This is a genomic window from Pirellulales bacterium (genome assembly GCA_036499395.1).
In the GTDB taxonomy this organism is placed as follows: Bacteria; Planctomycetota; Planctomycetia; order Pirellulales; family JACPPG01; genus JACPPG01.
Window position 1 is genome coordinate 1 of record DASYDW010000123.1, and the last position, 229,714, is coordinate 229,714.

The following is a 229,714-nucleotide window of genomic DNA, read 5'->3' on the forward strand; positions in this document are numbered from 1 at the left end:
CAGTTGCTGCTCGAGGTGGGCAATCGTGATCTCGGCGCCGGCCGGGATCGCCCGCACGTCGATCACGACGCCGGGCGCGAAGCACCAATCGAGCGGTACCTGGTCGATGGTCCGCGCCGGTTTGCCTTCGCTCGTCGCGCCGTAATGGTAGGGCGCATCGACGTGCGTGCCGGTGTGCGTGATGGCGGTGATCTCTTCGATCGCCCACCCCTGGCCGTGCGAGTAAACCAGATCCTCGGGCTTGACGCCGAAGAACTGCCGCATCTGCGCGAGCCCCTCACCGGCGTGATCGATATATCGAATCGCAGCCGGCAGCGGTTCACTGGCTGCTTGATGCGCTAGGGGCACGCTGAGATCGATGATGCGTGTGCGGTCGAACATGAGAGCAGTCTACGCGAATCAGAAAGGCGAGTCAGCAGCGGGAGTTATTCTGCAGAGACATTCGAGTCATCCGGAGAATCGGCGAACAACGTCCAAGTCTTCGCGTTGCCGCCTACGTCCGCGAGGCCAATCAAAACGAGGCGCAGGCCGTCGCCAGAAAACTTCGCACAATAAAGGTCTTCGTCGGCGATGAAAGTAAAGACTTCTTTTCCGGTTTCAATGTCTAAGATGCGGACTGTTCGGTTAGCTACGAACACAATCCGTTGGCCATCGGGCGATAAATCGGGAAAGCTTCCCAGTACGCCGAGATCGCTAATGGCCGTGCCGGTGACGCCATCGCGCACGACAACGCGCCGATTAGCGTCCGAATCGACCAGCCATGTTCCGCTCTCCGCGATATCGGCGCGGACTTGCAGCGGGCCGAGCTTGGCCCACTCGCCGGTGCTGAGGTCGCACCTCATGGCGTTCGGAACCAGTGGCACGAGCATTTCATTCCCGCCGTCGAACCATCGCAGCCGCCCACGATACTCTTGCGGTGGCGAGGTCGTCTTGTCGAGGAGCGAGTAAGTGCGAAGCTCGCTGCCGTCCGTTGCGTCGCGCATGGAAAGCTTTCCCGTCACGTACGCCGCGATGCACGACGAACGGGCGTTAAAGCGAGGCGTTAACTGGCTGTCGAACTCGGCGACGATCCGTTCCTGCTCGCTGTCTGGCTCGCGGCGGAGTAAGAAGTAATGATTCTGCGCCGTGCCTTCAATCGTGACAACGGCCGAAAGCTCGTCGGGTGAGATTTCCCAGTCTTGGATTTTGCCTGGCACGCAATTCTCGAACATCTTCAGAACGAGGCCCGTTGCGGGCTCGTCCGCGACAAGCCCTTGAGGGCCCTTGTGCCAGAGACGCGTGCCGGCGGCATTCAGTCGGGCGTCGCCTCGGAAATCTTTCGTCTGCCAACCAATGGCATTTCGCACGGGAAATTTGCGCCCTGACCGGGCAGGATGGTCGAGTGTATTAACAAGTACCCTGCCCTGTTGCGTCGCGGCAACCAATCGCTTGCAATCTGGCGAAAAACATAATGCATGAGTATTGCCGACGTTTCGCAGCGTCTCGATAAGCGAGCCGTCTTCCATTTGTCGAATCCATGCATTTGCCCCCCTATCACCCACTGCCACATAGCGACCGTCTGGAGACACATTAAGGCAGTGCGCGATGACATTCACGCCCGGCCAGTGCCTGGTCTTATGCGTTATAAGGTCGGCGATTTCGACTCGGTTTGGCACCGAACTATAAATGATCGTTCTTTGATCCGGCGCCATCGCCAAAGCAGCGAACCCGCCGTGGTCAGGATCCGGCAGCAGATTGTGCTGCACTTCCGTAAGAGTGCTTCCCTCGAGGCTCCATTCCTGGATATGGCTATTAATGTTCATCGTTACGATTCGCTGCCCTTCCAGGCCGAGTTCCATATCGATGATATGGCCTGGCAATGCGGTACGGCTGGTTACGGGGGAACGGGTGCTGACGTCCCAGACTGTGATTTCGGGCACAGTCCCGCGCGGCGACTTCCGAATATCTGTGGTCGTGATCAAGCGATTGCCGTCGGGCGTAAATGCGCAGCGGAATATCGGCTGTTCGCGCCGCATCGGCTCGCCGGCCGGCTGCCAATCCGAGGCATGCCAAAACCGCGCGGTCTTGTCGCAACTCGTCGTGACAATCAATTGACCGTCGGGAGAAAAGCAAATCATATTTACGCAGCTGTCATGAGCTTTCCAGCAATGGACCTGGACTAACGTCACCGCATCCCAGATCGTGACAAAGCCCTGCTCTGTTCCTGCCAGAATCAAGCGACCGTCAGGTGAATAGCAAACATAGAAACAAGGTCCACCTGGCGGATTTAATTCCGTCTCGCCCGGCCGACTCAATTCGTGCTTCAAGAAATACCACTCGAAGCCACGAACGTCATCTTCGTTTTCCGGTGGAAATTCGCGAACGATCGACCTCGCGGCGTTCCAGTCGCTGAGGCTGTTTAATTCGAAAGCGCGCTGGATATTGGCGGTGTAGACCTCGCGTCGCAACCTGCGGTCGCGCACCTCTAGGTCGCGTACGTGCTGCTCAGCCTGCAACCGTAGTTCGTTCGCCTCGGCGCGGGCTTCACTCTCGCGCTGGGCGATATTCTCGGCCTCGCGCCGGGCGCGGTTAATCCATATCGCGGAAACCGTCGAGATCGCAGTCACAGCCAATAACAGTAAGAGAATGCCGGCAATCAGGCCCGCGGCCAGCGGCTGGCGCTGTGCCAATCGCACTAGCTTTTGCGGGCTCGACATGAGGCGCGCGATGGTCGGCCTGCCCGCTGTGAAGCGATCTAGATCATCCGCCAGTTCATGTGCCGAGGCGTAACGCCGTGCGGGATCCTTCTCCAAGCATTTTAAACAAATCGCTTCCAGGTCCGGCGACAGCCTGCTGCGAATCAAGCGTGGCGCGATCGGCTCGTTGGTTTGTACTTGCACGAGCGTTTCGGCCGCGGTTTCGCCCGAGAACGGAGGGCGGCCCGTGAGTAACTCGTAAAGGATCGCTCCTAGAGAATAAACGTCCGTGCGTTCTGAATACTTTCCGCGCGTTTGCTCCGGGGCCATATAGCCGGGTGTCCCCAGCGCCTCGCCCGACGCGGTCAGGTTCGAGTCGACATCCTGCATCTTGGCCAGGCCGAAGTCGGCGATCTTTAGCGAGCCGTCCGTGGCTTGTAGAATGTTCGAGGGCTTCAAGTCGCGATGAATGATCCCGCGGCTGTGCGCATATTCCACCGTGCGCGCGATCGTGTACACGATTTCCGCGCTGAAGCGCTCCGGCTGAGGGCGACCATCCAGCCGGTCGGCGAGGTTGCCGGCGCTCAGGTATTCGAGCACCAGGAAGTGGGCCGTCGGCGTTTCGCCTGTTTCGTAGATTTGCACGATGTGCGGATGTTCGAGCCGGGCGACCATCTCGGCTTCTGCGCGCACGCGCTTGTCGTACAGATGCGAACGCAGGCCATGCTTCCAGATGACCTTGACGGCCACCGTCCGCTTCAGGCTCTCTTGTTGCGCTTTGTAGACCGTGCCCATCCCGCCGAAGCCGAGCTCCGACTCGATCGTATAGCCGGGTATCGTGGGCAAGGCTTGCTTGTCTGCGGCGGCATGCCGCCCGAGATAGCTGTCCAGATCCCGTAGCGCGGCCAAGGCGCGACGCACTTCGCTGGCGAGTTCTGGGTCGCGTGCCAATTGCGCTTGCAATTCGCTGTCACTGGCCAAGAGCTCGTCGATCGACGATTGCGTGTCGAGCGCGCTCCGCTGCTCCAAGTCCGACAGAATATCAATCAACAAATCGGCGTTGGCCATCGACGGTTGTTTCCTGGCTTTGTGCGGCGATTAGTCGCCGACGATCTCTCGTTTCAAAGCGGCATGAAGTTTTAAGCGTGCTTGCACCCAGCGGCGCTGCACCGTGCGCTCCGAGACCCCCGCGATCTCGGCGGCCTCGACTTGCGTCAGATCATGGAACCAGAGGAGCTCGATCACTTCGCGCTCGTCGTCCGCCAGACGTTCGATTTCTGCGTGCAGGCGATTCCAACGTTCGGCCTGCTCCAAGCGTTCTGCGGGCGTTCCCTCGGCCGAAGGCGTGTCGAACGCCTGTCCATGTTCGGTGTCGCCGGGGCCGTTGCTGGCGTGATTCGCTCCTTGGCCGTTGGGACGGAAGTAATGCCGCGCCAATTGCGCCAGTGTGCGACGAATGTGTAACGCCGCCAAACCAAGAAAGTCGCGCACCGTGGCGGGCTGAATGTTGGCCAGCGTGCGATGTAATGTCACGAGCGATTGCTGTAACACGTCGTCGGTCTGTTCCCAGCGACGCACCCGATCACCACGCAGCATGTGATGCGCCAGAATTCGCAAACGACCGCAGGCCCCCACGATCAGCTCCTCGCGGGCTTTAGTGTCGCCGGCGCGCAAGCGATCGATACAGCGCTGAAGTTGAGTCGTGCGGTCAGTACGCATAGAAGTGAAAGTCCACGGCGATCGCGCGACGGGGGCCTGTCCAAGATGCAAGCGAAACATTCTGGGCGGGGAGCGCGATCCCCAATCATATCTGGCGGTATGCGGGCCCCGAAACAGGTTAGTGCGAAATTTTGCATTTTTGCGAATCGTGTGTCGTCTTCGCGCTGTTTCGCGCACTTACACAAATGACGGCCCCTGTTTCACTCTGCTCGCTGGGGGCCATCGGCTGGCTTGCGTATGGCCCCTTGCCAGACTCGCAGCCCGCAGCGATCGCGGTGCGCGCCCTCAATCGTCGCAACCAGCATCGCGGCAACTTTTTCCTAGAGCGAACTCTGTAGCTGGGGACTGCGACCCCGTAGCGACGCTGTGAAACCCCGGCCTCACAGAGGCCAGCTACAGAAGATGAGGCACAGATCCTCTCACCTGGCAGTGCATCTACGGCATGTCGCCGGAAAGTTGGCACCGGCCTACTTCGTGGCTTAGATTGTTCTTTCGATCTGCCCAGGTTCGATTGACAATCTTGCTCTGCGGAGTGCCAGCCCGTTGATTCCCACGCTCTTCTCGGTCAGTTACGCCGGCTATTGGGGGCAGCACAAGCTGGATGTCATTTCTTTTTTGCGCAAGGCGGCGGCGCTGGGCTATCAGGCCGTCGAGTTGGGCGGCAAACGCCCGCATCTTTCGCCGCTCGACTATCGAGATCGCGTGCAGCTCGATGCGATTCGCGCGGAAGCGGACCGCTTGAACCTCGAAATTGCCACGATCGCCGGCTATACCGACTTCACGGCCGGCCGTTCGACCCCTGACATCCCCCACGTGGAAATGCAGGTCGCGTATGTCGGCGAACTTGCCCGCGTGGCTGCGGCGCTGGGGGCGAAGATCGTGCGCGTCTTCAGTGGTTACTCGCCCAACGCGGAATCGTTCCAAGCTGATTGGCGCAAGTGCATCGAGGGGCTGCGCGAAGCGGCCGACCGCGCGGCCGAGGAAGGGGTAACGCTCGGACTGCAAAACCATCACGATGTCGGCATCACGGTTGAAGCCTACGAAGAACTGCTCGATGAAGTCGATCATCCGCATCTGAAGGCGATGTTCGATCCGTGGTCGGTGGCGCTGACCGACGGTGACCTGCGTCAGTCGGCTGAGCGACTTGCCCCGCGGATGGTGCAAACTACACTGGCCGATTACGTGCGCGTCGAACGATTCGCCTACGACCCAGCGATCATTAATTACCGGCGTCTCGAACCGCCGGCGCTGCGCGCCGTGCCGCTGGGCGAGGGTTTTTTGGATCTGCCGGTCTTCTTCGCCGGGCTGCGCGCGGGAGGATTTCAGGGCTACGTGGCCTATGAAATGTGCTCGCCCCTGCGCGGTGGCGGCAGCGAAGCAAATCTCGACGCGGCGGCACAGAAGAGCCTGGCGCATATTCGCCGCCTGATCGATGGCAGCGACGGAAACAACGCCCGCTAGATCATCTAGCGAACTGTGCAGCCGGGACGGCGCTCCGCAACGCGTTTCGGGCTCTTGCAGCCGGGACGGCTGCACCACAACTGGTGCCCGTCACCCCACGCGCAGCCGCTCTTCGACCTTCCGCACCGCTTCGGCCAGCGTCAGTGTGTGATCGGCCAGCATGCATGACTGCGGATCGTTCATCCACTCGCCGACTTTTTTGTTTGCCGATAACACGGTGCTGTGGCTGCGATTGCCGAAGAACTCGCCGATCTCGGCCAGGGCCGCGCGGGTGTGCTTCCGCGCCAGCCACATGGCCAGCATCCGCGGATGGGCGATGGCGCTCGTGCGGCGGGCCGAGCAAAGCTTCTCGGGTTCGATCCCGAATACTTCGCACACCGCCTGCTGTACATCCGTAAGCTTTAGCGGCTGCCGCGCACGGACGACCGAATCCGCGAGCGCCGTTACGACCAATGCCAACGTGATCGGCCGGTCGAGTGCCCGACTGGTGGCGTGCAGCTTTAGCAGCGCACCCTGTAGCTCGCGAGCATGATTGCGGAAATTGTCGGCCAGGAATGTGAACACTTTTTCCGGCAGCTCCATCCCCAGCCGCGTGGCCTGCTGCCTAACGATGCCCAAGCGGGTCTCGTAATCGGGCGTGTCGATGCGACACACCAGACCGGCCGAAAGTCGCGCTGTCAGCTCCGGCCCCAAACCCGCGAGTGCCGATGGCGAGCGATCGGCGGTAAAGACCAACTGCCGCCCCTCGCGCGTCAGGGCGTCGATCGTGTGCAGCAACTCGCCCAGCGTGGCTCGCTTGCCGGCGAAGAATTGCAAATCATCGATCAGCAGCAGATCGACGCCACGATATTTACTGCGAAAGTTCGGCACGCCGCTCGTGTGCAGCGCCTCGAGAAAGTAGCTCGTGAACTGCTCGGCCGAAAGATAAACGGCGTGCAGCCGCGGATAACGGCGCTTGGCCGCGGTCCAGATCCCTTCCAGCAAATGCGTCTTACCCACGCCCGTCGGACCGTGAATCACCAGCGGCGACACGCTGCCCAACGACGCAGCCACTTCCGCGGCGCTGGTGGCGGCCAGCCGGTTGCCTGTGCCGCTGACGAAAGATGCCAGGTCGGCAAATTTTCGTCGGCCTGGGACCGGTGTTGAGTTCGTCTCGACCGGCGCACGATTGCTTACCGCCGGCAAGGTGATCGTCGCGACTTGCGAAGCCACGGCGAGTTGCGCCGTGCAGGCCGTTTGGGCGCTTGGCCCAGCCGCTCCGTACGCCTCAGTCACCACGCCTGACTCGGTCGTGGTGCCCGGCGGCGCCGGGGGAGCGCTCAGGGATGCAACGCGTGGTCGATTCAGATCGCGGTCAACGTGAAACGTAACCGGCAGATCGCGGCCCAACACTTGCTGACAGGAGTCCTCAATGTGTCGACGAAAGTTCGTCCGCAGCCAGTCCTGGTAGAACTGGTTGGGCACGGCCACCCGGAGGGTGTCCGCCACGAGCGCAATCCGGGCGTTAGCTCCGAACCACATCTCGAATCGATCTTTGCCGACCTTATCCGCCAATGCCAATAGCACGGCGGATACGATCTCCGTATCGTCCTTGGTCACTTCCTGCATTCCCCGTGCGCGCGGCCTCGCCCTACACAAATCGCGCCGTCATGACGTCGATTTGCTCCCGGCCTCGACCGGGACACGGTAGTTTGAGAGTCATCCCCCAGCGCCGACGGAAAAAAGCCTAGCGAGAAGACCTAGGGGTCGTCTCGCCACCCATTACTTATTCCGTCAGGATCAGAACAACGGCCAGCGCTAAAGACTCGAACTTGTCACCCGAGAGAGCGCGATTGTACGAACGCTGGTACTGCTGTCAAAGAGTTTTTGCCGAGCCTCGGTCGTGGTCTTTCGAGGCACGCGCGAAGTGCGGGAAAAACGCTAACCTGGCGCTCATTATCGCGCGGAAAAAAATCTCGACGCGCGCCACGGCGCCGTGGAAAAATTGTCGAATTGCGATCGCATGTCGCGCGCCCAAATATTTTCGCGAACGCAAGTCACGGTCACGACAGCAGAAGCGCTTGCGCGTCGTTTCGCGCGAAAAAACCTCATTGACATCTGGTGGCGAAGTTGTCCCAATCGCCGCACCATCATGGCGCGCTCAACTTGCAAGAGACGCTGCCCCCCCGCGCGGAAAAATGCGTATCAATGCGCGCCGTCGATCCCACACCACAAAACCTGCGCGCTCGTACATCTTGACAGCCGGAACATTCGCCGCGTCCACGGCCAACACCAATCGCGCCCGGCCTGCGCAGCGCGCCAGCCACTGCGCGTGACGCGCCATCGAAAGGCCGTAACCGTGGCCGCGCGCAGCGGGCACCAGGCCGGCATAAACGATTTCCCACTGATCGTCGGCCGGTTCATCCGTCAGCAACAGACAGCCCACGTCTTGTTCACCGTGGCGCGCGATAAACCAGCGGCACGGGTCATACGTGCCGCACGCGCGATAGCCGGCCAGCACGTCGCGCACATCACGAACGCCATTGAGCTGCGGGCAATCGAGCGTTCGTTCGTAGGTCCGCTCGACAACGCCAGCCAGGCGCGCGTCGGCAGCGGCTGATGCCGCTTCGAAAGCCAAGGGCGATTCTGGCTCGCTGTGCGGGAAATACGTTGCCAGGCAAACCATATAAAGAAGGTCCGCCATGTGCGTGAAGCCCTGTCGAACCATTTGCGCCGTTTGGCGAGCGCCATCGACGGGCAGGAGCGATTGGGCAATCTCAGTCCCCCCATTTGCCAACCACGTCGCCAGATGGCTCAGCAGCGCGTCCGAGGCCGTGTCCCCGTCTGAGTCCATCACAACCGGCGGCCACAAGCTGGCCACGCGCCCCGGCTGCAAATACCCCCAAATCGCGCCGACCAGCGCTTCCCCCTGCCGGGCGACCAACAAACCATCAAGGTCGAGTTCCCGGGCCTGGGCCGAAGCCAGCAGCCGGTCGATATATTCCGAACGCCGACCGTCCGGCACATCCTGCAGCACCATTTCCAAGGCTTCGCGGCGCAGCGCCGGCGGCGCCCGGAGAACGTCGAAGTCCGGCTGAGTTTTCGTGGTCATGATGCTTCGCGCCGCAGGTCGAAGTTGCCCGTGAATTATACGCCGCCTTGTTAGGACAGACCTGGGCTGGATCAATCGGTGTTCTCAGCCGAGCCGGTCAGTGCTCACCAAAACATCCAATTTCGTCAGCTTCACACGACGCCCGGCCGAAGTCCTATAATGCAAAGCGCAGGGGGCTGCCGTGCGGTCCAGTCGACTTCAACGCGCTCCAACGAATTGCGCGACGTGCGGAGGAACTTGCCATGCGGCTATCGATGTTTGTGCTGGCCACTTCGCTCTTGCAAGCCTGCGCCGGATTCGCAACCGCGCAGGGAGCGCTCGACGAAGCCGAGTCGCAACTTCGTGGATCACCATCCGGCGGACCAGAGTTGTTGGCAGTCCCTCCGCCATCCGTCTCGCCGCAGCAATCGGGTTACCTGGGCATCAAGGCCGATGAAGGCCCTTCCGGCGACGGGATCCGCATCGTCGAGGTCGTTCCCGGTGGTCCGGCCGATGTCGGAGGATTAAGGCCCGGCGATCTGATCAGCGCGGTCCAGGGGGGCCCTGTTCGGTCGGTTGATGATTTCGCCAAGCGGTTTGCCAGCATGTCGGCGGGAACGCACGTCACGTTCGATCTGCTGCGGGATAACGAACCCCGATCGATCGAAGTCGTGCTGGGCCGACGGCAAGCGGACACGGCGACTGTTCCGCAAATGCGGCTGGGCCCGGCCGAGACCGTTCCTTCGGCAACCATCCCTTCGGTAACAGGCCGGCCGGCTCCGTTGGGAATTCGCGTCGAGATGCTCAGTGAGCCGTCGCGACGCGCTTTGAATGTGCCTCCCCAACGCGGCGTGCGGGTTACGCGGGTCACGAGAAACTCAGCGGCCGAAAAGTCTGGCATTCCGGTCGACGCCGTCATTCTTTCTATCAATGGCCAGCCGACCGATTCGCCGGACGAAGCGGCCCACGCTCTCAGCCGTGCCCAGGTCGGCAGGCCGCTTTCGTTCTCGCTCAATGAAGCGGGACAGGAAGTCGAGCGCCAAATTCTGCCCGAGGCCGCTACGTCAGCAACCGTAACATCGTCGCCCGCAACCTTGCCTGCCTCGACTGCACCGGTGCCGCGCGTTTCGAAGGTTTCACAGCCGCAGCCGCCGCGCCCCGCCGAGTTGGATTCGGAACCAGCCGAACGTCGCGGTGGCACGCGTCCCTTGGCTTCGTTGAACAGCACGATCGACGAAGCGCGCGCCAATATCCGCCGGCTCGAACAGCGCGTCGCCGAGTTGGAAAAGCAATTGCAACTACTGCAGCGCGCGACGGCAATCGAACGTGATGACGCCCAGGGACTGGAAGACGCCCTGGAGAAAGACCGCGAGAAGATCAAACCGCGCGTCGTACCGATCGAACCGTAGACAACATAACGCGATCAGGGCCGCGCGATCGAAGTGCCGCGAATGCGGCCGGCGCTTACCGTCCGAATGGTTTGCTGCGCAGCCAGAGTTCGACGAGCTCGCTTGCGTCATGGCGATAGACGCTTGCGAGCGACTGATCGAAATCCTGCCCTTGACCGAGCGCACCGACGAGCGATTGAAACTGCGGCAGCTTCTTCGTCAAGCTGCGGACAAACAAGTAGCTTCGAGCGGCCGTGTCGGTATCGATCATGGTGGCGGACGTGAGCGCCTCGGCGTTTGCCGGCGCCGACAGCTTCTGGATTTCCGCTTCCCATTTTTTGAGCATCGCGTTTTTTGGCTCGACGCGCGCGGCAATGGTGCGCCCCGCGCCGGTCGCAAACCAGGGAGGCACGTCGCCGAGCGCGCATAGAAAGCCTGCCGCAACTTGCTCGGCCACGAGCGCCGGTAGTTCATCCCCGGCGGACGAAACGACCAGGCAGGAATATAAATCTGCCTCTTTAGCGAGCGCGTGGCCGAGGGTATCGGCAGGCGCCTCGCGCGATTCAACCACGCGTACGAACTCGCCATAGTCGGCCGATTGCTTGAACACAAACACCGGCAAAGACCCCTTCACTAACGGTGCGTCGTCGGCCAGCTTCAGCAGTTTGACGATCTTCGTACGCTCGGCTTCGGCCAGCTTCGCCACGGTTTCGAGCCGGCTTGCCGAAACGTTCCCTCGCAAGATGAAGTTGGCCGTCTGCAGTTGCGCGGCGCTGGTGTTGGGAAATGCCTGCGACCAGATCGCGTCAGCCCGCGCGGTGCGCTTCGTGGTCAGTTCCGCGTGAGACATCTGCGCGAGTTCCGACTTCTCGACGGCCTTCTTCAGCGACATTGTCTCGTCCGGCCCGTCGAATTTCGCACCGCTGGCGATCCACGACTCGAAGCGTTCGATCGTCTCGGACGGAAGCGCCGGCTTGTCCTTGGGCATGCGGTCGCCGTTGAGGCCGCGCAGTCGTTTGACAAGCAGGCTGTCGCGCGCGTTGCCCGGCTGGATCGCCCTGCCCGATGCACCGCCGCTGGCCAGTGCGGCAAATGTGTCCAGCCGTAGTTCGCCGGCCGCCTTTTCGCCGGTATGGCAATCCAGGCAGTTCGTCACAAGCGCTGGGGCAAGATCGCGAAGAAACTGCACGCTCAGTGGCCTGTTGCCCGCCGCCGGCCCCTCGCGCCCCTTCATGGGCGCCGGCGTACCCAAGGGAGCAGTAGGGTCACCGCCATCGAATCGCGCGCCGGCATCGATCCACAGCGAAATCACGGCCAGTTCGTCAGCACTGATCTGACCTCCGCCCGGAGGCATGCGTCCCGAGAACACGACCTCGACGAGCGGACTTGCCTGGCTGGCCCCGGCCGTGATGACCGGACCGTTGTGATTTCCCTTAGCGAGATTCGCAAACGTGGCCATGCTCAGGTTGCCCCGGACGTTGCGAATGTGGCAGTTGCCGCAATGCGCGATCAGGATCGGCGCCACGTCGGCGGTGAAACCGAGTGCCGGAGGCGCGGCGACGCTCGTCGGTTTCGCTTTCGCCGATTTCTTGGCCTTGGCCGCCGAGCGCGACGTCGAGGCGGCTGATACTTTTTTCTTCGTCGCAGCGGCGGCCTTGCCGGACGATGGCTTTAGCTTCGCGACCAGCCGCTCGGCCGACACCAGGCGCTTTTCGAGCTTTTCCACCTGCGGGCGGAGGGCGTCGGGCACGTTCCCGGCCTGAAGCGTTTCGAGCATTGATTTCGCCTCGGCGAGTGCCGCGGCTGCGTCTTCGTAATTTTTTTCCCGGTAAAACTTGCCCGCCGAGCCCAGCGACTGTTCGATCGACGGGATTAAATCTCCCGGATCATCGGCGGCGCGGGTCGTCCCCGGCCGCAGCAACCAACCCGCCATGACAAGGGCCAGGATCGCGAATGCGGTGCGCATAAATGGTTGGCCCGAGAACGTCTGCCGTCTTTGTTTCGCCCGCGGCGGCCCCCTGGCAGTACGCACACGGCGGATATTCGGATTTAGTGGCGGCTGCCCGGCGCTCAGAGTCCGCCAGACCATTGCCGGGAGCACAACGGGACATGAGCTGCAAATCGTTAGCGCACAATCCAAAAAGAGGAAGAAGACCGTCCCCGGTTTCCGGACACAGGTCGGCGGTTTCGCATTTTTTGACACCCGCCGCGCGGCTGCTTACACTCGAAGGAAGGTCTGTGGTAGCTGCAAGTTATCGCCGGCCTGGCCTTTCCCAACGGTGGCATCCGTTCGTCCGTTTAACCTGTCCGAGTGATCGCGGCGGTGCTGCGCCCTGCTTGGTCTGCGCTCGGGCCGACTGCGGATCCATCACGGAATCGTCAGCAATAAAGTCGCCTCACGCGAATGAAGATCGTCATAGCCAACTGAGTCACTGTAGCCGGCGGCGCTTGTTGAATCGCGCCGCGGAGGATCGTGTATGGCACGTGCGGAAAACCAGGGACTGCAGATCGCCCTGATCGTGTTCGTGATGCTCACCATCATTCTAGCGGTGGTCACGTTCATGTACGTGCGCAGCTTTCAGGAGGCTCGCGCTGAAGCCACGAAGCTGAAGGACACGGCCCGCGATGACACGGCCCGCGCGCAAGATATGCAGAAAGAGATCACGCTGCTGAAGGAGATGCTGGGGGTTGATCCGAAGACGATCGTCGGCGCGACCGAGGCTGACGAGAAGGCGGCGCTAACGGTGAAGAAGACGTTCGAGGCCGACATGGCGCAGTTCGCCGCGACGCTGCCGCCGGAAAAACAGCATTACCGCGACGCGCTCGAATCGATCTGGCAGACTAACCAGGAACTGTTCGCCTCGAGCACGGAATCGCAGAACAACTTCAAGCAATTGCAAGATCAGCTCACGCGCCGCGAGGAAGAACGCGACTTGCAGATCAAGAAGCACCAGGATCGCGCCGACGAGCAAGCGAATCTGACCGTCAAACAGCGGGGAGAGTTCGAAGAGGATCGCCACAAGATCAATGCCACTAGCGAGGACTTGAACACCCAACTAGCGAAGAAGGATGCCGAAAAGAATCAGGCGATTGACTCGGCCACCCGGCAAGAGCAAACCTTCAAAGGCGAAATCAAGACCCTGGCCACGCAGAACGAACTAAAGAACGAAAAAATCAAGATCATGCAGAAGTCCCAGTTCGAAGTGGCCCAGGGCGAAGTCGTGATGGTCAACCCGCATAAGAAAGGGACCGTCTACCTGAATATCGGCGCCGCGGATCATTTGATCCCGCTTGTGACTTTCAGCGTGCATGACGCGGAAGCGAACACTGCCCAAGGAGACGGACTGAAGGCGAGCATCGAGGTGACGCAAATCCTGGGCGACCACATGTCGATGTGCCGGGTGCTAAACGAGGACCTGTCGAACCCGATCGCCAACGGCGACAAGGTTTACACTCCGCTGTGGCATCCAGGTCAGCGGACGCGCTTTGCCATCCTCGGAAACATCGATCTGGATGGCGACGGCGAGGACGATCGCGACGTGGTCCGCGACTTGATCACCTCGGTCGGCGGCATCATCGACGCCGAGATGGATTCCCAAGGAAAAATCACTGGCAACGTCGACCTGAACACCCGCTACTTGCTCGAAGGCAAGATTCCCAAGGATCGTGCGGCGGTCGATGGCGCTGCCCTGCTGATCAGCAAGGCGGAGTTGGCCGGCACGGAACGCATGCCGATTACGAAGTTCATGGAACAATCGGGCTGGAAGGATCCGCGCCAGGTCGTGAAGTTCGGTCGCAACGGCACGCGTGAGCGCATCCCCGCCGAACCGAAAGACGCCGCGAAGCGCACCGCCACGTCGAAGGAGGCGGCCAACTTCTCTAAGCGCAAGCCGTGGCGTCCGCCGCAACCCGCGGCCAGCGACGACAAGTAAACCCGGCCGTTCATCAATGCCCTGCGCCGGCGAGGATGCGTAGCGCCGGCTAGAATGTTTCGCGTCACTCGCCGCGAATGCCGCGCGATCTTTCCGACAACGCCTGCGTCGCAGGTAGCAACGATCCGCTTGCCGTCACGACGGGCTTAGTGCCCTTCGCCCGATTCGACGACTGCCACGGGCGCATGACTCGCTCCGCCCGGTGCGGGGGCGTGCCCCTTGGGTGCAAAGGTTAGCACCATGACGGCGCCGAGTGCCACGATCACGAGTCCGGCAAGAAAGAGCGGATTCACGTCTTTCCACGTGCCCGCCATGTAGATCGTCAGGAAGGCGTTGATGACCGGCGCACATCCAAAGACGAGCGGCATCACATAGGTGGGCTTACCGCCGAAGTTGAAGGCCAGAATGATGCCGAGCGCCCCGATCGCGCCGGCCACGCCGCCGCCGGCACTCCATACAGCGCCTGAAAAGGTCCAGTCCCCTTTTTCGCCTTTTGTGTACAGCCAGATCACCGGCACCACGACGGCAATCACGAAGTAGGCCATGCCGACGCATAGCAGCGGGCGCAACCGGCTTCCCTCCATCGCCGTTTGACCACGATGCAATACTGGGCCGTACGCCCCCCAACAAATGGCTGTCAGGGCGATCGCCGCCAACACCAGGATAAAATCGAATTTCATCGACAAAGACTCCGCGCGAAGGAGGGAAGGCAGTCCGGCCGCAAGCGCCGGGTCGCGCTAAGTCTAGCAGATACACTGCCTGAATGCAGGAGACGACGGTCCCGTCCGACAGGGTGGTACAGTCCGTCCGGCCGCGGAAAGGAATCGCCGCGCCTTCTACGTCTCGCGGCTGTTTCGCCCGACTAACAGCGGCCGGCAATCGCGCCGGTCCTTAAGAATATCTCAGCTCTCACGCAGCGAAAGCGGTTCGGCACCTGCCTCTTCCAGCACCCGTGCCGCCTGGGCCAATCGCGCCGCACCAGCCGGATTGCGATCCTCGGCAGCGACCAGGATCTTTCCTCGCACCACGGCCTGATCGTAGTAGTCGGCCAACTCCCGCTCGACGCCACGGGTCGTCATCGCGCCGATCAACCCACCGACGATTCCTCCGGCCCAGGCCGAAACACCGCCGGCCGCCAAAAGTCCGATGCCCCCCGTGGCCACGGTGCCGATAACGGCTGTCATTCCACCGAGCACCGCGCCGATCGCCCCACCTACGGCAGCCGCCGCGGGCGTGTGGGCGCCGGAGGGATCTTCATGGTGATAATCGCGGAAGTGCGCAGCCTTCCACTCTTCCGAACAGACGACCGTTATCTGTTCCTTGGTGTAACCCAAGTTCAACAGACCGTGTACGGCCTGATCGGCATCGCGAATTGAGGAATAGACGCCCACGCGAATGGGCTTTTCGAGCTGCGCTTGCGTATTCATGGTTCACTTTCTTTTTTGACTGCCCGAACGTGCATGAGGGCGAGCCTCTACCTCGATTTTACGACGCTCACGGGATTAAGACACAAGTTTGCAATCCGTATGCCGAAGCAGCTCCCTGGCGTCGATTTATGCCGATTGGCATAGGGGAGTACGGGGGTCCCCTCCCCGTTATGCTTAGTAAGCTCCGACGTGGGCGTAAAAGGCTTGCATCGTCAGGCGTCAATCCGGCGGTTGGAGATACAGTCGATCCCTCGTGATGCTTCGACGCGTGTCATAGGGCAGTTGACTACGTCGGCCCGCGGTCGTTCATTTTGAAACAGGTTCGCCAGGAAAATATCGCGATGCACGATGTTCTGTGGAGTGGTGTGATCGCCATCGCCGTCATGTTCGCGATCTTTCTCGCGATCGGCGCCTGGGCGGGGCGCAAAATTCATCACTCTCCGGGTGAATTGCTTTTGGCCGGCCGTGGCATGCCGTTCTGGATCGGGGTGTTGACGACGACGGCCACGTGGGTCGATGGCGGCTATTTGCTGGGCACCGTCGAGAAGACCCAGTTCGGACTCGCGGCCGGCATCCAAGGGGGCCTGTGCTTCGGGCTGAGTCTGATCCTGGGAGGAATTATCTTCGCCGGGCCCATGCGCCGGTTCGAGTTCACGACACTGATCGATCCGTTCGAGTCCCGCTTTGGGCGCGGCTGGGCGGCGGTACTTTTCCTGCCCGCCATGCTGGGCGAAGTTTTCTGGAGCGCCGAGCTTTTGGTTGCAATCGGCGCCACGTGCGGTGTCGTGCTGAATATCGATCTGACAACCGCCATTGTCGCCTCGGCCGCGGTCGTCACCTGTTACACCGTGATCGGCGGTATGTGGAGCGTCGCTTATACGGATGTCTTTCAGATTGCGCTGGTGCCGATCGGGATGTTGGTCGCCTTGCCGTTCGCGCTGTCGCAGGTCGGTGGATTGTCCGTGGCTTGGGATCACTACGAGCAATTGATGGGGCCGCGCGCTGCGGCGCTCGTGCCGCTGAGCGGTGGTGATCCGGCCTGGCCATTGGCCGATCGGGTTACATGGTGGGAAGTGACCGTGATGCTGGTCCTCGGCGGGATTCCCTGGAATTGTTATTTTCAACGCGTTCTTTCCTGTCAGACCGTGGCCAAGGCGCGATGGCATTCGGTGATCGCGGGCCTGCTGACGATCGCGCTGACGGTGCCGCCGGTGATGCTGGGCGTGGCGGCCTTCACCTACAGCGGCTGGGATGCAGCGCAGCAAACTGCGCTGCGCGACAATCCGACGATGGCGCTGCCGATGCTATTGCGCGACACGGCGCCGCCGATGGTGGCGGTGCTCGGTCTGGGGGCCATCGTGGGCGCGGTCACGTCGAGCTTCAGCGCATCGATCCTGTCGGCCGGATCGATGTTCAGTTGGAACGTTTTCTATCGCTTGTTCGCCCCGCAAGCATCGACGACCCAGTTGCGCCGCATGATCCGCACGTCGATCGTCGTGCTGGGCATCGCGGCCACGGTGATGGCGCTCGGCGTGCGCAGTGTCGCCGAATTGTGGTTCTTTACGGCGGACCTGGTATTCGTGCTGCTTTTCCCGCAATTGCTGTACGCGCTGTTCGACCCGCGCGCCAACCGTACGGGTTCGATCGCGGCTTTTATCGTTTCGCTTGTGCTACGCTTAGGAGACGGAATTGCCCTACTGGGCCTGCCAGCGTTCATTCCCTATGCCGAAATCTGGTCGCGCGCCAGCGGCCAGGATCCGAGCGCCTGGTACGATTCGGCAACCGGCCTGTCGGTGTTTCCGGCCCGCTTGCTCGCCGCCGCGGCCGGATTGGTGATTCTGCCGGTCGTTAGCCGCCTGACTTCCGGCTGGGACCCACCGAGGGTTCTTGGTAAAGTCGAAAACTGAAGCGAGCCAGGCGATAATCAAAGCAGACAGTAACCGTAATTCGTTCTGCAAACATCATTTCCCTTCCTTGTCCAGCACGACCCGCGAGCGCCTAACATGTTGACCAATGCCGAGCGGCCACGGATCACGATTTCGCACATCTACGCCTGGGGTGTTCACCTCTACACGGCCATGGGACTGGTCGTGGCCGGCGCGATCGCGTACGTGCTGGTGAGCGACGATCCGCTGCGCTTCCGCGATGCCTTCCTGTTGATGGCCGTGGGTCTGATCATCGACGGCACCGACGGCTGGTTCGCGCGGCGCGTGCGTGTGAAAGAAGTGCTGCCCGGCTTCGATGGCCGTCGCCTGGACGACCTGGTCGACTTTCTGAATTACACCTGCTTGCCGCTATTGCTGATCTATCAGGCCGATCTGCTTCCCGAGCGGCAGAGCGGTTGGCTCTTGGTCCCGCTGCTAGCGAGCGCCTATGGCTTTTGCCAGGTTTCAGCGAAGACCGACGACGGATTCTTCCTCGGCTTTCCGTCGTACTGGAACCTGGTGGCGTTTTATCTTTTCGCCATGCAACCGCCGGTGTGGGCCACGGTGACGATCTTGCTGTCACTCGCGGCGCTGACCTTTGTGCCGGCCCGCTATCTCTATCCGACGCAGCCCGGCGCGCTGAACCGCATTTCGATCATTCTGGGCGGCATCTGGGGCGCGTTCATGGTCGCCATCCTGTGGCGTTGGCAGGACGCACCGCACGGCGGACCGAGCGCACAACAATTGACGCTGCTGTCGCTTTTCTACCCCGCCTATTACATGATCGTGTCCTGGGCGCTGTCGGTGCGCTATTGGATGACACGGCGATAAGCCAAAACGTGCGGATAGCGCGAATAGTGGCGGTTTCCCACGCCTTAGGTCCAAAGCCCGACTTCAATCTTCGCCGAGACAGGAAACTTTTCCGTCGTTTGTGCGGACGAAGTGAACGATTGTTGATCCGCCACAGGGCGAAACGAAAACGTCGTACTGGTAGGTCACGACGACGTCGAATTGTTCTCCAGCCCCGACCATCTGTGACATTATGTTGTCGCCCGGACGTCGTTTGGGCAACAATAACGTGTGCTGTGCGGCCAACTGGGTTTGCGCGTCGAAGTCGTGCTTCCAAATGCACGACTTTCCTGAGTCGACTCGCAGCTCGACCGAAGTAATGGCGTTGACTCTGAAATTCTTGCGCAAAATCAGCTGGTAGTCGTTGTCGCCGTTGTCGAAACGTCACAACCACTCGTGGTGGAACGAGGACCGGCACCGCGACGGCCACGAGCAGATAGCCGATGACCGCGAAAGCAGCAATTCCCAATGCCCACGCAGCGAGGCGCCAGGCCGATGACGATTGACTGCCCATGATGGGTCTGGAAACATTGCTTTCCAAATCGGCGCATCACGCGAACTGCGTGATGCCTGGCATGGCCACTAGTGGGACGTCGAGATGGCCCCATTGGTATTCGTTGGGGCCTAGTTTTTCCTGTGATTCGAGCGCCTTGTCCCAGGTGATCGTCTGCCCGGTATAGGTACACATGCGCCCCAGGATGGCCATCATCGTGCTGCGGCTCATGTATTCGCCATTGTTGATCGGGTTGCCCGACCGGATGGCCGCAAACAACTCGTTATGTTCCTGCTGGTACATATTGGGGGCTTCGCCGCGATATCGCCAATTCTCCGAGCCGCTCTTGATCGTATGCTTCATCAGGTCGGCGGTACCCTTGGTCCCCATCACGTAATCCGACACGTCGACGCTGCAGCCCGCCTGCTGCCGGCAGAACGAGAACAGCTTTACGCCGTTGGCATATTCATACACTACGGCGTGATGGTCGAAGATATTGCCGTACTCAGGCTGCACGCGAACTTGCCGCCCGCCGAGGCCCCAGGCTTTCACCGGCGGTTCGTCGCGCATCACCCAGGCGGCCTTGTCCAGGCTGTGTACGTGCTGCTCGGTATTGTGATCACCCGAGAGCCAGGTGAAGTACAGCCAGTTGCGCAACTGCCATTCCATGTCGGTCCAGCTTTCCTTGCGCGGATGCATCCACAAGGTGCCGGTGTTGTAATTCACGTTCAGTGCCACGAGGTCGCCGACGGCGCCGTCGTGAATGCGCTGAATCGTTTCGCGCTTGGCCAAGTCATACCGATAGCAAAGACCGGAAACGACCGAGAGCCCCTTGGACTTGGCCTCGGCACAGGTGGCCAACACGCTGCGCACGCCGGCGGCGTCGACCGCGACGGGCTTCTCGGCGAACACGTGCTTGCCCGCCGCCACCGCGGCCTGCAAATGGGCCGGGCGAAAGTGCGGCGGCGTGGCCAGGATCACAACGTCGACGCCGCTGTCGATGACATTCTTGTAGGCATCGAAGCCGACAAAGCAGTGATCGTCCGTGACGGCCACTTTGTCCGAGAACATCTTCCGCAAGTTTTCCAAGCTCGACTGCACGCGATCGGCAAAGGCGTCCCCGACGGCCGTCAATTGGACATTAGGATCGGCGGTCAAGGCTTGCGCCGCCGCCCCGGTGCCGCGCCCGCCGCAACCGATCAAGCCCACTTTCAACACGTCGCTGCCGGCGGCATGCGCGCCGCGCGCGATCGACAGATTGGCGGCCAAAGCGCCCCCCAAGACCGCCGTGGTCTGCAAGAACGAACGACGCGTGGAAGGATTGCTATTGTGATCCGTGCCGTGTGGGGCCATCGACAGGTTCCTCGGTTTTCGGGTGGGCTAGGCTGCAGGGGAATGCGCAGGCCAAGATGCCGTTTTCAGGCACGCCTCGGGCGGGGGTGCCAGGCTAGTCCGGGCCTGATGCGATTATCACCAACCGCGACCGGACAAGCAACGCCTGCGTCCACGCGCAGCGGGACAAATAGGACGGCGCTACGGACTTCGAGGGACTGAACTTAAGCGCGGCTCTTTGTGCGCTTGGCAATTTCGTCTCGCAACTGAGCGGCCCGCTCGAATTCCTCGGCGGCCACGGCTTCGGCCAACTGTTCGGCCAGCGTCCGGCCCAGATCGTAATGCTCGCGGACAGAATCGCCGAGTTCGTTTAGCCGCTCGGTCAATTCATCTTCCTCGATCTGTTCGTCGTCGATGCCGTTGTCCAGGTAGCACTGCTTCAACCGCTCGAGGCCCGTATTGATCGCCTCGACAGCCGCCTCGGGGCCTGAATCCTCAAGCTCGGCCAAGGCCTGAGCCTGGGCGCGATGGAACAGAATGAAGGGGCGATATTGCTCGTGCGACTGGGTCCATTCCTCGTTGGGCGAGCAGGACTGTACAAAGTCCATGAACGCCAGGCTGTGATCCGCGTCACGCACGGCCCGGCGGAACTCGCGCAACGCCAGCCAGCACATGCGGCGGTGATAGAACTGGACGAACTCTCGGTCCGCCTCGGCGCACTGCTCTTCATCGAGGACGAAGCCGTCCCCCTCGTGCAGGGCCAGACCGAGCAGGTAGTCGAAATACGTCTCGGACCCACCCGGGCGGGTACCGTCCGGACGGTTCTCGACCTCGAGCTGCAACACCCCCAGATCGATGCGCATTTGCAGCACTTGGCGACCGTCCGTCGCCCGGGCGAGGCGCGCTACGACTTCGCCTGGCTCGTACTTCCAGCCCTTCAGCACATGGTCGATATCTTGGCGCTTGCTCATCAGTGCGTGCCGACGGTTCCGGCCAATCGGCCCCTCCCCAGTTTGTCCGCTGGATTATACCACCGGGCCGGGGTCGGCGGCCACCTGGCAATAGGGCCGGAAATGTCTGGAAACGAATCGAGAGCGATTTTTTCCCTGTTGCGATTGACGCGGATACCGCAGCCGGGCGCTATCGGACAGCTTGGCGGTAAAACCCTCGGCCAGCAGTCAGGCACCTATCGTGACACTCGCGATTAGTGGAGCTTATGCACCTGCGACGGTTTCGTCCGGCGCGGCGTGATCATCAAGAACGAGGCCGTCCCAGCGACTCCAACGACTAAGCTCGGCGACACCAGCCGCGGCGGCGACCGCGTTAATCAAAGCCCATCCCGCAGCAATGCCATAAAACCACGGCGTGCTCGTGAAAGGAAAAACGCCGATGTGCCTGAGCAACAAAAGACAGGGAACTGCCCACGTTAGCCGAATCACCACGATGGCCACAAACTTCGCAATGATGCGTCGTCGCACGCGGGAATTCATATTCTCCGTCATCTGCCAATGGCGAGACACTGCATCGCTCAGCAATGTCGGGAGGATGTAAAAAAACGGATAGAGCACGACGTTGGCGGCGCAAAACACGAAGAACAATGTCGCACTGGCTTCGGGAGCGCGGTGTGGGCGGCTGCGGCTCACGGCAAAAATGAATAGCGCGAACAGGATCCACGCGACGGCGTTAATGCCGGCGCCCCATGGTCCCAGGCGATGGAGGAAAGACGGCACCGTCTCACCAGGCCGTCTGGCAAGACGGTGATTGCTTGGGTGGAGTGGTGTACATAACACACGCTCGACGTGTGGTACCGTCGCCTGTAATTCGGCGTGAAGCGCATTGGACTCTCCAAAACGTTCGGCCGCCGCGGTGAGTGCCAGGGCCTGGTCGCCCTTGTGAGTGGCCAGCTCGTCTTCGTAGATGCTCGTCAGGTGCGTTAGCAGCTCTTCGCGCATGCGGACTTTGCGCCAGGAACTCGCGCGAACCGGCCGGACAATGCGCTCGACGTGACGCCGTAGCTCGATCATGTCGTCCCTCCTAACAGTCCTCCCAAGACCGTCACGAACTGCCGCCATTCCTCGCGCGCCGCGGTGAGCCGCTTGCGCCCCTTGCCGGTCAAACGGTAGATCCGGCGGCGCGGACCGCGCCGGGCACTCTCGGCCGCTTCCCAACGCGCGGCGATCAATCCCTCCTGCTCCAAGCGATAGAGGGCCGGATAGAGCGAGCCCTCTTTGAGCCGTAGCGCGCCGTCACCGGCCGACTCGAGCCGCGTCCAGATTTCCCAACCGTGCGCCGCGCCAGACTCGAGCGAGGCCAGGATCAAACCTGCCAGGTGACCGCGAAGCTTGTCCCCTTCGATAGGTGCCATGTCTATCTATATAGACAAACTAAGTAAGTGATTCAACAGGTCGCACAAGTTTTGGCCGAGGTCCGCCGGCCACCGGGCCGAGAAATGCCCTCGCCCTCGCCCGCCGGCCCCCGCTGGCATCGGGAAATGCCGCATGTTATCGTCGGGCAATATTGTCGCCGGTCGCAAAACGTGCGCCCGCCCTCCCCGCCTCGATCGCCCCCACCTTGCGGAATCTTGCCCCATGACGCTGTTGAGATTGCTGCTGGTCGCGTTGTTTCCTGTTGTGGCACTGGCCCCCGTTGTGACGCTGGCCGCCGAGGACGCCAAGAAAGAGGCCGCCGACAAGATCGCCGAAAAACAAATCGCCGACCCGGCCGCGCGGATCAAGGCCCCCAAGGGCTTTCAGGTCGACCTGCTCTACACGGTGCCGCAAGACCAGCAAGGTTCGTGGGTCAACATGACCGTCGACCCCAAAGGTCGGCTGATCGTTTCGGATCAGTACGGCAGTCTGTACCGCGTTACGCTGCCGGCCGCGGGCGAAAAGGATGGCAAGCTCGACATCGAGATGATCGACGTGCCGCTGGGCGAAGCGCACGGCCTGCTGTGGGCCTTCGACAGCCTGTACGTGATGGTCAATCATGGCAAGGTCTTCGAGAGTGGCCTGTATCGCGTCACCGATACGAACAACGACGACAAGCTCGATAAGGTCGAGCCGCTGCTGTCGATCAAAGGGGGCGGCGAACACGGTCCGCATGCTGTGGTCCTCTCGCCTGATGGAAAGTCGTTGTACGTCGTGGCAGGCAATGCCACGCGCCTGCCCGAGTTGACCGGCTCGCAAGTGCCGCGTCTGTGGGGCGAGGACAACCTGCTGCCGCGCATGGTCGATGGCTCGGGCTTTATGACTGACGAAAAAGCGCCCGGCGGATTCATCTGCCGCGTCAGCCCCGACGGCAAGCAGTGCGACCTGGTGTCGATGGGCTATCGCAACCCGTTCGACATCGCCTTCAACCGCGACGGCGAGCTGTTCACCTATGACTCGGACATGGAATGGGACGTCAACCTGCCGTGGTATCGTCCTACGCGTGTGTTGCATGCCACGAGCGGCAGCGATTTTGGCTATCGCAACGGCGCCGGCAAATGGCCGCCGTATTACATCGACAGCTTGCCTCCGGTGGCTAACGTCGGCCCCGGTTCGCCGACCGGCGTGACCTTTGGTTACGGCGCCAAGTTTCCGGCCAAATATCAAGAAGCGCTGTACCTGTGCGATTGGAGCTACGGCAAGCTGTACGCCCTGCACCTGAAACCGCAGGGTGCGAGTTACACCGGTGAACTGGAAGAATTCGTCGCCGGCACACCGCTGGCGCTGACCGACGTCGTCGTGAATCCCAAAGACGGCGCGATGTACTTCCTGGTTGGCGGGCGGCGCACGCAATCGGGTTTGTACCGTGTGACGTACTCGGGCGAAGACGTCGCGCTCTGGCATCCGATTGCCGCCGAGCCTGAGGAACGCAAGGCTCGCGAACTGCGCCACAAGCTCGAAGTGTTCCACGGCCATGCCGATCCGAAGGCTGTCGACACCGCCTGGCCGTACCTGGGCAACTCAGACCGTTTTATTCGTTGGGCAGCGCGCGTCGCGATCGAGTTCCAGAATCCGGCGACGTGGAGCGAACGGGCGCTGGCCGAATCGTCGAGCCCGGTCGCGTCGCTCGAGGCGCTGTTGGCCCTGACGCAGGCTTCGGCCAAGGATCCCGCGCATCGCGGCGACAGCGATCCGAAGCCCGACCCGAAGGTGCGCGATCAGATCCTGGCCGCGCTCGACCGGCTCGATTGGGAGAAGCTCGATTACGCACAGCAGCTCGACCTGGTGCGCGTGTACCAGGTGGTATTGAATCGTTTCCCGCGCCCGGACGATGCCGCGATCGCGAAGCTGGCCGCTAAGTTCGACAAGCGTTATCCGGCCAAGGGTCGTGAACTGAATATCGAGCTGGCCCAGTTGGTCTGTTTCTTCCAAACGCCGGATGCCGCGACGAAAACCGTGGCACTGCTCGACAAAGCCCTGACGCAAGAAGACCAGATTCAATACGCCAGCGACCTGCGCGTGCTGACCACCGGTTGGACTCCGGAACTGCGCAAGGCCTACTTCTCGTGGTTTCCCAAGGCCGCCGGTTACAAGGGGGGCAATAGCTTCCGCGGCTTCATGAACAACATCAAGAAGGATGCGATCGCGCATCTCAGCGATGACGAGAAGAAAGAGTACGAATCGCTTTACGACGCGAAGCCGGCCGAACCGACGGAGCCGGTGGTGGTCGCCAATCGTCCGTTCGTGAAGACCTGGACGCTCGACGAGCTCACGTCACTCGTCACGCCCACAGCGCTCAAGGGGCGAGACTATGACCGCGGGCGCAATTTGTTCGCCGCCACGCGTTGCTTCGCCTGTCATCGGTTTGCGGACGAAGGGGGCGGGCTCGGTCCGGACCTGTCGAGCGTGGCCGGGCGGTTCAGCGCCCGCGATCTGTTGGAATCGGTCGTGGTGCCGAGCAAGGTGATCAGTGACCAGTACGAGGCTGTTACGATACAAACCTCGGATGGTCGGGTGATCACGGGCCGCATCGTCAATCTGAATGGCGACAGCCTGTCGATCAACCCCGACATGTTCGACCCTAATCGGATGATCAGCGTTAAACGCCGCGACATCGACGAGATTACGAAATCCCCCGTGTCGATGATGCCTGAGGGGTTGTTGAACACGCTCAAGGACGACGAAGTCCTGGACCTGATGGCCTACCTGCTGTCGCGCGGCGATCGCACGAACGCCATGTTTACGGCCAAGTGACCAGGCTAAGAACCTCGCCATAGTGTGCATGTTCCGCGACGGAACGCCGGGTTTTCGGTAGAATCAGCCGGACCGGCGCACGAGCGCCGGGAGTTTGCCACGACCAAGGATGTATCGCAAACCGGATGAATGCCGTCGGCCTCAATAACGCTTTTGAACTACCGAGCGACGAAGAACTGTTCGCCCGCTACCGCGACCGGCGCGATCTGGCCGCGATCGAAGAGCTGGTACACCGCTACGAGCGCGAGTTGTACAGCTACCTGGCGCGCTATCTGCGCGATCCCGAGCTGGCGAAGGAAGTCTTTCAAACGGCTTTCCTGCATGTCGTGCAGAAAAGCAAATCGTTCGAAGATACGAAGCGCTTCCGCCCCTGGCTGTACAGCATTGCCACGCACGCCGCGATCGACATGCTGCGGCATCGCGGTCGCCGGCAAGCGGCCAGTCTCGACGCGCAGCACGATGCCGGCGAAGGGGAAACCGCCACGCTGGCCGGCCTGGTTCCTTCGGCCACGCCGGGCCCCGTGGACGAGGCTCTGCTCGACGAACGCCGGCGGCAGGTGCGCACAGCCGTCGACGCGCTGCCCGAAGATCTGCGCAGCGTGCTGCTGCTGACCTACTTTCAAAGCTTGACCTATAACGAGGCGGCCGAGGCCCTGGGCATTCCTCTGGGCACGGTCAAGTCGCGCATGCATGCGGCCCTGAAGCGACTGGGACTCGCTCTTCAAGATGACGAGTTACCCCTGGGGAAATAACATGTCGCCCGAAGATCTCATTGGCCATCTGCTGAACCTGCTATCACAAGACGAGCATCGCGCGATCGCGCACGAGATCTCGATCGACCAGGTGACATGTGTCGTGGTCGACAAGCTACGTCAGCGGCTCACCGTGCTCGAGATCGATCACATTCATTTCGAGGCGCCAGCGGAATTGGCCCGCTGCACTTGCGAGACGCTGCGCCGCTTCTGCCAGGACAACCCGGTCGCTTGAGCCATCCCGTTGAGCGCTAACTCTGCCTCGGTCGGGCAGACCGCCAGTAGCTAGTACTACCGCCATTTTTTCGTCAGGCGTGGCCAACGAATCGCCGCGCCACCGGTTTTCGGCCCGGCCGTGCGACGCGTAGCCAGCGATTCGCGTTCTAATTCGGGCAATTCTTGGCAGATATCGAACTGGCCTGACGGCGGCACGTTTGTTGCCATTTGCGGCCTCGCGAAGCTGGCAGATATCGCCCCAGGCACCTGTCCGCCCGGCAAAAGCCGTTATCGCTGCCCGCAGTTATCTGGCAGATGCTGCACCTATAATTGAATTGTCGGGGACGCATCTTCAATGGACTATCACCCCGTTTCCGCAATCGCTCGCCTGGAGACTGCCATGACGCCGGCCGCTTGTACCCTTCAAAAGACGATTCTCACCTCGATATTGGGCGTCGCACTATTAAGCGCTCCCCGTTACGCGTTCAGCTTTGACGACGCAACGTCGGGCGCGCGAGCCAAATCCTACGAGCAGGCCGTGCAAAAAGGAATTGACTATCTGCGCACCAAGGGGCAAGCCGAGGACGGGTCGTTCAGTGCCGCCGCGGGTCCGGGGCTCACGGCCATCGTCGCCACATCCGTCATGGCCAACGGACGCACGGTTGACGATCCGCTGGTCGCCAAGAGCTTGAAATACCTGGAAGGTTCCGTACAGCCGGACGGTGGGATCTATGCCCCGAAGTCGCGGCTGCGCAACTACGAGACTTGCCTGGGCGTGATGTGCTTCGCGGCCGCCAACCGCGATGGCCGATACGACAAGATACTGAAGAATGCCGACGCCTTCCTCAAGGGATTGCAATTCGGCGAAAACGACAATCGCCCCGCGTCTGATATTTCCTATGGCGGCGTCGGTTATGGCGGCGCCGAGCGACCGGACCTGTCGAACACGCATTTTCTGATGGAAGCCCTGGAAGCGGCCGGCGTCGGCGCGAACGACGAAGCGGTGCAGCGGGCTTTGGTTTTCGTTTCGCGCTGCCAGAATCTCGAATCGGCTGCCAACACAACGCAATTCGCCGCCAAGGTCCAGGACGGCGGTTTCTATTACACGCCGGCCGGATCGGGTAGCAGCCCCGCCGGAAAGACCGCCAACGGCGGACTGCGCAGCTATGGATCGATGAGCTACGCCGGGCTGAAAAGTATGATCTTTGCCGGATTGAAAGCCGACGATCCGCGCGTGAAGGCGGCCGTCAAATGGGCTCAAGATCATTACTCGGTCACCGAGAATCCGGGGCTCGGTGATGAAGGGCTTTATTACTACTACCATCTCTTCGGCAAGGCGCTCGCCGCGCTCGGCCAGGAAAAACTGGTCGACGCCGAGGGGCGCGCCCATGACTGGCGCGATGATCTGGTGACAGAGCTCGCCCGCCGCCAGCAGCCTGACGGATCGTGGACCAACACGAACACGCGCTGGCTCGAAGGGGACCCGAACCTGGTCACGGGCTACGCACTACTAACCCTGTCGTATTGCAAGCCGTAAGAACCCCGCACGCGGCTATACCGTTGCATCTCTTGTCTCGAATGCGACGTCACGGACGACAGTTTCTACACGAGCTGGCCCTGGGGGCGAGCGCCGGGCTCGCGCTGATAGCGATCGGAGCGCTCTTGCTCCCTGGACGCAGCACGGGAACGCCGGACAACTCGCCCATCGTGGCACCAGCGAGCGCGGATCCGTCGACGTCCGAGTATCTGATCCGCGCTTTGACCTCCGATCGGCAGGACCTCGACGAAGAGGCGGTCCGCACGGCCGTGGACTTCGTCGCCCGCTGTAACGGCAATTAGCAAGAATCTCGCCCTAGGAGAACGGCTGTGCCCAGTGTCCAGGCCCCTCCTGCCCAAAGCCTTTACGAGGCGAGAAACTCATTGTGCCCGTCCTTGAATCGTCGCAGAATAAAGCGATCGCCTTTGCGGTGGAGACGTTTTCGGACAGCGCACGGGGGTGGGGCAGATGTCAATTCGACGCACGCTTATCGTCGCGACATTGACCGTCGCGATCTTTTGCGAGGCTTGTGCCTTTGCAACATTCGCCCAGATGGCGGGTCGAGCCAACCGGAACGTCGCCGAACCGAAAACGGCCGACATCGTTAAGCGGCTCAAAAGCGGCAATGTCTCGGTGCGCAGGCGTGGGGCCGAAGACCTGATGGTAATCGGCGCGAAGGCCCAGGAGGTTCTGCCGTCGGTCCATACCGCCCTGACCGATCCGGATGTCGAAGTACGCGTTGCCGCGGCCTTGTGCTTGGAGCAGATCGATCCGACGAATCCCGGCATCGTGCCGGCGCTCGCCGGCGCGATCGATCAGGGCTGCATCGCAAACTTGAGTCCCGCTGTGCAAGTGCTCGTCAAACGCGAACCCGATCGTTCGGATGCACTTGTCCGGCAGCTCATAAAGCTGGTCGATAGCAACGATCGAGGCATGCGCTCAGCCGCGATGAAAAGTCTTGGGGAGCTCGGCCCGAAGGCTCAGGCTGCCGTGCCCGCACTTATTAAACAACTGCAATCCAATGAGCACCCCTACAAGTTAAACGCGAGCCAGGCACTCATTGGCATCGGCAGTAGGGACGCGGTGCCGGCGTTGCTCGCGGCGCTACAGTCCCAGGACCCGTTTGTGCGCGGCAACGCAGGCATTGGGCTATTGGAAATCGTTCCGGTTTCGCGTGAGGTGGGACAGGCCGTCCTCGAAATGATGAAATCCACCGCGCTCGAGTCTTCCGGCCAGTCCACCGAGTCCATGATCCTCAAAGTCCATGCCGCGGTTCCCACCACGGTCGATCAACTCGCTGCCCTGCTCTCGGACGCCAACGTACTCGTTCGCTTCCGCGCGGTGAACATGCTTTCGCATTTGAAACTCGAGGCGAAATCTGCCGTGCCGGCGCTAATGCCTTTGATGAAGGATCCGAACGCGTACATACGCGGTGCCACCGCCCGAGCAATAGCTGTCACGGGACAGCCCTACTCGCAGGAGTTCGTCGACTCGTTGTTAGCCAATCTTAAAGACAAAGATAATAGCTCGAAGCTCCTGGCGATCGAATACCTGGCAGCGGTCCGAGAGCGGCCCGAGGTGCAGTCCGCACTGATCGCGGCGCTGTTGGCCGAGCATGATGCGGACGCAACCGCGGCACTGCTGGATGCCTTGGACGCCGAGCGGCTTTACCAGTGGCTTCAGGGCCATGACCTAGCGCTGCGCAAAAAAGCGGTCGATATTTGCGTGAACCCATTCCTGAAGGTCGAGCCCGCCGAAAGAGTCTGCCTGGCCTTGCTGCCGCTGCTGGCCGATGATGACGCGACTGTCCGTCAATTGGTGATTCAGGCCCTGGGGCACACGGCCCATGCCCCCGTTCCGGACACCGATCCGGATTCTCCTTTTTTCGAACCTAAGAAGCCGGCTGACGCCGTCGAGGAAGATCGCGGCTGGGTCACGTCGCGGCTTGTTCCTCCGCTGATCCAATTCCTGACGGATGCCGACGCCGCGACCCGCGGACAAGCTGCGCGATCGCTCGGCCTGCTGGGCGCGGCCGCGAAAAGCGCGACGCCGCAGATCATCAAGCTTCTGGCGGACGAATCTCCCGACGTCCGTAGGCGCGCCGTCGTGGCGCTGGGTGATTTCGGGCCCGGGGCGAAGGCGGCCGCCAGGGCGATCGCGCACTTGATCGAACAAAGCCACGACAGCGACCTACGTGCCGATGCCGCCGACGCGCTTGACAAGATCAACGCCCCTGGACCGGAGGTCGTCCGTGCGTTGCTCGTTGCGCTCGCGGATAACGCTCCCGCCACGCGCCGCGCGGCAGCCGAAGCACTGGCCATGGCCGGTCCCGCGAAGGATGTTGCCGGCCCGCTCATCAAGGCTTTGGAAGATACCGACGATCGGGTGCAGGAAAGCGCTGCCGAAGCGCTCGGCAAGCTCGACATTCACGATGTGTCGGAGGTAATCCTGCCACTGGTCGAGGCTCTGCCTGGGCAAGCGAACGATAAGGCAGCGATCGCCTTGGTTCGAATCGGCAAGAATAATCCGATTGTGGAAAAGTACTTGATCGATGCGCTGGAAACCAACGACCGAGATACCGTCCAATCGGCACTCGGCGTTCTCGAAGAGATTGGCACCAAGAATGCCACGGCCGGTCTGCTGCGCCTGCTTGGCAACTACGAGGATCACGGCTTCGATGACTCGATAGCTTCCGGGGTGCAAAGCGTGCTGGACAGCATCGGCCCCGAAGCTGCCGAGGTGGTATCCGCGTTTTTGGATCTGAATCTGGATCAGTCCGAATGGAATTCGCGCAGCGAACTGTGGGGAGAATTGCTGCGCGAGATAGGGCCTGATGCCGTCGACCAGTTGGCCTTGGCCCTGCGCGATGCAAACTCGCGTCGGCGGCTGATGGCCGCCTGGGCGCTGGGTGTTTGTGGTCCGTATACCACGCGGGCGGTGTCGGCCCTTGTGCCGGTAACGCACGACACGGATCGCAAATGTCGGTTGGCGTCGATCGCGGCGCTGGGCGTGGCGGGGCACGATTCGGACGAAGCGATAACAGCTCTGGTCGATCTACTGGCGAGGGCCAAAGGAAAGTACGAAGGCGAACTTGCTGATGCCGAGGATGATTACACGGCAACCGTGTTCGCGCTGCGCGACATCGGCCCGAGGACCGTCCCAGCGCTAGTGACCGCCCTGCGCTCGAAGAACGGTCGCATCGCATCGGGCGCCGCTCACGCGCTTGGGGAAATGTCCGGCGATGCGTTCGACGCACTTCCGGAAGTGGAAAGGATGCTGCACGATCCCGACGAAGGTGTCCGCGCGTCGGCCAGGCAAGTCTTACAGCACCTGGCAGAGAGATCCAGGCACAACGATCCCGTCTTTGGCGAAGAAGAATCCGGTCGCCGGGTACGTGAAGTCCGCGAAGGCGCCAGACGCCTGCTCAATGAGGTCGACACGAACCAAAAGCCTCAGCGTAAGGGTCGCTAAGTGCGTCACGCCCGTGCCACGCGATTGCCGCGCAGTCGGCGCACCAGGCGGCGCATTTCCAGGCCGCTCAGCGTGGCCAGCACCTGCGGTGTGGGGAGCGCGCTTGCGGCGACCACCTGGCCGACGGTCGTCGGCTCGGCGCTGACAGCGTCCAACACTTGGGTACTGGTCATCTAGTAGTGGGACGAAAAAAAGTTTCGCTACTCAGTGGGCATTTTGCCAGCAGCCGCGATCAGGAGGCCGACCACGAATACTATGAAACCCGCGCCCTGGACCGTGAACGGACTTGGCAGGCGCCTCCGAAGCGGCCAGTAACCCATTGCCATTATGCCAATGGTTTCGAGAAGCAAACCGACCACGGCAATAACAATTCCAGCGGCTGTAAGTAAGGTCATGTTGCCGCTCGCTCGATCAGTCCTTGACCGTCCAGACCTTATCCGCCAGCCCGCTTGCCATCGCTGGCGAATTGCCCTTCAAGGCTTCGTGCTTCCTGGCGAAATTATACCAAGCTACGAAGATCGCCTGCATGCCCGTGTGATGCGTTAAACTCGTCCCGTCACGCCCGCGCCACTCGATTGCCCCCCAGTCGGCGCACCAGGCGGCGCATTTCCAGGACGCTCAGCGTGGCCAGCACCTGGGGGGTAGGGAGCGCGCTGGTGGCGACCACCAGGTCGATGGTCGTCGCTTCGGCGCTGACGGCATCCAGTACTTGGGTACTGGTTACCTAAGTAGTGGGACGAAAAAAATCTCTGCGGCCGCTAGCTTGGTTGATCTTCGCGAGGCGGCTCATTCGGTTCGCGGTCATTTTTCTTTTGGTAGAACCATATCAACCAAGCGGCGCATGCGGCCAGCATGGCTTCAATAACGATTCCCCAGAACAGCTGCCAACCCCGTCCGACTTTAATAAAAAAGAACACGACTACGAATAGCATTGCGAAGCAAAAAGCCAGACCGAGTCCGTTTAAAAACCGCTTCAGCATGGCCTGCATCCCGCGTGCTTTATTAGTTCCTTGATCGTCCAACGTACTTAGGCCCGCGACACTCGATTGCCCCCCCCAGCCGACGCACCAGACGGCGCATCTCTAGCACGCTCAGCGTGGCCAGCACCTGCGGCGTGGGGAGCGTACTGGTGGCGACTACCCGGTCGATCGTCGTCGGCTCGGCGGTTACCGCGTCCAACACTTGGGTATTGGTCACCTAGTAGGTCGAAATTATTTTTTGAGCGGCGGGTGGTCATGTTTGGGATTTCGACCGAAGATCAAATAAATGATCGCACCAATGAAGTTGAAGAAGATGATGACGAGTACCCAAGTAAGCCTTTCGATATCCCGTAGCCTTTTATTTGTCAGGCAATGGACGAGAGCCGCAATCCAACAGACCGCGAGTGGAATGCCCGCCACCATGAACCAGTCGACATCAACGATAATTCTTGAAGGTTCGATTGTCGTTTCTCCCATTTAAGCGTAACTGTCTATGCTGCCGTCGGCAAAGTGATCTACTCACGCCCGCGACACACGATTGCCGCCCAGTCGGCGCACCAGGCGGCGCATTTCCAGGACGCTCAGCGTGGCCAGTACTTGCGGTGTGGGGAGCGCGCTGGTGGCGACGACCTGGTCGATCGTCGTCGGTTCGGCGGTCACGGCGTCCAGCACTTGGGTACTGGTCACCTAAGTAGTGGGACGAATTATTTTAGTTCTGTTAGCCGTGGCTCACGAAGATGACAATCAGGGTTAGGACGACACCCAGCAGAAGCACGCCCCCATACAAGACCATCTTCATCCCCTTAAGGAACACCAAATGGCGCTTTTCCGCCAATTGGTGTTGTTGTTGAACGTAAGCGAACTGTTCCTTCTGCTGGGCAAGTATTTGTCGAAGCAGTTCCGCATGTTCGTCGGTCATCTGGCGCTTTTCCTGCTTCTTGGTACTGATGAGTTAAGTGGTGGGGCGAAAAAATCTGGTAGTGGGTCAGTCTAATCCCGAGGGCGGCGCGACAACCATCTCCACCATCCCAGCACGAAAATCGATAGGCCAAAAAGAATGACGAAGTACCCCTTGAAATAGAGGTATCGGTCGCCTGCCATCAAGATGCCGATAAACGTGATCATCACGCCCAGGGTGCGCATCCCCCCATGATACCCGGCGAGACGGGCGAGCCACTACGCTGCCGCCCGCTCAATCAATTCCTTAATCGTCCAAGCCTTATCGGCCAAGCCGCTCGCCATCGCCGGGGTCGCGCCTTTCAGCGTCTCGTGCTTCCGAGCGAAATTGTACCACGCGACGAAGATGGCTTGCATGGCCGTATGGTGCGTCAGGCTCTTGCTGTGAGCGTTCGTCAAGCGGGTGAACCTTCTGAGCGACATGCGGACAGTTAGGTTTAGCCGCTTGATGTGCGAAGTAACTATCCGGGTTGCCCATGATCGGTAGCCGTTCGGTGCTCACTGTATTAGTGAGCGGATAGCGGGTTTGCAAAAATCATTGTGGTGGCCAGACGATGCCTCAACGGGCCAGCGTGGAACTTCGAGCCGAGGCGAAGTAACGTCGCTAGACCCGCGACACGCGATTGCCGCCCAGCCGGCGCACGAGGCGGCGCATTTCCAGGACGCTCAGCGTCGCCAGCACTTGTGGCGTAGGGAGCGCGCTGGTGGCGACCACCTGGTCGATCGTCGTCGGTTCGGCCGTAACGGCGTCCAGCACTTGGCGCTCCAGGTCGTTGAGCAAAAGCTCCGCCGGATGATGCACGCTTTTTCCGGCGGCATCCGATGTGGCTTCGACCAGCGGACCGAGTTCTTCCAGCACGTCGTCGGCCGTTTCGACAAGCTTCGCACCGTCGCGAATCAGCCGATGGCAACCGTGCGATACGCGGCTGTCGACGCGCCCCGGCACGGCGAAAATGTCGCGCCCCTGTTCCGTGGCATGCCGGGCCGTGATCAGGGCGCCGGACTGAATCGACGCCTCGACGACGATGACGCCCAGCGACATGCCGCTGATCAGTCGATTGCGTTGCGGGAACGCGCCGCTCGTGGGCTGAGTTCGCGGAGGAGCTTCGCTCAGCAAACATCCGGCGGCGGCGACTTCGTCCGCTAGCGACACATGCTCGGGCGGATAGATGTTCGAAAGCCCGCTGCCGAGCACGGCAATCGTTCGTCCTCCGGCGGCCAGCGCGCCGCGATGCGCCGCGGCATCGACGCCGCGTGCCAGCCCGCTGACGATCGTCAGTCCCGCGCGCGCCAGGCTGCCGGCCAGCCGCTCGGCCTGCGCGATGCCGTATTGCGTAGCATGCCGAGAACCGACGATGGCAATCGCCAACGAATCGCGCGCCTCGATCATGCCACGCCCAAAAATGATCGGAGGGGGATCGTGAATCTCGCGCAGCAGGCGTGGGTAGCCGGCCGATTGCGGCGTCAGCACCGAAATACCCGCCTGCCGGCATTGTTCGATTTCACGTTCGACGGCGTCACGCGCCGGAGCCCGTGCGATCGCCTGGCTGACTTTCGTGCCCACGCCTGGCACCTCGCGCAGGTCACTCGGCGCTGCTGCCAAGACCGCCGCGGCCGAGCCGAAACGAGCCAGCAGGGCCATCGTCAGCCTCGGTCCGACGCCGGGCACCATGGCCAATCGCAGGGCCGAGATCAAATCGGCCTCAGCCCCCTGCGACGTGATTAAGTCGCTCGCGCGCTCGACTGCTTCGCTCAAGATTCAGGTGCCCCCGAAGTCGTTGCAGGCTATTGCTGATGCCGGCACCGAATCAACGGCCGGCACAAATAGCGTAACCTCACGATCGAGGCGTCGAAAGCAGGGCGCGACGGGGGTTTGCGAATGCGTGTGTCGGCCGAATCTACGACGATTCGAGCGCCGCGCGGACATCCAGTTCGGGAATGCCACCCACGAGTTCCACGTGACCCATGCGCGTGGGAAGAACGAATCGCAGCTTGCCGCTGGCTGCTTTCTTGTCCCGCGCCATGACGGCCAGAACTTCCCGCGACTCCAGATGTGGCGTCGCGGTCGGCAATCCCAGTTGCAGCAGCAAGTCATGCTGCCGGCGGACGAACTCGCTATCCACGCGTTTTAGCCTTTCAGCCAGCCGGGCGGCGCACGTCATACCAATCGACACGGCCTCGCCATGCAGAAGCTGGCCGTAACCGGTCAATGTCTCGAATGCGTGACAAAACGTATGGCCGTAATTCAGCACGGCCCGCAGACCGGTCTCTTCGCGCTCGTCCTTCGAGACGACGTCGGCCTTCAACTGGCAGCTTCGCGCCACGACATGCCGCAGCACGTTATCCTGCCGGGCGCGCAGCTCGGCGACATGCTCTTCCAGGTAACGAAAGAATTCTTCGTCCAGGATGACGCCATATTTCACGACTTCGGCCAGACCCGCCCGATATTCGCGCTCGGGCAATGTCGCTAATACCGCGGTGTCGATCAGCACGCCGCGCGGTTGCCAAAAGGCGCCGACCATGTTCTTGGCGCCTGGCAAATTGATGCCGACCTTGCCCCCTACCGAGCTGTCCACCTGCGCCAACAGAGTGGTGGGCATTTGCAGAAACGCCAGGCCGCGGGCGAACGTGGCGGCGATGAAACCGGCAAGGTCTCCGACGACCCCGCCCCCGACGGCGACAACTACCGTGCGGCGATCGGCGCCGATTTCGAGTAGTTTTTGCCACAACACGTCCGCCGTTTCGACGCACTTGGCGGTCTCGCCCGGCTCGATCGACAAAATATCGACGTCGGCGTGCTGGGCCAGGCTCTCGGCCACCCGCCGAGCGTGACGTTCGACGACGTTGTCGTCGGTTACTAGCGCGATATGCGAGGCACCACCGCGGTCATCGAGAAAGCGTCCCGCCTCGACCAGGTTGCCGGTGCCGATTTCGATCGTGTAGCCGCGCTCGGCAAGCGCGACTTCGACAATGGTTGTCGCCTGACTCACGCTCATGTTCCGTGATAAAGGACGCCCGCTGTGCCTTGCCGCCATGGCCCCCCGCAAGAATCCCCCTAGAGCCGGCGTACTGTACCACTGTAGAAAGAGCGCACGGCGCTGCCCAGTGGTTTGCGCAAGGAAGTCGCGGTCATCCCCGCAGTGGGGGTTTGCCGCCCGGCTTACTTCACCCGGTCGACGTCGGCGGGCGTAACCGTGATCTGGCGGCAGAAGCCCGTATGCATGCGGAGGTAGTCCATTTCGGCGGCCGCTTGCGGCGCCGCATGAAGCTTCTCAGCAAGCTGGTCGCGCAAAGCGGGTTCCCAGGTGTCGTACTCGTCGGGCCAGATCGTGCTGGTCTCGACCACCAGGGCTTCGCGATAAGGGTCGAAAGCGTTGGCCATAGTTATGCCGATCGATCGATAAAACCGAGGACGCTGTCCCCGGCTCCCCTAGTGGCCGGGACGTGCGTCAGTAGTATACTTCCCACTCTATGCCTGGCTAGTGGCGGACATGCGCGGCTCAAGGGACGCCCCGACAGGCCGCAAGTCGCGGAAAGCTCTCAGCTCAAGTTCCCGCACCGGCGTGGCAAAAACGACAGCAAGCTATGCCCATGAGCGGATACCCTCTGGCCGGACTGAAGGTGCTGGACCTGTCGCGGGTTTTGGCCGGACCGGTGGCGACCCAAATCTTGGCCGACCTGGGGGCCGACGTCGTCAAAGTCGAGCGACCGGGGAGCGGCGATGATACCCGGCAATGGGGTCCTCCTTTTCTGGGGGGCGATGGACCGAGCGCCTATTTTCTTTCCTGCAATCGCGGCAAGCGATCGTTGGCGCTCGATCTGAAGCATCCGGCCGCGCGCGAGATTGTCGACCGATTGATCGGCGTGGCCGACGTCCTGGTCGAGAACTTTCTGCCCGACGCGCTGTCGCGCTACGGTTTGACGCCAGAGCGGCTGGCGACGTTAAATCCCCGGCTGGTGAGTTGCTCGATATCAGGTTTCGGTCGTACCGGCCCACTGGCAGATGTGGCCGGCTATGACCTGGTGACGCAGGCCGGCACTGGCTTGATGTCGATCACAGGCGAGCCCGCCGGCCCACCACTAAAGGTCGGCGTCGCCATGAGCGACATTCTCACGGGGCTGTACACCGTCATTAGCGCACTGGCCGGATTGCATGGCCGTGGACGGGACGGACTCGGCGGCGCGTTCGATTTATCGCTCGCCGACTGCACGCTGGCCAGCCTGGTGAACGTCGTGCAAAGCGCACTCGTGACAGGCGAGCGCCCGCAGCGGTGGGGCAACGCTCATCCGCAGATCGTGCCGTACGAATCGTTCGAGACGGCCGATGGATTCCTGGTGATTGCCGTCGGCAACGACGACCAATGGCGCAAAATGTGCGCGGCGATCGAGCACGACGATTGGGCGCAGGACGTTCGTTTTCGGACCAATGCCGATCGGGTGCGTCATCGAAGCGAATTGCTCGGCCTGTTACGGCCCGTCGTGCGGCAGCGCACCCGGCGTCATTGGCAGGAGTTGCTGTCGACGATCGGCGTGCCGCACGGCTCGGTGCTGGCCGTGGACGAGGCGCTCGCGACGCCGCAGGTCGCCGCGCGAGAAATGATTCTGCCTGTGGTCGACGATCAGGGACGCAGCTACTCGGTGATCGGCAGCGCGATCCATTACCAGGGCGAGCCGCCGCGCACGGCCCAAGCTCCGCCAGAGCTGGGACAGCATACCGACGAGGTGTTGCGCCAGTGGCTAACTCTGGACGATGTCCGGATTTCACAACTGCGCGAGCAAGGCGTCATTGCATGAACACGATTCCCGACATGCCCACGGCCGACGATTATGGCCCGCCGGACGAATCCTCTTTGGTGCAGGGCAAATGGGTCATCTTGGGCATCGTGGGAATATCAGTAGCCGCGTCGGTGATCAGTTGGATCTATTACGCGCGTCTGCAGGAGCGGCCACTCGCATTGTGGGGGAGCCAGGCGGCGGAGTTGATTCTGCGTGCCCCCGAAGCGCGTGCCTATCGCGTGATGCCGCTCCCGACTGAAGGGGCCGCCTCGCCCGAGGCTTCGCCGCGGAGCGCCCTCATGATCGACGGGCAATCGTTCGTTGCGATTGACGAGCGCGACGTCAGTCACGCCAACGGGTTTTCGCACATTCGCAACAGCCTGATCCACGATCGCAGCTTCGCTTGGGACGAACCGCCGTGCGATGTTTCGCCTGCCTGGAGCTACGTGATCGAATTCACCGATGGCAAAGACCGAGTGGCCGTGGCCTTGGCGTTCGACTGCCCCCGGGCGACGATGCTCGATACGGATCGTGTGATTTCGATCCGCCCGGTGGCCAAGGCCATCGAGGATTTTCTGCGTGCGCAGTTCCCACAAAACGACAATGCCGCCCCAGCGAAATAGGGGGCGGCATTGTCTCGATTCGGGAGCTTGAGTCGCCGTCTTGATTTTGCAGCGGCGTGAACGAACGCACGCGGGCGATTTAGACGCTCTCTTGACCGGCCGGCAGGCTGCGCAGTCCAAGGCTGAGCATGACCCACATCCAACCGTTGAACAGCATGTCAATGCCGATGAACAGGCCGATCACGAACAGGCCCGAACTCGGCCACTCGGCCAACACCAGCAAACCGAGGAGCGCCGTGATGACGCCATTCAGCAGAATCCAGCCCCAGTGGTGCAACCGCAATGTCATCGCGGCGACGACACGAAAGATGCCGCCGATCAGGAAGAACGACCCCACCAAAAGCGTCAACGCTTCGGCGCCGACAAACGGTCGGGCCACCATCATGCCACCGACAACGACGTACAGGATGCCGGCCAACAGCGACAACAGAAACCCGCTCCAATGACCGGCCCAAAACGAGCTGACGATCTGAGCGCCGCCGCCGATGACCAAGAGCAGGCCGAAGAAGGTCACGACAGCCAACGTGGCGAAGATCGAGTAGCCGATCGCCAACGTTCCGCCGACGATCAACAGAATGCCCAATAGCAGGAACCAATACCATTCGTGCCGCAGCTTCTCGAGTTCGTGGCCCGTGGCGGGAAGGGGACCACCGGAAAACGGCGTGGACATGGCATACCTCGCTTGTTTTGAGAAATGACCTTGATGCGCCCACGGCTCAGGCTGGCAGCCGCGCCCTCAGTTTATCGAAGCGTGCAGCGGGCGACTCGTGTAATAGCAATGCAACTTCGCTCGTAGGATATATAGGCCGGCGCACGAGGTGCGGCAAACGAAGCGAGTTGCGCCATCGGTCAGCGAAGAACGGCGAGCCGTGGGATCGTCCCAACCCGCAAAATCGGTCGGGGGTAGGCACCATCGGTCGGACGCTGGCATCGGCCACGGGGCTCGCACTCGGGAAGCACGCGTCAGCCCATTTCCAGCCAGCCCTGCACGCCGCGCACCAGGCGCGCCGATGCGCGAGCGGTCGACGCCAGTCGCGACTCGCGCACCCAATCCTTGGTGTGCCACCAGCTCTGGCGAATATTCGCGACCAATGAGTTCGAGTCGACCGTTCCCTCGTAAACGTGCGTGGCGTCGGTCATGAATCGTCGCTTATAGCCTTCCGGACCCTTGCCGAGATCGACGCGCTTGATGCCCAGTCCTTCGGCGGCCTTGAATAACTCCATCAGCAGCTGCATGCCTGGCGAGTAGGAATACAACTCACGATCGAACGCGGTGAACCAGCCGTGCAAATTCGGACCGGACCGCAACGTATAGGCGATCGCGGCGATGCGGTTGCCGGCGTACAAGACCGACAATAGCGATGCGAATTCGTCGGTCTGATATTCCAGCAGCAAGTCCAACAGCTCGCAGACCCAGGGCGAAGCGAAGATATTCCGCTCGCGCGTCCGGTCGTACTGGGCGCCTTTCCACTCGAAGAGCTTGTACAGAATCTTGCGGCTATCTACGTGCGACTCGAAGCGCACTTCGCCCAGGTCGCGCGACATCTTCCGCTGCTGCCGCTCTAATTCGGTCAGGCGTTTGCGCTCGACGCGCAGGCGGCGGCAATAGCCCTCGAAACCGTCTGACAGGTCCGCGTAGGGAGATTCCCAAGCGCGCCAAACGTAGGGTTCTAATCCCGCGTGCGGACGCAGCAAATGATCGAACTGCCACGAGCGAAGACCGCAGGCCCGCACGATCGACAAGGGATCGATTTCGGCCTCGGGGCGCGCGATCAGCGCCTGAAAGTTCGCCAGCCATCCGCCGGCGGGGCGAGCCCCGTTCCATGGCATGCGACGAAACGGCAAGAATGCCGCCGGCTCGCCGTTGTGCTCGACGACTGCCACTTCGATATCATTTCGCACAGCCGCCAGGGCCTGCACGAATTCTGGCCGCAAATAAGGGCTCTGTAGCAGTCCGCATTCGCTAAGAATGCGCGACCACGCGCCTGTTTGATCACCACTGAGGTCCCGTGCAGGGACCGCGCAAATCGACGACGTCATGAAGGCATCCGCGCATGTCAACATTTTTGAATGCCCCCCGAACCGCCGTGTTTCGCGCATCGAATTTCAGGTGAGCACAGCGTGTGCGTGTCGAGCGCTGCGTGCTCATGCGCTACTTATCAGCTATCGCGAATCCTAGTTCGAAAACGTGCGCGTCGCGCTGAAAAATTCGCGGTATTTCACGACATTGCTCGAGTGCAATATTGCGTATGCACTTAGATGCAATTTCCAGGAAAACCCAGGTATTTTCACACCCCGATTACGTGGTAAGCCATTCGGCATACTCGCCCGTACAATCGTTATTCGCCCTGAAAGAATTGTTAAGGGCGCGAAGCTTTTTAGAAGTCGTTCGGTGCGTTGCCGGAAGCCTAGCTACGTGCGCGTGTCGCGAGAATCTCTGTCAAACGACGGGCCAGCGCACCGCAACCAAGAGCCGCTTCGAACTCTTCGACAGTCGCATAGATTTCATCACTGAGAAATCGCACCGTCCAATTCAACGCCAGCGGGCTGATCGTAATCACAGCGCGACCGTTGCGATACGCTTGCCACATCTCGATCGCCGTACCCATCGAAGCCTGTGGTACGAAGGCCAGTAAAACATCGGCCTCGGCGGCCATTTGATTGTGATGAAAGAACACCTCGCGTCCGCGGTGATCGTCGTACTCCAGCGAGTCCGCATGATCGGCCAGCGGGTCGTAGACCTCGGCATCGAGAATATGTTCGACGATCAAGCTCTTGATCCGCGCGCGGTAATCCTGATTGTGCAACAGTGGTCCTAAGTGCGACCCCTGCATGATTCCGGCCAGAAAGAATCGCATGGAGAATAATGCCAAAGCAGGACATAGGCCGCGCGCGCGATCGTCGACACGACAATCACGCCGAGACTCTCTAACTCGCCAGCGACTCAGCATAGAGAGCGCTGACTTGCTGGCAAGACACGTCCGCGGTCGGGCTCCGGGCGCATCATTCGGTCGGATCCAGGAGCCATGTGCTGGAGAGGCCGAGAGCCTTGGCAAATTCATGCGGATCCCAAGTTACTTCAGCCGTTGCATGGACAAAGTGCGCTTCGCTGCCGTCAACACTGGGCTGGACCTTCACACTGGAAAAGAACTGCAGAATGCGCTTTTGGTAGGGAGCCATGGCGTCGCCTCCTTCGAGCACGAGCCCAGGCCAGAACGAGAGAAGCGTCATCGAGGCGAGATGGATCTCGCGCACGCTGTCGGCATCCTCGCAGGTGGCGCGCACGCGCACTCCCGTACGATTGCCTAGGTCGGTCCAATCGGCCCCAAGTGCCACGAACTTCGTCTTGCGAGCGAGCGGTTCGATGAGCTCTGGATGGTCCTCCCGCGCCGCGGCTAATTCGGGCCATCCCACGGCACTGTTGTCGAACAGCACGGTCACGAGACCGCCGTCGACCGCGCGCCAGGCACTTGCCCAGGGGCACGGGTTCGGCGTGTCGTCGAAGAATTTGCGCAGCAGCTTTTCCTCATCGCCGGGTTCCTGTGGATCAGGTATCGTACCGACGCGATAAATGAGTGTGCGAGGGTCGGGGGTACGCATGCGCAACGGGGCGGGCCCAAACGCAGGAAGCGAAGGGAATTGCACGTACGGCTTCCCCTCGAAATGTTCCAAGGTCGTGCCCGGTATTTCGTCGAGCACGACCTGTCGCCAGTTGCCGAAATGCGCTGTACGAATCACGATTCGGTTCGAGCCCAACGTGAGCTCACCATTTCGCATGGGATCTCTTGAGGGGCGTGCCTTGATTATCAGGTCACCGGCGATCCACTCGATCTCGCGAATGTCGAACGTGGCAGCGGCCTCGCCAATCAGGTCTCGCAGCCAGACACGCAGCCAGCCGTTAATCGACTCAACATGTGGTTGAACCTCGGGGTGGCGAAGAAAGTCGCCGACGCGAATCAGGAATCCGCCCGAGGATCCGAGCCCGATTACCGTGGGATTAAAATCCGCGCGCTCGAATAGCGATTGCTCGGTGCCAGGTGCGCCACCAGCGATCGTCGCCGCGTTTTCCGTGGATATCGGTTGAACCGCTTTGCCGATCGTCGCCGCCGACTGAGCGCGGTCGTCGGCTGTCGCGGCGCCACGAAGAAACGCCGTAACAATTGCGATGGCAACGACGCAGCCTGACACCGCCAAGGAGACGCGTCCTGCTCCTTGTTCATCGGCCGTGGCCTGTTTAACACGCAGCATTTCCAGCCTCCTTGCTAGAAAGTCCGAAGAACGGGGCATGATCGAAACGTTCGACCAGCTGCGCTCGTCGATGATTGATTCGTGATACCGTAGCGCCAGGCGAGCCAAGCCGCGCGTGTAGGCTTGCGCATCGTCGACCAGGTCGCGTGCGAGTTGATCCGCGGCATACTCCTGATCCGCGGCCAGTCGCCTGGCCACACTTCTCACCAGCGGATGATAAAAATGAATCGCCACGCCGATAAAAGTCGCCACGCGGCGCGCGTAATCACCTCGATGAACATGGGCCACCTCGTGGGCCAGCACGGCGGCAAGTTCTTCTTGGGACCACTCTACCCAGTCACTCGGCAGTAGTATGACAGGGCGCAACCAGCCGAACGCACTGGCGCTGACCTGCTGCGCCGTGGCGCGTACCTCGATCTTCTGACGGCAGCCACAGCGATTCGCCAATTCGCGGAGCAGGACCGTTATGGACTCGTCCGTAACGAGCGAACTCGTGCGGCGCAGTCGCGCCACGAAACGGACGGCCAACATCAGCCGCAGCAGACCAAAGACCGAACCGCCTGCCAGGATCGTGACGGCCGCCACACGCGCACGATGCGAGAATGGCACGGATCGAGTCGCCGTGCGCTCAATACGCCGCAGCCACGCCAAGGGAACCTGCACGCTCGTTTCGGCAGCGTCGGCTGGAACGCCGGACGACTGTGTCGCCTCTCTCTCGGCATCGATTGCCACGCGATCTTCTACGTCCGTCTTATCGGCGCGCCGAGCGGACGACAGATCGCTTGCCAACGATAAACCACTTTCCGGCCAAACACCGGGAATCGGCGCAAACGCCAGGGCCGTCACGATCAGGATGCAAACCAGGCCGACGAGGCCGATCGTCACGCGACCGGCGGCCAACCGGCGAGGAAAGCAGAATCGCGCCACGATCGTGGCTGCCGCAACAATCGACGCATGAATCGACCCGAGCAGAATCGCCAAACCAAGAGTGCTCATGGGCCCTGCTCCTCGAGAATGTCCCGCAGCAGCGCCCGCTCTTTGACGGTTAATCGCCGGCGCTTCAGCACGTTAAGCAGCAACTGCTCGCGCGAGCCCTGAAAGACGCGCCGCAGCAGGTCGCCGACGAGGTTATGCGACACTTCTTCGAACGACCTGGTTGCCCGGTACGCGTAGGGTCGCTCGTCATTAGTGAGTTCGAGGAAGCCCTTCTCGAACAGAGTTCGCGTCAAATTGGCGACGGTCACGTAAGCGAGATCCAATCCATCGGCCGCCAACCGGTCGCGTGCCGTGGTGGCGGTCGCTTCGCCGTGCTGCCAGAAAACCTGCATCACCTGCAGCTCGCGATCGGTCAATTCCTTTGCGGGCGGACGTGCCATGCAGAGATCCTTATTTGGTTATCCAAATTTCATTAACCAAATACCACTTCGGTAAGCGCACCGTCAAGGGGAGTTTGAGGATAGATTCTCGCGGTCACGGTGTTCCCACCTGGCGCAACGCTCGCCAATCGGTACGATGGATGTTGTCGGGAGCCGATTTGTCCGTCGTCGCTGGGCATGCTCCCTCAAGGTCCAAAGGTCTTCCCTCATGAGCACCGCGCGTTCTAAATCCCGTTCCACCGGTCGAACTCCTGGTATCGTTAAACCGGTTCTGCCGGCGACCGCGGAACCTGATGCGCGCGCCGCGCAAAAACTGGTGCTGGCGCTGATGGCCATTCCCGGGCGCAGCGGCGAGGAGGGGCTGGTCCGGCAGTTCATCATCGATCAGTTGCGCGCCGCTGGTGCGCCGGCCTCGGCGATTCGCGGCGATCAGGCCCATCGCCATACGCCGCTGAAAGGCGAGGTCGGTAACCTGGTGTTGCGCCTTCCCGGCACGATTCGCGGGCCGCGACGGTTGCTGATGGCCCACATGGACACAGTACCGCTGTGCGCCGGCGCAAAGCCGGTCGTCAAAGGGGAACGAGTCTACTCCGCGGTCAAGCAAACCGGATTAGGTGCCGACGATCGGGCGGGCTGCGCCGTGATCCTCACGGCGGCCACCGAGATACTGCGACGCAAACTGCCGCATCCGCCATTGGCTTTCATGTGGGCCGTGCAGGAAGAGGTCGGGCTGTTCGGCGCGCGGCATGCGAATCTGGCGCTGCTAGGCCAGCCGAAACTGGCTTTCAACTGGGATGGTGGATCGGCCGAAAAACTAACGGTCGGCGCGACTGGCGCTTATCGTTTGGAAATCACGATCGACGGTATCGCCAGCCACGCCGGCGGTGCGCCGGAACAAGGCGTCAGCGCGATCGCGATTGCCGGTCTGGCGATTGCCGAACTACAGCGCGGCGGCTGGCTGGGGGACGTCCGCAAGGGAAACAATCGCGGCACGAGCAATATCGGCGTCATTCATGGCGGCGCGGCGACGAATGTCGTGACCGATCGCGTCGATCTCAAGGCCGAAGCACGCAGCCATGATCCCGTCTTTCGCCGTGCGATTCGTGACGCGATCATCGACGCCTTCAAGAAGGCGGCCGGCGAGGTCCGCAGCGTCACCGGCGCCGCAGGCAAAGCCACGTGTGAACACCGTCAGGACTACGAATCGTTCCGCTTGCCAGAAGGCGATCCATCGATCGCGGCCGCGGCAACCGCCGTGGCAGCGACGGGGGGCAAGCCGTTTCATTTTGTCTCGAACGGTGGGCTCGATGCCAATTGGCTCACCGCGCGCGGCATACCCACTGTCACGCTGGGATGCGGCCAACTGAACGCCCACATGGTGACCGGGCAGTTGGACCTGGCCGAGTTCCGCCGCGCGTGTCGCATTGCGTTACGATTGGCCACGGCCAGCGAGTAAACGGCTTATGGAACTCGACGACGAAGTTTGCCTCTGCTTTCACGTCACGAAGCGCAAGCTGGCGAACTTCGTGCGCATTGAGAAGCCGCGCCGCGCCGGTCAGATGAGCGAATGCTTTGGCGCCGGAACCGGCTGCGGCTGGTGCCGCGCCTATCTGGAACGCATGTTCAAGGCCGCGGCCGCCGGTGGCGTCACCACGGAAGTCGACCCCACGCCCGACGAATACGCGCGTGCCAGGGCCGGGTACATTCGCAAAGGGGGTGGCACACCACCGCCCGGCGCGACGCCGATCGACGAAGCGAGCGCGTAGCGAACTTCCGCCTCGGCCGCACGGATCGCGTCGCGATCCCCCCCGCTGTCGTGTGCCACGAGAGCGGGTGTTTTCGTCCATAGGCCATCTGGCATAGCCGAGTATTGCGCGACCTCGCAACATCTTCGTTGATCAGAACTTGGTGAGCCAAGGCGGGCATGATTCTGTCGTCGCATCAACCTCGGCACGCGCGTCTAACGTATGGTTTGCGCGCCTCTAGGGCCGCTTGCCGGGGGGGGCGCGGTGCCTTATCCTTTAAGTGGCTACGATTCTGACGCGTACGCGTCCTGGGATGTCGCACCCGAATGCAAGGATCATGCGACGTCAGCGGGCCGCACCCGCGATCCAGCCCGCCCCGATCCGGACCACCCGGCCTCTTGTGAGCCTTCCCAATGCGATCCAGCGTATTCGCCAGACTGTTGACCTGCGTTGCCGCCCTCGGCCTGATTGCGACCGCTGCGACGGACGCAGGCGCACAAGCAACGCCGAAAGCCAAGGCGAAAGCCGCGGCGGCCGCCGCGCCTGCCAAAGCCAAGCCCGCGACACCAACCGCAGCCGTTAAGAACGAGCCGGGTAAGTCGGCCCCGGCCCTGAAAAAGATCGACCCGCTCGATTGGCCGAACTGGCGTGGCCCCGAGCAAAACGGCATCTCTCGTGAGACCGGTTTGCCCGACACCTGGGACCCCAAGTCCGGCAAGAACCTACTCTGGCAGAACCCGGAGTTGCGGACGCGCAGCACTCCGATCGTGATGCATGGCAAGCTCTACACTTTGGCCAGCAGCGATCCAGGCACGCACGGCGAAGGCGAAAAGGTCATCTGCGCTGACGCCGTCACGGGTAAAGTTCTGTGGGAAAACAAATTCAACGTCTACCTGTCCGACGTGCCTGACACGCGCGTCGCCTGGAGCTGTTGCGCCGGCGACCCCACCACCGGACGCGTCTACGCGATGGGCGTCTGCGGCTATATGCAATGCCTCGACGGGGACACGGGCAAGACGATCTGGTCCCGCTCGCTCAGCGAAGAATTCGGCCTGCTCAGCACCTACGGCGGTCGTACGAACGTGCCGGTCGTCTTCGACGACCTGGTCATCATCAGCGCCGTGACCACCGGCTGGGGCGAGCTGGCGCGTCCGATGCATCGCTTCATGGCGTTCAACAAAGCGACGGGCGAGCTGGTGTGGATCAACGGCACTCGTCCTCTGCCCGACGATACGACTTACAGCACGCCGTTCTTGACGGTGGTCGAGGGGCAGCCGCTGATGGTCTTCGGCTCGGGCGATGGTTCGGTGTGGGCCTTCCAGCCGCGTACCGGCAAACCGGTATGGTCGTTTCGATTCTCGCTGCGCGGCCTGAACGTCTCGCCGCTCGTCGAAAACAATATCGTCTACATGGGGCAAAGCGAAGAGAACCGCGAGGATAGCACGATGGGGGCCTTCGGCGCGTATAGTGCCGTCGGCACCGGCGATATCACGGCCTCGAACGAAAAGTGGCGCCGCAAGGAAATCATGGTGGGCCGGAGCTCGCCGCTATTACTAAACGGACGCATTTACGCTCTGGACGATTCGAATATCGTCTATGTCCTGGACGCCGCGACCGGCGCAGACGTCGGCAAGAAGCAGCGCCTGCTGGGCACCATCACCCGGGCCAGTCCGGTTTTCGCCGACGGCAAAATCTTCGCCTGTACGACCAGCGCCTGGCACGTTCTGCAGCCGACGGCAGACGGCGTGAAGATCGCGCAGCGTACACGTTTCCCGAACGTGGAAGAGATCTACGGTTCGGTAGCCGTTTCGCACGGCCGGATTTACCTGCCGACCACGACCGCGATGTATTGCATTGGCAACGCAGATGCGAAGCCCATGTCCGATCCTCCTCCTGCGCCGCCGGCCGAAGCGGTACTGACCGACACGACCCCCGCTCAATTGCAAGTTGTGCCGGCAGAGGCGCTGGTCAAACCGGGCGAGAAGGTCGTGTTCAAGACGCGACTGTTCAATGCCCTGGGGCAATTGATCAAAGAGAGTGACGCGACCTATTCGGTACAGGGGCCGGCCGAGATCGACCAAAAGGGAGAGCTCACGACGAAGCCGATCGACGGTCACGCCGCCGCGATTGTCACGGCCAAGGTGGGCGAATTGACGGGCACAGCCCGCGTGCGGATCGAACCGCCGCTACCGTGGAAGTTCGATTTCGAGGATGGCCAGGTGCCGGTCACGTGGGTCGGGGCGCGGGTGCGTCACGTGCCGCGTGATCTCGACGGCGAGCACGTGATGGCCAAGATCACGACGGTTCCCAAGGGCACGCGCAGTCAGGCCTGGATGGGCCCGACGAATCTGCACGACTACACGATTCAGGCCGACGTCCGCGGCAGCATTGCCTTTGTCAATGTGCCGGCCGCTGGCCTGGCCGCCAATCGCGATGGGGCCGACAAGGAAAAGGACGAGGCGGGCACCGCCGCCGCCAAGCCGGCAGATGGCAAGCCGGCCGAGGGCGAGAAAGACGGGAAGATGCCCGACATCGGCCTGATCGCGCAGCGCTACACGCTAGACCTGATGGGTGCCAGCCAGCAGGTGCAAATTCGTAGCTGGACGGCCGTGCTCGACCGCTTTTCGAAATCGGTTCCCTTCGAATGGAAGCCCGACGTCTGGTACACGATGAAGTTCCAGGCGAACGTCGTCGACGGCAAGGCCGTACTCAAGGGGAAGGTCTGGCCGCGTGGTGAAGGCGAGCCGACGGCCTGGACCATTGAGGCCGAGGACGACGCGCCGAACCTCGAAGGAAGCCCCGGCTTGTTCGGTAACGCCAGCAACGCCGAGCTGTTCTACGACAACATCACGGTCACGCCGTCGCCGGCAAAATAGGCATTTTCCGTGTTCGCACGACTTGAGAGTTGATCGAAAACTAGACTTTACAACCCGTCGCCAGATGCCGTTGGGCAAAACTTGGCAACGTGGTCATTCTTTGCGAGATAACACGATCATGAAATCCTTGCGTATCGGGGCATTGCTGGTTCTGGTCGGGGCTGTCGGTTTCGTGGCCCAAAAGGAGCTATCGGCCCAACAAGCCAAGAAAGCTCAGGCCAAGGCTCCCGCCGCGAAGGCGGTCCCGCAACCCGTGACAAAGACCGCGGCCAAGCCGGCTGACAAAGCGGACGCGAAGCCCGCCGATAAAGCCAAGTCGAACGAGCCCGAAGTCAGCAATCGCTGGTGGAATCAATGGGCCGGCTCCTCGACGCGCAACAACACTCCGGTCGGCAAGAACATTCCCGCGGAGTTTGATCCGGGTCAGTTCGATGCCAAGACCGGCGAGTGGAAAAAGGAAACCAGCAAGAACATCAAGTGGGTCGCCAAACTCGGCTCGCAGAGCTACGGCAACCCGGTCGTGGCCGACGGCAAGATCTGGGTCGGCACCAATAACGGCGCCGGCTGGTTAAAGCGTTATCCGGCAGAGACCGACCTGGGCTGCCTGCTGTGCTTCAACGAAGCGGATGGCAAATTCCTCTGGCAGCACTCCAGCGAGAAGCTCCCCACGGGGCGTGTCCACGACTGGCCGCTGCAAGGGATCTGCTGTGCGCCGTATGTCGAAGGCAAGCGATTGTGGTTCGTGACTAGCCGCGGCGAAGTGCTCTGCCTGGACACCGAAGGCTTCCTGGACGGCAAGAACAACGGTCCGTTCACTTCGGAAACGAACACCGAGAAGGACGAGGCCGACGTCATCTGGTCGTTGAACATGATGACGCAGCTCGGCGTGTCGCAACACAACATGTGCAGTTGCTCAATCACGGCCACGGGGGACATCCTGTGGGTTTGCACCTCGAACGGTGTCGACGAATCGCACGTCAACCTACCCGCGCCGCAAGCGCCCAGTTTCCTGGCCGTCGACAAGAACACGGGCAAGGTGCTGTGGGCCGACAGCTCGCCCGGCATGAACATCCTGCATGGCCAATGGTCGAGCCCGACGTATGCCGTGCTGGGGGGCGTGCCGCAGGTGATGTTCGCCGGCGGTGACGGCTACCTGTACAGCTTTCTGGGCGAGGCCACGCCCGGCGGCAAGGCCGAGATGTTATGGAAGTTCGACGCCAACCCGAAGGAATCGAAATACATCCTCGGCGGACGCGGCACACGCAACGAAATCATCGCCACACCGGTCGTTTACAAGGACAAGGTCTACCTGGCTGTAGGGCAAGACCCCGAACATGGCGAAGGCCCTGGGCATCTGTGGTGCATCGATCCGACCAAGCGTGGCGACGTGAGCTCGGAATTGGCCTTCAACGTGAAGGACCTGAGCAAGCCGATCCCGCACAAGCGGTTGCAGGCCGTCGACGCAACCCAGGGCGAGGTCGCCCGACCGAATCCGAACTCGGCCGTAGTCTGGCACTATGCCGATTTCGATCAGAACGGCAACGGTAAAGCCGAATTCGAAGAGACGATGCACCGCACCTGCGGCAGTGTCGTGATTAAGGACGACCTGCTATACCTCTCCGATTTCAGCGGCCTGTTCCATTGCTTGAACGCCATTACCGGCAAGCCGTATTGGACGCACGACTTGTTTGCTGCGACCTGGGGCTCGGCCCTGATCGTGGATGGCAAGGTGTTCATCGGCGATGAAGAAGGCAAGGTCACGGTGTTCAAGCTGGGAGAGGAAAAAGATATCCTGGCCGAAAACAACATGGGCAATTCGGTGTACAGCACGCCGGTCGTGGCGAATGACATCCTGTACATCGCCAATAAGACACACCTCTTCGCAATCGAAAACTTGGAAGGCAAAGATAAGTAGACGCCCCGTGGGGAGTCTTTTCGGAAGAGCGATCCGCAGATGGACGCAGATTTGAAGAAGTAGTTGGCGTTCCTTCGTATTCGTCTGCGAAATCTTTGCAATCTGCGGACGATCTGATCTTCTTAGCTGCGAGTGCAACAATGCCCAAGCGCGTTCTTGATGTTGGCCAGTGTGTGCCGGATCATTTCGCGATCCGCAGGTTGCTGGAATCGCGATTTGGCGCCGTGGTCGTACAGGCGCACGGACTCGCTGATGCGCTAACGCAGATGCGGAAAGAGCCGATCGACCTGGTGCTTATCAATCGCAAGCTCGATGCTGATTACTCGGACGGCATGGAAATCTTGACCACGCTGAAGGGCGACGCCGCTCTCTCCGCGGTGCCGGTGATGCTGGTCAGCAATTACGCCGACGCGCAGGCCACGGCCATCGCGGCCGGCGCAATCCAAGGTTTCGGCAAGGCAGAACTCGGCAGTACGGCGACCGCGGAAAAGCTGCAAGCTGTACTCGGCTAACCGCCGAAATGACCGCCTGCTTTACGCCTTTTTGAACATCCCGCCGATGATCGAACCGATCCCGGCGGCGACTACCCCTGCAACGAGCGCTATGCCGACCAATTTCATGGTGCTCCCCACGCCCCAATTCTTAGCGATCCGGGGAAAGAAGGTGCCGAACATGACCAGCCCCATGAAGGCCCACATGAAGCCGAATCCGGCGCCGATCTGCCTGCGCTTCTTCATCGTTGCCTTGTCGGCGGTGGGAGCCGCTTCGCCATTATCAGCCGCGGCAGCGTTGGTCGCCTTGGTCGCCTTGGTCGCGGGCGTTTCCACGCTGGCCAGCGACGCGCCGGTCGCGACGCCGGCATGCATCTGTGCGGCCGCGGCCTCCTTCGGGTAATACTTGGCCACCGCGGCATGGACCTCGGCCGGGGTGCAAATGATCGTCCGCACCGGCATGCCGATTCGCAACCGCAGTTCTTCTTCGATTTCCGGAACCAGCGGGTTGGGCGACGCCATCAGCAATTCGCCATGATCGGCTAGCACCGGCACGCACGAATGCTGCCGCGCCAGCACGGCCGGCACCTTCGGCGCCAATTCTTCGCTAACTCCGACATCGCCCAAGTCGATATAAGGCAAGCCCAGCGATTCGGCGTAGGCCATCATCACGACGTCGGCCGGGACCTTCTGCTGGATCACGGCGTCGCGGATTTCGAGGTTGATCGCCTTGGCCAGGTTGCGGGCCTTCTCGAGCGCCGCCGCGTCGATGATCTTTCGCCCGACCAGAATCTCTTCCAACGTGTGCTTGCGGCGTTTGCTGGTCTCGGCCCGGCCCAGCGAAGCGTCGTATTCACCTTTACGGCGCGTGTCCGTCAGGCAGAGCATGGCCTTGGCCAACTCGTTCAAAAGCTCTTGAGATTGCTGCGCGAAGTCGCCACTGGCGAACTTGCGCACGTGCGAATTCATCTTGCGATAGTGCAAGCGAATCTTGGCCGGATCATCCTCGAACTTGCCCAGCCGCAGGAGCTGATAATGCGTCAGAGGGCGGGTCGTCTCGGTGATGCCCAGCCAATCGCGATAAACTTCTAACTGCTTCGCCATGAAACGCGTGTGGATTCAAGATGACTGAAAATCGTGTTTGTTCTGGCTCGCACATCTGCTCGGCCGATGGCCCCCGCCCTGGGCAATCATCGTGGCCATTCCCGTCGAACGTCTAGGCCGGATCGAGTCTATTCCACGACATAATCCTTCGCCAGACTCTGATAAGCGTCGACCTGGGTGTCGTCCAAGCCGCTTTTGCGCTGGATATCGATCGTCGCTTCCTGGCCGCCGGTCACGTCGCGGGCCCGCACGCGCACGCGCCCCGAGCTGTCGAACGCGTAAGTCACTTCGATCGGCGCTCCCTTGGGCAGATTCGCCGGCAGGTCCTTGATGCTGCAATTGCCGATCAGCAGGCAAGCATCCGGGTCGGGCGCGTCCCCTTCGATGACCTTCACCGTCACGCGTTGCTGCGCAGGAGCGTTGGTGTGAAAGGTTTGCTTCGCCTCGGCGGGCAAGCGCGTGTTGCGGCGGATCATCAGGTGGTTGATCATCTTGCCGGTGCGCGGATGCTTGACCGCCACGCCCAGCCCGTGCGAGTTCACGTCCTCTTGCTTGATCTGCTTCAAGTATTTGCGCACTTTGTCGGCCAAGTCGCTTTTATCGCCGCGATACTTGGCTTCGAGAATCGCGGCATGAATCGCGGCTCCCTGGGCTACCGACGTATGGGGCGAAATCCCCTGGTACGGCTTGATGCCGGTCGCCTGCTCGAGAATCTGCGGCACCTTCGGCATCAGCGTTGAACCGCCCACCAGCACGATCGCATCAAGTTGCCCGGCTTCAACCTTGGCCTGCTCCATGACTTGCTCGGTCGTATCGACCGTGCGCTGCAGCAGGTCGGCCGTCATATCCTCGAATTGTTCGCGCGTGATCGGGATGGACAGGCTCTTGCCGCCGTGCCGGCAGATGATCGAAGTCTTATCTCCCTCGGTCAGCGCGATCTTGGCCTGGTCGCAATCGTGGCGCAACATCTGCATTGTGTTGGGCGAGCTATGCACGTCCAGGTTGTGTCGCGATTGAAACTCCTTAGCGACATGTTCCAAGATGCGATCGTTCCAGTCGACGCCCCCCAACTGCACGTCGCCGTCGGTGGCCAGAACCTGGAAATGTGTGGGTGTATAACGTACGACCGTCACGTCGAACGTTCCGCCACCCAGGTCATAGACGAGAGCCTGATGCGGCTTATCGAAGGCTGCTTTCGCGGCTCCCAGTTCGTTGCGGTGCCAGGCATAGGTCAGCGTGGCGGCTGTGGGCTCGTTAATGATGTCAACCACATTCAGCCCGGCAATCTTCCCGGCGTCTTGCGTGGCCTTGCGGCGCGAGTCATTGAAATAGGCCGGCACCGTGATCACGGCATTGCCGATCTTGCCGATCTGCTTCTCGGCGTCCTGCCGTAGCTTCTTGAGGATCAACGCCGACAGGAACTCGGGCGTGATCTCGTGGCCGTCGAACGTGCGCTTGTACTCGACACTGCCCATGTGCCGCTTCACGCGTTCCACGACGTGCTCGGGATCCTCCATCGCGGCCCGCATGCGACTGGGGCCGACGACCACGTGACCGGAATCGGCTAAGAGGATCAGGCTGGGCGTTTCGACTTCCTCATCTTCGTTGGGCAGCGCGACCGGGTTCCCCTCCTCGTTCAGGTGGGCAATCGCCGAAAAGGTGGTGCCGAGATCAATGCCGACAGTCAGACCGGGTTGAAACTCCATGGGCGACGAACTTCCGCGTGAGTCGGGGAGGGACAGGATCCGAGCGAGTCGCAATAGGGGGCCAGCATGACCGGTCCTGGCAGCCGCGCCCGGTACGGCCTGGGGACCGGTCCCCGCGGCGACCGGAGATGCGATTGTGGGCTGCCCCGGGGGGAGAGTCAACGATGCCCTCCTAGTTGACTCTATGCGTGGCGCGGCGTCCGGGGAAGAGGCGCCTCGGTGCCTCATTAAAGGACTGTAAAGCCGTCGGATTTTTCTTGCGATTGCCTAGCGAGTTCGGGTAGCATTCGCGCATAGAGCTAGGCAGGCGCCCGGAACCGCCTGCCGCTGGCCGATTTCTACATTCACGGTTCCGTGAATTCTCGCGCCAAAGGAGAGGCTTCTATGTCACGCAAGTGGACGTCGTTAGTTGCTGCGCTCTTGGTGTCCCTGATTTCGACGAACGTCGTTTTTGGGCAGGTTGCAGAAGGAGTGGATCCGTTCGGATCCGAAACTCCGGATAACCCGTCCGTCCCGGCAAAGGAAAAGCCGCGCGGCGGTGGCGGTGGATTGCGCGGCATGCGCGGCGCGGCGGCGCGGGCTGCCGCCGACCAGCCAGTCCCCGGCGGCGGCGGTCTCGGAGAGCCGAACAAAACTCCCGAGGTCGATTTCGCAAGGATTCTGAAACAGCCCATCGATTTCGAGTTCGCCGATACGCCGCTGGCGGATGTCGCGGAATACTGCGGCAAGAAACTAGGGATCAACGTCCGGCTGGATCGTAAGGGGCTAACGGATGCTGCGGTCGATGAATCCGCGCCGGTCACGTTCTCGACGGTAAAACCGGTCTCGTTCGAATCGGCGTTGCGAATGATTCTCGACGAATTCGATCTGACTTTCGTCGTCGTGAATGAGGCGCTGACGATCACCAGCAAAGAGAAGGCCGACGAGATCATGGTGACGAAGGTTTACTTCGTCGGTGACTTGATGAGGACAGGTCCCCAGAAAAGTCCTCAATTTGGAGCACTGATGAATCTCATAACGTCAGTGATTCAGCCTGACTCGTGGGACGACAACGGCGGTCCAGGCTGCACTCACCCTTTCGGTCGCGATTTCGTCGTCGTCAGCCAGAAACAGGACGTCCACGACGAGGTGGTAACTCTCTTCGAAAAGCTACGCGAGCAATTGAAAACTCGCGGTACCTCCTTGAACGCCGGGAAGGACGAGATCTCGGCCAGGCTCTATTCCGTCGGCACGGCGTCGGGGATGCAGATGGCGGACGCCATTAAGGCGCTCGTCGCGCCGTCGACTTGGAAAGATCAGGGGGGCCAGGGCGAGATTCGCGTCGTCGAGCGCCGCGCGCCAACCCAAGGTCAGCAGCCCAACAGTGCCACGGCAGGAGACTCGCTGCTCATTCGCCAAACCGGCGAAGTGCATGATCAGATCACGGAGATATTGGCGGGTTCAAACCCCACGAACCTCATACCGATCAATGGCCCGATGGGCGGAACGGGCGGCGCCGTAAGTGGCGGGATGATGGGCGGTGGCGGTGGCATGGGCGGTGGAACGGGCGCTGGCATGGGTGGCGGAATGGGCGGAGGGATGATGGGTGGCGGGACGTTTGGCGGCGCCGCGGGGGGCGGCCGTCGTCGCGCCGCGCAGCCCGCAAACTTGCAACAGTCGCAAACACAAGGACGCCCGCCGCAGAATGAGCTTTCCCTCGTAATCCCACGCCGGCCCGGCGACGTCGACAACCACAATGTTCCCGCTGTTGGTGCAAACGGCGGCGAGGCCTATGCATCGATCGTCGAGAACGTCTTCGAATCGGTTTGGCAACAGCCTCTCTCGACCTTCTCGATCGACGTTGATACGGCTTCCTACGCCAATGTGCGGCGTTTTCTGAATCAGAACAGTCGGCCTCCGGCCGAGGCTGTGCGCATCGAAGAGATGGTGAATTACTTCCACTACGATTACGCTCCGCCGCAAGATAACGTCCCGTTTGCCGCGCACACGGCGGTCGCCGATTGCCCTTGGGCCCCCACGCACCGCCTGGTGCGCGTCGCCCTAAAGGGGCGCGAAATCGCGGTCGACCATCGTCCTGCCACGAATCTGGTGTTTTTGCTCGACGTCTCGGGCTCGATGAATGACCCGAACAAACTCCCCCTGGTCAAGGAGGGAATGCGCCTGTTGGTCGGCAAGCTCGACGAGAACGATCGCGTGGCGATCGTGGTCTATGCCGGCGCGTCAGGCCTGGTGCTCCCATCGACCCGGGGGAACGACAAGCAGACAATTCTGCAGGCCATCGACGCTCTGCAACCCGGCGGCTCGACCAATGGAGCCTCGGGCATTCAACTGGCCTACGAAACCGCGGTGGCAAACTTCGTTCGGGGCGGCGCGAATCGCGTAATTCTGGCGACCGACGGCGATTTCAATGTCGGCATTACCGATGCCGACCAACTCGTCGCGCTGATCAAGGAAAAGGCCGCCAGCGGCATCTTCCTCAGCGTGCTCGGCTTCGGCATGGGCAACCTGAAAGACGCCACGCTCGAGCAACTGGCCGACAAAGGGAACGGCAACTACGCGTATATCGACTCGCTGGCCGAAGCCCGCAAGGTCCTCGTCGAACAACTTTCCGGCACGCTGGTGACGATCGCCAAGGACGTCAAAATTCAGATCGAGTTCAATCCGGCGCGCGTGCAGTCGTACCGACTGATCGGCTACGAGAATCGCATCCTGGCCAAGGAAGATTTCAACGACGACAAGAAAGACGCCGGCGAGATCGGGGCAGGGCACACGGTGACCGCCCTCTACGAAGTCATTCCGGCGGGCGCACCGAGCGCGGTCGACAAGTTGGAGTATCAAAGCCCGCAACTGAATCCCGCCGCCGAGCAGTCGAACGATCTCTTGACGCTTAAGCTGCGCTACAAAGAGCCGGAGGGTGATGAGAGCAAGTTGCTGAAGTTCCGAGTTGCGGATCGCAGCCAACCGATTGCGGCCGCAGGAGACGATTTCGAATTCGCCGCGGCCGTGGCCGCCTTCGGCATGATCCTGCGCCAATCGGCGCACAAGGGGAGTGCCAACATCGACCTCGTTCTGCAACTCGCCGAGGCAGGCCAAGGGGCCGACCGCGACGGCTACCGCCTGGAATTCACGGACCTGGTGAGAAAGGCCAGGGCCATTTCGCCGTAGAGATCCTTGATCGCCAGTTCGTCACTTGTCCGAAAAGGAGCAGATTCATGTCAGCGACAGCACCACGTCGTGTTTACGGGATTGCCTTGGCGATTTTGTTACTCTGCGGCACGTCGCAGGTCACTGCCGACGAGCCGGAAAGCCCGAAGGCGATCGAGGCTGCAAAAGAAATCACGATCGATCGGAACGCGCTGGGATCGGCCGGCAGCCATGCGGTCATTACGGCCGAGTCCGACGCAGGTGCCGCGGCCGCTATCGCAAAGGCTTTGAAACAGCCCGTCGATCTAGAGTTCGTCGACGCGCCACTGGTGGACGTTGCAGAACATTGCGGTAAGAAATTCAACATCAACATCCGGCTGGATCAAAAGGGGCTGACGGATGCGGCGGTCGACTCATCCGCACCGGTCACGTTTTCGACGCTTAAGCCCGTCTCGTTCGAATCGGCGTTGCGAACGATTCTCGAGGAATTCGATCTGGCTTTCGTCGTCATGAATGAGGCGCTGGCGATCACCAGCAAAGAGAAGGCTGATGAAATCCTGGTGACGAAGGTTTATTACGTCGGAGATTTGGCAAGAGCGCGCCGCGAGGCAACGTCATCCTTTGGGGCGCTGATGAATCTCATCACGTCGACGATTCAACCCGATTCCTGGGAAGACAACGGCGGCCCGGGCAGTATTCAAGCCTTCAACCGCGACTACCTGGTATTCAGTCAGAAGCAGGAGGTTCACGACGAGACAGCGCAGCTCTTCGAAAAGCTACGCGAAGAATTGAAGGCGCATAGTCACGCCGTGAATCCCGAGAAGCCTGAGCTATTTACCAGACTTTATTCCGTCGGCGCGGCGCCCGGCGGCCAGATGGCCGACGCCATTAAGAAACTCATCGGCCCCGCGAGCTGGAAGGACCAGGGAGGAGACGGCGAGATTTGCATCGTCGACCGTCGCGGCCCAGCGCCGCCGCAGATACAAGGGCAACCCGCTCCGCCAACCGGAGATGTGTTACTGATTCGCCAGTCACCTGAGGTACACGACCAAATTGTTGAAATCATGACCAGTCTCAATCCCTTTGGTGGGCCGAGGCAATTCGGAGGCGTCATTGGGGGAGGCATGGGAGGCGGAAGTGGAAACGTGGGGGGCGGGATAGGCGTTGGTGTGGGCGGAGGAATGTTCCGCGTGCCGAATCATTCACAGCAGCCGAAATTTAAGTAACGAAGCCGGACGCCGCGGCCTCGGCTGCGATAAGGAATGCCCATAATACGTTCGACCTGACGGCACGAGAGCACGCCGTAGGTGTGCAACAGGCTAGCCCAGGGCAACGCCCTGGGTGATTGGGTTTTATCTACTATGAGCAAAAAGCCCTGTAGGGGCGAAACAACTCATGGCCTTTCCACCTGTTGCGCCCTTGCAGGGCTTTTTCGAAACTACCGAACTGAAACCCCAGGGCGTTGCCCTGGGCTATTTTGTGTGACGCCTACGGCGTCTAGGAACCTATGAATAACGGCGAGGCACCGAGCTCGTCGCGGTCATTGCACCGCATTAGACTAAAAACGCGGGTCCGTTTAGCACTGTTTTCAAGGAATTGAGGAGCGACTCATGTCACGTTGGATCGCGTTCATCGTCACTGCGTTCTTGGTCGTTGCCGTCCAACAAGCTGACGGTGAGGATACGCCGATTCCCGCGCAATCGGCTGTGGCAGAAACGGCCCCGACTGTCGACTTCGAGGCCATCCTGCGTCGGCCGGTGAAAGTCGAATTTGCTGATACGCCACTCTCGGATGTGGCCGATTTCTTCGCCGCGAAGTTCGACATCAACGTGCAACTCGACACTAAAGGTCTGGCTGACTCGGCGGTCGATTCCGCAGCTCCGGTAACGATCTCGCTCCGCAAGCCGATTTCGTTCGCGTCGGCACTACGGCTGATTCTAAACGACTTTGACCTGACATTCGTTGTCCAAAACGAGGTTCTGAAGATCACAAGCAATGAAATAGCGGGGGAATTCCTAACGACTGAGGTTTACTTTGTCGGTGATCTCGTCAAAACCGTTTGGCCGAAGACCCCGCAATTCTACGGGTTGATGAACACGATCTCGTCGACCATTCAGCCAGATTCGTGGGACGACAGTGGCGGACCTGGCAGCATGGAGCCGTTTCACAATGAGTTCTTGGTTATCGCTCAGACACAAGCTGTACACGAAGAATTGGAAAAACTGTTGCGCGATGCACGCGCACAGATTAAGGCTCATTCCACTGGTACGGAGCCGCTCGGACCGAACGAAATGCGGCCGCTGATATATTGGGTTCCGGCGGGTTCCGGCGAGCAAATGGCTGCGGCAATACGTAAGGTATTTTCACCCGCGACGTGGAAGGAGAACGGCGGCTGCGGAGAAATACGTGTTGTGCGCGCTGCGATTAGCGACGGTGAAAACCTACACGACAGTCTATTCGTACTTCAAACGGAAGACGTGCACGAACCGCTTACTGAGCTTTTGCGGATTTGGCAGTTTCGCCGACCATTAGTCATCGGAGGTGGCTCGACTGGTTCGCCAAAGGACGCGGGGGCAACGAACACGCCTACGCGCGAGAATGCTGCGCCTGGCAAGTAACCAGGAAGGCGTGAGAAACGAGAAGTTCGCAGACCGCGCCGCGCCAAACTCACGCACTAGAGTCGCGGGGTGGTGCAGTTTCCCCTACTCCGCGATCGCTTCTTTGACCGTCTGGACGAAGTGCGGCGTTTTGGCCGAGGCGGTGAGTTCGGCCGCCTTCTTGTCGGCCGCCTTGCGCTCGCTGTAATCGAACAGGGCGACCCGCTTCATCGACTGGTTAAAGACGCCCCAGAAGGCCTTCAGGCGGACGTCCTTGGCGGCCTTGGCACGGCTCTTGCGCTTGGCCGGAACCTTCTTTGCCGGCTTGCCATCGGCAGCCTCGGCGGCTTCGGCCTCTTTACGCAATTCTTTTCGATTGACGATCTTACGAGCCATGGCATGCTTCCCGCGCGTCGATTCCCCGGAGCGATCCGCCCGGCCGCTGATCCCCACCACCGAGGGGGAACTTGGGCGCCCATTGCCACCATAATAACCGATTCAGCCCCGACCGACTAGCGGAACCGCGGGAGTTGGGAAGCCCACGCGTCAGTCGTCGATGCGTCCTGGCCGGCCGTCGAGACCACCGGACGCCTCGAACAGCATCAGGGCCTGACGTACGGGGCCCACGTCGTGGACCCGGATGATCTGCACACCCTGTTGGGCAAGCGCCAGGGCCACGCCGATCGTCCCTGGCGTGCGGTCGACTTCCTTGTCGTGGATCACCTTGCCGATGAATCCTTTGCGCGAATGCCCGACCAGTACCGGCTGTCCCAGCTCGTGCAGTCCTCGGCAGGCGGCCAGCAGGGTCAGGCTGTGTTGGTGCGTTTTGCCGAATCCGATGCCGGGATCGAGGGCGAGTCTGTCGCGCTCGATGCCGGCCACGAGCAGCGCGTCGCGCCGCTCGCGCAAATAGGCGAAGACTTCGGCCACGACGTCATCGTAGCGCGGGTCGAGTTGCATGGTTTGCGGGGTGCCGCGCATGTGCATCGCGCACAAACCGGCCTTCGTCTCGAGCGCCACTTCAATCATCGCCGGATCGCCGGTGAGGGCCGTGATGTCGTTGATCACTTCGGCTCCGGCGGCAACTGCCTCGCGCGCCACCGCGGCTTTCCAGGTGTCGATCGAAATCGGCACGCGCGTCGCCTCGGCCACGGCCTGGACGACAGGCAGGACGCGTTGCAATTCCGCGCGTGCCTCGACCACATCGGCGAACGGGCGCGCGCTTTCGCCACCGATATCCAACAAATCGGCCCCCTCGGCCACTAGCCGTAGCGCTTGATCGACGGCCGCTTTCGTTTCCGCGAAACGTCCGCCGTCCGAGAAACTATCCGGCGTGACGTTGATGATGCCCATCACGAGCGGGCGAAGCGGCAAGGCGAGCGAGCGCGTCTTCAATTGCCAGGCGCGGGCGCGGCCAGGAATCTGGCCGGGATAGACAAGTGGTGCCTCGACGTTCATCACGCCGAGCTTACCACGGGGTCTCCATCATGGAAACGATCTGATAGGACAGCTTGGTCACCACGTCTTGTTGCGCCGTGGCCACGGATTGGCCGACTTCCGGCACCAGGTCCGCCGTCTGGCTGATATTGGCCACGGTGCCTGGGAGCGGGACCTTCTGCGATTGGGCAAGCAGCGCTCCCTGCCGATCGAGCCACGTGACCTCGATGAAGAATTCGACCTGCGATTCGCGCGGCTCGTCGGTCGGTGCCTCGACGATGATCCGCTTTACTTCGTTCAAAATGCGCCCCGAGAGGACGCTGTCGGCATTGGGATTGTTAACGACTTTGTAGTTCGTCCGCTTTTCAATCTCCTTGCAGACCGATTCGGTCAACTGCTCGGCCAGCCCCTTGCGGTAGCTGTCGGACTGAAACATGGGGACGTAAACCGTCTGAATGTCGGCGGGAAAGAGGGAGTCAGCGCCGAATCGATATTGCGCGCAACCCACGGTCACGACCGCCAGCGACACCGCGAGCAGGAGCGTGCCGAGAGCGGATCGCCCCCAGCTTCTGCCTCGCCAGGATGTATCAAGCGCGTTCATCGCTGATCCTGCGGTTGACGAGCTACGGCGGGTGCTTGTGGCGCGCCCGGCGGCGGAGTCAGTTGCGGTCCGGCGAAGATCGGCGAATCTTGCGGCGCTGTCGGCCCAGCCGGCGCGCCAGGCTGCAGAGGCACACCCGGTGCCCCCGGCGGCAATTGCGGCGCGCGGCGGAACTTGCTGGCGATCCACTCGATCTCGTTCTTCGAATCAGGCGGCTTGTCCTTGATCGAATCCATGTTCGCCTTGGCGAGGTCGGCGAACCGGCTTTGCGGATATTGCTTTACCACCTCGGCGTAGTAAAAGCGGGCCGCGTAGTAGTGCCGGCTGTTTTGATAGAACTGACCCAGCGAATAATCGCGCTCGGCCATTTGTGCTTCGATTGTCTTCAGGGCTTGCGCGATATTTTCACGCTCGTTCGGCATCTGCGCGACGAATTGCGTTTGCAAGGTCTGCGCCAGCTTCCTCGCCTCGAGCAGCGGCCGCGCATCGTAATGCGGCCCTTGATAGGAGCGCAGCTTGGCTTGCATGCCCAACAGGTGCGCCTGCGGCTGGAACTCGCTTTGCGGGAATTCGGTCCGCATCAGGTCGTAGTGATAGGCCGCGTCTTCCCAGCGACCATTCAAGAACAAGGTGTTGGCCGTGGCCATCGTGGCATCGTCAGCCAGTGGTCCGGTGGGGTCATCCATGCGGATGCTCTCGTAAATCGCCACGGTATTGGAGATGGTGTCCCAGACCGGCATCGACTTGTCTTTGAAATTCAAACCACGAACGGGATCGTCCTTGCTGCGCTGTTCCCAATAGCGGCCGATGGCGAAGCGGCGCTTGATGATGACGTCCAGATGGCGCGAGTTCTCGTACTTCTTCAGCAGCTTGTGGTAGGCGTCGCTCGCCTTGGGGTAGTGGTTCAACTGAAAGTGGGACTCGCCCAGCATGAACAGGGCGTCTTCTTGCAAGCTGGAATCGGGCCAGCGGTACGAGGCAACCTTGTATTCGTCGACGGCCTTTTCGTAATCTCCTTCGCGGAAATACAGATCGGCCATGTTGTAACTATGCCGGGCGATCGCCTCGTTCGGGCCGCGGCCGATCATTTTCTTGAAGCCAGAGGAAAATTTCTTCGGCGACGCGGCCTCTTGAACGCGTTCCCAAGTCGACGGCTTCTTTTCGTCGGGATCGAGCAGGTCCGGATCGACCGAGGAGGGATCGAACCGGTAAGGATCGTTCGCCGTGCTCGTCGAAACCGGTGTGGCCGAGGCCAGGTTGCCCGTGGCCGGACTCGCGCCCGGAGTCGCCGGCGCACCTGGCGACGTCGACCCTGCCGACGAGGCGGCGATGGCTGTCGAATAGGGCGTGAGGGGGCCTTCGACCGAAGCGATCTGCTTCGAGCCGGTGCAGCCTGCCGCGGCGCACAACGCCGCCGCGAGCAGTCTCATCAGGTGCTTACCGAAAACCGCGCGCATGCCAACTTCCGTGTTCGCTGCTAACTCGCCTTCGTTTTCAGGTAACCGTGCATGCGCAATTTGCGCCCCAGAAGATTGCACAGGTACTGATTCATCAATCCACGTAACTCGCCGCTGATCGATCGTTCGAGCACGATCGTGCCAGCCATCTCTTCGTTCGACTCGGAAAGCGCTAGCAAGGCACTGATTCCCTGCGCGCTGACCGAAACGATCTGTCGTTTGCCGCGTCGGCAAGCTTCGCAAAGCACGCCTCCGGCCAGTTGACCAAATGCCACGCGGCCTCGTGCCGCGAGGTCCTTTCCGCACTCCGCGCACTGCGCGAGCGCGGGCTGATGCCCGAGCATGCGTAGCGCATTCAATTCAAAACGCAACAAGACGACATCCACAGGCGCGTGCCCTTCCATCAGCCGCACAAGCGTATTGTCAGCGGCGTCGAAAAGGTCGGGATGTGGATCGGCGTCGTCAGTGAGCTCGTTCAATAACTCAGCGACGTAGTAGCCCGCGTATAGACTTGATAGGTCGCGGTTTGCCGGCCGATAGCGTCGCTCCAGCTTCGCCTCGGTCAGCAAATCGAGGGCTTCGGACGATTTGCGGAGGAAGACTAGCCGACATAACGACAGCAGGTCAAGGGCAGACTCAAACGGACCCTTGGGCCGGCGAGCCCCCTTGGCCAAGCCACGTATCTTGCCGAAATCGCGGGTAAACAGCGTCACGACGCTGCTTGTCTCGCTGAACTCAACAGCCCGTAATACCAGGGCCAGCGTCTTTTCGGCCGCCATAAGGGCTTACACGTTCTCTCACGCGCGCGAGGGATTCAAGACCTCGAGGCGCACGCGCTCGATACGCCGCCGGGTGACGTCAATCACGGTCAGGCGAACATCGTCGACAGTCATCGATTCGTTCACCGTCGGAATATGTCCCAGATGGCTGAAGACGAAGCCACCTATGGTGTCGAAATCGCCGTCCTCGGGCAGGTGCGTCCCCAGCCGCTCGTTGACTTCGTCGATGCGAACGCGGGCCTGCACTTCGGCCGTGTTGTCGTCGATGCTTTTGATGCCTTCGACCAGGTCCTCGTCATATTCGTCGACGATCTCGCCCACGATTTCCTCGAGCACGTCCTCGATCGTGACCAGGCCCGACACGCCGCCAAACTCGTCCAGCACCACGGCCATATGGTTGCGGTTCTGCTGGAACTCTTGCAACAGCTCGTCGAGGCGTTTTGTCTCGGGGACGAACAAGGCCGGACGTAATAAGCTGCTGACATTCGGGGTTCGCTCGGCCGGCGCCTTCATCAGTTCCGGCAGCAGGTCCTTCATGTGCAGGATGCCGATGATGTCGTCCCGGTTCTTGTCGTACACCGGAATTCGCGTGTGTCCTGAGGTGATGACGAATTTTACGACCTCGTCGAGCGACAAGCTGACGCGCATCGACAGCATATATGTGCGCGGCGTCATAACCTGCGCGACCTCGGCATCGCCGAGTTGAATCACGCCTTCGATCATCTCGCGCGCATCGTCCTCGAGTGATCCTTCGCGACTTGACTCACCCAGCATGCCGCGCGACTCGCCGTCCGACGAGGGTTCGCCAAGCGCCGCTGGGGTCTGGCCGGCAGCCATTTGCCCCAAGAGCTCGAATCGTTGCGCGGCGATCACCAGCGGCGCCAACAGTCGGCTTACCGCACGCCACACGGCCCAGGTCGCGGTGATGAACGAGGGACCGAACAGTCGGACCAGCGCGGCCGGAATCCACACATTCGCCATCAACACGGCCAACCCGCCCACGGCCGCGATCAGGCCGAATTGCGATAAGACGCTCCACTCCTTCACGGCCGGGAGCGACATCAAAAATTCGGCCGTCGCGGCCAGCAACACAGCGGTGGCCAGCACCTGCAAGCATTCCGCGCCGAGCGCCACTTGTCGCTGGCCGGCCAGGATTTCGCGTACGAGATCGTCCGCGCGGCGGCGCCGACACGCATCTTCAAGCTCGTCGCGCGATAAATCGCGCAAGACGTGGCCGGCGGTAGCCGCGATCGAGGCGACCAGCAAGCTGGCGACGGCCCACACAATCATGCTGCCCGCGATCAAGACTGGTTTCCTTTCCCGACCAATTGTCCTTGTGCCATGGTGCCTACGCTCAGGTCGAACCGGGCTAGGTATCGTGTCTCGGCTTCGCGCATGAGGCCGGCGTCGGCGGGCGACTTGTCGTCGTATCCAACCAGATGCAGCCCGCCATGAATGACATACAGCAAGAGTTCGTCGTCGGGCCGCCAGCCGTATCGCGGGGCGCTGGCCGTGGCCGTATCGGCGCTGACGACGATTTCGCCGTCGAGCCCCGCGGACGACTCTTCGAGCACGAAGCTCAACACATCCGTGGGATAGTCATGCTGCAGAAAGCGGCGGTTCAAATCGTGAATCGCCGGGTCGTCCACGATCGCCACGCTGATCGTGGCACGTGCAAAGCCGGCGTCGGCTAGAATCGCGGACAGGGCCGCGCGCAGACGCGGCTCGTCGACCGCCATGCGGTGCTGCTCATTGTTGATGTCAATTTGAATCACGGTCCGACAGCGATCGTGGTGTCAGGGTCGAGGTGTCAGCGGGTCGAAGCGAGGGCGGCCTGGGTCGACGTGCCTCAGGCCGTTCGCTGGTCGGGATATTTGACACGACCATGGTATACGGCTGTGAGCGATTTTATCAAACTGTCGCGGACAACGCGGAGTTGCTTCAGCGTCAGCCCACATTCGTCGAATTGTCCGTCCAGTAGCCGCTTCATGGCGATGTCCTCGACCAGCCCTTCGATGCGGGCTGGCGTCGGTTCGACCAGCGCCCGGGCCGCGCTTTCCACGGCATCGGCCAGCATCAGCACGGCCGTCTCACGCGTTTGTGGCTTCGGACCGGGATAGCGGAACGCCTCTTCATGGACCGATCCGCCATTCGGATTGGTTTCGTTCTGCTGGCTGGCACGGCGATAGAAATACTCGACCAGCGTCGTGCCGTGATGCTGCTCGATGAAATCGATCACTGGCTCAGGCAAATGATGTTGCCGGGCCAGGTCGGCGCCATCCTTGACGTGGGCGATGATGATCAGCGTGCTCATGGCCGGCACCAGCGAATCATGGCGATTCGAGGCGGCACTTTGATTCTCAACGAAATAGTCGGGCTTCAACATCTTGCCCACGTCGTGGAAGTACGCTCCCACGCGCACCAGCAGCCGGCGGGCGCCGATCGCTTCGGCCGCGGCCTCGGCGATCGAGGCCACGTTGATCGAGTGGTTGTAGGTGCCTGGCGCTCGGCGCACGAGCTCTTGTAAGAGCGGGTGCGAGGCGTCACCCAGTTCGAGCAGACTGATGTCGGTCAGCACGCCGAAGACCGATTCGATCGAAGGCAGCAAACCGGTGACGAAGAAGCCCGCGGCAAAGGCCCACAGCCCATTCCGCATAGCCAGCTCCCACAGCGGACTCCCGAGCGGTTGGCCTTCCAAGAGGCCGGTGATGAGTGACAAGCCGAAGGTCGCGACGCCGGTGAAAAAGCCAACTTTGATTAGCTTGCTACGACTGCGGATACGACCCAACAGCAGAATTGCCGTGGCCGTGGCACCGACCAAGACGACAAACTCACCCAGGCCATAACCGCAGACCAGCCCCAAAAAGATCAATAGCGACGTTGAGAGCAGCAGCGAGAGTTCTCGCTTATAAGCAATGCCGCAGGTCATGCCGAAGATCAAGACCGGTACGATCTCGGCCCGCCAAGGATAAGGCCAGGCCCAACATGCCAGCGCCGCCGACACCACGATCAAGGTCAGCAGCGTGGCGAACCGGCGCACGTCTTTCAGCAGCCGCCGGTCCTGGTGATAGATGAAGTACCCGCACAGCGCATACAGCGCGAAGATCATGCCGAATGTGGCCAGCGAACGGACGACACCGTGCATGTGCGAAGTTAAGCCGACTTCATGCGCATGATCCCGCTCGAGCAGTTGGATCATTTCCGGCGTCAACGGCTCGCCGGCATGTACCAACTCGTTGGCCGTCGATTGCGGGTCGTCGTCGACCGGAATCACGAGCGAGATATCCTCGCTCAGCACGTCGCCGACGCGATAGACGAACGGCGGTTCCCAGGCCTTGGTCACCGCCCACAGGACTATGGCCGCGACCACGCACATGCCGACGCGCATGAGAACATCGAGCCGCTGTGCTTGCGTCCAAAAGCGGGCGATACGGCCGGGCGGAGGTCGAAAGGACACAACCCGGGACGAACGCGTATTTTTCTTCGAGCCGATCGACATGGTAGAGGGTTAGGCGGTCGTACTGCGCCGCTTGGGCCCTTCCTCGTAGGCGCGCACAATATCCTGCACCAGGCGATGGCGCACGATATCCGCATTGCTCAGGCTGACTTGGGCCAACCCCTTGATCCGCCGCAGTCGTCGCTGCGCGTCGACCAGTCCGCTGGTCGCGTGGGGAGGCAAATCGATTTGCGTGGTATCGCCAGAGACGACGATCTTCGATCCTCGTCCCATGCGCGTGAGAAACATCTTCATCTGCGCAACGGTCGTATTCTGTGCTTCATCCAGGATGATGAACGCCTCGTTCAACGTCCGGCCGCGCATATAGGCCAGCGGAATGACTTCGATCAGATCCTGGTCCGTGTAACGGCGGATCTGGTCGACGTCCATCATCTCGCGCAACGCATCCAACAAGGGTCGCAAGTAAGGATTGATCTTGGCCTGCAAGTCACCCGGCAAATAGCCCAGGCTTTCGCCCGCTTCGACCGCGGGCCTTACGAGCACGATTTTGCGGATTCGCTCCTGCTTTAACGCGGCCACTGCCATGGCCACGGCCAGGTAAGTTTTTCCAGTGCCGGCCGGGCCTGAACAGAAGACAATGTCGTGCTCGGCGATGGTCTTTACATAGTTCGCCTGCCCAGGCGTACGCGGCACGATCTTGCGCCCCGCGTTCAAAACTTCGATCGCGGGCGTCGCGCCGGCTGCGTGGCCGGTCACGTCCGACAAGATGTGCGAGACCTGGTCGGCCTCGAGCGTCCCTTGACGATGCACCAGTGCCTTCAATTGCTCAAGAACCTCGGTGGCGCGAGCCACGGCATTGTCCGAGCCTTGAATGTGGATTTGGTCGTCGCGCGCCGAAATGTCCACGGCCAGAGCATCCCGAATCTTCCGCAGGTGCTGGTCGCGAGTGCCGAAAAGCGAAAGCAGAGCTTTCGCGTCGACCACCGAGATGGTTGCTTCTGTCATTCAGAGTGTGCCACGGCCGTCAACGACCGGAGCAACCGGAAAGGAACTTGTCCTCAGCTATTTTATAACTCACAGCCGGCCAGGGCGCACAGCCTCGGTCCGACCTCATGACACAAGTCATTATTTCCGCATGCTTTACGTCAAACACGATTTGCCGGGTGAGGCCCCTTCAACCGGTAAAGACCGTCCGCAAAAGCATGCGACCCAAGATCCATCATACGCACAAGCAGCGTTCAGAGCAGGTAATGCCACCAAAAGTACGCGACCGGGGCGCCGACGAGAATCGAATCTAGCAAATCGAGCACGCCGCCAAAGCCGGGCATCCAATCGCTCGAATCTTTCCGCCCCAGATCGCGTTTGAGCAATGACTCGGCCAGGTCGCCGATCGTGCCCGCCACGCCGACGGTCAGGCCAAACCCCAGCCACTGCCACGGGGCGACGGCGGGCGGGCTGACACGACTCATCGCGGGCCAAAGCACCGTTAGTGACAGCCAGGCCCCGAAGATGGCAAACACCACGCCGCCGAAGCCCCCTTCGATCGTCTTGCCAGGGCTTAAGCGCGGAGCGAGCTTGTGCCGGCCGATCAGTCGCCCCACGGTGTACGCCCCGATGTCGCACAGCTTCACGACCAAAATTAGCGAAGCGATCGCCGCCAACCCCCAATCCCCCTGAGGTCCGGCAAAGCGCATTTGAACGGCGAAACTCAACAACAGCCCGATATAGACCAGTCCCAGTGCCTCGAGGGCTAATCGTTCGGTCTGCCGCGCCGGCTCACGATAGCGAACCACTTCCACCACCAGTGCCGCGATCATGATGCCCGCTAGCGCGAGCGCCGGCCAGGTCCAGGTCTCGAGTGCGAACTTCGGCATCAACTGGGGAGCCCAGTTCGACGCCACGATCGCGACGTTTCCCAGATAGATCACCGCGCCCAGCGCTGAAGGCGCGCGCGCCGCGAGCATGCGCGAAAGCTCGTCGGTAGCCAAAAAAGCGATCAGCAGCGCCAGCGGCAACAGCCACACGCCAGGAGTCGACGCTTGCGCATCCAACCAGCAAAGCCCGGCTAGCAGAACCGAAAACAGAACGCCGAGCGTGATTCTCCAGCGCAGCATAACGTCGCATACCGTCAAACAGGGTGTTACCGCGAAACGACCATGATAGAGAGCAGCGACCTCGCTGACGAATCCCCAGGTTCGTGTTCTGTGCTCGGGGTAAGCGGAAATTGCTCGGCTGACGACGGCTAATTTGGCCGCAAATCGCACCTGACGGTGCCGGCGCGCAGCACGGCGGGCCCCTTTTCGCCCCTGGCAGACCGCGTTATGATCGGCGGTTTCCCAAGGTCCAACACCCCTCGATACCGGGAGACGTGAACCAAATGGCCAACGAAACCAACGTTACCTGGCACGAACACAGCGTTAGCCGCGACGAGCGCGAGAAGCTCAACGGCAATAAGGGGTGCGTGATCTGGTTCACGGGCCTAAGCGCCTGCGGCAAGAGCACGGTCGCCAACCTGGTCGACCACAAGCTGCACGCCCGCGGTGTCCGCAGCTATGTATTGGACGGCGACAACGTCCGCCACGGCCTGAACGCCGGGCCCGGCATGCTCAAGGAACGGCACGGCGAAGAATTCGCCAAGCGGTTCGGCCTGGGCTTTTCGGCCCAGGACCGGGAAGAGAACATCCGCCGCATCGGCGCCGTGGCCAAGCTATTCGCCGAGGCGGGCACGGTCGGCCTGACGGCGTTCATCAGCCCCTACCGCCGCGATCGCGACGCCGTGCGCGCTAGCATGCGGCCGGGCGACTTCATCGAGATCTTCGTCGATGCCCCGATCGAGGTTTGCGAAGCACGCGATCCGAAGGGCTTGTACAAGAAGGCCCGCGCCGGCGAGCTAAAGGGCTTCACCGGGATCGACGATCCCTACGAAGCACCGGAAAGCCCCGAGTTGACCTTGAACGCCGGCAAGAAAGACGCCGAGACGTTGGCCAACGAGGTGATCACTTACCTCGAGAAGTCCGGCAAGCTCTGCTAGACGGGCTCTATGCTAAGCGGGATCTGCTAAACGGCGATTACTCGCCGCTATTGTTAGAGCAGCGCCGATAACAGAATTGCGCGCGGTGCCCTGCTTATCCGCCACAGGCGGATAAGCAGGCGCTCTCCCCTGTGCGGCGAATAACCCTAGACCGCCTTCGGATTCCCAGCCGTGTAACCGGTGGCGCCGGTGTTCATCGCCAGGGTCGGCGAAGAGACGTTGTCCGCCTCGTCCTCGAGCGACTCACCGCTGGTGCTGGTCAGCGCGGGATGATTGGCCAGATAGTCGCGGACGAAGTCCAACGTGTCTTCGATAACGTCGGCTTGCAGCAGTAGCAGATCGCCAGGGCGCAGGGCATCGAGCGCCGCTTCAACGGCGTTGCTCGCTCCCTGATGGTCCGTGATTTCCTTGACGCGGGGTCCAGCCGAAAGCCCTTCTCGCAACAGCTGCATGATCTCGCCGTCAGCGCGGCCGCGTTTGTATTGATCCTCATACAAGATCACGCGATCGAACGCTTCGGCAATGATTTGACCCTGGCGCACCATGTCGCAATCGCGGCGATCGCCGGCCGCCGAGTAAACCACCGAGCGGCGCTCGTGCGGGAACGTGCCGATCGCCTCGATCAAGGCGGACAACGCCGATACATTGTGACCGTAGTCCATAATCACGGTCGCTCCGCCCACCGACAAGACATTGAACCGTCCCGGCACCATGTCGGATTCGCTGCTGAAGCTCTGCAAGCCGGCGATGATGTCGGCGAACGAGATGCCCAATCCCCAGGCGGCAGCGGCCGAGGCGAGCGCGTTTTCGGTCATAAAGGCGACGCGACCCTGTCGCGTGATCGGAATGTCTACGACCGGGACCTGGCAGTGAATCACATCTCCGGTGGCCAGAATCAGTTGCTTGTCTTTGACATACGCCAGACGACCGCCCGCCTGGCGATGCTGCTGCATCACGGGGTGCTGGTCGTCTTGTGCGAAGAAGATCACGGAACCACGGCAATGCGCCGCCATGCCGGCCGTGTATTGATCGTCGGCCTTGAGGACCGCAAAACCTTTCGGCGGAACGACGTCCACCGCAGTTCGCTTGACCAGGGCCATATCTTCGAGCGTGTTGATGTCCGACAGCCCTAGATGGTCTCCTTCGCCGATGTTCGTGACGACGGCCACGTCGCATTGGTCGAAGCCCAATCCTTCGCGAAGCACGCCGCCGCGGGCGATTTCCAGCACGGCCGCGTCGACCTTCGGGTTCACAAGCACGGTGCGAGCGCTTTGCGGTCCGCTGCAGTCGCCGGTTTCGATCCGGCGGCGATCGATATAGATCCCCTCGGTGCAGGTCATACCGACGTGCCGGCCGAGCGACATCAGGATGTGCGCGATGCAGCGTGTCGTCGTGGTTTTGCCGTTGGTCCCCGTGACGGCCACGATCGGGATACGGCCGTTATCACCTGGTGAGAACAGTGTCGAAACGATGGCATCGCCGACCGGTCGGGCCCGGCCCGACGAGGGCTCGATATGCATCCGCAGACCAGGACCTGCGTTGACTTCGACAATTACGCCGCCCTGTTCTTCGAGCGGCCGGCCGACATCCGACGCCACGACGTCGATCCCGGCGATATCCAGCCCCACGACGCGCGCCGCCTCGATCGCGCGAGCCGCGACTTGCGGATGCACGTGGTCCGTGACGTCCGCCGCGGTCCCTCCCGTGCTAAGGTTCGCATTACGGCGAATCAGCACACGCGCACCTTGCGGCGGAATGCAGTCGGGCGTAAAGCCTTGTTCGGAGATCACCGACATGGCGATTGTATCGATACGGATCTTGCTGAGCGCGGTTGCGTGATCGTCACCACGTTTCGGATTCGTGTTTTCGATCTCGACCAACTGTGCGACCGTATGAACGCCATCTCCCACGACCTGGGCCGCTTCGCGACGGGCGGCGGCAATCAGCTTGCCGCCGATGACGAGCAATCGGTAATCGTCGCCGGGCGCAAAACTCTCGACCAGCACGGTCGATTCCTCGGCCCGGGCGTCTGCGTACGCCTTCAACACTTGTTCGCGGGTGGTGAGATTCGTGATGACGCCTCGCCCCTGATTTCCGTACTGCGGTTTGACGACCACGGCCCCGCCAATTTCCTGGGCCGCCCGCCAGGCATCCTCGGCGTCTTCGACAGGGCGACCGGCGGGAGCAGGCACGCCCACGGTGCGCAACAGGCGACGGGTCAGTTCCTTGTCCTGGGCAATGGTTTCGGCGATGGCGCTGGTTTGATCGGTTTCGGCCGTCCATACGCGGCGCGACTTGGCACCCCAGCCCAATTGCACCAGGCTGGCACTGTTCAAGCGGTGCGTGGGAATACCACGGGCGTGCGCCGCATCGACGATCGAACGGGTGCTCGGACCGAGTTGTACTTCGTGCAGCAGCGACCGGAGTTGCGTCACCTGGGCATTCACGTCAAACGTATGATCGTGTACCGCGGCGAGGAACAGCCGCTGCGCCGCGTCGAGCGCCGATCGGCCGACGGCCTCTTCGCGATAGCGGACGATGACGCGATAAACGCCCGGTTCGCCGGTTTCGCGCGCCTTGCCGAAGCCCACCTCGGAGCCGGCGAGACATTGCAATTCAATGCAGATGTGCTCGAGGACGTGCGCGGGATAGGTTCCCTCGCGCAGACGCTGAAAGAATCCGCCCCGTTCACCAATGCTGCAACGATGCTCTACCAGCGACGGCAGCCAGCTCATCAACCGATCGTTGAAGCCAGGTAGCGAGTCGGAAGGCGAATCCTTGAAAGGCCCCAGGTCGACAATGGCTTCGAGCACGGGGAACGATGCCCAAATGTTCGGACCTCGCAGTGCCAACACCTTGCGGAATTCCATAACTCGCGTTCAGCCTTTCATCTGCTGTGGCAGGCGATCGAATCGCGCTGGAGTATGCAGCGCGTCAGTGATCGAAACCGGATTCGTCAATATTGGGGAGTGGTTGCTGGCAGTAGCTCGGCGTCCGAGCCGTCTGCTCAACGGTGGGATATTAACGCAAACGTCGTGATACTCTAAAGACGTCTTCTGGGAGCGAGCTAAGCGACCGCGCGAGTTCGCTGCTTGCTTTCGACCTTTGGGGTAGTGCGCAAAACTGACTTGCGGTGGGCTGTCGGCGTGTCAGACCGGCGACAGCAGTAGGGTAGGCATGCTACCCACAATCCTATCGCTAGGAGCGAGGCGAAAGCAAGAATCTCCCCGGCAAAAGCAAATAGGGCAAGCCGGATCAGAAAATCCGGGGGAATGTGATTGCCATAACCACCCCAGTTTGACAAGCATCAGCCGGTTCCGATCCGAGGATTACGGTTGGCCCGACATTGAGAGCTCCCGCTGCCCAGATGTCCTGTTACGTCGGCGGAAACCGCCGTTAAGCCTTGCCGGAGAACGGCTTCGCACCAGGATTCGCCTCTGACGAGGCTCCCGTCATTTAAGCCGGATCTTCCGGCGTGAAGCCCATGATGATGTCAAACCGGGCCGCCAGCTCGCCGATCTTCGAATTCGGAATCGCGGCGAAATCGACGGTCACCGAGTCGCGTGCTTGCGGATCGCGAATGCTGCGATACACGCCGTCACGCTCGTTGCCCGGCGCCCCCTGGATGTAGCACTGGGTCGTGAACTTGTCGCGCCCTTTGGTTTTTACCGCGAAGTGAATGTGCGGCGTGCGACCGGGATAGGCAACGGGCTTGATCGTGCGGAAATAGTATTCGCCGGTCGAACCAGTGAGGAATCGGCCAAAGCCTTGGAAGTTCGCGTCGCGGCCGTCGCGGTTTCCGCTGCGCGAGTGGATGTAGGCGCCATGTCCGTCGACCTGCCAGATCTCGACCAGGGCATTGCGCAGCGGTTCGCCCCGCGCGTCCAGGATGCGACCGCTCAAATGCGTGATCTCGCCAATGGCGGGCGTAATATCGTCGTTGACGATCAGCAGGTCATTATCGGTATCGAGCGGCAACTTGTCGGGATAGAACGGGCCCTCGGTCTGCCGCGGCGTCTGCACCAGGTCCTCCGCGAAGGCGCCGCGCACCGTGAAAGCCGCGGCGCTTGCCGCCGCGCTTCCAAGAAACCGTCGACGCGACACCTGCATAGGTAGTTGGAACATGATTGATTACTCCGATGACTTCTTTTTCGGTGTGGCCCGCGGAACGCGGCAGCGATCAACTCGTCGACGAGGAGCAACTGGTGGTTGACCGCTGGATTATACCGCACCGCGACAGCTTAAAATGGGTCAGGCGGGCGGGAACTCGAATGGTTAACTCGGCACGATTTTTGGCTATCGTTCGGCAAAGGGTCAGCGTTATGCGGCGGAGCTGGATTGTCCTTGTTGCGCTGCCCGGCATCGTCGGTTGCCCCCCGTGACTCCCGGCCATGACCGCCTTTCGCCGTACCGCCCAGCCGGTCACCTATCCTGCGCGCGACGACTAACTTCCGGGGTATCTCTACACGCCAGCAGGCGATGGCCCGGCCCCGGCCGTGATCTGGAATCACCGCAGCAGAAAGGGATCGTGAGCCCAACCGGAACTGGCCCAGTTTTACGTCGCTCAGGACTTGTCTCCTTCGTTCCCCTGCGGCACGATCATGGCCCGTTCCCGGGCCGTTACATTGCCGACCTTCAGAATAAGTCGCGAGCCGCGGCAGAATCCGCCGCCGAGATCGCAGGAAAATCCGTCACCCTGCACAAAGCGAACCCGAACTTCTCAGCGAATCCTGGGCATTCCGCCGCTACTTTCCCTCTCCTAAAGGGTTAAATCGGTTTGCGGGACTTGTAGCTGACGATTAAAATCGAGGTTCCTTTCTGTTCTTTCTGGGCGGATTGATACCGGACTTCGCGGGACCGGTGTCGGATGACAATTCTTGCGCAACTGCGCGCTTTCTGCCCTAAATGACTGCTGATTTTCCTGTTACGGAGTGAAGCCTGTCTATGAGCCGTGATTCTGTCGAACCTCGTGACACTTGGAAGGCCGTACGCCCCTATCTGCTCGCCGCGGCTGGGCTGATTGTCGCCACGCTCGTTCGCATGGCGCTCGATCCGATCCTCGGCGATCGGCAGGCGTTCATGACCTATATGGCGACGCTGATCGGTACCGCGTGGCTGGGGGGTGTCGGCCCGGCGCTGATGGTTTTGATACTTAGTTTGCCGATGGCCACGTTTTTTTTCATGGAGCCGCGGTACAACGTCCTGCTGCTGGATGGCTACAATTTTATTGCCGTCGGCGCCTATGTCCTCTTAGGATGCCCCATCGTGGCGCTGGGCGGAAGATTCTGGCGCGCACGGCAAGAGGCCCGGCGCAATGAAGAGCTGTACGGCACGCAAGCCCAGGAGTTGGCCGCCGAACGCAAGCGGTTGAATCAGGAACTCGGCTCGTTGACCGACCAATTGCGCGACGTGGATCGTCGCCGCGAAGATTTCCTCGGGTTGCTGGCCGATGAGTTGCGACGACCGTTGATTCCCATCGCTAGCGCCGCGTCGTTCCACGGCATCGCGGCCACCGCTTCCGAAATGGAATCGGCCATGGACGTCGTCAAGCAAGAGACGTGCCAGTTGGGACGCCTGATCGACGATCTGCTGGATGCCTTTCGCCATAGTCAGGCGGGAATTCAATTGGTGAAGCGCAAAGTCGACCTGGTGGATATCGCGACTCGGGCTGCCAGCAGCGTGCGCTCGTTGGCGGCGCAATCCGGACGAGAATTGAATATCTCGCTGGCAAAAAATCCCGTGCTGATCGACGGAGATGCGACGCGGCTCGAACGCGTTACTTTTAACTTGCTGAACAGCGCGATTCGCTCGACCAATCCCGGCGGTCAGATCTGGCTGACGGTGCAAGAGCGCGAAGGAGTCGCGACGCTCAAGGTTAAGGATACCGGCGCCGGCCTTACGCCCGAGGCATTGGCCCGCGTCTTCCAGGCCGGCAACGTCCTGGGGGCCTCGACTTCTCGCGAGCGAGGCGGAAGCCGCATCAGCATGACAGCCGTGAAGCCCATCGTTGAGTTGCACGGTGGAATGATTACCGCGCACAGCGACGGCCCAGGACAGGGATGCGAATTTGTCGTGCGGTTGCCGCTGGTGGGCACGTCGCTGCCGGTGGATAACACGGCGCGAACGCACACTTCGCCGAACGATATCGATCAAAACGGCACGCCGTCACTCCCGGCCGAACTTCCGGATACGGTCGTGGATCCCGTCCGCCGCGAGCAGCGGGACGCCTGATGGATTCGGTCGGTCGCAATCAGTTGACGCGCGCCAGCTTCTCGGGATTGCGAATCGCGTAGCAGTGCGCGATCCGCCCGTCGACCAGGTCCAACGTCACGACCGTGACGGGCTGGCCGGCTAGGGAGATAATGATTCCCGGCTGCCCATTCACGCGAGCACGCTTGATCGTCGCCTCGGGCGGCATCTTCTTGGTGATTCCCACGAAAAATCGTGCGACGTTCAGGGCGCCGCTGACCGGCGCTCGCGCGGCCGTCGCCTTGCCCCCCCCGTCGCTATAGACCACGGCGTCGTCGGCCAGCAGTTGCAGCAAATCGGCCAGATCGCCGCTCGTGCAGGCCTGCAAGAAGGCACTCGTCATTCGCTCGGCTTCCGCCGGGTCGGGCTCGAAGCGCGGACGGTGCTCTTGGATCGCCTGCTCGGCACGATGCACCAACTGCCGGCAGTTGGGCGTCGACTTTTCCAAGATCGCGCCGATTTCGTCGTAACCGTAATCGAAAACTTTTCGCAGCAGAAAGGCCGCACGCTCAACCGGCGTCAGACTTTCCAGCACCAGCAGAAATGCCATTGAGATCGAGTCGACGGTCTCCAGCCGTTCTACCGGATCGGCGCCGGCTGATTCGATGATTGGCTCCGGCAGCCACGGACCAATGTAGGTCGCCTTGCGCATATCGATCGCGCGTCGCTGGTCGATGCATAACCGCGCCACGATCGAGCTTAAATAAGCCGCCGCTGATTGCACATCGTCGCGATCCTCGCGATTCCAGCGCAAGAACGCCTCTTGCAAAACATCGTCCACGTCGGAACGCGAACCCAGCATGCGATAAGCAAAGCGTTCGAGCCGGGGGCGCTGTTCCTCGAAGATCGCATCATGCTCGGCCATATAGCACGCTTTCTCGGTCGTCGACGCTGCCACTGTTGGTGCTGATATTGTCGCCGCTGCTGCGGTTGTGCGACCGCAAGGATTCGAGCGCTTGTTGCGCTGCTGAAACGGCGCTCGCCGCCGAGGCGTCTGCCAGCATACCTTCGGTGCCCACCCAATCCCCGGCCAGAAACACGTTGCGAATCTCGGCGGAATTGACGCTCGGCCGTCCGGCCAGTCCGCCGTCGGACGCGAGCGGAATGGCGTGCGAGACTATCATTCTGGGCAGAAGTCGCCGCGCGACAACATGCGAGCGCCAGCCCGGCTGCAATTGATCGAGGAACGATTCGAGTTCAGCGCCCACCGCTTCCGGCGCCTCGTCTCGATCATGCCGCAAATACTTCATCAGGTGCAAGACGTGTACACCGTCCGGACCCAGTCGTGCTGCGGCAGAATGGACCGAATAATACATCGGACGATCCAGCCCCAACGCAAAGCGATCGCGCGGACGCGGCAATCGATCGAGCGCCACGTCCAGGCAGGCGGCCGACACTGCGACGCGCTGGGCCATCCAGCGAACAAGAAATGAGTCAGCGGAGCGATCGAGCAATCGGCAGGCAGCATCCGGCTCGACTGCCAGAATGACCGTGCGGCCGCGAATTGTTTCACCGCCTGACAATCGCACCAGCAGCCCGTCGGGAGTGGTATCGGTCGAATCAGCGCGAGAACTGGTGCGCAGCGTCGCTCCATTTTCGATGGCCGTTTGCCGGAGCCCTGCGACGATCGTCTGCCAACCGCCGTCCAGGTACAGGACGTTGCCGGTGAGCGCTAATCGGAGTTGATCGATCGCGGCGCCCGCCGAAAGGCGGTCGACATCATCGACGTAGGTCGCGACGCGCACCAGCGAGGCGATAAATGACGCCAGATTGCCCCGGCCAAACGCTTGTTCGATCCAAGCGCGCGTTGTCGTGCCATCAAGTTGCCGGGCATCGACATTCTTGATCGTCACGAAAAACCGTGTCATGCGCCGTTTTTCAGAAAACGTCAGTAACTGCGAGGAAAACAGCGCGAGCAGATTCGTGGGAAGCCGATAGCTGGTATCACGCTGCAACAGCAATGGCCTTCCCTGGCTGGGAAAATGCCCCGCGAACGGAATCTGCATTTCCCTAAGCAGCCGGCACGCATGTCCGCCGGCATACAAGGCGTGCGCCCCGAGATTGAACTGCACGTTCTTGATTTGATTCGTGGCCGCGCGACCGCCGGCATGCCCCGCTTGTTCCACGATTTGCACCGATCGCCCAGCCCGCGCCACCACGGCCGCGGCCATCAGGCCGGCCAGCCCCGCCCCGACGACAATCACGTCGGTTTCCTGTGGGGCAGAATGAGGGGTAACAGCGTCGCGACTGTTCATGACGGGCACTCCTGTCTGGTAACGATTTACCTGTTCAGAAGTGTAGACGGATCAGAGCGGCGAAATGTGACAGCTTTCGGAAAACCGTGGGGGAAAGCGCCCAGCGGACAAGAGTTCGACGCAATGTCCAGAACCGGTCGGCGCATAAAAAACGGGCCTGAGGGTCCCTGGTCAGGAACCGACAGGCCCGTTAATGGTAACTGGCCCTGAGCGACACACACCACCTACCGAGCCTGAGCCGCTTCTCGCTTCCGCTTTCGCTGGTTGCCGCGGTGGGGAATGCCTGGCTCCTCGTCTTCGTCCGACTGAGGATGCTCAGCATCCAGGTTGATACGCTCGGCCAACTGCGTCAGCTTCTTATCGGTGGCGGCCTCCTCGTCGAGAGTCTGCTGCAACAAATCCCTGGCGTCTGTTTCGCCGAGCAATTCCGCATACGTTCGCACGCAGCCGTAGCCGGCGATTTCGTAGTGCTCGACGCGTTGGGCCGCCGCGATTAGACCCGCGTCCAGGACCTCGGGCTCGGCATCCTCGGCGATCAATTCCTTCCCTTCCTCGATCAATCCTTCCATCGCCTTGCACTTCTTCGCTCGCGGTTTTTGATCGAGCAACTCGAAGACGCGTTCCAGGCGCTCGGCATGCCCCTTGGTCTGCTCGAGATGATCGAGAAAACCTTGCTGCAGATCCTCTGCCGTGGCGGCCTTCGCCATTTTCGGCAGCGCCTTGATCAATTGCTTCTCGGCGCTATACAGGTCTTTCAACTCCTCAAGGAAGAGTTCTTTGAGCGTTGCCATTTTCATAGATGATCCGTCCTCCCACCTTCCACGACGACTCCGTTTGCGAAGCACCCCGGCGTGGTTAAAGTTTATTTTGCATACCTCCCTCGGGCACGCCTTAACTCAATCGACGCATAATTCGCATGATGAGCGCGAAAAAGAAGCCGACCCCTGCTGCGATCGCAATGGCTTGAAAGGGATTCGACCGAATCGAATCCCGGGCGGATTCCGCCATATCATCGATCTGGCTGCGTCCCGATTCCATGACGTCGTAAACCTGTTCGCGAACTCCCTCCAGAACTTCCCGTCCGGCGTTAGCCGCATCGCGGGAAACCGTTCGAGCGGCATGCCGACCATTCGAGGCCGCGGTCCGGGCGTGTCGTTTAGCATTAGTGGGCATCGGATAACTCCGTTTTTAAATTGGTTAAAAGTTCCTTGAACTGCGGCAGCGTCTTAGGACTTCCGGTTGGCTTGCTTGACGCCCTCTTGCACATTCTTCACGACCTTCTCAACGCCCTGCTTCACTTTGCCGGCGGCTTGGTCGATCTGACCTTCGCGGCGCAGCTTGTTGTTGTCCGTAATGGCACCAGCGGCTTCCTTGACGCGCCCTTTTAACTCTTCAGCTTTACCAGCCATGACAGTAACTCCTCGCTAAAAGTGTTTGATTCGTGCCGCGTCTAAAACCGACGCTCGATGTCGATTACGGCAATGCAAGTCACGTGCCACGAGGAATTCGTGGTCGCCAATCGCCGGATTTCCCACAATATCCCGCTAAAACGACTGACTGTTGGCCGCTGAACAGCCACGACGGTCCTCGCCCATCCGACGGTTCTTGTCGTGCCCCGGTGGTGCCAGCATGGTGTATGCTGGTCACGCAAGCTGAATGCCACGTCGCTTGTGACGAGCCCGCAAACCGCATCCTGCGATTCAGACGATGAACCCTCGCCTGCACGTCATTCTGGCCATACTGATTAGCCTGAGTTCCGCGCGGCCGACGATGGCCGATGATCCGCCTAAGGTGACGGAACTGCCGCTGATCGCTAAGCAATCTCTCTCGTTTGCCTCGCAGCACGTGCAAGGCCTGGCGGTCTCGGCCGAGCATTATTGGATTTCGAGCGTCGATCGAGGCGCCAAACGCGGCCTGGTTTTTCGCGTCGAACGCAGCACGGGCAACGTCACCGCCCAGCGCGAGCTGTCGTTCGGTGCGCAGTTTCATCCAGGCGGTATCGACGTGGTCGACGGCGCGCTTTGGGTTCCGGTTGCGGAATACCGTCCGCGATCCAGCACGACGATTGCAAAGCTCGATCCGACCACGCTCGAGACCCTGGCTTCGTTCACGATCGACGACCACATTGGCTGCCTGACCGTCGTCGCTCCCGACGAAATCGTAGCCGCGAATTGGGACGCAAGAACTTTTTATCGGCTCAGCCTGATTGGCAAACGGCTGGGCGAATCGGCCAATCCGCGCGCTGCCGCGTACCAGGACCTGAAAACCGATGGAGATTTGATCCTGGCCAGTGGCACCGAGAAGCGCCCCGGCATGTCGCCTGTGCCGGTCGTCGATCGTTTGAACGCGACGACGCTGGCTCTGGTGTCACGATGGCAGCCGCAGGGAACATTGCAAACCGGCGGCAGTAATTTCTGCCGCGAGGGGTGCGCGCTGTTCCGCGGCGAGATTTATTTGATGCCCGAGGACGGACCCCACACGACGATCTATCGATTCGCGAAGCCGCGCGACTAGGCGCGCCAACGCTATTCTTGCGAGCCACGACCGATGATTCTGCACATCGACATGGATGCCTTCTACGCCTCGGTCGAGGAGCGCGAGAATCCAGAGTTGGTTGGCAAGCCGGTCATCGTCGGCGGCAAGCCGGAAACGCGCGGGGTCGTGGCCGCCGCGAATTACGAAGCGCGCCGCTTCGGCGTGCATAGCGCCATTTCGGCGGCCGCGGCGCGACGGCTCTGCCCGCAGGCGATCGTGTTACCCCCGCGGATGGACTTTTACGCGGGCATCGCGCGACAGATTCGCGCGATTTTCGCGCGCTACACACCGTTGGTCGAACCCCTATCGCTGGACGAAGCCTTCTTGGACACCGGCGGCAGCGAACATCTGTTCGGCAAGGCCGAGGTGATCGGTCGGCGCATCAAAGACGAGATTCGCAACGAGCTTCGACTCGTGGCCTCGGTCGGCGTGGCTCCTAATAAGTTTCTGGCCAAGATCGCCAGCGACCTCGAAAAGCCAGACGGCATGGTCGTCGTCGTGCCGGGCAAGGAGCAACAATTCCTCGATCCCCTGCCGATCGGTCGCCTGTGGGGTGTCGGCCGAGTGACGGGCAGCGTTTTCGAGCGCCTGGGGATTGCGACCATCGGTCAGCTTCGCGCTCTGCCCCAGGAATCGTTGCAAGATCTGGCCGGCCGCGTCGGTGTGCGTCTGTGGGAATTGGCGCACGGCATCGACGATCGCAAGGTGATTCCGGATCGCGACGCCAAGACCATCTCGCACGAATCGACATTCGCCAGCGACATCACCGATCAGGAAATGCTGCGTGCGTGGCTATTGGACTTGACCGAGCAGGTCGGCCGTCGGCTGCGCCGGCACGAACTCTCGGGGCGTACGGTCCACCTCAAGATTCGCCTGGCGGATTTCCAGACGGTGACCCGCGCACGGACACTGCCTCGCCCCACGAATGTCACGCAAGAGTTGTGGGAAGCTTCGGCCGAATTGCTCACTCGCTATGCCGAGGGCAAGAAGTTGTCCGTCCGGCTGTTAGGCATGGGGGTCAGCGGTTTGCAATCCGATCCCCGCTTGCAGCAGCAGCTCTTCGACAACGAAGATCATCAAAAGCAGGGTCAGCTCGACGCCGTGGCCGATGCGATCCAGAATCGATTCGGCGGCGCCGCCATCCGCCGCGGTAGCCGGCTATTCCGCGATAATGCCTGATCGCATCACGCTCGGTCCTCAGTGATCACCTCGCCGCTTATCATGAGAGATGGCACACTGGGAGTCCCGAGCCGTCATCCTCGCGACAGTTTCTGCGAAAACCTTCGTGAAAAAGAAAGCATCTCCTCCACGGCCAACGCGAACGAAGAAGTTGCGCCGTGCTTTCTTCGCTCGGCCGGCGATCGACGTCGCCCAGGACTTGATTGGAAAGATCCTCGTGCGCCGCATCGGCGACGTCGAGCTTCGCGCGCGGATCGTCGAAACCGAGGCCTATCTCGGGCCGCACGATCTCGCCTCGCACTCTTCGAAAGGGCGCACCAAGCGGACCGAAATCATGTTCGGCCCACCCGGCTTCGCCTACGTCTACCTGATCTACGGCATCCACGACATGCTGAACGTCGTGGTTGGTAAGAAGGGCGATGCGCAGGCCGTGCTGTTGCGCGGCGCCGAACCGCTAGGCGATTGGGACGCCCACATCATCGGACCCGGCCGGCTGGCTCGTGGTCTGCAAGTCACCCGCGTGCATAACGGCCTGGACCTGACCGGGAACGAGCTGTTCTTCGTCGACACTCCACTGGATCGCCCCCCGCTTCGTAGCACAAAACGGATTGGCGTCGACTACGCCGGCGTGTGGAAGGACGAGCTGCTGCGCTTCGTCGACGCCAATTGCCGGGCCCTGCGGCGGTAAAAAGCGATCGCCTCCCAGGTGTCGTGTTTCGACGGCTGTCACAGTCCTTCAAGTTCTGTCCCGTGCCTCGTGAAACTCATCACGAAGTGCGATGCGACGTTTTGTCGCAGCAATGCCCCTTTTCACACGTCGCTACGGGTAAAAGCACCGCCGACTGCGACAAGACGACGCACCTGAAGCGGCCATCGCATACGACAGAATGTCGCTGGATACACGGCATTCTTTCGGGATTAAGATGGAACCCGAAGGACGTCGAAAGGTGATGAAGAGTCGCCGCTACGGTGTGTTAACTGCACCGTATAATTCACCGGTAAGGAAGGGAACATTCCGTTGGTCGCGACGATAGTTCTTCTTTCCTCGTCCGGAACAAAGTGCCGTTTCAAGCGATTCGAAAGTGATCTTCGAAACGAGTAGACCGACGTTCAAGAAACTCGACTGAATACTTTGAACCGTCGTCTCTCAGGGAGGCGTTATGTGCGCCAAGAAAGTCTTGTTGACCTCGGCAGTCTTCTGCTTGTTGGGTGTCGTTTCGAGTTCCGCGATCGCGCAGCGTACTGCGGCAATGCCAACGGTCTCGCCGCGAAAAGCGCCGACTTCGCGGGACAAGTACTTTCTGGCCGCCGCCGAGGTGTACGACGAGCTGGCCGCGGAACATGCCCGACTGGCCGAACTTTATCGCGCATTGCCCGATCGTGATAAGGCCGTGAAAGCGCACGCGGCTTCGGTGCGCACCGAGGTTCAATTCGCGCAGCGCAATTATCGCTTAATCAGCGAAGAGGCGCGACGCGATGCCGAGATCTCGCAACGCCTGAAAGAGATTGCCGACCGCGAAGCGGTATTGCTTGAGAAGATCAACAAGCTATCGCCGCCAGTTGCTGTGCCGGCGCCACGGCCTCAGCGCGCCACCAGCGTTTTTGTCGAACGCGAGCAGGGGGGCACGCGCATTCCGCAGTCGTATTACACCTCCGGCGAAGGACACTTCATCGACTGATCGCAAGCGCGAATGCGCTATGTAATTGCCAAACGAGAAAGAAGGCCGCATTGGTCCGCGAAGACTTGGCGGCCTTTTTGCTGCGCACTCGTCCACGCGGCCCCCGTTGATCGCATACGCAGCTTTTCGCGCGCACGCGGCAGGGATAACCGTTAGCAGTGACACAGGCAACGGTTAGAACTCGACCTGGAACCGCATTCCGTAGATATCAAACGGCGCGGATCCATTGAATACCACCGCATTGGGCGTGCCGGGCAACGCTACGTTGTTTCGATAGACCGGCATGCTGTGAATCCAGTTGAATTGCAATCGGGTGTACCGATTCCACCACCAGTTTATGCCCACCGTGCTCTCGTTGACTGAGCCGTAATTCGGGTTTTGCGGGGCCGTACCATTGGCGACGATCTGTTGATTCGCCGGAAGCAGATTCGCACAGTCCAAGTCGAGATAAGACCAGCGCGCCGCGACCTGCCACGCTCCCCAGCCGCCAAATCCTTTCCCTTTTCCCAGCCCGAAGAAGTCGCTGTAGGGGACGACGTTGTAGTCGAGTACGCCGGCTTGCTTGTTGTACGCGGCGCTCTCGCCCGTCAGGAAATAGCCGCACTGCGCGTAAGCACCCGGCAGATAAATCGGCGGGCCCCCTAATTGATCGAGCACATAGAACAGGAATTCGCTCTGGCAGCTCGCCGCGCCGGCGTTGGCGGCTAGCTCGGTGTGGTAGTACTGATAACTGCTCGCCAGAATGCGCCCGGTGCTGACGACTGGAGGTGTCCCGGCCGCCGTCGCGCCGCCACCACTAGCATCACCGACAAAGAACTCGGGGAGCGGCTGCGAGATGAACGTGTGGGCGAACGGGCCTGATCCGCCGATCGAACCGCCGGTAAACCCACCGCCGGCGTGCAATAGGTAGCGCCCTTCGGACGGCTCGTCGTAATACAATAGGTGCGTGGCGCGAATCGCGCCGGACACGCTGCCATTGTCTCCCAATTGCTCGGCGAAACGGCTGTCACCGATGTCGCCGAATTGCGTGTTCGCGCCGCCCGCGAAATTGGGATTCCAGAACGTGAAGCCGGTGCCAAACACGCTGTAGGCCCAGGTCGTACGTTGACTGTCGCTCATGTTGTACGCCATCACGCCGACGCGGCGGAAGGGATCAAGCGCCTGAAACGGCAACGATCGCTCCATGAATTCCAGATGGCGAACGCTCGTCCAAGCGTCCATCGTCGTCGGCTGGCGAAACTGCCCAATGCGGATCGTGCCGAGCACCGGCAGGTTTTGTTGTTCACCCCACGTATCGAAGAAGCTGGGACGTCCGGCTGTCGCGAAATCTACTTCTAAGCTGTAGCCCGTGAAGTCGCTAACCTTGCCGACCGCCGCCAAACGCGTACGGCGAAAGCCGATGCCATTCTGAATGTTGCCCAGGTCGTCCTTGCTACCATCGGACTGGCTGAAGAAGCCTTGATCGAGTTGAAAGAAACCAGTGAGCTGAATGAAGGGGAGCTTCGGCGGGGTGCTGGCGAATTTCTCCAGCCGACCAAGCCGGCCTTCTACCTGCTCCAAATACTTATCGAGATTACCCGGTTGCTCCGGATCGTAGAGCGGCTTCTGCGCAAGCGCCGCCGCACGAACGACACCGGGCGGAACATCGGGGCCTAACACGGCGCTCGCCACCGAGACAGGCTGTGGCCCGACAGCAGGATTCACTGCCGGCGCCGGCTGCGGTGTCCAAATGGGCTCGGGCGCAGCCGTGGGTAGCGACGTGCCCGACAGGATGGGCAAGCCGGCCACGATCGTCGGCGACGATTGCCGCGTCGCCATATCGCCGAACGGCGTGACGCGCGTTGTGTCGAGATAGGGAGATACGATGCTGGGTGGGGGGGCGAGGGCCGCGGATGGACCAGGGGGCGTCGTGCCGATGGCGACGGGCGCGGGGAGCGAAGCAACGCTCGCTGGCAGCTGGGTTACACCAGCGACCATGTCAGGCTGGGCCGGACCGGCGGCGATCGGCAGAGCGTTCGGTGTGCCAGATTGTGCCGCGGCCATGCGCGCATTGATGCCGGATGCCGCCACCAGCAGCAACATCGCTAGGAGCGCAATCGAATTGCGCTTCAGGGAACGCGAACAGAACAAAGGCATCAAGGCAATCTCTTCGAGTTCCTTCGGGCGATCCGCCCCCGACGCAGGTCGAAACTGGACCATCTCGCGCTGCGACTTTTTGTCACACCCCACTCGGCCTATCGTCATGGAGCCGGACGCCGCTAAAGACGGAATAACCGTTGCGGGCGGATTCCGGCTCCCAGGAAGAAACATCGAAAAAGTGGGAAGCGTAATTAAGGAAGAACGTTCCGAAATCGCCGCCGCCACCGGCAAACTCACGTCATTCGCCGCAAACTAACGGTTGCAGTGCTGGCAGTCATCCCGTGCTGTCGTCGCTTGTGCAGGTTTGAATGCGGAACTCCGAGCATGCGCGCTGCCGCGGCCGCGCGCTGGAATGAGCATGACGCCTGTGAAACTGCTCCGCGTGCAGCGATTGAAAGGATCCGCTATCGGCACGAGATCGACGAAGCGCGCGAAATCGCAGAATTACTGGCGCCGCGACTGCCGAAACCTTGAGCGTGGGCATTACTCACTTCGGGCCATCGCCGCACGGGACATCCATGCGATCCGTCACGACTTGCTGCGTTCTAGCGTTCCTGCTGACTTCTCCTGCGCTGGCCGTCGCTGCCGATCGCACTTGTGACAAATGCGGGTGCCACGCCTGCTGCAAACGAGTCTGCGTTTGCAAGCCGATCGAGAAGGAAATCACCAAAACCTGCTGGGATGTCAAATGCGAAGACGTATGCGTGCCCGGTTGCAGTGAACTGTGCGGGGAATGTTGCAAAGAGGACGAGTGCGGCAAATGGACCTTCGGTATCTGGAAGCCCGGATGCGCCAAGATCAAGACCCGGCACATCCCCGTTAAGAAGGAAGTCACACGCAAGGTCCCGAGCTTCGTGTGGGTCGTCGAATACCGCTGCCCGAATTGCTGTCAGAACTCCGGCAAAGCGGCCGCCGATGACACGGCCCAGGCGCATCAGGAGCCACCACGCGAATTGGCCGAATTGGAATCGAGTCGGACGCGATAGCCATACCCCCCGCGTGACGACGTTCGGTACTACCGGCAGTTGCCTGCACCGCGTCAGGGGCGGAGAATTAGGCGTCGACGGTGTAGTGGTACGTCGAGGGTCGAACCGGAATCAATCGCCCCGCTCCCTCACCGAATACCTCTGCTTAGGATATCAACCATGAAGCGTAAGATTTTGCAGGCGACCACGGCCGTGGCAGTTGCCGTCTCGTGCTCGGCCGCGGCCTATCAACAGCAGCCGGCGAAGACACAGACGCAGCCCTCGGCGCCGGCAAAGACTTCGAGCGCCCCCGCGGCGAAAACGCCGACTACCGCCGCCGCGAAGACGCCGGCCGCGGCCCCGACGGATGACAAGGCTGCCGCCATGCGCGACTCGAAGTACCACCTGGCAATGGCCAAGGCGCACAACACGCACGCAAACGACCATATTCGCCTGCTGCACAAGTATGCCGCCGTGCATCAAACCGTCCCGCCCGACGTGTTGCAGGACCACGCGGAATCGGCGCAATTTCATCTGCAAAAGGCCCGGGCTTCTTACGCGAAGTTGCGCGAGACGTCCCAGGGTCAGCAGGATATCACCAAGCAGCTCGACACGATCGACGCTCGCCTCGCCAAGCTGAACGACATGATGACCAAGCTACAATCGCAAAACGCAGAGTCGAAGGCGATCATGGCACACACAGCCGCGATCACGGCGCAAATGGCGGCCAATCATCAGGACAGCGAGGACGTGGACCGGAACTTCTACAACATGGATTCCTCGTCGTACTACACCGAGGGACTGGGCCATTTCACCGATTGATGCTCGCCTCGCGTGAGCCCTTAAAAAACAACAGCCGTGTTCATTAGCCTGGCGGCCAACGAACACGGCTTTTTGTTTTTCGCGATGGCGTTTCCGCCTCGCGATTCCGCTACCACATCGGGATAGCGTGGGCGTTATTTGTCAGACTACTGGACGCTGCCACCGGTGTACGGGGCGTAGTCGGCATTGATCTTCGAGCCGGCGTAACGAATCGAGCGATTCGAACCGTAAGCGCCCGGCGCCCGATTCAGGCGCGGATAGTAACCACTGTTCCCCTGATTGCCAGGGTTGTACGAATAGCGGCGCACCGGCTGGCTGGCAGTCTGGTTACCGGCGAACATGCCGGCGCTGTACGGAACCCACGCGTTGTTCTGCCACACGAGCCAGTTGTTCTGCGCGGTGTAGAACCACCAATGGCCGTTGTGCCGTTGCACGCGCGAATCTTGCGCGCCTGCGTGGTGCTGCGCCGCAGCGGCCTGATCGCCGGTGCTCTTCTGATCATCGGCGGCACTGACCGTCGATGCCACAACCAACAAGGCTGCAAACGCTGACAAACGAAGTAGGGCATGCATGATAGAGACCTCCAACTACATTGCTCGGAGAAGGCATGCCTGCCTTTCCGAAGGGGCTTGAACACCGCGAACCGTAAGCCGCCTGATTTACAATTCGCGGTTGTGCGATTGCTCAATTATAGGCTTTCCCCAACCGTCGCAAACGGCGCCTTCGCCATAAAACGCGCCGTACCGACAGAGTTACCGAAAAGTAAGTGAACTTTTTCACGAAGCCCCAACCCGCGGTAGTCGAGTGGCCAACAGGCATGCGAATCGATGCCCCGAGCGGGGTAATATCACTACGGATTGAACCGGGAATAGGGTCAGCACATTCGTATCGATGATGCGTCATCGGTACAACGCGAAGTGGACACTCGCCGCCGCAACACCCAGACGAGAAGCGGATGGACCGTCTACCGGGCGGAAGCCGTCGTTGCGGGAAGTTCGGCCGGCTCGCGTTTCGGGCTTCGCGGCGGATCGTCGCGGGGCGTGATCAACTTCAACAGCAGCGGCAGAATCACGAGGTTTCCCAGCATGCCGCCGATCATGGCCAGGCTCACTAGCACACCGAAATAAATCGTCGGGATGAACTGGCTCAAACAGAGCGCCGTAAACCCGACGATCAGCGCGAGCGTCGAAAATACCACAGCCCGCCCGACGCTGTTGTGGACCGAGCGCAGGGCCTGGTCGATCGATTGTCCTTGGGCGCGGAACATGCGAAATGCCGTGATGTAGTGAGCTGAGGAATCGACCGCCAGTCCCATCGAGACAGCGGCGATCATCGCTCCCCCCATGTTGATCTTCAGCCCCAGCCATCCCAGCAGGCCCGTAACGACCATGATCGGCAGAGCATTGGGAATCAATGTAATCAGCGCCACGGGAACGCTGCGGAAAGCGATCAACATCATCAGAAAGATTCCGCTGGTCGACAAAATGAACGTCAACCATTGATCGCCCAACATGCTTTCGATCAACCGCGTCAGCAACACGTAGAATCCGGTCACCTGGGCGGCGGGAAACTCCTCGCGACTGATCGTCGTGACTTGCTGGATCAACTGTTCTTTCTCGGCCGAGCCTTGCCGCTCTTGCGACCGCAGCATGATCCGCACGAACTCGCGATCGTCGTCCTGGGGGTCATGGCCGTGCAGTAGCGCCACGATCGGCATCATCTTTTTCAACGGGGCCAGCGTCGCGCCGAGCTGCGTCGAATCGACTTTGCGTCCCGGCTGCAGGGCATCCAATGCGTCCACCACGCTCAGCACCTTGGTCAGTGCGGGCTGACTTTCGCCTTGCGCGTCCTTGGTCAGGCATTCGCTGCGCAAACGCTCTTCCAGACGTCGCACGTGCGGCACGAACTGCGGATCATTTTCGGCCGGCACCGGCACGATCAAATCCCAAACGCCGGCGCCTCCCAACTTCGATTCCACGAAATCGTAGGCGTGTACGATGGGGCTCGAACGGCGGAAATTTTTCGTAAAGTCGCTCTCCACCTCGAGCCAGAACGTTCCAAACAGTGGCGGACCCGTTACGGCCACGACGATCGTGGCCAAAAGCAACGGGCGGCGCTCGATCAACGACGACAACCATCGCAGGCTGAGATCGAGATGCCCTTCGCCCCACGCCCGTTTCGGATCCGCGTCGATTCTTCCGGCCAGCGACAATCCTGGCACCAGCATCATGATCACGAGCAGCGTCAGCACGGCGGCAATCGACATCATCAGGCCGAAATCATGCACCGGCCCCACGCGAGAGACCATCAGCGAGCCGAAGCCGGCCGTATCCGTGATGCACGCCCAGAAAATCGGTCCCGCCAGCGCGCCGCCGGCCACGATCATTGCTTCGCGCGGCAGAAAGCCTTCGTCGCGCAGCTCGCGATAGCCGATCACGATGTGTACGACCGTGGCGATCGCGATCACGGCCACGACGGCCCACAACATCGAGCTCACCATGCTCATGCGGAAGCCGCCGCCGACCAATAGCCCTTCGGTCAGCATCAACGTCGAGAAGACCACTGCCATTGGCACGATCACCCAGCGAATGCTGCGAAAGCAGAAGACGATCGTCAGAGATAAGAGGATTGTCGACGCGATGCCCAACCGTTCGCCGTCCTCGTCCAAATAACGAAACCCGTCTACGACCATGACCGGTTCGCCCGTCAGTACGCCGCCGGGCGTCACGGCATCGATGGCCTCGCGCAGGCGGTCGACGGTTTCCCAGCGCTCGATCTTCGATTCGCTCTCAGGCTTGAACACGCACACCACGGCCGCGGTACGCCGATCGGCACTAACGGTATATCCCTCGGAAAGCTTGAGAAATGCTTCACGCTGCGACGCAATGGGCCAGAGAAGCAATTGCGTCCCCAAGGGGCTGCGTGTCAGGCTCAACACGCTGGCAATCCCTTCGACCTCGGCCAGTCCTTGGCTCAGCTTTTCCAAGCGCGCCAGCCCGGCGGCGGTGAGCAGATCAGGGTCGTCGTAAGCGGCCAGCGCCACTTCGTTACCACCAAAAGTGCGCTGCAATTTGTGATAAGGAGCCAGGATCGGATCGTCGGGCGCGAACATGTTTTCGACCGAGCGGTCGTAGCTCAACCGCTGCGCCGGAAACCAGGCGATCACCGTCAGCAACAGCCCCAGCCCCAACAGCGGCCAGCGACGCGCGACCAGCCATTGCGCCAGGCGGCCGCCGATTGTTTGCGTCAGGTGCGCAGGAATCGGCGCGCCATCGACCACGATCTCGGCCTCGGAAGGGCCGGATGCAGAGGGCTCGGTTGCGTCGCCGGTTGACGAATCCATCGTGACTTCAAAAGCGGCAAAGGGGGGCGTGATTGGGGTCAATCATGCCAGGAGAGGGGCCCTGCCTGCAAGCGCTGTGTATAGTTGTCGCTATCCAGCATTGTGGTGCAGGCGTCTCGCCTGCCCGTATTTATCGCAAGCCGTCCACCTATCAAATGGCGCCAACGATCAGACGTCGCGAATCGCTCCGACAGGTCTGACCTATGCGAGAAGTCGAATTCCTCGAGCCCGGCAAATTACCATTCGTCGAGATCGCTTCGCGCGAAGAAATGCCACACCTGTATAAGGACGGGACAATCTATTTCGTCACGAAGTGCGCGCGTGCGAAAGACCGTGAAGGGAGGCGAGGTGGATAGATGTTAGATTGCAGGCGGGACGCTTGCACCACAACAAGAAAAAGCGAGTCTGCCTTTCTCTCATTCGTGTGATTCGTGGTTGTCCTCTTCGAAAGACTTTCTTTCTTCGCGATCTGCAAGTCATGCCCGTAGACACGCCACGACTGGTTCGAGACGCTGCCACCGATCGCTGGTTGGTGATACTGCTGATGCTGTTCGCGGTACTGGTCCGAGCGCCGGTTGCGGCGCACAACATCCAGTCGTTGCGGGCCGATGTCGACAATTACCACGAATTGGCCTGGAACCTGATTGAGCGTGGGACATTTGGCCAGCAGCACAGCGGACCATCGGCCTACCGCCCTCCGCTGTACCCGGTCTTGCTGGCGCCATTGTTGCGTGACGTGTATTACGATTTCACGGGCGTGGTCGCGATGCACGTCGCGCTCGGTCTGGTTACGGTATGGCTGACCGCCGTCGTGGGCGCGCAGTGGGGGCTAGGGCGCTGGCGCTTCTTGGCCGCGGCGCTCGTGGCCTGCGACCCCATTCTCTTAAAACAATCGACCGTCTTCATGACCGAGACGTTGGCCACGGCGCTGGCAGCGCTCGCGATGGCTGCGCTAACGACGGTCATCAAGCGGCCAACGATCGTGCGGGCGCTCGATGCCGGCTTTGTGCTGGGGCTGTGTGTTCTGTGCAGGCCGACGTTTTTGGTTTTTGCCATCGCCGCTTTGCCGGCTCTCTGCTGGTTACTTCCGCAGGGCAAGGCGCGGCGAAAAATCATGGTGATCACGGTCGCGGCGCTCGCGATGACGTTGGCGCCGTGGACCGTGCGCAATTGGATCGAGTTCGGACGCCCCATCGTCACCACGACTCATGGCGGCTTTACTTTGGCGCTGGCCAATAATCGGGCGTTCTATGACCACCTGCGCAAGGCGCCCCATGAACCGTGGGACGCCGAGAGTTCTGGCTGGGCGGGGACCATCCTGCAGTACCCTCATGCGCAGCAGGAGGAGCTGGAGAATAATCGTGAGAGTTACGCGCTCGCGTGGCAAACGATGCGCGACGAGCCGCGCATGTTTCTGCGCGCTTGCGTGTATCGCCTGTCGCGGTTCTGGGGGGTGTTGCCGCTAGCGCTGCCACAGCAGACGCCGCGCGAGCGCATGTCGCGCTACGCCATTGCGGTGTTTTACAGCGTTGAGCTAAGCCTCGCACTCTTGGGTGCCTGGCGCTTGCGCCGGGATCTGCTGGCGAGCCCGTGGCTTTTTGCCCTGCTGCTAGCGGTCAGTTTTACGCTCGTACACACTTTTTACTGGACCGACATGCGCATGCGCGCCCCGGTCGTGCCGGCGGTCGCCTTGGCAGCCGCCGTCGGGGCAGCCGTTTTGCGCCGCCGAAAGGGAGAGCGCAAGGCTTCGTCTGATAAGGACTTGCGGACGTCGTCTTCGGTCTGAAATTGCCTTTGACCGGGCGCGGCGGAAGCCCCTATAATCCGCCCCTCTACTTTTCCGGAAGTTCACGTCTCGTAAGAAGTTTCGTTCAGTTTCGCGCGATTCAAATCGTCGCGTGAAGTTGAGAGTCGCGCGCTGGCGTTCGCCTGGCGCGCGGCGAGGTTGCAACTCTGCTGACAATTTCCGCCTTCACCTCATCGCCGAGCTTACGCTGCGCGCGACGCGGATGCGTTGCGTGCGCTGTCGTTGCGCGCCTGGCGCGCGTTCTCGCGACGCTCGCTTTGATGCTCGTAGCACTCGCGGACATTGCGCACGCGGCAGGCGACGTCGATCTTCCACCGCCCGATCCGGCCGCCACGATTCGCGTCGATGCCGATTCCGCGGATCATTGGCAACAAGGCTCGCACGAAGTGTGGGTCATGCACGGGCATTGCGTCGTCGCGCAAGGATCAACGCGCGCCACCGGCAACGAAGCGGTCGTGTGGATCAAGCGCGACGAAGAAACTGCCGAACCGACCAACCGCGTGATCGCCTATCTGGCCGGCGAAGTGGTCGTCGACTCTGGCGGCGCCGCGCCTGGGACCGACGGCAAACCAGCCAATGGCTTCGTTGATCAGGATTGGCTCGGCGAATTCGAATCCACCGGTCCCGTCACGATGAGCGTCACCAATCCGGGTGGCGAGCCATTGGTCAAACCGGCGCTGTATCGTCGAGCGCTCGCGCGTCGCAACGGGCAGGATGATTCAAATATCCAGCAAGCTCAGTCGAGCATGCCTGGCGGCTTCAGCACGACCACGCCGGGCCAGACCGGCTTCACATCCAATCAGCCGGTGTACGTTGCACAGAATGTGCTACCTGGCGATCCTCCCGCCCCCGGTCCCGGTGTTCCCGCGCCTGGATTGCGCCGCATCCAATTCTTCCCACGCAGCCGCGTTCTGTACGACGCTCGCGCCGAAACGAATCCCGAGCGCAACGAGACCGTCATCCAGATGCGCAAGGGCGTAAACATCATCATCGACAATCTGCCGAATTTCGGTGCGCTGGATATCTCGGCCGACAACATCGTGATTTGGACCTTGGGCACCGTCTCGACCAACGGCGAGAACATGCAGCCCGAGAACGTGCCGCTGGAAATCTACATGGAAGGGAACATCGTGTTCCGCCAGGGGCAGCGCACGATCTACGCCCAGCGGATGTATTACGACGTCCGCAACCAGGTTGGCACGGTGCTCTCGGCCGAGATCCTGTCGCCGGTGCCGAAGTTCGCGGGCAATATGCGTCTGAAGGCAGACATCCTGCAGCAGACCGGTCCCGGGCGCTTCGTCGCCACGAATGCTTACTTCACGAGCAGCCGTCTGGCCTTGCCCGGTTACCGCTTGCAAGCCAAGAGCATGTTGTTCGAAGACAATCAGGTGCCGGTTGTCGATCCATTCACCAAGCAGCCGCAGGTGGATCCGGCCACCGGCGAGGCCGTCACGCAGAGCGACCGCACGGTCACCAGCCGTAGCAACCTGATCTATATAGAAAATGTGCCGGTGTTCTATTGGCCCGTCATTAAAAATGACGTCGAACAGTCGAACTTCTATATCCGCCAGGCGCGATTCAAGAGCGATCACATCTTCGGTCAGCAGTTCCTTATTGATTGGGACGCCTACCAGGTTTTCGGGCTGAAGCGGCTGCCGGGCACGGATTGGACGTTCAGCACCGATTACTTCACCGCGCGCGGCCCGGCGGCGGGCACCGCCTATCGTTGGCGCGGGTCCGAATTGTTCGGCCTCGAAGGTCCCTACAACGGTTTCATCGATGCCTGGGGCATTCACGACCACGGCGTCGATACGCTGGGCAGCGATCGTATGAATTTGCTGCCGGAGCCCGATCGCGACAATCGCTACAAGATCCTGGGGCGACATCGCCAGTATCTGAATAACAATTTCCAACTGACCGGCGAATTCGGTCTGATCTCGGATCGCAACTTCCTCGAACAGTACTTCGAGCGCGAATGGGACCAGAGCAAAGATTACGACACCGACCTGATGCTCAAGCAGTACCGGGGCAACTCGACCTGGGACATCATGGGCAGTGCCCGTGTCAACGACTGGTTCACGCAGACGCAATGGTTGCCGCGGCTGGATCATTACCTGATCGGCCAGGACGTGCTCGACGACCGGCTCACCTGGTACGAGCACTCGAGCCTGGGCTATGCCAATATGTTGATCGCGGCGCGGCCGACCGATCCCAGTGAAATCGCCAAGTTCAATTGGTTGCCGTGGGAAGCGAACGTTCACGGAGGGCGTTACTTCACGACTCAAGAAATCGATTTCCCCTTCGACGTGGGGGCGGTGAACTTCGTCCCTTATGCGTTGGGGCAGTTGGCTCACTGGGATGAAACGCTGCAGGGTCCGCAGAACTTCCGCGAACCTGACGGCGCTATGAATCGCGCGTACGGCCAGTTCGGTGTGCGCGCGACGCTGCCGTTCTGGAGCGTCGACCCGACGATTCAAAGCTCGTTATTTAACGTGAACGGCATCGCCCACAAGGCACTGTTGGACGTCGACGCTTCGTGGGCCGGCGCCACGCAGGACTTCCAGAACCTGCCGCTGTACGATCCGATCGACGACGACAATATCGAAGCCTTCAACCGCCGCTTTGCCGTCAATACGTTTAACTCGAATGTCGTTCCGGCCCAGTGGGATCCGCGGTATTACGCGTTGCGCTACGGCCTGGCCAGCGACGTGACTTCGCAATCTCCGGAAATCGCGGGCAACATGACCGCTATCCGGTTGGGATTGAAGCAGCGCTGGCAGACCAAACGCGGCCTACCGGGAAATCAGCACATTATTGATTTGATCTCGTTCAACCTTTCGACCAATATTTTCCCGCAGGCCAATCGCGACGATTTCGGCCAGGTCGTCGGCCTGACGCAGTACGACTTTACCTGGCATGTCGGCGACCGCGTGACATTGCTCTCGGATGGAATTTTCGACTTCTTCAACGGTGGACAGCGGATCGCCACGATAGGCGGTTTCATCAATCGGCCGCCGCGCGCTAGCGTTTACGTGGGCTTCCGCTCGATCAATGGCCCAGACATCGCCAATGCATACACGCCGGTGAATAGCGAAGTGCTGATTGCGTCGTATAGTTACCGCATGAGCGAAAAATGGATCTCGTCAGCCGGCGGTACGGTGGACGTAGCCCACAACGGCAACATCGGCGAGCAGTTCATGCTGACGCGCGTCGGCGAGTCGTTCTTGATGAGCGTCGGCGGCAACGTCGATGCCAGCAAGAAAAACTACGGTCTCAGCGTGATGGTCGAACCGCGCTTCATGCCGCGCAACACGCTCGGCCGCGTCGGCGGCGCACAAATCCCGCTGGCGGGCGCGAACGGTTTGGAATAGCAAGGGGGATCGACCGATGGCAAAACGCGAACCCGCCGCCGGATCGTGGATTCGAAAATTCCGCTGCGCATTCCGTGGCGTCAAGCTGGGCGTGCGCGGCGAGAGCAGCTTCTTCGTCCATTTCTTCATGGCCGCGGCCGTGCTGGCGGCGGCACTCGCGCTGCAAGCGACACTCGTCGAGTGGTGCCTGTTACTGCTGTGCGTCGCGGCGGTGCTGACTGCCGAGATGATCAACTCGGCCCTTGAACGGCTGGCCTTGGCCATCGACCAGCGCCCCAATCCCCACATTCGCGACGCGCTCGATATCGGCTCGGGCGCTGTTCTCGTGGCATCGATCGGGGCCGCGATCGTCGGCATCGTGATCTTCTTGAACCGCCTGGTGATCACCATGAACTGGTGAGCGTGCCGCTTCGCCGTGCTACAATCGCGCGGATGAAAAACTCGTTACGCCCGCGCCGCGTTGAGCGTCTCATTTGCTTGCGATGCGATTTTTATATCCTGCTCGCAACGTCGCTCGCTACTCTCTGCGCCCATTCGAATGCCGTGGCCTCTGCGGCTGATGACACGAAGACATGGCAGGCCGGCATCGCTCGGGTCGTCATTACGCCCGAGCATCCTATGTGGCTGGCCGGCTACGGCGGGCGCAATCGGCCAGCCGAGGGAAAGGAACACGACCTGTGGGTCAAGGTCCTCGCGCTGGAAGATGCCTCGGGCCGTCGCGCGGTTTTGATCACCAGTGACCTGCTGGGCTATTCACGCGTGATGTTCGAATCGATCCGAACGGCGCTCAAAGAGCGGTGCGATCTCGATCCGGCGCAGGTCATGCTCACCGCGTCGCATACGCACAGCGGCCCTGTCGTGCGCGAGTCACTGCTGGATTACTACCCGCTCGACGATGCAGAAATGGCGCTGGTCGAAACGTATTCGCAAAAGCTCGAACAACAAATCGTCGACACGGTATCCGCGGCGATCAAGGATCTGAAGCCGGCCACGCTCGAAGCGCGGCGCGGGACTGCGACATTTGCCGTCAACCGGCGCGCGAATCGCGAGCCAGAAGTGGCCGACCGTTTGGCCCGCGGCGAGTTGCTCGCCGGACGTGTCGATCACGACGTGCCCGTACTGACGGTGCGGAACACGGCAGGCGAATTGCAAGCGATCGTCTTTGGCTACGCGTGCCACAACACCACGCTCGACTGGTATCGCTGGTGCGGCGACTTCGCCGGCTTTGCCCAGGAGAAACTCGAGGCCGCGCATCCCGGCGTGACGGCCATGTTCTACACTGGTTGCGGCGCGGATCAGAATCCCCTACCGCGGCGCACCGTGGACCTGTGCCGTAAATATGGACAGTTGCTGGCCACTGGCGTCGAAGAAGCACTGACCGGCTCATCACGCGAACTCGCGCCGACGCTCAAGACCGCGCTGTCCGAAATACCGCTCAAGTTCGAGCGCAACAGTACGCAGGAAGAGATCGATCGCTACGCAACAGCCGACGGCATCCGCGGACGCTGGGCGCGGCGCTTGCTCGCGAGGCAACAAGCGGGCGAGAAGTTTTCGCAATCAGTTCCGTACACGATTCAAGTCTGGCGGCTGGGAGACCAACTGTGGATCAGCCTCGCCGGCGAAGTCGTGGTCGATTATGCGTTGCGTTTCAAGCGCGACTACGGCGATCAAATCTGGGTCACTTCATACGCGCATGATTTGCTGGCCTATATCCCCTCGCGCCGCGTCTGGGACGAAGGGGGCTACGAAGGTGGCTCGCTGTACGAATACGGCCTGCCCGCCGAACGCTGGGCCGATGATGTCGAGGACCGCATCACCCTGGCCGTCGAGAGTCTAGTGCAACAGACGAGTGAATCTCGCAATCGCGAATAACACGGGCGGCTGGAATTTGATCCTCTGCAATGTCGCGGCCTGTTACATCAACTGCGACGGCGCGTATTGCCCGACTTCGATGTGATGGCCGTCCGGGTCGCGGAAAAAAATCTGCTGGCGTCCCGTTTGCGCGACCGTATTCTTGCGAAACGGGATGCCCTGTTCCTCCAGGCGATGCTCGACCGTCGCCAGGTCATCGACCTCGAAGGCTAAATGCCCTTCGCGCGTCTGGATCGGTCCCTCGGGGTCGGGAATGGATTCGTTGACGATCAAATGAATTTGCAATCCGTAGTTGAACAACCAGGCGCCGGCGAAATCGAAATTCGGGCGAACGATCTCTTGAAAGCCCAGCACATCCCGATAGAAGGCCTTGCTCTGGTCAAGATGCTTGGTCAATCGGCCGACGTGGTTCAACGAGCGGATCGGCAGGGCGACAGTCATCGGGGCCTCGGGCAATGCGTCAGGGGTTGGCGGTTATTGGTGGCCGGTGATTGGCGCGCGGGCGCCGCCGACGACCTTGCAGCGCAATATAGCCAGCCGCGATCCCCCCTGCGAGCACGCCGAGAGGGCTGCTATCAACCCGGCGGCGCGACCTCGGAAGGGCGGCAAAGCCAGTCAGATGGCCAGAGGTGCCGATTTTCTCGTCTGTACCGATAATTCCGCCGATAAGACCCCAAGGCTACCGAAATCGATTCATCGAATTCTTGAGGGGGGATTCGTGCAATGAAGCGTGTACTGCTGGGCTTTAGCCTGGTGTGCCTGTCATTGGGCGCGCCGGGATGTTGTTGTTGGCAAGGGAGCGGTTGGTCGCCGTGTGCTTGGCCCGGCTGTGGCTGGGGCGACTCCTGCGGCGGTGGTGATTGTGGTGGCGGTGGGTGCGGTGGCGGGTGTGGCGGAAAAGGGGGCTGCGGCGAGATTTATTGGGGCGATTGGTGTACCGGCAACCCGCATTGCTCGACCTGCGATGGTTGCGGCAACTGGGTCGGACCTCCTTCGCCCGGTGGCAACGGACTCGGTCCCGACACGTATTCACGCGCTCATCCTTATGGCAATCAGGTCGTGCGCAGCGGTCCGCCGCGCAGCCAGAGCCAAATGCAGATGCAGTCGCAGATGGCGCGCCGTTCGCCGCCACCTGAGTATGCTCCGAAAATGGTCAAGCGCGGCCCACGTTCATACAACGGCCAACCCCGCATGCAAGGCCAACCGCAATATGCACAGCGCGGTCCGGTGCAGGAATACGAAGGCGCGATTCAGCATCTCGGCACGACCGATCGCCTGGTCAAGCCGGCGACGCTGCCCGGTCGCAGTTCGTCGAGCGTGAGTTCCGTAGCTCGCCGCGACGAGCCGACGTTGGCCGAGCCGCAGCTCGACGATGTCGAGCAGCCGCAAGTGCGCCGCACTTCGCAACGTACCTACGTACGTTAAACGTAGCGGCGGGCCACGGCCTGCACGTGTTCGATATTAATCGCATACGATCTGTCGCCGAGTCAGCAGGTAGCACCGGGGAGTGCTACACTGCTGACCCGGCGATTTGCTTTGACGTTTCGGTCGCGTACACTGAGCCGCAATCGCCTCGCACGATTCGCCCACTCTGGCTCCAGTGGTACACGTCATGGGTAAAAGCGGTATCCAGGCCTTTCTCGATATGCTCGCCGACCTCGGCGTGAAATATCTCTTCGGCAACCCCGGCACGACCGAGCTGCCGCTGTCTGACGCCCTGGTTGACGACCGGCGCATCCAATACATCCTCGGCCTGCAAGAAGTGCCTGTCGTCGCGATGGCCGACGGCTACGCCCAGGCCTCGCGATCGCTGGGCGTCGTCAACCTGCACATCAGTTGCGGGCTGGGGAACGCGATGGGCATGCTCTACAACGCCTATCGCGCCGGCACGCCGCTGTTGGTCACGGCCGGGCAGCAGGACCGCCGCTTGATGTTCGAAGAGCCGATCCTGTGGTCCGACATGGTGCGCGTCGCCGAACCGTGGATGAAGTGGGCCGCCGAAGTCCATCGCGTCGAAGACCTGCCGATCGCGATTCGCCGCGCCGCGCAGGCCGCGCTAACGCCTCCTACGGGACCGGTCTTTCTCTCGCTGCCGATGGACTTGCAAAGCGAAATCGCCGAGCTGGACCTGACCAAGGCCAAGCGGCTGGACGTCCGCGTGCGTCCGCCGGTGGCTGCTCTGCGGCAGGCTGCCGAGGTCTTAGGCACGGCGCACAATCCCGCCATCCTCGTCGGTAGCCGTACAACCGAAGCCGACGCCGTGGCTGAGTTGGTCGCCGTGGCCGAGCGCATTGGTGCGCCCGTGATTTCCGAATCGGGTACGACGCACGGCCGCTTAGGTTTCCCGGCGGATCACCCGTTGTCGGCCCCTGGGTTGCCGATCTGGTCTCCCGAAGTTCGCGCGCGGCTGGCCGACCACGACGTGATCCTGGTCGCCGGTATGGACCTGTTGCGGTTGTATGTCTACTTCGAGCCTGCGCGGGCGATTCCCGAGCATGTGAAAATCGTCCACATCGATCAGGACCCGTGGCAAATCGGCAAGAATTATCCCGTCGAAGTGGGGCTGGTCGGCGACTTGAAAGTCGGCCTCGCCGAATTGGCCGAGCTTTTGCAAAAGGGTATGACCGCGCCCCAGCACGAAGCAGCCAAGAAACGTGCCGCAACAATTGCCGACACGCACGGACGCGCCCGCGCGGCGCTCATCGAAGAAGCCAAGGGGCAACGTGCGCTGCGACCGCTGACACCGCTGACCTTGATGTCCAGCGTGGCGCGCGTCTTGCCGCCCAATGCCGCGGTGGTCGAAGAAGCTGTCACCACTACCGGCACGTACCTCGAGCGATTGGCGGCACTCAAGAATACGACGGGCTACTTCGGACATCGCGGTTGGGCCCTGGGATGGGGCCTGGGATGCGCGATGGGAGTGCAACTCGCGTGGCCCGAGCGTCCGGTGCTCGCGCTATTGGGCGAAGGGGCTTCAATGTATGGCATTCAAGGATTATGGACGGCCGCCCGCTATAAGCTGCCCGTGACATTCGTCATTTGCAACAACGCGCAATATCAAATTCTGAAAGTCGGCGCCGCACAAATCGGTCTGCCGGCGGCGCGCAGCGGACGTTTCGAAGGGATGGATATTGCCGAACCCGAAATTGATTTCGTCAGCCTGGCGCAATCACTCGGCGTGCCGGCGATGCGCATCACGGATCCCGACGAACTCGAATCGCGGCTGAAGGAATCATTCGCCACCGACGGGCCGCGGCTGTTCGACGTGCCCATTCAACGCGGCAGCCCACCGCGACTGAACTATGGCTAGTCCGCCCGCGCGAACAAACGCGAGGCCGCGAACTAGGGATGCGGATTGATCGGCGTCGTGGGAACGACTGTCGAAGGGCGCGTCGAAGCCGAGTCGATCAACCCGATTAGCGCCGGTACCGCGGATGCCGCCGCCGGACCGACCTGACCGAGAGCGCGAGCGGCCGCCTGGCGAACGTCATCGTCCGGATCATCCAGCCGCGCAACGAGCGCCGGTACCGCTTCCTTCGCCTCGGGACCGATGCGCGCCAATGCTCGTGCCGCCTCGGCGCGAACGCGCGGATTAGGATCGTTCAGTGTCGAGATCAATGTCGGCACGGCGTTTTCGCCAATCCGTCCCAGGGCATCGACGGCCGTTTCCTTGATTCCCCAGGGCCGATACAGATTCGGCATCAAGCCGGGCTGCGGAGCCAATAGATTCTGCCGCGGCGCTTCGGCCACGGCCTGCATCTGCCGCATTTCGTCCGAGGTCGGCTTTCCCTTGTCCGAAGTTGCTTTGCCGCAACCGCCGGCCAGCAGGACCAGCATCGTTGCGGTCACGAGCATGCTTGGCGCCCAGGGTCGTTTTACTCGAAGCGTGTTTGCGTTGGTCATAGGTCGGCTCTTTCCACGCCCGGGGCGGGTTGTCCCGCCCGTGGCTGGCAAATTATGATGGGTCTGTCGATCCCCCGCTTTCCTTCCCGCGCCCCTCCCCCTGCGTCAGGCGGCACTCAGGCGCACGAGCATCAGCGTTCGAGGACCCACGGTCGTGAAAATCTGCTTAAAGCTTACCATCTGTTTTACGCTAGTTCTCGGGGCCGCGCAGACCGCATTTTCTGCGGAAAAAGCCGCAAATCCAGGGCCGGATCAGGGTCCGTTGCACACCTACGTCAAGCAGGCCGACGACAGCTTTAAGTGGGAAAAACGCCAGGAAGGAAAGGTCGGCAAAGCCACTTGGGTCGAACTGATTCTCACCTCGCAACATTGGAAGGACACGCACTGGAAGCATCAGTTGTTCGTCATCAAGCCCAGCGAGGTGGAAAATCCCGGCCAGGCGATTTTGCTGATCGACGGTGGCGCCTGGAAAGACGAGTTGGCCAATGCTCCAGAGAGCGACAAGCCCGGCAAGCTGCCCCAAGAGGCGGCTCTCCTGGCCCAGGTCGCAGAACGTGTGAAATCCCCGGTCGCCGTGCTGAAGCAGGTGCCGAATCAACCGATCTTCGACGGACTGACCGAAGACGGCGCGATCTCTTACACGTTCGAACAATTCCTCAATACGCGCGATGGCACCTGGCCACTGTTGTTGCCGATGGTAAAAAGCGCCGTGCGCGGCATGGACGCGGTACAGCAGTTTGCCAAACAAGACTGGTCGCTCGACGTCAAGAACTTTACGCTCACCGGCGCTTCGAAGCGAGGCTGGACGACGTGGCTGACCGCTTCGGTCGATCCTCGGGTGAATGCCTTTGCGCCGATGGTGATCGACACGCTAAACATGAGCGCCCAGATGAAGTTGCAAATCGACAGCTTCGGCGAGTTTTCCGAACAGATCCAGGACTACACCAAGCGCGGGATTCAGCAGCAGGGTGCGAGCGAAGCCGGCCAGCTGTTGGAAAAGATCGTCGACCCCTACTCGTATCGCAGTTTGTTGACGCAGCCGAAGGTGATCTTGCTGGGCACCAACGATCGCTACTGGCCGCTCGAGGCGTTGAACTTGTACTGGCCCGACCTGAGTGGCGAGAAGCACATCCTATATGTTCCCAACAACGGTCACGGCCTGAATGATTTCACGCGCATCATCGGCACGGTCTCGGCTCTGCATCGCCAGGCCGCTGGTGGCAAGAAGATCGCCAAGCTCTCTTGGCAACTGACAGATGACAACGACCACCTGACGCTCAGCGTCACGGCGAATGAAAAGCCGAGTAAGGTTTCGGCCTGGCTCGCCACGTCCGAGTCGCGCGATTTCCGCGACTCGAAATGGGCAAGCCAACCCACGACCGAGGTCGACGGCGCCTATCGCTACGAATTGCCCCGGCCGAAGAGTGGCTACGCGGCGATCTTCGGCGAAGCGGTTTTCGACGCCGACGCGCAGCCCTATTTCTTATCAACGAACGTGAAGGTCATCAAAGCCAAAGACGGCGACGACGTCGCGCGCTAACGCGGCAGCCGCTACGACAGGGAGTTCGGCGCATCGAGGCGCTCTTCGATGCACAGGGCACGGCGCCCTTTGAAGGCTCCTGGCCGGGCGTGAAATCGCGGGATACCGTCGACCGAAACCACCAGCGGACTTTGTACACCGGTGTCGGTCGTGATGATGTCCCCCACGCGCAAGTCCGCCAGCTCGCGGGCCGTGACTCGAACGGTTGCCAACTCGGCGACCAATTCCACGGTGCCGGGCATGCACGAGCCTGACATCGACGGCGCGGCATGCGAAGGTCCGGCGAGCGGAGCGCCGGCGGGGTTTCCCAGCAATCGATCGCGCCATTTCTCCAACGATCTCGAAGGAATGCAAAATCGCACGGGGCCGGTCGCGTCGGCGATCGTCAATTCGCATTCCACCACGACGACCAGTTCGCTGGCGGCGGCGATCGTCGTTACGGTTGGTTGAGTCTCGATCTTGGACAATTCAAACGTCAGAGGCGCTACGTCGCGCCAGCCGCGTGATAGCGCGTCATTCCACGGTGTAATGACGCGCGATGCGAGCCGTCGCTCGATATCCGTCAGCGGGCGATCGGGCGGTGGCGATGCATCATGGCCGCCTCCCAGCAATCGATCGATGATCGGAAACATGACACGCGGGCTGATTTCCAGCCCCACGTTCGCCCCGAATTCGTCCGCCCTGATCACGCCGAAACAGGTCGGCTTCTCCAGACGGCGTATGAACTCGGCGCAGGTTACCTGATCGACGCGCGTGATATGCATCTTCACGGCACTGCGAACCAGCACCGAAAGCGCCGCGGAAAAATCGCGAGCCACGGGTGCGTGCAACGATTCGAGCGCACGTAATACGGCCGGACCGATCCGCTCGGCATAATGAAAATCGAGCGACGCCGGGGACCTGCCTGCGCTATCGCCGCGCCGCAATGCCGCCGCTTGGCCCGCCGGAGGCGCGACCCTACCTGCCGAAGGCTGAACACTGCCCAACAGGCTTGCGACTTCCGCCTGGCTGAGATTCTCCCCACCCACTTCGTTCACTCCTTGAAACCGTGGTGGTTAGCGCTGCGAAGCGCTACGACTTGCGGTGCGACGCGCGGGTCATTCCCTGACCTGGCCGCTGCCGAACACGACGTATTTGTAGCTGGTCAATTCTTTCACGCCGCACGGACCGCGGGCGTGCAATTTGTCGGTGCTGATGCCGATCTCGGCCCCCAGCCCGAATTGGAACCCGTCGTTAAATCGCGTGCTGGCGTTCACCATCACGGCCGCGCTATCGACCGCCGCGGTGAAGCGCCGGGCCGCGTCCAGCTCGCGCGTTACGATCGCGTCGGTATGCTTCGAGCCGTAACGATTGATGTGCTCGATCGCCTCGTCCAAAGTGTCGACGACACAAACCGAAATGATCGGGCCGAGATATTCCGCCGCATAGTCGGCCGGGGTTGCCTCGCTGGCACTAGCAATCCGATCACGCGTGCGCTCGTCGCCGCGAATCTCGATTCCGTGCGCGGTCAACTGCTGAGCAGCGGCGGGCAAGAACTTTTCGGCAACGCCCGCATGTACCAATAGTGATTCCAGCGCGTTGCACACTCCCATCCGCTGACACTTGCCATTGATCAAGATTCGCTCGGCCATCTCCAGATCGGCCGAGGCATCGACATATAAATGGCAATTGCCCGTAAAATGCTTGATTACGGGCATCTTGGCATCGGCCACGACGCGACGAATCAGCCCTTCGCCGCCGCGCGGGATGGCAACGCTGATGTATTCATCAAGCGCCAGAAAGTGTCCCACGGCTTCTCGATCCGTGGTCGAAACGAGTTGCACGGCATCGGCCGGCAACCCAACGTCGGCGGCCGCTTCGCTCAACAGGTTGGCGATCGCGCGGTTCGAATTCGCGGCCTCTTTACCGCCGCGCAGGATCACGGCGTTGCCGCTCTTCACGCAAATCGCTGCCGCGTCGGCAGTGACGTTGGGGCGCGATTCGTAAATAAAGAACACGACGCCTAGCGGCACGCGCACCTTGAGAACTTCCAAACCATTCGGACGAATGCTCGACTCGATCACTTCGCCAATCGGTTCCGGCAGCGCCGCAACTTCCTCAAGACCCACGGCCATCGATTCGATCGTCTTTGGCGACAGCTTTAACCGGTCGACCTGGGCCGGGCTCAAACCAAAGCTGGGAGCCGCTGCCAGGTCCAAGGCGTTCGCCGCGGCCAACGTCTTGCCGCGCGTTCGCAGTAGCTCGGCCGCACGTCGCAGCCATAGCTGCTTGGCCTCGCCCGAGACCACCGCCAGTTGCTGGCTGGCCGCGAGCGCGCGACGGGCCACGTCGAGCGTGTAGGTGCGCAAGTCTAAGCGTTCAGCGGTGGCCATGGGGAAAGTCGCCTAAGTCACTGCGAGAAAAGAGGTTCCGGCCGCAGTTCCGTGCCGCCCAAAAGGCCAGAATCCACCCAGCAAGTATCGCCCAATACAGGACTTGAGTCAACGTCGACTCACCTGGGCTAGCGAGGCGATTTCACGGCGAAAGGTTCGTTAAATGGCGTCGAAATTCGTGCTGGCGCGACGACTACAAACTCGGCGAAAAGGCGCCGAGACAGTTTGCCGAGACAGAAGTCAGGGGGGCAGGTTTCCCTGATCTTTACCTGGATGGGGGTGTGGGCTACGATCCCCGCCCGGCAAATACATCTGCGAAGGCGCGATCGCTGTCCCCGGCGCGAGGCAGACGAATCGCTTGCACTCATTCTGGTGACCGATGCATGTGTGGCTAGAGACCGTAATTCGTGCCCTGCGACGGCCGGCAGTCGTGATGAGTCTGTTCGCCGCGTTATTGGCAACGCAGATTGTCCCGTTCTGGGCACCCACGCCTGATGGCGCTGGCTATCTGTCGATCGCGCGCAGTATTGCGCATGGCGGCCCGGTCGAAAACATGGGCTCGCCCAAGTTGCACTACGCCCCCGGCTATCCGCTCTTGATCAGCCCTGCCTTCTGGTTCGGCGATCGCCCGTTCTTGCTCCTGCAGGTTTTGCAGTGGCTATGGGCCGTGGCATTCATGTTGGAAGTCTATCGTTGGGCGCAGCGCTGGATGGCTGGCAGCGAGCTCTGGATCACGGCGCTGACGATGTCGAATGTCAGCCTCTGGATCCACGCCCGCACGACGATCAGCGAGATGCCCTTCATGGCCTTGTTGGTGTGGACGGCCAATGCCATGGATCGATTGTCCGAAGAGAAAACGCCGCGCGGCGCCGCGTACTGGTCGCTTTTAATTGCTGCGCTGACCGTGGCATTAAGTATGATCCGGCCGGTGGGCATTTTGGTTTTGACCGGATATGCGGTCGTCGTCTTCCTCAAGTTGCGCCGCGGCGAGATGTCCTGGCGGCGCGCGATCGGGACCATGTTCGCGATCGGAACGCCTGCGGCGGTGGCAATCATGGCGCTGTTGGTCTACGAAGCGCGGAACGCGGCCGCGACCGGCGTCCGTGGCGATCCCACCTATTTGCACGAATTTCGAGCAGACGATATGCCGCTGCCGGTGCAATTGCTGGAAGGAGTTCGCGTGCGCGCGAGCGAAGTCGGTCGGCTACTCGTCCCCGGCATGAACAAGTCGTATGCCAAGCCGTTCACGTGGCTGAACGCCAACATGCTGATCTACATCCCGCTCTTTTTCACGATGGCTTGGGCGTGGTGGAACGTGGCGGGCGAAAGCGGCAATACCTTGTTGTTCATGTTGCCGTGTTATCTGGCGTTGTACATCGTCTATCCTTCAGACCAGGGAACGCGCTACCTGTTGCCGCTGCTGCCAGTGCTGGTCGCCTGCTTGTGGTGGTTCGTGTGGTATCAAACGCGGCACCGCACGCAGATCCTGACAGCCTTGGTCGTGGCGCACCTGCTCGTGGCCTTCGGCTACAGCACCCATTCCACGTTGCGGCTGGCGCGGCTCAACGACGAGTGGCGGACGATCGATTCATTCGCCTCGATCATGAACCGTGACACGCGCCCCTCGGTTTGCTGGAACGCCCCCTTCGGCATTCGCGAGTTGGAAATGGTCGCCACCGACCGGTGGTGTGCCGAATTGCGCGGCGCGGATACGGCTGTGCCCCCAGAAGCCGGTTGGATCGTCACGGCCGCGGACTCGCCCAATTGCCCGGGCTTCGTCGAGCGTGCTCGCGAGGGGGACCTGAAGTTGCTCGCGCGGGTGCAGCACGTTTCGCAGTTTCGCAGCAAATCGCCACGTTAAGACGCGAGATTGGCAACCGCCACCGGGCCGGCGAATTTGAATTCGTCCGCCGGTCGTGTTATCTCTAAGGGCTGTTTCCTGCCCGCGCTGCACGCCCACAAAAGCGGCGCGACCTCTCGCCCCCGACTGCGCGTGGTGCGATGTTAACATTTGCCGATAGCGCCGGACGACTTGCTCGCCGCGGATTCTTGCGCGCGGGCGCATTGTCACTCGGCGGATTATCGCTGCCTGGCTTGTTAGCGCATGCCGCGGCTGACCCGCAACGCTTGCTCACGGGCCGGTCGGTCATCTTTCTGTTCTTGCACGGCGGACCGAGCCAGTTCGAAACGTTCGACCCCAAGATGTCCGCGCCGGCCGAGATCCGTTCGACGACGGGCGAGATTCCGACCGCGATCCCCGGTCTGACGTTCGGCTCGTCGTTCCCGAAGCTCGCGCAGCTCGCCGATCGCCTGACGATCGTGCGCTCGTTCACAACCGGCGACGCACGTCACGACATCAAACCGATCGTCAGCCGGCACACTGGAGGCGCGAATCTCAGCTCTTACTATGCCCGCGTCGCTGGTGCTACCGACCCCACGAGCGGCATGCCGCGCACGGCGCTCTTGTTCCCGCGTGCCGTCAATACAAGTGCCGGTCCCGAGCAGACGCAATTCGGGCGCTTCGATTCGACGGGCGCCCTCGGTTCCGGCTGCGCCCCGTTCGTCCCCGGCGCCGGCGGCGATCTGCAGCGCGACATGCAGCTCAACTTGTCCATCGATCGACTCGATGACCGCCGGGCATTGCTTGGCGAACTTGATCGCGTTCGCTGGCTGTTCGACGCGACTGGCCAGGCCGGCTCGCTCGACAAGCTGCGCGAGCAGGCCTTCAGCAGCGTGCTCAACGGGGTGTCGAAAGCTTTTGACCTGGCGCGCGAAGAACCTCGCGTCATCGAACGATACGACACAGCCCCGTTGGTCCAGCCCGACCAGATCGATCGCAAGTGGAAGAATTACGAACACTACTGCGACAATGCCAAGTCGCTGGGCAAGCTGCTGCTACTGGCGCGTCGGCTGTGCGAGGCGGGGGCCGGTTTTGTCACGGTGACCACCAATTTCGTATGGGACATGCACGCCGACGTCAACAACGCCCATTGCGCCGAAGGAATGCGTTACATGGGCCCGCCACTCGATCACGCCGTGTCCGCGCTCGTCGAGGATCTTCACCAGCGTGGGCTCAGCGACCGCATTCTGCTGGTCTGTTGCGGTGAAATGGGGCGCACGCCCAGGCTGAACGCCCACGGCGGCCGCGACCACTGGGGCAACCTGGCCCCGCTACTACTGGCCGGTGGCGGATTGCGGATGGGACAAGTGATCGGGCAGTCGACCCGCGACGGCAGTCAGCCGCTGACCGAACCGATCAAGATTCCGAACCTCGTGGCCACGATTCTCGAGCGGCTCGTCGATCCGGCCGAACTACGACTCGTGCGCGGCATGCCGAACGAAGTGGTGCAAGCCGCCACGGCCGCGCCGATTCCCGGCCTGCTGTAATCGATTGACTTTCTTTCCGAGGATCGCGGTACCGGCGTGTCGCCTGCTACGCCCGATCAAACGGAAAGGCGATCACCTCTGCAATCGTGCGTGCGCCCGTCGCCAGCATCATGACGCGATCGAAACCGAGCGCCACGCCGCAGGCTGCGGGCAGACCATAATCCATCGCCGCTAGTAGCCGGCTTTCCTCGGGCAGTGTCGGTTTGCCATCGGCGGCGCGGTTTTCGTTGTTCTCACGATTCCGTGCGCGCAGCACGGCCGGATCGAGCAACTCGTGATAACCGTTCGCCAACTCCACGCCACGCACGTAAAGCTCAAAGCGTTCGGCCACCGCCGGCGGGCCGGGTCGCACGATCGCCAGTGCCGCCTGCGTCGGCGGATAGTCGTGCAGAATCACGGGCGTCTCAAAACCTAATCGTGGTTCCACAAGTGAAACCAATAGCAGATCGAGCCACGCATCACGATCGGTCGCGTCAAGACTTTCCGGCGCCGAGATTCCCTGCTGCCGAACGGCTGCGCGCAGTTCGTCCGGGGTCGCCGCATGCGGATCGATGCCGACAAACTTTTCGAACGCCGCTTGATAAGTCAGCAATTCCGCCGGCGGCGTGTCGAGCATCGCGTGGCAAAGATCATCCAGGAATTGCATGCCCACGTGCATTGAGTCTCCGCGGCGATACCATTCGACGATCGTGAACTCGGAATTATGCCGATCCCCGATTTCCTCACGGCGAAAGGCACGCGTCACCTGATAGATCGCCTCGCCCCCGGCGGCCAGCAGTCGCTTCATGCCGAACTCTGGGGACGTCTGCAGCCAATACTTCTTAATCGCCCGCCCGTCGGCATCCCCTGCGACAGGAACACAAAAGGGATCAAGAAAACGATCCACAACCGTATCGGCCGACAGAATCGGCGTCTCGACTTCGAGAAATCCGTTCTTTGCAAAGAACTCGCGCAGGCGGGCCAACAGAGCCGCGCGACGGCGCAATATCTCCCAGTTCGCTGTCGGGCGCCAATCTTCGCGGTTTTCACTCATCGTGCGGGCTCACTCTCGGTGAACTTCCCGCGGTCATCGACTTCGAACACGCGCTCGATCGACGGCGATCCGTACTCGGCACCGCCGGTCAGCACGCGAATATTCGGCGCCGGCCGGGCTTCGCCTCGCCCATGCGTGTGGCCGCATAGGACGATCAGTTCGCGCGCCGGGAAATCGCGCATGACTAACAACAACGCGTCCCCCATCGCCTGCGACGTGAAATGCGGCAGCCATTCGTCGTTCGAGATTTCCCCCTGGTGCCAACACGACTCACGAAATGGTGGTACGTGCGTTACCAACACGACGCGGGTAAATCGCTCGAGCGCCGTCGGCAGGACGTCGCGAATATGAGCAGCTGCGGCATCTGCCTCGGCCATTAGTAGCGGCCAGCGGGCTTCCTTGCTCATCGAAGCGAATTCCGCGATCAGTCGGTAATCGTTCATCATCACGAGCGACCGCTCATAGTCCCCCAGTCGCGCGTCGGCCCAACCGTCGTGGCCAACGAGTCCCGTATCGGGCGCCAGGGGAATCGGATCCGCGCTGCTGAGCCAGACCAGTCGTGGCTCGCGCCGGCAAAGGTCCGTCACCGCAGCCCGTACTCCCGCGATCGAGCCGTGGTAAAAATCGTGGTTGCCGAGCACGAAATAAATCGGGCCGCGCAACCGGCCAGCAATCCACTCGAGATAATCCACGAGATTTTGCGATTCGGCGATGTCGCCGCTAATCAGAACCGCATCGGCGCGGACCGCCGCGACGCGCGTCAGATACCCGTCGACGGCGTCGCCCGACAAAAAGTTCAGGTGCAGGTCCGTAAGCCAGGCAATGCGTGTCATGCGAATTCCCGGCCGCTTAGGCCGCACCCACACTTTGCAGCGCTACGCCCACCGCATAGCTCAGCGCGGCCGTTACGCCGCCGATGACCAGCGTCTCGAACCCGGCGCGAACGACCGGTTCGTCAAGGACCAGTCCGCGCGCGATGCCTACGCCCAGAAACGCCACGCCGGTCGCCGCGGCGCTTGTGCCGAAGATGGCCGCGGGGCTGCCGCCGATACCCAATAAAAATGGCAACAGCGGCGTCAACCCCACGACGACAAACGAGACAAAGGTCGACGCCGCCGCGCGCAGCGCGCTCGGTGACTCGAGCCGTAGCCCCAATTCTTCGGTCAGCATCGTATCGACCCATCGCTGCCGATCGGTCGTGATCACCGAAACGATTTCGTCAAGGATGCGTCCTTCGAAACCCTTGGCGGCGAAAATTTGGCGTACCTCTTCGCGCTCGCCGTCGGGCACCTGCTCGACGTGCATCTCCTCGATGCGCCGCGCGCGATCGACAAGCTGGCGATCTGTTTTGGTGCTCAAGTAGTTGCCGGCCGCCATGCTGAAACCATCGGCCAACAAGTTGGCAACTCCCAGCACGATCGCCACGCCACTGGGCAGCCCCGCTCCGGCAACACCCGCAACCACGGCGAACGTCGTCACGGTACCGTCCATGGCGCCCAGGACAAAGTCGCGCAGATAGCTGTGCTCGGTCGCGGATCGCAAGCGGCGCCGGATCGCCGCCGGCGTATGCTCGGCATCGAGTGGATCGGCGCGTCGCGCCTTCAGAAAGCTCATGGTGTACTCGGCGCTTGCGCTACGCGATGGCAGTTTTGCTTGATTCCCCAGGCAGCTCGCGGACATAGCGCGGAACTGCATAACCCGGCAGGCGCGCTGTGAGCTGTGCCATCAATTCACGTCCACGCGACACAGGAACCTCGAAATGCGCGCCGCCGGCCACCGGATCGAGTTGGTGCAAGTAGTAAGGCATCACGCGCAGATCAACGAGTCGCTCGCACAACGCGGCCAGCGCCTCGACTGAATCATTGACGCCGCGCAGTAGCACGGCCTGGTTCAATACGACAATGCCCGCGTCAACAAGCTGCCCAAAGGCAGCGGCCACGGCGTCGTCCAGCTCTGCGGAGTGGTTTGCATGTACGACGACGATTGGCGTCAGGCGGGTGCCGGTGAGCCAGTTCAACAACTCGCTGCACACGCGGCCGGGAATCATGATCGGCAGTCGGGTGTGAATGCGCAGCCGCCGCAGATGCGGGATTGCGGCCAACCGCTCGGCCAGGCGCGCCAGAAAATCGTCGACCATCACCAGCGGATCGCCGCCAGAGAGCAGCACCTCGTGCAGGGAGGAATCTTCTTCGATCGCGCGGAAGGCCGGCTCCCACGCCGATAGCGATTTGGGCGCTTCCTGATAAGGAAAGTGCCGACGAAAGCAGTAACGGCAATGCACAGCACAGGCGCCGGTCGTGATCAACAAGGCCCGGCCTGGATATTTTTGTAACAAGCCCGGCGTTCTTTGAGCCGCTCGATCATCGACCGGATCGGTCGAGAAGCCCGGCACGATTTCCTGCTCAGCCAGCACCGGCAAAACCTGGCGCAAGAGTGGGTCGTGGGGATCACCCGGCCGGATGCGCGACAGGAACTCGCGCGGCACGAACAAGGGAAAATCGCCCGCCGCGGCCAGGGCTTGCGCGGCGAAATCGGCTGGTAAGTCGAGTAACCGCACCAGCTCGTGCGGGTCGCGTACCGCCTGCCGCAGCTCGCGCCGCCAACATGGCTCGGCCGGGGGGGAGTTGGGGCGGACAGAATCGGTCTGGATCGCTAAAATGGTCGTTTACCTTTTATGAACCAAGCCTGCTCGGGGGAGCTTTCCTCGCCCAGGCAATCGTAGCATACCCCCCCACCCATTCGCGACAAGACAGGACGATTCACCGTGGCCAGCTATTCCACCAGCGACTTCAAGAAGGGCCTGAAGATCCAGATCGACGGCGATCCCTACATCATGGTCGAATGCAACTTCGTCAAGCCGGGCAAGGGAAACGCCCTGTACAAGTGCAAGATGAAGAACCTGGTCCGCAACTCGATGCTCGAGCGCACCTACAAGGGGGGCGATTCGCTCGAGGCGGCCGACGTCACCGAGATCGACGGTCAGTATCTTTACCGTCAGGGTGAGAATTTCGTCTTCATGGACAACACCACGTACGAGCAGTATGAGTTGACCGCCGCTCAGGTCGATGACACGTGGAAGTGGATCAAGGAAGGGATGATTTGCCGGATGGTGTTGTTCAACAATAATCCCATCACCGTCACGCCCCCGAACCACGTCGTGCTGAAAGTCGAATACGCCGAGCCGGCCGTCCGCGGTAACACGGCCACGAACTTGACGAAGCCGGTGAAGCTGGAAACCGGCGCCGAGATTCTGGTCCCCGCCTTCGTCGAGCAGGACTCGTTCATCAAGATCGACACCCGCACGGGCGAATACCTGGAGCGGGCCAAGGAGTAGCACGACGCGCGCGGTTTCCGCTGCGATCGATCCCTACGGCTTAGTCGCCACCTGCTTGCGCACTTCGCGGATAATGGACTCTTCGACCTCGGGGGCCCAGGAGGTCGGTAGGCCGTAGAAGATCATCGCGCTCGCGCCCTCGTAACCCCCTTCGGTGAGCACCCGGCGCGAAGGGATGTAGGCCATCACGTCATTCGTATAGCCAGCGACCCACACGCGCTCGTTGGGCAATTCTGCCTTGAGTCGCAGCGCATAGTCGACAACGACTTCGCCCCCTAACGTGATCATCACGGGACCGTCCCCCAGGCGCCAAACCTCGATCGGATAGGGATACGTCGGACTCAGCGGCTGACCGCCGTCGATCTGCGCCAGTAATAGCTTGGCACGCGCCGCCTGGTACTTGTCCGACGATGCCGCCTGCGTTTTCAACTCCTCGTTCGTAGGTAATGTCGCGAACGGCAGGTCGATCTCGTCATACGAGGTGTGCAACCGGCCAGCGACGGGAGTGAGTTCACCGGCCAGCACCTGATCGACCGCATCACTCATCTTCTGGCCATATTTTTCGGCCAGCTCCACGGTGCGGCGCGGCAGCGGGTTTTGATCCGCCCCACAGCCGGCCCAGAACATGGCGACCGTACCGGGGTGTTCGCGCTCAAGATCAATTTGCGCAAAGCCCGGCCAATCTCCGGTCCACTGATAGAACGACAGGGCCGTGGCGTGACAGGCGTAGCCAAAGACGACGGTCTTCAATTTTCCCGCCATGTCTTTCACAGCCAGCACCGGCACATCGTGATCCACCGGCCCTTTCAGTTTCCCTTCGGCTGCCAGTTTTGGCACCTCAGGCTCGAGATTCGTCCGCCGGTTGACGGCAAAGGTCGCGTTGCCATCCGCCCACGCGAGCGTTGCCGGGGCGAGATTCTTGATCGCCTCGCCGACCACCGCGATCACCTTGGCTTGCAGACCCGCGGTGTACTCGTCGATCAGCCGGGATTGTTGCTCGTCCAGGAAATACATGGCGCGCAGGTTGTGTCCTACCACCGGTCCGGTGTGGGTGTGCGAGCAATTGATCGCGACTTGCGATTTTTTTAATCCGTACTTCGTTTCCAATTCACCACGGATCGCCAGCGACAACACTCGATCGATGCCGACCAGGTCGAGCGTTACCAACACCGCGCGCCCTCCGGTCGCATCTTCCAGCACCAGTGCCTTGGCCCACAGGTCGTGCAGCTTCCCCTCGGCGGCGTGGTCACGGCTCGAATAGCCGCTCATCCACATGGGGCGCTCGGGCGTGATGACCGTTTTGGCCACGCCGGCTTTCCAGGCAACAGGATCAGTCGCCAAAACATCCGCGGACGGCGCCGCCAACGCGACGATGGCAGCCATGAACGAGAGGTGTGCGATCGAGAATCTCATGCGACAGCTCCGAGCAAAAAATGCGGGGCGCGGAATGCGAAGGACCGAGAGAGACGCGTGGCGTCGGTGGCAGGTTGCCCGATGTTAGACCCCGCGTTCCGCACCGGCAAGCTTCCGCACAGTGGACAGAAACGTTTACCTCCGTTCGCACAGTGAGTTTTCCACGGCGATTGTGCGGCGGAATTGCTAGCGCGCTAACTCGCTCGCTTGCAATGCGCCGGAATCTCGGCTACTTGTGGTGGTTCGCGATACGGAAATCAATGCATGCGCCGGCGGCCCTTTCTATGCGAGGCTCGCCGTCGGCTTACCAAGGCAAGAGCACATGGCAACAGAAGCAGCGGATAAAACAGCGGCGAAGCGGATCCTGATCGTCGACGACGATGCCGAAATCGTGGAATCGATCCGCCTGGCGCTCGAAGCCCGCGGCTATAAGATCTTGGTCGCGCGCGACGGCAACCAGGGGTTGGCGATGGCCGAGCGCGAGGATCCCGATCTGTTGATTCTGGACATGATGATGCCCAAGCGCAGCGGCTTTCTGGTGCTGGAGAAGCTGCGCCGCACGCGTCCCGTGCCGATGCGGGTCATCATGATCACGGCCAACGAAGGCAGCCGGCACAAGGCTTACGCCGAGATGTTGGGGGTCGACGACTATATCCGCAAGCCGTTCGCCATGGATCGGCTGATGGAAAGTGTCGCCAAGCTGCTGGCCTAAGCCCGGTCGTTGGATCGATTTCTCCCGCCTGTCTGTTCTGCGCGCGTTTTGGCTGCGACACTGTTCGCGCAGCGCGTGCTATCATAGACCCGCCGATGCGAGCGGCTTGTACCTCGCACTTCTCGGCAGCGCGCCCCCGATCAGGAGATTTCGCGATGCAACTGGGACTTGTCACTTACATGTGGGGCGCGGAATGGGACCTCCCCACGCTGATCAAGAATTGCCAGTTGACCGGTTTTCGCGGCGTCGAGCTGCGGACGACCCACAAGCATGGCGTCGAGCCGGCGCTCTCGGCTGACCAGCGGCGCGAAGTGAATAAGCAATTCACCGACAGCGGCGTCGAACTCGTCGGGCTCGGCACGACCTGCGATTTTCACTCACCCGACGCTGCCGAGCTGAAGAAGCAAATCGAAGAAGCGAAGTCGTTCATCAAGCTCAGTCACGATTGCGGTGGCACGGGCATCAAGGTCCGCCCGAACGGTCTTCCGAAAGAAGTCCCCGTCGCCCAGACGCTCGAACAGATCGGCCGCTCGCTGGCCGAACTGGCCGCCTTCGGCGAAGGATATGGGCAAGTCATCAGACTCGAAGTGCATGGCCGCGGCACGGACGAGCTGCCGCGCGTAAAAGCGATCATGGACGCCGCCACGCATCCCGGGGCGGTCGTCTGCTGGAATTGCAATCAAACCGATCTATCGGGCGCGGGGCTGGTCGATAACTTCAATCTCGTGAAGGATCGCCTCGGCACGATCCACATTCACGATCTCATCAGCACCTATCCCTGGCAGCAGCTGTTCGGCCTGCTGAACGGCGCCAACTTCACCGGCTGGACCTTGGTCGAAGAAGGGGACAAGACGGCCGACCCAGTGCGTGTGATGAAGTACTATCGGCTGCTCTGGGAACGAATGACCGCGAAGTAGGGCCCATCTCAATAGTGCCCATCGCGTGGCGAAGTAATACTGACCTGCCCAGCGCGTCTTACTTCGAGGCCACGACGCGATGAAAGTGCAACCGCACTTCGCGATCGACGACGCGGCGCACTCCTTCTACCAGGCAGTTCGGCTCGTTATCTTCCTGCCCGACGCGGATGATGTCGTCCAGCGGCATGCCCGGCGGCACCGTGAAGGTCGATTGATGGATGATCTGGTTGCCGGCGTCCAGGTCAGGCACGATGAAGTGGCACGTCGCTCCGTAGGTCAGCATGCGGCTGGCATACGCCTCGTGATACGGGCGGATGCCTGGAAAGCTCGGCAGCAGACCGTGGTGCAGGTTGATAATGCGGCCGCCGGCATACTTCCAACAGCTCGACGGCGGCAGCACTCGCATATAACGGGCCAGGACCAGGTAATCGATCCCGTATTCATCGCACAAGCCAACCATCCGCTCGTCGTCGGCGGCGCCCTTCTCGTCCCCGATCTGATGCCAGTCAATGCCGAACTGTTCCGCCAGCGAGCGGCAGTTCGGCCGGTTGCCCAGCATGAGCGCCGCGTCGGCCTTGATCCGGCCATCGCGCACCGCGCGCAGCAGGGCCAGGGCCGGCTCGTGCCGTAATGTCGTGCAGATTGCCAGCCGCGGCCGGCCGGCACGCTCCTCAGGGGACCAGACGCGAATCGAAAGCCCGGTGCGAGACCCGATTTCCTGCATCGCCTCGCGCAATGCTGACAGCCGGTCGGCGGCCAATTCCAAACGCAAGAGCATGGCGAAGACGCGTTCTTCGTCGTGATCGTACATCTGGATCTCGGCGATGTTTGCACCCTGACCGGTGACGTAATGCACGATGGGGTCGGCCAGGCCGCAATTGTCGGGACCGACGGCGGTGATATGTACCTGCATAAGCGGAAAGCGATCAAAGGCTGGAGGGATCCGTCCGAAGGGCGCGGGCAAGTGCGTTCTATGCCGCGCAAATTCAGGACCGGGGGCGTGGCCAAAGGGGCACGCAAGCTTAGCACCCGGTCCGGCCAGGGGCGACTGGTGGCAGGTGCCGGAAGAATCGGCCCGCCCGGGGGCGCTGACGGAATGATTGAACGCCGGACCGCTTGATGCTCATTCGCCCGGGCTCAATCCCTCGCGCGCTGGCGGTGGCAAGATGTAACGGTCCGCCAATCCCTAGGGGATCGCCAGCAGGCAATCTCTTCCGCGTGTAGCGATTAGTTGGAGCCGCGCGAGCCGGGCGTCGAGAATAGCCATATCGGCCGTGGCACGGGGGCATGTGCGCGATCGATCCGCAGGCGGCGGTTGACTACGGCTGGCTTGTCTTGAGGCTGGCGCGATGAAGCAGGCGCCGGCGACATGTCTCGGTCCATCCTTAGACCTCACGTTTCGTGGTTGCTCGCGCGAAGAATCGTCGCAACACGATAGTCGCCAGGCGACGTCCGCTGCAAGCGAAGTTTGACAATGGGCCGCGACGTCCATTTACGCAAGGCCATTGCTGGCAGCGAAGACCGACGGAGATCAACGCCATCGTTCGACGCGATGCCGGTCCGGCCGCTTATGTTCCCCGCCCAAAAACGATCCTGCCCGAAATCCCCGTAACAAACACGTCGATTCCACGCTAGCAAGAGAGCTGGACGAACGCGTGGCGATGAAATGCACGCCCGCGATGCGTTGTCGAGTCGCCCGCGCACGTTGGACTCTGGCATTTTGCTATTGCAAAGTTGACATGGCCCCCGTTTTGCCTAGGTGATACATTCATGCGGCCTCATTTTTCGTCTGGTGATTCCACACGCCCCTCCGCCCCGCAGAATTCTATGCCCAGTGTCGCTACGACCGTGGCCCGCCCACGCACGCTGCCACCCACGTCGACGGTGCCACCTGCGTCGACATTGCCAGCACCCCAGACCATCGCGCTCGCGCGTCCGACGACGGCGGCCGGAAATCATGTTGTGTGGACCTATGTCGTGGGGGTCGGCTCATATCACGCATTGGCCCTGCTGGCCCTTTCGCCCTGGTTTTTCAGTTGGACGGGCGTAGCACTGGCATTCGCCGGCTTGTATGTGTTTGGAACGTTGGGAATCAATCTCTGCTTTCACCGGTTGCTGACGCATCGCAGCTTCGAATGCCCCAAGTGGCTCGAGCATGCGTTCTCGGTACTCGGAGTCTGCTGCTTACAGGATTCGCCGACACGGTGGGTGATCGCGCATCGCATTCACCACCAGCACTCGGACGATCAGCCTGATCCGCATTCTCCGCTGGTGAATTTCCTGTGGGGGCACATGGGCTGGCTGTTTATCGAGAATCACGCGACGAAATCGGCGGGTGCCTGCGATCGCTATGCCCGCGACATATTGCGAGATCCGTTCTACATGCGGTTCGAGCGCAACTTTTTCTGGCTGTGGGTCAACCTGATACAGGCCGGACTGTTCTACCTGGCCGGTTGCACCATAGGATGGGCAACGACCGGTAGTCTCGCGGCGGCGACGCAATTTGGCGCGAGCGTGCTGGTGTGGGGCGTGTTCGTCCGCACCGTGGCCGTCTGGCACATCACCTGGAGCGTGAATTCGTTGACGCACCTTTGGGGTTACCGGACCTACGAGACGGGCGAAAACAGCCGCAACAACTGGCTCGTGGCACTGATCTCGAACGGCGAAGGATGGCATAACAACCATCACGCCGACCAACGCAGCGCCGCGCACGGCCATCGCTGGTGGGAAGTGGACGTCACGTACCTGACGATTTGCCTGCTCAAGGCAGTGGGCCTGGCGCACAATTGCATCGGGCCGAATCAGCGCCTGCTCGACGGCGCCTCGCTGGGTGACACGCCGGCCGATATCGCGGTCGACTAAAGCTCGGCCGGAAAAGCCTCGGGGACCAGCGCGGGCTGACTCGCCTGCCGCGCGTCGCGCTTTCGACCGCCAGGGGCCGCGCGGATCTCCTAGCCGGTTCGGACCGGTTTTGTTACTCTAAACGCGCTGGCCGGTGGCCCTGGCGCGTACTCGATTGGCGGGGTCTGAACCGGCGTTTTTTTCACCCGGTCGAGAACCCACCAAGGCCCGCGAATGGAAACGATCGCCAAGCGCAAGATTCGCCGCGAAGAACTGCCGGCAGGGGAATGCCTTTGTGACCATTGCCCGGCCAAGTGCTGCAAGTACCTGGCAGCGCCGATCGACGCCCCCGAGACGCAGCAAGATTTCGATTACATCCGTTGGTACCTGTTGCACAACGACGCGACGGTATTCGTCGAAGACGGCAGTTGGTACCTGTTGATTTACTCTCAGTGCCGGCACTTGCGCCCTGATAATCGTTGCGGCATTTACGAGACGCGGCCGCAGATCTGCCGCGATTACACGACCGACAATTGCGAATACGAAGACGACTGGGTGTACGAGAAGTACTTCGAAACGCCCGAACAGGTCGAAGAATACGTCGACGCCGTGCTGCCTCGCGAGAAGGGGCATAGCTTCCGTAGCCGCCGGCCGACGCTGTTGCCGATCATCGGCTGATCGAACCTGCCAGCGCTTGGTCGGTGCCGTTTATCAATGATTGTTTGTCGTGCCCGCGCCGGCTGATCGTAGACCGGCTTCGAGTTCGGCCCCGCCAGGATCAATCTGCTTTGAACCGTCCGACACGCATCGAACCGCGCACGCTGAAGGGGTTTCGCGACTACTTGCCCGCAACGATGATCCCGCGCGAGCGGATCATCGAGGTTGCACGACGCGTGTACCGGTCATACGGGTTCAGCCCGATCGATACGCCGGCGCTTGAGTACCTGGAAATCCTGACGGGCAAGGGGAGCGACGAAACCGACAAGCAGCTTTATCGCTTTCAGGATCCGGGCGAGCGGTGGGTCGGCATGCGCTTCGACCTGACGGTGCCTCTGGCCCGCTTCGTGGCGCAGCATGCCGGCGAGCTGGGCATGCCGTTTAAGCGCTATCATATCGCCACCGTATGGCGCGGCGAGAACACGCAGCATGGTCGCTACCGCGAGTTCATGCAGTGCGATTTCGATACTATCGGCACGCACAGCGTCGTCGCGGATATCGAAACCCTGCTCGTCATGCACGACCTGCTGCGGGAGATCGGCTTCGAAGATTTCAAGATTCACATCAACAACCGGCAGGTGCTGCGCGGCTTGCTCGAACGGGCTGGCCTGACTGAACAATCGGTCGCCGTGCTGCGCGCGATCGACAAGCTGGCGAAAATCGGTCCGCAAAAAGTAGTCGAAGAGATCACGGCCACGGCCGGTGCGACGGAAGCCCAAGCGCGACAAGTCGTGCAGATGGCCGAACTGCAAGGACCAAACGATCAAGTGCTGGCCGCTCTGGCCCCGCTAGTGGCGGGGAGTGAAATTGGCCAGGCCGGCGCCGATCGACTGGCGGAGCTTCTCGCCGCGGCCACGGCCGCTGGTGTGCCCGAGCATCGCCTGAAGTTCGACGTGTCGATTGCTCGTGGACTCGATTACTACACGGGCGTCGTCTTCGAGACGTTCCTCGACCGCTTGCCGAAACTTGGCAGCGTCTGCTCGGGCGGGCGGTACGACAACCTGGCCGAGCTATATACCAGCCAGGAATTGCCAGGCGTCGGCGCTAGTTTGGGCCTCGACCGCCTACTAGCAGGCATGGAAGAACTGGAGATGATTCCACGGGTTTCGACCCCGGCCGAAATCTTCATCCCACTCTTCGATGCCAAGCTGCTCGACAAGTATCTGGCGCTAGCCGCAAAATTGCGTCGCGCCGACTTCGGCGTCGAGCTCTATCCCGAGGCCAAGAAGCTGGGCCAGCAACTGAAATATGCTGACCGTCGCGGCTTTCGCGTGGCACTCGTACTGGGTGAGAATGAATTGGCCGAGAACGTTTGCCAGGTTAAGCTGCTCTCGACGGGCGGCATGACCACAGCCTCACTGGCTAACGACGCCGCCGAGCTGATCGCCGAACTACGGCGACTCTTGCTGGCGAATGAAACGTCGGGCAATTGATCGGTGAGCGTCGCTTGTAGAATGCGCGGGAACTCGTCCGCAGATTTCGCAGATAGACGCAGATTAAAGGAATGAAATCTCGAATCGAGATCGGTGGGTTCGTGTTCCGCTGCCGTCGTTTCGAAAAACCTGCGTGCATCTGCGGATAACCAGCTTTAACGAACTCCTCGCGGTTCGTGAACTGCTTCCCTAAAGTGTTAGCACGATGAATCGAGATAACCACTACGAAGCCGCCTTCGAAGAGTACTTGCGGGCCCGGCAGGTACCCTACGTCGCCGTCGACGAAGGGCGCCGCAGCTTGATGGCGGATACGTCGTTGAAGAGCCTCGATTTCATCGTCTCATCCTCCTCGGGCAACTCTTGGCTGGTCGACGTAAAAGGGCGCCGATTTCCCTCCGGCGAGCAAAAGCAGTACTGGAAAAACTGGTCGACGCGCGACGACCTGACCAGCCTGTCCCGCTGGGAAACTCTGTTCGGCGACCGGTTTGCGGCGCTATTTGTGTTTGCTTACAATATTCATGGTGACCGCTCGCCCTTGCCGCGCGAGAAGCTGTTCGAGCACCAGGGAGCCCTGTATGGCTTCCTGGCCATTCGGCTCGAGTATTACGCGGTCTACGCGCGGCAGATTTCTCCGCGCTGGGATACGGTCGCCATGTCGGTCGAGCAGTTTCGTCGCTTTGCCCAACCGATCGACGACTTGCTGTAGTTCGCAGCTTTGCCACGGAACCGAGATGCGCATGTCGTTCAAATTCTTGCCACGGACTCTCCTGATCTGTGCCTGCCTGATAGGCGCGATCGCTCCGCGGCCGGCGCTCGCCCAGAAAGAGGGCGGGGCCGGGATCATGGCCGCTCAGGACGCCACGGAACCGAATTACGTCTTTCCCTATTTCATCGTCGTGCTCAGCACCGGAATGGGGATCTGGCTTTTGGGCAAGCCCAGTCGGCGCAAGAATCTGGACGAGAAAGAAGGGGGACCCGCCTGAGCGATCGCGGCAGGTGGGTTTTGCCTTTTCGTTAATCGCCGCGACCGTTCAGCAAGCGGCGAAACGTTTCTGAATAATCCTCGTACGGTGTCACGTCTGGAACGCCCGGCGCGAATTGGTACACCGCATCGTCAGGCACAGCAGTCAGCGCTACGAGTGTCGACGAAACCGTTCCCCGTTCAGGCCGGCGTATCACCACCGCGCGTCCTTTGCCATCAGGCCCCTGCCGGCAGACACGCTCGGCCGTTATCAGAAACGACGCCACATCGTGGGGCGGGTCCACGGCGAACATCTCTCGAACCAGCGCTTGCCGAGGGTCAACGGGATCGTTGGCCGGCCCATTGGTGACCAGGTGCAGGCCTGGCACGAGAGGCGTTTCGCAAAGCGTGTCGCCGGCTTCGAAGATCGCTCCGCGCTCGCCGGAAGCCACGACGAAATTCGCGCCCGCGTAATGACCGGACGTCAATTCGCGCCGCAGATGCGCGGCCGCCTCGGCGAACGATTCTCGTTCCAAAAGATCATTGCAGAGCAGTCCGCGCGATCGAGGGTTTATAGGCAGTACCGCCTTCGGACGGTTCGTCACCGCGACCAGCAGCCCACGGTCGTTGACCCCCAACCAGGTTCCACCAGCGCGCTGGTCGATACCGGCCAGGTAACGGCAGTGCGTCCCCATCACGCGTGGCGCCAAAAACGGACGATCGAAGAATTCCTCGCGATTCGCAGCCACCAGTAACGGGGCGCGAGGAACCTGCTGATAATAAAGGGCGAGCAAGCACATGACGGACTATTGTATCCCAGCACCGTACAGATTTCCCTCCGCCGGATTCACGTCGCGTACAGCAACTGTGATTCAAGCGGCCGTGATTCAACCGACTGTGTTTCAACCGACTGTGGCGAACAAGGTATACTCCCGGTTGTGGCCGATTGTTGGGCTTGGAATTCTTCGATGCGTCCCCTGTCATACATGCTGATCGTGCTGGTAGCGGCCACCGCTCAAGGGGCCGAGCCACCGCGTCGCGCAACGATCGAAGTCGACCTGGCCACGGAATCCGATGCGTCCCCCACCGCGATGCAGCAGTGGTTCGAAATCTTGCGCGATATGAAGGTCGACAACCTGCGGGCCCGCACCGCCGGCGCCACCGATGGTCCGTCGGTCACGCCGACCAATAACGCGACCGGTCCTGTTTACAAAGTCTTGGGCATCGTCAGCCGCAATGGCGACCTGATCTTGCCCAGTGGCCGTTACCGCACCTCCGAGCGAGGACGACTGGGGGATTGGTTCACCAGGCTGCGGCAATACGGCCCCGAGGGAGCGGCCAGTGGTGGGCGAGGCCAATTCGGATTGCCGAAGGAGCAATTCGACGCCGTGCGCGCCGACTTGGCACGTCCGGTGACTTTCTCGACCAAGGGAATGAAGCCTGCGGATTTCGTAGACCGGATCGCAGACGTCGTGCAACATCCGCTGACCGGCGACACCGCTTCTGCGAAACTCGTGGATCAGGGAAACGCGATCGATGCAGAATTACGCGGCGTCTCGATCGGCACGGCACTGGCGTTTGTGTTGGATAACGAGGGGCTGGCTCTGATCCCACGGCTCAACGCGCGCGGTCAGCCGGGGCTAGCCCTCACCACGCAACACGCAGCGCAGCCGCGCTGGCCGGTGGGCTGGCCGACAACCGTACCGCGGCGCGATCTGGTTCCCGCGCTCTTCGATACCGTGGACGTCGAGCTCGACCGTGTCGAGCTGCCGCGCGTGCTGGCGGCCGTCGGCGAGCACGTGTCCGTCCCGATCCTGGTCGACGTCGCGGCGCTCGAGCAGGAGAAGATCGATCCGGCGACCGTCAAAATCTCGCTGCCGGCCAAACGCACGATGTACGAAATCGTACTGCGCAAGGTGCTGGTGCCGCATCGCATCGCTCACGAGGTCCGCGTCGATGAGGCCAAGAAGCCGTTTCTGTGGGTTTCGACGGCGCGGAAGATCTCGATGATCAAGACGCAGGAGGCTGCCAAATGATTTTGCCGGCCGACCAGGTCGTGGCCACGCTCGAAGGGCTCGGACTGACACACGTCGTATGGCTGCCCGATTCGGCCATCGGCCCCTGGGAATCAGCGCTCGCCGCATCGCGACAGTTGTCGTTGGTGCGTGTGTGCCGCGAAGGCGAGGCCTGGGGCATCGCGGCCGGCCTGCACCTGGGCGGGCAGCGGCCTTTGGTCGTAATTCAGAATACTGGCTTCTTCGAATCGGGAGACGCCCTGCGCAACGTGCTTTTCGATCTGGGATTGCCGTTGTATGCCTTGATTGGCTATCGCAATTATCTGGTCCCAGACTCGCCCGACACCGCCCGCAAGTTCACCGAGCCCGTGTTGCGCGCCTGGGGTTTGGACTACGTACTTGTCGATTCGGCGGCCGCGCTCGCGAAGCTCGCCGATCATTACCGCGCCTGCCAGGCGGCAGGACGACCAGGCGTGGCGCTAGTGGCCGAAGGCAAGGGCTAACTAATTCGGCAGCGAACGGCAGGAGAGAGTTCCATGGCTCGAAATTCAAAACCTGATCGTATGCCGTTGGTGCCGGCGCTCGAAGTACTGCGAGATCTCAGGCGCGACCAGATCGTGGTCACGACGATGGGCTCAGCCCGCGAGTGGCCTCGCCTGTCGCAGCATCCGCTCGATTTCCATTACATTCCGTCAGCAATGGGGCACGCCCCCATACTCGGCCTGGGGTTGGCACTTGCGCAATCAAGCCGTGAAGTGATTGCCTTCAATGGCGACGGATGCATGTTGATGAGCCTGGGCTGCCTGGTGACGATCGCAGCCAGCGGGGCCAAGAACCTGACCGTCGTCCTGCTGCAAAACGGCGTCTATGAAGTTACCGGTGGTCAGTCCACCGCCGGAGACAAGGCGTGCGTCGATTTTGTCAGCACGGCTCAAGCTGCTGGCTTTTCCAGCGTGCGGCGCTTCGCGGATTTGGACGCTTGGCGCTCGGGCGCTGCCGAGGCACTGGTGCTACCTGGTCCGCGCTTTCTCGTGCTCGAAGTGGCGCGCGTTACAGATTACGAACTGACTTCGCCCGGGCCCATGGCGGCCAGAATCGACGCGTTTCGCCAGGCCCTTGGCGTAGCTTGAGCGCCGCTGGATTCTCTAAGCGCGCGGGCTGCGGTCGAAATCATCGTCAGCGCGGACGATGCTCTTAGAACCGTCGCAATTGCTCGAGGCACCAGCGGATCTCGCGCCGCGCGAAGAGCGTATAAGCCGCGACACCTGCGCCGACCTCGATCAACAGCAAGAGCGCCGGCGGTAGCGCCGTGTAGGAGGTCAGTATCTCGCGCACGACGAATACGATGATTCCCATCGCCAGCGCGGCCAGGGCGGGCCGTACCAATTGTCGAGCCCAGGCCAGCGGCGAAACGCCGGCCAGCCGCAGGCAAAACAACATGTACGGCAAAAACAGCAGCAGGCAGGTCGTCAGTGAAAAACCCCAAGCCGCGCCCAACGCAGCCGGCAGCCATTCGGTCGACGTCGCCGGCGCGACAGAGAGGGTCCAACCCGCACCGGGCAGCGAGCTTCCCAGCGCGCGACCTGTGAAATAGCCCATTAATACACCGGGCACCAAGACTGCCAGCATTCCCACCGACCCCGCGAGCATCGCTCGCCACCGGCCGGCCGAAATGAAAATTGTGCCGGCCATGGTAATAAACCCCTGCACCAGAATCGACGCGGCCAGGATCATCAGCAGCGGCCCGGCGTCGTCCCAGGTCTCGCCCCCCAAGACGAGCATCGTCTCGCGCCCCACGATCATCAGTCCAACGCCGGCTGGAAAGCTCGCGACGGCCAACAATCGCTGAAAACCGAGCACGATCTGGCTGTAGTTCTTGGCATCATGAGCCGCCCGCGACAAAGCCGGCAGCATGATGCTGGTCAGCGGCGTCGTGAGCACGACCACCGGTTTCATCATCACGTTGTAAGCCTGACTGTAGAAGCCGAGCGCTTCGCGTCCCAGCAGGAAGCCCACCAGAATCTTGTCAGCGTTGGCCAGCAAGTTGTGCATGATTTGCGTCATGGTGAAGTAACCGCCGAAGCGCAGCGTTGCTCCGACGCGCTCGCCCGATCGCGGCGACGAAGGACGCCAGGGCTCGAAATACCACGCCGTGGCCGCGAGCGCTAGTAGCTCGACGTATTGCTGCGCGACAAGCGCCCACACACCCCAACCAGAAATGGCCAGGGCAATCGCCAATACGCCCCCCACGCCCTGACCCACCAATCGGCAGGTTGCCGCACTGCCAAGGCGCAAGTTCCGTTCCAGCAGGGCAATGTGCTGCAGCCCAATGGCACTGGCCAAGCTGGTGGCCGAGAGTGCCCCCAGCACCCAGGTCACGTCCGGTTCGCGATAGAACCAGGCCACGAGCGGCGCAACGCCCGCGGTCACTAGAGCCATTAGGACTCCCAGCGCCACGTGCAGCCAGAACAAGTGAGAAATCAACGCGGAGGTCAGGTCGCGTGATTGCACCGTGGCGATATTCATTCCTAGCGACGTGAAGATGCGCAGGAACATGATCACCGGCAGTGCCATACCGATCAGCCCGAAGTCGCCTGGTGTTACCAGGTGATAAAGGCTGGCCAGCATCACCAGCGAGACGACGTGCGAAGCCAACTGCGCGAACAGGGTGCGCCGGCTGCCATGGCGCACGGCCTGGCGAAGCCCTTCAGCGGAAAAGGCCGGATTCAGCGCGTCGGTAGTCGCGGCGGGCGGCTCGCTGGGCATCAACGTTTCGCGTCAGGGATCGAAGAAATGAGGCATCGAGCGAACGGCTCGTGCGTGTCGCTCTGCTCGGCCAAATATAGCTTGCCGCGCCCTTTCGTGAGCGCTCGACGCGATACGCGTTCTGAATTCCGCAGCACGCGCGTCGTGTTCAGCGTCCCGCGGCCGCGCCTCGCTCAAGCGCTTCGCGCACCCTCGGGTGGACGATTTCTCCGTCGCGCACGACCAACGTCTCGCGCGTGATCTCGTCTTCCATGTCGAGTTGCAGCTTCCCTTCCTTGACCAGGTGCGTGAGCAGGCTGGCGACGTTCTTGGCGTACATCTGGCTGGCATGAAATGGCACGGTCGACGGCAGATTGTCGGGCCCCAGGATCGTCACACCGTGATGAACCACGGTTTCGCCCAATCGCGTTAACTCGCAGTTGCCCCCGCGCTCAGCGGCCAGGTCGACGATGACCGATCCCGGTTGCATTCCCTCGACCATTTCCTTGGTGACTAGTATCGGCGCCTTCCTGCCCGGCACGGCCGCGGTCGAGATCACGACATCTTGCCGCGCGAGCGCCGCCGTGAGCAACTCGCGCTGGCGGCGATAAAACGATTCGTCGAATGCCTTGGCGTAGCCGCCGGCGTCTTGCGCGCCCGAGGTCTCAAGCGGCAAGTCGAGAAACTTGGCCCCCAGGCTTTGCACCTGGTCCTTCACATCGGGGCGGACGTCGTACGCTTCGACCACGGCCCCCATCCGTCGCGAGGCGGCGATCGCCTGCAACCCGGCCACGCCGACCCCCAAGATCAAAGCCCTGGCCGGCAACAGCGTTCCGGCGGCGGTCGTCATCATCGGGAACATTTTCGGCAGTGCGGCCGCAGCCAATAGCGCCGCTTTGTAGCCGGCCAGCGTCGCCATGCTCGACAAGGCATCCATCGATTGCGCGCGAGTGATGCGCGGAATCATCTCCATCGAGAAGACGCTCACGCCCCGGGCCGAGAACTGCTGCAAGGCTTCGGGCGACCCCAGCGGCTCGCAAAAAGCGACGATCGACTGCCCCGCGCGGACCAGCCCCAGGTCCGTGATGCCAGCCTCGGGATTGGCCCCCACGGCGCGCACCTGCACCAACAGATCGGCGGCAGCGAAAACCTCCTCACGCCGGGCGAGGATTGTCGCTCCTTGGTCTCGGTAGGCGGCGTCCGAAAAACCGGCGGCTAGCCCGGCCCCCGTTTCGACGAGCGTCGTGATCCCGGCTTTTGCCAGCGGACCGAGCACCGCGGGCACGAGCGCCACGCGGCGCTCGGCAGGGTAAGTCTCTTTAACCACGCCACATTTCATGTTATTTGGCCCGAATCGTGGTGAACCCGAAGCCCCGCGCGACTGCTGGCACGCCCCGCCCCCCGGCTTTGTGCCGCGGGCGAAAACGTCGCTAACTACTACCGCCAGACGACTTGCCCCGATCTCGGCCGGTCGAAACGCGCTTGCCAGAAAGCTCCCAAGCTCAAGTTAGGTTGCCAGCCTTGATCGAACAAGTAAGAGGAGGTAAATTGTCAGTTTCTCATATTGCCAATAAGCCCCGCCGGGGGCCTTCCGAATCACGTTTCCGATCGCTGAGTGCAATGATGACTACGTACATGGCCAAGCAGGGTGAGGTCGAGCAGAAGTGGTGGCTCGTAGACGGAACCGACCAGGTGGTCGGCCGGCTCGCCGCCGAAATTGCCGTCGTTTTGATGGGCAAGCACCGCCCGACCTACACGCCGCACGTTGATACGGGCGACTTCGTGATCGTCGTCAATGCCGACAAGGTCACGTTCACCGGCAGGAAGTGGGAAAACAAGGTGTACACGCACTACACCGGCTACACCGGCCTGCGCACCGAGACGGCCGGCCACCGCCGCGATCGTCGTCCGGAATTGATCTTGAGCGAAGCCGTCCGTCGCATGCTTCCCAAGAACAAGCTGGCCTCGAAGATGCTCAGCAAGTTGAAGATTTACGCCGGTGCCGAACATCCGCACCAGGCCCAATTGCCCGAGCCCAAAGACTTTCAGTTGAAGTAAACGCGTCCGAGAAACACCGGCCGTACAGAACAAATCCATCCGTCCACCCGCGCAGGGGACCAAATCGGTCAACTCGCGAATTCGCATTATCTCGAGGTAGTCGATGTCCACTGTCGAAACGCCGTCGGTCAAGCACAATGGTGACGCCCTGGGCACGGGGCGCCGTAAGACTTCCGTGGCACGCGTCCGCGTGCGGGCCGGCAATGGCACCATCGTAGTAAATGGCCGGGCGTTCGAGCACTTCTTCGTCCGCGAGCAGGATCGCAACGCCGTCCTGGCCCCGCTGAACCAGACCGATCGTGTCGGCAGCGTCAACGTGTCGATCAACGTTCACGGTGGCGGCGTGACCGGTCAGGCCGGCGCTTGCAAGCTCGGCTTGGCACGTGCCCTGAAGACGTACGACAGTGGGCTCGAGGACGCGCTGCGTCAGGCTCACCTGTTGACGCGCGACAGCCGCATGAAGGAACGCAAGCACTACGGTCTACGTGGTGCCCGCCGCGGTACGCAGTTCTCGAAACGTTAGTTTTCGAGCGCGGCCGGTTCCTCGAGTGCTGCAGTGTTGCCGTCGCGACAGTCAAATACTCATGTCGAGTAGCTCGGCTATTGCCGCGCCTTCGCTGAACTTCATCGGTCGCCCTACGGGCGTCATCTCTTCGTGCGCAGGATCGATGCCCAGTGCCGTTAGCACCGTGGCATGAACGTCCGCCACGCTGCGCGGATCGGCGACTTTCTTTCCTCCCTCGGGATCGGTTTCGCCAATCACCTGTCCACCGCGGACTCCGCCGCCGGCCATCGCCATGCTGAATCCGTGCGGCCAGTGGTCGCGGCCCTCCAGGGGATTCACTCGCGGCGTGCGGCCGAATTCGCCACCACAAAGAACGACCGTATGTCGCAGCAAATCGCGCTCGCGCAGGTCGGCTATCAAGGCGGCAAAAGCAGGATCGAGAATTTTGATCAACCGCTCGTGCGTTTCATGATTTTTCGTGTGACTGTCCCAGCCAGCAAGCGTCACTTCGACGCAGCGAACGCCTTGCTCGATCAGACGCCGCGCGGCAAGGCAGCCCCGTCCGAACGGCGTGTCACCATACGCGGCGCACACCGCGGCTGGTTCATCGCTTGTCTCGAATGCCCGTAATTGCGCTGATCCCATCATGGCGAGCGCCTGTTCGATCATCGCACCATGCATCGTCGCTTCGACCGCGCGGCGGCGCCCCGGCAGGAATGCCGCATCGACCACCGCGCGATCGCTCAGCCGAACGGTCTGTCTTTCGGCCGGCACCTGGCTAGCTACATCTGGCACGCGCTTAGCCGGATCCAATGTCTTAAAAGCGTCGAATTGATTTCCCAGGTAGCCACCGCGGGCCGGCCACTGGCCAGGCAAGATCGACACATGGCGCGGTATCTCGACTGGGCCGACGGGCAACTGGTGGCAGCAAATCGCGCCAATCGATGGATGCACAAGCGTGGGATCGGGCCGATAGCCGGTCTTCACCAGGTACGTTCCGCGCTCGTGATCCCCTTCCTTGCTGACCAGCGAACGCACGAGCGAGACGTCGGCCATCTCTTCGGCCAGGCGGTCGAAACCGGTCGCCAGTTGCACGCCCGATAAACACGTGTCGATCGCCGTCGTGCCGGCCGAAATCGCTGCGCCGGGATGCGGGTCGAACGTTTCGAGCTGGCTCGGCCCTCCGGCCAGCCACAGCAGGATCACGGATTGGGCATGCTCGCGTCTGACGCGCTCGGCGCGCCGCGCAAGAACTTCGGCCACCGGAGTCAACCAACCGACGCCTGTAAGAGCCGAAGCGCCCAGCAACCGCCGACGACTGAGGCTCTGCTGCACGAGAGGCTGATTCAGTTCTGCGTGCGCCTGCACGAGTTCCGCTAATGGTTCCATGAGAACTCCGTGCTGTTCACCAGGGCCCAATAGAGATCTTCCATTTGCTGTCGGCGGTCGTCGCCGCGCGTGCCAGCCAGCTTTGCAACGAAGTGCTGCATTTCGGCGGACGTCGGCCGGCGCGTCAGGCAAGCCAGGTAGGCGATCTCGACCGCCTTTTCATCGGTCGATGCCAAGGCCCCGATCTGCGTGGCGGCGTTGGCAACCAGGTTCTCCTTGGTTCGATCTTTCACCAGCTCGCCATTCATCAATAGCAAGCGTTGCGGAATGGTTCCTCCCTGCGGCGAGAATTCTTCTTCACCGCTATCGCCATAACGTTTCACGAACTCGGCCTGACCGACGGCCCTGAAGAAACGCACGACGATATGCGACTGGTAATCCAACGTCGCCAGTGAACAGGCCTGCAACAAGCTTCCCACGACCTGCTCGGGGCGTAGCCGCGTGAGTGGGAACACGTTCCACGTCGTGGCGAGAGTATCCGCCGCTGCCGCATCATCGCCCGCGACCCGGCTTTCGGCGGCAAAGGGCTCGGAAAGAGCAATGATCGAAATCAGTCGCCGCAGATCGTAGCAATGCGTGGCAAAATCGTCCGCCAGAATCGCGAGCGCCTCGGGCGTACCATCCGTGCCTGATTCATCAGCCAAGGGTATATCATCGATCGGCTCGATCAGTGGTCGACCAAACAGTTGAGCCCACACACGATTGACCGCCGCACGAGCGAAGGCCTTATTTCGTGCGTCCGTGACCCACTGGGCCAGCCGGACTCGTGGCGTGCCATCGATCGGCAAAGCGTCAGCTGCGAAAGGAACGTCGGCCGTGATCCTTTTCGGCTCGCCCGACAAAGGATCGTCGATCTCGGCCGGACGGTCAGCATCGCGAATGCCACGCAAGGAATTCGCGGCCTGCCCGAAGAACCCTGCTAAGGATTGAAAGTCCGATTGCTTCCATTTGCTGAACGGATGGTCGTGGCATTCGGCACAATCGAGCCGCACGCCCAAGAACGCCCGTGACGTGCGGGCGGCCAGTTGATTCGCATCCGGGCCCTTGCCGGCGTCGGGTTGGATGGTAACCGTGATGAAATTCGTGGCGGGCTTGCTCGTCCACAGTCCGTCGGACGCGATTAGTTCTGCGACGATCTCGTCGTACGGACGATTCGTGTGCAACTGGTCCGCCAGCCAGCTCACAAAGCGCCGACGTCTGTAAACGATGAAGGGGCCATCCTGCGTGCCGACGAACGCGCGAGCCAAACGCTCGGCCAGGTAGTCGCTCGAGCGCCGATCCGCGAGCAACTCGGCCAACCACCAGTCGATGGCCGCATCCGGGGGCTGCGCTTCGAATTCGCGAATTTCGGCCAGCGACGGGATCGTGCCCGTCAGCGCCAGTGAAAGCCGCCGAGCGATCGTCAGGTTTGCGGCGCGACTTGTTGGCCCGGCATGTGGTGCAAAACTGGCATTCAACCGCGACACGGCCGCTTGCAGATCAGCCGCGGTCGGCGCCTCGGCCACGCGACGAGCAGCGGGCGGTTTATGCACCGGCGACAACAGGCCACCAAGCGCGGCCAGGCCCGCCAGGCAAACCGTCACGAAAAGCAGGTTGCGTGCCCACACTTGTTGTGTCTCCGGGCCGGGCGATGCCGCAGCGTCGCTGCCCACTTATCCTAACGCCGACCGGGCAAGAGTTCTTCGTCACCATTCGCGGAATCTTGTCCCGATCCGCCAAGCAGCAGCGATTTCAAGCGAATTTGCCTATAGTGGAATGTGCCGGGACCATGGTATCTGGCCGCCTGACGGCGGTCATTCGAACATCCCAGGCTGAGCCCGCGAAAATGTCGCTTGCCGATGCTCCCGCAGCCGCCGCGCCAAACGTCGAATTGCTCGACCAAACGGGCCGACTCGCATCGTGGCAAGAAGCCAACGATAGGCCGAGCCTGCCCTGGCGCGTTGTGCGTAGCATTTTGTCGGCGGGTGAGTATCTCTTCGGGTGCGCGACGCTGTTCGTGGGGTTGGCGGTGCTGGCCACACTTCCGTTGCTGCAGTTCATGAGCCTGGGCTATCTACTCGAGTCGGCCGGTCGTGTTGCGCGCACGGGGCACGTCTCGGCCGGATTGATTGGCGTGCGCAAGGCGGCCCGCCTGGGCGGCATCGCGCTCGGTACCTGGCTGTTGCTGTGGCCGCTCAGATTCGTATCGCTGCTGGCGAATTCCGCGCGATTGATCGAGCCCGAGGGGAGTGCTGAGCGATTCTGGACCGTCACGCTGTGGATCTTAACGATTCTGTTCGTGCTGCACGTGGTCAGCGCCTGTTTGCGTGGCGGGCAGCTACGCAGTTTCTTCTGGCCACGGCCGATCAATTTCGCACGACGTCTGACACAGCGTGGCGCTTACGCCCAAGCGCGCGATGCGGTTTGGGACTTCGTTCTTGGCCTGCGACTGCCGTATTATTTCTCGTTAGGGTTGCGCGGATTTCTCGGCGGCCTCGTCTGGCTGATTGGACCTATCTCGCTGCTGGCGGCCGGCGCGCGCGCTCCCGTGATTGGTTTCCTCGGTGGGCTACTGCTGGCGATCGTCGTCCTCTATTTGCCGTTTGCGCAGGTGCGCTTCGCGGCCGAGAATCGGTTCCGCGCCATGTTCGAGTTGCGCGCGCTGCGCGACCACTTTCGCCGGGCGCCGGTGGCGTTCTTGGTGGCGCTGGTCGGCACGCTGCTGTTCGCGCTCCCCTTGTACCTGTTAAAGATCGAAATCATTCCGCGCGAGGCGGCCTGGCTCCCCAGCCTGGTCTTCGTGGCGTTTATATTTCCGGCGCGCCTGCTGTCGGGCTGGGCCTACGCGCGGGCCGACCGGCGCGAGGCGCCACGGTACTGGTTATTTCGTTGGGGGGCACGGCCGCTGATGATGTCTGCGGCCCTGATCTACGCGGTGATCGTCTACTTTACGCAGTTCACCAGTTGGCACGGCATTGCCAGCTTGTACGAGCAACACGCCTTCCTGGTGCCCGTCCCTTTTTTCGGGCTGTAATGGGCGCGCAACACGGTAGCGGTCAGCGATCCATCTTGCGACGCAGCCGCTTCAAGAAGCGATCCATCTCGACGACATGTCGCACGTGCTTGCCACGTCCGATCAACTCCTGCTCGTCGTGCGCCTCGATCGCAAACGTCACCCGGCGTCCGTCGATTTCCAAAACCTCGGCATGGGCGATCACCATAGCCCCGGCTGGCGTGGCGGCCAAATGGTCGAATTCGAAGCCGACACCAACGGATTGCTCGCCCGAGTCCAGATGCGGCAGCAGGGCGTTGAACGCCGCGAATTCCATCAACATCAGCATGAATGGCGAACCGAATACCGGCGGCCCGGCAGGATCGTAATGGCTCACCAGTTCAGCAGAGACCACGCGATGGCTGGCCTCGCCACGATCCCCAATCCGCAACGTGTCCTTCATCGGTCTTCTCACGCAGGCGAACACGGATAACCCCCTCGCCAGCTGGCGAGGCCCCCCGGGAATTATGCGTTGCCGCGGCCGGCCGCGGAAGCGGCCAAGCGACGAATACTGGTTCGGAACACCGCTGCCTGTGGCCTGTTGAAATCGTTCGCTAGAATGAAGGACCGGGCTTAGATCTTGAGAAGCGCACCTCGGGATCATTGATAGAAGGAACCACGGTTACATGCCTCGTCAGAATCTGGTCGTGCTGGTTGTCGCGGCGCTGGTGTCGGTCGTCTGCTTTCGCCAGGCCGACAGCGCCCATCGTACCGAGTACGGGCGGATGTACGACACGTTCAGCGAAGTCCTCAAAGAGGTCGACACGCACTACCTGCGGAAGGTCGAGAACCGGCAGCTTTTCGAGGGCGCGCTGCAAGGGATGATGGGGCGCCTCGATCCTTTCTCGGCCTACATCGGCCCCGACCAGTTCACGGACTTTGTCGCCACGCTCGAACAAAAATTCGGCGGCATCGGCATCGAGCCGGCTCTCGATCCGCAAACCGGAGAGCTGGTCGTCACCACGCCGATTGCCGATTCACCAGCGTTCGCGGCGGGCATTCGCGCCGGGGACATCATTCAAAAGGTCGATGGTCGCAGCACCGCCGGCCAAAGCCTCGAAGAACTGGTCGGCCAGTTGCGCGGCAGGCGAGGTGTCGTCCAACTGACGGTACTCCACAAAGGCGAGACCGAACCGGTCGATATCTCCATCGGCCGGGCGGTTATTCCGGTCGCCTCGGTACTGGGGGATACGCGCGACGAAGAGAACCACTGGAACTTCCTACTCGCTGACCACGACCGCATCGGCTACGTGCGGATCACAAATTTCGGCGAGAACACGGCCGACGAGCTCGAAGAAGCGCTGTTGTGGCTCTCTGAGCGGCAGGTCCGGGGGCTGATCCTTGATATGCGCAACAACCGGGGCGGGGTCTTCGACCAGGCCGTCGCCACGTGCGACCTGTTCCTGCGCGAGGGGCGCATCGTCAGCACGCGGGGCCGTGACGGGGTCGAGATCAAGACCGAAGAAGCGTCCGGCAGCGCACCCTATGCCGATTTGCCGCTAGTGATCCTTGTGAACCAGAACACGGCTAGCGCCGCCGAAATCGTGGCCGCCTGCCTGCAAGACCACGGCCGCGCCATCATTGTAGGGCAGCGTACCTATGGCAAAGGAACCGTCCAGAACGTGATCCGGCTGGAAGGGGGACGCAGCCTGTTGAAGCTCACCACGGCCAGCTACTGGCGCCCCAACGGTCAGGACATCCACCGCTATCCAGACGTCAAAGATCAGGAGGATTGGGGCGTCCAACCCAACCCGGATTACGAAGTCCCCCTGGATGAAGAGGCCGCCCTGGCACTGGCACGCGATCGCCACGAACGCGACGTTATTCGTTCCGGCGACGAAAGCTCGCCGGTCTCGGAAAAGCCTGACGCCGCCCGAGTTCCCGACCCGCAACTAAAACGGGCCCTCGAGGCGCTGGCCACCTTGTTGCCGTGATAGCAGCCCGACGACCGCGCGCTTCCGAGGAAGGTCGGCCGGCATAAGTCGCGTCGAGGTTGGGGACGGATCGCCTAATGCGTTTCCTCGTTGCGGCTTAACGCGGCATTGCTCAATTCCTTGCATCTTCTGCCGCATCTTCGGGCCGTCGGTCGTTGCGCACGGATCCCCGCAACACGCGTTAAGTCTTTGTCGTGAAATGCGCAGCGACTCTCTTGGTACCAGTCTCGTTTCGTTTTTGTACAATTTGGCGCTGGAGTTGCTGTATCCGCAACCCGTTCCGTTCGGCTGCCCGCTTGCGTATTTTCAAGGCAGGGCCGGAGGAGAACTCAGGCGGAGAGTGGAATTCTGGAAGGGGGATAGAGGCATGGCGACACCAAATATTCGCTGCACCATCGTTGAAGTCGGGGGCGATCACGAAATGACAGACCGGTCGCAAACATCGCGGGAATTACTCCCCTGGGCCGACCCCTTCATCGCTCAACTGGTTGAGCGTTACCGCCTGCGTGCCGCCCTGGACGACTCGCTGCACTTCCTGCGAAGCGAATCGCACCACGAATCGTGGCGTCACGATCGTCCGACCGAGGGCCGGCTGCCGCAAGCTCCGCGCTTCAAGTCACTGTTCGACGACCGGTCGGACATGCCCTTTAGCGGTTAGCCGTTAGGCGTTAGCGGGCGGCGGCACGAAGGGCCGACGCGATACCTTCTGCTCGCCTCGCTAAGCCGGGCGGCTATTCGCGTCGGGCCAAGGCCAACGGGTTACGACGGATCTCGGCCCCGATTTCGGCGGCGATGAAGAACGATCCGGTCACGCACAGCAGATGGTCGGGCGTGGCGATCGCTCGGGCAGCCTCCCAGGCCTCGGCAGGTTCGGCATAAGTCCGCCAGTTCGTGGCGCCGCATTCCGCCGCAATTTCCGCCAACTCCTCGACGGGCACACCGCGTGGATTGTTGCGGTAGCGGGTGAGGAAAACGTGGTCGAAACGGGGCAGCAAAAGCCGCATCATCGCGCGAACTTCCTTGTCCTGAGTTGTGGCGAAGATCAGGATCCGCGGCTGCTCGGCGAAGCTGTCGGCCAAGGTTTCCAGCAATGCCTCGACCGACGCCTCGTTGTGAGCCGCGTCGATTACGATCGTCGGCCGACGGGCCATGACCTCGACACGCGCCGGAGACCGCGCCGCGGCAAGCCCGGCGCGGATCTGCGCCTCGTCGATCTGCCATTCCTGTGCCTGCAACTGCGCGATCGTAGCCACGGCCACCGCGGCGTTCGCCCCTTGATGGCGCCCCAGCATTCCCAGGGGCACGCCGGCTAACGCAGGCGATTGTGTCGATCGATCGAGATAATCGATCCGCCCATAACCGGCATGATGGTCGACCAGGTGCGGCGGATAGTAACGAAAGTCGAAGTCGCGTCCCAATTGCACGAGCAGGCTGCCGCGATCCCGGCAAACTTGTTCGATCACTTGCCGTGGCTCGTCGGCCGTCACGCCACTGACCAGCGGAATGCCCGGCTTTACGATGCCCGCTTTCTCGAAGGCGATCTCGGCCAGCGTATTCCCCAATTGCCGCATGTGATCGTAGCTGATGCTCGTGATGACCGAGACGGCAGGCTGGCAAACATTGGTCGAATCCAGCCTCCCGCCCAGGCCTACTTCGAGCACGGCCGCCTGAGCTTGCCGCTCGGCGAAATAGAGTAGTGCCATGACCGTCGTCAGCTCGAAATAGGTGGGGCCACAATCGTCGGTATCGCCGGCGACCTCCCAATCCATGCGATCAACCACCGGTCGTAACCGCTCGACAAGCGCCACCAATTCCTCGGAAGAGCAAGGTTGGGCGTCGATGGCGATCCGCTCTTCCAACCGTTCGAGATGCGGCGATGTGAACAATCCCGTGCGATAGCCGGCGGCCGTCAACACCGCGGCGATCATGGCCGATGTCGAGCCTTTCCCCTTGGTACCTGCCACATGCACGATGGGGATCTGCTGATGCGGATTGCCGACCTGGCCTAGCAGTTCCTGGACTCTTTCCAGCTTGAACTGCCGGGCCCCATAGGTCACGGCGGCGGCGCGCTCGTAGTTGATTCGGCCAATGAGGTAGGCCGTGGCGCGCTCGTAATCGTTGCCGCTCACCGGAAATTCTCTGCGAAGCTAAACCGTCGGAACCGCCCGCGAGCGCGGGTGGAAAATGCAGTCTAGCCGCAATCCCAGCGCGTTAGAATCCGGCGCGATTTGCTATTCAAGCGCATGCAGGAGGGCTGCAAAGGCGCGGGGACCTTTGCAGCCCTGGATGCGTGGGATCGTTGGCGGGAATGAGGCGGGATTAAGCGTGACATGCCGCGGCGCTAATGGCGATCCGCCAACCTCGGCGGAATCCTGGAGGGGAAAATCCCTCCGGCGCGTTTCGAGCGCGGTAGCGGCAAAAAGTTCTAGCAGGCCGTGCCGGCCAGCACGTCGCGACGCACCGATTGGCACAAGCGTCGGAATTCACCCAGGTCGCGCTCATGGACGCGGGCCAGATACGGCTTCGTCGGGCCTGGCGCGGTGCGCCACTGATCGTTCGCGCGTTCCATTCGTCCGAGCAATTCCTTCATCCATTGGAACTTGGCGTTTTGGTCCATCAGTGGCCTCTCCCTTTGTCCCATGCTTCGTCCGATTCCGCTTTCGGATAAAGCACGCGGCGTGCCAGAACGCCGCTGAGCGATTCGCTGCCGCTTGCAAATCGCGTCGTAAGAGGTCACGCCAAAGCCAGTTGCGCGTGGACGCGGGATCAATGAAACCTCGGTCCGGCCTCCCGGGGGGCGTGTAAGATCGACAAACGCTCGTACAAACCGAGGCACGGGCGCAGACAAGATGTACGGCCTGGGAGGAGTAGACGGGAAATCGCCTGACGCGCATCCACGGCAACAGCCGCAGAGCCGCCAAAGTCCCAAGCTATCGTCCAGCGGCGAAAAGCTACGGGAGGAGGGTGCCCACTTCACCGCCCGTCCGGGTCGAAGTCCCCTGCCATACGGCCCGGTCGACACCGTTGGCCACGGTACGCACCGATCCATCCATCAGCGACACCATGACCAATCCCGGATGGTAGCTGCGCGACGTAATAGCGGCGTAGCTGGGCGCGGTCGCCGACGAGGCCTCGGTGACGCCCGAGAAATCGACGTCATAGCTTGAGCCCGAGGACGTACACATGACCGGCGTGTTGGGAGTGAAGGTGGTCGTAGCGCCAGTTTGATTGCACTTGCCGTCCCCCCACTCCGTGTGTTCCTTGTTGTCCGTCGGATTCGGTCCCAACTTCGCTGTGCCTCCCAGGGCGCAAACGTCCGTCGGCAGATTAGGGGGCGTTGCGGTAGCCGTTGTCGAGCCGCTGAAGTAGGAGCCCCAGGCCTTCACTTCCATCGCCATGAGCGTATTGCTCAAACCGTCCGTGAAGTCGGCCGCTCGCAGCCGGCTATTGACGTAAAACGAGCCTGGCGGCCGCGTGCGCTGCGTAGGATCAAAGATCATCCAAGGGCCGAGATTCACGCCGTACGTTCCTGGATATGAGTTCAATGATCCGTCTGCGTTCAGCTTGGCCATATCGTTCAGTTCTGACGGACACATGTAGGCGGGGATGCGCACCGCCATGATCGGCGTGCCGTCGGCCAATTGCTGATCCTCGGTGCTGGTGGCCGTGTAGCCGGCGCTGAGCGCCGATTGTTCCAAGTAAGGCAGCAAACGGGACCAGACGGAAATATCGTTCGTCTTGTCAGCGAGCACGCCGCTCCAATACATGCTCGGCGGGTAAGCTCCGAAGCTCGACTCGTAGTTGTGCAGAGCCAGGGCACACTGCTTCAGATTGTTCGCGCACTGGCTACGGCGAGCCGATTCCCGAGCTGACTGGACCGCCGGCAACAGCAAACCAATGAGGATGCCGATGATGGCGATGACAACCAGCAATTCGACAAGTGTGAAACCGGCAGGGCGACAACGGCGTGGTGCGGCCATCGTGGTGATATCCAATATCGGAGGAGTGAGAGCTTCGGCGGGGCCCCGTAGATATTGAGACTCAATATCAATAGCAAGATTTTACCGGGCAATTGGTCCCTGTCAATTGGTTAGTCACCAGGAAATTCCGCGCGACAGGCCCATTCCGAAAGGGCCAGGTATCGTTAAGCGCCGACACCGCGATCTCAGCTCGACTGTGAAGCACGGGAGAGCCCGGCTAAGCCATGAACTGGCCCGAGCGAGTTGCCGCCCCAGGTGACCTACTGGCCTGGTTAGCACGCAGAGATCGAGAAGAGGGAGAGGTCGCTTCTACGCCGGCAGAATCGCCGGCCAGAAAAACTAAAAGCCCCGAGGACGTCGCCAAACGTCCCCGGGGCCATCTCGCTTGCTTGTTCGATAAGTCCGCTTGCCGGCCGCTTAAGCGCGGCGGCGACGCCAACGAAGCACACCCAACCCAATGACGCCCGAACCCAGCAGGATCAGGGTCGACGGCTCGGGAATGTTACCGCCCGTCTGGTGGAACGTTTGCGTAATGAACGACAGCATCGGCACGCTGTTAGTGCCACTGAAATTGAGGACGTCCTTTTGCACGAACACGGTCGAGTGTCCGGTTGCGAACACGCCCGTATCGATCAACTGCGATGGGCCGGGCACGCCATTGGTCGAGCTCGCGAAGATCGTCAACGTCAGGCTGGGGTCGGTCGGCAAGAAAGTTTCGGTGACGCTGGCCACGCCGCTCGCCCCGGGACCCAGGGGAATAATCGAGGGGTTGCCTGCCAAAGTCGCACCGGTGACCAACTTCTCAGGGTCGTTCTCGGTGACCTTGAAGTCGATCAAAGCGTCCGATCCGCCACTACCGGGGAAATCCAGGAACGATCCTTGGAATTTCAAGCCCACGTCGTTCGTAATGGGATTGACATAGGTGGTGACATTGACGCCCGCCGAAGCAGGCATGTCACCGGTGCCGAGATACGAAAAGTCACTGAACGTCAGTGAACCAATCGTAATTGACCCGCTCGAACTGATCAGGTCAAAGAGGGTCGTGGCCGACGCTGTCTGCACAAACGTGCAGACAACCAATGCCACGAGCGCACAAGCGCGGAACGTGTTTCTCATTTTCATTTTCGCCTCAGAGGTCTTTCCGGGTGTGAATTCGTTAGCTTCACTTTTTCTAAATGCCTAAATGCAAATCATTGCACGAGCGCACGCAGAGCCGCCGCGGACGACGGGGAGTCAACGGCGAACATCTCGGCGATGAGACCTTCGCACGTCATCGCGCGATAGCGCGCAACAACACACGAACGACTGATCACAGGGACGTTGCCAGAAGAGAACCCGCGAGGAACCGGAAGGCTCGACTCGTCGAAGAAATTAAGTTGTGGGTTCTCGGTTCAGATCATTAGCGTTGCCAGAGAGGGCGGGTTGACGGCGTTAGCAATACCTTGGTGAAAAAAGCGGGTACGAGAAGTAGCGCAATTTCAGCTCTGTCGAAGCAACTGAACTAGCGGCATCTCGACGATCAGGTCTTCGCTTGCCCCGCAGCACAAAGCTGCAACATCGCCAGGGAAAAGCTGATCACAGGGAGGACGCCAAGCAAGAACACTAAAACGAGAATCCCGAGGAGCCTGGGCTCAACTCGCAACGTTTTGAAGCGTTGTATTGGACTCTCGGTTCAGATCACTGGCGTTGCCTTATATAGATTGGGGGGCTCTTGCCCGCAGTACCACCACATCATTACCTAACGTTACGACCAATGCAACTAGATTCCGCAAATAATCTGGAAGTTTTCCTCCTACCGAACAGACGCCAGCAATCGAGGCCGTCGATCACCCCTGCAGAGCCTGAAAACACGGGTTCAGACGTCTTAATCGTACCATCGGCGGAGCCCCTAGCCCGCTGGGCCAAATGGTTGACCCCCGTTTCTCGGCCATGCTATAAGTAATGATGTATCGACAGTTTACGATTTCTTTCGCCAAGGCCGGCGGAACGCATCCCCCGATAGTACCCGGTCGGGCTGCGCGGCGGGCAGGCTTGTTCAGCAGGCGGCCCCCAAAACCTGGCCAGGCGACGGCATTTTAGCTCCGGCATCTTCCATGGCTCTCGTCACGATTCGGATCCTCGACGGAGCTGACCGAGGGCGGCTGTACGACGATATTCCCACCCCGATCACCATTGGTCGCGAGGAAGGAAACGACATCCAGCTTGCGGACGAGCGGGTTAGCCGTTTTCATCTGAAAATCCAAGAAGACCAGGAAAAAGTCGTCCTCACGGACCTCGACAGCACTAACGGCACCAAGGTCAACGGCGATGATACTCATTTGCGCATCTTGCGCTACGGCGACATGATTGCCGTGGGCCGATCGGTGCTCCTCTACGGTTCGCAGGAGCAAATCGCCCAGCGACTGTCAGGCCTGCGCGACGCGGAGCCAACCAACCTGGGGACCGTCGGTGGCGAATTGGATGACGAAGAGGGGGTCGATCCCGGCTTCGACTTCGAACTCGGTTGGAACGGCGCTACGGGGTCGCAGGCCATCCTGCATCGCCTTTCCCCGCCGGAGTTGCCCGAAAGAATGGGTCCTTGCCAGGCCGCGCAATTGTCCGAGTTGCTCGAATATTTGCACGTCCGCATTCGTGGCCTCTTAGAGTCGGTGAAGATCGACGAAAAGAAAGAGCGCATTTCTGTCGACGATCGGCAGTGGCAGAATCTTCTCGACCTGCAATCGCGCTTGGCCACGTATCTGCGTTCGATAGGTCGGCCGCAAGAAGAATAATCGGCGGCTGTCGATCGTGCGGCGCGTTTGATAAAATCGCAGGCGTCATCCAGGGCGTACCGCACGCGATTCCGCGCTTCGCTCGCTGGACGCCCCTGGCGCGATTTCGCCACGACTCTCGCAAGCGAAACGACGCGAACGGATTCCTATTTGCTCGAGGGACATCATGAGCAGCGACGGCCGCTTCGTTCACCTTCATTGCCATAGCCATTACAGCCTGTTGGACGGCGCCAGCCCGATCGACGGCTTGATCGCCAAGGCCAAGGCCCAGGGAATGAACGCCTTGGCCCTGACGGATCACGGCAACCTGTATGGCGCGCTCGAATTCTATGAAGCCGCCAAGGCCGAAGGCATCAACCCCATCATCGGCTACGAAGCCTATATTGCGCCGGGCAGCCGCTTTCAAAAGGAGGCCGACGCCAACCAGGAAGCCAGCTACCATCTGACGCTGCTCGCCCAGAATCGGACGGGCTTCAAGAACCTGGTAAAGATGGCCTCGTCCGCCTTTCTCGAAGGCTTCTACCGCAAACCGCGCATCGACAAGGAACTGCTCGCCGCCCACAGCGAGGGATTGGTCTGCCTCAGCGGTTGCGTCTCGGGCGAGCTCAGCCGGTCACTCTTGCGTGGCAACGCGCCCGAACCTGACTGGACCGAAATCGAAAAGATCATCGGCTGGTTTCAGCAGACGTTCGGCGAGCGGTATTTCCTTGAAATCCAAAACAACGGCCTGGAAATCCAGCGCATGGCGCTCGAGGGGACGGTGCGCGTCGCGCAGCGCATGGGCCTGCCACTGGTGGCCACTAGCGACGCGCATTATGTCAACCGCGAAGACGCCGAAGCGCAGGACGTGCTGCTATGCATCAATACTGGCCGCTTCCGCACAGACGTTAATCGCATGCGCATGGAAGGGAACGAGTTCTTCCTGCGCGGCCCCGGCGAAATGTATGCCGCGTTCCCCGGGCTCGAGGATGCCGTGGCTCGCAGCCAGGAAATCGCCGACAGCGTGTCGATCGACCTGGAGCTGGGCAAACGCCACTTCCCGACGTTCGACGTGCCGAAAGAAAAGACTTCGACCGAATACTTGCGTGATCTGTGCATGACCGGACTGCGCGACCGGTACTCGAAGCAGCCCGACTTCTACGCCGACGGGAACTTGGCCACGGTCGTCCTGGAGCGTTTGGAGCGCGAGCTGGACGTCATCGACAAGCTGGGCTTTCCGAACTACTTCCTGATCGTGTGGGACTTCGTACGTTTTGCCCGCGAACGCAATATTCCGGCGACGGCTCGTGGGTCGGGCGTCGGTTCGCTTGTGGCGTACGCGCTCTATCTGAGCCACGTCTGTCCGCTGAAATATGATCTGCTGTTCGAACGGTTCCTCGACATCAGCCGCCTCGAGGCGCCGGATATCGACATCGACTTCTGCAAGGACCGCCGCGGCGACGTCATCAACTATGTCAAGGAGCGCTACGGCGCGGCGAACGTAGCCCAGATTGGCACGTTCGGCACATTGGCCGCGCGGGCCGCGATCCGCGACGTCGGCCGCGCGCTGGGACTGACCGTGGCCCGCGTCGATTCGATCGTGGCGCTGGTGCCCGAAACGTTGGGCATTTCGCTCGAAGAAGCTCTGGCCGCCAGTGAGGATTTGCGCCGCGCCTACGACAACGACGGCGAAGTGCGCGAACTGCTGGACCTGGCCATGAAGATCGAGGGCTTGGCGCGCAACGTCGGCACGCATGCCGCGGCCGTCGTGATCGCGGATCGCCCCTTGAACGAATACGTGCCGCTACAGCGGGTACAGGGCAAGGAAGAAGTCATCACCCAATGGGCTATGGGGGACGTCGAACGGGCCGGCCTGCTGAAGATGGACTTCCTCGGTCTGCGCAACCTGACGATTCTCTCCAAGGCGGTCGATCTGATCCGCGAAACGACAGGCCAAGAGGTCGATCCGTACGAGTTTCCGATCGACGATCAAGAAACCTTCAAGCTGCTTTGCCGCGGTGAGACGAAGGGAATCTTCCAGCTCGAAAGCGGCGGCATTCGCGATCTTCTGCAGCGGATGAAGCCTGACCATTTCCGCGACATCATCGCCACCAACGCGCTGTATCGCCCGGGTCCGCTCGAAGGAGGAATGGTCGACGATTACATCCAGGTCAAGCATCGCCGCAAGGAGGCCGAGTACAAGCACCCGGTGATGAAGGACATCCTGGAAGAGACCCACGGCGTGATGGTCTACCAGGAACAGGTGATGCGGATTCTCAATCGCCTGGGGGGCATCGATCTCTCGAACGCCTACAGTTGCATCAAGGCGATCAGCAAGAAGAAGCTGCCGATGATCGCCAAGTTCCGCGAACAGTTCATCAAAGGTGCGGTCGAGCAGGGCCTCAAAGCGCGCGAAGCGGAAGAACTATTCGGCATGATCGAAAAGTTCGCTGGCTACGGCTTCAACAAAAGCCATTCGACGGCCTACGCGCTGATCGCGTACATGACCGCCTACCTGAAGGCGCACTACTCGGTCGAGTTCATGGCCGCGCTACTGTCGGGCGATATCCAGGGACGCAATTTCAAGAAGAAAGACTCACTCGTCGAACACCTGGAAGACTGCCGGCGAATGAACATCACCGTCGTCTCGCCAGACGTGAATCGTTGCAATGGCGATTTCGCCGTCGAGGCCGGCCAGATCTTGTTCGGGCTGGCCGCGGTCAAAGGTTGCGGCATGCAAGCCGCCGAGGCCATCCGCGCCGAGCGAAAGACCGGCGGCCCCTTCCGGAATCTGTTCGACTTCTGCGAACGGCTCGATCCTGCGCAGGTCAATCGCAGCGCGATTGAATCCTTGGTCAAAGCCGGTGCCTTCGATTTCACCGGCGCCCGCCGCTCGCAGAACATGGCCGCGATCGAACGAGCGCTGCAGTCGGGCGCCTCGGCCCTGGCCGATAGACGTTCAGGGCAGAAGGGTTTGTTCGAGGACGCCGCCGAAGAATCCTCGACCGCCACCGGCACGCTCCCGGATCTGCCGGAATGGCCCGAGCGCGAACGACTGTCCGCCGAGAAAGAAGTGCTCGGCTTTTATCTCTCCAGCCATCCGCTGGCCGAGCACGAAGAAACCCTGCGCAGCTACTGCACGCACAACACGGTCGAAGCCACGGCCCTCCCGCATCGTACCGACGCCGTGCTAGGGGGAATCCTGGCGTCGATCAAGTTTGCGCAGACTAAGAATCCCCGGCCAGGCAGCACAGCCACGAAGTACGCCATGTTCGACCTCGAAGATACCGCCGGCATGATGCGCTGCATCGTCTGGCCCGAGGAATTCGCCAACTACAGCGAGTTGGTCAAGGCCGATGGCATCGTGGCGCTGCGCGGCGTGATCGATAAACGCCCGGGAAGTGAAGAAGCGAACTTCATCGTCAACGAGGTCATCACGCTGCCCGACCTGGCAACGCGCTTCACGCGCGGCGTGATGATCCGCGTCGACGAGCAGCCGCACGGCGTGCGCGGTCTGGAGCAACTGTACGAAATCTTGCGCGGTTACCCCGGCAATTGCGAATTGCAGCTCGCGCTGCGGTTGGCCGATGGCAGCCAGGTGACCTGCACTTGCGACGGGTTGCGTGTCGAACTGAACAGCGAGATGCGCAGTCGCGTCGAAGACCTGCTCGGTCAGGGTAGCTTGCGGCCGGTTGCCTCGCGCCCGAAGCCGACCAACAACGGCAACAATGGGAATGGCCAGCGTGGGTATTCACGCCAGCCCGCCGGCGCACGTAGCTAGCACGCCGCGGTGGGATGTCCGCATGACTCCTTCCGCATGCGCGTAAACCTTGGACATCAGTCGAGTAAAGTCGCTCGGCATCGCTTCGCGATCGAGCGACTGATCTTGACATAAATCGGCGTTCGCCGTTTGATGCTCCGCCGCAGTTGGCTGGCCGTGGGCGGGTCCATGCTATCGCTGCTGACTGATTCCGCGACTTCGCGCGCCAAACTGGCAAAGCATCGAGGAAATATGGCCTCCAAGCCGAAGGCTCCTTTGAGCCGGATGTTCGACATGCCGCTGCTCATGGCGGCTTCGCTGACGATTGCCTTCTACGTCTTCGTGCATCAGCCCGCGATGCACGACACGCTGCTGCATCGGTACACGACGCATCACGTGGTCGAATACATCATCGTCGCCTTCTTCATCTGGGGTCTGTGCGATGTGCTTTTCAAAGTACTGTCATTTCCGCGCCAATCGCTTGCGCTAAGGCAAGACTGGCTGCCTCCCCGCAAAGGACGCGAGCCGGTTTCGAACGCCGTGGCCATGCTGGCGCTAGTCGAGAAAAAACCGGCCTGGCTGCTGCAGTCGCGCATCGGTCAGCGGCTGCACGAGGCGCTCGGCTACCTGAAAGATCGCGGCTCGGCCGATGGCCTGGGCGAACACTTACGCTACCTGGCCGAGCTCGACGACGAACGAGCCCACAACAACTACGGGCTGGTACGCTTCATTTGCTGGGTCACGCCGGTGTTGGGCTTCTTCGGCACGGTGCTGCACTTCGGTTCCGCACTGGGCGGCCTTTCGGTCGATCAAATCGGCGAACGGCTCCCCACCGTCGTCGGTGAAATGGGTACGGCCTTCAATACGACGACCGTGGCTTTGGCCGCGGCCACGTCGATGATGTTCGGCTTGTTCTTGTGCGAGAAGACCGAGCGCGAACTGATCCGCTCGACGGACCGGCGCGCCGAGCGCGAGTTGCTGAATCGCTTCGAAGCGGCCGACGCCAGCATGGCCCCGTTCCTAAACGCCGTCGAATCCGCCAGCCACACCATGCTACGGACGATGGATGAAACCGTCGAGCGGCAATTGGGCATCTGGTCGAGCGCCTTTAACGATCTACAGCGACAGGCTGACGAGCGGCATCAACTGCTCACCCAATTGTGGCAGGAGGCGATGGAATCGCTGCATCAGCGCTTCGAGGTGAACGATACCGAGCGCGAGCGCAAACTGGTCCGCGTGCTCGAAACGATGGAATCGCAACGCGACCAGCATCGGACCGAGGTCCGTGCCACGGTCGATCAGGTGACGCGTCTGCAAACGAACCTGACGGAACTAGCCGCGGCCGTGACCGAGGTCGTCCAAGGCAAGGGTGAGCTGATCAAATTGCAGGCCAGCCTGGCCGACAACATGCGACTGCTGCGCGAGACCGGTCAGATCGACCAGGCTCTGCACGGACTCACTGCGGCCATCCATCTCATCACGGCCCGTTATCAGCCGAACGCGCCCGGCTATGATCGCGCGGCGTAAGAGCTCGCGCTTTCTGCTGCTATTCTGCCGCAGCGTCTACGGTCACGACTTGCCGAGCGGCAGGACGACCTTGCTCAACAGGACCGGGACTTTGGTCGGCTTCAACGGGTTGTCCCCCACGGCCACGGTCTTTGGGTGCGCGATTCCCAGGACCAGTACGCAATCTCCGGCGGAGAGTCCGGTGATTGGTTCGTCGAGCGGCAGGAAGTACTGTTCGCTCGATCCGACCAGCTCGATCCACAACGCGCTTTCGGCGTCGTCCCCTGAAAACACTTTCTTAACCCGGCCAAAGACAAACGCCCCACCGTAAGGAGCGCGATCCTTGCCGGCATGTGCGTTGATCGGCCGCATTTGATCGCCGTCGCGCCACGGAACTGATCGCAGCTCGGCAACCGCCTGGTCGCACTCGCGGATCACGGCCTGCTGCTCGTCCAAAGGCATCGGTAATTGGGCGCCAGGATTCGATTGCACGTATTTGATGGCCGTTATCGTGCGGGCCAGCTCGTCGAGTGCGACGTAATCGTCATCTTGTTGCGGCCGCCAATTCTTCGAGGCCAGTTCCGCACGCAGCTTCTTCAACCGGTCTGAAGCCGTGAGCAGCGCCGCAAACTGTGGCTGCGACGGTTCCGGCACGCTGCGACGCCGCAACTTCAGCGGCACGACCGCCGTTTCTTGATGCCGCTCCAGCTCGTGCAAATGACGAGCGTGAATGGCGTAGCCAAGCCCGAGTTTCTGATTGACCCACGAATTCACACCGACCACCTCACCGCGCGCGTTGATCAGCGGACCCCCGCTATTGCCTGGTGCGATCTTGGCGTCGTGCTGGATCCACAGATCATCGTCGCTCCCTTCGAGAGTCGAGGTGAGCCATTGCCGCGTGTCGGCCGGCAATTGCGTGGTATGCAGCACCCGACCCACGATTCCGCCGGTCGTAGTGAACTCGTTATCTTGCGGATGTCCGATGGCATAGACTTGCGCCGCATCGCGCGGGCCGTCGCCAAAGTTCAGTTCTAGCGCCTGCACATCCGCCGGCGCGCCGTTGAGCTTGATGATCGCCAGATCGCTATGACGGTCGATCGCCAGATAGCCTTCGACGCCAAATCGCGTGCCATCGTTGAATACCACATCCGCTTTCGATGCATCGGACACGACGTGATAGTTCGTGGCGACGAGCCCACTTCTGTCGATGACAAAGCCCGATCCTAAACCGCGCCGATTATTTAGGCTGTCGGAAGTTTCGATCTTCACGATGCCGTGCTTGACGTATTCGACCACGTCTTCCAGCGGAGCGCCGGCAACAGGCTTCGGCTTATCGGCCGCGTCCGCGCGTGGATGAGGATTGAACGGCGCGCGATTGAAGGCGGTTGGCTCGCCATCCTGCGGCGCCGACCGGGCGGCAGCTACCTCACCACTCGCAGCTCGCGGCGAGGACGCCGGACGCAGCGCATAAATCAGTCCGGCCGTGGCAAAGATCAACGCCGCGGTTCCCGCGGCTAGCCATGCCCAAGGCGGTTGCGTCGCGTTGCGTCGCGTTGCCGATCGACGCCGCGCAGGAACATCGATATCAACGTCCACTACGGACGCACTGTCGACGCGCGCAGGCTCGGGCGATGAATCTGCAGGGAATGCCGGCGCATCAACCTGTGTATGACTTGCCGGAATGGGCGGCGGGATGGGTACCGACTTTCTCGGCGTCGAAGGCACAAGGTCGGTATCGAACGCACTTGGCTCAGCGACAGGCAGCTTATTCGGCACGTCGAGCGCGTTGCCGCACTTCGGACACTTTCCCCGCTTGCCCGCGTGCTCATCGCGGACTTGAAGCTTCGCCCGGCAGTTGGGGCAGGTCACGCGAATAGCCATAGCGAACCCTCGTTCTCCTCCAGTTGCTTAGCCTACCACGCGACCACAGGACGAGCCACGAAATGCCGCCGGATTAAGAAATTCCAAGTCTTTTCTACGCGGCGAAATACTGACGCCCTCGCGACGAATGACCAAAGATTGTCCACCGCCATGGCCGCCCCCCTCAAAAGCCAGACCGTGCGTGGTACAATGCTGCCAAACGCGACAACGGAAAACCCAGAGAGATGAGGAGGGCCCGTGCCCTCGGTGTCACTCGCTTGACCCGGCTCTTGGCCCGCAATGCATCTCGTTGATATCCATAACGTCAGCCGTAGTTACGGGCAGGTGCGGGCGCTCCGAGATGTGAGCTTCTCGCTCGAGGCGGGTATTGTCGGCCTGGTCGGGAACAACGGCGCCGGCAAATCGACCCTGCTCAAGGTCCTGCTGGGACTGCTAGCGCCCGATGCCGGCGGGGGCACGATCCTGGGCTACGACATCCGGCACGCGACGAGCGCTTTACGGGGTCAGGTCGGTTATATGCCCGAGGCCGCCGCGACAGTCCCCGTGCTGAAGGGGGTCGAATTCGTCACGTTGGCCGGCGACCTGTACGGTATGCCGCATCGCGATGCCCGACGCCGTGCCCACGAGGTACTGAACTACGTCGGCCTGGGTGAGTTGCGCTACCGGCGTCTGGAAGAATACTCCACCGGCAACGTGCAGCGTCTGAAGTTAGCCGCGGCTCTGGTTCATGACCCCAAGCTGCTGCTCTTGGACGAGCCGACCAACGGCCTCGATCCCGAAGGGCGCGAGTCGATGCTCGAGCTGATCGAGGATTTGATTCACGAAACCGGCAAAAGCGTCATCCTCTGTACCCACCTGCTGCCGGACGTCGAGCGGCTGTGCGAGCAGATCGTGGTGCTGCATCGCGGCACTGTGATCCGGTCGGGCACGATGGCCTCGCTCCGGCTGGGCGAGTCGAACTGCTACGACCTCGCCTGGCTCGGCGACGGCGAACGATTCCTTGCGTCCCTGCGCGAGGCAGGCATCCAGATTATGAACCATAGCCATCCCGATCGCGCAACCGTGCAAGCGCCGACCACGTGGCACAATTCGCAATTCTTTGCCGTGGCGCGCAGCCAGGATGTTGTCCTGACCGAACTACGCGCCGACGAAGAGGACCTCGAGCGGCTGTTCTTCCGAGTCACCGAAGACGTAACACCACAGGCTACCGTCGCTCTCCAACCCCAGGAGCCTGACGATGGGCATTAATAACGCGCACTACTACGGCTGGGAAGGGGAATTGCATTCGCCCTGGTGGGCCACGCTGGCCATCGTGCGCGTGGCCCTCTTGCAAGTCTTTCGCCGCAAGTCCTACTGGCTGGTGATCGGCCTGGGCGTGTTTCAGTTCTTGATGTACTGGATCATCATCTACGTGCTAACGCAGGCTCGGCTGCCCGCCGATGCGCAGCGCGACATGTACGAGTGGTTCGGCTTCACCCCCAAAGCCGAGGCGGGCGAAGAGATCGGCTACATCCGCTTCATGCAGCAGCAGAGCGTCGTGGTCATGATCTTGCTGGCCTTCTCGGGCAGCTTGCTTGTCGGCACGGATTTCCGCAACCGATCGCTGCCGTTTTATCTTTCGCGACGCGTTGACCGCCGACATTACATCGTCGGAAAGCTGCTGGCGATCAGCGTCATCATCTCGCTGTTAACCACGCTGCCGGCGCTATTGCTGTTCATCGAATTCGGCATGTTCACGCCCTCGACCGGTTACTGGGCCGAGCATTGGGACGTCGTGCCGTCGGTTCTTGCGTACGGGCTGGCATTTTGCGTCGTGCTCAGTATTCCTCTGGTCACGATCTCGGCTTATCTACAGCGAATGGCGCCGATCGCGATCACCTGGTCGACGATTTTCGTGATGCTGGGGCGCCTAGGCTCGTACCTGCGCGACGCTACGGATAACGACGATTGGAAACTGATCGACCCTTGGCTCGATATTCGCCTGCTTGGCAAGCTGTGTTTTGGCACCTTTAGCGACGATTACGAGTACTGGCGGGCGCTCAAGGCGACCGCGCTGCTGGCGACAATCTGCGTGATCTGCCTGGTAGCGCTCACGCGCCGCGTCCGGGCCGTGGACATTGTGGAATAAAAGGCGTTGCCAGAGTCGATTCGAAGGCACTGCTCGGCAAATAAATCTCACCATAGATGCTTCATGTTCCTCACCTTTGACCACGTCACGAAGTTCTACGGGCCCGTGATCGGTGTGAATAACATCAGTTGTCGGATCGGGCCGGGCATTACCGGATTGTTCGGCGCCAACGGCGCTGGCAAATCGACGTTGATGAAACTGGCCAGCGGTCAATTGCGCCCCAGTCAAGGGGACGTCCGGATCGGGGATCATCGCGCCTGGTCCACCGAAGCCAAACGCCACATGGGATACGTCCCTGATCTGAACAGCTTCTACGAAGAAATGACCTGCCGCGACTTTGTCTATGTCATGGCCCGGCTCTATGGCATGTCGCGCTTGCAGGCTCGGTCCCGCACGGCGGAAGTGATCGAAGAAGTCGGCATGTCCGATCGCGCCGGACGACGACTGGCCGGTTGCAGCCACGGCATGCGACAGCGCATCAAGCTGGCCCAGGCGCTGGTCAACGACCCGCCGATCCTGCTGCTGGACGAACCCCTCAGCGGCATCGATCCGGGCGGCCGTCGAGAAATCTCGCGCCTGCTGCTGGCGCAAGGCGAGAAGGGAAAGACGATCCTGATTTCCAGCCACATCCTGGGCGAGACCGAATCGCTCACCGATTCGGTTCTGATCATCGCTCGCGGGCGGATCGTGGCCTCGGGCACGCTCACCGAGATTCGGGCCTTGCTCGAGGACCGGCCGTTGACGGTCGAAGTCGGCTCGTCGCAATCGCGGCAGTTGGCCGCGCTCCTGATACCCGAGCCCGAAGTACGCGGCATCGAATTGCGCGGCGACAGCCTGGTGATTCAAACTCGCAACCCGGGGCGATTCTTTTCGCTGCTCAACGACCTGGTCGCGCAGCATGGACTCGACGTCAGCAAACTGCGCACGCTGGATGGCGGGGCCGATGCCGTCTTCAACTACTTGCAGCAAGGGGCCCGATGAATCTCTTCCGCGCCTGGGTCACTTTGCTCTGGCTGTCATTCCGCCGCTTGTTGTGGTCGGGCAGCACGCTGATGGTCATGCTGCCGCTATCGGCTCTGACCTTGTTCTTGTTGCGCCAACGGTATTGGCAAAAAGAAGACACGTTCGAAGCATTCAATGACTTCAGCCTGGGCTTGATGTTTTTGTTCGCCTCGTTTGTGGTGCCGATTTGCGCCGTGGCCTATGCCACGGCCAGCATCGGTGGCGATCGCGAGGATCGCACGCTGCTGTTCCTGCTCGTGCGACCGGTCCCTCGTCCGCTCATTTTTCTCGCCAAGTTCCTCGCCACGCTCCCCTTGGTGCTGGGCCTGGTGATGGGGGCGTTTTTTGCCTATTGCTGGCTGGGAGGAGACCTCGGGCGGCGCGCTTACGGGCTTTATCTCCCCGCGATTTTTTACATGGCCATCGCTTATGTAAGCTTGTTCCATTTTTTTGCCGTGTCGTTTCGCCACTCGACGATCATTGCGTTGATTTACTCGCTGTTCATGGAGTTGTTGCTGGGAAACATGCCCGGCATTGTGAAACGCGTGGCCATCAATTACTACGGTCGGTCGATGATGTACGCGGCGGGAGTTCCCAGCGGACTGGAACGGCCCGACGCACAATGGTTCGAGCCGATTTCCGCCACCACTGCGGCCACGGCCTTGGCCGGCATCACGGTCATCGGCCTGCTCGTGGCGCTGGTCGTGTTTCAGCGTCGCGAGTACACTGACCTGACCTGAGCCAGTCCCTTCGCGCCGCAGCACATTTCTTGCGCCATGCCCGACATCTGGACATTCCATTCCGCCGGACAGTTGGTCTTCGGGTGCGGTGCGAGCGCTCGCATCGGACAGCTCGTAGCGCGGCTGGGTGTGCGCCGGGTGATGATCGTCACGGATCAGCATCTGATCGATGCCGGCATTGCCGATTCGATCGCCGTACCGTTGGCCGCCGCGGGAATCGACGCGCCGTGCTTTACCGGCGGTGTCCCCGAACCAACGCTCGAGGCAGCCGAACGCTCGATCGCTTACGCGCGCGACTTGCGTCCCGAAGCGGTCCTCGGTCTCGGCGGTGGCAGCAATATGGACCTGGCCAAAATCACGGCCACCGTCATGGCCCACGGGGGAAAGCCGCGCGATTATTTTGGCGACGATTGTCTCTCCGGGCCTGTCTTGCCGCTGGTCTGCGTTCCGACGACGGCTGGCACCGGCAGCGAAGTTAGCGCCTCTTGCGTGCTGACTGATCGCGAGGCGCAGGTAAAAGTCGGCGTGCTCAGCAACTATCTGCGGCCGCGGCTGGCGATCGTCGATCCGCTACTCACGCTTTCCTGCCCGGCAAAGGTCACGGCCGATAGCGGCATCGACGCGCTAACCCATGCGATCGAGGCATTCACGGCCGTCGACAACGAACATTTTCCATTGGCTCCCAACGAGAAAACGGTTTATCAAGGGCGGCATCCGCTGGCCGATGCGCTTGCGGAAAAGGCAATTCGTTTGATTGGTGCAAACCTCGAGCGCGCCGTCAAAGAACCGAGTAACGAAGATGCGCGGGAAGCGATGTCGCTGGGTGCGACGCTCGCCGGTCTGGCGTTCTCGAATGTGGGCGTCGCCCTGGTCCACGCTTTGGAATATCCCCTCGGCGGTTTGACGCACTGCTCGCACGGCGCCGGCAATGGCCTGTTTCTGCCCTACGTCATGCGATTCAACTTGCCGCAGCGCGAACAGGCGCTCGCGCGAGTCGCGGCCTTCCTGGGCGTCGACACGCGCGGGCAATCCGATCATCAGGCGGCCGAAGCAGGCATTAGGCGCGTCGAAGAATTGAAACAGGCGACCGGCATTCCAGCGCGATTGCGCGAGTTGGGGGTCACGCGCGAGCAACTGCCGCAGTTAGCGGAAAAGACCTTGGCCATCAAGCGCATCTTGCGCGTCAACCCTCGCGTCGTGACGCTTGCGGATCTGATGTCGATTCTGGAGTCGGCACTCTAATGGCGGAATCAGACAACGCGATGCCCAAGGCCGGACCGGTGGAGGTCCGTCTGCTCGCTGCCGACGATTTTCCCGCTGCCTGCCGGCTGTTGTCCGAGTTGGGGCGTCCGGCCGTGACGGCAGAGACAGAGGGGCGAATTCAGAAAGTCCTCGAGCGCCATCTGGCCAGTCCAGACACGACGAGCTTGATCGCGCTGCGCGACGGTCAGGCGATCGGCCTGCTGTCGCTGCATATTCGCGAAAGGCTCAGCCAACCGGCTCCCGAGGCCTGGATCCCCGACTTCATCGTGACCGCCAGCGAGCAAGGACACGGCGTCGCGCAGGCCCTGATGAATCGCGCCATAGAAATTGCGCGGCAGCGCGGCTGCTATCGAATCGCGCTCGAGTCGCATTACCACCGGCACCGGGCCTATCGCTTTTACGCCCGCGAGGGTTTTGCCGACGTCGGCAAGTGTTTCTCGTTGCCGCTGGTGCCGCCCCAGGCCCCCTAAATTCCCGCGTACAGCGGGCCTTCCGCGCCCCTGTAGATTTCTCACCAAGCCGTTAGAATGGCGGCTTTCTCGGCGCGGGCCGAATGCAAGTGGGCGGCGTCTCGTTGATTATCCTCGACGCCTTCGCGGCAACGCACGCACACGTCCAAGATCCCTGCGCGTACTGATGACTGACTAACGCAAACTGGCTACCAACCACCGACTACCAGTTACTTCTCCATGCCCACTAATGCTACGCAAGTCGACGAGTTGCGCTGGAAGAAATTCCAGGTTTTGAACGACGGTTTCGTTTGTCTCGTCGACGTGATGGGGGATGACCAATCGGTCGTGCAGGCCGCGCGCGTCAGCTACGGCGAAGGAACGCGGAAAGTCTCGGACGATCGTGGGCTGATTCGCTATCTGATGCGGCACCGCCATTCGACTCCGTTCGAAATGGCCGAGATCAAACTGCTGGTCCGCGTGCCGATGGATACCTGGCGGCAATGGATTCGCCACCGCACGGCCAACGTGAACGAATATTCGACGCGCTACTCGCTGGCGATTGATGCCACGCAAGAGACGCCCCCCGATGCCTGGCGCTCGCAAGCCGCGACGAACCGGCAAGGAAGCGGCGAACCGCTCGACGCGCAACTGGGTGCCGAGCTCACGGCCGAAGAACTAGCGTTGCAGCGCGAATCACGGCGCGTGTACGAACAGCGTATCGCGCGCGGAGTGGCCCGCGAACAGGCGCGCAAAGATCTGCCGCTGTCGACTTATACCGAGGCGTACTGGAAAGTCGACCTGCACAATCTGCTGCATTTCCTGGCGTTGCGAATGGATGCCCACGCCCAATGGGAAATCCGCAGTTATGCCGCCGCAATCGGCGAGCAGATTGTGCGTCCCTTGTTCCCGCTGGTGTGGGAAGCGTTCGACGATTATCGCCTGCGCGGCCAGTTCCTGACGCGGCTCGATCAGGAAGTGATTCGCCGGCTGCTCGCGCGGCTGGCCTCGAGCGGACGCGGCGCCGCGACGGACGAAGATTTTCTCGCCGTGCAGGACCCGAGTTGGCTCTCGCTCGCGCGCTGCCGCGAACGGGACGAATGCCGGGCTAAACTGGCCTCATTGGGCTTTTTGCCCGAGATCACCGAAGGGAGCGACAACCATGACTGAACGACGATCGCGCGCCTCGGCCACGACCGAGCAATCGGTCAGCGACGAATTGCTGGCCCTCAATCAACGGCTGCTCGAGAGCATCGTCTCGGCCGACTGGAAAACGTACGAGAAGCTGTGCGATCCGACGATTTCGGCGTTCGAGCCCGAAGCGCGCGGCCGGTTGGTGGAAGGGATGCCGTTTCATCACTTCTATTTTCAACTCGGCAAGCCCAAGGCGGTGCCGCAGCCCACGATGTGCTCGCCGCACGTGCGTATGCTAGGAGATGATGCGGCCGTTATCAGCTATGTGCGTCTGGTGCAGAAGCTGGACGAGTCGGGCGCGCCGGTCACGACTGTTTGCGAAGAGACGCGTGTCTGGCAGCGCCAAGCCGGCACCTGGCGTCACGTCCATTTTCATCGCTCGAATAACGCGTAGCTGACGCGCCGAGTTTCACGCGATTCATCATCTGCTGCCGCCTCTGCGCGCTGTGGGCACCGTGCGTCACGGCGTCGGTTCGGCAATTCTCTCGGCAGAGACGCTCTTAGAACTGGAACGACGCGCGGGTCACCAACCCGTCGAACGAGAGAATGTTGGAATTGTCGGTCAGATTAAGTATCCCACCGGTGCCACCGAGATCTGTCCAGAACTGGAACATGTAGCCCGCCGACAGAACCAGTCGATCGCTGGCGCGCCACGATCCGCCGAACTCGATGTCCGCGACTGACACCATTCGCGTCAGGCTTTCGCGAATCGTGACCGAGTTGACGTTGATGATATCGTCGACCGAATACGAAGCGGTGTGCCCGCCAAGCAGCATGCCATAACCGCCGCGCATGTACAGGGCCGTACGTGGGCCAAAATTGCGACGGGCTTCGAGCGTCGCCCGCGGCCCGGCTCCGGTAAAGGCATTGGTTTGAAATTGCGTGAACGACGGAGTTCCGCTGTCGTAGCTAAGCGTATTCGTGGATTGGCTGAAATCCATAATGCGTGCGCCGACCGAACCGGTCAGCAACCACCGTCCCGCCCCCAAGGCCACCGGCTTGAAAAAGTCGATGTCGAAGACGTTCAGCCGCAAATGCATCTGGGCACTGATCTGATTGCCGAAATCGGGGCCGTTATTATTGTTGTTGTTATTTCCCTGGCCGATCAATTCCCAAATGATGTCGACATTCGGAATGAAGCCCGCGTTCTGGCCGACCGCGTTGAAGCCGGTGCCGGCGTTTTCCTGAAAGTGCCAATAGGTGAATTGCACGCCGGCACCGGTTACAGGCGAGCGATAACCCAGAAAGACGCGGGGTGACGATTGATAGTTGAAATCGAAGGGACTCATCGTCGCCGAGACCTGGCCGTTGTTCCCTTGGCCATACATGAACGCCACAGGCTCGCTGAAATGCGGCCGCAAAAGCAAATAGTCGGCGCCGGCGTAATAGCCTTGTGAAAGCGTGGACTGCGCAATCTCGAGCGCCGACCAAGCCACGGATTGCGTCGCATCGAGCGGTGCGTTCTCGTCGATTTGCTCGAGGCTTTGCCCAAACAGTCCGCCTGACAGCAAACTGCTTCCGCCGCGCGGTTGGCTGCTGCCTGCTCCCGATAGCTCGGTCGGTTGCGACGGCAAAACGCTCGGCGGACCTGGAAGCAGTTGCGTTTCCGCAACTGGTGGCAAACGCTCGACAAAAGCCGCCGGACTGGCCAAGTTTTCCGACGCCGTCACGGTGACGCTACAAAGCTGTGCGGCGAGCCCCAGCCCCATACCGACAACTTTTCCCCAACGCGACTTCGCGGCGATCACGAGTGAACTCCCGTTATTCGTTCGGGCAGCGCGCAGCGTTAGCGCCGTGCCTCACATGGTTGGAAACACCTCGACGGAAAGGCCGGCGATGCGCGCACAATGAGCGCGGATTCCCTACTCGCGCCGCTGTGGCGGCCTTTAGCAAAAGATGCGAATTTCTCTACTGCCAGCAGCTATCGGCTACATCCCCCATAGGAAATAACCAAGGCGCATGTAGCGCCCGTCCGTACCGACCAAGCAAAGATAATGGCCTGGGAAAAATCTGACGGCCAAACTTCGAAGAAACGGGGCGCCCGGTCGTGGACGAATCGCAGCCGAATTGCTCGCGCCACGGCCAACGCCAAAGGGCCGGCGATTTCTGCTAACGCTAGTCCGAGGCGCTACGGACAAAGGTCGCTTCGCGCACGTGCCCCACCGGTCGCAGATCGGCCGCGGTGTAACGTCGGGCCAGGATCATCGCCCGGCGCTCGAGCCGATACTGGATCACACCGAAGTGGGCGTTCCAATCCATTTCGCGAACGGTGGCAATGAACGGGCGGTTCTTGCCTAATCGCGAGCAGACTTCAACGCGATCCCCAATGTCGTAGCCGTCCCCGGCAATGGCCTGCCGCAAAGTCGGCTTCACGCGAAGTCGTTGCGTGCCATAGCCGAGCACGATGTACGCCCCCTCGCGCCCCAGCCGCCGAAAAACGCGCGTACCGGGAATCAGGCTGCGCGCCAGGCGGACATCGGCTGGATGGACCCAATCGTCCCCATTCTCGGGCCACCACGGATAAACGAGATAGGCAGGTTCTGTTCGCATGGCCAAGAGTCTCCGCTGGCCACTGGTCGCCCCCGAAACAGCCCTCACGCTACTGCGTTGGTCGAGATCGGGCAAGTAACCTGCGCACCGGGCAGCCTTGGCCCTCGGATCGCCGATCCCAATCAGTTCGACCGACCAATACCCTTACGACCGGCGCTTGTCGAGGACCCGGGCGCCCCAACCGCGGACGGGGCAACCGACGACGCTACCGCATCCACCGCCGCGCCCGTTTCAGGATCGCTGAAATCGGTCTGCTGCTGCATCAGGTTATCGATGGCCAAAACATGCGGAGCGTTATCGACGGAACTGCGTTGCGCTGGGCCGAATTCGCTCGTCAAAGGCACGGCGCTACTGCTCGCCGTCGTGGCAAGACCATTGCCCTGCACGGCCGCGCCCCCGCTGGCGAGGGCGAAAGTGGTCGCGGCGTCGGTGGTAACATTCGGCGCTGCCGGGCGTAAAGGCTGAATCGCATTCACCGACGCTGGCAGCGCCACGCCGGTTGTCGAAAAATCATTAGCAACCGTGGCAGCTACGACGATCGCACTATCCGTAACCTGCGTGGCGGTTTCCGTCGAAGGTTCCGCGGCCTGCTGGCCGGCCGAAGCGGATGCCGGCAGTGTCGCGAACCAGTTGGCCGAGACCTGAGCCAGGTCCTGAGTGTTAACGATGCCATCGCCGTTGATGTCTGCCAGCGAAGCGCCGGTCGAAAGCCAACTCGAAGAGATGGCGGCCAAATCTTGCGCGTTGACGATACCGACATGATTGACATCGCCGGGCAGCACGTTCACGGAAAATGTAAAATCTCCCCCCGCCGTGCCATTGCCTGACGGAAAATCGCTGAGGCCGTTGGTCCATTCACCGTCGAGTGCCTGGCCGCTGGCGTTAGTGACGGCGTTCGCTCCGCTCGATTGCAAATGCAACGACAGCTTGTCGGTACCAATCGCCTTCGACAAGGTCCACGTAGCGGTAAATGTCGTGCTGTTGTAGTTGAAACTTGCGAACGAGTACTGGCTCACGTTGACGCCGGTGACAGACAGGCTGTTTTCCGAAATGTTTACGTTCTGGTCGAACTTGATCTGGACCTGGTTCAAGTTCGTCCAGGGCAAATCCTGGAGTTGCGCCGCGCCACCGACCGGAATTTCGTAGCCAGTGCCGCTACCGGTTCCTGCCGCTTGCATGGCGCTCAGGTAACTGTTCGACCAACTCGTGCTCCCAATGCTGACGTCCGCCACCGTTGGTGCCTGCCCGATGACAATCGGCGACATGAGGTAGGCATGCGTTTGCCCGTCGGGATTGAGGCCATAACCGACGATCTGTCCGGCGTCGTTGATGCCGGCCGCCCCTTCGAGGACCCAGCCCGAGGCGGGATCGATGAGCGAGTTCAAATCGATCAACTGTCCGCCTTCGTACAGAAAGCCATGTTGTGCGCCATTGCCCAAGGTGGCGAACCCCACGACTTGTCCGGCATCGTTAATGGCCTCGGCGAAGCTGTTTATACCGCCGGGAAAGGTACCGATGAAGGTGAGTTGGCCGTCGCTATACATCATGGCCAACGACACGCCGGTATGGATATCACCGTAGCCAGCGATCTGGTTATTGTTGTTGATCGCCGTGGCATCCGTGAAGATGCCATGCGGCAACAAGCCAATGGATTGCATAACTCCGTTGACTTCGATGAATCCGCGCAGATTGTTCGGCGTGTTGGTGCTGCCGGCGATCACGCCGTTGTCGTTGATTCCCGTGGCTGCACTCCAGGGGCCCGAGATCGTGCCCAGATTCTTCACGGTGCCATTACTGTATAAGACGGCGGGGAATTGCTGGTCGGCAAATGCTGCTTCGCCGACCGCCTGACCGCTGTTGTTAATGGCACTGACGTAACCTTCCCGGGCGCCCGGCAATAGCCCCAGGTCTTGCATCACGCCGTTGCTGTAAATGAAGGGGTGCTCGAGGTTGCCGGGCGTGCTCGAATTGCCGACGATCTGACCGCTGTCATTAATCGCCGTGGCATTGCTACTGGTTCCTCCGCTCAACACGCCAAGGTCGTACATCTTGCCGTTGTTGTAGAGAAAGGCATGCTCTTCGCCGTTGGCGGTGCTGGCACCTCCGACCACTTCGCCCCGGCTGTTGATTCCAAAGGCCAGGCTGAACGAACCGCCGGGCAGGACTCCCAAATCCGTAACCGTGTACGAAACGGTCAGCAGGCGTCGATCTTCGAGCGTTTCGACCCCCAACCTTCGGAACCGCAATCCTGAGTTCCTATCGGCGACCGTCGCGCGCTGTCGGCGCGTGCCTGTCGTTCGGTTCCTGCCGCTTGAACGATCAAAATTCTGTCGCATGCTTCTCCACCTATTCCCTTGTGGAATGTACCGGCAAGTTCTCTGTCACGGCTGTTCGAAGTGCGTCGTCGACGAGATCGCCCCTCGATGCGCGCAAACGTTCTCGCCGCTCATGGCAAAGCGCGCGGAATCCTCGCTTGCGTGACCAGAAGTGTGCGAGCCTGTGCTAAGAAGTTCGAGTCAGCCCGACGACGGGCGTTCCAAAGATCATCTCCCCAAAACGGCCTCGCATGCTGCCCCGAAACAAAGCGCTGTGGATGACGCCCTGTCGATGACGAAATGCTGCGCTGACCGTTAGGTTATCCCCCTGATGTGCATCTGAACTGCCTGACCCGAAAGGCACGCACGTCGAAGTTAGCAGACCCCCGCAACGCGGGGAAGGAAAATTCGGGAGCTTTTGCGCGGAAATTTGGGGGTCGATCGGGACCGCGGTGGGGTTGGTAGCAATGCCTTGATATCCGCAAAGTGTTCGCCTTGGCGGACTCGCCGACGCGATCTCGCTAGACCATGGGGACAATGCAACTTCATGCTGAGCGGCCGCGACAGCTGTCGGGACTGAGGTGCGCGCTGGCGTTTTTGGTCCAAGGCAACCGGAGTATCTCCCGGCTAGAATCGAGCTGCGCCGGGCCGGCAGGCTGCCGGCATCTGGAAAACCTGGTTCGACACTGGTGTGCTTTTTTATGAGTGAGCGATTGTTGGCCCGTGTGCGCCGGATTTGTCTGGCATTGCCGGATACCAGCGAACGATTGTCCCACAACGAACCGACTTTTTTTGCCGGCAAGAAGGTCTTCGTCATGTTCGCGAACAATCATCATGGCGACGGCCGCGTGGCGGTCTGGTTGCCTGGCACGCTGGAAGATCAGGAGTCGCTCATCGCAGAGGATCCTCAGAAATTCTTTCGCCCACCCTACGTCGGCCCACGAGGCTGGTTAGGCGTCATCCTGAAGAACGTCAGCGTATCCGAACTAAGCCTGCTCATCGAAGCGGCCTACGAACGAGTCCGCGCGCCACGCCCCAAGCCAAAACGCAGGACGCGATGAAACCTCACGACGAATGTCGGCGAAGCACCGCACGGATTCTGCGGCCGGTCGATGATTACAACCGACGAACTGCCGGCGCCCTGACCTGGTTGCTCAGCCGGGTGGAGTGTAGCGATCAGGCGGCCGTACGTGAATCGCTGACCGTCTATGGCTTGACCGCGTAGACCTTGACGCTGGCCGCATAATCATTGACGTTGTACCGGCTCAGCAATTCCTTGATCCGTCCGTGCAAATCATCGGAACAGCATGACACGACGGGCAAAGTCTCGCTCATTCCGGGCGAGCAACAGCCGGATTGATTTTCGACCATTGAATAGGCGTTCAAGTCTGACCCGCTGTCGATCACTTCCACGGCCGCGAAACCGGCTGCGATCAATCCCGCCTTGTAATCGTCAAGCGGAATCGCCCCAGCGATGCAGCCAACGTAGGCCATTAGGTCGTTGCCAATCTCGGCCGGTAGCGGTTGCTTTAGGGCAATATCGCTCACGGCGAGCCGTCCGCCCGGCTTCAATACCCTGGCAATCTCGCGAAACACAGCGGGCTTGTCGGACGCAAGGTTGATAACGCAATTGCTGATGACGCAATCAACCGACGAATCCGTTAACGGCATCTTGTCGATAGTTGCCTTGTGGAATTCGACATTCGATAGCCCCGCTTTCGCGGCATTGGCATTCGCCAAGGCAAGCATTTCGTCCGTCATGTCGATTCCGATTGCTTTCCCTGTCGGTCCGACCTTAGATGCTGCAAGGAACACATCCAGCCCGCCCCCGCTGCCAAGATCAACAACCGTCTCGCCTGGCTTCAGACTGGCGAAGGCTGTGGGATTGCCACACGATAGCCCCATGTTGGCTTCGGCGGGGATCGACGCGAGTTGATCGGCCGAATAGCCGAAGGCTTCGGCGACGGCGCGGACGCCCGCATGCTTGCTCGATAGCCCTTTGGTCGCAACTGATCCGTACTTTTCCTGTACTATCTGCTCGATAGACATGGCTTTGTCTCCGGTTCAAAGTATCGGCGTTGAAAATAGAACGCGAGATTGACAAGTCCGATCATCACTGGCACTTCAACCAGCGGCCCGATCACGGCCGCGAAGGCGGCTCCGTGGCTAATACCGAACACGGCAACCGCAACGGCAATAGCTAGCTCAAAGTTGTTGCTCGCCGCTGTGAAGGCAATTGTTGTCGTCTTCGAGTAGTCCGCCCCCATTGCCTTGCCCATTCCGAAACTGACAAGGAACATGACCACGAAATAGATCAACAGCGGAACGGCAATCAGCAGCACGCTAGCCGGCTCTCCGATGATCCGATCGCCTTGAATGCTGAACATGACAACGATGGTGAACAGCAGGGAAATCAGCGTTAGAGGGCTAATCGTGGGGATGAAAGTCTGTTCGTACCACGTTCGCCCCTTCATTCTCAGCAACACGAATCGCGTCAACATGCCGGCAAGAAACGGAATACCCAAGTAGACGAACACACTTTGGGCAATCTGACCGATAGTCACATTGACGGTACTACCCTCTAGGCCAAACAGCGGAGGTAGTACCGTGACGAATAGCCAAGCGAAGGGGCTGTAAAAGAGAACTTGAAAAACGCTGTTGAAGGCAACCAGCCCGGCTGCATACTCAGCGTCGCCCTTTGCTAGGTCATTCCAGACGATCACCATTGCGATGCAACGGGCAATCCCAATCAGGATCAAGCCGACCATGAATTCCGGGTAGTCACGTAGGAACAGCACGGCAAGCCCAAACATCAACAAGGGGCCGATGATCCAGTTTTGCGCAAGCGAAAGCCCCAAGACTTTCCAGTCTCGAAACACGTCGCCTAATTCCTCATACCGCACTTTGGCGAGCGGCGGGTACATCATCACGATTAGGCCAATCGCAATCGGAATGTTTGTCGTGCCGATTTGAAAGCGATCAACGAAACCACGCACCCCGGAAACGAAGTAGCCCAACCCGACGCCAACGGCCATCGCAAGGAAAATCCACAACGTCAAATAGCGGTCAAGGAACTTTAGGCGTTGCATTCGGTCAATCCTTGAGGCAAGCGTTCGATGAAGGCACGAATTTCGTCCCGCACCCGCCGATAGATTTGCAACTTATCGGCTTCGGGCACCGATTGAGCCAGTCGTGGGGGATCATCAAACCCGGCGTGAATCCGCTTTATGTTGCCCGGCAGAATTGGACACGTTTCGTTGGCGTTGTCGCAGACGGTCACAACGTAGTCCAAGTGCGTGCCCCTTAAATCGTGAATGTGCTTGGAGTCTTGCCGGCTAATATCGACGCCTGCCTCTGCCATGACCTTTACAGCGGCGGGATTCATCCCATGTGGCGACGTACCGGCCGAGTAGGCTTCGATTACGTCACTCTTCAAATGCCTTGCCCAGCCTTCGGCCATTTGGCTTCGGCATGAATTGCCAGTACACAGGAACAGAACCGCGATCTTCATACGGGTAAGCGGATATAAGTAGGCAAATAAAAATCAGCAGCAACGCTTACGCAGTGTCGCTACTTGCTTGGTATCCGTAGCGAATTCCGGCACGTCGGCGCACGCTAGGCAATTGAGCAGCTTTTCGTGGAATTTGGTGCGCGCTGGAGTGAGCCGGTAGTAGCTCCACAACCCTTCCTTGCGAGCCATCACAAGCCGTGCCCGCCGCAAGTAGGCAAGGTGCCGAGACGCTGTAGGCTGCGGCACGCGTAGTACGTCAACAATGTGGCAGACGCACAATTCGCCGTCTCTCAACAAGTTGAGAATCCGCAAGCGGGTCCGATCCGAGACAGCCCGGAGCATCGCATCGACAGGGGTAGCGGCTTTCGTTTTCATATTCGCCTAAGTGAATATAGAAGTGCGACGCGAGCGGGTCAAGTCGAGCTACAATTCAGATATGGCAGTCGATTGGGACGCTTTCATCATTAACCGCACGCTCGGAACCGACGTAGCAACGTCGGTTGCAGGCTCGATGGAAGATTCGGACACGCTCGCGCCCGTCACGCGCGAAAATCGTGCGTCGCATGCACGGGGATGGCTGATCGGAATCGGCGTCGTGCTCGCCTGGACAATCTGGCGAAGACTCTAGAGGGCTCGCTCCCGTCTGAATGGCACGGCCAGCGGCTCAGGATGCGGTCGCCAGCAATCCCCCTGTTGCTAGAATAGGGCACGCGGGAAAACGGCCGCCGATTATGCCATCGGCATGCGTCGGTGGCATCCGAAGAACGATCCTGCCCAGCCCAATGCGGGGCAGATCACCACAAGCGCCTGTAGCTCAGGGGATAGAGCAACGGTTTCCTAAACCGTAGGTCGCAGGTTCGAATCCTGCCAGGCGTATTGCATCGACTGACGCGGTCTGCTCGGGGTCCGCCTTGCTCCCCAGAGCTGTTCAGCTTTCGACCGCCTGTGCGCAATCGCCCGCTCGCACGGCATCGCGTTGCGCGCCGCCAAGCTGGTTCCGAATCGTTCCACGGCCTGCAGAACGCCACGACGTTTTCGGCGCTCTGCCACCTCGGCTCGCCGACGATATCACTCGCTGGCTTTCGGCATTCTGCGCCGTGGTCGCTGCGGCAGTTTACGGTCATCGCTCGGCCGGCCGTGGCTGATTGTCCGTGGCACGGCCGTTGCAAACGAGTGGACCACGACAAATTGACGCGGTTCCCTTGCCAACCCACTATCACTATATCTCGGATGTGGTCGCAAAATGGTGAATCGCGCTTCCGTAGCGTAGGCGCTTCTTCCTAGACTTAAGTGGGGCGCGGGTGCGGGTTTACTCGGTCTTGGTCGTGCCGCGTGGATCTTTGATTGTCCGTCAGTATTACCCCATGGATGACTTGTTGGCGAAATTCGGTAAGCAGCGGTGGGCACCCTACCTTTGCGTAGGCACCGCCTTGGCTCTGGTCGTTCTGTTGGGGCTTTGTGGGGCTTACTTGGAATTGGACCGGGCGCGGACCGGGGTCATCAGCGCCGTCATCGGGCGCTGGCAATCTCACGCCGAACGCACGGCAGGGAACCTAGAAAGCGCGCTGGCCGATGCGGGTACAGGTCCCGACCTTGCGGCCACGCGCGACGTTCCCTGGCTACGTGCACGTTGGGCCCAAGTAATTCACCAGCCTGAGCGCGTGTACGCCGCGATTGTCGATAACTCGGGAGTTATCATCGCGCACAGCGATCCCGATCACGAAGGGTTGCGCATCCCCGAGCAATGGTTTATCGCCGAGTTGGCCGAAGCGGGGCCGAATGTCGTCGAAACTGACTGCCAAGAACTAACCGGCGGTACCGCTGCGTACGACATTCAAGTACCGATTTCCGTGGGGGGCACGCGCGTCGGCACCTACCATTCTGGAGTCAACGCGGCATGGCTGCAAAACCAGTTAACGGCCGCGCGATCGGTCGTACTGCGCCGCTGGATGTTGGTGATTGGCGGAATCGTCGCCGTCGTGACCGTTGCCGTCTTGGCGCTATTGGGCATCACCCGTCGGACCGTTGCGCTCGAAGGCGAACTGAGTCGCGCCGAACTAGAGCGCATCGCCGCGATCAATCGATTGATCACCGGCCTGGCGCATGAAATCCGCAATCCGCTCAATGCCATTAAGTTGAATCTTTTCGCGGTCACGCGTCGCCTGGAAAGGCGCGCCGAACCATTGGACGATACCACGACGCAAATGCTCGAAGCCAGCACCGCCGAGGTGGGCCGAGTCGAGGAGCTGATGCGTGAACTGCTGGGTTATGTACGCGACGAACCTCAGGCTCATGAACTTGTCGATCTGGTCGCCGAAGTCCGGAACGCGGTGACGTTTTACGAGCCGGTACTGGCTGAAGATCATATCCGCTTGCATACCGATTTTCCCGAGGAGTCGATCGAAGTCCGTCTCAATCGCCGCCGGTTGCGGCAGATTCTTTTGAATCTGCTTACCAATTCGCGCGAAGCACTCGGCGAACAGGGGCACATCTGGGTGACGATTCGCCGGCACGACGATTTTGCAGAGGTCGAGGTTCGAGATGACGGGCCCGGCATCCCACTGCAGGACAAGGAGAAAGTGTTCGAGCCTTTTTTCTCGACAAAAAGCGCCGGCGTGGGACTGGGACTGACACTGGTGCGCAATTACGTCCTTCAATTCGGCGGCGATGTGCGATGGATCAAGCATGACAAAGGGGGGTCTTGCATTCAACTGTCGTTCCCGCTGGCCGATCCTTCAGTTCTAGCCCGAGGTGCCGTGTGAACGAGGCAGCTACGATACTCGTCGTCGAGGACCAGCGCGCCGAGCGAGACGCATTGTCGCGCATGTTGGAGACCGAGTCCTATCGTGTCATCGCGGCCAGAAATCTTCGTGAAGCTTTGGCGCACGTCTACGAGTCGATCGTGCTGGTGATCTGCGACCTTAGGCTGGGAGGCGAAAGTGGCGTCGATCTGTTGCGCGAGTGGCGACACTCGCAGGAACACACGCCATTTATCATCGTCACAGCCTATGGCGATGTGCCGTCCGCCGTCACGGCCATGCGCCTGGGCGCCTACGACTACCTGACCAAACCTGTCGATCCCGCGGCGCTTTTGAGGCTCGTAAATCGCCTGATCCGCAATGCGCGCCCTGACGCCCCACGGACAACGCCCGTGGACGATTTCAGCTTTGGCCAACTATGGGGACGCTGCGCGACCATGCGCGACATCTTCGAACGCGCCAAGCGCGCGGCAGTGACGAATAGTGCCGTGTTGATCCTAGGGGAACCCGGCACTGGTAAGCATCTGCTGGCAAAAGCCATTCACGAGCGCAGCGAGCGTAGCAAGTCACACTTTGTCACGATGAACATGGCGGCGTTACCCATCACGCGAATAGATGGGGAATTGTTCGGCCAGCAGTACGTTTCGGGTGCGAGCGGCGACGAAGCAGGAAAGCTAGACGCGGCGCATCGTGGCACGCTATTTATTGATGAAATCGGCGATCTGCCCGGCGAGACGCAGGCGAAGCTGTTGCGCGTGATCGAAGAACGAGCCTATACGCCGCTGGGCGCGAACGAAAAGCGTCACGTCGATCTCCGCCTGATTACCGCTACGAGTCATGACCTGGCGGCGCTCGTGGCGAAAGGTCTTTTTCGCGAGGACCTGTTCTACCGTCTCAACGTTGTCACGTTGCATTTGCCGCCGCTCCGCGAACGGACCGACGACATTCCGCATCTTGTCGAACAGTTGCTCGAAGAACGCTGTAGCGCCCAGGGGAAGCCTGTCCCATACATCGATGCGGAACTGATGGATGCTCTGACGCGCTACCGCTGGCCAGGCAACGTCCGGCAGTTAAGTAACGTCGTGGAAAGTATGGTCGTCATGTCGCAAGGGCGTGCGCTAACGATTGCGGATTTGCCGGCGGAACTACGCCATGAAGTTCAGGACCGCGACAGCCACGACGCGCTGGCAGAAGGCAGAGCCCTGGAAGTGCTCGAGCGTCATGCGATTCTCGAGGCGCTCGAGAAGCACGGCGGAAATCGTACTCGTGCCGCCGATGCGCTCGGCATCTCGGTACGAACGCTGCAGCGCAAGCTGAAGATGTGGGGCATAGCCGGCGAGGTGTGATCCCGGCGCCGTGGCAAGCCAACACGAACACCACGCACCAATCATTGCCACTCTGCGTACCACCCAGGCCTACCACCTCACAGGGAGGATAGCTCCGAGGACGCGTGATCAGGCGAGGCTTCCACGACATCTCGTACTAGCAACGAGTAAAGCGCCGGAACGACAAACAATGTCGTTACCAGTCCTGCCAGAAGTCCGCCGATGACGGCCCGCCCCAGCGGAGCGTTCGCTTCACTACCGCGCTCGATGGCCAAGGCCATCGGCACCAGGGCGAAGAAAGCGGCAAGCGCCGTCATCACCACCGGACGCACGCGGACCGATGCCGCTTTGCGGATCGCCTCGGTGGGCGTCAGTTTCTCGGTGGTACGTAGATTCTGCGCGAAATCCACCAGCAACACCGTATTCGAGACCACGATGCCGACCATGAAAATAACACCCAGCAGCGACTGCACGTTCAAAGCCGTGCCCGTCAGATACAGGATGAGGATCACCCCCACCACGCCAATCGGAACGGCCGACAGAATGACCAGCGGGGTGATGTACGCACGGAACAATCCGGCCATCAGGAAGTATATCAGTAGCGTGGCCAGGATCAGCCCTAGCCCTAGGCTGCGGAACGTATCCTGCATACGCGAATACTCGCCCGACAGCTCGATGCGGCTGCCGTCCATCAGCTTGTGCTCGGCCGACGTCGGATCGAATGGCCGCCAACCGCCGTCGGGCAGCGGCGTTCCGAACTTGGCAACGACCTTCGCTACGTCATCCGCGATATGTCCTAAATCTCGACCGTAAACGCCCATCGTCAAATCGATCGCCGGCTGCAAGTTTGCGTGCGTAACTTCCGTCGGCACGCTCGTCCGCCGTAGCGAAACAATATTCCGCAATGGGATCGCCTGGTTCTGCACCGGGCTGGTGATGGGGATATCCAGAAGCGTATCGATCGACAGAATATCTCCCTCGGGGTACTGCACGCCCACGTAGTATTGGTTGGAACTGATCGGGTCGATCCAGAAGTTTTTCTTGTTGAACTGAATGCTCGAATTCAGGGCGGCAATCACATTCTTCATGACGTCCCCCTGGGACAGCCCCAGGTCGGCTGCCTTCGCCCGATCGACATCGAGAATGTACTCGGGATAGTCGAGTCGCTGGATAATGCGGGTATCGACGACACCTTCGATGGCTTGGACCTCGCGCTGGATCGCCTCGGCCACGGAGCGGGCCTTCTGTTGATTCTTGGCCTTGATTCGCACATTGAGCGGCGTCGATTTTCCTTCGTTCATCGCACCGCGGATCATGCCGCCCGAATCGAAGGCGAATTCCAGGTCGGAGAAGCGCTTGTCATTGGCAAAAGCGGTGCGCAATTGATGCACATATTCCTGCGCCGAATGATGCCGGTGCTCGGTTAGCTGAACTTTGACCACGGCATCCATCGGGCCCGAGTTGGGCGTGTAGGCCGCGGACCAGTCCGCCACCACTCCCAATTCGCTAATGATCGTCGTCAGGTCATGGCCGATGTTTTCTTGAATGATCTTCTCCACCTCGGCAATCCGCTGCTCGGTGGCTTCGATCCGCGTGCCGCTGGGGGCGCGGACGTACATCTCGAACGCGCCCGCATCGACCTCGGGAAAGAACTCGCGTCGCAGCCGTGAGCCTACCAGCCCGACGACAACCACAAGCAGGAAAAATGCGGCGGCCACTGTTCCCTTGCGGCGATCCATGACCCAATCGAGACGGCGCGTGTACCAGGCGATGCCGGCATTGATCAAAGCCTCCCAGCGAGCAAAGGTCGCGCTGACCAGCCGCGCCGGCCGTGCGAGAAAGGCCCACCGACCGGTCCACTCGGCGTGGTCTGCCGCGGGACCTGCGCCATGATTGGCCGCATGGGGTTTGAGCCACGATGCACAACGCGAAGGCACGAATGATCGCGACAGGATATACGCCGCGATCATTGAGAATGCCACGGCCAACGCCATGGGACGGAACAAAAACTCACCCAGTCCCGGCATGAGCGCTAACGGAGCCAGCACCAGCAGTGTGCAGCAACTTGCCACGAGCTCAGGCATGGCGACTTCGCTCGCTCCCAGGTAAGCCGCCTCGTGTGTATCGCGCCCCAATCCCAGGTGGCGATGCGTGTTTTCCAGACAAATGATCGCGCTGTCGACTAGCGGTCCAATCGCCAGTGACAAACCGGCCAACGTCATGACGTTGATCGTGTTGCCGGTGTAATACAGCGCGGTGATCCCCGCCATGACAGCAATCGGAATCGTGAGAATCGCGATCAGCGTCATACGCCACTCGCCCAAAAACAAGAGAATCACGAGCGAGCAGAGTACGGCCCCCAGTACCCCTTCCTGAATCAGGCTCTGGATACTTTTTTCCACGTATACCGACTGATCCATGACCGGTGTCAGTTTGATACCATCGCGGCTGAGTCGCTGTTCGATGTCCGGCAGCGATTTCTTGACATTGGCGACCACATCCAAGGTGCTGGCACCCAACTGCCGATAAATCGGCACGTAAACCTGCCGCCGACCGTTGACGCGCACGACATTCGTCTGAATGAAACTGGCGTCCTTTGGTGTCGCCACGTCGCGCAGGTAAGTTGCATTGCCGTGCTGAATGCGCAAAGGGATGTCGCCCATGCGTTCCACCATGTCGTACATCGAGTTGGAATCGATGGCGTAATCCGTGTCTCCGAATTTTGCGTCGCCGGTGGGCAGGAACAGGTTCGAAGTATCCAGTGCGTTCATCACGTCGACCGGCGACAAGTTTCGCGCCTGCAGCTTCTGCCGATCCAGGTAGGCAATCACTGCCCGCACCTTGCCGCCGTACACCACGGGGGCCACTGCGCCAGGCAGGCTCATAATCATGGTGCGAACTTCGAAGCGGCCCACGTCATAGAGAATGGATTCCGGTTCGTTCTCGCTATCGAGCGCCACGATGCAAGCCGGCACGGTGCTCGTAGGGTCAAAAGGAAGAATCACCGGCGGCAGCGTGCCGGGGGGCAAGTTCGGGGATTGCATCGAGGCCAGTGAATTCGACTGCGTCAGTGCGCCGCTGGGGTCGACGTCGCTGCGAAAATAATTTCGCACGATGCTCGCACCGGTAATTGAACGTGATTCTTGCCGCCGCATTCCTTCAGCCTGACCCGTTCCACGTTCAATACGGCTGGAAAGGTCCTTTTCGACCGTTGCGGCTGGCATGCCGCCGTAAAACGTCAGCACTTGCACCGCCGGACTGCGAAATACCGGCAATATGTCAATCGCGATTTGGCTGGCGCTCAAGATGCCGATGACGACTACCGCCAACATGGTGACGGTAACAGCCACGGGATTTCGTAAGGAAGCGCGAATCAGACCGTTCATCGATTATTCGTTCTCACCGCGGTCGTATTGGTCGACCGTGATGTCTCATTGTGCAAGTTAGTGAGACTTCTGTGCCGCTGGCTGACTTGTGGCGACCCGGACGGGCCGGCCATCGCCGATCGTGCCGCGATAGTGAACTATGACATCGTCCGTGGGCTTGAGACCGTCGAGCACTTCCATTTGCAAACCGTCATCCTGCCCGATGTCGATCGGCACCAGGGCTGCTTTGCCGTCGCGCACAATGTAAACCTTGCCTTTCGCATCGGTGGTTTTCCCTACCAAAGCGCTCGCCGGAATCGTGAAAGCCTTCGACGGAGGTGCGAGCTGAATTGTCGCGCGACCGTACATTCCTTCGCGCAGCCAATCCTTGTCGTTGGGAAGGTCGATCTCAACCCGCATCGTTCGTGTCTGCGGGTTCTCCGAATCAGCAACTCGCGACACCTTGCCCGAGAAAAGCTTGCCAGGCAAGGCATCGATCTCGACGGTCGCCTCGTCGCCCACGTTCGTAAACGGCACATCGCGATCGGGAACTTGCACGACCACGCGAACCACGTCGGTGCGGGCCACGCTCAATAGAGGCGCCTCGCCCCCTTGGTCCGCGGCACGAATAAACGAGCCGGGATGAAATTTGCGCAGCGTAACCACGCCATCGTATGGCGACTCGATTCGCGTGTAGTCCAGCAGCACTTTTTGCTTGGCCAGCACGGCCTCGGCAACCTGCACGTCGGTTTCGGCGTGTTGCACATCCGCTTTCGCTTGTGCGATGCGCGCCGCAGCGGCGTCCGCTTCTGCCTTGGATTTTTCCACGGCGGCATGCGCTGCCATTTCGGCGGCACGAGCGGCTTCCGTCGCATCCTGCTTTTCATCGACCAACCGCTTGTCGATCGACTTGAGCGCGAAGAGTTCTTCCATACGGTGGAACTCTTTTTCGCGGTAGACTCGCTGCGCTGTCGATCGCACGACCTCGGCTTCCATTTGTTTGACGGTCGCCGTGGCGGCCGCTGCTTCGGCCTGACTGGTCAACACATGGGCGTGCATCTGGGCCACGACACTCTTCGCGCGCTCGAGCGAGGCAGCCGCCTCCTTCACGTCGCTTTCCAATTCCGGCACACTGATCACGGCCAGCACCTGGCCGCGCTTGACCCGATCGCCGATGTCAACGTTCTGCTCACCCAGGTATCCGGACGTCTTCGCATACAACTCCGCGTATTGAAACGCATGCACCGATCCTGGTTGGGTCGTTTTGCGTCCCAAGCCATGCAGCGCAGGTTTCACGACTTCGACGCTCACCGCATCGCCCGGCAGCTCTTCCGTGACTTGTTCCGAGGACGGCGCGGCTGCGGCACTCTTGTGCGCTGGATCGATGGCCTCGGGAGGTTTTCCATCGGCACGCCAGGCGAATAAAGCCACGGTCACGACGCACGCCAGCGAGACGCCCGCGATCAGCCAGGGATGGTGCGGCACCGCCACGATGAAACGCTGCACGACAGCGCTCGCTGATGATCGCTCGAAACGGACCGTACTTTCGGCGCGCATTTTACTCACGATCGTTCTCCGCGGTGGGCTCGTACGTCCCCGGAAAATCCAGAACCACTTCCTATGACACAGGTCGTCAATTGCACCTCGCTCGCGAGGTATTCGACGCGGATCAGTGCCGGCGCAACAGATTGCTTGCGCAGCCACAAGGAGCGCGAGCAATCACTGAAGCGTTTGAGAAAAGAATCAACAGCGCAGGGGTAACAGCCGCTGTGATCCGTCGCCTAGAGAGGCAGTTACGTGATCTGCGTGCGAGCGATGCTTCCATCCGCCGGAAAGAGATTTCAAGCGTGTTGGAACGCCCGAAATTGTCGCGAGATCCTTAGCCGAGGCAGCCGACCTGCGCGTCGAGCCTTTAGCTTGCTCGGCCAGGGCCGCCTGGGCGGCTAGTTCGGCCGCTGTTTCGGTGCGGCGGGCGCGCTTGGCACGGACGACCGCCCCTGCAGAATTCAGGGGCAGGGGTAGTCGGATCGACATTCCGCAGAGCGCGAAAAAAACGGCCACAGCGGTAATCCCTCGCACCAGCGAGCTGGCTCGAATACTCCGCATATGACCGCGCCTCGTTTGCCGATGTCCTAAAAACGCCGGTAAAAACCGTGTTAGAACTCCCAAAATTCCGGTCGCTAACGATTCCCTAACCACTCAAATCCTAGTTCCAAGCGTATCGCTGGTCAACGCAAGGCACGAAAACGCTTGGCGTTACGAGTCGGGCAGCAGTTCGCCCGCAACTGGCTTACAGCTTTGATAGGTTCCGCAAATGGGACCAATGTGCGTGTGACCCGGCGCCTGGATTCCGTTCACGGTTTACGGCTCCGCCACAGACGTTTGGGTCGTGTCCGGAACCTCTTGAGGCGGCGTCAGCGGGACAGCCACGATGGGGGGCCAGCCCAGTGCTACGAACAATCGAAATTCGGCTTGGTTATAGGCCACGGTGGCGCGAATCAAATCTTCGCGTGCGTTGACCAGCAAATCGATCAAATTCAAAGCTTCGATCGGCAGGCCTTCGCCACCGCGCGCGCGACGCACTTCTTCGATGAAGCCGATCTCGGCGGTCTGCAGTTGCAATATGGCGTAGTCCACTTCGCGACGGCGCGCCGCGGTGTCGGCCTGAGCTGCCGCCACTTCTTTCCGGATTTGATTGATCATCCGCACCCGATTCGCCGTGGTTTCGCCCACTTCGGCCCGACGCTGTCGCCAGCGGGCGACATTTCCCATGCCGGCGTTTTGCAAGGTCCACAGGGCCATCACATCAAAATCGTTTCGGCCCGAGAAGCTGCCATAAACAGGATCCACGAGCATACTACCGCCGCCGAACGTGCCACTGCTGAACCCCATCGACATCGTGGGCAGCAGCGGCCGCATGCGTTCTTGCCGATAGCGCACTTCGGCGCCGGCGACCTCGCTCGAACGCGCCCCCATTTCAGGGCGATAGCGCAATGCCGTTTCGACAAGATTTGACAATTCCTCGCGAGGATTAACGAGCGTCACGATCGCCAGCGGCCTGTCCGGGGCGCGTAGGGCCACCGCAGGGTTTAGTTGCAGCAATTTCGAGAGCCGGGCCGCGGCCACGGCGATGTCACCCTCGGCCGCCTGAACTCGGGCGCGCAGCAAAAGTGCCTCGCTGCGGGCTCGATTGGCGTCGGCCTCGCTCCCTTGCCCCGCTGCGGCAAACGCGAGCGTGGGACGGACGATGTCGGCCATATCGAATTCGGAATGGCGGAGGGCAGCGAACCAAGCCTCGGCGCCGACCAGTTCCAGGTACTGGGTGCTGACGTCCAACAAAATGGAATTGAACGTGGCGCGTACGTCAAACTGACTGGCCGCGACAAACTGCCGCGCGGCCAAAGGTTCGTAAACAACGTCTGCGACAGGTGCAAAGATACTCACCGCCGGAATGTTCACGGTACCGGCTGCTGCTACCGCCGCACCGCCTCCCACGTACAAAGATGACTGGCCGGGCACCCGAAGTATGTCGCCCGCTGATCCTTCCACCGCCCCATTGTGCGCGTGAATTGTCGTACCGGCGTTCAGACTCGGCACCGCGATCACACGGGCCTGCAGCAGGTTTGCCAGGCGTTCCTGCACCACCTGCCGCGTCCAGCCGATGGTCGGGTTCTGCCGCGCGGCCAGTTCCCAGGCTGCCCCCATATCGATCGGCATCACCTCAAGCGGTGTGGGCTGAGTCGACGGATATTCCTGCGGATTTCCTTGCGCGACGCGCGTCACGACCGGGCTAGGTAGACGAGTCACGACCGGCTTCGATTCTTGTGCCGAGGCAACCGCCAGCAGGCAACCGAATGAGACCAGCGCGCAGACGCCCCTCCGACACACCGCAAAATAGCGATGCACCATCGCAACCAGCGTTTGGGGGGATTGGCGCGACCTCAATTAATAGTCCCTGTTCGAAGGAGCATGCGAGGCACGTTACTCGAGTGAAGAATTCCCTGCGCGTGCAACGCGTCGAATGCGCCCACTTGACGACAGCTACGGCTGAGGGATTACATCCGCCCGAGGTTGTGGCTGCGCTGCACCCGGTGGCACGGGTTCCGCTTCCGGACCCGAGAGCGGTGGCCCGGGTCGAGCCAACATATCGGCGCGAGGTTGACCCAAAGCGACGTACAACCGCACCTGGGCTTCGTTGAAGTCCACGATGGAATTCAAATAATCGACGCGAGCTCGGGCCCACAATCGCAGGTTGTTTAATACCTCGATCGGCAGTCCCGCGTGATTGCGGGTTCGCAGCAGGTCCTCTTGAAAGCCGGCCTGGCCGGTACGCGTGGCCCGTTCGTTTGTGCCAATCTGCGCGTAACGGGCCATCGACAAGGCGTATGCTTCGGCCACATCGGCCCTTGCTTGATTCAAGACAATCAAGAATCGATAGTCGTTTTGTCCTAGTCGAGCCCGGGATGCATCGATCAACGCTTTATTGCCTATGCCGAGATTCTGCAAAGTCCAGTAGCCAATGACATCGAAGTCGTTGCGACCACTGAAGCTGCCGAAGCGAGGGTCTGTGGTGGTCTCGGCAACGATATTGCTGCCGCCGCCGAACGTGCCGGCGCTAAATCCCAAAAACACGTTAGGCGAGAAAGGCAACAGCCGTGACGCCTGCAGTGACAGGAAGGTCTCGCGAATGGCCGTCCGTCGCTGCGCCAAATCTGGTCGTTGCAGCATGGCCATCGCCACCAGTTCGTTTAACGGAATCGGATCCGGAACGAGGGGCGTGGGAACGACCCAACGATCCGTCACATGCAATCGCAACGAGGGATCGAGATTCAGAACCTGGCAGAGCCGGGCCGAGGCGACCAGGATTCTTCCCTCTGCCGCGAATACATCAACCTGTCGCTGCGCCAGCTCCGTAGCGGCTCGTTCGGCATCCGCCTGGCGCCCTTCACCGACCTTGGCGAAGGCTGCTGTAAGGTCGGCCACCTGCGCCGTGTCGTCGCGGATTTGCACATAAACGGCCCGCAATCCTTCGGCGCGCATCAACTCGTAGTAGGCCGTCCCCACGGCTCCGAGGACATCGTTGTTTGTCTGCCGATTGGCGAAATCTTGCTCGCGTACCACCTGCCGCGCAACGAGAATTCCGAAAATGGTGTTCGAGACATTGAGATTCCAAACAACGCCGGGAATGTTCACCGTCCCTGAACCGACCGCGTTGGCGCCGGCACCCACATACAGCGAGCTGCGACTGACGCGCAGAATGTCGCCCGCCGACTCCTGCAAGCTGCCGGAATGCGAATCGAAGTTCGAGCCAAGGTTCAGGTCGGGCAGCAACTGCGCCGCGGCCAACTGACGCAACGCCACGGCTTCGACAACGCGCTGCCGCGCCAGAAACAGATCCGGATTGCGCAGGCCGGCCAACCGAACAGCAACCGGAAGATCAATCGGAGCGAACTCCTCTGTCAGCAGTGAATTCTGTCGCCCAACGATCCCTTCGACGATCGCTGTGCCTTTCGGAGGGGCGATTGTCTCGCCCTCCGAAGCTTGGGCAGCGCCGACAAGGCGAACCACGGGCGTCGGCGTCACTCCCCACGCAGGCATCGGGGCTAGCCAACCGAGCACCGCGATCGCTACGGCCAATGATCGCGCGAGCCGGCTGCCATGCTGCGCCACACAAAAGCTTGGCATATGTGTCTTCGTAAACCTAGGAGTAATCAATCCTTTCATGCACATCGGATCGATCCGCATACCCTGGCCACGGCAGCCGTAATGGACGGAACAGTTACTACAACCGCTATCGATTCGAAGAGAATGCAGAGACTGCGATGACTTTCTCGTCGCTAGCATGTCAACCTGTCGCGGTAGAGCGACGACACGTCGGATGCTGAGGAAAAGAGGCGTCTGGCCAGATAGATTGCCAGCGCGGCGCGAGTCTGGAAGACGCTTACCGGCGCGAAGCAGCCGCGGCTTTGGGGCGGGGCCGTGCCGGAAGGGGTTCTTTCACCGGCATCGCCGTGGTGCCGCGCTTCGCGCGCACCGTGGCTCGCGGCGCATCCATGAAACCTGGTGGGCGGCGGCGCCCCTTGCTTTCCAGCTTCCATTCCAACAGGTCGGCCAGCTTGTCTACCGCCTTCAGCGTCAGGCCACGCTGCCCCGACATAAAGCGTGACAACGTGGCCTCGCTAATCCCCGTGCGCTTGGCGAGTTGATAGCGAGTCAGGCCGCAACCATTAATTGCACGGCGCAACTGCTCGCTGAAATTTCGCCTGCGGTATGTGCTTTTGGGCATACAGAGATCGTGGTTCATGCTTCCCATTTTGTCAAGCATGCCCACCGCCTACGAAAAGGTCACCTTTTAGTCCAATTCGGGCGGCAGCTTGCCGTAAGCCCACGGCTGGCCGGTGAACGCGGGCAACGCCGGCGGCTGCGGGATCGCCCCCGGCGCGAGCTGCGAGGTCAGATCGATCGCCGCGTCAGCGATTTTTCGCCCGGCGGCCGGCTCGAGATTCGTATAGCTGGTCAAGCGTGTCTCGTACCCGCCGCCGCGCGGGCCGAGCGCCTCTTCGGTCGGCACATACCCCACGCAATCATTGGCTAGTGACACGGGAAAGGTAAATGGAAATCGGCTGCCGGCTTTGATATCGAGCCCGTACTGGCAAAAGTATTCGGCCGGGCAGGATACAAACACGGCCGGTCCGACCTGAATTGCCTGCACTTCGACCGGGGCGATCGGCTCGCGCGCCAGACGCGCGTCGAGCAGTACGATCTCCTTAGCGAACGTCCACTCGGTCGTGTCGACTTTCTGCGGATCCCCGGCCAACACTTCGCGCGCTCGCGCCAGACGTTCCGGGCGCGGTTTGCGTCGCGGAATCTGCAGAGTGCGCGTCTCGCAATTAACCGGCACGAGCGCCCCGGCTCCTTGCTCCATCGCCAGCAAGACCTTCAGCGCCTCGGCCCCCACACGCCCGCCGACGAATCGCGCCGAGACCTCACCGAATTGCTTGATCGCGAACGGGCTGCGATTGTCGACCTGCGTCACATCGCCCGCCATGCCCGGCACGAACACGACGATCGCCTCGTCCCCCATCAGTCCGCGGATCGTTTTTTCGATGTAGTGAATGTAATCGGCCGAGATGCCGCCGGGACCGGTGGTTGCATGACAACAGAAGTTCACGATGCAGCCAAGAAGTTTTCCGTCGTCGCTCCAGGCTCCCAAAACTCCAACTTGCGGATCGATCGGGCCGGCCGGCTCGAGGATGTCGGGGTTTCCCTGACCCGGGTGCGTCATTGTCAGCCCACCGGCCATGCGAAAGCGTCGATTGAACGCAACTTTGTCCTCGATTCCCATGCCCACGCCGCATCGCGCCGGGACCTTACTGCTGTCGGCAGCAACCACGGCATCGATGAGAGCCTGTTCGACGCGCCGCAAGTATTCAGCGTTGGCCATCGACGACTTTTCATAGGCCAGCGTTTTCACTTGCTCCGAAGCCTGGTCGAACTCGCCCGGCAGGATCATCCCGGTTGGGCCAGCCGAGTGCGAATGAGATGCCGCGATCATTACCGCCTCGGGCGGGATGCCGCATTTTTCTTGAATCGCCTTGCGAGCCGCATCGACGTTCACACGCCGGATCAGCAAGGCGTCGATGCCAACGATCGCGACACGCTTCGCACTGTCGTCGAATACGCTAGCGCGTACCTTGCATGAATCGTGCTTCATGCGATGAAATGCTTTGCCGTATCCGCCCGGCTGCTCCATGCCAATGTCGGGCGTAATGTCTCGTTCGGCAAAACCAGCCTTGAACGGCGCTGCCTCGGCCGCGAATCCTATCGACGCCGTGCCGAACAAGTAGGCCCAGGCAATCACAACACATTTGGCTCGGCTCATGGCATTACACCTTCCTTCTGAACGTGGCTATCCGCTGTCGCTTATTGGGGACCGGCAATACCGCCCACCGTTGATGGTCCGCTCTCCCCCTTCAAATACGCGAGCAGGTCCGCCAGTTCCTGACGGTTCATTGCTTTCTCGAATTCCTGTGGCATCAGCGACAGCTTGCTCGCCAAAAGAATCTCGATATCGCTGCGGAGCACCGTCTCTTCCTTACCCAGTGGCTGGCGCAACGTAATGCTGACAGGCGTTTCACTGGCCAGCAATCCTGTCAGCGTGCGACCATCCTTGGTTTCGACCGTGTAGGCGGCGAAGCCTTGCGTGATTTCATGCTCGGGAACGACGATGTGCAACAGGATCGTTTCCTTCGGCTGATTGCGGATGCCAAACAGATCAGGGCCGACGGCAAAACCTTCGCGATCGAGGCGATGGCAGTTCGCGCAATGCTTCTTGAAAACCACGCGGCCATTGCCGACGTCCGGCGTCAGACTCAATGCGGCTTTGCAGTCGTCGTAGACGCGGCCACGATCGGTCGCAGTGTTAAGCCCGAACATTTTCGCCGCTCGCTCCCGAATGATCGGATCGCTGTGCTCGGTCAGTTGCTTACGGCGCAGCGAATCGACCGCCCCCGCCGGCACCGCCCCTGCTTCGATGGCCTGGAGCAGCCCGGGCAAATGCGATTTATTCGAGAACATCGTGGCCAGCACCTCTTCGCGCACTGCCGGCGAGTAAACGGCGAATCGGTCGGCCGACAGCAAGGCCGCGCTGATCGGCTCGTGTTGCATTCCCCCTAGCGCATGCACGGCCGCGGCCTGCATCTCGACGGGCTGCGCGGGATCAACAAGCGCGAGCAATGTGTCACCGACTTTGGGAAAATCCCAATGCCCCAATAACGCAATAGCTGTCTTGCGTGACGCGCTGTCGCTCGTCGTATCGGTCGCGACGACGACCGCGTCGTCAACGAGCGCCGTGAGTTGTTCGCGCAACCGTTTGCTGGTGGTATCGTCGTCACTCAACACACTCGTCAGAACCGAACTTGAGCCGCGACTGGCCGTTCGACTGCGGAGCGCGTCGGCCATGCCCGTAATTATTGCGGCTCGCTCGGTCGTCGTCCTTTTGGAATCTAGAATCTGCGCGAGCACCGCGGACCACGCCTCCACGGGTTGGCTGGCGCCGAGCAAACGGCCCAACTCTCCACATAACTGCTCGATATCCTGACCGTCCCCTGACTGTTCCGCCAACAATTCGTGGAGGAAGGCCCGTTCACGTCCCGCGATCGAACTAAACACGGCCGCCCTCAGCCAGCGGTCCTCCGCATCGCGCACTGCAAGATGCGCGAGTGCTGGAATCATCGTGGCATCGCCGGCGGCGCCCAGCGTCAGCGCCCACTGAAATCGCACGCGCGGGTCGGCATCTTCTGCAAGCGGCCGAATCGCGTCGACAAGCGCGTGGGAACCGACAAAACGTCCCTCGGCCAACTGCAAAGCTTGTTCGCGAACCGCCGGACTTTTGTCGGCTAACGCGTGAGTGATCGTTGCGTCGTCAAGCTTGTGGCGAGCTTCGAGCAACCTCAGCACGCGAATCAATCCAGCGTCCGAGAGCTTTTCGTCGGTCAACACTGGCAAAAGCATTGTCTGCCGCGTCGGATCCTCGGCGAGCAGCAATCGCTGCCCTAGATCACGTGCCCACGCACCGTCGGCCTTCAGCAAGTCAACAGCCGAGGCCCCGCCTTTTACCAAACGCAGCACTAATCGTTGTTTTTCACTCAAATCGCGTCGCGTCAGCCCGGCATCGACCACGCGCCAAATACGTCCCATGCCGCGGCCACTGTCGAAGTCGGTCCGTTTGCGGATTTCGGCCGGCAGGTAGTCGGGATGCTCGATCGTCTTGCGATACATGTCGCAGATGTACAGCGCCTCGTCCGGGCCGGATGTCAGAAACACGGGTCGGAACCAATTGTCGGTGCTCGCCAGAAACTCGCGACCCGCGAGTGCAGGCTGCGCCGTGAACGTGGCGCCGCGCGGCGTCAACTTGTCGAAATGCACCAGGTTACCGGTCGGATCGCAACTGAACGCGCCGCCGGCGTACAACGCAGGCAGGCTGCCATCGCGCCATACGAAGACCCCGCACGCGGCGGTGAACGTGCCCGCATGAGAATCGGCGGTGGTCACGTTCGCGCTAATTGGAAATAGCCGGGCGCCCTGGCCATGTCCGGCTAGTGGCTCGGGCGTGAGATCGGTCGGGCAATTCTCCACTGTTTCCGAAAACGCCAGATGCAGATTGCGGCGCAAGTAGCGTGAAGGCAGCACCACATGCTGTACCGGCACGCGGTTGTAACAAATGAATCGCCGGCCGGCGTCGTCAAAGCACAGGCCGTACTGCCCGCCACCATCGCACGATTCGTACTCGCTCAGGTCGGGTCGAAAGCGAAAGTCGCTGCGACCAAACTTGATCAGTGGTCGCACAGGATGAGCGGGGCAGGTAATGTTGCCGCCGGTGAGTCCGCTGGTCACATAGATCCAATTGTCGACGCCGAGCGTGGGATGGCTGACGCGCAGCTGCGTGCTTCCGGCGGTCGAGAATCCGGTGAACCAGACGTGACGCTGGTCCGCGCGGCCATCGCCATCGGTATCTCTTAAAAACAGAATCTCGGGAGCGCAGGTGACGATCACTCCGTCGCGCCACGGCATAACGCCATTGGGGAACGTCAGGTCGGTAGCAAAATCGGTACGCTGATCGAATCGCCCATCACCGTCGGTATCCGCGAGCCGGGCAATGCGCCCCAGCGGTGGCTCGCCCGCCGGGGGCCCGTTCGGATATCCGCGATTCTCGGCGACGTAAAGAAAGCCCTGCTCATCGAAGGCGATTGCCACAGGGCTATCGACCAGAGGCTCGGACGCCACCAGTTCGACGCGCAACTGCCCGGCAACTGCAAACGACTGTAGCGCCTGCGGGGGAGATAACGGTCCGTCGATCGGCGCCGGCTTTTGGGCCGTTCCGCCGCCAGCTACGGGTGTCGGGGCGCCGGTCGGCTCAGCGAGCGCCGTTCCGTTCAACACGACAACGATCGAAATCAGGAGCGCTAGCAGGACGACGCGCATCGGCGACTCGCTTGTACCGGCTACAGTGTCCAACCCGGGCGATAGTCGGAATGTACGAACGCATCAAGCTCGGGCGCGTTCGTGACTTTCATGTTCGCGCTGTCCCATTCCAGGCGTTTGCCCGGCGCACGTAGAGCCAGCACGCCGATCAGCACGATCTCGGTCAGAGGTCCGGCATAATCGAAATTCGAAACGGGACGCGGCCCCCCTTTGCACGCCAACAGCCACTCTTCATAATGTCCGGGCGATCGCTCGAACGTCTTCGGCACCTGCTTGGCAGCTTCGGCGAGCGAGACGGGCAGCACCTCGGGCATACCGCCGTGCGAGGAGTGAAACATCTTCCCCTTGCTGCCGACGTACAGCACGCCGTTATCAGGCAGACGTTTGCCGGCCGGCATCTCGGCGGGGGTCGGCGGCATCAGTCCTCCTTCGTACCACGTCATGCGCACCGGCGGCAGTTTCCCACGCGCCGGAAACTCGAAGTTGATGATCGCTGCGATCGGATACGTTTCGAAGTTCGGCTGGTTGTCGGCCAGCACCGATCCGTCGAGCGTCGTGCTGGCCTCGACCGTTGTCGGCGCGCCCAGGTTCAGTGCCCACACCGGATGATCGATGATGTGGCATCCCATGTCCCCGAGCGCACCAGTGCCGAAGTCGCGCCAGCCACGCCAGTTCGCCGGAGCGTAGGCCGGATGATACGGACGCTCTTGCGCGGGTCCGAGCCACAGGTTCCAGTTCAATGTCGGAGGAACAGGTGGAGTCTCGCTAGGGCGGCCAATTCCTTGCTTCCACAAACGCCCGGCGCGATCGGACCAGACGTGTACTTCGCGCACTTCGCCGATCAGGCCTGCCTGAATCCACTCGTTTGTCAGCCGAGAGCCCTCGCTGGCATGCCCTTGATTACCCATCTGCGTGGCAACGCCCGCCTGATGCGCGGCCTTGGTCAGCTCGCGGCATTCACGCAGAGTGTGCGTCAGCGGTTTCTGACAGTAGACGTGCTTGCCGGCGCGAATCGCGGCCATTGATGCCACCGCGTGAATATGGTCGGGCGTGCCGACCGTCACGGCATCGATGTTCTTCGCCTCCTTGTCGATCAACTCGCGGAAATCCTTATACCGCCGCGCCTGTGGGAAGGATTGAAAGATACCGGCCGCGCGCTGCTCATCGACGTCGCACAGCGCGACGATGTTGGCCCCGTTGCGGGCGTGCGTGGCAATGTCCCCTCCCCCCATGCCTCCCGCGCCGATGCCAGCCAGGTTTACACGTTCGCTGGGAGGCACAAACCCAGCCCCTCCCAATACATGTCGTGGAACGATCGTAAAGCCCAGGGCGACGCCGCTCGTGGCGGCCAGGAATTTGCGCCGCGATGGTTTTCCTACGGCAGGTGCTGGAGACGTGGAGTCTGACATCATTACTCCCTGAAGGGCGAGGACGATCGGTATGCGCTTTTCGCAGGCTGGCAGTGAACGGCATGGATAAACTGCCCGCGGGTCACGAGCTTACCATGCCGAACGGGCCCAGGCACGCAGGTAGAGACGACGAAGAACCGGCGCCCTTCGAGAGAGCAAAACGGCCCGATGATGGCGAAATCGTCCCGGACATGCCGGTCGGGAAACCGTCCGACGAAGTACGACTATTTCGCCGTGGCTTGCCGCCCCGCGGCGCGCAAACCTTCGACGAAGTGCCGCGCTTGCTGATAGTCGTTGGCCGAGTAGTCGCGCATATTCGCCTTCAACTCGCCCAGCAGCGTCTCGCACGATTTATTGAAGGCCAGATAGCTCTCGGCATCGGGCTTGGCGCCCGCCACTTGCGCACGATAGTGATTCTCCAGCTCGTCGCGCGTTTCAATGTAACGGGCGTCTTGCAGGATCACAGGCCAAGAAACGTTCCCGGTGGCAGGGTCGAACTGCGAGGATTCCGGCACGCGTGGCGCCGCGGCGTGCGCGATTTTCGCCGCGTCCTCGGTCGAGAGCCGACTGCGAGAGGCGTCGTTGGCGCGGTGCGCTTGCCGCATCTGGTAATAGTCACTGGTCCAGGTCACTCGATTATTGAAATCGGTGGATCGCGCCTGCAATTCATTCTGCGTGGCTTGCGAGTTCTGCAAGTTCGCGTAGCCCGAGGCGGCAATCACTCGCGACATGCCCATCTCGTTGGCTGACAATGCTGTTCCTGCCATGCCTCCGTAACCACTGCGACGACCATAATACCCGCGGTTATAGCCGTAATAAGGAGACGTATACCCGTATCCCCCCAAGGCCCAAGCATTCAAGCCGTACGGATAGAAGCCGCGGCGATAGAAGCCAACGAACTGGGCCGAGGCGGGAAGCACATCCGCGGCAAAGACGACAATCGCAATGCCAACGACCAGCAGCCGATTGAGCCATCGGATCCTCGCGTGGCTACGCGGTCCGACGGTAACCCGCGGTGCGTTGCACGACGTCTTCAGAAACGAACCCGGTTCGTGCGACATACTGATTTCCCTTTTCTGCGTCGGGCGCTTTTGTGATGCGCCAAATCGAGCATAATGAGGCGGGAATTTAGGTGTACGTCTTTTCGTGGCGAGGGGCGTTGCGCTTCACTATATCGGGCCTTCGAGAGGCAAATCCCTTATAGCTCGCAACGCGAGACCTTCTGTTCATGCTAACGTTCCGTACGCGGACAAGCGAAGAAATCCCTTGCACCTGACAAAATCTTCAGCAACGATCGGTTTTTCTGACTGATGCCCTGTTGCCTATCCGCCTGACGACGCACGCATGGCCCGTTCGAAAAAGACCTACGCTCCCGGCCCAAGGTCCAAGGTCGCGGCGCCGCCGGCCGACTTGGCCGTCGCCAGTCGTTGCGGGCAGGTATCGGCTTCGTCCCTTTCGCGTCCCGTGCTGCTCGGGATCATCCTCTGCATTTGGCTGGCAGCTTTCTTACGCATTTGGGGGGCGATGGACGAATTCTGGATGGACGAGATCTGGTCGTTGCTCCTCTTCGCAGGCCGAGCCAATTCGCCCCTCGATATCATGACGGCGCACCACGACAACAATCATTACCTGGTTACGTTGTGGATGTATCTGCTGGGTCAGAACCAGTCGAATTGGACGCTGTACCGCATTCCGTCGCTCGTGGCCGGTATTGGCACGATCATCCTGGCAGCGCGGTTTTCCTTCCGCTGGGGGTCCGTCGCCACGGTTGCCGCAACCGTGCTGACGAGTGCCTCTTACGTGCTGATCTGCTTTGCCTCGGAAGCGCGTGGCTACGCACTGGCGGGTTTTTTCGCGCTTGCTGCGCTCTTGGCGCTCGATCGCTTCCTGACAACCCGCTCGGTCGTGGCGAACATACTGTTCGCGGCCACAACCATTCTGGGAACGCTGTCGCACCTGACGTTCGTGGAAGTCTATTTCGCGCTTTGTACCTGGTCGTGCGCGGTGTGCTGGCAGCAATCCAAGACGCGAGCCAAGGCTTTGCGACAACTAGTCGGGCTGCATGCCGTGCCGATCGTGGCCATGGCAGTCTTGTACATCATTGATATACGCGCCATGAAAATTGGCGGCGGCGACACGCGAACCATCGAGGATGTCGTCATCAGCACGTTAGCGCTGACGGCCGGCGCCTTGACCACCAACATGTTCCTTCAGCTATCCCTGGGTGGACTGGTGTTCGTGGCTGCGATTGTCGCGATTGTGCTCTTGGCCCGAGCGGGTTCGACGTTATGGCTCTTTTTCGCCAGCGGCATCTTCTTCGCGCCGATGTTGCTGCTGACCTTGCATCCGCCCGAGCTGATCTATGAGCGTTATTTCTATGTGAATCTGGTCTTGCTGCTGGTTCTTCTCAGTTATTTGTTCAGCCGTTTGTGGGAGCTACGACCGGCGGGGCCAATTGCCGTCGTCGCGGCCTTGGCTCTGTTCGTCGCAGCCAATGGATGGCAGACGTTCGACTTCCTGCGCGTGGGGCGAGGCCATTTCCGCGAGGCACTCGAGCTGATGCTCGAATCGGATCCGGACCAAAAGGAAATTCACATCGCCAACGACGGCCACCGTTCGCGACCGGTCCTGTACACGCAGTTTTACGGACGCTACGTGGCCGGACATACGTTCGTCTTCGACGACCTTGGGCCACGCTTGAAGAAATTCCCCGAGTGGATGATCATTGCCACCGGCGAGCAACCCTATAGTGATTCCCGCGATCTCAGGTTCGAAGGGGGAAACGGCTACTACCGCATACAGCAAGTATTTCCGTATGCTGGAATTTCAGGCTTTACGATCGCGGTCTATCGTTGGCAAGACGAGGCCAACGCCCGGCCCGGCCCATAAGATTGCACGGTTGCCGCCACCGGTGCGTGCCGATGGCGGATTGAACATCCTATCCCGTTACGCGGCGACTTTCGTCGAAAACGTACACCTTGCTGCTTGCGGGCGACTGCCGCCCCGCGTTTCTAGCATTGTGCCGCACTCGAACTTGACGCACACTTAGAATGCTGGCGAGCGCCTCATACGAAATTCTCGACTGGCCCCCTCGGCATGTCAGATATCATTCTTATCGGCTTGGGCCGACAGACGAAGTCGATCATTTCCGCTGGGCGACTAGCGGGTCTGAGAGTACGCGCCATCTATGACAACAACACGGCGCAGTGGGGACAACTCGTGGCCGGCGTGCCGGTTGTTGGTTCGTTGGCACTCGCTTCGAGTTCCCGCCTGCCGGCGGTGCTTGGATTCGACGAACCGCGACTACGAAAAGATTCTGCCCAGCGGCTGGATGTGCGCTGGATCTCGGTGATTCATCCGCGGGCGTTCCTCGATCCCTCAGCCAAGGTCGGCGCCGGCACGATCGTGTTCGAAGGAGTCGTGGCGCAGGCCGATGTCGATCTGCGGCAGCATGTCGTCGTGTCTGCCAACGTGACAATCTCTCACGATTCAGTGGTCGAAGATTTCGCGCAGCTCTCGCCGGGGGTCGTGTTGGCTGGCACCGTGCGCATTGGGCAAGGCGCCCGCCTGGAGCCCGGCGCCCTGGTGATTCCGAATATCCACGTCGGCGCTTGGGCCACGGTCGGACCGCGCGCCGTCGTTATTCGCGATGTGCCTGAAAATGCGCATGTCGAGGGTATGCCCGCAATACGCGTCGAGGAGGCAGGGTCCGTGGCCGGTTGCCCATTAAGCCCCGAGCCGGCGCGCTAAAGGCGTCCGCCGTGACGCCGGCCATGCGCGGGAAAGAATCTCGCTTACTTGTCCGGACGCACTGTCGATTCGGCCACGGCGTCGGCGAACTCAGGTGCGACGAACTCGTTCAGATCCAGGCCCGATAGATCGGGCGGTTGCCGGCTGGCCGGAAATAGCTCAAGCGCTGCCTGAAAACCTTTGGAGCTGACACGCGGCGAGGTGGGGATCGCCGTCTGATAGACTTCGACCACTTTTTCCACGTGTCGACGTTCCATATCTGGGAACTCGCGCAGGATCGCCGCGACCGCGGCCGGACGGTCGCCATGAATCAACGTCTCCGCACGGGCAATCGCCCGCACCAAGCCCGTGACGGTTTCTCGTTTCTCGGCCACCATCCTTTGCGACACCACCAGCGCGTGAATCTGACGCACGGCCAGCTTCGGCACTTCCCCGTTGGACTGATTCACCACCATGATCGCGTCCTGGTCCACGAGCGCCTTTTCCAGGTAAGGAGTGTGAGCGTAGAGCGCGTCGACGCGCCCGTCGCCGAAGGCCTCGTTCTGTTCCTGGCCGCGATAGATCACCATCTTGATCACCTGATCGGCGTCCAATCCGACGCTGCGGAACAGGGCACGCAATCGGGTCGGAGGGTTCGGCGCGACACCGATTCGCAACCCAGCTAGTCCCGTCAGTCGATCCTTCAACGAGGCATTCAGATCCAGCTTGCGCTCTTCCACGATGCTGCGGCGCACAACGAGATTGATCGCATCATTCTCCAGCAGGTTCGCCACCAGCACCCAGGGAAACTTCTTCGCGATCAGTTCCAGATACATCGGCGGAGGCAACACCGCGCAATCGGCCTCGCCGGCCAGTACCATGCGCTGCGCTTGATTCGGCTGCTCGGGCACAAGTAGCCGCAGCTCGACTCCTTCGTCGGCGAAATAGCCCGCCCCCTTGGCGACCCAAAAGCTCATGAATTGCAAATTGTCCCGATCGGGAACGATGATCGGCAACTCCGCGGCAGCGCCAGCCCCCGCCAGACAACCGAACAGGACCACGGCCGGCAAAATGTATTTTAAGGCTCGTGCTTGAGCAAAATCTTGAAGCGTGTTCATGATGCGAGCGTGTCCGATGGAAAGTGCGACGGTTTTTCGTTAGGCAGTGCCTGCGCGCGTTCTTAGAAGGCACTCTCTATTTAGCAGCGTGGGGAACGTCGAGATCGATCTCCTGCGGGCCGGCCACGACGCGCCGTTCGAGCGGCGTCGTGGTCACGGCTGAATACTCCTTCGTTAATCGCGACGTGGGCGTGGGATTGCTTGCCGTGGGAGGCCTCTCGCTCCGCTCGACCGCGTAGACGTTCATATCTTCGAGCGTTACACGGTGTCGTCCCACGACTGCGCCCGCGCGATTCTGTTCCGACCGTAATGTATAGCGACCATCGTCCTCCGTCACGCCGACCGAACGTGGCGCAACGTGGTCGGCGGTCGACTCGGGAGTAAAGACGACGAGCACATTGGCCGCCGGTTCGCCGCGGATCCGCAGCCGGCCGTTCACCGGAGCAAACTCGTCAGCGGGACGGCATCCTGCCGTCGCGAGAGTCAACACCGCGAACAGCACGTAAGCGCAATGCCATCTTGTGCGATGATCGTCGCAGAACGTAGCAAAGCCCCTCGTCACGGCGTTGTTAGCCTCGTCAATTGTCGCCCGTTACCTCGCCCCCGGCGCGCGTGGAGAGGCTTTGCAAGGTTACGAGTGGGATTCGATCCGCGACGAAGCGCACCGAGCCATCAGCGAACGCCAGGTTTGCTCCGCCTGGATGATTGCTTCCCCATGCGCAGATGCGCGAGTCGAAGTAGTACTGAAAAACGTTTGGATCCGTGGCGGGCGGAACGGCCGTGGCCCGGCCATTGAAATCGAACGGCAGACGATAGTTCAGCGGCGCGTACGAGCTCATCGTTACATGACCCGCTGCTTTGCGTCCCGCCGAGACGGCCCACCAACCCCATTGCGACAGCCGGTCGACCCAGCCCGCCTCGCCGAACGATTCGAAATTCGGATCCGTGTGGCTGCGCTCCCCCATCAATATCGTGGCGTTCGTTCCATCAATGATGTCGGCGATGCGCACTTGCCGTTGATGCAGCACCGGCTCCGAAGCAGGGCCTGTGGAGAAGAAAATGCCATCGACCGTGGCGTATGGCAAAAAATACGATCGTGTCCCGCCATTGCCGCCGTAACTGGTCAACGCCTGATACCATCCCTGGCTGCTAAGGATGGGATTATCAGGAATTATATCGGAGGGACATACGAACGTATTGATGACGGCCGCCGTTTGCGCGGCGGCGCCGCCGGTGGTGTTCAACAGCGGATCGGCCAGTTGCCACTGCAGGGCACGCGACGTCTCTTCCAGATGCGGCAGCAGGTACGTAAACAACGAAAAGCAGCGGTAAACCGGCGGAAGGTTGAACTCCGACTGGTCGACGCCTGACGGAAACATCGCCTGAAAATCGTGATAGATGTGCGCGCCTAGCGCCAGTTGTCTGAGCTGATGCTGACACTGGACGCGGCGCGCGCTTTCCCGGGCAGCTTGGACGGCCGGGAGCAACACCGCCACCAGCAGCCCGATGATCGCGACGACCACCAACAGCTCGATAATCGTGAAACCTGCGCAACGCGAACGACGAAGTTGCGGGGCGCGCCTCGGCACCGAGCTGGACTTCCCCGCGATCGCGGCGCGTCGATTTGGCATCGCGCGGCCCTTTGCGTCGTTACAGTGCGCGCCGTTTGGCGACCACGAGCATTGAGAGCAACCCCATCGCGGCCAGCGCAACGCTTGTTGGTTCCGGAACGGTGTAGTTGATGATCAGTTGCGGAGAATTGGCCGATTCGCTGCTGTTAAGCCGCTTGGCGGTTTGCCCCGTCGATTCGTTGCCGAGGATGGCCCAACCGAAGTTGCTGGTCGGACTGTTCAACCAGCTCTGCACGTCGGCGATCAATTGCGTGCTGGAAAACGAAATCACGTTTCCGGACTGTCCTCCGGGCGCTAGCGCCGTGGCCGAGGCCGTCGAGCTGAAGGAGCCGCCGGGGGTCGTCCAGGTCGGACTCGTCGAAGGAGTTGTCGCATTGTAGAAGGTGTACAACCAGGTTGCGTCATTTTGCGTCGCGGGCGCACCCACACCGCCATTGAAGTCCGAAGTGCCCTGCCCCCAGTTTTGCGATACGTCATTCAGCGACAAGGTTTGATCGCCGTTATTGGTCATCACGTTTGTGATCTTGAACGAAACGCCCGTGATCACCGCGCCGGCGGGAATGCTGCTGCCGGCGACGTTGAAGTGTACCAACCCACGGCGGATACTCGTTACGGCTGGCCCGCTGCCATCTTGATTCGTACGTCCGACGAAAATATCTCCCAGGCCATTACTGAGCTGCGCACTCGGATCGGTCGCCTGGATGATCGTATTATCCTTATCCGGCGTGAGCGTGATCGAAGCGGCCCAGGTGGCGATTCCTTGGGAAAAAACCAGGAACAACGTCATGATCGGTGCGGCGGTTTTGAGCGTCTTCATAAATTTCGTCTCATCAAGGTGCATAAATAGGGACACCCAAGCGCGGGCGGGATAGTGTTTAGAGTCGCTCCAGCGCCAATGGCACTGGGTACGAAAGAAGGCGACAAGGCAAAAAGCCGATGGTCGCTGCTAGGGAGCTAAGAGATCACAGGCGTCTCTCGGTGGCGGGCGGTTAGCACTCACGAGCGGAGTGACGGACCTTATATACTTGTCATTCCTCGATCGACCGGATAGTGTCAACTTTCGACAGGATCATGTCAAGCATGGAAAACTTGAAGAATCGCCTGAAAACTGCCCGGCTCGCGCGGGGCTGGTCGCAAGACGAGTTGGCCCGCGCGAGCGGCGTGTCGCGCAGCGGCATTAGCGCCATTGAGATCGAGCGACTGGTCCCTTCGGCGGCAGCGGCCTTGCGACTGGCGAAGGTCTTCGATTGCCGGGTCGAAGATCTGTTCAGCCTCGACGACGACGGTCCGTCCGCTCCCGCCTGGGCCACATCTCCGCAAGGGGCATGCCGTTATTGGCAGGCCGAGGTCGATGGCCGGCTGCTGGCCTATCCGGCTGACACGTTCGGAGATATCACCACGGCCCACGATGGAATGTTCGACGGAACATCCATGCACCCGGCCGAGCAATTCGCGGCCGAGCGAACTCTGGTCATGGCTTGCTGCGATCCGGCGGTGGGGCTGTTGGCCGAGGAGCTGGCACGGCACGCGAACGTTCGTCTGCTCATTCTGTCGCGCTCCAGCAGTCAGGCACTGGAACTTTTGCGGAATCGCCAGGTACACGTGGCGGGAGTGCATCTGTCGCATGCCGCTGAAGACGGCAATGCCACAGCTATTGAAGAGACACTTGGCCGCACCGCGCAGTACAAGTTGCTGCGCGCCGCGCGCTGGGAGGAGGGGCTCGCGATCACGCCCGACCGTCGCATGAATTCAATCCGATCCGTGCTGGCGGCGCGGCTGCGCTGGATTGGCCGCGAGGCCGGCAGCGGCGCTCACCAATGTCTCACCGAAATCCGCCGCGACCGAACACCCCCCAAGCACAATGCGCATAGTCATCGTGGCGTGGCCGAGACGATCCGCTCGGGCCTGGCCGACGTAGGTGTTTGTTTGCGGCTGGTCAGCGAACAAGCAGGACTCAACTTCTTAAGCGTCCGTGAAGAAGCGTACGACCTTTGTTTCGCGGCCGACCAAATGCACGATCCGCGCATCGCGGCACTCGTCGAAGCCATCCGCTCGCCGGGATATCGAAAACTCTTGAGCGAATTGCCCGGCTATTCGGCCGTCGACGCCGGCGGCTTGCAGAGTGTCGGGGCGACCTCGACCGAGAGACCATTCTCCTCGTCGAATTCGTAGGCCAACGCGGCGGTTATTCGGTACGATCGCTGCCAACCGCACGATCGGACCGCGGAGCGCCCGCCTAGGGCTTTCCCGGCGTGCATCGGCCCGATCTTCGATTATCATGGGCCTGCGGCAACTATCGGAACTTCGTGACCGGCGGAAGCCTACGGGGCCAGGCTGGGGGCGCTCCCTTCGGTCCGCGCGGCTGTGAATCTTTTCCGCGCCGGCGACTCCCGTTGTTGTCGCTCAATGGGCCGGGCATTTCATGCAGATTTTCATCACAGGCATTTGTGGTTTCGTCGGCAGCTCCTTGGCGCTCGCGTTTCGCGAACGCCTGCCGGACGCCGCGATCTCGGGCATCGACAACTTCATCCGGCCCGGCAGCGAAACGAATCTGGCGCGGCTGCGCGCCGCGGGCGTACGGGTCGACCATCGCGACATCCGTTGCGAAAGCGATTTCGAGACGCTGCCTAAATGTGACTGGATCATCGACGCGGCCGCCAACCCCACGGTGCTGGCCGGCGTGGACGGACGCACCAGCAGCCGTCAATTGGTCGAGCACAACCTACTGGGCACGGTCAACGTCCTGGAATACGCACGCCGTAGCAGCGCCGGGCTGGTGCTGCTGTCGACGAGCCGGGTGTATGGAATCTCGGCGTTGACTAAGGTGCCGCTCGGCGTGACAGACGATGCCTTTTGCTTCGAGTCCGCGGTGCCGGCGCCGAGGGGCTGTTCGGCAGCCGGTATCAGCGAAGACTTTTCAACCCGGGCTCCTATCTCGCTGTACGGCGCGACCAAGCTGGCGTCCGAATCGCTGGCCCTGGAATACGGCCAAACTTTCAAATTTCCCGTTGTCATAAATCGTTGCGGCGTGCTGGCCGGCGAAGGACAATTTGGTGTCGCCGAACAAGGGATCTTTTCGTTTTGGATCCGGGCGTACGCACTGCGGCGACCGCTGAAATATATTGGTTTCGACGGCACCGGCCACCAGGTGCGCGACGCTTTGCATCCTGACGATTTGAGTGACCTGTTGATTCGCCAGATGAAACAGCCCGACCGCAGCGGCGGTGAAATCTGGAACGTCGGCGGCGGCTCGCATAATGCCATGTCGTTGGCGCAGTTGAGCCGGTGGTGCGCCGGCGAGTTCGGCGCGCACGAGATTGCCGCGGCGCGCGAGCCGCGTCCGTTCGACGTACCGTGGGTCGTGATGGATAGTCGCCGTGTGGCCAGCACGTTTGACTGGCAGCCCCAGGTGGCATTGCCGCGCATCCTGGCTCAGATAGCCGCACATCATCGTCAAAATCCTGATTGGTTCCTGCTGGCGCAGCCCCGATGAGCCGATTTCCTCCTCCCAATCCGCACGCTCCGGCTTTGACTTTATTGTCGATCGTCATCCCTGCGCGCGATGAAGAAGGGTCCGTGGCCGCGACGGTCGAGCACCTGCACCTCGAGCTGCGTCTGCAGCAGATCCCGCACGAGATCGTCGTTGTCGACGACGGTAGCCAGGACCAGACCTGGGAAATCCTCGAAGCGCTGCGCGCCTCGATTCCCGAGTTGAGCCCGATCCGCAATACCGGGCAGCACGGCTTCGGCCGGGCCATCGTACACGGCATCAACGCCGCACGTGGCGACGCACTGGCGATCATGATGGCGGACGAATCGGATGACGCCCGCGACGTGGCGCGCTATTGGCACGTCATCAACGAAGGATATGACGCGGTGTTCGGTAGTCGCTTCATCAAGGGGGGCGGTGTCGTCGACTATCCGCGGATCAAGTACGTGATGAACCGCCTGGCCAATTTGTTCATCAAGATGCTGTTCCGCATTCCCTTGAACGACACTACCAATGCTTGCAAAGCCTATCGCATGGCGGCACTCGACGGATTGCGGCCGTTTCTGTCGCCACACTTCAACCTGACGGTCGAGCTGCCGCTGAAGACCATCGTGCGCGGATACAGTTGGACCGTGATCCCCATCACATGGCGCAATCGGCGCAGCGGCGTCGCGAAGCTGAAAATCCGCGAGATGGGAAGCCGGTACCTGTTCATCGTCTTGTACTGTTGGCTGGAGAAATACTTCAGTCGCGGCGATTATCGCAAGGTCGACGACGAGGTCGCGCAGAGAATTTCATGAGCGTGGCCCCGACAGCGGATCAGATGCTTCGCGGCGAGCCGGACGAGACTCCGCGCCACGTCAGGCTGAAGGCATTGGGGGTCGCCGTCACGGCAGGACTAGTCATCGTTTTCATGTTCACGCCGCGCTTCGTCGTATGGCGCGGCATGATCGTGGCACGGCGCCTGCCATTCCCGGAGATCCATCGCGCGTTCGATACTCTCTATCAACTTCAGGATTTATGGGCGCCGGCCGATTCCCACTCGAACGCCGTCCTGGCCTGGCGCTTGCTGTTCCCGGGCATCTGGTACTACGGACAACTGCCGGCGCTATGGTTCTTCGCGCTCCCCTTTATCGGCTGCGTCGTGACGCTGTGGTTGGTCGCGTGGTTGAACTACCGCCGATTGGAAAGCTGGCGGCTGACGTGGCTCGCAACGGCGCTCTTTGCCGCACTTCCTTGGTTTTTCGTCTCGACAGGATGGCTCGCGTATTTCGATTCCTGGTTAATGATGGGATTGCTGGTCGTCGGCTTTGTTCCCTCGCGCGTGGCTCTAGGCCTGACATGTTTGTTAACGCCCTGGATCGACGAGCGGTTCGTGCTCGCTTTGCCCGTTGCGATCGCGGTGCGACTGGTCGCGCTGGGCTACGTCGAGGATCGCAACTGGCGCGCTGCGCTAGTTGATCTGGCCGTGATCGTCGCCGCCAGCGTTCCGTATCCCGCCATCCGAGCCATCTCCTGGTGGCGAGGTGATCCGGGATCGTCAGGATACATCGAGCGGCATTGGAACGAAGTGCAAAGCGTGCCGGTCTCAAGATTTCTCGAAGGGCTCTGGTCCGGCTTTCGCGTTAGTTGGCTCTTGATCGGCGCCGCGCTGTGCTTCACGGCGCAACGTCTGGGCGCGCGATGGGGCTTCCTCTTCGCCGTGCTCGTGATCGCTAGCTCCGTCGCTTCGTTGTTCGTTGCCGCCGACATGTCCCGCTCGCTAATCATCGAAACGCCGGTGATGCTGCTGGGCATCTGGTTGTGGGGCGATCTGAAGCTGCCGCGATATAGCTACGTTCTTTCGGCCATTCTGGCGGCGAATCTGCTTCTGCCAGCGGCGCACGTAGTATGGCCGTTCAAGATTCCGATCCGCTATCTGTATACCGAGATCGATCGCTACCGCGAACCGCCTGTCGAGTTTGCAGCCGACACCTATTTTCAGGCGGCCAAGATGATGCGAGAAAAGGGAGATCGCGCCGAAGCTGAACGAAACTACGAAATAGCAATCCGCCTCGACCATCAATTCGCACCAGCGTACTTGGGTCGGGCCTCGATCCGGCTCGAGGAAGGAAACGTCGACGACGCACTGGCCGATCTGGAAACGGCCCTGAAAATCAAACCGGACCTACCCGACGCACTATTGATGCGCGCCGCGATCAGGCGGTCGCGCGGCGAGATATTCCCGGCGATCGAGGATCTGCGCGAGGCGCTTGCCACGGCGCCCGCCGACTGGCCTTTTCGCGAGCAAACGCAATCATTCCTGAACGATATGACGCCGAAACTTTCAGCACCGCCGCCGAAAGAATCTCCTTAATTGTCCCTGCCTGCGTTGTCGAACATGCCGCAACCCCGTAACGAGCCCGTGGCGTTTTTAAACGGACGTTTTGTTCCGCAATCGTCGGCCATGATCCCGGTCTACGACGCCGGGTTCATGCTGGGGGCGACGGTTTCCGAGCAGCTGCGCACATTTCAGGGGCGATTGTTCCGTCTCGACGAACATCTTGCACGACTCGAGGGTTCGCTGGCCATCGTCGGCAACCCGCTTCCGATGCCGCTCGCCGAATTAGCCTCGATCGCCCAGGAGCTGGTCGCGCGAAATCACAAGCTGCTGCCTGCCGGAGATGACCTTGGCCTGTCGATGTTCGTTACACCCGGTCCGTACGCAACGCTGGCGGGGCGCGACGCCAAGGGCGCAGGACCAACCGTTGGGCTGCATACGTACCCGCTCCCCTTTCAACTGTGGCGCGATAAATACGAATCCGGTGAGAAACTGGCAACGCCACAGATACGCCAAGTGCCGTCCGAATGTTGGCCGGCGCAATTAAAATGCCGCAGCCGCATGCACTACTACCTGGCTGACAAAGAGGCCAATCGCGCGCAGCCTGGCAGCCGGGCGTTGATGTTGGACCTATCGGGAAACGTGTTAGAAACGTCAACCGCGAACTTGCTCGTCTATCACGCGGCGCGCGGGATAACTATTCCTCCCCTGGCGACTGTCCTGCTGGGCATCAGCCTCGCAGCGACCCTCGAAATCGCCGCTGCGCGACAACTCAAGGTCAGCGAGGCGCCGCTCTCGATCGAGGATGTCGAAACCGCGGACGAAGTCCTACTAGCCAGTACGCCGTACTGCTTGCTCCCCGCCACGCGCGTCAACGACAGCATCATCGGCGGCGGACAGCCCGGCGCGGTTTATCATTCGCTGCTGTCAGGCTGGAACGAACTGGCAGGTTTCGACATCGCCGAACAGGCACGGAGTGTTTCGATCGAAGCGCGATGAATACAGAGCGCATCGAGATGATCGACGAGCGGCACGAAATATCCGGCGCCACTCGCTCGAGTTCGCTGCATCGGCCAACGGCGCGGGAAATCATGCCGCGGCCAGGCTGGTTTCGATCTGCCACAATAGGGCCTGCAGGAGAAACTTCGCCCTCTCTTCCGTTAGCGCCGGATCGTAGTGCAGCGTAATCGTGGTTGTGTCGCCATGGCTGACGACGCCGAACGCCGCGGCGGTATACGGGCGTAGCGGTGGAAGCAACGCCAGGCTGACAAGTTGTAGGCCTGCCTTGCCCGATCCCGCGCTCGGCCGCTGCTCGCCGGCCATGGGCTCTCCCAGGTTGCTCAGCACGCACGTCGACAGGCAGCGATCGGTCGGCAGCAACCGCGGGATACGGCTCAATCGCTGGGCAATTCCCAGGATGTGATGAAACGTCAGCCCCAGCCGGCATCGTTTCACGATTCCCATTTCCAGCGAGACCATCTTCAGCAGCTTTTTGAAGGTCGCCTTCTCGTTCATCCGCCGGTCCAGGTTGATCATGCAAACCACGTTTGCCGCCGGCAGATCTTCGTCCCCAGGCAACCGTAGGTTCATCGGAACCATGATCCGCCCCACTTTGCCGGCGGCATCAGGCGCGTGCGCCACAAACCATTCGCGTAGCGCCGCGAACAGGCAGGTCACCAGTAGATCGTTCAGCGTCACGCCACGGGCCCGGGCCTGATCGCGCAACAGCTTCAGCCGCTCCCCGTCGAATTGGTGCGCCAACCACAAGGGCCCACCGCCGCTGTCGGCGGAACTAGCCTGCTCGTTGCCGGTCACCAGGCTCCGCGGCCGGTGCGAGAAAAATTCCAGCACGCCGACCAGCGCCAGCAGTTCTTGTGGTAAGCGCAGCAACTGTCGCCACCAGGTAATGCCGAAGCGCCCGCGCTCGCTCAGTCGTTCGGGTCGGAGGGCGCGCAGTTGTTCTCCGTCGTCGGCCCTGACTAGCAGGTTGTACGCGGTCAGGGAATCGGCAATGAAGCGCGTGCCTCCCATACCGTCGCAGCAGGAATGATGAAACTCGAACCAAATCGCCGTGCGATCATCTCCCTGTCGCACCGACACGCGCACGCCCCCTTCGCGCCGCAGGTCGATCATCCGGCCCGTGGGAAAGGCGAGCGGTTCGTCGCACCGTCCCCAACGGATCACAGGCGCCGGAGCGACCTTCGTTGACCACCGGTATCCGGTCGCCTCGTTCCCTTCGAGCAGTCGGTGCAAGAGCGGATGACGCAGAGCGGTTTCGGCGAGGGCCTGCCGCCAGGCCTCATGATCGAGTTGCCCCCGCACTTCGGCTTTCAAAAAGAACGTCATCGGCCAACGAGGTCGGTCGTCGGCCAGCATGTATTCTTCGAACGGGGTCAGCGCGAGACTGGGAAGGGACGATGTCTCGTTCATAGCTGTGCGGACTCGGTTGCCCCACGAATCATTCCGCCGCGCTTTGCTTGCCGCAGCATGTCGGATATTACTCGCATCCACCTGAACGGTCTAGTTTGCCCAGTCCATCAGATGCGACGTGATGGAGAACGCAAAAAGTTGAAAAAAACGCGGAAAATCGCAGCTAGCAGCACTTCGCGCAAGTCGTTACGCTCCTTGACAATGAATCGTAATTTATGGAAGATGGGCAACTTGTGATGAGTTCGGGTTCGTTAGCCGCCCGCCCGTGCCCCGATCTACGAGGGCTCGCACGCCATAATCCTTGAAGCGGATAACTTCGTTGTTTGCTTCGTTTCGACAGACTTAACGACAACAATTTCGGATCGCGGGCTACGTTCCCGGATTTCCTCCGGGTCGATTGTGAACGTCTTCTGCACCTGCGCACGGAAGTGCGGTGTTACGAGAAATTTCTCGCACGCACTTCCGGATCGTAGGTAACTATGAGCGAGGGCATCCGCGAACGCTGGCGGCAGGTTGTGCGGCAGTCGATGTGCCATGTCGACGGTCCGGCCGACGACCGCTATTGGTGTCCTGAGCTAGAAACTGTCCCACGCGAGCAGCTTCGCGCGATTCAAGAAGAGCGGGTCGTACTCGCCTATCAATACCTGTGGGAGTGCAGCCCCTTCTATCGGGCCAAGTTCGAACGTGAGGGTCTGACCGCCGATAGTGTCCGCTCGTTGGCCGACCTGGGCAAAGTCCCTGTCACGCGCCGCGAGGAATGGCTCGAAAACCAAGAGGCGAATCCCCCCTGGGGCACCTTCTCGCCCCTGCGGCAGGAAGACTGGACCGAGCGCGGTTGGATGCTCTTCACCACTTCGGGCACCACGGCCGCGCAGCCGCGCGTTTTCCGCCACACCACCCACGACCGCGACCTGTGGAGTTGGCTCGGCGCACGCGCTTTGTACGCCATGGGGACCCGCCGCGGCGATATCGCGATTAATTGCTTCGGCTATGGCACCTCGGTTGCTTTCTGGGGACTGCACTACGCCCTGAACCTGATGGGCGTGCCCGTGATCTCGGGAGGTGGTGCCAATACAGAGCGGCGGGCGTTTTTCATCCAGACCTACCGCCCGACGATGTTACTTTGCACGCCGTCTTACGCTCTCTATCTAGGACGTGTGATGCAGGATGCCGGCCATTCGCCGCAGGAGAGCTCGATCCGCATGATCGTGGCTGCCGGCGAGCCGGGGCCTTGCATTCCCGCGACCAAGAAACGGATCGAAGACCTGTGGCACGCTTCGCTGCACGATGATTTCGGCTGCACCGAGGTCGCGATGAGCCCGCTGGGCTACACCTGCCGGGAACAAGTGCGCCGGGCCGATGGCCAGGTCGACGTCCATTTGATGGAGGATGCCTACCTGCCCGAAGTCTTGCATCACGAAACGATGCAGCCGGTCGGGCCGGGCGAGTCGGGCGTGTTGGTCGTCAGCAACCTGTTTAGCGAGTCGCAACCGATTTTGCGCTACGTCATGGGGGATTGGATTAGCGTCACGACCGAGCCGTGCCTATGCGGCCGGACGCACGCTCGCGCCATCGGCGGTTTGAAGGGGCGCAACGACGAATTGATCAAGATTCGTGGCCTGATGTTCTTCCCGGCCGTGATCGAAGACAGTGTCCGCCGTCTGCCCGAGGTGGGGGACGAATTCAAAATCGAGATTCGCCACGTCGACGACATGGATCGCATCAAGATCACGGTCGAACCAAGCTCGCAGATTCCGAAGGGAAGCTATGCGACGCCGCAGGATCGCATCGCACGATCGTTAAAGGGGTCGCTCGGCATCGACGTCGACGTCGCGCTCGTCCCCTTTGGCACCTTGCCGCGCACGGAATTCAAGGCAAAGCGGTTGTTCGACCTGCGTGAGAAGGCCTTCTGATGAACACCGCCAGCTCAACAACCATCGGCCGAGGCCAGCGGGCTGCTTTCCATCTCGTCACCGAGTTGGAACTGGCGGCGCCGTTCTGGCAATATCGGCGGCTGTTCGAGTTCGAGCCGTATTCGTTTTTGCTCGATAGCGCCAAAGACCCCGAGAAGTTGGGCCGCTTCTCGTTTGTTGGCGGTGACCCGTTCCTGGTTTACAAGGCGAAACGGCAACTCGTGCCCGGAATGCCCGCCACGGCGCGCATCGAAGTCACCCGTCGGCACGATTGCGACGGACGCCCGCTGGCCAGACCCACGGTCGAAACGCGCGAGGGTGACGTTTTCTCCGATCTGCGTTCCCTGCTCGAAGAGTCGTACGTCGATACGGCCTGCTATGCCGATCAGCCGGTGCCGCTGCTGGCGGGCGCCGTCGGCTACTTTGGCTACGAGGCTGGCTACTTCGTCGAGGACATGCCCGATCTGGGGGCCGACGACCTCGGCATGCCGGACGTCTATTTCATGTTCCACGACGTGCTGTTGGCGCATTGCCATCGCACCGAGCGTTCCTTCCTTTCGGTCGTCGGACGTGGCGAATCCGAAGAGGGGGCCCGGCAGCGGGCCGGCCGGTTGCGGGATGAGATGCTCGCGCGAATCGAATCCTTCGAATCCGCACTACCGCCATTGGAATGGCGGGGTCCCACGACAGAACAGGCCGCGGCCACGACGGTCGACGTCAAATCGCATTTTGACTTGCCCGGCTATTGCGAACTGGTCGAGAAGTGCAAAGAGCACATCTTTGCCGGCGACATTTTCGAAGTCTGCCTGACGCACAGGCTCGAGGCCGATCTGGTTGGCGAACCGTGGGATCTGTACCAGGAGCTGCGCCGCATCAATCCGGCTCCGTTCGCCTCGTTTTTGCAGTTTCCCGAAGGTCACGTGATCTCCTCCTCGCCCGAGCGCTACATCAGCCTGGGCGCCGAGCGGGTGGCCGAAAGCCGGCCGATCAAAGGGACGCGTCGCCGCGGTGCGACGCCCGACGAGGACGAGGCGATCCACCAGGAGCTGTTCTCGTCAATCAAAGACCGCGCCGAAAACGTGATGATCGTCGACCTGGTGCGGAATGATTTTGGCCGCGTGTGCAAATTCGGCAGCGTGCATGTCCCCGAACTGATGATCGTCGAGCCGTATGCCACGGTATTCCAGATGGTTTCGACGATTCGCGGCGAATTGGACGAAGGCCTCGACGCTCTCGATCTGATTCGCGCTTCGTTTCCCGGCGGGTCGATGACCGGCGCGCCTAAGATCGAAGCCTTGAAGATCATCGACCGGCTCGAACCCGTGAAGCGGGGTATTTATTCCGGCGCGATCGGCTACCTCGATTTCTCCGGAGTGATGGACCTGTCGATCGTGATTCGCACACTGGTCGAGCGCAACGGGCGATGCTACTTCAACGTCGGCGGCGCCATCGTGGCCGACAGCGTACCCCAGGCCGAATACTACGAAACACTCGATAAGGCACGGGCCCTGATCACCGCTGTAAAGAACCTCAAGGCCTGCCAGTCGTAACACGGCGCATGATTTCGCGCTGATGAAGATATGAAAACTGTCATCCTCGACAATTACGACTCGTTCACGTTCAACCTCTATCAATACATAGGGGAGACCGATGAACGTCCGCTCGTCTATCGCAACGACAAGATTTCGTTCGATGAACTGACGCGGCTCGAGCCTGATCGGATCGTCATCTCGCCAGGGCCGGGCAGTCCCGAGGATCCCGCCTATTTCGGGATCTGCAAGCAAACCATCGTCGAACTCGGACCCACGATTCCCATCCTGGGCGTCTGCCTGGGGCATCAGGGAATCATTCATTCGCTGGGTGGACGCGTCATCAAGGCGGCCGAAGTGATGCACGGCAAGACGAGCTACGTCTATCACAACGGGCACTCCATGTTCCGCGAGGTGCCGCGCGCCTTCGAGGCCATGCGCTATCACTCGCTCGTCGGCGACCCGACCTCGATCCCCGACTGCCTGGAGGTCACGGCCAAGACCTGGGACGACGTGATCATGGCCGTGCGGCATCGCGAATATCCGATCTACGGGATCCAATTCCATCCCGAATCGATCGGCACTACCGTCGGCAAGCAATTACTACGCAATTTCTTGCACGGCGATCACGGAGGCCGGAATTGATCGACCACCTGGTTTCGAAAGTTGTTGTTGTTCAACTGTTTTGCGACCGCATTGCCGGCGCATACCAGTCACGGAGGAACTGGTATGACGCGCAGGCGCGTTCGCTTGTTTCGTGCCGAGATTTGCACCGATGAAATTCGCCTTCCTCATTCATCCGCTGTCTGACGAGACCAATTACGTTCTGCACTTCGGCGGCGGCTCGCTGCAGAATCGCTGGGGGACCGATCCCGTCGGCTTCTGCCGCGCGGTTCACGAAGCAATGGGCTCGTACGAAGATGTCCTGACCGACGACGTGGTGCTCGCCAATCGGATCGCCGACGAGATGCCCAGCCTGGTATCGCTACGCGGAGCCCAGGCCGAGGGACGGCTGTATGAAATCCCGCTCGACGCCATGCGCATTCTCGAAGAGCCGGCCCTGGCGATGGAGTTCATGGAACAGGCCGTCGAAATGGCGGCGCAGTGGGGCGCGAAGGTCATCGGGCTCGGCTCAATGACGGGTGTCGTCGGCGGACAGGGGACCTACCTGGCCGAGCGCAGCCCGGTGCCGGTAACCACAGGCAACAGCCTGACGGTTTTCGCCGCGATCGAAAACGTGCATCATGTCGCCGAAGAACTCGAAATCGACCTCCGACACGAGACCGTGGCCGTGGTGGGTGTGCCGGGGAGCATCGCCACGGCGTGCGCGAAACTCCTCGCGCCGCATTGCGGAAATCTCATCCTCGTGGGACGGCGTCCTTCGGAGCGTGCCAGCGCATTGGCCGCGGAACTTGGTGCCACGCTCGAATTCGACATCCCCAAGGCCGTCGCCCGGGCAAAGATCGTCGTCTCGGCCACCTCGGCCGGGCATTGCATCGAACAGTCGATGCTCAAGCCGTGGAGCGTCGTTGTCGACGTGGCTATTCCAACCGACATTTGCGAATCACACGCCACGCGCGAAGATGTACTCGTACTCTCGGGCGGGCTAACGCAAATTCCCGACTGCATGCCGCGGACCAGCAAGTTCCTGTGGTTCCATCACGGCATGATCCCCAGTTGCCTCGCCGAAACAATGGTGCTGGCGCTCGAGGGTCGGCCCGAAAGCTTTTCGCTCGGGCGCAGCTTGGACGTGGAAAAAATTCGCGAGATCGGCGCCATCGCCAAGAGTCACGGTTTCGACTTCTCACGCTTCTTTTCCTTTGGGCTGCCCTTGGATGACACGGCGCTGATCCGCTTTCGCAAAGCCAACTCGCGCCTATTGCCGCGATCGAAAGCCGGCAAGCTGTCGACCAACAATCGCAATGGTCACACGAAGAGCGCCGCCGTCGCGAACGGTCGAAACGGCGCGAAGGGAGAAGCGGTCGGCAAGACGTCTGCCAAACCGCTGGTGGCGATCGAAGACATTGCGCCGCGCGCGGAAAAACTGTTCGCCCGCCATTTGAATCCGGTGTTGATCGCGTTGGGGGGCAAAGGTGGGTTCGTCAAAACATTCGTCCGTGGCGAAGGATCGTATCTGTGGGACGCGGAAGGTGTCCGCTACCTGGATTTCGTCTCGGGATTCGGGTCGGTCAATCTCGGCCATAATCATCCGGCGGTAACCGGCGCAGTCAGTGACGCGCTGCGTCAGCAAGCGCCTGGCTTCGCGCAATCGGCGGTGAATCCTTACGCGGCGCATTTGGCCGAGACTCTGGTCGGCATCGCGCCCCCCGACCTAGAGATGGTTTTCTTTTGCAATAGCGGCACCGAATCGGTCGAAGCGGCGCTCAAGCTCGCGCGCAAGGCGACAGGACGTGCCGGGCTGCTGCACTGCGATCGTTCGTTCCACGGTAAATCGCTCGGCGCTCTTTCGATCACGGGCAACCCCGAATATCAAAAACCGTTTGGACCGTTACTGCCCGGCTGCGAAAGTATCCCGTTCGGTGATATCCGGGCGCTGGCTCGGGCCCTCGAGACGCGGCGCTTCGCGGCGTTTGTCGTCGAGCCGATTCAGGCCGAGGCTGGCATGATCGTGCCTGCAGATGATTTTCTTCGCGAGGCACAATCGCTATGCCGCGCCCAGGGGACGCTGCTGATCGTCGACGAAGTGCAAACCGGCATGGGGCGCACCGGTTCGATGTTTGCTGTCGATGCTCTGGACGTCGAGCCGGACATCATGACCGTGGCCAAGAGCCTCGGCGGCGGATTGATGCCGATCGGCGCCATGTTGTGCCGCCGCGATCTGTGGCACAAGGCTTACGGCAGTCTCGAAACATTCGCGCTGCACACCAGCACCTTCGGTGGTGGAAGCCTGGCCTGCGCGGCCGGGCTGGCCGCGATTAGTACCATTCGTAGCGATGGGCTGTTGGAGAATGCCGCCGCCCGCGGCCGGCAACTGCAGGAAGGTCTGTCGCGACTGGTGAGCGAATCCGAAGTGCTGAAAGAGGCACGCGGCCGCGGCTTGCTGTTGGGGTTGGAATTCCAGCCGCTGCCGGACGAGATTTCGGCCGCCTGGAAAGCTGTCGACGAAAGCGGCCTGATGCCGTTCTTGGTCCCCAAGCTCGATGATCTGATTGACAACATCCCGGCGCTGTACGCGATGCAGGTCCTGCTCGACGCGCACGGCATCTACACCCAGGTCGCCCGATCGAACCCGCTGGTGTTGCGCATCCAACCGCCGCTGACAATCACCGAAGAGCAGGTCGAACATTTCCTCATGGCGCTCGAACGAGTAACCAGCGAGTGGGAACTGGGAACACACGTCATGTCGACCGTCATCAGCAAGTCGGTCATAGGGCATCATGACGCCGCCGGGCGGCACCGGGGCACGGTGAAAGCGAAATAGCTTTAACCGGTCATCCAGCAAGCCCGCGAAATCGAACGCCGCGGACGTTCGCGGACTCGCCAGCTTCCCGGCGCGAACAGAACACGTCCGACGTGCCGGCGACGGCTGTCTTTAACTCGTCAGCATAAGTGGCAGAGAGGTCGGTCGTTTTGTTCTTCGAGCGTTACAGCAAGGTCATCCTCGGGCTCACAGTACTGTTGCTGCCGGTGCTGACATTCGGCGCCATACAGGCGTCCGGCACCAATCGCAACGACGTGAAGGATTGGTTGCCCGAGACCTTCCAGGAAACCAAGGACTATCACTGGTTCCAGCGGCACTTCGAAAATGAAACGCAAGTGCTCGTCAGTTGGCCAGGCGCGACACTGAACGATCCTCGGGTCGAGAAATTCGCCAGCCTGGTTGATGCGCGCCGTGGCGCCACGGATAGTCCCATCGACACAACGCTCTTCTCGACGTTGCTCACAGGACCCGAAGTGGTCGAGCGTCTGACCCGATCGCCGGTCAATCTCACACGGGCCGAAGCCGTGTCGCGGCTAGCCGGCGTGCTGGTGGGAAAGGATCATGAGCAAGTCAGCGTCGTAGTCTCGCTGTCTGCGGCCGGACAGGTCGATCTGCATCGCACGCTGGCGGAATTAGAGAAAGCCGCCGAGTTGGCCACGGGCCTGCCGCTGCATGACATCTACATGGGAGGGCCACCGGTCGACAATGTCGCGATCGACGACGAAGGGTCGAGCACGTTGCGGCATTTGGCCGCGCTGTCGGCATTGACGGGCGTCGTGCTTGCCTACTGGTGCATGCGGCAACTGGGCCTGACGTTCTTGATCTGTGCGACGGCTGTTTACAGCGCCGCGCTGGCCCTGGCCGCGGTCTATTTCACCGGCAGCGCGATGGACGCCATCATGTATTCAATGCCGGCGGTCGTCTATACCGCGGCCCTCTCCGGCGCGATTCATATCATCAATTACTATCGCAGTACCGTTGCCGAAACCGCAAGAGCCGGCGCGCCGGGACGAGCACTCAAGCGGGCCTGGCTCCCCTGCGCTCTTTCCGTGACGACGACCTCGATCGGCCTGGGCTCGCTATGCATCAGCGAGTTGGTGCCGATCCGCTCATTTGGTTTCTACTCCGCATTGGGTGTGGTTTGCACGCTCGCGCTGTTGTTCACTTGCGTCCCCGCAGCGTTGCAACTTTGGCCGCCGCGCGAAGTGGCACCCCCGGCTGCTCATCCCCTGGAGGAATCGAGTTACTCCCGTTGGTATCACCTGCTGGGGCTAAAACTCGCCTGGAGCATCGTCCGAAACAATGGCCTGGTGGGCCTGGCGTTCATTGTCACGCTCGTTGGTTTCGGGCTGGGTGTGATGCATGTGACAACATCGGTCAGCATTGCCAATCTTTTCTCGCCCGAGGCCGAGCTGATCCGCAAATACGAATGGCTGCAGGACCACCTGGGCGGCCTGATCCCCATGGAAGTGATCGTCCGCTTCGACAATCGCGAGAATCATCAAACGTTCCTCGAGCGACTACGACTGATCGACCGCATCGAGCGGCACCTGGTGGCACTGCCCGAGGTGAGCAGTTCGATGTCGCCGGTAACGTTTGCCCCCAATCTCGATGCGCCCGCTTCTCCTTCGGGGCGCGGCGCGCCCAAGGCCATGCAGCGCCTGCTGGTGCGCAATCCCGAGCGCGTTCGCGAGGAAGTGCTCAACAAACAGCTTTTGAAAAGCCGCGAGGAATTCGAAAGCAGCGACTACCTCAGCCATGAAACCAGCGACGGAGTGGACGAAGAAGAGTGGCGCATCAGCATCCGCCTACTGGCGGACGAGAACGTCGATTACGGTCTATTCGTGCAGGATATCGAGCGCGAGGTCGAACCGTTTCTCCTCGCGGCGAACGAATCCGGTGCAGGCGGCATCTCGGCGCTTTACACGGGCGTAACCCCGGTGGTGTATAAGGCCGAGCGGGCCTTGCTGGACGGCCTGATCGAAAGCTTTTTTACGGCCTTTCTAATCATGGCCACGGTGATGGCCGTGGTCTATCGCAGCGTGCTGGCCGGTCTGCTGGTCATGATTCCCAATGTCTGGCCGATGGCGATTGTCTTTGGCTATCTCGGCTTTTCGGGTGCCGTGATCGATATCGGCACGATGATGACCGCCAGCGTCGCGATGGGGGTCGCCGTGGACGACGCGGCGCATTACCTCACGTGGTTTCGCTTCGGCATCGCCCGTGGCTACGACCGCAAGACCGCTGCTGTGTACGCCTATCGCAACGCGGCCGCCGCCATGGCGCAGAGCTCGATCATCGTCGGGCTGGGCCTGGCCGTGTTCGGCTTTAGCACGTTCGTGCCGACCAAAATGTTCGGCCTGCTGATGGTTACACTGCTGGCCTGGGGCCTATTCGCCGATTTAGTTTTGCTGCCGGCGATCGTAGCAGGCCCGCTAGGCGGGTTCTTCACGCGCGGTGTGCGACCGCCAGATACCGCACCAGAGATTTCTCCCGCGCGCATTCTCGAACGCACAATGACGGCTGCGACGGCGCACTCGAAATAGCCAGTTGTCGTATAGCAACTCTATTCTCGATACCGTCACACTCGATGATCAACGCCGCTTCGTCCTTCAGTATCGCGCAGGAATCTGCTAGTGGCTTCCTACTGTTTATCCATAAGAGTTGCATACAGATTGTAAGTGCTTTATTAGCGTGCAGCTCCTCTGGGTGTGAACGCGTCACCGGATCTTGCATTGTCGAGCATGCATCGATACAAGTACGTGTGCACCAATGGTGCATCTCGGCAATGAGAGTGCATAAACGATCGTGGGGATCGGCACACTCTGACACGCGTCCCTTCATGGAAGCGGAACGCGTTCGGTGTTCGGCGTCACACTCGGGGGAGATACCTCGTGACGAAGGGAAACACTCGGCCGTTATCGATTCAACCGTCCTGCGAACCAGGACTGGAAATGCTTCGCCGCGCACATACGTACGCCACGTCGACTGGTGCCGATCCGTGGTTCTTTGCCATCGACCGTGACACGCTCGAGCAGGCGGGGCTGATCGAGGCCGATCTTCGCTGGCTAATTGCCGCTGGTTATGCGCTGCACGCGGACGAATTGACTCACCCCACGGATGCTCAGCGTCGCTTTGCTCCTGCCGGGCTTGCCCGACTGAGTCGCGCAACGTGCTTCACGCTCACCGAGCAGGGAGCCGCGGCGCTGGAGAACTTACTCACCGGGCCGAGCGCGTCATCCAAGTCGGGCACGAGCGTGTCTCAACACCAGCAACTCGGCGACGTTGATTCTTTGCCCTGTCCATTACCTGATTGTGTCCAAACTTTACCCACGCCGCGCTGGGATGGAGAGCGACGCGAGTTAACACTTGGCGAGATGATTATCAAGTCGTTCCGCGTCCCGGCACGCAATCAGGAACTGCTACTAGCGGCATTCGAAGAGCAAAACTGGCCGCACGGCATTGACGACCCGCTGGTTCCTGTTCCCGACCAGGACCCCAAAGAGCGTCTAAAGGCGGCCATCCGCTGCTTGAATCGCAATCAGCGCGCAAAGCTGATTCGCTTTCGCGGCAACGGGAACGGCAAACGCATCTATTGGGAGCTGCGCGGCTAAGGGCTGGTGCTGCATGGCAGAAGCCGCGACTAGCGTATGATTCGGGTCGTAGCGAAAACCTTTCGCTTGACTATTCCGAACCCGCCAGAGGGCGTGGCCAGAATTCTCGAAGGCGGCGCGCCGCCTTGATCACCGGGAAGAGTTTTTCCTAAAAGCCGATTCGGGGGACTTCAGCTCCGGATTCGCAGCCGCACCAGGGCATCCATCAACTTTGCCGGAGTCCGAGTTTCCCTGCAGCTCTTTGAGCGTTGATTGACAACACTGGCAATACCGGCGTCAGCAGCATCGTGGTGGACGCGGACGTGCTGCTGGACCGAACGGCCACGCGAACGCCGCTGCGAAGACGCCCGGAGTGTTCCTCCTTAGGTAAGAGAATACGGCAGACACCTGCGCTGATTGCGTCCCCTCACGCTCTAGTTCCAGAATGAGATAGTAGCACTGTCGCTGATCATCGAACAAGATTTCGGTGAAGTGAGCATTTTTTGTGACACAATCAGGGACCTGAAAGCCCATCCCTAAGTTGCTCCAGACGTCGTACTTGGACTCAGGATTTCCGTGGCCATTTCCAATCGCGATAACTTGCAGTAAAGACGAGTACTGCCAATCACCAGATAAGGTCAATCGAACTCCGGCCGATCGAGGGATGACCTCTGCGCTTGCGACGGAAAGCGCAGAACCCCGATCGTCGGCAGGAACTGCCGCCGAGGCAGACAGCGCGCGGAACGATGCCGTTGCGATCATGCTCGCAGATCCAGCGACAAACATCCTGCGCGCGACTGCCGTGCTGCCACGTGTTACGTCCTGATTTAAAGTCATTGCAGCGAGATCCTTCAGTAATCTCCGGCGTGACACTCGCCGCTACGCGAGTCCAGCAAATGCACCCGAACCCATAAGGATTGCTGACGCGTCAGGCGCATAACGGACATTCGCCCACGCAACGGTCGATCCGTTCGGGAAATCGTATGTCACGTAGAAAAAATAAATCGCGCCGTTGTTTTGGATCTGTACGTGGCTGTTAATGGGACCGGAAAACGACACGGCATCCAGGTTGCCAAAAATCGTGACGTCATACCATTTCGGTGGTGGTGATGTGATCTGCACATTGGTTGGAATGATCGCGTGTCCGTAACGAGCCATCGTTGCTTTCCTCGACTTCTCAAAGGTAGAGAGTTGACACTCACCAGCGAGCGTCATGTCGAGCACAAAGTACGATGCGAGGTGTTAGGCAAACAATGTACACTTCGGGTGCGATTGGTGCGCAAAGAGAAGCGCACGTCAACAAGCGCATGGAGGAATGGAATTCTCCCGCCATCACGTCGTCGATACGCCCGCATTCGGGGGAGTGTCTTTCCGGTCCGGGTTATCGCGACTCCAGTAACGAAGTTTCTCCTTGAACCAACATTCTCGCATCGCTAGTGTGTGAGTCCATTACGCGCAGCGCGCCTTCGTGATGGTGTCGCACAAAAAAGACATACACGAACTTGCCTTTCAGCAGCGATGCGCGACTGATAGCGTGATCTAACAAAGGGGGCAGTGTTATGAGCGACGGCGGCCTTACAAGTCCGGCGCCTGCGGCGGCGTCGACCGACCAACCGACTGAAGAGATCGCACTCTGCCTTTCCGGCGGCGGCTATCGAGCCATGCTCTTTCACCTCGGCAGCCTGATCCGGCTCAACGAGGCGGGACTACTCTCCAAGCTGGCGCGCGTTTCGAGCGTTTCCGGCGGATCAATCACCGCAGCGGCTCTCGGCATGAAATGGCAGGCATTGAATTTCAACGCCGATGGCGTCGCGCAGAGCTTGAACGACGTTATCGATCTTGTGCGAGGCTTGGCGCGCGTCACGGTTGATGCCGGCGCGGTCGTACGCGGCTTGTTGCTGCCCGGCACGATCAATGATCGTGTTGCCGCGGCGTATGACAAATACGTCTTTCAAGGAGCGACGCTACAGAACTTACCCGCCGCCGGTCCAGGCTCGCCGTGTTTCGTCATCAATGCGACCAACGTGCAAACCGGCGACTTATGGCGGTTCGAACGAGCGTACATGGGCGATTACCAGGTAGGGCTCGTACAATCTCCAACCGTTTCACTGGCCACGGCCGTCGCGGCGTCGTCCGCTTTTCCGCCCGTTCTGTCGCCGACTACGTTGCGCGTCAACCAAGCGGTCGACTTTGCACCAGGAGCGGTCCTGCATCGTCTTCCTTTTACGACCGACGTGGTCCTGAGTGACGGCGGAGCGTACGACAACCTGGGATTGGAGAATCCGTGGAAACGTTCGCGGACACTCCTGGTAAGCGATGGGGGACAGAAAATGACTCCCGAGGAGCAGCCGGCTCATAATTGGCCCGAGCACTCGCTGCGCATCATGGAGATCATCGACAACCAGGTGCGCAGTTTGCGCAAACGATACCTGATCGACGCTTACGACCGCGGTGATCGCACGGGCACCTATTGGGGGATTCGCACACGTTTTGCGGACTACCCCGTCGCGCACTCAGGCATTGTAGATCCGCTCGGACGCGCGGCGCGCGATCCCTCAGCGCTAGCAGCGCTCCCCACGCGACTGCAGGCCATGGACGACGCGACGCAAGAGCATCTCATCAATTGGGGCTATGCGATCAGCGATGCGGCACTGCAATCGCATTGGGGTGCCAACTTGGTACAGCGTTACGGCGCGATCCGACCGGCCGTGGGTTTTCCCTTTGCGGGCGGTTACTAATCGCCTGCTACTTTTTCCGATCGGTAAGTGCAGACGGACAGTAGTCCGCCGAACAGAGAATGCACCGCCGAGAGCAGCGAGATTGCCACTGGTACCGTCGTGGCGCTCTCACTGCTCTCGGCGATTGAATCCCCCATCGTCACGCTACGACGGCTTCTTGTCGTACACGCGCACGTAGTCGATCCACCACTTGGCGGTGCTGCCGTCGGGCGGGCCGATCCAGCCGCCGTCGTCCCCTACGGCCAGGCTGAGCATCAGGAACATCGGTACCGCGGTGCCGGCCGGAGACTTCTGCGTCATCACCAGCTTGCCGTCGAAGTACCAGTTCATCGTCGACGCCGTCCACTCGAAGCCGTAGGTGTGCATGGCTTTTGTAATATCGACCCCAGCCTCGACAAAGGCTCCGAGCGTGGTGCCCGTTCCGTAGAGCACGGAGGGATAATACTCGTTAGTGAATCGGCTGCTGAACTGAAAGATGTCGATCTCCGGCGGCCAGACGACGTTGTACCAACTGCCGGTCCATTTCATCATCCAGAAATCGGGCCAGAAACCGCTCCCCGAGGGCGCCATGCAACGCATTTCGACGTAGCCGTACTGAAAGGAGAAAATCCCCGCCGTCGACAACACGCCCGAGGTATACGTGTACGGTGCCGGCAGTCCGGCCGTGGGCGTGGCCGAAATGCAAACCATCGATTGACCCTGGGAGAAGGGACTAGGGCCCCAGGTATCGTTGTTTTGCGTGTCCACGTAAATCTGGACTTCGCCGGGAGAAGCGGCACTATTGAGTCCCGTTCCCAACGGCCAACTGGTATTCCACTTCTTGTTCGAGCCGCTGGAGAAGTCGTCGGCCGTGTCGAACTCCGAAGCGAACAAGAGCTTGGCCGGAGTCGTCGTCGGGGGAGCCGGCGTCGTTGGCGGCGGCGTCGGCTTGGGCGGCTGCCGCCTGTGATGTTGCGCCTGAACGTTGGTGGCGCAGACAAGCAGGCATGCCGCCAGGGCGAAAGAACACTTCATATCAAAGAACTCCTCAGAGCCCCTGAGGTACATCCTGCTTACAAGATATTTACCTCCGCGCCCAGGACTCAGCATGCGCCCCGTTCCGATTCTGAAATATTTTCGCTGGCGACGTCGAAAACTGGTTTCAAATTGACCAATTTCCAGCGCTACCCTTCGCTGCGTGACTCACGGCGTTGCCCTAAACACCCCCGATCGCATGCGCGTCGTCAACCCATCGCATGCAGTTTTGCACTGTCGGCGCAGCATCATTCCGCGTCGATGCCCCTAGTCAATCGATGCGACAGGCGTGCGCCGGCCGGCTTCCCTAACAATCCCTAACGGCGCTCATCGGCGTCCTGGCCAACCGGTGCGAAACCCTTACTTGGCCACCGGCTCCAGCACTGCCGCGTACAGCTTCTTGCGGGCGTCTTGCACGAAGGTCGGCGTGGCGGGCATGAATTGCGTCATTCCCACGCAGATCAGATTCTCTCGCGGCGCGATGAAAAACTGCGTGCTGGCCGCTCCGCCCCACCAGTATTCGCCCAACGAACCGGCCGGTTCTCCGGGGGCCGTGTTCACCCGCACGGCAAAGTCCAGCCCGAAGCCCGTGTTGGCCATCGCCAAAGGACCAAGCTTGATCGGCACCAGATTCTCGGGCAAATGATTGCGCGTCATCAGGTCGACCGTCTCGGGCTTGAGAATCCGCGCACCGTCCAGCTCCCCACGATTGAGCATCATCTGGCAGAATCGCAAATAATCGTCCGCGGTCGAGACGAGCCCACCCCCTCCGGACAATAGCTCCGGCTTCGTGGCGAATTGGCTTGTCTTCGAGCCATCGACCGGGGACAAGCGATCGTCCTTCTTGCCGTAATTCACGGTCATTCGGTCGAGCTTATCTGCCGGCACGTAGAAGGCCGTGTCATTCATCGCCAGCGGCTGGAAAATCCGTTCGGCGAAATACTCATCGAGCGACTTGCCGGACAGGGCCTCGATCAGTTTTCCCTGGACGTCGACCGCGATGCTGTACATCCACTTTTCACCCGGCTGCACAGCCAGTGGCAGTTTCACGAGCCGCTCGACCATATTGTCGAGGGTCTTGGTGCGATCCAGGATCTTGGCCTCTTTGTACATTTCGTCGACAGGCGAAGCCGGCATCAGGCCGTAGGCCATGCCAGCCGTATGCCGCATCAAATCGCGGATCGTGATGGGACGTTGCAAATCGGCCAGCTTGACCGTGCCGCCATCCTCACCAGCAAACACTTTCACTCCCGCGAAGGCGGGCAAGTACTTAGCCACCGGGTCATCCAGATCGAAACGCCCCTGGTCGTAAAGCGTCATCAATGCGGCGCCAGTGATCGGCTTGGTCATCGAGTAAATGCGAAACAGCGCATCGCGCTTCATGGGGAGCCCGGCCTCGATATCCATCTTGCCGTAGGCGCCGCTGAAGGCGACCTTGCCGTCGCGTGCGACGAGCAACACAATGCCCGCCAGCTTGCCTTGGTCGACGTAGGACCGCATCAGCGCATCCACACTCTCGAGCGGGCCCGTGGCCAGTCCGACCTGATCGGGTTGGGCCGTGGGCAAAGGCTCGCAGAAGCCGGCCCGCGGTGCCAAGAGAACCAGTGCCAACGCGAAAAGAGTCAGCGCACGCATCAGTAGATCCCCCATCCGAATTCGAAGAATAATTCCGGCGACGGCTGCCAGGCTTGAAGAGAGCCGTATTGTGTGCTCGACGCCGGTGCGAGGCAACCGTTTTCGACGACAGCAGCCCCTTTGGTCGCCGCGGGCGGATTCAAACGACTGGTTGCCCGAGTCACGGGCAACCGATGCAGTGCCTGATAGCTCAGGGGGGCAGAATCCTGGGCTAAGCCGCGAGTCAGGAATGATCCGCTCAGGGCGAAGCGTGTCGGTCCGTAAGGAGCGGTTCGTGGCTGAGTGCCTCGGTCGGCGTCTCGTTCGCATCGCCCAATAGTGACACGCCACCCAACTCCGTGACTTTCACGTGGCAACTATCGGCCATCCGATAAATGGCCTGCTTGTGGCTATCGGAAAGCAGTTCAGCTCCGCGTCCGGCGATGCCCACGTTGAAGCGCGTATCGGCTGTCGCGATTCGCACAATCGCCTTTTGGATCTGTTCCGGGCTCGTCGGAATACCGTAGAACGACGCGATCCGCTGCAGCTCTTTTTCCCGATCGGCGAACAGGTCTTCGTAACGCACCGGGCAAATCTCTAGGGACCGGCCTGCCTCGCGCCAGGAGAGCAGGAAATTGAAATACCACGGCAGATGCAGGTGAATCAGATAGTCCAGCCGCTCGTGCCACGACATGCGCAGATAGTCGTCCGAAATGTAACCGCAGGACAAGCTCGCGCGGTGAATCTGAAAATGATCGTGCATCGAGGCCAGCACGTCGAACAAGTTTCGCGTTTGCACGATCGGTCGCATTTGGTGCGACAGCAGGATTCGCAAATTCGAGTACGTGGCCCTGACATGCTGCTGCAAGACCGTGCGTCGCCGCAAACGGCCCAGGCGCCGCTCGGAAATGTCCTGTTCGTTTTGCCGACCAAGTTCGGCGGCGTAACCGTTCGGAAATCCGAACAGCTCTTGCAAAACGGTGCTCAGGTAGGTCGAGCCTGACTTGGGAAAGCAGGCAATGAGGATGTGCTCTTTGGGCCTGCGGCCAAGCAGTCGTGGCAAAAGCGTAGGCACGTTCAGACGGTTCCTATTCCCTGGAAATACTGGACAATCCCACGGAGGTTTAACCCCGCACGTGCGAAAAAGGGTCTGCCCAACCGCGATTCTCCCTGGCTCGCGCGATCTTATATAGAGGAAAATCAAAAACGACGGGCACTGCCTATCGGCATAGTCCGAGGGCGCGACAGGGCGTTACTGTCAAGAAAATCCTTGGCCCCCCAGGTAAAGGGCCCCCATCTGGCTTTTATAAGCGCCAATCGATCCATGACTTCGATGGTGCTAGCGGCATTTCCTGGACGAACTTCGAGCGTTTGTCATGATCTGCGGCGAGCAGGCCCCCAATATCGACAAAGACATCGTCGCCTCGCACGCTTCGACGATCCCGGAAGCCAAGGGCCATATCGTCCGGCTCCCTGCTCGCGCCTGCAGGAGGAATCGCCATGCCAGACGATTCCTCCCGTGCCAACGCCCATTTTGGCAGGGATTCACCGCTTCGCGCGATGCGCCGCGGTGATTCCCGATCGCGGACTAGTAATCGATCTTGTCCGTGCGGTTGGCGTATTCCTTCCACACTTCAACGGCCTCGGGACGCAACACCGACTGCTGCGAGATCGCGCGCTCGTCGTTCGGCTTGCCGAACTGAGCATAAATGAACGCGTCGTCGAAGTTGCCGTACTTTTTCGAGTCGGCAACCGTGGCACCGTAAATGATCCCGTCCACGCCCGCCCAGTAGGCGGTCGCCAGGCACATCGGGCATGGCTCGGACGAGGTGTACAGGATGCAGCCATCCAACTTCGGCTTCTTCAAAAGCGCACACGCCTGACGGATGGCGTGCATCTCGCCGTGCCATGTCGGATCGTTCTGGGCGACCACGTGGTTCATGCCGTCGGCGATCACGTTACCATCGCTGTCGACGATCACGGCGCCGAAGGCACCTCCGGTCTTATACTCGACGCCCGCTTTGCGCGAATTGGCAATCGCGCGACGCATGAACTCTTCGTGCTTGTCCGTCGGAAAGCGAGCCAACACTTCGGCCGCCGAGATCGTCGGCTTGTCGCTGGGCACCGCTGGTGTGGCGCCGTTGTCCTTCGGGACGGGAATGAAAGCCATCGCCGTCTTCGTGCCGCTCAGTTGCGTCATCAACACGGCGCCACCGATCAAACCGGCAGCAATGAGCACGCCGAGCGTAATGCGACCAGCGCGCGCGCTAGCACAAGCTTGTAAACGACTCATGGTCAGGTCCTCGAGAGAATGTTTGATATAGCCAAAACGGCCAGATGCATGGCGGCGGAGAGGGAAGAGTTCGCCGGCCACGCTATAAAGCTAGGTCATCTGCACTGGCGGGCGAACGATCGCGCCGATTGTGCCGCGGCCGGGGGTGCATTCGCAGAGAGAAAGCGAATGGCACAGGGGGAAGTGCGGGTTGTAGGAGCCGATCCCCGCGGTGGCGATAACGTGCTACGGGACGCACGCCCCCAGGCCATCGACAAACTCGTCGAATCTCGCCAAGAGCTCCGCCTTCGCGGGCACGGTCTCATACTTGAGAAATCCGCGCGACTCGTATCGTATTCCATTCCAGGTGAACGTCACCGCCAATCGATCGTAAATGATCTCGGCCGCGACTTCGTGATCGTCGAGCCAATCTAGGTAGGCAAGCCATCGAGACTGATGCTCTTGCCAGTACTTCTCGGCAGCTGCGATGCGCCAGCGGTAGGCGCGAAGTTGCCAATCCTTGTAGTGTGCGTAGTAGCGCGCCAGTAGCAACATTTCCGTGCCGTGGAACAGCGTGTAGATAAGGCCACCTCGGCGATTCACTTCAAGAAAACCGCATTTCTCAAGGTAGGCGTTTTCGATGGGTCGGCGAAATTGCAGGCTCGACCCGCCGCGGATCTCGGTTTTGTATTTGCGCGACTTAAGCATGAGGACCACTAGGCCAGGACCTCATGCACGGGCACGCCACCGTGCGAAACGGCGATCGGCCGATTGGCCCGATCGTAGACCGGCATCGCGGGATCGATGCCTAGCAGGTGATAAATCGTGGCGCAGATATCGCGAATGTGGACTGGCTTGTCCTTGATAAAAGCGGCTTGAGCGTCCGACGCTCCGTGAATCGTGCCGCCGCGAATGCCAGCGCCGGCGAACATCACCGAATAGCAATAGGTCCAATGATCACGTCCGCCGTTGGCGTTAATCTTCGGCGTGCGCCCCATTTCTCCCATCGTCACGACCAGCGTCTGATCGAGCAAACCACGCGCGTCGAGGTCTTCGATAAACGCCGCATACGTCTGGTCGAAGTTCGGCAACAGCGTTTCACGCAGCATGGGAAAGTTCCGTTGGTGCGTATCCCAGCCGGCCTTGCTGACGTCGAAGCGCTTCGAGAAATTATCCCAACTCACGTTGACGAATTGCACGCCACGTTCGACAAGCCTTCGGGCCAGCAATGTCGAGGAGCCGAACAGTGTCCGCCCATAGCGCTCGCGCATCGGATCGGTTTCTTGCCCCAGGTCGAAGGCTTCGCGCACCCTGGCCGAGGTCAGCATCTCGAACGCCAGGCGCTGCTCGCGCGGGAAGTTGCCAAAGTCTCGGCTCGATTCCAAGCCACGAAATTCTTCGTCTAACACGTCGACGAGTCGGCGACGATTCTGCAAGCGAGGCAGCGTAATGCCCTCGGGCAGTTCGGCCCTCGCCAGGTTCGGTTCGCCGCGCACGACCTGCGGGCTCCATATATCATCCGGCGGATGATCAACGTAGGCGGTGCATTCGGTACAGAACGGGTCATACCGGCGTCCCAGAAAGCCGCCGTGGGGTCCGGCTTTCTTCCGCACCTCACCCCACCCAAGCGAGCAAGGAAGATACGCGTACGTCGGCAGTTCCTTCGCCGTCGAGCGATCGAGGTAGGCGCACACCGAACCCATGCTCGGCGGATCCCCGTCACGAAATTCCTCGTCCGGCAAGTTCACGTCATAGCCGGTGTACATGGGCAAGTTCTTATGACAGCCGCCGTTGTGATAGGTGCTCCGTACGATGGCCGTTTTGTGCATCCACCGCGCGGTTCGCGGTAGGTGCTCGCAGATTTCGACGCCCGAGGCGCTCGTGGCAATCGGCTTGAACTCGCCTCCGACGCCCCCGGTGGCCGTGGGCTTCATATCGAACATGTCCTGCGTCGGCGGGCCGCCTTGCAAATAGATGAGCACCACGCTTTTGGCCCGCCCCGGCCGCCGCGCGCCTGGAACAACATTGTCCAGCGCCAGCAAAGACTGCGTATTGAACACTCCCCCAAGCAGCGAGAGCGCGCCCGCGGTGAGCACATCGCGGCGCGTCGAGCCGCGCCCGTTTGCCGTGTTTCTGGATACCGTGATGGTGCTCACAGCATTTCGCTCCCTGGCGATCGGCCGGCCCCCCGGGCAGTTGCCAGCATCCTAACGAGCATCTGTTGCCGACAGCAACAGTTTGGGCACAGCTAGCTGCGCAAATAACATCACGTCGCCAACAACTCCGCGTTCCCCCAACTGGGGATAACTCGGTAAGACGGCGCAGATTTGACCATCGAAACGGTCCGGCGAACTTGGAGAAAATTCATGCGATTTCTGACAAAACACGGCCGCGCCCCGGTTGAGTTTAACGATTGTACGGCCTGTGCCGGAAAAGACGTACCGTCTGTTGCGCCGATTACCGCCAACGTCCTCATGGGCAAGGATGGCAGCGACGATTCATAGATAGGGCTGTTACTCTCTCCGCGTAACTCACGGACGAATCGTTTTTGCATGGCTGCCAATTGCGACACAGCAAACTCGGTGTGGCGAACGCTGCAACCGATCAGCCTGGCCGGCTTCGGGGTGCTGGCCTGTGCGCTGGCGGGGTGCAGTCGTCCATCGATACCGGACGCGACTTCGTCCGCCACGGAACCGGAAGCCCGGATCGTCCTCCGAGCCGAGGCGATCGACTCCTCGGCCAATAGCGCCGACCGTGCGACTCCGTGCGTCGCGCTCGATGACGCCAGTTCCCCAGGCACTGGTCGGCTGGCAATCGTTACTGAAACCACGACCGGCAATCCGCCCGCTGCCAAGAAGCCTGTCGTCTCGGTCGTCGGAACGAAGCCGCAACGTCCCGCTATCAAGAAACCACCCAAGCACGAACCACGCGTCACGGCCACGGCTCCGCAACGTCCAACTGTACGATTGGCCGACCCCGCGCCTGTCGAAGAAGAGGCGTCAGTTGACATAATGCAGCCGGCGACGAACGAAACTCTCGCACCGATCGCCGCTGCACCGGTTGCCGTTGCTCCGATCGTCGCAGCGCCGATTGTCGAATCGACGCCTGCTCCCGCGCCGCCAACGCTCAAGCCAGCACCGGCGCTGAGCATCGCGATTCCCGGTGGACCCGTCCATGCGCCGCGCAATGCCGCCCCGGTATTGCATGCCGCAAAACCGCGGGCCGAAGCTGCCGTGCCCGAGACCGCCAGCTCACTGGCGCCTGTGACGAATGCCGCTGCCGCGCCGGCAACAGTTGCCATGCAGCCGACCGTTTCGAAGCAAACGGATGTTAGCGCCGTTGAACCGACACGTTCACCGACGATCGCCGTCGCGACGCAACCCGTCATCGCACCGGCACCAGTTGCCGCGCCGCAAGCTGTCTCGCTGCAAGAGTCGCTTGCCACACGACAGGCCGAGACCTTGCCAGCCGCTGAGACTGACGTATTGCCTCGCGAAGCGCCGGCCGTGGCTACTAATCCACCGGCAAGCCAATGGCGCCCGTTCCCAACTGGCATCGGACATTGGCCGCAACCGACAATCGGTTCGCGCGCCACGACCCCGGCCGTCTCGTCGAATCTGTCGAACTTGACGCCGAACGTTCCGCCGAAGGCACCGATGAGCCTGGAAGCGCCAGTGCGTCCCATCGATTCACCCGCGGCACCCGCAGTCGTCGGCCCCGTGCGCCAGCCACTGCCGGCTCAGGCTCCGCAACAAGTTGTCGTCGCACCTCCGGTCGTTGCGCCGACCGTTACCACTCGGGAAGTTGCCGTAACCCAGCCGCAGCCATCGGTCACCGAGAAATCGCCGCCACCGTCGGCCCGGACATCCGCAGTTGCGCAGCAGCCACAGCGATCCGCGCCACCTGTCACCGAACAGCCTGTGACGGCTCCGCCGCAGGTAGCGCAACAACGTCCGCGCGTCCAGCCGGCTCCCGTAACTCAGGCACGTCCCCTCGCGCAAATGCCGCCGGTGCGTGTCGCGTCGATGATGCCCCCCAGTCCGCCGTCCGGCACGACCGCGGCCGAAGCGTCGCAGCAACTGGCGATGATCTCAAACCGCGCGGGCGAGCACATCGAATACGGATTCAATCTCGCCGAACGCGGCGCTCTGTTTACGGCCGAGGCCGAATTCACGCAGGGCCTGGTGCTGATCGCTCAGGCGCTGGACGCCGAGCAGCGCACGCAGATTCACAGCCGAGCGGTCGCCGCCGGTCTGAGGGCCCTGACCGAGGCGGATGATTTCGTCCCGCGCAATGGACAAACGATGGTGCGCGTCTCGGACATCGTGGCCGGACATAAAACACCCGTCTGGTCGAACGCCCGCCCGGACGAGATTCCGCCGCTCGTGGCCATGCAGCGTTATTACGCTTACGCGCAACAGCAATTCAACGTGTCCGGTTCGCGCGTGCCGGCCGCCGCGATGGCGCTCTACGGCTTGGGACGATTGCAGCCGGCGCTGGCCGCCGAAGACAGCGTCAAGAAAATGACGGCCGGCCCGAAAGCGATGGCCCTGTACCACGCCACGCTGGATATCGATCCGACGAATTATCTGGCTGCCAACGAGTTGGGAGTGCTGTACGGCCGGTATGGTCAATGGAACGAAGCCGAGATGGCCATCCGCCGCAGTATCGACATCGCACCGCGTCCCGAAAACTGGCACAACCTGGCCGATGTCCTCGATCGAACAGGCAACACCGCCGGCGCAAAGCACGCGCGAGAGCAAGAGCTGTTGGCACGCAATTCGGGCAACCGGCCTGGCTGGCAGACTTCCGCCGACCGGGCACCTTTGAAATACGTCGATCCGGAAACGTTCATCAAGGCTTCGGCCGGTGGTGACCCGGATCAACTCGTGACGGCCGATGTGGCGAAGGCGAATGGCGAATCCGACGCACCGCCGTCGAAGGACACCAAGACCGCGAAGCGATCATACGGTTGGGTTGGAGACAAGTTGGCCGAAGGAGCGGCACGCGTATCACGTCCGGCGAAATCCGATCCGGAGATGGTGCGCTAGCGGGACCACGGATGGTTCCACCAAGCATGAAAGGAAGCTTGTTGTGCTCATGAACGGAGTTTTAGCCTCTCGCCGCACGCCGCCGCTTCGCGTGGCCTCGAGCGCATTGACGATTGCGCTACTGGTCAGCAGCGTGGGTCTCTCGCGAGCCGCGCAGCCGCCGTCGGCGGCCTTGCCTCCGGGAACCGAGAGCGTCTCTCCCGACGTGCTGGGAACTCCGTCCGCGACACCGCTACCCAACGGTCCTCCGGCCGATGCCCTGACCGGACCGGTCTACGAAGGTAACTCCCAGGCCGAATTCGCCAATTTGCCCGTCGGCCCCGGCGTGGTCGAAGGGATGTGCCCGATGCCCTCCCCGTGGCGCTGCGGCGTGTATTGCGGAACAGGGGGCGCGTGCAATAACCAGACTTGGGAAAACGTTCGCCCGATACCCTGGCAAGTCTTTGCGCAAGGCGAATACATCGGACCGGCGCGCATGCGCCATGTTCCGGAATATCGTCTGCGCGTCGGCGACCGGCTGGGACTGGTCTTCCGCTTGACGACGATTCCCAGCACGACCCCTTATCTATTGACCGTTGGCGATGAAGTCACGATCGAATCGCTGACTAGCGACGACGTGCAACGCTCGGTCGTCATCCAGCCCGACGGCACGATTACGTTACGTCTGCTTGGCCAGGTGCGCGTCGCGGGCCGCTCGATCGACGAAGTGCGCCAGGATCTCGATGAGCGATACAGGAAATTCATCCGCGATCCCTCGATCACGGTGACGCCGATCAAGCTCAATACGAAGCTGCAAGAGCTGCGTGCCACGGTCGATGCCCGGCAAGGCCAAGGCGGTCAGCAGCGCGAGGCCCGGGTAACGCCGGAAGGAACGATCCAGTTGCCCGGCCTTGGCTCGATTCCTGCGCAAGGCCTGACCTTGAACGAGTTGAAACGCGAGATCGATGTTCGCTATACGCAACTCGTCGAAGGCTTTGAAGTCACGCCGGTTCTCTTGGAACGCGCCCCGCGGTATGTCTTTGTCGTCGGTGAAGTGAGGCTGCCGGGCCGCTACGAATTGACCGGTCCCACAACGCTGATGCAGTCGATTGCATTGGCCGGCGGCTGGAACGTCGGCGGCAATGTAAACCACATCGTGGTGTTCCGCCGCGATGAATGTTGGAACCTGATGGCCACGCAGTTGACCGTATGCAAAGCGCTCTTCGGTCATGCCCCTTGCCCGGCGGATGAGATCTGGCTGCGCGACTCCGATGTGGTGGTGGTTCCCAAACGGGCCATTCTGGTGGTCGACGACGCGATCAGCCTGATTTTCACGCGCGGCTTGTATGGCGTGATCCCGTTCAACTTCACGGTCTTCCAAGGACTGAGCACGGGCCTAGTTTCGCCGACGTCTCACTAGCCGATTGTCCGTCCGTGCCGTGAGATAGCGCGCTAGGGATTTCACACTACCCCTGTAGGCGGGCATTGGTCGCGCAATGACCTGCCTGGGGGGCCATCGATCAACGTCCCCGAGCGCGTCTCCGATCTCATTGCCATGATTCGAGATACGCGAATCCGGATGGGGCTCATTGATATTACGATTTTATAAGTACATCTAATTGCCGGATTTTCCCGTATTTGCCTATCGACAGGCCGGAAACGACGGCTAGGATGGCAAACTCACAGCGAGAGATGGATTACTGTTCCTGCAAGATGCAGTCAATCGCAGACGGCATCACTCCACTTGCGGGAGCCCGCCCACAGTACTCGGAGTCTCCGCACAGGATCGTTGTGGCATTGGGCAAGCGCGACCATGTCGACGGATGCCAGCATGGGACCGACAGAAACCTATTCTCAGCCGCGCACATGGGCTGCGCGCCGTCTGGACGTTAATCGACGTCCCGAGGTGCGCGATCATTTGCGCGATGCGCTGTGGTTGCTGTTGAGAGCCCACGATTATGCCGTGGAATTGGACCACGATGTCTGGTCGTTTGCTGTCGAAATGCATGTGCTGGCCGGTGCCCATCTGACGACCAGCGATCTGCGCTGGCTATCGTGCAAAGGATACGTCGATCACGCGGCCGAGATCACGAAGCCCGATGATCAAGAGCGCCATTTCAGCCGCACGGGGGCCGTGATGTTCTCGCCCCAGACGTGCGTCGTATTAACCACCTCGGGCGCATCCTTGGCGCGCGAGGTCTGCGGCGAAAGCAAGACGCCGGCGGCAACGGTGGCCGAACCACGCGTGGCCATCTGCCGTATTCCCGCCGCCGAAGATCAACTCGGTTTGCCGAAGTGGGATCGCGACCGACGGCAATTACGGTTCGACGGTCAGGTGGTGAAGGAGTTCAAGCTTCCTTCGGCCAATCAAGAGACGGTGCTCGTCGCCTTCGAAGAAGAAGGCTGGCCGGCACGCATCGACGATCCGCTCAGCCCTTCGCCAAATCTCGATCCGCGCCGTCGTTTGCACGACACCATCAAGGCGCTGAATCGGAATCAAAAGCGCACTCTTTTGCGCTTCATGGGTGACGGCAGCGGCGAAGGAATTCGCTGGGAACCGGCGATGGTCAACGCCGAAGATTGCACCTCCACGGCCTGAAATCCCTCAGGCGTTCCATAATATCCTCCCCGTCCTGGCTATTTTTTTGCGCGCGCCTCGGCCCACGCGCCCCCAGAGCTTCCCCTTTCCTCACCTTGGCCTCCGCAACGCGCTACCTATGCTGACTCCATCGGGGTCAGTTTCAGGGGAAGCATTTGTTTGTTGCAACGATTCGGGGCGCCGCTTTCTTGGCAAGCGGCGCGCATACGCACCACCTTAGAACTCGCCGCCGTCTTACGATTTTCGCAGGGAACGTGGCACACGCCACGGCGAAATCGTCGAGCCGACCGCATTTTGCCGTCGCTCTGGGCCACCCCGTGCCGTGGAGGCCAGGTGAATGACGCATTTTGAACCGCAAGGTACCGGTTGGCTGCCAAGCCTGCCGGACTTTCGCGATTTCACGCCCGAATCGCCCCCCGTTCAAAGATTGTTTCAGCAGCTTGTCGAGGCGGGAGCATCCACCCCCGCCGCGGAAACACGCGTCGACCTGAGTGAATTTCTCGTCGACCCGTGGGATCAACTCGCTTTGCAATCTTCGTCGGCGCACGCTTGTCTGGGGCTGCTCGAATACTTCGAGCGCCGCGCGAGGGGCCGCGCCGTGCGCCCGTCGCGCCTGTTCCTCTATTACAACGCACGGCGCGTAGCCGGAGGCAGCGGAGATTGCGGCGGCGATCTGCGCAGCGCGCTGAAGGCCCTGGCGCGATGCGGCGTTCCGCCCGAGCATCAATGGCCCTATGACCCCCAGCGCCTGGACACCATGCCGGAACCGTACTTGTACCACCACGGTGGCGAGTTTCGGGGCCTGCATTATCTGCGCATCGACCGGCGTAATCAGTCGGGCGGTATGACGCTGGGACGGGTGAAGTCGTTCCTGGCGGCCGGCTTCCCTGTCGCCTTCGGCGTGGCGCTCCCCAGCGGGCTTTCTCGCAACGGTGTGTTGCCTTATCGCCCCACGTTTGAAGTGGTGCGCGGCGGACAGGCACTCGTGGCCGTGGGGTACGACGATACCTGGCTGGACGGCTCGCGCGGGGCGCTCCGCGTGCGCAATTCCTGGGGAACCAGTTGGGGTGAAAACGGTTACGGCTGGCTGCCTTACGCCTACGTCGAAGAGCAATTAGCTGTCGAATTCTGGACTTTAATCAGCCGCGAATGGCTTGCCGCCGGCGACTTCGCAATTCCCGAGCTAAGTTTGTGGCGGAATTAAGGCGGACGGCAGAGGGGACGGGGTGCGCCCGCGGGCGGAGCACTCTTCGTGATGACCCATGGTCCACAGCCGCCCGGCGACCGTCGAAGGCCGGTCGTGAAGAGAAAACGAAAAAAACATTGGAACGTTTCCCCCTTGTGTCCACCTAGCTCCCACACATTAGCCGTTGCTTGCCGCGACACGCGATCCTTAAATCGCGACTGAGAAGATTGCGTGCTTAGCGAATTTGACAACGAAAAGAGGATCAACCATGCAGACGCGTAGTGCAAAACGTTCGACAGCACGCGACCTGGTTCGCGTACTCTTCCGCCACAAGCGGCAGATGCTGTGGTTCTTTACCGCGACCATGGGACTGGTCATTGCGGCGCTGGTCGTCATGCCGCGCACCTACATGTCCGAAGCGCGCTTGTTCGTGCGCATGGGCAAGGAGAGCGTCGGCCTCGACCCTACGGCAGCCATGGGGCAAACCGTTTCGGTCGAACCGTCGCGCGAAAGTGAAATCAACTCCGAACTAGATATCCTGCGCAGCCGAGTGTTGCTGCAGGACGTCGTCGCCAAGCTGGGCTCAGACACGATTCTGCGCACCACCGCTGACGGCAAGAAGACCTGGTTCGCCACGTTCACCACGCCGCTTACGGCCACGATTGCGTTCATCACGCAGTCGAACGAAGGCACGCCCGAGGAGCAGGCGATCCGCAAGCTCGAGAAGTCGATCACTTGCACCTCGGCCCGCAAGTCGAACGTCATCGCGGTCAAATGCAAGGCACGCGACCCGCGCTTGGCCCAGACCATCGCCGACACTTTCGTCGCGGCCTACACGTCGCGGCACGCCAAGGCCAACCGCACGTCGGGCTCGCATGACTTCTTCGTCGAGCAATCGACGCTGTTGAAGGATCAGCTCGACAAGGCCAATGAAGAACTGCGTTCGGCCAAGAACAAGATCGGCCTGCTGTCGATCGACGGCCAGCGCGAGAGCATTCAACAACAGGTCAATGCCATCGAGACCCGCATGCTGGAAAACAACCGCGCTCGCGCGACCAGCACCGCCAAGATCAAGGCCTTGAAGGAAAAACTAACTGCGATCCCAGAACAACTGACATCCGAAGAGACCACCGGCCTGCCAAACGTGGCCGGCGATTCGATGCGGAACGAATTGTACAAGCTGCAGATCGAAGAGAATTCGGCCGCCTCGCGTCACACGGATGATCATCCCGGCCTGCAAGCGATCCGTCGCCAGGTAACCGAGATGAAGTCCATCCTCGCCGAGCAAGAGGCGCGTCGCAGCCAGTCCACCAAGAAGCTCAATCCGGTTTACCAGGATGGACAAAAGGACCTGCTGATCTCGGAGGCTCAGTTGGCAGGGGAAGAGGCCGAGGCCAAGTCGCTCGACACGCAGATGGCGGACATTCGCGGTCGCTTGACCGAATTGAATGACACGCAAGAGCGCGTCAACGAGTTGGTTCGCCACACCGAGATGCTCGAGACCAGCTACCGCCAGTACGCTCAGAATCGCGAACAAGCCCGCATCGACGAGGCCTTGGAAAGCGATCGCATCTCGAACGTCAACGTAGTTCAACCGCCCACATTCGTCGCGAAGCCGGTGAGCCCGAAGAAGGGGTTGGCCCTGGCTTGCGGCCTGCTGTTGGCGACGCTCGGTTCCTTGACCTTGGCTTTCGCGACGGAACACTTCGACCGTTCGGTCAAGACTCCGGAAGAAGTGGAACGCGAACTGGGAGTTCCCGTCCTGCTGTCCGTCCCGCGTCATTTGCGCAACGAGTTCCAACTTAACTAAAGAGCTGCGTCATGATCACAGTCACAGAACAATTCGTGCCACCGCGTCTGATCGATCCGCGCATCGCTCCGATCGCTGATCAATACCAGGCTCTGGTGCATCGCTTTCTGCCGTTGGACGAGAGCAAGGGATCCCAGCTACGTTCAATCGGCGTCACCAGCAGTGGCAGCGCCGAGGGCGTCAGCACCGTGGCCGCCGAAATG

Annotated in this window: 188 protein-coding genes and 1 tRNA gene; 89 read left to right on the plus strand and 100 right to left on the minus strand. The window is 61.1% G+C overall.

Annotated elements, in window-relative coordinates; translation table 11 throughout:
* The 3 genes from VGN12_24055 to VGN12_24065 all read right to left on the minus strand — a co-directional run.
* Nucleotides 1-381, minus strand: a 381-nt coding sequence (locus VGN12_24055) for a cyclase family protein (protein HEY4312544.1), incomplete at its 3' end; no start/stop codon positions are given.
* Between the two features lie 44 nt (nt 382-425).
* Complete coding sequence (locus VGN12_24060) at nt 426-3,743, minus strand: serine/threonine-protein kinase (protein ID HEY4312545.1); 3,318 nt, start codon at nt 3,741-3,743, stop codon at nt 426-428.
* A gap of 30 nt (nt 3,744-3,773) precedes the next feature.
* Nucleotides 3,774-4,394 (minus strand): sigma-70 family RNA polymerase sigma factor, encoded by a 621-nt coding sequence (locus VGN12_24065; protein ID HEY4312546.1) that lies wholly within the window; start codon nt 4,392-4,394, stop codon nt 3,774-3,776.
* Between the two features lie 543 nt (nt 4,395-4,937).
* Between VGN12_24065 and VGN12_24070 the strand changes: the two genes are divergently transcribed.
* Nucleotides 4,938-5,855 (plus strand): sugar phosphate isomerase/epimerase family protein, encoded by a 918-nt coding sequence (locus VGN12_24070; protein ID HEY4312547.1) that lies wholly within the window; start codon nt 4,938-4,940, stop codon nt 5,853-5,855.
* A gap of 90 nt (nt 5,856-5,945) precedes the next feature.
* Here VGN12_24070 and dnaA read toward each other — a convergent pair whose 3' ends face one another.
* Entirely contained in the window at nt 5,946-7,454 is a 1,509-nt protein-coding gene (gene dnaA, locus VGN12_24075) for a chromosomal replication initiator protein DnaA (GenBank protein ID HEY4312548.1), read from the minus strand.
* Nucleotides 7,455-7,995: 541 nt separating this feature from the next.
* Nucleotides 7,996-8,946 (minus strand): GNAT family N-acetyltransferase, encoded by a 951-nt coding sequence (locus VGN12_24080; protein HEY4312549.1) that lies wholly within the window; start codon nt 8,944-8,946, stop codon nt 7,996-7,998.
* A 242-nt stretch (nt 8,947-9,188) separates the two neighbouring features.
* Between VGN12_24080 and VGN12_24085 the strand changes: the two genes are divergently transcribed.
* The gene (locus VGN12_24085; protein HEY4312550.1) at nt 9,189-10,334 is read left to right on the plus strand and encodes a PDZ domain-containing protein; all 1,146 of its coding nucleotides are present in this window, start codon (nt 9,189-9,191) and stop codon (nt 10,332-10,334) included.
* 55 nt (nt 10,335-10,389) lie between these two features.
* On the opposite strand, the gene VGN12_24090 is transcribed toward VGN12_24085, so the two are convergent.
* The gene (locus VGN12_24090) at nt 10,390-12,279 is read right to left on the minus strand and encodes a c-type cytochrome domain-containing protein (GenBank protein HEY4312551.1); all 1,890 of its coding nucleotides are present in this window, start codon (nt 12,277-12,279) and stop codon (nt 10,390-10,392) included.
* A gap of 511 nt (nt 12,280-12,790) precedes the next feature.
* Between VGN12_24090 and VGN12_24095 the strand changes: the two genes are divergently transcribed.
* Nucleotides 12,791-14,245, plus strand: coding sequence for a hypothetical protein (locus VGN12_24095; protein HEY4312552.1), 1,455 nt, complete (start codon nt 12,791-12,793; stop codon nt 14,243-14,245).
* A 146-nt stretch (nt 14,246-14,391) separates the two neighbouring features.
* Here VGN12_24095 and VGN12_24100 read toward each other — a convergent pair whose 3' ends face one another.
* On the minus strand, nt 14,392-14,925 hold the full coding sequence (locus VGN12_24100; GenBank protein ID HEY4312553.1) for a hypothetical protein: 534 nt from the start codon (nt 14,923-14,925) through the stop codon (nt 14,392-14,394).
* Between the two features lie 222 nt (nt 14,926-15,147).
* Entirely contained in the window at nt 15,148-15,672 is a 525-nt protein-coding gene (locus tag VGN12_24105; GenBank protein HEY4312554.1) for a hypothetical protein, read from the minus strand.
* A 341-nt stretch (nt 15,673-16,013) separates the two neighbouring features.
* Here VGN12_24105 and VGN12_24110 point away from each other — a divergent pair, with 341 nt between their 5' ends.
* Both VGN12_24110 and VGN12_24115 read left to right on the plus strand, forming a co-directional pair.
* On the plus strand, nt 16,014-17,579 hold the full coding sequence (locus VGN12_24110; protein ID HEY4312555.1) for a sodium:solute symporter family protein: 1,566 nt from the start codon (nt 16,014-16,016) through the stop codon (nt 17,577-17,579).
* A gap of 96 nt (nt 17,580-17,675) precedes the next feature.
* On the plus strand, nt 17,676-18,428 hold the full coding sequence (locus VGN12_24115; protein ID HEY4312556.1) for a phosphatidylcholine synthase: 753 nt from the start codon (nt 17,676-17,678) through the stop codon (nt 18,426-18,428).
* Between the two features lie 568 nt (nt 18,429-18,996).
* Here the strand turns inward: VGN12_24115 and VGN12_24120 are convergent.
* The 4 genes from VGN12_24120 to VGN12_24135 form a co-directional block, all read right to left on the minus strand.
* Entirely contained in the window at nt 18,997-20,292 is a 1,296-nt protein-coding gene (locus tag VGN12_24120; GenBank protein ID HEY4312557.1) for a Gfo/Idh/MocA family oxidoreductase, read from the minus strand.
* Between the two features lie 203 nt (nt 20,293-20,495).
* Nucleotides 20,496-21,242: a UvrB/UvrC motif-containing protein gene (locus VGN12_24125; GenBank protein ID HEY4312558.1), complete on the minus strand. Its 747-nt coding sequence runs from the start codon at nt 21,240-21,242 to the stop codon at nt 20,496-20,498.
* Between the two features lie 243 nt (nt 21,243-21,485).
* A complete protein-coding gene (locus VGN12_24130) occupies nt 21,486-22,223 on the minus strand; it encodes a hypothetical protein (protein HEY4312559.1) in 738 nt (245 codons plus the stop codon).
* 68 nt (nt 22,224-22,291) lie between these two features.
* Nucleotides 22,292-22,636, minus strand: a complete 345-nt coding sequence (locus VGN12_24135; protein ID HEY4312560.1) for a helix-turn-helix transcriptional regulator — start codon at nt 22,634-22,636, stop codon at nt 22,292-22,294.
* A gap of 223 nt (nt 22,637-22,859) precedes the next feature.
* On the opposite strand from VGN12_24135, the gene VGN12_24140 reads away from it, so the two are divergent.
* From VGN12_24140 to VGN12_24150, 3 genes are all read left to right on the plus strand, one after another.
* Entirely contained in the window at nt 22,860-25,451 is a 2,592-nt protein-coding gene (locus VGN12_24140; protein ID HEY4312561.1) for a c-type cytochrome, read from the plus strand.
* 125 nt (nt 25,452-25,576) lie between these two features.
* Complete coding sequence (locus VGN12_24145; protein ID HEY4312562.1) at nt 25,577-26,203, plus strand: sigma-70 family RNA polymerase sigma factor; 627 nt, start codon at nt 25,577-25,579, stop codon at nt 26,201-26,203.
* 1 nt (nt 26,204) lies between these two features.
* Entirely contained in the window at nt 26,205-26,438 is a 234-nt protein-coding gene (locus VGN12_24150) for a hypothetical protein (GenBank protein ID HEY4312563.1), read from the plus strand.
* Between the two features lie 56 nt (nt 26,439-26,494).
* Here VGN12_24150 and VGN12_24155 read toward each other — a convergent pair whose 3' ends face one another.
* Nucleotides 26,495-26,647 carry a hypothetical protein gene (locus VGN12_24155; protein HEY4312564.1) on the minus strand — a complete coding sequence of 51 codons (153 nt, stop codon included), beginning with the start codon at nt 26,645-26,647 and terminating at the stop codon, nt 26,495-26,497.
* A gap of 172 nt (nt 26,648-26,819) precedes the next feature.
* Here VGN12_24155 and VGN12_24160 point away from each other — a divergent pair, with 172 nt between their 5' ends.
* From VGN12_24160 to VGN12_24170, 3 genes are all read left to right on the plus strand, one after another.
* A complete protein-coding gene (locus VGN12_24160; protein ID HEY4312565.1) occupies nt 26,820-27,956 on the plus strand; it encodes a prenyltransferase/squalene oxidase repeat-containing protein in 1,137 nt (378 codons plus the stop codon).
* 41 nt (nt 27,957-27,997) lie between these two features.
* A complete protein-coding gene (locus tag VGN12_24165; protein ID HEY4312566.1) occupies nt 27,998-28,258 on the plus strand; it encodes a hypothetical protein in 261 nt (86 codons plus the stop codon).
* A gap of 166 nt (nt 28,259-28,424) precedes the next feature.
* Nucleotides 28,425-31,427 carry a HEAT repeat domain-containing protein gene (locus VGN12_24170; protein HEY4312567.1) on the plus strand — a complete coding sequence of 1,001 codons (3,003 nt, stop codon included), beginning with the start codon at nt 28,425-28,427 and terminating at the stop codon, nt 31,425-31,427.
* 5 nt (nt 31,428-31,432) lie between these two features.
* Here the strand turns inward: VGN12_24170 and VGN12_24175 are convergent, their stop codons facing one another.
* The 11 genes from VGN12_24175 to VGN12_24225 all read right to left on the minus strand — a co-directional run bounded on the left by VGN12_24175 (nt 31,433) and on the right by VGN12_24225 (nt 36,746).
* The gene (locus tag VGN12_24175) at nt 31,433-31,600 is read right to left on the minus strand and encodes a hypothetical protein (protein HEY4312568.1); all 168 of its coding nucleotides are present in this window, start codon (nt 31,598-31,600) and stop codon (nt 31,433-31,435) included.
* 383 nt (nt 31,601-31,983) lie between these two features.
* Entirely contained in the window at nt 31,984-32,133 is a 150-nt protein-coding gene (locus tag VGN12_24180) for a hypothetical protein (GenBank protein ID HEY4312569.1), read from the minus strand.
* Nucleotides 32,134-32,185: 52 nt separating this feature from the next.
* A complete protein-coding gene (locus tag VGN12_24185) occupies nt 32,186-32,407 on the minus strand; it encodes a hypothetical protein (protein HEY4312570.1) in 222 nt (73 codons plus the stop codon).
* Nucleotides 32,408-32,429: 22 nt separating this feature from the next.
* Complete coding sequence (locus VGN12_24190; protein ID HEY4312571.1) at nt 32,430-32,624, minus strand: hypothetical protein; 195 nt, start codon at nt 32,622-32,624, stop codon at nt 32,430-32,432.
* A 14-nt stretch (nt 32,625-32,638) separates the two neighbouring features.
* A complete protein-coding gene (locus tag VGN12_24195; GenBank protein ID HEY4312572.1) occupies nt 32,639-32,884 on the minus strand; it encodes a PLD nuclease N-terminal domain-containing protein in 246 nt (81 codons plus the stop codon).
* Between the two features lie 42 nt (nt 32,885-32,926).
* Nucleotides 32,927-33,094, minus strand: coding sequence for a hypothetical protein (locus VGN12_24200; GenBank protein HEY4312573.1), 168 nt, complete (start codon nt 33,092-33,094; stop codon nt 32,927-32,929).
* Nucleotides 33,095-33,125: 31 nt separating this feature from the next.
* Nucleotides 33,126-33,326, minus strand: a complete 201-nt coding sequence (locus tag VGN12_24205; protein ID HEY4312574.1) for a hypothetical protein — start codon at nt 33,324-33,326, stop codon at nt 33,126-33,128.
* A 257-nt stretch (nt 33,327-33,583) separates the two neighbouring features.
* On the minus strand, nt 33,584-33,763 hold the full coding sequence (locus VGN12_24210) for a hypothetical protein (GenBank protein HEY4312575.1): 180 nt from the start codon (nt 33,761-33,763) through the stop codon (nt 33,584-33,586).
* Between the two features lie 205 nt (nt 33,764-33,968).
* Nucleotides 33,969-35,120 carry a DNA-processing protein DprA gene (gene dprA, locus VGN12_24215; protein ID HEY4312576.1) on the minus strand — a complete coding sequence of 384 codons (1,152 nt, stop codon included), beginning with the start codon at nt 35,118-35,120 and terminating at the stop codon, nt 33,969-33,971.
* Between the two features lie 142 nt (nt 35,121-35,262).
* Entirely contained in the window at nt 35,263-36,360 is a 1,098-nt protein-coding gene (aroB, locus tag VGN12_24220) for a 3-dehydroquinate synthase (protein ID HEY4312577.1), read from the minus strand.
* Between the two features lie 164 nt (nt 36,361-36,524).
* Nucleotides 36,525-36,746, minus strand: a complete 222-nt coding sequence (locus VGN12_24225) for a hypothetical protein (GenBank protein ID HEY4312578.1) — start codon at nt 36,744-36,746, stop codon at nt 36,525-36,527.
* 209 nt (nt 36,747-36,955) lie between these two features.
* Here VGN12_24225 and VGN12_24230 point away from each other — a divergent pair, with 209 nt between their 5' ends.
* Together VGN12_24230 and VGN12_24235 are read left to right on the plus strand one after the other, a co-directional pair.
* Nucleotides 36,956-38,158 (plus strand): CaiB/BaiF CoA-transferase family protein, encoded by a 1,203-nt coding sequence (locus tag VGN12_24230; GenBank protein ID HEY4312579.1) that lies wholly within the window; start codon nt 36,956-36,958, stop codon nt 38,156-38,158.
* The gene (locus VGN12_24235; GenBank protein ID HEY4312580.1) at nt 38,155-38,763 is read left to right on the plus strand and encodes a hypothetical protein; all 609 of its coding nucleotides are present in this window, start codon (nt 38,155-38,157) and stop codon (nt 38,761-38,763) included. Before VGN12_24230 ends, VGN12_24235 begins: the two co-directional genes overlap by 4 nt.
* Nucleotides 38,764-38,842: 79 nt before the next feature.
* Here VGN12_24235 and VGN12_24240 read toward each other — a convergent pair whose 3' ends face one another.
* The 5 genes from VGN12_24240 to VGN12_24260 form a co-directional block, all read right to left on the minus strand.
* Nucleotides 38,843-39,433 carry an HdeD family acid-resistance protein gene (locus VGN12_24240; protein ID HEY4312581.1) on the minus strand — a complete coding sequence of 197 codons (591 nt, stop codon included), beginning with the start codon at nt 39,431-39,433 and terminating at the stop codon, nt 38,843-38,845.
* 293 nt (nt 39,434-39,726) lie between these two features.
* Nucleotides 39,727-40,803: a GNAT family N-acetyltransferase gene (locus VGN12_24245; protein ID HEY4312582.1), complete on the minus strand. Its 1,077-nt coding sequence runs from the start codon at nt 40,801-40,803 to the stop codon at nt 39,727-39,729.
* 368 nt (nt 40,804-41,171) lie between these two features.
* The gene (locus VGN12_24250) at nt 41,172-41,621 is read right to left on the minus strand and encodes a hypothetical protein (protein ID HEY4312583.1); all 450 of its coding nucleotides are present in this window, start codon (nt 41,619-41,621) and stop codon (nt 41,172-41,174) included.
* A gap of 145 nt (nt 41,622-41,766) precedes the next feature.
* Complete coding sequence (locus VGN12_24255; GenBank protein HEY4312584.1) at nt 41,767-44,007, minus strand: M56 family metallopeptidase; 2,241 nt, start codon at nt 44,005-44,007, stop codon at nt 41,767-41,769.
* Nucleotides 44,004-44,387: a BlaI/MecI/CopY family transcriptional regulator gene (locus tag VGN12_24260; protein HEY4312585.1), complete on the minus strand. Its 384-nt coding sequence runs from the start codon at nt 44,385-44,387 to the stop codon at nt 44,004-44,006. Before VGN12_24260 ends, VGN12_24255 begins: the two co-directional genes overlap by 4 nt.
* A gap of 208 nt (nt 44,388-44,595) precedes the next feature.
* Between VGN12_24260 and VGN12_24265 the strand changes: the two genes are divergently transcribed.
* The 5 genes from VGN12_24265 (at nt 44,596) to VGN12_24285 (ending at nt 51,435) form a co-directional block, all read left to right on the plus strand.
* A complete protein-coding gene (locus VGN12_24265; protein ID HEY4312586.1) occupies nt 44,596-45,843 on the plus strand; it encodes a M20/M25/M40 family metallo-hydrolase in 1,248 nt (415 codons plus the stop codon).
* 7 nt (nt 45,844-45,850) lie between these two features.
* Nucleotides 45,851-46,153, plus strand: a complete 303-nt coding sequence (locus VGN12_24270) for a (2Fe-2S)-binding protein (protein HEY4312587.1) — start codon at nt 45,851-45,853, stop codon at nt 46,151-46,153.
* A gap of 392 nt (nt 46,154-46,545) precedes the next feature.
* Nucleotides 46,546-49,008, plus strand: a complete 2,463-nt coding sequence (locus VGN12_24275; GenBank protein HEY4312588.1) for a PQQ-binding-like beta-propeller repeat protein — start codon at nt 46,546-46,548, stop codon at nt 49,006-49,008.
* A gap of 118 nt (nt 49,009-49,126) precedes the next feature.
* Nucleotides 49,127-50,923, plus strand: coding sequence for a PQQ-binding-like beta-propeller repeat protein (locus tag VGN12_24280; GenBank protein ID HEY4312589.1), 1,797 nt, complete (start codon nt 49,127-49,129; stop codon nt 50,921-50,923).
* Between the two features lie 140 nt (nt 50,924-51,063).
* Nucleotides 51,064-51,435 carry a response regulator gene (locus tag VGN12_24285; protein ID HEY4312590.1) on the plus strand — a complete coding sequence of 124 codons (372 nt, stop codon included), beginning with the start codon at nt 51,064-51,066 and terminating at the stop codon, nt 51,433-51,435.
* Between the two features lie 21 nt (nt 51,436-51,456).
* Here VGN12_24285 and VGN12_24290 read toward each other — a convergent pair whose 3' ends face one another.
* Nucleotides 51,457-52,518, minus strand: a complete 1,062-nt coding sequence (locus VGN12_24290; protein ID HEY4312591.1) for a hypothetical protein — start codon at nt 52,516-52,518, stop codon at nt 51,457-51,459.
* A gap of 128 nt (nt 52,519-52,646) precedes the next feature.
* A complete protein-coding gene (locus VGN12_24295) occupies nt 52,647-54,224 on the minus strand; it encodes an Hsp70 family protein (protein ID HEY4312592.1) in 1,578 nt (525 codons plus the stop codon).
* Between the two features lie 384 nt (nt 54,225-54,608).
* On the opposite strand from VGN12_24295, the gene VGN12_24300 reads away from it, so the two are divergent.
* The 3 genes from VGN12_24300 to VGN12_24310 all read left to right on the plus strand — a co-directional run bounded on the left by VGN12_24300 (nt 54,609) and on the right by VGN12_24310 (nt 59,986).
* Complete coding sequence (locus tag VGN12_24300; protein ID HEY4312593.1) at nt 54,609-57,389, plus strand: VWA domain-containing protein; 2,781 nt, start codon at nt 54,609-54,611, stop codon at nt 57,387-57,389.
* Nucleotides 57,390-57,436: 47 nt separating this feature from the next.
* The gene (locus tag VGN12_24305; GenBank protein ID HEY4312594.1) at nt 57,437-58,594 is read left to right on the plus strand and encodes a hypothetical protein; all 1,158 of its coding nucleotides are present in this window, start codon (nt 57,437-57,439) and stop codon (nt 58,592-58,594) included.
* Nucleotides 58,595-58,978: 384 nt separating this feature from the next.
* Nucleotides 58,979-59,986 carry a hypothetical protein gene (locus tag VGN12_24310; protein HEY4312595.1) on the plus strand — a complete coding sequence of 336 codons (1,008 nt, stop codon included), beginning with the start codon at nt 58,979-58,981 and terminating at the stop codon, nt 59,984-59,986.
* A gap of 84 nt (nt 59,987-60,070) precedes the next feature.
* On the opposite strand, the gene VGN12_24315 is transcribed toward VGN12_24310, so the two are convergent.
* From VGN12_24315 to VGN12_24360, 10 genes are all read right to left on the minus strand, one after another.
* Nucleotides 60,071-60,421, minus strand: a complete 351-nt coding sequence (locus VGN12_24315; GenBank protein HEY4312596.1) for a hypothetical protein — start codon at nt 60,419-60,421, stop codon at nt 60,071-60,073.
* Between the two features lie 90 nt (nt 60,422-60,511).
* Nucleotides 60,512-61,423: a dihydropteroate synthase gene (folP, locus tag VGN12_24320; protein HEY4312597.1), complete on the minus strand. Its 912-nt coding sequence runs from the start codon at nt 61,421-61,423 to the stop codon at nt 60,512-60,514.
* Between the two features lie 10 nt (nt 61,424-61,433).
* Nucleotides 61,434-62,003 carry an LptE family protein gene (locus VGN12_24325; protein ID HEY4312598.1) on the minus strand — a complete coding sequence of 190 codons (570 nt, stop codon included), beginning with the start codon at nt 62,001-62,003 and terminating at the stop codon, nt 61,434-61,436.
* Entirely contained in the window at nt 62,000-63,460 is a 1,461-nt protein-coding gene (locus VGN12_24330) for a tetratricopeptide repeat protein (protein HEY4312599.1), read from the minus strand. Before VGN12_24330 ends, VGN12_24325 begins: the two co-directional genes overlap by 4 nt.
* 20 nt (nt 63,461-63,480) lie before the next feature.
* Nucleotides 63,481-64,239, minus strand: a complete 759-nt coding sequence (recO, locus tag VGN12_24335) for a DNA repair protein RecO (GenBank protein ID HEY4312600.1) — start codon at nt 64,237-64,239, stop codon at nt 63,481-63,483.
* 18 nt (nt 64,240-64,257) lie between these two features.
* Nucleotides 64,258-65,544 (minus strand): hemolysin family protein, encoded by a 1,287-nt coding sequence (locus VGN12_24340; GenBank protein ID HEY4312601.1) that lies wholly within the window; start codon nt 65,542-65,544, stop codon nt 64,258-64,260.
* Entirely contained in the window at nt 65,541-66,014 is a 474-nt protein-coding gene (ybeY, locus tag VGN12_24345) for an rRNA maturation RNase YbeY (protein ID HEY4312602.1), read from the minus strand. The genes VGN12_24340 and ybeY overlap by 4 nt, the downstream gene beginning before the upstream one ends.
* Nucleotides 66,015-66,088: 74 nt before the next feature.
* Nucleotides 66,089-67,696, minus strand: a complete 1,608-nt coding sequence (locus VGN12_24350; protein ID HEY4312603.1) for an HDIG domain-containing protein — start codon at nt 67,694-67,696, stop codon at nt 66,089-66,091.
* Between the two features lie 51 nt (nt 67,697-67,747).
* Nucleotides 67,748-68,701, minus strand: coding sequence for a PhoH family protein (locus VGN12_24355; protein ID HEY4312604.1), 954 nt, complete (start codon nt 68,699-68,701; stop codon nt 67,748-67,750).
* A 233-nt stretch (nt 68,702-68,934) separates the two neighbouring features.
* Nucleotides 68,935-69,810, minus strand: coding sequence for a phosphatidate cytidylyltransferase (locus VGN12_24360; protein ID HEY4312605.1), 876 nt, complete (start codon nt 69,808-69,810; stop codon nt 68,935-68,937).
* A 263-nt stretch (nt 69,811-70,073) separates the two neighbouring features.
* Between VGN12_24360 and cysC the strand changes: the two genes are divergently transcribed.
* Nucleotides 70,074-70,727: an adenylyl-sulfate kinase gene (cysC, locus tag VGN12_24365; GenBank protein ID HEY4312606.1), complete on the plus strand. Its 654-nt coding sequence runs from the start codon at nt 70,074-70,076 to the stop codon at nt 70,725-70,727.
* Between the two features lie 146 nt (nt 70,728-70,873).
* Here the strand turns inward: cysC and cphA are convergent, their stop codons facing one another.
* Both cphA and VGN12_24375 read right to left on the minus strand, forming a co-directional pair.
* On the minus strand, nt 70,874-73,597 hold the full coding sequence (gene cphA, locus VGN12_24370) for a cyanophycin synthetase (GenBank protein HEY4312607.1): 2,724 nt from the start codon (nt 73,595-73,597) through the stop codon (nt 70,874-70,876).
* Between the two features lie 586 nt (nt 73,598-74,183).
* Complete coding sequence (locus VGN12_24375; protein HEY4312608.1) at nt 74,184-74,852, minus strand: protocatechuate 3,4-dioxygenase; 669 nt, start codon at nt 74,850-74,852, stop codon at nt 74,184-74,186.
* An 819-nt stretch (nt 74,853-75,671) separates the two neighbouring features.
* Here VGN12_24375 and VGN12_24380 point away from each other — a divergent pair.
* Nucleotides 75,672-76,958, plus strand: a complete 1,287-nt coding sequence (locus VGN12_24380; protein HEY4312609.1) for a HAMP domain-containing sensor histidine kinase — start codon at nt 75,672-75,674, stop codon at nt 76,956-76,958.
* 19 nt (nt 76,959-76,977) lie between these two features.
* Here the strand turns inward: VGN12_24380 and VGN12_24385 are convergent, their stop codons facing one another.
* From VGN12_24385 to VGN12_24400, 4 genes are all read right to left on the minus strand, one after another.
* Complete coding sequence (locus tag VGN12_24385) at nt 76,978-77,841, minus strand: RNA polymerase sigma-70 factor (protein ID HEY4312610.1); 864 nt, start codon at nt 77,839-77,841, stop codon at nt 76,978-76,980.
* A complete protein-coding gene (locus tag VGN12_24390; protein HEY4312611.1) occupies nt 77,828-79,231 on the minus strand; it encodes an FAD-dependent oxidoreductase in 1,404 nt (467 codons plus the stop codon). The genes VGN12_24385 and VGN12_24390 overlap by 14 nt, the downstream gene beginning before the upstream one ends.
* 224 nt (nt 79,232-79,455) lie before the next feature.
* Nucleotides 79,456-80,022: a ferritin-like domain-containing protein gene (locus VGN12_24395; protein ID HEY4312612.1), complete on the minus strand. Its 567-nt coding sequence runs from the start codon at nt 80,020-80,022 to the stop codon at nt 79,456-79,458.
* 435 nt (nt 80,023-80,457) lie between these two features.
* A complete protein-coding gene (locus VGN12_24400; protein ID HEY4312613.1) occupies nt 80,458-80,640 on the minus strand; it encodes a CsbD family protein in 183 nt (60 codons plus the stop codon).
* A 298-nt stretch (nt 80,641-80,938) separates the two neighbouring features.
* On the opposite strand from VGN12_24400, the gene VGN12_24405 reads away from it, so the two are divergent.
* From VGN12_24405 to VGN12_24420, 4 genes are all read left to right on the plus strand, one after another.
* On the plus strand, nt 80,939-81,745 hold the full coding sequence (locus VGN12_24405; protein ID HEY4312614.1) for a DUF6454 family protein: 807 nt from the start codon (nt 80,939-80,941) through the stop codon (nt 81,743-81,745).
* Nucleotides 81,746-81,778: 33 nt separating this feature from the next.
* Nucleotides 81,779-82,945 carry a DNA polymerase IV gene (gene dinB, locus VGN12_24410; GenBank protein ID HEY4312615.1) on the plus strand — a complete coding sequence of 389 codons (1,167 nt, stop codon included), beginning with the start codon at nt 81,779-81,781 and terminating at the stop codon, nt 82,943-82,945.
* A 106-nt stretch (nt 82,946-83,051) separates the two neighbouring features.
* Nucleotides 83,052-83,633, plus strand: a complete 582-nt coding sequence (locus VGN12_24415; GenBank protein ID HEY4312616.1) for a DNA-3-methyladenine glycosylase — start codon at nt 83,052-83,054, stop codon at nt 83,631-83,633.
* Between the two features lie 472 nt (nt 83,634-84,105).
* Nucleotides 84,106-84,624: a hypothetical protein gene (locus VGN12_24420; GenBank protein HEY4312617.1), complete on the plus strand. Its 519-nt coding sequence runs from the start codon at nt 84,106-84,108 to the stop codon at nt 84,622-84,624.
* 174 nt (nt 84,625-84,798) lie between these two features.
* Here VGN12_24420 and VGN12_24425 read toward each other — a convergent pair whose 3' ends face one another.
* Entirely contained in the window at nt 84,799-86,868 is a 2,070-nt protein-coding gene (locus VGN12_24425) for a porin (GenBank protein ID HEY4312618.1), read from the minus strand.
* A 413-nt stretch (nt 86,869-87,281) separates the two neighbouring features.
* Between VGN12_24425 and VGN12_24430 the strand changes: the two genes are divergently transcribed.
* Entirely contained in the window at nt 87,282-87,749 is a 468-nt protein-coding gene (locus VGN12_24430) for a hypothetical protein (GenBank protein HEY4312619.1), read from the plus strand.
* A 159-nt stretch (nt 87,750-87,908) separates the two neighbouring features.
* Nucleotides 87,909-88,550: a hypothetical protein gene (locus VGN12_24435; GenBank protein HEY4312620.1), complete on the plus strand. Its 642-nt coding sequence runs from the start codon at nt 87,909-87,911 to the stop codon at nt 88,548-88,550.
* Nucleotides 88,551-88,696: 146 nt separating this feature from the next.
* Here the strand turns inward: VGN12_24435 and VGN12_24440 are convergent, their stop codons facing one another.
* Complete coding sequence (locus tag VGN12_24440) at nt 88,697-89,122, minus strand: hypothetical protein (protein ID HEY4312621.1); 426 nt, start codon at nt 89,120-89,122, stop codon at nt 88,697-88,699.
* Between the two features lie 392 nt (nt 89,123-89,514).
* Nucleotides 89,515-91,893 (minus strand): MMPL family transporter, encoded by a 2,379-nt coding sequence (locus tag VGN12_24445; protein ID HEY4312622.1) that lies wholly within the window; start codon nt 91,891-91,893, stop codon nt 89,515-89,517.
* A 478-nt stretch (nt 91,894-92,371) separates the two neighbouring features.
* On the opposite strand from VGN12_24445, the gene VGN12_24450 reads away from it, so the two are divergent.
* The 4 genes from VGN12_24450 to VGN12_24465 all read left to right on the plus strand — a co-directional run bounded on the left by VGN12_24450 (nt 92,372) and on the right by VGN12_24465 (nt 98,943).
* Nucleotides 92,372-93,679 carry a hypothetical protein gene (locus tag VGN12_24450; GenBank protein ID HEY4312623.1) on the plus strand — a complete coding sequence of 436 codons (1,308 nt, stop codon included), beginning with the start codon at nt 92,372-92,374 and terminating at the stop codon, nt 93,677-93,679.
* A 281-nt stretch (nt 93,680-93,960) separates the two neighbouring features.
* On the plus strand, nt 93,961-97,071 hold the full coding sequence (locus VGN12_24455; GenBank protein ID HEY4312624.1) for an organic solvent tolerance protein OstA: 3,111 nt from the start codon (nt 93,961-93,963) through the stop codon (nt 97,069-97,071).
* A gap of 16 nt (nt 97,072-97,087) precedes the next feature.
* Nucleotides 97,088-97,471 carry a diacylglycerol kinase gene (locus VGN12_24460; GenBank protein ID HEY4312625.1) on the plus strand — a complete coding sequence of 128 codons (384 nt, stop codon included), beginning with the start codon at nt 97,088-97,090 and terminating at the stop codon, nt 97,469-97,471.
* Between the two features lie 32 nt (nt 97,472-97,503).
* A complete protein-coding gene (locus tag VGN12_24465; GenBank protein ID HEY4312626.1) occupies nt 97,504-98,943 on the plus strand; it encodes a neutral/alkaline non-lysosomal ceramidase N-terminal domain-containing protein in 1,440 nt (479 codons plus the stop codon).
* Nucleotides 98,944-98,985: 42 nt separating this feature from the next.
* Here the strand turns inward: VGN12_24465 and VGN12_24470 are convergent, their stop codons facing one another.
* Complete coding sequence (locus VGN12_24470; GenBank protein ID HEY4312627.1) at nt 98,986-99,384, minus strand: VOC family protein; 399 nt, start codon at nt 99,382-99,384, stop codon at nt 98,986-98,988.
* A gap of 282 nt (nt 99,385-99,666) precedes the next feature.
* Here VGN12_24470 and VGN12_24475 point away from each other — a divergent pair, with 282 nt between their 5' ends.
* Both VGN12_24475 and VGN12_24480 read left to right on the plus strand, forming a co-directional pair.
* Nucleotides 99,667-100,368, plus strand: a complete 702-nt coding sequence (locus tag VGN12_24475; protein ID HEY4312628.1) for a hypothetical protein — start codon at nt 99,667-99,669, stop codon at nt 100,366-100,368.
* Between the two features lie 187 nt (nt 100,369-100,555).
* Complete coding sequence (locus VGN12_24480) at nt 100,556-102,253, plus strand: thiamine pyrophosphate-binding protein (protein HEY4312629.1); 1,698 nt, start codon at nt 100,556-100,558, stop codon at nt 102,251-102,253.
* A 32-nt stretch (nt 102,254-102,285) separates the two neighbouring features.
* Here the strand turns inward: VGN12_24480 and VGN12_24485 are convergent, their stop codons facing one another.
* Complete coding sequence (locus VGN12_24485; protein ID HEY4312630.1) at nt 102,286-102,798, minus strand: HEAT repeat domain-containing protein; 513 nt, start codon at nt 102,796-102,798, stop codon at nt 102,286-102,288.
* Nucleotides 102,799-103,000: 202 nt separating this feature from the next.
* On the opposite strand from VGN12_24485, the gene VGN12_24490 reads away from it, so the two are divergent.
* Nucleotides 103,001-104,386 (plus strand): PhoPQ-activated protein PqaA family protein, encoded by a 1,386-nt coding sequence (locus VGN12_24490; GenBank protein ID HEY4312631.1) that lies wholly within the window; start codon nt 103,001-103,003, stop codon nt 104,384-104,386.
* Nucleotides 104,387-104,397: 11 nt separating this feature from the next.
* On the opposite strand, the gene VGN12_24495 is transcribed toward VGN12_24490, so the two are convergent.
* Entirely contained in the window at nt 104,398-105,414 is a 1,017-nt protein-coding gene (locus VGN12_24495) for a FliM/FliN family flagellar motor switch protein (GenBank protein ID HEY4312632.1), read from the minus strand.
* A 69-nt stretch (nt 105,415-105,483) separates the two neighbouring features.
* Nucleotides 105,484-106,758, minus strand: a complete 1,275-nt coding sequence (locus VGN12_24500) for a glutamate-5-semialdehyde dehydrogenase (GenBank protein ID HEY4312633.1) — start codon at nt 106,756-106,758, stop codon at nt 105,484-105,486.
* A gap of 433 nt (nt 106,759-107,191) precedes the next feature.
* Between VGN12_24500 and VGN12_24505 the strand changes: the two genes are divergently transcribed.
* Both VGN12_24505 and VGN12_24510 read left to right on the plus strand, forming a co-directional pair.
* Complete coding sequence (locus VGN12_24505; protein HEY4312634.1) at nt 107,192-108,619, plus strand: hypothetical protein; 1,428 nt, start codon at nt 107,192-107,194, stop codon at nt 108,617-108,619.
* 140 nt (nt 108,620-108,759) lie between these two features.
* Complete coding sequence (locus VGN12_24510; GenBank protein HEY4312635.1) at nt 108,760-110,145, plus strand: DUF1501 domain-containing protein; 1,386 nt, start codon at nt 108,760-108,762, stop codon at nt 110,143-110,145.
* Between the two features lie 46 nt (nt 110,146-110,191).
* Here the strand turns inward: VGN12_24510 and epmA are convergent, their stop codons facing one another.
* Genes epmA through epmB form a run of 4 tightly spaced genes read right to left on the minus strand, consistent with a single transcriptional unit; the run spans nt 110,192 to nt 113,837 of the window.
* Nucleotides 110,192-111,178 (minus strand): EF-P lysine aminoacylase EpmA, encoded by a 987-nt coding sequence (gene epmA / locus VGN12_24515; protein ID HEY4312636.1) that lies wholly within the window; start codon nt 111,176-111,178, stop codon nt 110,192-110,194.
* Entirely contained in the window at nt 111,175-112,011 is an 837-nt protein-coding gene (locus tag VGN12_24520) for a metallophosphoesterase (GenBank protein ID HEY4312637.1), read from the minus strand. The genes epmA and VGN12_24520 overlap by 4 nt, the downstream gene beginning before the upstream one ends.
* A 16-nt stretch (nt 112,012-112,027) precedes the next feature.
* The gene (locus VGN12_24525; protein ID HEY4312638.1) at nt 112,028-112,792 is read right to left on the minus strand and encodes a VIT1/CCC1 transporter family protein; all 765 of its coding nucleotides are present in this window, start codon (nt 112,790-112,792) and stop codon (nt 112,028-112,030) included.
* A 19-nt stretch (nt 112,793-112,811) separates the two neighbouring features.
* On the minus strand, nt 112,812-113,837 hold the full coding sequence (epmB, locus tag VGN12_24530; protein HEY4312639.1) for an EF-P beta-lysylation protein EpmB: 1,026 nt from the start codon (nt 113,835-113,837) through the stop codon (nt 112,812-112,814).
* Between the two features lie 105 nt (nt 113,838-113,942).
* Here epmB and efp point away from each other — a divergent pair, with 105 nt between their 5' ends.
* Entirely contained in the window at nt 113,943-114,512 is a 570-nt protein-coding gene (gene efp, locus VGN12_24535; GenBank protein HEY4312640.1) for an elongation factor P, read from the plus strand.
* Nucleotides 114,513-114,545: 33 nt separating this feature from the next.
* On the opposite strand, the gene VGN12_24540 is transcribed toward efp, so the two are convergent.
* Nucleotides 114,546-115,925, minus strand: a complete 1,380-nt coding sequence (locus VGN12_24540) for a neutral/alkaline non-lysosomal ceramidase N-terminal domain-containing protein (GenBank protein HEY4312641.1) — start codon at nt 115,923-115,925, stop codon at nt 114,546-114,548.
* A gap of 322 nt (nt 115,926-116,247) precedes the next feature.
* On the opposite strand from VGN12_24540, the gene VGN12_24545 reads away from it, so the two are divergent.
* Together VGN12_24545 and VGN12_24550 are read left to right on the plus strand one after the other, a co-directional pair.
* Nucleotides 116,248-116,637, plus strand: coding sequence for a response regulator (locus VGN12_24545; GenBank protein ID HEY4312642.1), 390 nt, complete (start codon nt 116,248-116,250; stop codon nt 116,635-116,637).
* Between the two features lie 155 nt (nt 116,638-116,792).
* A complete protein-coding gene (locus VGN12_24550) occupies nt 116,793-117,554 on the plus strand; it encodes a sugar phosphate isomerase/epimerase family protein (protein HEY4312643.1) in 762 nt (253 codons plus the stop codon).
* Between the two features lie 58 nt (nt 117,555-117,612).
* On the opposite strand, the gene VGN12_24555 is transcribed toward VGN12_24550, so the two are convergent.
* Entirely contained in the window at nt 117,613-118,467 is an 855-nt protein-coding gene (locus VGN12_24555) for a formyltransferase family protein (protein HEY4312644.1), read from the minus strand.
* Between the two features lie 914 nt (nt 118,468-119,381).
* Here VGN12_24555 and VGN12_24560 point away from each other — a divergent pair.
* The 5 genes from VGN12_24560 to VGN12_24580 all read left to right on the plus strand — a co-directional run bounded on the left by VGN12_24560 (nt 119,382) and on the right by VGN12_24580 (nt 123,528).
* Nucleotides 119,382-120,416 carry a fatty acid desaturase gene (locus VGN12_24560; GenBank protein HEY4312645.1) on the plus strand — a complete coding sequence of 345 codons (1,035 nt, stop codon included), beginning with the start codon at nt 119,382-119,384 and terminating at the stop codon, nt 120,414-120,416.
* Nucleotides 120,417-120,629: 213 nt separating this feature from the next.
* Nucleotides 120,630-121,073, plus strand: a complete 444-nt coding sequence (locus VGN12_24565; protein HEY4312646.1) for a YkgJ family cysteine cluster protein — start codon at nt 120,630-120,632, stop codon at nt 121,071-121,073.
* Nucleotides 121,074-121,183: 110 nt separating this feature from the next.
* On the plus strand, nt 121,184-122,545 hold the full coding sequence (gene hisS / locus VGN12_24570) for a histidine--tRNA ligase (GenBank protein HEY4312647.1): 1,362 nt from the start codon (nt 121,184-121,186) through the stop codon (nt 122,543-122,545).
* Between the two features lie 205 nt (nt 122,546-122,750).
* Nucleotides 122,751-123,251, plus strand: coding sequence for an HYExAFE family protein (locus VGN12_24575; GenBank protein HEY4312648.1), 501 nt, complete (start codon nt 122,751-122,753; stop codon nt 123,249-123,251).
* A gap of 31 nt (nt 123,252-123,282) precedes the next feature.
* Nucleotides 123,283-123,528, plus strand: a complete 246-nt coding sequence (locus VGN12_24580) for a hypothetical protein (GenBank protein ID HEY4312649.1) — start codon at nt 123,283-123,285, stop codon at nt 123,526-123,528.
* Nucleotides 123,529-123,559: 31 nt separating this feature from the next.
* Here VGN12_24580 and VGN12_24585 read toward each other — a convergent pair whose 3' ends face one another.
* Entirely contained in the window at nt 123,560-124,306 is a 747-nt protein-coding gene (locus tag VGN12_24585; protein HEY4312650.1) for an NRDE family protein, read from the minus strand.
* A 168-nt stretch (nt 124,307-124,474) separates the two neighbouring features.
* Between VGN12_24585 and VGN12_24590 the strand changes: the two genes are divergently transcribed.
* Genes VGN12_24590 through VGN12_24600 form a run of 3 tightly spaced genes read left to right on the plus strand, consistent with a single transcriptional unit; the run spans nt 124,475 to nt 126,651 of the window.
* On the plus strand, nt 124,475-125,542 hold the full coding sequence (locus VGN12_24590) for a hypothetical protein (GenBank protein ID HEY4312651.1): 1,068 nt from the start codon (nt 124,475-124,477) through the stop codon (nt 125,540-125,542).
* Nucleotides 125,539-126,024 (plus strand): thiamine pyrophosphate-binding protein, encoded by a 486-nt coding sequence (locus VGN12_24595; GenBank protein HEY4312652.1) that lies wholly within the window; start codon nt 125,539-125,541, stop codon nt 126,022-126,024. Before VGN12_24590 ends, VGN12_24595 begins: the two co-directional genes overlap by 4 nt.
* Before the next feature lie 33 nt (nt 126,025-126,057).
* Entirely contained in the window at nt 126,058-126,651 is a 594-nt protein-coding gene (locus VGN12_24600) for a thiamine pyrophosphate-dependent enzyme (GenBank protein ID HEY4312653.1), read from the plus strand.
* A 64-nt stretch (nt 126,652-126,715) separates the two neighbouring features.
* Here the strand turns inward: VGN12_24600 and VGN12_24605 are convergent, their stop codons facing one another.
* Both VGN12_24605 and VGN12_24610 read right to left on the minus strand, forming a co-directional pair.
* Complete coding sequence (locus VGN12_24605) at nt 126,716-128,287, minus strand: lipopolysaccharide biosynthesis protein (GenBank protein ID HEY4312654.1); 1,572 nt, start codon at nt 128,285-128,287, stop codon at nt 126,716-126,718.
* A gap of 148 nt (nt 128,288-128,435) precedes the next feature.
* Nucleotides 128,436-129,593 (minus strand): Re/Si-specific NAD(P)(+) transhydrogenase subunit alpha, encoded by a 1,158-nt coding sequence (locus VGN12_24610; GenBank protein ID HEY4312655.1) that lies wholly within the window; start codon nt 129,591-129,593, stop codon nt 128,436-128,438.
* A gap of 293 nt (nt 129,594-129,886) precedes the next feature.
* Between VGN12_24610 and rplM the strand changes: the two genes are divergently transcribed.
* Nucleotides 129,887-130,324: a 50S ribosomal protein L13 gene (gene rplM, locus VGN12_24615; GenBank protein ID HEY4312656.1), complete on the plus strand. Its 438-nt coding sequence runs from the start codon at nt 129,887-129,889 to the stop codon at nt 130,322-130,324.
* 103 nt (nt 130,325-130,427) lie between these two features.
* Nucleotides 130,428-130,847: a 30S ribosomal protein S9 gene (rpsI, locus tag VGN12_24620; GenBank protein ID HEY4312657.1), complete on the plus strand. Its 420-nt coding sequence runs from the start codon at nt 130,428-130,430 to the stop codon at nt 130,845-130,847.
* Between the two features lie 51 nt (nt 130,848-130,898).
* Here rpsI and VGN12_24625 read toward each other — a convergent pair whose 3' ends face one another.
* Both VGN12_24625 and VGN12_24630 read right to left on the minus strand, forming a co-directional pair.
* Complete coding sequence (locus VGN12_24625; GenBank protein ID HEY4312658.1) at nt 130,899-132,218, minus strand: DUF1501 domain-containing protein; 1,320 nt, start codon at nt 132,216-132,218, stop codon at nt 130,899-130,901.
* The gene (locus VGN12_24630) at nt 132,206-133,825 is read right to left on the minus strand and encodes a DUF1549 domain-containing protein (protein ID HEY4312659.1); all 1,620 of its coding nucleotides are present in this window, start codon (nt 133,823-133,825) and stop codon (nt 132,206-132,208) included. The genes VGN12_24625 and VGN12_24630 overlap by 13 nt, the downstream gene beginning before the upstream one ends.
* Before the next feature lie 218 nt (nt 133,826-134,043).
* Here VGN12_24630 and VGN12_24635 point away from each other — a divergent pair, with 218 nt between their 5' ends.
* The gene (locus tag VGN12_24635; protein ID HEY4312660.1) at nt 134,044-135,231 is read left to right on the plus strand and encodes a hypothetical protein; all 1,188 of its coding nucleotides are present in this window, start codon (nt 134,044-134,046) and stop codon (nt 135,229-135,231) included.
* A 22-nt stretch (nt 135,232-135,253) separates the two neighbouring features.
* Here the strand turns inward: VGN12_24635 and VGN12_24640 are convergent, their stop codons facing one another.
* Nucleotides 135,254-135,652, minus strand: coding sequence for a hotdog domain-containing protein (locus VGN12_24640; protein ID HEY4312661.1), 399 nt, complete (start codon nt 135,650-135,652; stop codon nt 135,254-135,256).
* A gap of 223 nt (nt 135,653-135,875) precedes the next feature.
* Between VGN12_24640 and VGN12_24645 the strand changes: the two genes are divergently transcribed.
* Together VGN12_24645 and VGN12_24650 are read left to right on the plus strand one after the other, a co-directional pair.
* Complete coding sequence (locus VGN12_24645; GenBank protein ID HEY4312662.1) at nt 135,876-137,183, plus strand: S41 family peptidase; 1,308 nt, start codon at nt 135,876-135,878, stop codon at nt 137,181-137,183.
* 367 nt (nt 137,184-137,550) lie between these two features.
* Nucleotides 137,551-137,841 carry a hypothetical protein gene (locus VGN12_24650; GenBank protein HEY4312663.1) on the plus strand — a complete coding sequence of 97 codons (291 nt, stop codon included), beginning with the start codon at nt 137,551-137,553 and terminating at the stop codon, nt 137,839-137,841.
* A 73-nt stretch (nt 137,842-137,914) separates the two neighbouring features.
* Here the strand turns inward: VGN12_24650 and VGN12_24655 are convergent, their stop codons facing one another.
* The 4 genes from VGN12_24655 to VGN12_24670 form a co-directional block, all read right to left on the minus strand.
* A complete protein-coding gene (locus VGN12_24655) occupies nt 137,915-139,312 on the minus strand; it encodes a folylpolyglutamate synthase/dihydrofolate synthase family protein (GenBank protein ID HEY4312664.1) in 1,398 nt (465 codons plus the stop codon).
* Between the two features lie 296 nt (nt 139,313-139,608).
* Entirely contained in the window at nt 139,609-139,800 is a 192-nt protein-coding gene (locus VGN12_24660; GenBank protein ID HEY4312665.1) for a hypothetical protein, read from the minus strand.
* Between the two features lie 334 nt (nt 139,801-140,134).
* Nucleotides 140,135-141,163, minus strand: a complete 1,029-nt coding sequence (locus tag VGN12_24665) for a DUF1559 domain-containing protein (protein ID HEY4312666.1) — start codon at nt 141,161-141,163, stop codon at nt 140,135-140,137.
* 417 nt (nt 141,164-141,580) lie between these two features.
* Nucleotides 141,581-142,279 (minus strand): PEP-CTERM sorting domain-containing protein, encoded by a 699-nt coding sequence (locus VGN12_24670; GenBank protein HEY4312667.1) that lies wholly within the window; start codon nt 142,277-142,279, stop codon nt 141,581-141,583.
* Nucleotides 142,280-143,256: 977 nt separating this feature from the next.
* On the opposite strand from VGN12_24670, the gene VGN12_24675 reads away from it, so the two are divergent.
* The 3 genes from VGN12_24675 to VGN12_24685 all read left to right on the plus strand — a co-directional run bounded on the left by VGN12_24675 (nt 143,257) and on the right by VGN12_24685 (nt 149,200).
* Nucleotides 143,257-143,934, plus strand: a complete 678-nt coding sequence (locus VGN12_24675) for an FHA domain-containing protein (GenBank protein HEY4312668.1) — start codon at nt 143,257-143,259, stop codon at nt 143,932-143,934.
* Nucleotides 143,935-144,100: 166 nt separating this feature from the next.
* A complete protein-coding gene (gene dnaE, locus VGN12_24680; GenBank protein ID HEY4312669.1) occupies nt 144,101-147,694 on the plus strand; it encodes a DNA polymerase III subunit alpha in 3,594 nt (1,197 codons plus the stop codon).
* A 231-nt stretch (nt 147,695-147,925) separates the two neighbouring features.
* Complete coding sequence (locus VGN12_24685; GenBank protein HEY4312670.1) at nt 147,926-149,200, plus strand: MotA/TolQ/ExbB proton channel family protein; 1,275 nt, start codon at nt 147,926-147,928, stop codon at nt 149,198-149,200.
* 42 nt (nt 149,201-149,242) lie between these two features.
* Here the strand turns inward: VGN12_24685 and VGN12_24690 are convergent, their stop codons facing one another.
* On the minus strand, nt 149,243-151,060 hold the full coding sequence (locus VGN12_24690; protein HEY4312671.1) for a trypsin-like peptidase domain-containing protein: 1,818 nt from the start codon (nt 151,058-151,060) through the stop codon (nt 149,243-149,245).
* A gap of 279 nt (nt 151,061-151,339) precedes the next feature.
* Here VGN12_24690 and VGN12_24695 point away from each other — a divergent pair, with 279 nt between their 5' ends.
* The 8 genes from VGN12_24695 (at nt 151,340) to VGN12_24730 (ending at nt 158,230) form a co-directional block, all read left to right on the plus strand.
* Nucleotides 151,340-152,308, plus strand: coding sequence for an ABC transporter ATP-binding protein (locus tag VGN12_24695; GenBank protein HEY4312672.1), 969 nt, complete (start codon nt 151,340-151,342; stop codon nt 152,306-152,308).
* Nucleotides 152,298-153,188 carry a hypothetical protein gene (locus tag VGN12_24700; GenBank protein HEY4312673.1) on the plus strand — a complete coding sequence of 297 codons (891 nt, stop codon included), beginning with the start codon at nt 152,298-152,300 and terminating at the stop codon, nt 153,186-153,188. The genes VGN12_24695 and VGN12_24700 overlap by 11 nt, the downstream gene beginning before the upstream one ends.
* Nucleotides 153,189-153,251: 63 nt before the next feature.
* On the plus strand, nt 153,252-154,169 hold the full coding sequence (locus tag VGN12_24705) for an ABC transporter ATP-binding protein (GenBank protein ID HEY4312674.1): 918 nt from the start codon (nt 153,252-153,254) through the stop codon (nt 154,167-154,169).
* Nucleotides 154,166-154,930 carry an ABC transporter permease subunit gene (locus VGN12_24710; protein HEY4312675.1) on the plus strand — a complete coding sequence of 255 codons (765 nt, stop codon included), beginning with the start codon at nt 154,166-154,168 and terminating at the stop codon, nt 154,928-154,930. The genes VGN12_24705 and VGN12_24710 overlap by 4 nt, the downstream gene beginning before the upstream one ends.
* A 36-nt stretch (nt 154,931-154,966) precedes the next feature.
* Nucleotides 154,967-156,172 carry an iron-containing alcohol dehydrogenase gene (locus VGN12_24715; GenBank protein HEY4312676.1) on the plus strand — a complete coding sequence of 402 codons (1,206 nt, stop codon included), beginning with the start codon at nt 154,967-154,969 and terminating at the stop codon, nt 156,170-156,172.
* Nucleotides 156,172-156,663, plus strand: coding sequence for a GNAT family N-acetyltransferase (locus tag VGN12_24720; GenBank protein ID HEY4312677.1), 492 nt, complete (start codon nt 156,172-156,174; stop codon nt 156,661-156,663). Before VGN12_24715 ends, VGN12_24720 begins: the two co-directional genes overlap by 1 nt.
* Nucleotides 156,664-156,882: 219 nt before the next feature.
* Nucleotides 156,883-157,812 (plus strand): FAD-dependent thymidylate synthase, encoded by a 930-nt coding sequence (gene thyX, locus VGN12_24725; GenBank protein HEY4312678.1) that lies wholly within the window; start codon nt 156,883-156,885, stop codon nt 157,810-157,812.
* Entirely contained in the window at nt 157,805-158,230 is a 426-nt protein-coding gene (locus tag VGN12_24730; protein HEY4312679.1) for a DUF4440 domain-containing protein, read from the plus strand. The genes thyX and VGN12_24730 overlap by 8 nt, the downstream gene beginning before the upstream one ends.
* 106 nt (nt 158,231-158,336) lie before the next feature.
* Here the strand turns inward: VGN12_24730 and VGN12_24735 are convergent, their stop codons facing one another.
* The 3 genes from VGN12_24735 to VGN12_24745 all read right to left on the minus strand — a co-directional run bounded on the left by VGN12_24735 (nt 158,337) and on the right by VGN12_24745 (nt 162,632).
* Nucleotides 158,337-159,584, minus strand: a complete 1,248-nt coding sequence (locus tag VGN12_24735) for an Lpg1974 family pore-forming outer membrane protein (protein ID HEY4312680.1) — start codon at nt 159,582-159,584, stop codon at nt 158,337-158,339.
* A 367-nt stretch (nt 159,585-159,951) separates the two neighbouring features.
* A complete protein-coding gene (locus tag VGN12_24740) occupies nt 159,952-160,386 on the minus strand; it encodes a hypothetical protein (protein HEY4312681.1) in 435 nt (144 codons plus the stop codon).
* Nucleotides 160,387-160,508: 122 nt separating this feature from the next.
* Nucleotides 160,509-162,632: a dockerin type I domain-containing protein gene (locus tag VGN12_24745; protein ID HEY4312682.1), complete on the minus strand. Its 2,124-nt coding sequence runs from the start codon at nt 162,630-162,632 to the stop codon at nt 160,509-160,511.
* Nucleotides 162,633-163,402: 770 nt separating this feature from the next.
* On the opposite strand from VGN12_24745, the gene VGN12_24750 reads away from it, so the two are divergent.
* Nucleotides 163,403-163,762 (plus strand): MmcQ/YjbR family DNA-binding protein, encoded by a 360-nt coding sequence (locus tag VGN12_24750; GenBank protein ID HEY4312683.1) that lies wholly within the window; start codon nt 163,403-163,405, stop codon nt 163,760-163,762.
* A gap of 145 nt (nt 163,763-163,907) precedes the next feature.
* On the opposite strand, the gene arsM is transcribed toward VGN12_24750, so the two are convergent.
* The 4 genes from arsM to VGN12_24770 are packed head-to-tail and all read right to left on the minus strand — an operon-like array spanning nt 163,908 to nt 166,587.
* The gene (gene arsM, locus VGN12_24755) at nt 163,908-164,750 is read right to left on the minus strand and encodes an arsenite methyltransferase (protein ID HEY4312684.1); all 843 of its coding nucleotides are present in this window, start codon (nt 164,748-164,750) and stop codon (nt 163,908-163,910) included.
* Entirely contained in the window at nt 164,732-165,736 is a 1,005-nt protein-coding gene (arsB, locus tag VGN12_24760; protein ID HEY4312685.1) for an ACR3 family arsenite efflux transporter, read from the minus strand. The genes arsM and arsB overlap by 19 nt, the downstream gene beginning before the upstream one ends.
* 41 nt (nt 165,737-165,777) lie before the next feature.
* Nucleotides 165,778-166,212: an arsenate reductase ArsC gene (locus tag VGN12_24765; GenBank protein HEY4312686.1), complete on the minus strand. Its 435-nt coding sequence runs from the start codon at nt 166,210-166,212 to the stop codon at nt 165,778-165,780.
* A gap of 33 nt (nt 166,213-166,245) precedes the next feature.
* Entirely contained in the window at nt 166,246-166,587 is a 342-nt protein-coding gene (locus VGN12_24770) for a metalloregulator ArsR/SmtB family transcription factor (protein ID HEY4312687.1), read from the minus strand.
* Nucleotides 166,588-167,015: 428 nt separating this feature from the next.
* Between VGN12_24770 and VGN12_24775 the strand changes: the two genes are divergently transcribed.
* The 3 genes from VGN12_24775 to VGN12_24785 all read left to right on the plus strand — a co-directional run bounded on the left by VGN12_24775 (nt 167,016) and on the right by VGN12_24785 (nt 170,317).
* Nucleotides 167,016-167,088, plus strand: a tRNA-Arg gene (locus VGN12_24775).
* Between the two features lie 488 nt (nt 167,089-167,576).
* Nucleotides 167,577-168,974, plus strand: coding sequence for an ATP-binding protein (locus VGN12_24780; GenBank protein HEY4312688.1), 1,398 nt, complete (start codon nt 167,577-167,579; stop codon nt 168,972-168,974).
* On the plus strand, nt 168,971-170,317 hold the full coding sequence (locus VGN12_24785) for a sigma-54 dependent transcriptional regulator (GenBank protein ID HEY4312689.1): 1,347 nt from the start codon (nt 168,971-168,973) through the stop codon (nt 170,315-170,317). Before VGN12_24780 ends, VGN12_24785 begins: the two co-directional genes overlap by 4 nt.
* A 77-nt stretch (nt 170,318-170,394) precedes the next feature.
* Here VGN12_24785 and VGN12_24790 read toward each other — a convergent pair whose 3' ends face one another.
* From VGN12_24790 to VGN12_24830, 9 genes are all read right to left on the minus strand, one after another.
* Nucleotides 170,395-173,682 (minus strand): efflux RND transporter permease subunit, encoded by a 3,288-nt coding sequence (locus tag VGN12_24790; GenBank protein HEY4312690.1) that lies wholly within the window; start codon nt 173,680-173,682, stop codon nt 170,395-170,397.
* A 57-nt stretch (nt 173,683-173,739) separates the two neighbouring features.
* The gene (locus VGN12_24795; GenBank protein ID HEY4312691.1) at nt 173,740-175,218 is read right to left on the minus strand and encodes an efflux RND transporter periplasmic adaptor subunit; all 1,479 of its coding nucleotides are present in this window, start codon (nt 175,216-175,218) and stop codon (nt 173,740-173,742) included.
* A gap of 804 nt (nt 175,219-176,022) precedes the next feature.
* On the minus strand, nt 176,023-177,468 hold the full coding sequence (locus VGN12_24800; protein ID HEY4312692.1) for a TolC family protein: 1,446 nt from the start codon (nt 177,466-177,468) through the stop codon (nt 176,023-176,025).
* Between the two features lie 234 nt (nt 177,469-177,702).
* Entirely contained in the window at nt 177,703-179,346 is a 1,644-nt protein-coding gene (locus tag VGN12_24805) for a TolC family protein (protein ID HEY4312693.1), read from the minus strand.
* Between the two features lie 256 nt (nt 179,347-179,602).
* Nucleotides 179,603-179,947 carry a helix-turn-helix transcriptional regulator gene (locus VGN12_24810; protein ID HEY4312694.1) on the minus strand — a complete coding sequence of 115 codons (345 nt, stop codon included), beginning with the start codon at nt 179,945-179,947 and terminating at the stop codon, nt 179,603-179,605.
* Between the two features lie 66 nt (nt 179,948-180,013).
* Nucleotides 180,014-181,543, minus strand: coding sequence for a hypothetical protein (locus VGN12_24815; protein ID HEY4312695.1), 1,530 nt, complete (start codon nt 181,541-181,543; stop codon nt 180,014-180,016).
* 41 nt (nt 181,544-181,584) lie between these two features.
* Nucleotides 181,585-184,644 (minus strand): PVC-type heme-binding CxxCH protein, encoded by a 3,060-nt coding sequence (locus VGN12_24820; protein ID HEY4312696.1) that lies wholly within the window; start codon nt 184,642-184,644, stop codon nt 181,585-181,587.
* Nucleotides 184,645-184,664: 20 nt separating this feature from the next.
* Nucleotides 184,665-186,053, minus strand: coding sequence for a Gfo/Idh/MocA family oxidoreductase (locus VGN12_24825; GenBank protein HEY4312697.1), 1,389 nt, complete (start codon nt 186,051-186,053; stop codon nt 184,665-184,667).
* 224 nt (nt 186,054-186,277) lie between these two features.
* A complete protein-coding gene (locus VGN12_24830) occupies nt 186,278-187,114 on the minus strand; it encodes a hypothetical protein (GenBank protein HEY4312698.1) in 837 nt (278 codons plus the stop codon).
* Between the two features lie 283 nt (nt 187,115-187,397).
* On the opposite strand from VGN12_24830, the gene VGN12_24835 reads away from it, so the two are divergent.
* Together VGN12_24835 and VGN12_24840 are read left to right on the plus strand one after the other, a co-directional pair.
* Nucleotides 187,398-188,942: a hypothetical protein gene (locus tag VGN12_24835; GenBank protein ID HEY4312699.1), complete on the plus strand. Its 1,545-nt coding sequence runs from the start codon at nt 187,398-187,400 to the stop codon at nt 188,940-188,942.
* A 207-nt stretch (nt 188,943-189,149) separates the two neighbouring features.
* A complete protein-coding gene (locus VGN12_24840) occupies nt 189,150-189,803 on the plus strand; it encodes a hypothetical protein (GenBank protein HEY4312700.1) in 654 nt (217 codons plus the stop codon).
* 44 nt (nt 189,804-189,847) lie between these two features.
* On the opposite strand, the gene VGN12_24845 is transcribed toward VGN12_24840, so the two are convergent.
* The 4 genes from VGN12_24845 to VGN12_24860 form a co-directional block, all read right to left on the minus strand.
* Nucleotides 189,848-190,900, minus strand: a complete 1,053-nt coding sequence (locus tag VGN12_24845) for an ABC transporter substrate-binding protein (protein HEY4312701.1) — start codon at nt 190,898-190,900, stop codon at nt 189,848-189,850.
* Nucleotides 190,901-190,976: 76 nt separating this feature from the next.
* A complete protein-coding gene (locus VGN12_24850) occupies nt 190,977-191,462 on the minus strand; it encodes a hypothetical protein (protein ID HEY4312702.1) in 486 nt (161 codons plus the stop codon).
* A gap of 16 nt (nt 191,463-191,478) precedes the next feature.
* Nucleotides 191,479-192,531, minus strand: a complete 1,053-nt coding sequence (locus VGN12_24855; protein ID HEY4312703.1) for a DUF1559 domain-containing protein — start codon at nt 192,529-192,531, stop codon at nt 191,479-191,481.
* Between the two features lie 19 nt (nt 192,532-192,550).
* Entirely contained in the window at nt 192,551-193,348 is a 798-nt protein-coding gene (locus VGN12_24860) for a DNRLRE domain-containing protein (protein ID HEY4312704.1), read from the minus strand.
* Nucleotides 193,349-193,611: 263 nt separating this feature from the next.
* Between VGN12_24860 and VGN12_24865 the strand changes: the two genes are divergently transcribed.
* The 5 genes from VGN12_24865 (at nt 193,612) to VGN12_24885 (ending at nt 199,340) form a co-directional block, all read left to right on the plus strand.
* Entirely contained in the window at nt 193,612-194,703 is a 1,092-nt protein-coding gene (locus VGN12_24865) for a substrate-binding domain-containing protein (protein HEY4312705.1), read from the plus strand.
* Nucleotides 194,704-194,953: 250 nt separating this feature from the next.
* Nucleotides 194,954-196,024, plus strand: a complete 1,071-nt coding sequence (locus tag VGN12_24870) for an NAD-dependent epimerase/dehydratase family protein (GenBank protein ID HEY4312706.1) — start codon at nt 194,954-194,956, stop codon at nt 196,022-196,024.
* Nucleotides 196,021-196,821, plus strand: a complete 801-nt coding sequence (locus tag VGN12_24875; GenBank protein ID HEY4312707.1) for a glycosyltransferase family 2 protein — start codon at nt 196,021-196,023, stop codon at nt 196,819-196,821. Before VGN12_24870 ends, VGN12_24875 begins: the two co-directional genes overlap by 4 nt.
* The gene (locus VGN12_24880; protein ID HEY4312708.1) at nt 196,818-198,377 is read left to right on the plus strand and encodes a tetratricopeptide repeat protein; all 1,560 of its coding nucleotides are present in this window, start codon (nt 196,818-196,820) and stop codon (nt 198,375-198,377) included. Before VGN12_24875 ends, VGN12_24880 begins: the two co-directional genes overlap by 4 nt.
* Nucleotides 198,378-198,401: 24 nt before the next feature.
* Nucleotides 198,402-199,340: an aminotransferase class IV gene (locus VGN12_24885; GenBank protein ID HEY4312709.1), complete on the plus strand. Its 939-nt coding sequence runs from the start codon at nt 198,402-198,404 to the stop codon at nt 199,338-199,340.
* Nucleotides 199,341-199,430: 90 nt separating this feature from the next.
* Here VGN12_24885 and VGN12_24890 read toward each other — a convergent pair whose 3' ends face one another.
* Nucleotides 199,431-200,771, minus strand: coding sequence for a hypothetical protein (locus VGN12_24890; GenBank protein HEY4312710.1), 1,341 nt, complete (start codon nt 200,769-200,771; stop codon nt 199,431-199,433).
* Nucleotides 200,772-201,250: 479 nt separating this feature from the next.
* On the opposite strand from VGN12_24890, the gene VGN12_24895 reads away from it, so the two are divergent.
* The 6 genes from VGN12_24895 (at nt 201,251) to VGN12_24920 (ending at nt 211,269) form a co-directional block, all read left to right on the plus strand.
* Nucleotides 201,251-202,684: an AMP-binding protein gene (locus VGN12_24895; protein ID HEY4312711.1), complete on the plus strand. Its 1,434-nt coding sequence runs from the start codon at nt 201,251-201,253 to the stop codon at nt 202,682-202,684.
* Complete coding sequence (gene pabB / locus VGN12_24900) at nt 202,684-204,234, plus strand: aminodeoxychorismate synthase component I (protein HEY4312712.1); 1,551 nt, start codon at nt 202,684-202,686, stop codon at nt 204,232-204,234. Before VGN12_24895 ends, pabB begins: the two co-directional genes overlap by 1 nt.
* A gap of 30 nt (nt 204,235-204,264) precedes the next feature.
* Entirely contained in the window at nt 204,265-204,858 is a 594-nt protein-coding gene (locus tag VGN12_24905) for an aminodeoxychorismate/anthranilate synthase component II (protein HEY4312713.1), read from the plus strand.
* 130 nt (nt 204,859-204,988) lie between these two features.
* A complete protein-coding gene (locus VGN12_24910; GenBank protein HEY4312714.1) occupies nt 204,989-207,655 on the plus strand; it encodes an aminotransferase class III-fold pyridoxal phosphate-dependent enzyme in 2,667 nt (888 codons plus the stop codon).
* Nucleotides 207,656-207,804: 149 nt separating this feature from the next.
* On the plus strand, nt 207,805-210,201 hold the full coding sequence (locus VGN12_24915) for an MMPL family transporter (GenBank protein ID HEY4312715.1): 2,397 nt from the start codon (nt 207,805-207,807) through the stop codon (nt 210,199-210,201).
* 408 nt (nt 210,202-210,609) lie between these two features.
* Nucleotides 210,610-211,269, plus strand: coding sequence for a hypothetical protein (locus VGN12_24920; GenBank protein HEY4312716.1), 660 nt, complete (start codon nt 210,610-210,612; stop codon nt 211,267-211,269).
* 858 nt (nt 211,270-212,127) lie between these two features.
* On the opposite strand, the gene VGN12_24925 is transcribed toward VGN12_24920, so the two are convergent.
* Nucleotides 212,128-212,406 carry a hypothetical protein gene (locus VGN12_24925; GenBank protein HEY4312717.1) on the minus strand — a complete coding sequence of 93 codons (279 nt, stop codon included), beginning with the start codon at nt 212,404-212,406 and terminating at the stop codon, nt 212,128-212,130.
* Nucleotides 212,407-212,807: 401 nt separating this feature from the next.
* Here VGN12_24925 and VGN12_24930 point away from each other — a divergent pair, with 401 nt between their 5' ends.
* Nucleotides 212,808-213,986, plus strand: a complete 1,179-nt coding sequence (locus VGN12_24930; protein HEY4312718.1) for a patatin-like phospholipase family protein — start codon at nt 212,808-212,810, stop codon at nt 213,984-213,986.
* Nucleotides 213,987-214,130: 144 nt separating this feature from the next.
* Here VGN12_24930 and VGN12_24935 read toward each other — a convergent pair whose 3' ends face one another.
* From VGN12_24935 to VGN12_24965, 7 genes are all read right to left on the minus strand, one after another.
* Entirely contained in the window at nt 214,131-215,000 is an 870-nt protein-coding gene (locus tag VGN12_24935) for a glycoside hydrolase family 16 protein (GenBank protein HEY4312719.1), read from the minus strand.
* Between the two features lie 360 nt (nt 215,001-215,360).
* Nucleotides 215,361-216,635 (minus strand): serine hydrolase domain-containing protein, encoded by a 1,275-nt coding sequence (locus VGN12_24940; protein HEY4312720.1) that lies wholly within the window; start codon nt 216,633-216,635, stop codon nt 215,361-215,363.
* 238 nt (nt 216,636-216,873) lie between these two features.
* Nucleotides 216,874-217,689 carry a sulfotransferase domain-containing protein gene (locus VGN12_24945; GenBank protein ID HEY4312721.1) on the minus strand — a complete coding sequence of 272 codons (816 nt, stop codon included), beginning with the start codon at nt 217,687-217,689 and terminating at the stop codon, nt 216,874-216,876.
* Nucleotides 217,690-217,918: 229 nt separating this feature from the next.
* Complete coding sequence (locus tag VGN12_24950) at nt 217,919-218,116, minus strand: hypothetical protein (protein HEY4312722.1); 198 nt, start codon at nt 218,114-218,116, stop codon at nt 217,919-217,921.
* An 86-nt stretch (nt 218,117-218,202) separates the two neighbouring features.
* Nucleotides 218,203-218,907: a nucleoside deaminase gene (locus tag VGN12_24955; GenBank protein ID HEY4312723.1), complete on the minus strand. Its 705-nt coding sequence runs from the start codon at nt 218,905-218,907 to the stop codon at nt 218,203-218,205.
* 225 nt (nt 218,908-219,132) lie between these two features.
* The gene (locus tag VGN12_24960) at nt 219,133-219,594 is read right to left on the minus strand and encodes a hypothetical protein (protein HEY4312724.1); all 462 of its coding nucleotides are present in this window, start codon (nt 219,592-219,594) and stop codon (nt 219,133-219,135) included.
* 8 nt (nt 219,595-219,602) lie between these two features.
* Nucleotides 219,603-221,042 (minus strand): DUF1501 domain-containing protein, encoded by a 1,440-nt coding sequence (locus VGN12_24965; protein ID HEY4312725.1) that lies wholly within the window; start codon nt 221,040-221,042, stop codon nt 219,603-219,605.
* Between the two features lie 396 nt (nt 221,043-221,438).
* Here VGN12_24965 and VGN12_24970 point away from each other — a divergent pair, with 396 nt between their 5' ends.
* From VGN12_24970 to VGN12_24995, 6 genes are all read left to right on the plus strand, one after another.
* The gene (locus VGN12_24970; protein ID HEY4312726.1) at nt 221,439-223,937 is read left to right on the plus strand and encodes a hypothetical protein; all 2,499 of its coding nucleotides are present in this window, start codon (nt 221,439-221,441) and stop codon (nt 223,935-223,937) included.
* Nucleotides 223,938-223,986: 49 nt separating this feature from the next.
* Nucleotides 223,987-225,336, plus strand: coding sequence for a polysaccharide biosynthesis/export family protein (locus VGN12_24975; protein ID HEY4312727.1), 1,350 nt, complete (start codon nt 223,987-223,989; stop codon nt 225,334-225,336).
* 411 nt (nt 225,337-225,747) lie between these two features.
* On the plus strand, nt 225,748-226,515 hold the full coding sequence (locus tag VGN12_24980) for a hypothetical protein (protein ID HEY4312728.1): 768 nt from the start codon (nt 225,748-225,750) through the stop codon (nt 226,513-226,515).
* A 337-nt stretch (nt 226,516-226,852) separates the two neighbouring features.
* Nucleotides 226,853-227,719: a C1 family peptidase gene (locus VGN12_24985; GenBank protein HEY4312729.1), complete on the plus strand. Its 867-nt coding sequence runs from the start codon at nt 226,853-226,855 to the stop codon at nt 227,717-227,719.
* A gap of 250 nt (nt 227,720-227,969) precedes the next feature.
* A complete protein-coding gene (locus VGN12_24990) occupies nt 227,970-229,511 on the plus strand; it encodes a hypothetical protein (GenBank protein HEY4312730.1) in 1,542 nt (513 codons plus the stop codon).
* An 11-nt stretch (nt 229,512-229,522) separates the two neighbouring features.
* Nucleotides 229,523-229,714: hypothetical protein (locus VGN12_24995; protein ID HEY4312731.1), on the plus strand; the 192-nt coding region annotated here is incomplete at its 3' end.

Bases quoted from the DNA above. Each gene is read 5' to 3' on its own strand.
- VGN12_24765 (HEY4312686.1), bottom strand. From the start codon at position 166,212: ATGAAGATCGCGGTTCTGTTCCTGTGTACTGGCAATTCATGCCGAAGC.
- VGN12_24245 (HEY4312582.1), bottom strand. From the start codon at position 40,803: ATGACGTCGTCGATTTGCGCGGTCCCTGCACGGGACCTCAGTGGTGAT.
- VGN12_24470 (HEY4312627.1), bottom strand. From the start codon at position 99,384: ATGACTGTCGCCCTGCCGATCCGCTCGTTGAACCACGTCGGCCGATTG.
- VGN12_24135 (HEY4312560.1), bottom strand. From the start codon at position 22,636: ATGGCACCTATCGAAGGGGACAAGCTTCGCGGTCACCTGGCAGGTTTG.
- VGN12_24700 (HEY4312673.1), top strand. From the start codon at position 152,298: ATGGGCATTAATAACGCGCACTACTACGGCTGGGAAGGGGAATTGCAT.
- VGN12_24740 (HEY4312681.1), bottom strand. From the start codon at position 160,386: ATGCGAACAGAACCTGCCTATCTCGTTTATCCGTGGTGGCCCGAGAAT.
- VGN12_24905 (HEY4312713.1), top strand. From the start codon at position 204,265: ATGAAAACTGTCATCCTCGACAATTACGACTCGTTCACGTTCAACCTC.
- VGN12_24065 (HEY4312546.1), bottom strand. From the start codon at position 4,394: ATGCGTACTGACCGCACGACTCAACTTCAGCGCTGTATCGATCGCTTG.
- VGN12_24720 (HEY4312677.1), top strand. From the start codon at position 156,172: ATGGCGGAATCAGACAACGCGATGCCCAAGGCCGGACCGGTGGAGGTC.
- VGN12_24865 (HEY4312705.1), top strand. From the start codon at position 193,612: ATGGAAAACTTGAAGAATCGCCTGAAAACTGCCCGGCTCGCGCGGGGC.
- VGN12_24870 (HEY4312706.1), top strand. From the start codon at position 194,954: ATGCAGATTTTCATCACAGGCATTTGTGGTTTCGTCGGCAGCTCCTTG.
- VGN12_24230 (HEY4312579.1), top strand. From the start codon at position 36,956: ATGAGCGGATACCCTCTGGCCGGACTGAAGGTGCTGGACCTGTCGCGG.
- VGN12_24665 (HEY4312666.1), bottom strand. From the start codon at position 141,163: ATGGCCGCACCACGCCGTTGTCGCCCTGCCGGTTTCACACTTGTCGAA.
- dinB (HEY4312615.1), top strand. From the start codon at position 81,779: ATGATTCTGCACATCGACATGGATGCCTTCTACGCCTCGGTCGAGGAG.
- VGN12_24330 (HEY4312599.1), bottom strand. From the start codon at position 63,460: ATGCGCGCGGTTTTCGGTAAGCACCTGATGAGACTGCTCGCGGCGGCG.
- VGN12_24565 (HEY4312646.1), top strand. From the start codon at position 120,630: ATGGAAACGATCGCCAAGCGCAAGATTCGCCGCGAAGAACTGCCGGCA.
- dnaE (HEY4312669.1), top strand. From the start codon at position 144,101: ATGAGCAGCGACGGCCGCTTCGTTCACCTTCATTGCCATAGCCATTAC.
- cphA (HEY4312607.1), bottom strand. From the start codon at position 73,597: ATGGAATTCCGCAAGGTGTTGGCACTGCGAGGTCCGAACATTTGGGCA.
- VGN12_24450 (HEY4312623.1), top strand. From the start codon at position 92,372: ATGCCCGTAGACACGCCACGACTGGTTCGAGACGCTGCCACCGATCGC.
- VGN12_24325 (HEY4312598.1), bottom strand. From the start codon at position 62,003: ATGAACGCGCTTGATACATCCTGGCGAGGCAGAAGCTGGGGGCGATCC.
- VGN12_24440 (HEY4312621.1), bottom strand. From the start codon at position 89,122: ATGCATGCCCTACTTCGTTTGTCAGCGTTTGCAGCCTTGTTGGTTGTG.
- VGN12_24590 (HEY4312651.1), top strand. From the start codon at position 124,475: ATGCGTCCCCTGTCATACATGCTGATCGTGCTGGTAGCGGCCACCGCT.
- VGN12_24670 (HEY4312667.1), bottom strand. From the start codon at position 142,279: ATGAGAAACACGTTCCGCGCTTGTGCGCTCGTGGCATTGGTTGTCTGC.
- VGN12_24640 (HEY4312661.1), bottom strand. From the start codon at position 135,652: ATGAAGGACACGTTGCGGATTGGGGATCGTGGCGAGGCCAGCCATCGC.
- VGN12_24060 (HEY4312545.1), bottom strand. From the start codon at position 3,743: ATGGCCAACGCCGATTTGTTGATTGATATTCTGTCGGACTTGGAGCAG.
- VGN12_24300 (HEY4312593.1), top strand. From the start codon at position 54,609: ATGTCACGCAAGTGGACGTCGTTAGTTGCTGCGCTCTTGGTGTCCCTG.
- VGN12_24145 (HEY4312562.1), top strand. From the start codon at position 25,577: ATGAATGCCGTCGGCCTCAATAACGCTTTTGAACTACCGAGCGACGAA.
- thyX (HEY4312678.1), top strand. From the start codon at position 156,883: ATGCCCACTAATGCTACGCAAGTCGACGAGTTGCGCTGGAAGAAATTC.
- folP (HEY4312597.1), bottom strand. From the start codon at position 61,423: ATGAACGTCGAGGCACCACTTGTCTATCCCGGCCAGATTCCTGGCCGC.
- VGN12_24500 (HEY4312633.1), bottom strand. From the start codon at position 106,758: ATGGCCACCGCTGAACGCTTAGACTTGCGCACCTACACGCTCGACGTG.
- VGN12_24540 (HEY4312641.1), bottom strand. From the start codon at position 115,925: ATGAGATTCTCGATCGCACACCTCTCGTTCATGGCTGCCATCGTCGCG.
- VGN12_24455 (HEY4312624.1), top strand. From the start codon at position 93,961: ATGCTCGTAGCACTCGCGGACATTGCGCACGCGGCAGGCGACGTCGAT.
- VGN12_24555 (HEY4312644.1), bottom strand. From the start codon at position 118,467: ATGCAGGTACATATCACCGCCGTCGGTCCCGACAATTGCGGCCTGGCC.
- VGN12_24360 (HEY4312605.1), bottom strand. From the start codon at position 69,810: ATGCTGCGCTGGAGAATCACGCTCGGCGTTCTGTTTTCGGTTCTGCTA.
- VGN12_24150 (HEY4312563.1), top strand. From the start codon at position 26,205: ATGTCGCCCGAAGATCTCATTGGCCATCTGCTGAACCTGCTATCACAA.
- VGN12_24405 (HEY4312614.1), top strand. From the start codon at position 80,939: ATGAACCCTCGCCTGCACGTCATTCTGGCCATACTGATTAGCCTGAGT.
- VGN12_24285 (HEY4312590.1), top strand. From the start codon at position 51,064: ATGCCCAAGCGCGTTCTTGATGTTGGCCAGTGTGTGCCGGATCATTTC.
- cysC (HEY4312606.1), top strand. From the start codon at position 70,074: ATGGCCAACGAAACCAACGTTACCTGGCACGAACACAGCGTTAGCCGC.
- VGN12_24880 (HEY4312708.1), top strand. From the start codon at position 196,818: ATGAGCGTGGCCCCGACAGCGGATCAGATGCTTCGCGGCGAGCCGGAC.
- VGN12_24295 (HEY4312592.1), bottom strand. From the start codon at position 54,224: ATGGAGTTTCAACCCGGTCTGACTGTCGGCATTGATCTCGGCACCACC.
- VGN12_24255 (HEY4312584.1), bottom strand. From the start codon at position 44,007: ATGAGCACTCTTGGTTTGGCGATTCTGCTCGGGTCGATTCATGCGTCG.
- VGN12_24770 (HEY4312687.1), bottom strand. From the start codon at position 166,587: ATGAAAACGAAAGCCGCTACCCCTGTCGATGCGATGCTCCGGGCTGTC.
- VGN12_24980 (HEY4312728.1), top strand. From the start codon at position 225,748: ATGGGACCGACAGAAACCTATTCTCAGCCGCGCACATGGGCTGCGCGC.
- VGN12_24730 (HEY4312679.1), top strand. From the start codon at position 157,805: ATGACTGAACGACGATCGCGCGCCTCGGCCACGACCGAGCAATCGGTC.
- VGN12_24095 (HEY4312552.1), top strand. From the start codon at position 12,791: ATGGCACGTGCGGAAAACCAGGGACTGCAGATCGCCCTGATCGTGTTC.
- VGN12_24175 (HEY4312568.1), bottom strand. From the start codon at position 31,600: ATGACCAGTACCCAAGTGTTGGACGCTGTCAGCGCCGAGCCGACGACC.
- VGN12_24925 (HEY4312717.1), bottom strand. From the start codon at position 212,406: ATGGCTCGTTACGGACACGCGATCATTCCAACCAATGTGCAGATCACA.
- VGN12_24125 (HEY4312558.1), bottom strand. From the start codon at position 21,242: ATGAGCAAGCGCCAAGATATCGACCATGTGCTGAAGGGCTGGAAGTAC.
- VGN12_24835 (HEY4312699.1), top strand. From the start codon at position 187,398: ATGGCCCGTTCGAAAAAGACCTACGCTCCCGGCCCAAGGTCCAAGGTC.
- VGN12_24625 (HEY4312658.1), bottom strand. From the start codon at position 132,218: ATGGAACCATTAGCGGAACTCGTGCAGGCGCACGCAGAACTGAATCAG.
- VGN12_24585 (HEY4312650.1), bottom strand. From the start codon at position 124,306: ATGTGCTTGCTCGCCCTTTATTATCAGCAGGTTCCTCGCGCCCCGTTA.
- VGN12_24195 (HEY4312572.1), bottom strand. From the start codon at position 32,884: ATGGGAGAAACGACAATCGAACCTTCAAGAATTATCGTTGATGTCGAC.
- VGN12_24105 (HEY4312554.1), bottom strand. From the start codon at position 15,672: ATGAATACGCAAGCGCAGCTCGAAAAGCCCATTCGCGTGGGCGTCTAT.
- VGN12_24985 (HEY4312729.1), top strand. From the start codon at position 226,853: ATGACGCATTTTGAACCGCAAGGTACCGGTTGGCTGCCAAGCCTGCCG.
- VGN12_24505 (HEY4312634.1), top strand. From the start codon at position 107,192: ATGAGTCTGTTCGCCGCGTTATTGGCAACGCAGATTGTCCCGTTCTGG.
- VGN12_24080 (HEY4312549.1), bottom strand. From the start codon at position 8,946: ATGACCACGAAAACTCAGCCGGACTTCGACGTTCTCCGGGCGCCGCCG.
- VGN12_24355 (HEY4312604.1), bottom strand. From the start codon at position 68,701: ATGACAGAAGCAACCATCTCGGTGGTCGACGCGAAAGCTCTGCTTTCG.
- VGN12_24465 (HEY4312626.1), top strand. From the start codon at position 97,504: ATGAAAAACTCGTTACGCCCGCGCCGCGTTGAGCGTCTCATTTGCTTG.
- VGN12_24990 (HEY4312730.1), top strand. From the start codon at position 227,970: ATGCAGACGCGTAGTGCAAAACGTTCGACAGCACGCGACCTGGTTCGC.
- VGN12_24690 (HEY4312671.1), bottom strand. From the start codon at position 151,060: ATGGCTATTCGCGTGACCTGCCCCAACTGCCGGGCGAAGCTTCAAGTC.
- VGN12_24290 (HEY4312591.1), bottom strand. From the start codon at position 52,518: ATGGCGAAGCAGTTAGAAGTTTATCGCGATTGGCTGGGCATCACCGAG.
- pabB (HEY4312712.1), top strand. From the start codon at position 202,684: ATGAACACCGCCAGCTCAACAACCATCGGCCGAGGCCAGCGGGCTGCT.
- VGN12_24580 (HEY4312649.1), top strand. From the start codon at position 123,283: ATGTCGTTCAAATTCTTGCCACGGACTCTCCTGATCTGTGCCTGCCTG.
- VGN12_24650 (HEY4312663.1), top strand. From the start codon at position 137,551: ATGGCGACACCAAATATTCGCTGCACCATCGTTGAAGTCGGGGGCGAT.
- VGN12_24815 (HEY4312695.1), bottom strand. From the start codon at position 181,543: ATGAGCCGAGCCAAATGTGTTGTGATTGCCTGGGCCTACTTGTTCGGC.
- VGN12_24830 (HEY4312698.1), bottom strand. From the start codon at position 187,114: ATGTCGCACGAACCGGGTTCGTTTCTGAAGACGTCGTGCAACGCACCG.
- VGN12_24635 (HEY4312660.1), top strand. From the start codon at position 134,044: ATGTCGCTTGCCGATGCTCCCGCAGCCGCCGCGCCAAACGTCGAATTG.
- VGN12_24085 (HEY4312550.1), top strand. From the start codon at position 9,189: ATGCGGCTATCGATGTTTGTGCTGGCCACTTCGCTCTTGCAAGCCTGC.
- VGN12_24435 (HEY4312620.1), top strand. From the start codon at position 87,909: ATGAAGCGTAAGATTTTGCAGGCGACCACGGCCGTGGCAGTTGCCGTC.
- VGN12_24780 (HEY4312688.1), top strand. From the start codon at position 167,577: ATGGATGACTTGTTGGCGAAATTCGGTAAGCAGCGGTGGGCACCCTAC.
- VGN12_24480 (HEY4312629.1), top strand. From the start codon at position 100,556: ATGGGTAAAAGCGGTATCCAGGCCTTTCTCGATATGCTCGCCGACCTC.
- VGN12_24110 (HEY4312555.1), top strand. From the start codon at position 16,014: ATGCACGATGTTCTGTGGAGTGGTGTGATCGCCATCGCCGTCATGTTC.
- VGN12_24280 (HEY4312589.1), top strand. From the start codon at position 49,127: ATGAAATCCTTGCGTATCGGGGCATTGCTGGTTCTGGTCGGGGCTGTC.
- VGN12_24920 (HEY4312716.1), top strand. From the start codon at position 210,610: ATGCTTCGCCGCGCACATACGTACGCCACGTCGACTGGTGCCGATCCG.
- aroB (HEY4312577.1), bottom strand. From the start codon at position 36,360: ATGAGCGTGAGTCAGGCGACAACCATTGTCGAAGTCGCGCTTGCCGAG.
- VGN12_24595 (HEY4312652.1), top strand. From the start codon at position 125,539: ATGATTTTGCCGGCCGACCAGGTCGTGGCCACGCTCGAAGGGCTCGGA.
- VGN12_24935 (HEY4312719.1), bottom strand. From the start codon at position 215,000: ATGAAGTGTTCTTTCGCCCTGGCGGCATGCCTGCTTGTCTGCGCCACC.
- epmA (HEY4312636.1), bottom strand. From the start codon at position 111,178: ATGAGTGAAAACCGCGAAGATTGGCGCCCGACAGCGAACTGGGAGATA.
- VGN12_24130 (HEY4312559.1), bottom strand. From the start codon at position 22,223: ATGCGCGAAGAGCTGCTAACGCACCTGACGAGCATCTACGAAGACGAG.
- VGN12_24120 (HEY4312557.1), bottom strand. From the start codon at position 20,292: ATGGCCCCACACGGCACGGATCACAATAGCAATCCTTCCACGCGTCGT.
- VGN12_24940 (HEY4312720.1), bottom strand. From the start codon at position 216,635: ATGCGTGCGCTGACTCTTTTCGCGTTGGCACTGGTTCTCTTGGCACCG.
- VGN12_24790 (HEY4312690.1), bottom strand. From the start codon at position 173,682: ATGAACGGTCTGATTCGCGCTTCCTTACGAAATCCCGTGGCTGTTACC.
- VGN12_24185 (HEY4312570.1), bottom strand. From the start codon at position 32,407: ATGCTGAAGCGGTTTTTAAACGGACTCGGTCTGGCTTTTTGCTTCGCA.
- VGN12_24425 (HEY4312618.1), bottom strand. From the start codon at position 86,868: ATGACGATAGGCCGAGTGGGGTGTGACAAAAAGTCGCAGCGCGAGATG.
- recO (HEY4312600.1), bottom strand. From the start codon at position 64,239: ATGGCGGCCGAAAAGACGCTGGCCCTGGTATTACGGGCTGTTGAGTTC.
- VGN12_24675 (HEY4312668.1), top strand. From the start codon at position 143,257: ATGGCTCTCGTCACGATTCGGATCCTCGACGGAGCTGACCGAGGGCGG.
- VGN12_24695 (HEY4312672.1), top strand. From the start codon at position 151,340: ATGCATCTCGTTGATATCCATAACGTCAGCCGTAGTTACGGGCAGGTG.
- VGN12_24975 (HEY4312727.1), top strand. From the start codon at position 223,987: ATGAACGGAGTTTTAGCCTCTCGCCGCACGCCGCCGCTTCGCGTGGCC.
- VGN12_24750 (HEY4312683.1), top strand. From the start codon at position 163,403: ATGAGTGAGCGATTGTTGGCCCGTGTGCGCCGGATTTGTCTGGCATTG.
- VGN12_24160 (HEY4312565.1), top strand. From the start codon at position 26,820: ATGACGCCGGCCGCTTGTACCCTTCAAAAGACGATTCTCACCTCGATA.
- VGN12_24385 (HEY4312610.1), bottom strand. From the start codon at position 77,841: ATGGCCGAGCATGATGCGATCTTCGAGGAACAGCGCCCCCGGCTCGAA.
- VGN12_24820 (HEY4312696.1), bottom strand. From the start codon at position 184,644: ATGCGCGTCGTCCTGCTAGCGCTCCTGATTTCGATCGTTGTCGTGTTG.
- VGN12_24460 (HEY4312625.1), top strand. From the start codon at position 97,088: ATGGCAAAACGCGAACCCGCCGCCGGATCGTGGATTCGAAAATTCCGC.
- VGN12_24420 (HEY4312617.1), top strand. From the start codon at position 84,106: ATGTGCGCCAAGAAAGTCTTGTTGACCTCGGCAGTCTTCTGCTTGTTG.
- VGN12_24375 (HEY4312608.1), bottom strand. From the start codon at position 74,852: ATGTTCCAACTACCTATGCAGGTGTCGCGTCGACGGTTTCTTGGAAGC.
- VGN12_24310 (HEY4312595.1), top strand. From the start codon at position 58,979: ATGTCACGTTGGATCGCGTTCATCGTCACTGCGTTCTTGGTCGTTGCC.
- VGN12_24855 (HEY4312703.1), bottom strand. From the start codon at position 192,531: ATGCCAAATCGACGCGCCGCGATCGCGGGGAAGTCCAGCTCGGTGCCG.
- VGN12_24955 (HEY4312723.1), bottom strand. From the start codon at position 218,907: ATGAGTCGTTTACAAGCTTGTGCTAGCGCGCGCGCTGGTCGCATTACG.
- VGN12_24205 (HEY4312574.1), bottom strand. From the start codon at position 33,326: ATGACCGACGAACATGCGGAACTGCTTCGACAAATACTTGCCCAGCAG.
- VGN12_24250 (HEY4312583.1), bottom strand. From the start codon at position 41,621: ATGCGATTCTTTCTGGCCGGAATCATGCAGGGGTCGCACTTAGGACCA.
- VGN12_24600 (HEY4312653.1), top strand. From the start codon at position 126,058: ATGGCTCGAAATTCAAAACCTGATCGTATGCCGTTGGTGCCGGCGCTC.
- VGN12_24715 (HEY4312676.1), top strand. From the start codon at position 154,967: ATGCCCGACATCTGGACATTCCATTCCGCCGGACAGTTGGTCTTCGGG.
- VGN12_24240 (HEY4312581.1), bottom strand. From the start codon at position 39,433: ATGTCCACGCCGTTTTCCGGTGGTCCCCTTCCCGCCACGGGCCACGAA.
- VGN12_24510 (HEY4312635.1), top strand. From the start codon at position 108,760: ATGTTAACATTTGCCGATAGCGCCGGACGACTTGCTCGCCGCGGATTC.
- VGN12_24140 (HEY4312561.1), top strand. From the start codon at position 22,860: ATGACGCTGTTGAGATTGCTGCTGGTCGCGTTGTTTCCTGTTGTGGCA.
- VGN12_24560 (HEY4312645.1), top strand. From the start codon at position 119,382: ATGCCCAGTGTCGCTACGACCGTGGCCCGCCCACGCACGCTGCCACCC.
- VGN12_24275 (HEY4312588.1), top strand. From the start codon at position 46,546: ATGCGATCCAGCGTATTCGCCAGACTGTTGACCTGCGTTGCCGCCCTC.
- VGN12_24895 (HEY4312711.1), top strand. From the start codon at position 201,251: ATGAGCGAGGGCATCCGCGAACGCTGGCGGCAGGTTGTGCGGCAGTCG.
- VGN12_24475 (HEY4312628.1), top strand. From the start codon at position 99,667: ATGAAGCGTGTACTGCTGGGCTTTAGCCTGGTGTGCCTGTCATTGGGC.
- VGN12_24710 (HEY4312675.1), top strand. From the start codon at position 154,166: ATGAATCTCTTCCGCGCCTGGGTCACTTTGCTCTGGCTGTCATTCCGC.
- VGN12_24270 (HEY4312587.1), top strand. From the start codon at position 45,851: ATGGAACTCGACGACGAAGTTTGCCTCTGCTTTCACGTCACGAAGCGC.
- arsM (HEY4312684.1), bottom strand. From the start codon at position 164,750: ATGTCTATCGAGCAGATAGTACAGGAAAAGTACGGATCAGTTGCGACC.
- VGN12_24395 (HEY4312612.1), bottom strand. From the start codon at position 80,022: ATGGCAACGCTCAAAGAACTCTTCCTTGAGGAGTTGAAAGACCTGTAT.
- VGN12_24390 (HEY4312611.1), bottom strand. From the start codon at position 79,231: ATGAACAGTCGCGACGCTGTTACCCCTCATTCTGCCCCACAGGAAACC.
- VGN12_24860 (HEY4312704.1), bottom strand. From the start codon at position 193,348: ATGAAGACGCTCAAAACCGCCGCACCGATCATGACGTTGTTCCTGGTT.
- VGN12_24100 (HEY4312553.1), bottom strand. From the start codon at position 14,925: ATGAAATTCGATTTTATCCTGGTGTTGGCGGCGATCGCCCTGACAGCC.
- VGN12_24305 (HEY4312594.1), top strand. From the start codon at position 57,437: ATGTCAGCGACAGCACCACGTCGTGTTTACGGGATTGCCTTGGCGATT.
- VGN12_24380 (HEY4312609.1), top strand. From the start codon at position 75,672: ATGAGCCGTGATTCTGTCGAACCTCGTGACACTTGGAAGGCCGTACGC.
- VGN12_24885 (HEY4312709.1), top strand. From the start codon at position 198,402: ATGCCGCAACCCCGTAACGAGCCCGTGGCGTTTTTAAACGGACGTTTT.
- VGN12_24825 (HEY4312697.1), bottom strand. From the start codon at position 186,053: ATGTCAGACTCCACGTCTCCAGCACCTGCCGTAGGAAAACCATCGCGG.
- VGN12_24090 (HEY4312551.1), bottom strand. From the start codon at position 12,279: ATGCGCACCGCATTCGCGATCCTGGCCCTTGTCATGGCGGGTTGGTTG.
- VGN12_24550 (HEY4312643.1), top strand. From the start codon at position 116,793: ATGCAACTGGGACTTGTCACTTACATGTGGGGCGCGGAATGGGACCTC.
- VGN12_24265 (HEY4312586.1), top strand. From the start codon at position 44,596: ATGAGCACCGCGCGTTCTAAATCCCGTTCCACCGGTCGAACTCCTGGT.
- VGN12_24260 (HEY4312585.1), bottom strand. From the start codon at position 44,387: ATGGCACGTCCGCCCGCAAAGGAATTGACCGATCGCGAGCTGCAGGTG.
- VGN12_24805 (HEY4312693.1), bottom strand. From the start codon at position 179,346: ATGCCAAGCTTTTGTGTGGCGCAGCATGGCAGCCGGCTCGCGCGATCA.
- VGN12_24605 (HEY4312654.1), bottom strand. From the start codon at position 128,287: ATGCCCAGCGAGCCGCCCGCCGCGACTACCGACGCGCTGAATCCGGCC.
- VGN12_24685 (HEY4312670.1), top strand. From the start codon at position 147,926: ATGGCCTCCAAGCCGAAGGCTCCTTTGAGCCGGATGTTCGACATGCCG.
- VGN12_24875 (HEY4312707.1), top strand. From the start codon at position 196,021: ATGAGCCGATTTCCTCCTCCCAATCCGCACGCTCCGGCTTTGACTTTA.
- VGN12_24170 (HEY4312567.1), top strand. From the start codon at position 28,425: ATGTCAATTCGACGCACGCTTATCGTCGCGACATTGACCGTCGCGATC.
- VGN12_24645 (HEY4312662.1), top strand. From the start codon at position 135,876: ATGCCTCGTCAGAATCTGGTCGTGCTGGTTGTCGCGGCGCTGGTGTCG.
- VGN12_24225 (HEY4312578.1), bottom strand. From the start codon at position 36,746: ATGGCCAACGCTTTCGACCCTTATCGCGAAGCCCTGGTGGTCGAGACC.
- VGN12_24705 (HEY4312674.1), top strand. From the start codon at position 153,252: ATGTTCCTCACCTTTGACCACGTCACGAAGTTCTACGGGCCCGTGATC.
- VGN12_24525 (HEY4312638.1), bottom strand. From the start codon at position 112,792: ATGAGCTTTCTGAAGGCGCGACGCGCCGATCCACTCGATGCCGAGCAT.
- VGN12_24445 (HEY4312622.1), bottom strand. From the start codon at position 91,893: ATGGATTCGTCAACCGGCGACGCAACCGAGCCCTCTGCATCCGGCCCT.
- VGN12_24575 (HEY4312648.1), top strand. From the start codon at position 122,751: ATGAATCGAGATAACCACTACGAAGCCGCCTTCGAAGAGTACTTGCGG.
- VGN12_24545 (HEY4312642.1), top strand. From the start codon at position 116,248: ATGGCAACAGAAGCAGCGGATAAAACAGCGGCGAAGCGGATCCTGATC.
- VGN12_24970 (HEY4312726.1), top strand. From the start codon at position 221,439: ATGGCTGCCAATTGCGACACAGCAAACTCGGTGTGGCGAACGCTGCAA.
- VGN12_24930 (HEY4312718.1), top strand. From the start codon at position 212,808: ATGAGCGACGGCGGCCTTACAAGTCCGGCGCCTGCGGCGGCGTCGACC.
- VGN12_24155 (HEY4312564.1), bottom strand. From the start codon at position 26,647: ATGGCAACAAACGTGCCGCCGTCAGGCCAGTTCGATATCTGCCAAGAA.
- VGN12_24840 (HEY4312700.1), top strand. From the start codon at position 189,150: ATGTCAGATATCATTCTTATCGGCTTGGGCCGACAGACGAAGTCGATC.
- VGN12_24950 (HEY4312722.1), bottom strand. From the start codon at position 218,116: ATGGCGATTCCTCCTGCAGGCGCGAGCAGGGAGCCGGACGATATGGCC.
- VGN12_24660 (HEY4312665.1), bottom strand. From the start codon at position 139,800: ATGGACCAAAACGCCAAGTTCCAATGGATGAAGGAATTGCTCGGACGA.
- VGN12_24810 (HEY4312694.1), bottom strand. From the start codon at position 179,947: ATGCCCAAAAGCACATACCGCAGGCGAAATTTCAGCGAGCAGTTGCGC.
- rpsI (HEY4312657.1), top strand. From the start codon at position 130,428: ATGTCCACTGTCGAAACGCCGTCGGTCAAGCACAATGGTGACGCCCTG.
- VGN12_24910 (HEY4312714.1), top strand. From the start codon at position 204,989: ATGAAATTCGCCTTCCTCATTCATCCGCTGTCTGACGAGACCAATTAC.
- VGN12_24430 (HEY4312619.1), top strand. From the start codon at position 87,282: ATGCGATCCGTCACGACTTGCTGCGTTCTAGCGTTCCTGCTGACTTCT.
- VGN12_24400 (HEY4312613.1), bottom strand. From the start codon at position 80,640: ATGGCTGGTAAAGCTGAAGAGTTAAAAGGGCGCGTCAAGGAAGCCGCT.
- VGN12_24235 (HEY4312580.1), top strand. From the start codon at position 38,155: ATGAACACGATTCCCGACATGCCCACGGCCGACGATTATGGCCCGCCG.
- VGN12_24845 (HEY4312701.1), bottom strand. From the start codon at position 190,900: ATGAACACGCTTCAAGATTTTGCTCAAGCACGAGCCTTAAAATACATT.
- VGN12_24795 (HEY4312691.1), bottom strand. From the start codon at position 175,218: ATGCGCGCCGAAAGTACGGTCCGTTTCGAGCGATCATCAGCGAGCGCT.
- VGN12_24890 (HEY4312710.1), bottom strand. From the start codon at position 200,771: ATGAACGAGACATCGTCCCTTCCCAGTCTCGCGCTGACCCCGTTCGAA.
- VGN12_24520 (HEY4312637.1), bottom strand. From the start codon at position 112,011: ATGACACGCATTGCCTGGCTTACGGACCTGCACCTGAACTTTTTGTCG.
- VGN12_24485 (HEY4312630.1), bottom strand. From the start codon at position 102,798: ATGCTCGTGACCGCAACGATGCTGGTCCTGCTGGCCGGCGGTTGCGGC.
- VGN12_24960 (HEY4312724.1), bottom strand. From the start codon at position 219,594: ATGCTTAAGTCGCGCAAATACAAAACCGAGATCCGCGGCGGGTCGAGC.
- arsB (HEY4312685.1), bottom strand. From the start codon at position 165,736: ATGGCCGTTGGCGTCGGGTTGGGCTACTTCGTTTCCGGGGTGCGTGGT.
- rplM (HEY4312656.1), top strand. From the start codon at position 129,887: ATGATGACTACGTACATGGCCAAGCAGGGTGAGGTCGAGCAGAAGTGG.
- VGN12_24115 (HEY4312556.1), top strand. From the start codon at position 17,676: ATGTTGACCAATGCCGAGCGGCCACGGATCACGATTTCGCACATCTAC.
- VGN12_24165 (HEY4312566.1), top strand. From the start codon at position 27,998: ATGCGACGTCACGGACGACAGTTTCTACACGAGCTGGCCCTGGGGGCG.